Source organism: Planococcus salinus, from assembly GCF_003719725.1.
In the GTDB taxonomy this organism is placed as follows: domain Bacteria; phylum Bacillota; class Bacilli; order Bacillales_A; family Planococcaceae; genus Planococcus; species Planococcus salinus.
The window spans coordinates 115343-346028 of the sequence record NZ_RIAX01000003.1; the positions used below are offsets into that span (position 1 = coordinate 115343).

At 45.6% G+C, this 230686-nt stretch carries 217 protein-coding genes, 4 riboswitches and 1 other annotated feature (2 of these 222 cut by a window edge); of the genes, 52 read left to right on the forward strand and 165 right to left on the reverse strand.

From position 1 onward, the window contains the following. Window positions 1-359, reverse strand: the 5' end (the start) of a protein-coding gene (gene lipL / locus EEX84_RS05355) for an octanoyl-[GcvH]:protein N-octanoyltransferase (protein ID WP_123164575.1). It extends 463 nt beyond the left edge of the window; the window shows 359 of its 822 coding nt (coding positions 1-359); its start codon is at window positions 357-359; its stop codon lies beyond the left edge, outside the window. Between the two features lie 174 nt (window positions 360-533). Between lipL and hemQ the strand changes: the two genes are divergently transcribed. Then, on the forward strand, window positions 534-1283 hold the full coding sequence (hemQ, locus tag EEX84_RS05360) for a hydrogen peroxide-dependent heme synthase (protein ID WP_123164576.1): 750 nt from the start codon (window positions 534-536) through the stop codon (window positions 1281-1283). 259 nt (window positions 1284-1542) lie between these two features. Then, a complete protein-coding gene (locus tag EEX84_RS05365) occupies window positions 1543-2580 on the forward strand; it encodes a beta-carotene 15,15'-monooxygenase (RefSeq protein ID WP_123164577.1) in 1038 nt (345 codons plus the stop codon). A 219-nt stretch (window positions 2581-2799) separates the two neighbouring features. Here the strand turns inward: EEX84_RS05365 and EEX84_RS05370 are convergent, their stop codons facing one another. The 4 genes from EEX84_RS05370 to EEX84_RS05385 all read right to left on the reverse strand — a co-directional run bounded on the left by EEX84_RS05370 (window position 2800) and on the right by EEX84_RS05385 (window position 4920). Beyond that, complete coding sequence (locus EEX84_RS05370) at window positions 2800-3177, reverse strand: DUF423 domain-containing protein (protein ID WP_123164578.1); 378 nt, start codon at window positions 3175-3177, stop codon at window positions 2800-2802. Between the two features lie 18 nt (window positions 3178-3195). Next, a complete protein-coding gene (locus tag EEX84_RS05375) occupies window positions 3196-3453 on the reverse strand; it encodes a YwdI family protein (RefSeq protein WP_123164579.1) in 258 nt (85 codons plus the stop codon). A 61-nt stretch (window positions 3454-3514) separates the two neighbouring features. Next, on the reverse strand, window positions 3515-4189 hold the full coding sequence (locus EEX84_RS05380; RefSeq protein ID WP_123164580.1) for a uracil-DNA glycosylase: 675 nt from the start codon (window positions 4187-4189) through the stop codon (window positions 3515-3517). Between the two features lie 11 nt (window positions 4190-4200). After that, window positions 4201-4920 (reverse strand): DUF4230 domain-containing protein, encoded by a 720-nt coding sequence (locus EEX84_RS05385; RefSeq protein WP_123164581.1) that lies wholly within the window; start codon window positions 4918-4920, stop codon window positions 4201-4203. A 72-nt stretch (window positions 4921-4992) separates the two neighbouring features. Between EEX84_RS05385 and EEX84_RS05390 the strand changes: the two genes are divergently transcribed. The 7 genes from EEX84_RS05390 to EEX84_RS05420 all read left to right on the forward strand — a co-directional run bounded on the left by EEX84_RS05390 (window position 4993) and on the right by EEX84_RS05420 (window position 10100). Further along, window positions 4993-5247: a hypothetical protein gene (locus tag EEX84_RS05390; RefSeq protein WP_123164582.1), complete on the forward strand. Its 255-nt coding sequence runs from the start codon at window positions 4993-4995 to the stop codon at window positions 5245-5247. Between the two features lie 59 nt (window positions 5248-5306). Next, entirely contained in the window at window positions 5307-6140 is an 834-nt protein-coding gene (gene thiD / locus EEX84_RS05395) for a bifunctional hydroxymethylpyrimidine kinase/phosphomethylpyrimidine kinase (RefSeq protein ID WP_123164583.1), read from the forward strand. 218 nt (window positions 6141-6358) lie between these two features. Next, on the forward strand, window positions 6359-6682 hold the full coding sequence (locus EEX84_RS05400; RefSeq protein ID WP_123164584.1) for a PadR family transcriptional regulator: 324 nt from the start codon (window positions 6359-6361) through the stop codon (window positions 6680-6682). Further along, a complete protein-coding gene (locus tag EEX84_RS05405) occupies window positions 6683-7432 on the forward strand; it encodes an HAAS domain-containing protein (RefSeq protein WP_123164585.1) in 750 nt (249 codons plus the stop codon). Between the two features lie 91 nt (window positions 7433-7523). Next, window positions 7524-7874 (forward strand): YojF family protein, encoded by a 351-nt coding sequence (locus EEX84_RS05410; protein ID WP_123164586.1) that lies wholly within the window; start codon window positions 7524-7526, stop codon window positions 7872-7874. Window positions 7875-7888: 14 nt separating this feature from the next. Beyond that, a complete protein-coding gene (bshB2, locus tag EEX84_RS05415) occupies window positions 7889-8578 on the forward strand; it encodes a bacillithiol biosynthesis deacetylase BshB2 (protein WP_123164587.1) in 690 nt (229 codons plus the stop codon). A gap of 154 nt (window positions 8579-8732) precedes the next feature. After that, a complete protein-coding gene (locus EEX84_RS05420) occupies window positions 8733-10100 on the forward strand; it encodes a YjiH family protein (protein ID WP_123164588.1) in 1368 nt (455 codons plus the stop codon). 37 nt (window positions 10101-10137) lie between these two features. On the opposite strand, the gene EEX84_RS05425 is transcribed toward EEX84_RS05420, so the two are convergent. The 9 genes from EEX84_RS05425 to EEX84_RS05465 all read right to left on the reverse strand — a co-directional run bounded on the left by EEX84_RS05425 (window position 10138) and on the right by EEX84_RS05465 (window position 19673). Beyond that, window positions 10138-11082 (reverse strand): L-threonine 3-dehydrogenase, encoded by a 945-nt coding sequence (locus tag EEX84_RS05425; RefSeq protein WP_123164589.1) that lies wholly within the window; start codon window positions 11080-11082, stop codon window positions 10138-10140. Window positions 11083-11505: 423 nt separating this feature from the next. Then, a complete protein-coding gene (locus tag EEX84_RS05430) occupies window positions 11506-12696 on the reverse strand; it encodes a glycine C-acetyltransferase (RefSeq protein WP_123164590.1) in 1191 nt (396 codons plus the stop codon). 96 nt (window positions 12697-12792) lie between these two features. Then, window positions 12793-13926, reverse strand: a complete 1134-nt coding sequence (locus tag EEX84_RS05435; protein ID WP_123164591.1) for a bifunctional cystathionine gamma-lyase/homocysteine desulfhydrase — start codon at window positions 13924-13926, stop codon at window positions 12793-12795. Beyond that, window positions 13926-14858, reverse strand: a complete 933-nt coding sequence (locus tag EEX84_RS05440) for a PLP-dependent cysteine synthase family protein (RefSeq protein ID WP_123164592.1) — start codon at window positions 14856-14858, stop codon at window positions 13926-13928. The genes EEX84_RS05435 and EEX84_RS05440 overlap by 1 nt, the downstream gene beginning before the upstream one ends. Window positions 14859-14869: 11 nt before the next feature. Continuing rightward, a complete protein-coding gene (locus EEX84_RS05445; protein ID WP_123164593.1) occupies window positions 14870-15343 on the reverse strand; it encodes an S-ribosylhomocysteine lyase in 474 nt (157 codons plus the stop codon). A gap of 58 nt (window positions 15344-15401) precedes the next feature. Continuing rightward, entirely contained in the window at window positions 15402-16058 is a 657-nt protein-coding gene (locus EEX84_RS05450) for a class I SAM-dependent DNA methyltransferase (protein ID WP_123164594.1), read from the reverse strand. A gap of 102 nt (window positions 16059-16160) precedes the next feature. Beyond that, the gene (locus EEX84_RS05455; protein WP_123164595.1) at window positions 16161-16802 is read right to left on the reverse strand and encodes a YczE/YyaS/YitT family protein; all 642 of its coding nucleotides are present in this window, start codon (window positions 16800-16802) and stop codon (window positions 16161-16163) included. A 92-nt stretch (window positions 16803-16894) separates the two neighbouring features. Beyond that, complete coding sequence (gene ybaK, locus EEX84_RS05460) at window positions 16895-17386, reverse strand: Cys-tRNA(Pro) deacylase (protein ID WP_123164596.1); 492 nt, start codon at window positions 17384-17386, stop codon at window positions 16895-16897. A gap of 130 nt (window positions 17387-17516) precedes the next feature. Then, window positions 17517-19673, reverse strand: a complete 2157-nt coding sequence (locus EEX84_RS05465; RefSeq protein ID WP_123164597.1) for a DNA topoisomerase III — start codon at window positions 19671-19673, stop codon at window positions 17517-17519. Window positions 19674-19936: 263 nt separating this feature from the next. Here EEX84_RS05465 and EEX84_RS05470 point away from each other — a divergent pair, with 263 nt between their 5' ends. After that, entirely contained in the window at window positions 19937-20923 is a 987-nt protein-coding gene (locus EEX84_RS05470; RefSeq protein WP_123164598.1) for a nuclease-related domain-containing protein, read from the forward strand. Between the two features lie 131 nt (window positions 20924-21054). On the opposite strand, the gene EEX84_RS05475 is transcribed toward EEX84_RS05470, so the two are convergent. Together EEX84_RS05475 and EEX84_RS05480 are read right to left on the reverse strand one after the other, a co-directional pair. Beyond that, complete coding sequence (locus EEX84_RS05475; RefSeq protein ID WP_123164599.1) at window positions 21055-21618, reverse strand: NADPH-dependent FMN reductase; 564 nt, start codon at window positions 21616-21618, stop codon at window positions 21055-21057. 149 nt (window positions 21619-21767) lie between these two features. Then, window positions 21768-23597, reverse strand: a complete 1830-nt coding sequence (locus EEX84_RS05480) for a cation:proton antiporter (RefSeq protein ID WP_123164600.1) — start codon at window positions 23595-23597, stop codon at window positions 21768-21770. 195 nt (window positions 23598-23792) lie between these two features. Between EEX84_RS05480 and EEX84_RS05485 the strand changes: the two genes are divergently transcribed. Both EEX84_RS05485 and EEX84_RS05490 read left to right on the forward strand, forming a co-directional pair. Next, the gene (locus tag EEX84_RS05485; RefSeq protein ID WP_123164601.1) at window positions 23793-23975 is read left to right on the forward strand and encodes an SE1832 family protein; all 183 of its coding nucleotides are present in this window, start codon (window positions 23793-23795) and stop codon (window positions 23973-23975) included. Between the two features lie 50 nt (window positions 23976-24025). Further along, window positions 24026-25591 (forward strand): ABC-F family ATP-binding cassette domain-containing protein, encoded by a 1566-nt coding sequence (locus EEX84_RS05490; RefSeq protein ID WP_123164602.1) that lies wholly within the window; start codon window positions 24026-24028, stop codon window positions 25589-25591. 108 nt (window positions 25592-25699) lie between these two features. Here EEX84_RS05490 and EEX84_RS05495 read toward each other — a convergent pair whose 3' ends face one another. Both EEX84_RS05495 and EEX84_RS05500 read right to left on the reverse strand, forming a co-directional pair. Continuing rightward, window positions 25700-26236, reverse strand: a complete 537-nt coding sequence (locus tag EEX84_RS05495; protein ID WP_123164603.1) for an RNA polymerase sigma factor — start codon at window positions 26234-26236, stop codon at window positions 25700-25702. 538 nt (window positions 26237-26774) lie between these two features. After that, on the reverse strand, window positions 26775-28019 hold the full coding sequence (locus EEX84_RS05500; RefSeq protein ID WP_123164834.1) for a CNNM domain-containing protein: 1245 nt from the start codon (window positions 28017-28019) through the stop codon (window positions 26775-26777). 147 nt (window positions 28020-28166) lie between these two features. Here EEX84_RS05500 and EEX84_RS05505 point away from each other — a divergent pair, with 147 nt between their 5' ends. The 4 genes from EEX84_RS05505 to EEX84_RS05520 all read left to right on the forward strand — a co-directional run bounded on the left by EEX84_RS05505 (window position 28167) and on the right by EEX84_RS05520 (window position 32397). Continuing rightward, complete coding sequence (locus tag EEX84_RS05505; RefSeq protein WP_123164604.1) at window positions 28167-29546, forward strand: dipeptidase; 1380 nt, start codon at window positions 28167-28169, stop codon at window positions 29544-29546. Between the two features lie 177 nt (window positions 29547-29723). Then, entirely contained in the window at window positions 29724-30290 is a 567-nt protein-coding gene (locus EEX84_RS05510) for a glycerol-3-phosphate acyltransferase (RefSeq protein ID WP_123164605.1), read from the forward strand. A gap of 94 nt (window positions 30291-30384) precedes the next feature. Further along, the gene (locus tag EEX84_RS05515) at window positions 30385-31236 is read left to right on the forward strand and encodes a DegV family protein (RefSeq protein WP_123164606.1); all 852 of its coding nucleotides are present in this window, start codon (window positions 30385-30387) and stop codon (window positions 31234-31236) included. Between the two features lie 141 nt (window positions 31237-31377). Further along, complete coding sequence (locus EEX84_RS05520) at window positions 31378-32397, forward strand: DUF2804 domain-containing protein (protein ID WP_123164607.1); 1020 nt, start codon at window positions 31378-31380, stop codon at window positions 32395-32397. Window positions 32398-32724: 327 nt separating this feature from the next. Here the strand turns inward: EEX84_RS05520 and EEX84_RS05525 are convergent, their stop codons facing one another. Both EEX84_RS05525 and kynA read right to left on the reverse strand, forming a co-directional pair. Beyond that, window positions 32725-33438: a glycerophosphodiester phosphodiesterase gene (locus EEX84_RS05525; RefSeq protein ID WP_123164608.1), complete on the reverse strand. Its 714-nt coding sequence runs from the start codon at window positions 33436-33438 to the stop codon at window positions 32725-32727. A 9-nt stretch (window positions 33439-33447) separates the two neighbouring features. Beyond that, on the reverse strand, window positions 33448-34302 hold the full coding sequence (gene kynA / locus EEX84_RS05530; RefSeq protein WP_123164835.1) for a tryptophan 2,3-dioxygenase: 855 nt from the start codon (window positions 34300-34302) through the stop codon (window positions 33448-33450). 129 nt (window positions 34303-34431) lie between these two features. Between kynA and EEX84_RS05535 the strand changes: the two genes are divergently transcribed. Beyond that, the gene (locus tag EEX84_RS05535; RefSeq protein ID WP_158599069.1) at window positions 34432-34944 is read left to right on the forward strand and encodes a YusW family protein; all 513 of its coding nucleotides are present in this window, start codon (window positions 34432-34434) and stop codon (window positions 34942-34944) included. Between the two features lie 55 nt (window positions 34945-34999). On the opposite strand, the gene EEX84_RS05540 is transcribed toward EEX84_RS05535, so the two are convergent. From EEX84_RS05540 to EEX84_RS05565, 6 genes are all read right to left on the reverse strand, one after another. After that, window positions 35000-35845 (reverse strand): GNAT family N-acetyltransferase, encoded by an 846-nt coding sequence (locus EEX84_RS05540; protein WP_123164610.1) that lies wholly within the window; start codon window positions 35843-35845, stop codon window positions 35000-35002. A 154-nt stretch (window positions 35846-35999) separates the two neighbouring features. Beyond that, window positions 36000-37823, reverse strand: a complete 1824-nt coding sequence (locus tag EEX84_RS05545; protein ID WP_123164611.1) for an ABC transporter ATP-binding protein — start codon at window positions 37821-37823, stop codon at window positions 36000-36002. Further along, the gene (locus EEX84_RS05550) at window positions 37816-39543 is read right to left on the reverse strand and encodes an ABC transporter ATP-binding protein (protein ID WP_123164612.1); all 1728 of its coding nucleotides are present in this window, start codon (window positions 39541-39543) and stop codon (window positions 37816-37818) included. The genes EEX84_RS05545 and EEX84_RS05550 overlap by 8 nt, the downstream gene beginning before the upstream one ends. 130 nt (window positions 39544-39673) lie before the next feature. Continuing rightward, complete coding sequence (locus EEX84_RS05555) at window positions 39674-40585, reverse strand: DMT family transporter (protein ID WP_123164613.1); 912 nt, start codon at window positions 40583-40585, stop codon at window positions 39674-39676. A 57-nt stretch (window positions 40586-40642) separates the two neighbouring features. Further along, window positions 40643-41704: a copper resistance D family protein gene (locus EEX84_RS05560; RefSeq protein ID WP_123164614.1), complete on the reverse strand. Its 1062-nt coding sequence runs from the start codon at window positions 41702-41704 to the stop codon at window positions 40643-40645. Further along, window positions 41701-42276: a copper resistance CopC family protein gene (locus EEX84_RS05565; protein WP_123164615.1), complete on the reverse strand. Its 576-nt coding sequence runs from the start codon at window positions 42274-42276 to the stop codon at window positions 41701-41703. The genes EEX84_RS05560 and EEX84_RS05565 overlap by 4 nt, the downstream gene beginning before the upstream one ends. A gap of 179 nt (window positions 42277-42455) precedes the next feature. Between EEX84_RS05565 and EEX84_RS05570 the strand changes: the two genes are divergently transcribed. After that, window positions 42456-44462 (forward strand): sensor domain-containing protein, encoded by a 2007-nt coding sequence (locus EEX84_RS05570; RefSeq protein ID WP_123164616.1) that lies wholly within the window; start codon window positions 42456-42458, stop codon window positions 44460-44462. A gap of 221 nt (window positions 44463-44683) precedes the next feature. On the opposite strand, the gene EEX84_RS05575 is transcribed toward EEX84_RS05570, so the two are convergent. The 5 genes from EEX84_RS05575 to EEX84_RS05595 all read right to left on the reverse strand — a co-directional run bounded on the left by EEX84_RS05575 (window position 44684) and on the right by EEX84_RS05595 (window position 50821). Next, window positions 44684-45151 (reverse strand): threonine/serine exporter family protein, encoded by a 468-nt coding sequence (locus EEX84_RS05575; RefSeq protein WP_123164617.1) that lies wholly within the window; start codon window positions 45149-45151, stop codon window positions 44684-44686. Window positions 45152-45163: 12 nt separating this feature from the next. After that, window positions 45164-45919, reverse strand: coding sequence for a threonine/serine exporter family protein (locus EEX84_RS05580; RefSeq protein WP_123164618.1), 756 nt, complete (start codon window positions 45917-45919; stop codon window positions 45164-45166). Window positions 45920-46170: 251 nt separating this feature from the next. Further along, window positions 46171-47310 (reverse strand): zinc-dependent alcohol dehydrogenase, encoded by a 1140-nt coding sequence (locus tag EEX84_RS05585; protein ID WP_123164836.1) that lies wholly within the window; start codon window positions 47308-47310, stop codon window positions 46171-46173. A 116-nt stretch (window positions 47311-47426) separates the two neighbouring features. Beyond that, window positions 47427-49565 carry a beta-propeller domain-containing protein gene (locus EEX84_RS05590; RefSeq protein WP_123164619.1) on the reverse strand — a complete coding sequence of 713 codons (2139 nt, stop codon included), beginning with the start codon at window positions 49563-49565 and terminating at the stop codon, window positions 47427-47429. A 59-nt stretch (window positions 49566-49624) separates the two neighbouring features. Then, complete coding sequence (locus EEX84_RS05595) at window positions 49625-50821, reverse strand: alanyl-tRNA editing protein (RefSeq protein WP_123164620.1); 1197 nt, start codon at window positions 50819-50821, stop codon at window positions 49625-49627. A 117-nt stretch (window positions 50822-50938) separates the two neighbouring features. Between EEX84_RS05595 and EEX84_RS05600 the strand changes: the two genes are divergently transcribed. Further along, on the forward strand, window positions 50939-51847 hold the full coding sequence (locus tag EEX84_RS05600; protein WP_123164621.1) for a diacylglycerol/lipid kinase family protein: 909 nt from the start codon (window positions 50939-50941) through the stop codon (window positions 51845-51847). Window positions 51848-51935: 88 nt separating this feature from the next. Here the strand turns inward: EEX84_RS05600 and EEX84_RS05605 are convergent, their stop codons facing one another. Then, on the reverse strand, window positions 51936-53102 hold the full coding sequence (locus tag EEX84_RS05605) for a saccharopine dehydrogenase family protein (RefSeq protein WP_123164622.1): 1167 nt from the start codon (window positions 53100-53102) through the stop codon (window positions 51936-51938). Between the two features lie 21 nt (window positions 53103-53123). After that, window positions 53124-54605, reverse strand: a complete 1482-nt coding sequence (locus EEX84_RS05610) for an aldehyde dehydrogenase family protein (protein WP_123164623.1) — start codon at window positions 54603-54605, stop codon at window positions 53124-53126. A gap of 250 nt (window positions 54606-54855) precedes the next feature. Between EEX84_RS05610 and EEX84_RS05615 the strand changes: the two genes are divergently transcribed. After that, the gene (locus EEX84_RS05615; protein WP_240033919.1) at window positions 54856-55767 is read left to right on the forward strand and encodes a MerR family transcriptional regulator; all 912 of its coding nucleotides are present in this window, start codon (window positions 54856-54858) and stop codon (window positions 55765-55767) included. Window positions 55768-55929: 162 nt separating this feature from the next. On the opposite strand, the gene trhO is transcribed toward EEX84_RS05615, so the two are convergent. From trhO to EEX84_RS05630, 3 genes are all read right to left on the reverse strand, one after another. Next, a complete protein-coding gene (gene trhO, locus EEX84_RS05620) occupies window positions 55930-56892 on the reverse strand; it encodes an oxygen-dependent tRNA uridine(34) hydroxylase TrhO (protein WP_123164625.1) in 963 nt (320 codons plus the stop codon). A gap of 277 nt (window positions 56893-57169) precedes the next feature. Continuing rightward, the gene (locus tag EEX84_RS05625; protein ID WP_123164626.1) at window positions 57170-58120 is read right to left on the reverse strand and encodes a 2-hydroxyacid dehydrogenase; all 951 of its coding nucleotides are present in this window, start codon (window positions 58118-58120) and stop codon (window positions 57170-57172) included. A gap of 92 nt (window positions 58121-58212) precedes the next feature. Beyond that, window positions 58213-58830: a DedA family protein gene (locus tag EEX84_RS05630; RefSeq protein ID WP_123164627.1), complete on the reverse strand. Its 618-nt coding sequence runs from the start codon at window positions 58828-58830 to the stop codon at window positions 58213-58215. A 261-nt stretch (window positions 58831-59091) separates the two neighbouring features. On the opposite strand from EEX84_RS05630, the gene EEX84_RS05635 reads away from it, so the two are divergent. From EEX84_RS05635 to EEX84_RS05655, 5 genes are all read left to right on the forward strand, one after another. Further along, window positions 59092-59433: a lmo0954 family membrane protein gene (locus tag EEX84_RS05635; protein ID WP_123164628.1), complete on the forward strand. Its 342-nt coding sequence runs from the start codon at window positions 59092-59094 to the stop codon at window positions 59431-59433. A 12-nt stretch (window positions 59434-59445) separates the two neighbouring features. After that, window positions 59446-60084: a PspA/IM30 family protein gene (locus EEX84_RS05640; protein ID WP_123164629.1), complete on the forward strand. Its 639-nt coding sequence runs from the start codon at window positions 59446-59448 to the stop codon at window positions 60082-60084. A gap of 65 nt (window positions 60085-60149) precedes the next feature. Next, the gene (gene liaF, locus EEX84_RS05645) at window positions 60150-60848 is read left to right on the forward strand and encodes a cell wall-active antibiotics response protein LiaF (RefSeq protein WP_123164630.1); all 699 of its coding nucleotides are present in this window, start codon (window positions 60150-60152) and stop codon (window positions 60846-60848) included. Further along, window positions 60845-61888 carry a sensor histidine kinase gene (locus tag EEX84_RS05650; RefSeq protein WP_123164631.1) on the forward strand — a complete coding sequence of 348 codons (1044 nt, stop codon included), beginning with the start codon at window positions 60845-60847 and terminating at the stop codon, window positions 61886-61888. The genes liaF and EEX84_RS05650 overlap by 4 nt, the downstream gene beginning before the upstream one ends. After that, window positions 61866-62501: a response regulator transcription factor gene (locus tag EEX84_RS05655; protein ID WP_123164632.1), complete on the forward strand. Its 636-nt coding sequence runs from the start codon at window positions 61866-61868 to the stop codon at window positions 62499-62501. The genes EEX84_RS05650 and EEX84_RS05655 overlap by 23 nt, the downstream gene beginning before the upstream one ends. 193 nt (window positions 62502-62694) lie before the next feature. On the opposite strand, the gene mbcS is transcribed toward EEX84_RS05655, so the two are convergent. The 8 genes from mbcS to EEX84_RS05690 all read right to left on the reverse strand — a co-directional run bounded on the left by mbcS (window position 62695) and on the right by EEX84_RS05690 (window position 71296). Then, the gene (gene mbcS / locus EEX84_RS05660) at window positions 62695-64272 is read right to left on the reverse strand and encodes an acyl-CoA synthetase MbcS (protein WP_123164633.1); all 1578 of its coding nucleotides are present in this window, start codon (window positions 64270-64272) and stop codon (window positions 62695-62697) included. An 85-nt stretch (window positions 64273-64357) separates the two neighbouring features. Next, window positions 64358-64924, reverse strand: coding sequence for a hypothetical protein (locus EEX84_RS05665; RefSeq protein WP_123164634.1), 567 nt, complete (start codon window positions 64922-64924; stop codon window positions 64358-64360). Between the two features lie 3 nt (window positions 64925-64927). Further along, window positions 64928-66577, reverse strand: a complete 1650-nt coding sequence (locus EEX84_RS05670; RefSeq protein WP_123164635.1) for a solute symporter family protein — start codon at window positions 66575-66577, stop codon at window positions 64928-64930. 3 nt (window positions 66578-66580) lie between these two features. Then, a complete protein-coding gene (locus EEX84_RS05675; protein WP_123164636.1) occupies window positions 66581-66850 on the reverse strand; it encodes a hypothetical protein in 270 nt (89 codons plus the stop codon). 474 nt (window positions 66851-67324) lie between these two features. Next, window positions 67325-69478 carry a histidine kinase dimerization/phospho-acceptor domain-containing protein gene (locus EEX84_RS05680; protein WP_123164637.1) on the reverse strand — a complete coding sequence of 718 codons (2154 nt, stop codon included), beginning with the start codon at window positions 69476-69478 and terminating at the stop codon, window positions 67325-67327. 1 nt (window position 69479) lies between these two features. Continuing rightward, window positions 69480-69641, reverse strand: a complete 162-nt coding sequence (locus EEX84_RS16495; protein WP_158599070.1) for a hypothetical protein — start codon at window positions 69639-69641, stop codon at window positions 69480-69482. Next, on the reverse strand, window positions 69619-70311 hold the full coding sequence (locus EEX84_RS05685) for a response regulator transcription factor (protein WP_123164638.1): 693 nt from the start codon (window positions 70309-70311) through the stop codon (window positions 69619-69621). Before EEX84_RS05685 ends, EEX84_RS16495 begins: the two co-directional genes overlap by 23 nt. An 88-nt stretch (window positions 70312-70399) precedes the next feature. Continuing rightward, a complete protein-coding gene (locus tag EEX84_RS05690) occupies window positions 70400-71296 on the reverse strand; it encodes a DMT family transporter (protein ID WP_123164639.1) in 897 nt (298 codons plus the stop codon). A gap of 110 nt (window positions 71297-71406) precedes the next feature. Between EEX84_RS05690 and EEX84_RS05695 the strand changes: the two genes are divergently transcribed. Next, a complete protein-coding gene (locus EEX84_RS05695; protein WP_123164640.1) occupies window positions 71407-71637 on the forward strand; it encodes a helix-turn-helix domain-containing protein in 231 nt (76 codons plus the stop codon). 120 nt (window positions 71638-71757) lie between these two features. On the opposite strand, the gene metX is transcribed toward EEX84_RS05695, so the two are convergent. Further along, window positions 71758-72771 carry a homoserine O-acetyltransferase MetX gene (gene metX, locus EEX84_RS05700; RefSeq protein ID WP_123164641.1) on the reverse strand — a complete coding sequence of 338 codons (1014 nt, stop codon included), beginning with the start codon at window positions 72769-72771 and terminating at the stop codon, window positions 71758-71760. 12 nt (window positions 72772-72783) lie between these two features. Beyond that, window positions 72784-74076, reverse strand: coding sequence for an O-acetylhomoserine aminocarboxypropyltransferase/cysteine synthase family protein (locus tag EEX84_RS05705; RefSeq protein WP_123164642.1), 1293 nt, complete (start codon window positions 74074-74076; stop codon window positions 72784-72786). A gap of 104 nt (window positions 74077-74180) precedes the next feature. Beyond that, window positions 74181-74295: riboswitch (SAM riboswitch) on the reverse strand. 136 nt (window positions 74296-74431) lie between these two features. Between EEX84_RS05705 and EEX84_RS05710 the strand changes: the two genes are divergently transcribed. Both EEX84_RS05710 and pepT read left to right on the forward strand, forming a co-directional pair. After that, a complete protein-coding gene (locus EEX84_RS05710) occupies window positions 74432-75070 on the forward strand; it encodes a glycerol-3-phosphate acyltransferase (protein WP_123164643.1) in 639 nt (212 codons plus the stop codon). A gap of 94 nt (window positions 75071-75164) precedes the next feature. Then, window positions 75165-76388 (forward strand): peptidase T, encoded by a 1224-nt coding sequence (pepT, locus tag EEX84_RS05715; protein WP_123164644.1) that lies wholly within the window; start codon window positions 75165-75167, stop codon window positions 76386-76388. Window positions 76389-76413: 25 nt separating this feature from the next. On the opposite strand, the gene EEX84_RS05720 is transcribed toward pepT, so the two are convergent. Further along, window positions 76414-77433, reverse strand: coding sequence for an STAS domain-containing protein (locus tag EEX84_RS05720; RefSeq protein ID WP_123164645.1), 1020 nt, complete (start codon window positions 77431-77433; stop codon window positions 76414-76416). Between the two features lie 211 nt (window positions 77434-77644). On the opposite strand from EEX84_RS05720, the gene EEX84_RS05725 reads away from it, so the two are divergent. From EEX84_RS05725 to EEX84_RS05735, 3 genes are all read left to right on the forward strand, one after another. Further along, the gene (locus EEX84_RS05725; protein WP_123164646.1) at window positions 77645-77881 is read left to right on the forward strand and encodes a hypothetical protein; all 237 of its coding nucleotides are present in this window, start codon (window positions 77645-77647) and stop codon (window positions 77879-77881) included. A gap of 99 nt (window positions 77882-77980) precedes the next feature. Beyond that, window positions 77981-78889 (forward strand): EamA family transporter, encoded by a 909-nt coding sequence (locus EEX84_RS05730; RefSeq protein WP_123164647.1) that lies wholly within the window; start codon window positions 77981-77983, stop codon window positions 78887-78889. Window positions 78890-79360: 471 nt separating this feature from the next. Next, entirely contained in the window at window positions 79361-79783 is a 423-nt protein-coding gene (locus EEX84_RS05735) for a pyridoxamine 5'-phosphate oxidase family protein (protein ID WP_123164648.1), read from the forward strand. Window positions 79784-79814: 31 nt separating this feature from the next. On the opposite strand, the gene EEX84_RS05740 is transcribed toward EEX84_RS05735, so the two are convergent. Then, window positions 79815-80249, reverse strand: coding sequence for an RrF2 family transcriptional regulator (locus EEX84_RS05740; protein ID WP_123164649.1), 435 nt, complete (start codon window positions 80247-80249; stop codon window positions 79815-79817). 95 nt (window positions 80250-80344) lie between these two features. On the opposite strand from EEX84_RS05740, the gene hmpA (EEX84_RS05745) reads away from it, so the two are divergent. Both hmpA (EEX84_RS05745) and hmpA (EEX84_RS05750) read left to right on the forward strand, forming a co-directional pair. Then, window positions 80345-81526, forward strand: a complete 1182-nt coding sequence (hmpA, locus tag EEX84_RS05745) for an NO-inducible flavohemoprotein (RefSeq protein WP_123164650.1) — start codon at window positions 80345-80347, stop codon at window positions 81524-81526. A 158-nt stretch (window positions 81527-81684) separates the two neighbouring features. Continuing rightward, window positions 81685-82866: an NO-inducible flavohemoprotein gene (gene hmpA / locus EEX84_RS05750; RefSeq protein ID WP_123164651.1), complete on the forward strand. Its 1182-nt coding sequence runs from the start codon at window positions 81685-81687 to the stop codon at window positions 82864-82866. A 53-nt stretch (window positions 82867-82919) separates the two neighbouring features. Here hmpA (EEX84_RS05750) and EEX84_RS05755 read toward each other — a convergent pair whose 3' ends face one another. Together EEX84_RS05755 and EEX84_RS05760 are read right to left on the reverse strand one after the other, a co-directional pair. Next, complete coding sequence (locus tag EEX84_RS05755; RefSeq protein ID WP_123164652.1) at window positions 82920-84881, reverse strand: iron ABC transporter permease; 1962 nt, start codon at window positions 84879-84881, stop codon at window positions 82920-82922. Next, window positions 84878-85855 carry an ABC transporter substrate-binding protein gene (locus EEX84_RS05760; RefSeq protein WP_123164653.1) on the reverse strand — a complete coding sequence of 326 codons (978 nt, stop codon included), beginning with the start codon at window positions 85853-85855 and terminating at the stop codon, window positions 84878-84880. Before EEX84_RS05760 ends, EEX84_RS05755 begins: the two co-directional genes overlap by 4 nt. 193 nt (window positions 85856-86048) lie before the next feature. On the opposite strand from EEX84_RS05760, the gene EEX84_RS05765 reads away from it, so the two are divergent. Then, window positions 86049-86876, forward strand: coding sequence for an ABC transporter ATP-binding protein (locus tag EEX84_RS05765; protein WP_123164654.1), 828 nt, complete (start codon window positions 86049-86051; stop codon window positions 86874-86876). A 2-nt stretch (window positions 86877-86878) separates the two neighbouring features. Then, window positions 86879-87523: a hypothetical protein gene (locus tag EEX84_RS05770; RefSeq protein ID WP_123164655.1), complete on the forward strand. Its 645-nt coding sequence runs from the start codon at window positions 86879-86881 to the stop codon at window positions 87521-87523. A 58-nt stretch (window positions 87524-87581) separates the two neighbouring features. Here EEX84_RS05770 and EEX84_RS05775 read toward each other — a convergent pair whose 3' ends face one another. The 5 genes from EEX84_RS05775 to EEX84_RS05795 are packed head-to-tail and all read right to left on the reverse strand — an operon-like array spanning window position 87582 to window position 93205. Then, window positions 87582-88829 carry a homoserine dehydrogenase gene (locus tag EEX84_RS05775; protein WP_123164656.1) on the reverse strand — a complete coding sequence of 416 codons (1248 nt, stop codon included), beginning with the start codon at window positions 88827-88829 and terminating at the stop codon, window positions 87582-87584. 39 nt (window positions 88830-88868) lie between these two features. Next, window positions 88869-90581: an acetate--CoA ligase gene (acsA, locus tag EEX84_RS05780; protein ID WP_123164657.1), complete on the reverse strand. Its 1713-nt coding sequence runs from the start codon at window positions 90579-90581 to the stop codon at window positions 88869-88871. After that, window positions 90553-91320, reverse strand: coding sequence for an ABC transporter ATP-binding protein (locus EEX84_RS05785; protein WP_123164658.1), 768 nt, complete (start codon window positions 91318-91320; stop codon window positions 90553-90555). Before EEX84_RS05785 ends, acsA begins: the two co-directional genes overlap by 29 nt. A gap of 12 nt (window positions 91321-91332) precedes the next feature. Further along, complete coding sequence (locus tag EEX84_RS05790; RefSeq protein WP_123164659.1) at window positions 91333-92169, reverse strand: ABC transporter permease; 837 nt, start codon at window positions 92167-92169, stop codon at window positions 91333-91335. A 43-nt stretch (window positions 92170-92212) separates the two neighbouring features. Continuing rightward, window positions 92213-93205, reverse strand: a complete 993-nt coding sequence (locus EEX84_RS05795) for an aliphatic sulfonate ABC transporter substrate-binding protein (RefSeq protein ID WP_123164660.1) — start codon at window positions 93203-93205, stop codon at window positions 92213-92215. A 126-nt stretch (window positions 93206-93331) separates the two neighbouring features. Beyond that, a riboswitch (SAM riboswitch) is annotated at window positions 93332-93442 on the reverse strand. Between the two features lie 110 nt (window positions 93443-93552). Next, window positions 93553-93663: riboswitch (SAM riboswitch) on the reverse strand. 206 nt (window positions 93664-93869) lie between these two features. On the opposite strand from EEX84_RS05795, the gene EEX84_RS05800 reads away from it, so the two are divergent. Continuing rightward, the gene (locus EEX84_RS05800) at window positions 93870-94547 is read left to right on the forward strand and encodes a hypothetical protein (protein ID WP_123164661.1); all 678 of its coding nucleotides are present in this window, start codon (window positions 93870-93872) and stop codon (window positions 94545-94547) included. 52 nt (window positions 94548-94599) lie between these two features. Here the strand turns inward: EEX84_RS05800 and EEX84_RS05805 are convergent, their stop codons facing one another. Continuing rightward, window positions 94600-95487, reverse strand: a complete 888-nt coding sequence (locus EEX84_RS05805; protein WP_123164662.1) for a VLRF1 family aeRF1-type release factor — start codon at window positions 95485-95487, stop codon at window positions 94600-94602. Between the two features lie 162 nt (window positions 95488-95649). On the opposite strand from EEX84_RS05805, the gene EEX84_RS05810 reads away from it, so the two are divergent. Beyond that, window positions 95650-95958: a DUF3243 domain-containing protein gene (locus EEX84_RS05810; RefSeq protein WP_123164663.1), complete on the forward strand. Its 309-nt coding sequence runs from the start codon at window positions 95650-95652 to the stop codon at window positions 95956-95958. A 64-nt stretch (window positions 95959-96022) separates the two neighbouring features. Here EEX84_RS05810 and EEX84_RS05815 read toward each other — a convergent pair whose 3' ends face one another. The 5 genes from EEX84_RS05815 to EEX84_RS05835 form a co-directional block, all read right to left on the reverse strand. After that, window positions 96023-98161: an ATP-dependent helicase gene (locus tag EEX84_RS05815; RefSeq protein WP_123164664.1), complete on the reverse strand. Its 2139-nt coding sequence runs from the start codon at window positions 98159-98161 to the stop codon at window positions 96023-96025. 120 nt (window positions 98162-98281) lie between these two features. Then, window positions 98282-98770 (reverse strand): YflT domain-containing protein, encoded by a 489-nt coding sequence (locus EEX84_RS05820; protein WP_123164665.1) that lies wholly within the window; start codon window positions 98768-98770, stop codon window positions 98282-98284. A gap of 50 nt (window positions 98771-98820) precedes the next feature. After that, window positions 98821-99021 (reverse strand): YwbE family protein, encoded by a 201-nt coding sequence (locus EEX84_RS05825; RefSeq protein ID WP_123164666.1) that lies wholly within the window; start codon window positions 99019-99021, stop codon window positions 98821-98823. Window positions 99022-99121: 100 nt separating this feature from the next. Continuing rightward, a complete protein-coding gene (locus EEX84_RS05830; RefSeq protein ID WP_123164667.1) occupies window positions 99122-100048 on the reverse strand; it encodes a YflT domain-containing protein in 927 nt (308 codons plus the stop codon). A 158-nt stretch (window positions 100049-100206) separates the two neighbouring features. Further along, entirely contained in the window at window positions 100207-101403 is a 1197-nt protein-coding gene (locus tag EEX84_RS05835) for a DUF2382 domain-containing protein (RefSeq protein ID WP_123164668.1), read from the reverse strand. 344 nt (window positions 101404-101747) lie between these two features. Here EEX84_RS05835 and EEX84_RS05840 point away from each other — a divergent pair, with 344 nt between their 5' ends. Then, window positions 101748-102302, forward strand: coding sequence for a hypothetical protein (locus EEX84_RS05840; RefSeq protein WP_123164669.1), 555 nt, complete (start codon window positions 101748-101750; stop codon window positions 102300-102302). 29 nt (window positions 102303-102331) lie between these two features. Here the strand turns inward: EEX84_RS05840 and EEX84_RS05845 are convergent, their stop codons facing one another. From EEX84_RS05845 to EEX84_RS05885, 9 genes are all read right to left on the reverse strand, one after another. Beyond that, window positions 102332-103297, reverse strand: a complete 966-nt coding sequence (locus EEX84_RS05845; protein WP_123164670.1) for a glutaminase — start codon at window positions 103295-103297, stop codon at window positions 102332-102334. A gap of 111 nt (window positions 103298-103408) precedes the next feature. Beyond that, window positions 103409-104011: an alpha/beta hydrolase gene (locus EEX84_RS05850; protein ID WP_123164671.1), complete on the reverse strand. Its 603-nt coding sequence runs from the start codon at window positions 104009-104011 to the stop codon at window positions 103409-103411. A gap of 220 nt (window positions 104012-104231) precedes the next feature. Further along, complete coding sequence (gene hslO / locus EEX84_RS05855; protein WP_123164672.1) at window positions 104232-105110, reverse strand: Hsp33 family molecular chaperone HslO; 879 nt, start codon at window positions 105108-105110, stop codon at window positions 104232-104234. 15 nt (window positions 105111-105125) lie between these two features. Next, entirely contained in the window at window positions 105126-105608 is a 483-nt protein-coding gene (locus EEX84_RS05860) for an RrF2 family transcriptional regulator (protein WP_123164673.1), read from the reverse strand. Between the two features lie 192 nt (window positions 105609-105800). Then, complete coding sequence (locus EEX84_RS05865; RefSeq protein ID WP_123164674.1) at window positions 105801-106334, reverse strand: chromate transporter; 534 nt, start codon at window positions 106332-106334, stop codon at window positions 105801-105803. Next, a complete protein-coding gene (locus EEX84_RS05870; protein ID WP_275669727.1) occupies window positions 106331-106921 on the reverse strand; it encodes a chromate transporter in 591 nt (196 codons plus the stop codon). Before EEX84_RS05870 ends, EEX84_RS05865 begins: the two co-directional genes overlap by 4 nt. Then, the gene (locus EEX84_RS05875) at window positions 106915-108519 is read right to left on the reverse strand and encodes a gamma-glutamyltransferase family protein (protein ID WP_123164675.1); all 1605 of its coding nucleotides are present in this window, start codon (window positions 108517-108519) and stop codon (window positions 106915-106917) included. Before EEX84_RS05875 ends, EEX84_RS05870 begins: the two co-directional genes overlap by 7 nt. 269 nt (window positions 108520-108788) lie before the next feature. Then, window positions 108789-109238 (reverse strand): Lrp/AsnC family transcriptional regulator, encoded by a 450-nt coding sequence (locus EEX84_RS05880; protein ID WP_123164676.1) that lies wholly within the window; start codon window positions 109236-109238, stop codon window positions 108789-108791. 303 nt (window positions 109239-109541) lie between these two features. Continuing rightward, window positions 109542-110219: an SOS response-associated peptidase gene (locus tag EEX84_RS05885; protein ID WP_123164677.1), complete on the reverse strand. Its 678-nt coding sequence runs from the start codon at window positions 110217-110219 to the stop codon at window positions 109542-109544. Between the two features lie 127 nt (window positions 110220-110346). On the opposite strand from EEX84_RS05885, the gene ggt reads away from it, so the two are divergent. Both ggt and EEX84_RS05895 read left to right on the forward strand, forming a co-directional pair. Beyond that, on the forward strand, window positions 110347-112005 hold the full coding sequence (gene ggt / locus EEX84_RS05890) for a gamma-glutamyltransferase (protein WP_123164678.1): 1659 nt from the start codon (window positions 110347-110349) through the stop codon (window positions 112003-112005). Between the two features lie 25 nt (window positions 112006-112030). Further along, window positions 112031-113644 carry an L-lactate permease gene (locus EEX84_RS05895; RefSeq protein ID WP_123164679.1) on the forward strand — a complete coding sequence of 538 codons (1614 nt, stop codon included), beginning with the start codon at window positions 112031-112033 and terminating at the stop codon, window positions 113642-113644. Window positions 113645-113742: 98 nt separating this feature from the next. On the opposite strand, the gene EEX84_RS05900 is transcribed toward EEX84_RS05895, so the two are convergent. Next, entirely contained in the window at window positions 113743-114288 is a 546-nt protein-coding gene (locus tag EEX84_RS05900) for a DUF488 domain-containing protein (RefSeq protein ID WP_123164680.1), read from the reverse strand. 324 nt (window positions 114289-114612) lie between these two features. Between EEX84_RS05900 and EEX84_RS05905 the strand changes: the two genes are divergently transcribed. Next, the gene (locus EEX84_RS05905) at window positions 114613-115044 is read left to right on the forward strand and encodes a hypothetical protein (RefSeq protein WP_123164681.1); all 432 of its coding nucleotides are present in this window, start codon (window positions 114613-114615) and stop codon (window positions 115042-115044) included. Window positions 115045-115155: 111 nt separating this feature from the next. Further along, on the forward strand, window positions 115156-116364 hold the full coding sequence (locus EEX84_RS05910; RefSeq protein ID WP_123164682.1) for an MFS transporter: 1209 nt from the start codon (window positions 115156-115158) through the stop codon (window positions 116362-116364). Between the two features lie 20 nt (window positions 116365-116384). On the opposite strand, the gene EEX84_RS05915 is transcribed toward EEX84_RS05910, so the two are convergent. Together EEX84_RS05915 and EEX84_RS05920 are read right to left on the reverse strand one after the other, a co-directional pair. Continuing rightward, window positions 116385-118031, reverse strand: coding sequence for an SLC13 family permease (locus EEX84_RS05915; RefSeq protein ID WP_123164683.1), 1647 nt, complete (start codon window positions 118029-118031; stop codon window positions 116385-116387). 96 nt (window positions 118032-118127) lie between these two features. Next, complete coding sequence (locus tag EEX84_RS05920) at window positions 118128-118622, reverse strand: metal-dependent hydrolase (protein WP_123164684.1); 495 nt, start codon at window positions 118620-118622, stop codon at window positions 118128-118130. A gap of 130 nt (window positions 118623-118752) precedes the next feature. On the opposite strand from EEX84_RS05920, the gene EEX84_RS05925 reads away from it, so the two are divergent. From EEX84_RS05925 to EEX84_RS05935, 3 genes are all read left to right on the forward strand, one after another. Next, window positions 118753-119379, forward strand: coding sequence for a YfbR-like 5'-deoxynucleotidase (locus EEX84_RS05925; protein WP_123164685.1), 627 nt, complete (start codon window positions 118753-118755; stop codon window positions 119377-119379). A gap of 141 nt (window positions 119380-119520) precedes the next feature. Further along, the gene (locus EEX84_RS05930; RefSeq protein ID WP_123164686.1) at window positions 119521-119880 is read left to right on the forward strand and encodes a YolD-like family protein; all 360 of its coding nucleotides are present in this window, start codon (window positions 119521-119523) and stop codon (window positions 119878-119880) included. Window positions 119881-119997: 117 nt separating this feature from the next. Next, the gene (locus EEX84_RS05935; protein ID WP_123164687.1) at window positions 119998-120846 is read left to right on the forward strand and encodes a YihY/virulence factor BrkB family protein; all 849 of its coding nucleotides are present in this window, start codon (window positions 119998-120000) and stop codon (window positions 120844-120846) included. Between the two features lie 72 nt (window positions 120847-120918). On the opposite strand, the gene EEX84_RS05940 is transcribed toward EEX84_RS05935, so the two are convergent. The 49 genes from EEX84_RS05940 to EEX84_RS06180 form a co-directional block, all read right to left on the reverse strand. Further along, window positions 120919-121866, reverse strand: coding sequence for a dipeptidase (locus tag EEX84_RS05940; RefSeq protein WP_123164688.1), 948 nt, complete (start codon window positions 121864-121866; stop codon window positions 120919-120921). Window positions 121867-122017: 151 nt separating this feature from the next. Then, window positions 122018-123400 carry an LLM class flavin-dependent oxidoreductase gene (locus EEX84_RS05945; RefSeq protein WP_123164689.1) on the reverse strand — a complete coding sequence of 461 codons (1383 nt, stop codon included), beginning with the start codon at window positions 123398-123400 and terminating at the stop codon, window positions 122018-122020. A 30-nt stretch (window positions 123401-123430) separates the two neighbouring features. Next, window positions 123431-123976, reverse strand: coding sequence for an NADPH-dependent FMN reductase (gene ssuE, locus EEX84_RS05950; RefSeq protein WP_123164690.1), 546 nt, complete (start codon window positions 123974-123976; stop codon window positions 123431-123433). A gap of 88 nt (window positions 123977-124064) precedes the next feature. Continuing rightward, window positions 124065-124171, reverse strand: a riboswitch (SAM riboswitch). A 190-nt stretch (window positions 124172-124361) separates the two neighbouring features. After that, the gene (locus EEX84_RS05955; protein ID WP_123164838.1) at window positions 124362-124631 is read right to left on the reverse strand and encodes a hypothetical protein; all 270 of its coding nucleotides are present in this window, start codon (window positions 124629-124631) and stop codon (window positions 124362-124364) included. Window positions 124632-124833: 202 nt separating this feature from the next. Then, complete coding sequence (locus tag EEX84_RS05960; protein ID WP_123164691.1) at window positions 124834-125976, reverse strand: M20 family metallopeptidase; 1143 nt, start codon at window positions 125974-125976, stop codon at window positions 124834-124836. Then, window positions 125960-127000 (reverse strand): ABC transporter ATP-binding protein, encoded by a 1041-nt coding sequence (locus EEX84_RS05965; protein WP_123164692.1) that lies wholly within the window; start codon window positions 126998-127000, stop codon window positions 125960-125962. Before EEX84_RS05965 ends, EEX84_RS05960 begins: the two co-directional genes overlap by 17 nt. Next, on the reverse strand, window positions 126978-127982 hold the full coding sequence (locus EEX84_RS05970) for an ABC transporter ATP-binding protein (RefSeq protein WP_123164693.1): 1005 nt from the start codon (window positions 127980-127982) through the stop codon (window positions 126978-126980). Before EEX84_RS05970 ends, EEX84_RS05965 begins: the two co-directional genes overlap by 23 nt. Before the next feature lie 16 nt (window positions 127983-127998). Beyond that, window positions 127999-128871, reverse strand: a complete 873-nt coding sequence (locus tag EEX84_RS05975; protein ID WP_240033930.1) for an ABC transporter permease — start codon at window positions 128869-128871, stop codon at window positions 127999-128001. 61 nt (window positions 128872-128932) lie between these two features. Beyond that, a complete protein-coding gene (gene nikB, locus EEX84_RS05980) occupies window positions 128933-129850 on the reverse strand; it encodes a nickel ABC transporter permease (protein ID WP_123164695.1) in 918 nt (305 codons plus the stop codon). Between the two features lie 73 nt (window positions 129851-129923). Then, window positions 129924-131483 (reverse strand): ABC transporter substrate-binding protein, encoded by a 1560-nt coding sequence (locus tag EEX84_RS05985; RefSeq protein WP_123164696.1) that lies wholly within the window; start codon window positions 131481-131483, stop codon window positions 129924-129926. Window positions 131484-131512: 29 nt separating this feature from the next. Continuing rightward, on the reverse strand, window positions 131513-132730 hold the full coding sequence (locus tag EEX84_RS05990; RefSeq protein WP_123164697.1) for a M20 metallopeptidase family protein: 1218 nt from the start codon (window positions 132728-132730) through the stop codon (window positions 131513-131515). A 389-nt stretch (window positions 132731-133119) separates the two neighbouring features. Next, window positions 133120-133908, reverse strand: a complete 789-nt coding sequence (locus EEX84_RS05995) for an IclR family transcriptional regulator (RefSeq protein ID WP_123164698.1) — start codon at window positions 133906-133908, stop codon at window positions 133120-133122. 22 nt (window positions 133909-133930) lie between these two features. Then, the gene (locus EEX84_RS06000) at window positions 133931-135118 is read right to left on the reverse strand and encodes a CaiB/BaiF CoA transferase family protein (protein WP_123164699.1); all 1188 of its coding nucleotides are present in this window, start codon (window positions 135116-135118) and stop codon (window positions 133931-133933) included. Between the two features lie 31 nt (window positions 135119-135149). Next, a complete protein-coding gene (locus EEX84_RS06005; protein ID WP_123164700.1) occupies window positions 135150-135956 on the reverse strand; it encodes an enoyl-CoA hydratase/isomerase family protein in 807 nt (268 codons plus the stop codon). Continuing rightward, on the reverse strand, window positions 135937-137007 hold the full coding sequence (locus tag EEX84_RS06010) for an acyl-CoA dehydrogenase family protein (protein WP_123164701.1): 1071 nt from the start codon (window positions 137005-137007) through the stop codon (window positions 135937-135939). The genes EEX84_RS06005 and EEX84_RS06010 overlap by 20 nt, the downstream gene beginning before the upstream one ends. Next, on the reverse strand, window positions 137004-138158 hold the full coding sequence (locus EEX84_RS06015) for an acyl-CoA dehydrogenase family protein (protein WP_123164702.1): 1155 nt from the start codon (window positions 138156-138158) through the stop codon (window positions 137004-137006). Before EEX84_RS06015 ends, EEX84_RS06010 begins: the two co-directional genes overlap by 4 nt. A gap of 176 nt (window positions 138159-138334) precedes the next feature. Continuing rightward, window positions 138335-138637, reverse strand: a complete 303-nt coding sequence (locus EEX84_RS06020; protein ID WP_123164703.1) for a Zn-ribbon domain-containing OB-fold protein — start codon at window positions 138635-138637, stop codon at window positions 138335-138337. A gap of 3 nt (window positions 138638-138640) precedes the next feature. Beyond that, complete coding sequence (locus EEX84_RS06025) at window positions 138641-139774, reverse strand: thiolase C-terminal domain-containing protein (RefSeq protein ID WP_123164704.1); 1134 nt, start codon at window positions 139772-139774, stop codon at window positions 138641-138643. Further along, window positions 139771-141252, reverse strand: coding sequence for a class I adenylate-forming enzyme family protein (locus EEX84_RS06030; RefSeq protein ID WP_123164705.1), 1482 nt, complete (start codon window positions 141250-141252; stop codon window positions 139771-139773). The genes EEX84_RS06025 and EEX84_RS06030 overlap by 4 nt, the downstream gene beginning before the upstream one ends. Beyond that, window positions 141252-141737, reverse strand: coding sequence for a PPC domain-containing DNA-binding protein (locus EEX84_RS06035; RefSeq protein WP_123164706.1), 486 nt, complete (start codon window positions 141735-141737; stop codon window positions 141252-141254). Before EEX84_RS06035 ends, EEX84_RS06030 begins: the two co-directional genes overlap by 1 nt. Beyond that, complete coding sequence (locus EEX84_RS06040) at window positions 141730-142479, reverse strand: SDR family NAD(P)-dependent oxidoreductase (RefSeq protein ID WP_123164707.1); 750 nt, start codon at window positions 142477-142479, stop codon at window positions 141730-141732. The genes EEX84_RS06035 and EEX84_RS06040 overlap by 8 nt, the downstream gene beginning before the upstream one ends. A 13-nt stretch (window positions 142480-142492) precedes the next feature. After that, window positions 142493-143818: a TRAP transporter large permease gene (locus EEX84_RS06045; RefSeq protein ID WP_123164708.1), complete on the reverse strand. Its 1326-nt coding sequence runs from the start codon at window positions 143816-143818 to the stop codon at window positions 142493-142495. Beyond that, complete coding sequence (locus tag EEX84_RS06050) at window positions 143815-144306, reverse strand: TRAP transporter small permease (protein ID WP_123164709.1); 492 nt, start codon at window positions 144304-144306, stop codon at window positions 143815-143817. The genes EEX84_RS06045 and EEX84_RS06050 overlap by 4 nt, the downstream gene beginning before the upstream one ends. 13 nt (window positions 144307-144319) lie before the next feature. After that, window positions 144320-145342, reverse strand: a complete 1023-nt coding sequence (locus EEX84_RS06055; RefSeq protein ID WP_123164710.1) for a DctP family TRAP transporter solute-binding subunit — start codon at window positions 145340-145342, stop codon at window positions 144320-144322. A gap of 6 nt (window positions 145343-145348) precedes the next feature. Next, window positions 145349-146686, reverse strand: a complete 1338-nt coding sequence (locus EEX84_RS06060) for a (Fe-S)-binding protein (protein WP_192892925.1) — start codon at window positions 146684-146686, stop codon at window positions 145349-145351. Further along, entirely contained in the window at window positions 146679-148091 is a 1413-nt protein-coding gene (locus tag EEX84_RS06065) for an FAD-binding oxidoreductase (protein ID WP_123164711.1), read from the reverse strand. Before EEX84_RS06065 ends, EEX84_RS06060 begins: the two co-directional genes overlap by 8 nt. Window positions 148092-148233: 142 nt before the next feature. Further along, a complete protein-coding gene (locus tag EEX84_RS06070; RefSeq protein ID WP_123164712.1) occupies window positions 148234-149325 on the reverse strand; it encodes a sugar diacid recognition domain-containing protein in 1092 nt (363 codons plus the stop codon). A gap of 216 nt (window positions 149326-149541) precedes the next feature. Then, window positions 149542-150300: an IclR family transcriptional regulator gene (locus EEX84_RS06075; RefSeq protein ID WP_123164713.1), complete on the reverse strand. Its 759-nt coding sequence runs from the start codon at window positions 150298-150300 to the stop codon at window positions 149542-149544. A 57-nt stretch (window positions 150301-150357) separates the two neighbouring features. Next, window positions 150358-151425 (reverse strand): tartrate dehydrogenase, encoded by a 1068-nt coding sequence (locus tag EEX84_RS06080; protein ID WP_123164714.1) that lies wholly within the window; start codon window positions 151423-151425, stop codon window positions 150358-150360. 79 nt (window positions 151426-151504) lie between these two features. Further along, a complete protein-coding gene (locus EEX84_RS06085; RefSeq protein WP_123164715.1) occupies window positions 151505-152698 on the reverse strand; it encodes a thiolase family protein in 1194 nt (397 codons plus the stop codon). A 15-nt stretch (window positions 152699-152713) separates the two neighbouring features. Continuing rightward, window positions 152714-153865 carry an acyl-CoA dehydrogenase family protein gene (locus EEX84_RS06090; RefSeq protein WP_123164716.1) on the reverse strand — a complete coding sequence of 384 codons (1152 nt, stop codon included), beginning with the start codon at window positions 153863-153865 and terminating at the stop codon, window positions 152714-152716. Window positions 153866-153885: 20 nt separating this feature from the next. Next, on the reverse strand, window positions 153886-154665 hold the full coding sequence (locus EEX84_RS06095; RefSeq protein WP_123164717.1) for an enoyl-CoA hydratase/isomerase family protein: 780 nt from the start codon (window positions 154663-154665) through the stop codon (window positions 153886-153888). Between the two features lie 6 nt (window positions 154666-154671). Then, entirely contained in the window at window positions 154672-155523 is an 852-nt protein-coding gene (locus EEX84_RS06100) for a 3-hydroxyacyl-CoA dehydrogenase (RefSeq protein ID WP_123164718.1), read from the reverse strand. Window positions 155524-155604: 81 nt separating this feature from the next. Continuing rightward, window positions 155605-156948 (reverse strand): hypothetical protein, encoded by a 1344-nt coding sequence (locus tag EEX84_RS06105; protein ID WP_123164719.1) that lies wholly within the window; start codon window positions 156946-156948, stop codon window positions 155605-155607. A gap of 15 nt (window positions 156949-156963) precedes the next feature. Continuing rightward, window positions 156964-157947: an NAD(P)H-dependent flavin oxidoreductase gene (locus EEX84_RS06110; protein ID WP_240033920.1), complete on the reverse strand. Its 984-nt coding sequence runs from the start codon at window positions 157945-157947 to the stop codon at window positions 156964-156966. A gap of 14 nt (window positions 157948-157961) precedes the next feature. Next, the gene (locus tag EEX84_RS06115) at window positions 157962-158963 is read right to left on the reverse strand and encodes an NAD(P)-dependent oxidoreductase (protein WP_123164720.1); all 1002 of its coding nucleotides are present in this window, start codon (window positions 158961-158963) and stop codon (window positions 157962-157964) included. A gap of 40 nt (window positions 158964-159003) precedes the next feature. Next, the gene (locus EEX84_RS06120; protein WP_123164721.1) at window positions 159004-160977 is read right to left on the reverse strand and encodes a TRAP transporter permease; all 1974 of its coding nucleotides are present in this window, start codon (window positions 160975-160977) and stop codon (window positions 159004-159006) included. Between the two features lie 30 nt (window positions 160978-161007). After that, window positions 161008-162006, reverse strand: a complete 999-nt coding sequence (locus EEX84_RS06125) for a TAXI family TRAP transporter solute-binding subunit (protein ID WP_123164722.1) — start codon at window positions 162004-162006, stop codon at window positions 161008-161010. Window positions 162007-162021: 15 nt separating this feature from the next. Beyond that, window positions 162022-162678 carry a 3-oxoacid CoA-transferase subunit B gene (locus EEX84_RS06130; RefSeq protein WP_123164723.1) on the reverse strand — a complete coding sequence of 219 codons (657 nt, stop codon included), beginning with the start codon at window positions 162676-162678 and terminating at the stop codon, window positions 162022-162024. Beyond that, a complete protein-coding gene (locus tag EEX84_RS06135; RefSeq protein WP_123164724.1) occupies window positions 162653-163348 on the reverse strand; it encodes a CoA transferase subunit A in 696 nt (231 codons plus the stop codon). Before EEX84_RS06135 ends, EEX84_RS06130 begins: the two co-directional genes overlap by 26 nt. Before the next feature lie 342 nt (window positions 163349-163690). After that, complete coding sequence (locus tag EEX84_RS06140) at window positions 163691-164083, reverse strand: PaaI family thioesterase (protein WP_123164725.1); 393 nt, start codon at window positions 164081-164083, stop codon at window positions 163691-163693. Window positions 164084-164143: 60 nt separating this feature from the next. Continuing rightward, on the reverse strand, window positions 164144-164539 hold the full coding sequence (locus EEX84_RS06145; protein WP_123164726.1) for a PaaI family thioesterase: 396 nt from the start codon (window positions 164537-164539) through the stop codon (window positions 164144-164146). Next, on the reverse strand, window positions 164536-165735 hold the full coding sequence (locus tag EEX84_RS06150) for a thiolase family protein (RefSeq protein ID WP_123164727.1): 1200 nt from the start codon (window positions 165733-165735) through the stop codon (window positions 164536-164538). The genes EEX84_RS06145 and EEX84_RS06150 overlap by 4 nt, the downstream gene beginning before the upstream one ends. A 174-nt stretch (window positions 165736-165909) precedes the next feature. Further along, window positions 165910-167559: a long-chain-fatty-acid--CoA ligase gene (locus EEX84_RS06155; protein WP_123164841.1), complete on the reverse strand. Its 1650-nt coding sequence runs from the start codon at window positions 167557-167559 to the stop codon at window positions 165910-165912. A 15-nt stretch (window positions 167560-167574) separates the two neighbouring features. Then, window positions 167575-168588: a TAXI family TRAP transporter solute-binding subunit gene (locus tag EEX84_RS06160; protein WP_158599071.1), complete on the reverse strand. Its 1014-nt coding sequence runs from the start codon at window positions 168586-168588 to the stop codon at window positions 167575-167577. 27 nt (window positions 168589-168615) lie between these two features. After that, complete coding sequence (locus EEX84_RS06165) at window positions 168616-170583, reverse strand: TRAP transporter permease (RefSeq protein ID WP_240033921.1); 1968 nt, start codon at window positions 170581-170583, stop codon at window positions 168616-168618. Between the two features lie 189 nt (window positions 170584-170772). Next, complete coding sequence (locus EEX84_RS06170) at window positions 170773-171918, reverse strand: acyl-CoA dehydrogenase family protein (protein ID WP_123164729.1); 1146 nt, start codon at window positions 171916-171918, stop codon at window positions 170773-170775. Between the two features lie 246 nt (window positions 171919-172164). After that, window positions 172165-173073, reverse strand: a complete 909-nt coding sequence (locus EEX84_RS06175; protein ID WP_123164730.1) for a ketopantoate reductase family protein — start codon at window positions 173071-173073, stop codon at window positions 172165-172167. Then, window positions 173070-174758 (reverse strand): sigma-54 interaction domain-containing protein, encoded by a 1689-nt coding sequence (locus EEX84_RS06180; RefSeq protein WP_240033922.1) that lies wholly within the window; start codon window positions 174756-174758, stop codon window positions 173070-173072. Before EEX84_RS06180 ends, EEX84_RS06175 begins: the two co-directional genes overlap by 4 nt. Before the next feature lie 395 nt (window positions 174759-175153). Between EEX84_RS06180 and rpoN the strand changes: the two genes are divergently transcribed. Beyond that, complete coding sequence (gene rpoN / locus EEX84_RS06185) at window positions 175154-176443, forward strand: RNA polymerase factor sigma-54 (RefSeq protein ID WP_123164731.1); 1290 nt, start codon at window positions 175154-175156, stop codon at window positions 176441-176443. 102 nt (window positions 176444-176545) lie between these two features. On the opposite strand, the gene EEX84_RS06190 is transcribed toward rpoN, so the two are convergent. The 25 genes from EEX84_RS06190 to EEX84_RS06310 form a co-directional block, all read right to left on the reverse strand. Then, complete coding sequence (locus EEX84_RS06190) at window positions 176546-177532, reverse strand: quinone oxidoreductase family protein (protein WP_123164732.1); 987 nt, start codon at window positions 177530-177532, stop codon at window positions 176546-176548. Between the two features lie 53 nt (window positions 177533-177585). Beyond that, window positions 177586-178563: an NADPH:quinone oxidoreductase family protein gene (locus tag EEX84_RS06195; protein ID WP_123164733.1), complete on the reverse strand. Its 978-nt coding sequence runs from the start codon at window positions 178561-178563 to the stop codon at window positions 177586-177588. Between the two features lie 43 nt (window positions 178564-178606). Beyond that, window positions 178607-179659: a phosphotransferase family protein gene (locus EEX84_RS06200; protein WP_240033923.1), complete on the reverse strand. Its 1053-nt coding sequence runs from the start codon at window positions 179657-179659 to the stop codon at window positions 178607-178609. A 79-nt stretch (window positions 179660-179738) separates the two neighbouring features. Then, a complete protein-coding gene (locus EEX84_RS06205; RefSeq protein WP_123164734.1) occupies window positions 179739-180569 on the reverse strand; it encodes an enoyl-CoA hydratase-related protein in 831 nt (276 codons plus the stop codon). 18 nt (window positions 180570-180587) lie between these two features. Then, window positions 180588-181364, reverse strand: a complete 777-nt coding sequence (locus EEX84_RS06210) for an enoyl-CoA hydratase/isomerase family protein (protein ID WP_240033924.1) — start codon at window positions 181362-181364, stop codon at window positions 180588-180590. Between the two features lie 67 nt (window positions 181365-181431). After that, a complete protein-coding gene (locus tag EEX84_RS06215; protein WP_123164846.1) occupies window positions 181432-181839 on the reverse strand; it encodes an acyl-CoA thioesterase in 408 nt (135 codons plus the stop codon). Between the two features lie 96 nt (window positions 181840-181935). Further along, the gene (locus tag EEX84_RS06220) at window positions 181936-183294 is read right to left on the reverse strand and encodes an acetyl-CoA carboxylase biotin carboxylase subunit (protein WP_123164735.1); all 1359 of its coding nucleotides are present in this window, start codon (window positions 183292-183294) and stop codon (window positions 181936-181938) included. A gap of 61 nt (window positions 183295-183355) precedes the next feature. After that, entirely contained in the window at window positions 183356-184891 is a 1536-nt protein-coding gene (locus EEX84_RS06225) for an acyl-CoA carboxylase subunit beta (protein WP_123164736.1), read from the reverse strand. A 114-nt stretch (window positions 184892-185005) separates the two neighbouring features. Continuing rightward, on the reverse strand, window positions 185006-186151 hold the full coding sequence (locus tag EEX84_RS06230; RefSeq protein WP_123164737.1) for an acetyl-CoA acetyltransferase: 1146 nt from the start codon (window positions 186149-186151) through the stop codon (window positions 185006-185008). 1 nt (window position 186152) lies between these two features. Further along, window positions 186153-186512 carry a Zn-ribbon domain-containing OB-fold protein gene (locus EEX84_RS06235; protein WP_158599072.1) on the reverse strand — a complete coding sequence of 120 codons (360 nt, stop codon included), beginning with the start codon at window positions 186510-186512 and terminating at the stop codon, window positions 186153-186155. Window positions 186513-186625: 113 nt separating this feature from the next. Further along, entirely contained in the window at window positions 186626-188353 is a 1728-nt protein-coding gene (locus EEX84_RS06240) for an AMP-binding protein (protein ID WP_240033925.1), read from the reverse strand. Between the two features lie 199 nt (window positions 188354-188552). Then, complete coding sequence (locus EEX84_RS06245) at window positions 188553-190109, reverse strand: acyl-CoA carboxylase subunit beta (RefSeq protein WP_123164739.1); 1557 nt, start codon at window positions 190107-190109, stop codon at window positions 188553-188555. A gap of 88 nt (window positions 190110-190197) precedes the next feature. After that, entirely contained in the window at window positions 190198-191913 is a 1716-nt protein-coding gene (locus EEX84_RS06250) for an AMP-binding protein (RefSeq protein WP_205125690.1), read from the reverse strand. Window positions 191914-191998: 85 nt separating this feature from the next. Further along, window positions 191999-192547: a TRAP transporter small permease gene (locus EEX84_RS06255; protein ID WP_158599073.1), complete on the reverse strand. Its 549-nt coding sequence runs from the start codon at window positions 192545-192547 to the stop codon at window positions 191999-192001. A 25-nt stretch (window positions 192548-192572) separates the two neighbouring features. Beyond that, window positions 192573-193886 carry a TRAP transporter large permease gene (locus EEX84_RS06260; protein ID WP_240033926.1) on the reverse strand — a complete coding sequence of 438 codons (1314 nt, stop codon included), beginning with the start codon at window positions 193884-193886 and terminating at the stop codon, window positions 192573-192575. A gap of 167 nt (window positions 193887-194053) precedes the next feature. After that, window positions 194054-195187: a type 2 periplasmic-binding domain-containing protein gene (locus tag EEX84_RS06265; protein WP_123164742.1), complete on the reverse strand. Its 1134-nt coding sequence runs from the start codon at window positions 195185-195187 to the stop codon at window positions 194054-194056. Window positions 195188-195343: 156 nt separating this feature from the next. Beyond that, entirely contained in the window at window positions 195344-195556 is a 213-nt protein-coding gene (locus tag EEX84_RS06270; RefSeq protein WP_123164743.1) for an acetyl-CoA carboxylase biotin carboxyl carrier protein subunit, read from the reverse strand. A gap of 54 nt (window positions 195557-195610) precedes the next feature. Continuing rightward, on the reverse strand, window positions 195611-196372 hold the full coding sequence (locus EEX84_RS06275; protein ID WP_123164744.1) for a beta-ketoacyl-ACP reductase: 762 nt from the start codon (window positions 196370-196372) through the stop codon (window positions 195611-195613). Window positions 196373-196412: 40 nt separating this feature from the next. Then, window positions 196413-197537, reverse strand: a complete 1125-nt coding sequence (locus EEX84_RS06280; protein WP_123164745.1) for a zinc-dependent alcohol dehydrogenase family protein — start codon at window positions 197535-197537, stop codon at window positions 196413-196415. A 28-nt stretch (window positions 197538-197565) separates the two neighbouring features. Further along, entirely contained in the window at window positions 197566-199014 is a 1449-nt protein-coding gene (locus EEX84_RS06285; RefSeq protein WP_123164746.1) for an aldehyde dehydrogenase family protein, read from the reverse strand. A gap of 413 nt (window positions 199015-199427) precedes the next feature. After that, window positions 199428-200189: an SDR family NAD(P)-dependent oxidoreductase gene (locus tag EEX84_RS06290; protein WP_123164747.1), complete on the reverse strand. Its 762-nt coding sequence runs from the start codon at window positions 200187-200189 to the stop codon at window positions 199428-199430. A 153-nt stretch (window positions 200190-200342) separates the two neighbouring features. Next, window positions 200343-201569 (reverse strand): acyl-CoA dehydrogenase family protein, encoded by a 1227-nt coding sequence (locus EEX84_RS06295; protein ID WP_123164748.1) that lies wholly within the window; start codon window positions 201567-201569, stop codon window positions 200343-200345. Between the two features lie 187 nt (window positions 201570-201756). Next, entirely contained in the window at window positions 201757-202473 is a 717-nt protein-coding gene (locus EEX84_RS06300; RefSeq protein WP_123164749.1) for a YebC/PmpR family DNA-binding transcriptional regulator, read from the reverse strand. A 105-nt stretch (window positions 202474-202578) separates the two neighbouring features. Continuing rightward, on the reverse strand, window positions 202579-202818 hold the full coding sequence (locus tag EEX84_RS06305) for a hypothetical protein (protein WP_123164750.1): 240 nt from the start codon (window positions 202816-202818) through the stop codon (window positions 202579-202581). 13 nt (window positions 202819-202831) lie between these two features. Continuing rightward, window positions 202832-203935 carry a nitric oxide synthase oxygenase gene (locus tag EEX84_RS06310; RefSeq protein ID WP_123164751.1) on the reverse strand — a complete coding sequence of 368 codons (1104 nt, stop codon included), beginning with the start codon at window positions 203933-203935 and terminating at the stop codon, window positions 202832-202834. A 130-nt stretch (window positions 203936-204065) separates the two neighbouring features. Between EEX84_RS06310 and EEX84_RS06315 the strand changes: the two genes are divergently transcribed. Then, window positions 204066-204872, forward strand: coding sequence for an HAD family hydrolase (locus EEX84_RS06315; RefSeq protein WP_123164752.1), 807 nt, complete (start codon window positions 204066-204068; stop codon window positions 204870-204872). 24 nt (window positions 204873-204896) lie between these two features. Here EEX84_RS06315 and serA read toward each other — a convergent pair whose 3' ends face one another. After that, window positions 204897-206483, reverse strand: a complete 1587-nt coding sequence (serA, locus tag EEX84_RS06320) for a phosphoglycerate dehydrogenase (protein ID WP_123164753.1) — start codon at window positions 206481-206483, stop codon at window positions 204897-204899. Then, window positions 206480-207643, reverse strand: coding sequence for a pyridoxal-phosphate-dependent aminotransferase family protein (locus tag EEX84_RS06325; protein ID WP_123164754.1), 1164 nt, complete (start codon window positions 207641-207643; stop codon window positions 206480-206482). The genes serA and EEX84_RS06325 overlap by 4 nt, the downstream gene beginning before the upstream one ends. Window positions 207644-207759: 116 nt before the next feature. Continuing rightward, window positions 207760-207984, reverse strand: a binding site (T-box leader). A 252-nt stretch (window positions 207985-208236) separates the two neighbouring features. Between EEX84_RS06325 and EEX84_RS06330 the strand changes: the two genes are divergently transcribed. Further along, on the forward strand, window positions 208237-209667 hold the full coding sequence (locus EEX84_RS06330; protein WP_240033931.1) for a M20 family metallopeptidase: 1431 nt from the start codon (window positions 208237-208239) through the stop codon (window positions 209665-209667). Between the two features lie 55 nt (window positions 209668-209722). Here the strand turns inward: EEX84_RS06330 and EEX84_RS06335 are convergent, their stop codons facing one another. From EEX84_RS06335 to EEX84_RS06385, 11 genes are all read right to left on the reverse strand, one after another. Further along, the gene (locus EEX84_RS06335) at window positions 209723-210898 is read right to left on the reverse strand and encodes an acyl-CoA dehydrogenase family protein (RefSeq protein WP_192892926.1); all 1176 of its coding nucleotides are present in this window, start codon (window positions 210896-210898) and stop codon (window positions 209723-209725) included. 27 nt (window positions 210899-210925) lie between these two features. Then, window positions 210926-212095, reverse strand: coding sequence for a CaiB/BaiF CoA transferase family protein (locus tag EEX84_RS06340; protein WP_123164757.1), 1170 nt, complete (start codon window positions 212093-212095; stop codon window positions 210926-210928). Window positions 212096-212122: 27 nt separating this feature from the next. Then, on the reverse strand, window positions 212123-213544 hold the full coding sequence (locus EEX84_RS06345) for an SLC13 family permease (protein ID WP_123164758.1): 1422 nt from the start codon (window positions 213542-213544) through the stop codon (window positions 212123-212125). 61 nt (window positions 213545-213605) lie between these two features. After that, window positions 213606-214298, reverse strand: a complete 693-nt coding sequence (locus EEX84_RS06350) for a class I SAM-dependent methyltransferase (RefSeq protein ID WP_240033927.1) — start codon at window positions 214296-214298, stop codon at window positions 213606-213608. 28 nt (window positions 214299-214326) lie between these two features. After that, window positions 214327-215493, reverse strand: coding sequence for a mandelate racemase/muconate lactonizing enzyme family protein (locus EEX84_RS06355; protein ID WP_123164759.1), 1167 nt, complete (start codon window positions 215491-215493; stop codon window positions 214327-214329). A gap of 30 nt (window positions 215494-215523) precedes the next feature. Then, window positions 215524-216378, reverse strand: a complete 855-nt coding sequence (locus EEX84_RS06360) for an HpcH/HpaI aldolase/citrate lyase family protein (RefSeq protein ID WP_123164760.1) — start codon at window positions 216376-216378, stop codon at window positions 215524-215526. Between the two features lie 102 nt (window positions 216379-216480). Next, on the reverse strand, window positions 216481-217536 hold the full coding sequence (locus EEX84_RS06365; RefSeq protein ID WP_123164761.1) for a tartrate dehydrogenase: 1056 nt from the start codon (window positions 217534-217536) through the stop codon (window positions 216481-216483). A gap of 46 nt (window positions 217537-217582) precedes the next feature. Further along, window positions 217583-218248 carry a GntR family transcriptional regulator gene (locus EEX84_RS06370; RefSeq protein WP_123164762.1) on the reverse strand — a complete coding sequence of 222 codons (666 nt, stop codon included), beginning with the start codon at window positions 218246-218248 and terminating at the stop codon, window positions 217583-217585. An 81-nt stretch (window positions 218249-218329) separates the two neighbouring features. Then, on the reverse strand, window positions 218330-219217 hold the full coding sequence (locus EEX84_RS06375; protein WP_123164763.1) for an NAD(P)-dependent oxidoreductase: 888 nt from the start codon (window positions 219215-219217) through the stop codon (window positions 218330-218332). A 51-nt stretch (window positions 219218-219268) separates the two neighbouring features. Continuing rightward, a complete protein-coding gene (locus tag EEX84_RS06380) occupies window positions 219269-219817 on the reverse strand; it encodes a Fe-S-containing hydro-lyase (protein WP_123164764.1) in 549 nt (182 codons plus the stop codon). A 15-nt stretch (window positions 219818-219832) separates the two neighbouring features. Continuing rightward, entirely contained in the window at window positions 219833-220675 is an 843-nt protein-coding gene (locus EEX84_RS06385) for a fumarate hydratase (protein ID WP_123164765.1), read from the reverse strand. A gap of 533 nt (window positions 220676-221208) precedes the next feature. Here EEX84_RS06385 and EEX84_RS16760 point away from each other — a divergent pair. Beyond that, window positions 221209-221760, forward strand: a complete 552-nt coding sequence (locus tag EEX84_RS16760) for an AEC family transporter (protein ID WP_338048373.1) — start codon at window positions 221209-221211, stop codon at window positions 221758-221760. 19 nt (window positions 221761-221779) lie between these two features. Here EEX84_RS16760 and pcaC read toward each other — a convergent pair whose 3' ends face one another. Both pcaC and EEX84_RS06400 read right to left on the reverse strand, forming a co-directional pair. Beyond that, window positions 221780-222160 (reverse strand): 4-carboxymuconolactone decarboxylase, encoded by a 381-nt coding sequence (pcaC, locus tag EEX84_RS06395; RefSeq protein WP_123164767.1) that lies wholly within the window; start codon window positions 222158-222160, stop codon window positions 221780-221782. A gap of 167 nt (window positions 222161-222327) precedes the next feature. Further along, a complete protein-coding gene (locus EEX84_RS06400; protein ID WP_123164768.1) occupies window positions 222328-223374 on the reverse strand; it encodes a DctP family TRAP transporter solute-binding subunit in 1047 nt (348 codons plus the stop codon). Window positions 223375-223800: 426 nt separating this feature from the next. On the opposite strand from EEX84_RS06400, the gene EEX84_RS06405 reads away from it, so the two are divergent. Both EEX84_RS06405 and EEX84_RS06410 read left to right on the forward strand, forming a co-directional pair. Beyond that, the gene (locus tag EEX84_RS06405) at window positions 223801-224301 is read left to right on the forward strand and encodes a TRAP transporter small permease (RefSeq protein WP_123164769.1); all 501 of its coding nucleotides are present in this window, start codon (window positions 223801-223803) and stop codon (window positions 224299-224301) included. Then, on the forward strand, window positions 224286-225551 hold the full coding sequence (locus tag EEX84_RS06410) for a TRAP transporter large permease (protein WP_123164770.1): 1266 nt from the start codon (window positions 224286-224288) through the stop codon (window positions 225549-225551). The genes EEX84_RS06405 and EEX84_RS06410 overlap by 16 nt, the downstream gene beginning before the upstream one ends. 56 nt (window positions 225552-225607) lie before the next feature. On the opposite strand, the gene EEX84_RS06415 is transcribed toward EEX84_RS06410, so the two are convergent. From EEX84_RS06415 to EEX84_RS06425, 3 genes are all read right to left on the reverse strand, one after another. Continuing rightward, complete coding sequence (locus tag EEX84_RS06415; protein WP_123164771.1) at window positions 225608-226906, reverse strand: amidohydrolase; 1299 nt, start codon at window positions 226904-226906, stop codon at window positions 225608-225610. A gap of 20 nt (window positions 226907-226926) precedes the next feature. Continuing rightward, window positions 226927-228456, reverse strand: coding sequence for an AbgT family transporter (locus EEX84_RS06420; protein WP_123164772.1), 1530 nt, complete (start codon window positions 228454-228456; stop codon window positions 226927-226929). Window positions 228457-228596: 140 nt separating this feature from the next. Beyond that, on the reverse strand, window positions 228597-229772 hold the full coding sequence (locus tag EEX84_RS06425; protein ID WP_123164773.1) for a M20 metallopeptidase family protein: 1176 nt from the start codon (window positions 229770-229772) through the stop codon (window positions 228597-228599). A 131-nt stretch (window positions 229773-229903) separates the two neighbouring features. Between EEX84_RS06425 and EEX84_RS06430 the strand changes: the two genes are divergently transcribed. Beyond that, a protein-coding gene (locus tag EEX84_RS06430) for a Zn-dependent hydrolase (protein WP_240033928.1) crosses the window boundary here: on the forward strand, window positions 229904-230686 show its 5' portion. It continues 453 nt past the right edge of the window; only the first 783 of its 1236 coding nucleotides appear in the window; it begins with the start codon at window positions 229904-229906; the stop codon falls past the right edge of the window.

Genomic DNA, 230686 nt, shown 5'->3' on the forward strand with positions numbered 1-230686 from the left:
AAATCGTAGCCTGCCGGAATGTCGATGGCATGTTCCTGTTCTGATAAGACAAGTGAAATATTCAACACACCGGCGTCCAGTACCACGGCCAGCCCGCCGGAATTCCGCACAATCGGCTTATATCCCTGTGATTTTAAGTAGTCGATGCCGCTTTCGATATGCGGCAAACGATGGTCCTGGATGCCGAGTACAATCGTATCGTCATGCACCCATGTCCGGACGGCTGACGGGCTCTTCCCGGTTCCGACAAGCTCGCACAGCATATCGTCGGCCGCGAAGGATTCAAGCGCCGAACGGTTTTTGGCACTGAGGGACTGATCCCAAAAGCGCCAGTTCGTTTCCGTTGTAAATAAAGACATTGGTTCTTCTCCTCTTTCAAGCAGTTGCTTGTCTTCAGTTTACCCGAAGCACCGGTTCCTGAAAAGGCACGGGTGTCATGGCAAATTGGTGACAGCCTTCTGTTTTGCAGGAAGTTGTTTCATTGATATGATAAACTGGGTTGGAGAGATTTACATTAAAGGAGTGTTTGATCAATGAATGAAGCAGCTATTACATTAGACGGCTGGTACGTCCTGCATGATTTCCGTTCGATGGACTGGGTTTCCTGGAAAATGCTGACGGACGAGGAGCGCCAGTTTGCAATCGATGAATACCAGGCGTTCATGAACAAAGTGAACCAGGCTGATGAAAACAAAACAGGTGCCCATGCGCTGTATTCAATTGTCGGCCAAAAAGCGGATTTGATGCTCATGCTCTTGCGCGAAACAATGGATGAGCTGCAGGAACTGGAAACGGAATACAACAAGCTGACGCTGATCGCTTATACCGTTCCAACATATTCGTATGTATCGGTTGTCGAGCTTTCCAACTATCTGGCTGGAAAGTCAGACGAAGATCCTTACCAAAACCCTCACGTTCGGGCACGCTTGTATCCGGAACTTCAACGTTCCCAGTACATTTGCTTCTACCCGATGGACAAGCGCCGCGACGGCGATGACAACTGGTATATGCTGCCGATGGACGAGCGCAAAGACCTGATGCTGTCACACGGCAAAATCGGCCGCAGCTATGCAGGTAAAGTCAAGCAGATCATTTCCGGCTCTGTCGGTTTTGACGATTACGAATGGGGCGTTACACTGTTCGCAGACGACGTTCTCCAGTTCAAAAAACTGATTTACGAAATGCGCTTTGACGAAGTCAGCGCGCGTTATGCGGAATTCGGTTCGTTCTATGTGGGAACACGTTTGGACGCTGGCCGCATCACGAAATTCCTGGAAGTTTAATGAACGATTGATGAAAACCGCCCACGGGCGGTTTTTTCTTGTTTCGGGCACTCTTTTTCCCAGTTAATTGGATTTACTGGCCGAAATGCTGCATTTACTGTCCAAACCACATTTTTCACCCAACTTTAAGCTTCCGATAAAACCAAGTGAGCAACAATGGGCCACGATGACCGCTCCTTTTTGTTGATTTTCCGACATATTCTCTCCGTTATTTTCTGAATATTCCCGGGTATACTGAAAATAAAAACGGGGTGTTTGTATGTTCGTGATGCGTCAGACAAACTTTGCAAAATGGGCTTTGGCTTTGCTGTTTTTTGTATTGCTCAGTAATTTCCTGTTGTACCGCTCCCCTTTATCCACCACCATCATCCCGGAAGAAACGTTTTGGGTCGTCAGTGGCTCACTTTTCGATTTGGCCGTTGTTGCGCCTCTGCTGCTGTTGGCTTCTTTCCGTTTATCCGCCAAACAGTTTGTCGCATTAGTGGCCGGCGGCTTCATTATTTCCCGGGTAATAATTCCTGCGGTTTACTTTGAACCTTTCAGTGTGCTTTTTTATATAGGCGCCGGTATGGAAGCTGTGTTTTTATTGGCAGAAGTCGCCTTGCTTGGTTTGCTGATCGTCCATACGCCAGCCATTTACCGATCGATCAAAAGCCAGTCGGAAAGCCCGTTGTTCTCTTTGTTTCCGGCAGCTTATGAGCGGGTCAAGCCGAATCCGCTGGTGTCCGTCATTCTTTCCGAAGGCCTGATGTTCTATTATGCTTTTTTCAGCTGGCGCAAGAAACCCATGGAAGGCCCTCACACGGTTTCACTTCATAAAAACACCAGTGCCATCGCTTTTTATATCATGCTCATTCATGCCATCGTTATCGAAACGATTGGTCTCCACTGGTGGCTCCATGACAAATCGGTGATTCTGTCGATTGTTCTTTTGGTGTTGAACCTGTATTCCGTTGTTTATTTCATCGGAGAAATCCAGGCAATCCGCTTGCACCCGCTTTCCATTAAAGACGGAAACTTGAAAGTCGCGTTGGGGTTAAGCAAAAGGATGGTTGTCCCGCTGGATGCCATCCAAAACATCCGCTGGGGAGACCGCCCTGGAAAAGATGCGCTGGAATTCATCGCCAAAGACATAGAAGAACCTGAAGCTCAAGTTGTCATCGAATTTGAAACGCCTCAGCCGGCCTATTTATTTTATGGCCGTACCAAATATGTAAAGGAAATCGCGCTGCGGGTTGATGATCCGGAAAAACTGAAGAATCTTCTGGAGCAAAGGCAGACCGACAACCTTGGTTGACTCGTTTAAACTGCAGACTGCAATCGGTCTGCAGTTTTTCGCTGGATTATTTCCCATTATTTGTATATACAGTCTTTCACAGGCGATATACATTCCCTCACGGACCAAATACCTGCTCTTGCAGCACGAATACCTGCTCCCACCTCCAATTTACTTGCCGCCAGCCATTTCCAACCAATAAAAAAAGCCATCCACCAAAAGTGGACAGCTCAACTTGCATTACAATGCTTTAACAGCCGCGATAATCAGCATTACCCAGCCCGCGATGAACGCAACGCCGCCGATTGGCGTGATGGCACCGAGCACACTGATGCCCGTAAGGCTCAGTACATACAAGCTACCGGAAAAAATGACGATTCCGGCAAGCATCAGGTAACCTGCCCAGCTCAGGGAGCCGAGCTGGCCGATCAGCGTAGAACTCATCAGCAAAGCGACGACCATCAAGCCGATGGAATGAAACATCTGGTATTGAACGGCGGTTTGCCAGGTAGCCAAGTATTTATCTGCGACGCGCCCTTCCAGCATATGCGCGCCGAATGCACCGAAAGCGACCGACAACAAAGCGTTGACCGCTCCGGCAATCAAGAAAAACTTCACAAAATCTCCTCTTTCCACTTAAAAATCAAATAACGAATCTCCATTGGCATCGTCTTCCTGTAATTTATTGACGTTTGAGACTGTTTGCACCTGCGGAGAAGCCAGTGGCGTCGCGCGCGGCGGCTTCTGCATTTCACCGGGACTTTCATCCAGCAGCAAGTCGCAGAGCGCCCGGATGGCAGCGACCGATTCGCGCATCTTGGCAGGATCAGCCGTTCGTGCCTTTATCGTATGCTTTTCAATTTCCATCAGGATACGCGCAGCATCGATTGCCATAAACATCCCCCTCTCCATTTGCATTCCGTCTTATTTTATCACGCTGCCCAGCCGCACGTCGTCAGTCCAGGCAGAAATCGATCGGCTGTTGTCCACGGCTTTGTAACAGACTGTTCACTTTTGAATAGGGTCGGCTGCCAAAAAAGCCTCGTTTGGCGCTGAGCGGGCTCGGGTGAGGTGCTTCGATGACGTCATGTTTGTCCAAATCGATCAGCCGCTTCTTTTTCTGTGCCGGCTTTCCCCACAACACGAAAATGACCGGTTGTTCCCGTTCGGATAATTTACGGATCACTTCGTCGGTAAACTCTTCCCATCCCTGGCCGCGGTGCGAATTGGCATCTCCCGCTCTCACCGTCAAAACCGTGTTGAGCATCATGACGCCCTGGTCCGCCCACTTCGTCAATGTTCCGTCTTTCGGCAGCTCACAGCCGATGTCCTCTTTTAATTCCTTTAGCATATTGCGCAAACTGGGTGGAATACGGACGCCCGGGCGCACCGAGAAGCTCAGTCCATGAGCCTGTCCGGGACCATGGTATGGGTCTTGTCCCAGAATGACGACTTTCACGTCTTTATAAGGGGTGTGCTCAAAAGCGGTCCAAATATCTTCTTTCGGCGGATAGACGGTATTATTGGCGTATTCGTCTTTTAAAAACTGCCGCAGCTCCAGGTAATACGGTTTTTCAAACTCTTCTCCTACGACTTCCTGCCAATCGTTTTGAAAAATTTTCTTTGCCATATTCTCACTCCTTAGTCTTCAAATCGGATTTCCACCTCGTAATCGACCAATTGAAACATTTCGCGCACTGAACGGGAGGCATTGTCTTCCGCCAGCTCCAGCACACCCTGCCCAGCGGTTTCTTCCAGCATGAGCTGCTGCGCTTCTTCCGCTAGGTCATAGGCTTCCGAGATATCAGCGCCGCTGCGGAACAAACCTTCGTAGGAATACACTTCCACTTGATCCATGAACAGCTCGGGGCCACCCAAAAATTCCGCAGACGGCAACGTCAATACAGCTGTACGGGCTTCTTCGTCCAATTCAATATCTTCTTCCGATATCTTTGCAAAATCGATGCCTGCGCGGACAGCTCCCGGAATGACCACCAGCAACTGGCGTCTGGTGCCGGGGAGGTCCAGACCGATTTCACGGCCAAACACGGCGTTGTCTTCCCGTTCAATGATGACTTTCGAATAGGCTTCCGCAGTCGCCAATTCATTCAAATCCTGCATACGCTCCAAAAAAGCCCCTTTGCTTTCAGTGGCCGTACTGCCCTGCAGCATCCACCAGGTGCCAAGCGGCAACGCCACCAACAGCAACAGCAGAATGGCAATGAGGACAAGAAATGAATTGCGCCACACGCTCATCATCAATTTCGCCGATTTCCAGAAACCTGATTCTTTCGTATCTTCTTTCCCTTTCAGTTCCTGCAATAAGCGCTCAATTTCATTTAACTTCGGATCATTCGGCAAGCAGCATCCCTCTTTCTTCTATTTCTTTTTCTTACTTCTCCATGATAGGATGGACAAAGGAGTGATGAAAAAATGGCAGACTGGCGACAACGGATCAAAACCATTTCTTCCACAAAAGGAGACAGTGCTCCCGAAAGCGCCAAACGGACCGGTATCGGCTGTCTGACAACCTTTGTCTTGATTGTTTCCATTCTAACATTTCTTATCACATTTGGTCTGTTCCAAAGCGGCAGCTGGGGCATGGCTTTCTTTTCGGCTGTTTTCGCCGTTTTGTCCATTGCTACCCTGGTGATTCTGTTACTGCCTCAAAAGACGAACAAATTGTAAATAGCGTGATTTTTGATAAAATAAAGACAGTAATCAATCTATTTAAAAGGAGCCTACCCATGACATTAAAAAAAACACTTACAATCGCTGGGTCAGACACATCCGGCGGAGCAGGCATACAAGCTGACTTGAAAACGTTCCAGGAACACGGAACCTACGGGATGAACGCTTTGACAGTCATCGTGACGATGGATCCTGACAACGGCTGGAGCCACGGTATTCACCCAATTCCACCTGAAACATTGGCTGCCCAGCTGAAAACGGCTTTCTCTACGGGCATCGATGCATTGAAGACGGGCATGCTTCCTACAGTGGAAATCATCGAAATGGCCGGCAAAGCCATTAAAGAATCCGGCTTGAAAGATGTTGTCATCGACCCGGTCATGGCCTGCAAAGGCGAAGATGAAGTTTTGTTTCCGGAAAACGTTGATGCCATGATCAAGCATCTTTTGCCGGTTGCTAAGATTGTCACACCGAATTTAGTGGAAGCCGGCCAGCTGTCAGGGCTTGGCACGCTGAAAACAATCGACGATCTGAAAGCGGCAGCTGAAAAAATTCATGCCCACGGCGCTCAATTCGTTGTAATTAAAGGCGGCAAGCAATTGGAGCACGAAGAAGCTGTCGATCTGTTGTTTGACGGCGAAAAGCATTACCTGCTGTCAGCCGGCAAGTATGATACTTCGTATAACCACGGCGCAGGCTGCACCTTTGCCGCTGCCATTACGGCAAATCTGGCGAATGGCCAATCTGTAAAAGACGCTGTATTGAACGGCAAAATTTTCGTTACAGGCGCCATTGAACATGGCTGGAAACTGAACGAGTACGTTGGCCCTGTCATGCACGGCGCCACCAATAAATTCACCAAACCGGAAGTGGAAGTTGTTTCACTGTAGATGGTAGCCTAAAGAAGGCCGCAGCCGCGGCCTTCTTTTTTGATTTGTGTGTGTGCCAGGCACCGGCGCATTGCGCCGGTGCCTGGCACACACACAAACAGCTAACTTGCATAACAAAGTAGTTGACACATTGTTTCTCCAACTGCTATATTGTATTACAAAGTAGTTCATTTTTTGCACCACTATCTTGTTATACAACATAGGAAAGGAGTGGCTCCATGTCTTCCAGCCAGATGTTAAAAGGAATATTGGATGGCTGCCTGCTCGGCATCATCGGGAAAGGCGAAACGTACGGCTATGAAATGATTGAGAAGCTGGAAATCTATGGTTTCCGCATGGTCAGTGAAGGCAGCATCTACCCTGTCTTGATGCGGCTGCAAAAAGAAGGCTTTGTCCAGTCTGTCATGAAAGAATCTCCCAGTGGCCCGAAACGGAAATATTACACGCTGACGGATGCAGGAAAAGAGGAATACCAGCAGTTCAAAGACCGATGGGAAGCGCTGTCCCATTCGGTCGATCGACTCGTAAAGGAGGAAGGATAAATGGTTTTGACAAAAGAAAGTGAAGAATTCATTGCCAATCTAAAGATGTATTTGATGACGTCCGGAAAAAATGACAAGGAGATTGAAGACATTGCCGAAGAACTTCGCGCTCATTTGGAAGATGCGGAAAGCCGAGGAAAGACGCTGGACAGTGTAACAGGCGGTTCTCCTGAAAGTTACTTGAAAAACATCAGCGAAGAAATGAAGACCGATTACTTTGGTGTCATTAAAGCACTGCCCATGTTCATTTTGCTGGTCGCAGCTTACTTTATCACCGGATCTGCCATTCGTGGAGACCTGAGCTTTTCACTGTTGAAACTCATTGCTTTTCCATCGATTGCCGCACTTGGAGTTGCGGGCTACATTTTCTTTTTCCGCAGAAGCAGTGCCCAAAATTGGTCTGCGAAACGGCAAATGATCGCGTTTGGAACCATCTATGTCTCCCTCTCCGCCGCTTTATCGGCAGTGATTTTCCTGGATTTGTTTATGCTCGAACCTTTTTACGTTCCGTCCCGTGACGTGATGTGGATCATTGCTGCCGCAGGAGTTGCTGTCTTTGTCATTTCAGCCATTTGGAGCAAAACCTGGATCACCATCATCTTGCCGTTGTTTCTGTTCGGCCCTGATTTTATCATGCATTTTATGGAAGTAAGCGAAATGCGCCAGCTGTTCATCAGTGCCGCTTCCCTTTATATCGGCATGGCGTTCGTGATAGTTATCTTGTTCATCCAAAACAAGAAACAAACCTAATTGTTTATGTGCCTGGCACACAAACACTTTAATCGCATTCTGCCCTGTTTTTCCTTATACTTAAAAAATACGATTGTCGAGGAGGAACATCATGGAACCAGTCGAAGTAAAAAAACTGCAAGTTGAGTTGGACGCGTTTGCCAACAGAGATGTCTATCTTCACCTGGAAACAACAAACGGCTCTTATGCCACTCATTTCAATGAAGGCTTTTTCAATGCCGGCGCTTTTATCCGCAATGTGGTCATCAACTATGAGCTCGGAAAAGTGGTCGGGGACAGCCCTCACCGTGTCGGGCTGAAATTGCCTCATGGATGGGTTTACGCGCAAGGAATCACTCATTACGAATTGGACGAGCAAGGCAGATTGCTGCTCGCAGGACATGACGGATCAGGGAAATTGGCGGTGGCGCTGCAAATCAGCGAAACACCGTTCAGTTATTAAGGGGGAATCATACAATGGCTATTGAAAAAGAACAGCATGTATTGGTCGTTTTCCCTCACCCGGATGATGAAGCATTCGGCGTTTCGGGAACAATGAGCACGCATGTCGACCGAGGAACGCCGGTTACATACGCTTGCCTGACGCTTGGCGAAATGGGACGGAATTTAGGCAATCCTCCGTTCGCTACACGAGAATCGCTGCCGGAAATCCGCAAAAAAGAACTTCAGGCTTCTGCCGATGCGATCGGATTGACCGATTTGCGGATGCTGGGATTGCGTGACAAGACAGTCGAGTTCGAAGACGATGAAAAGATGGTTCGCCTGATGAGTGCATTGATCGATGAAGTCAAACCGTCATTGATCATTACTTTCTACCCGAACTACGCAGTCCATCCAGATCACGAAGCGACAGCACGGGCAGTCGTCCGCGCAGTGCGTCGCATGAAAGACCGGCCAAAACTTCACTGCGTCGCTTTTGCCAATAATACTTTGGATGAGCTGGGCAAACCGGACATTATCCATGACATCAGCGAAATGCGCGACCGCAAGATGGCTTCGATGAAAGCCCATATTTCCCAGACAGCCTGGATGCTGGAAGAAATGGAAAAACGGCTGGCGGAAGGCGATACCGAAACAGAAAATTGGCTGACACGCGAGCGTTTCTACAACTACCGGTGGGACGAAGATTTTGAAGACTCCTTTTAACTGGAACACCCTTATTTTTCAGAAAAATAAGGGTGTTTTTTCAATAGATTTCAGATAAAATAAACAACACGAGGTATACGTTTTTGATGGTATCATTTATGTATATTTAGTGTTGTTTTTGTTTTTTTATGCACAGGAAAAGGGGATATTACTTATGAAAAAGTTTTCAGCTTCAACTTGGCTCTTATTTTTACTTCCTTCATTGCTCGGAATCCTGCTGTTCTTGGTACCGATTCCAACTACTGATGAAGACGGTGCAGTCGTATGGATGGTCACCATTGCAGTTCTCGCCAACTGGATGGCTGCTCAAATCGAAACCATCGTCCCATGGATCATGCTCGGAATCCTGACGATTGCTGCAGTGGGGTCTTTGTTGGCCATCACCAAAAAGCCCAACCTGTCAGATGATGCACCTTTTTTCGATAAACTTTTCAACGTGAATCTGTTCTGGACGATTGTCCGCATTTTGGGAGCTGTATTCGCGTTTATGGTCCTGTTCCAGGTAGGTCCTGAACCAGTATGGAATGAAAATACCGGTGGATTGCTGTTAGCAGGTGACGGACTTCTGTCATTCCTGTTTACCATCTTCCTGTTTGCAGGTTTGTTATTGCCGTTACTCATGAATTTTGGGCTGCTGGAGTTTTTCGGTACGCTCATGGCCAAAGTTATGCGTCCGTTGTTCCGTTTGCCGGGCCGTTCATCCATTGACGCTTTGGCTTCATGGGTCGGTGACGGAACCATCGGTGTCCTTCTGACGAGCAAACAATATGAGGACAATAAATACACACAGCGTGAAGCAGCCATCATCGGTACCACGTTTTCTGTCGTATCCATCACATTCGCCATCGTGGTCATCGGCGAAATCGGGTTGCCGCAATATTTCCTGCCGTATTATGGCACTGTCGTTTTAACAGGGGTCATTCTGGCGTTGATCATGCCGCGCATCTATCCGTTAACAAACAAGCCGACCACATTCATGGACGGATCGGAACAGGAGTCGCAGTCTGAAGAGACACCGTCGGGACATACCGCCACTTCGCACGGCCTTGAAAAAGCGCTCGAGAAGGCGGATCGAAACCGAGACCCTGTCACATTTTTCAAAGATGGCTTCAAAAACGTATTGGATATGTGGATTGGCGTTGCTCCCGTTGTTATGGCTTTCGGTACCATTGCGCTGATCCTGGCAGAATACACTGCCACATTCACGGTTCTCGGAACACCTTTTGAGCCGTATTTGAATTTACTGGGTATCCCACAAGCTGCAGAAGCCGCTCAATTGATGGTTGTCGGTTTCGCGGATATGTTCCTCCCAGCCATTCTCGGGGCAGGAATCGAATCAGAAATGACACGGTTTGTAGTAGCGACGATGTCGGTTACCCAACTTATCTATATGTCGGAAGTCGGCGGTTTGCTGCTCGGCTCCAAAATTCCAGTAAACATTCTGGACTTGGTCGTCATTTTCTTATTGCGCACCATTATCGCTTTGCCGATCATTGCAGGCGTTGCGCATCTGCTGTTTTAAACGAAAAACCATCCACTGTGAAAAGTGGATGGTTTTTTTATGCCTGCTGTAATTTCTGTTTCAGTTTCTCCAACATATCCGCTGTCATGGCGTCCAGATCATACTTTGCTTGAAAGCCCCATTCGTTTTTGGCAGCAGACGCATCGATGTTGTCAGGCCAGCTGTCGGCAATCGCCTGGCGCTCCGGATCTACGTCGTAAGCAAGTTCAAATTCAGGAATGTGGTTGCGGATGGAAGCTGCAATTTCTTCCGGTTCGAAGCTCATCGCTGTCACATTGAAAGCATTGCGGTGCTCAAGTTTGGCTGGGTCTGCTTCCATCAGGTCGACGATCGACTGAAGCGCATCGGGCATGTACATCATGTCCATATAAGTTCCCTGGCCGATGTAAGACGTGTATTTTTTCTTCAATATCGCCTGGTAATAGATGTCGACGGCATAATCAGTTGTTCCTCCGCCTGGTTGCGCTACATAAGACACCAACCCAGGGAAACGCACACCGCGCGTGTCGACACCGAATTTCTGAAAGTAATAGTCACATAATAATTCCCCGGAGACTTTGTTGACCCCGTACATAGTGGTCGGGCGCTGCAGCGTATCTTGAGGAGTGTTTTTTTTCGGAGTCGAAGGACCGAACGCGCCGATTGAACTTGGAGTGAAAAATTGCATGCCGAGTTCACGGGACGTTTCGAGTGCGTTGACCAATCCGCCCATATTCAGGTTCCAAGCAAGCAACGGCTTTTCTTCTGCTGTCGCTGACAATAATGCCGCCATGTGCATCATCGTATCGGCTTCGAATTCTTTCGCTAAGTCGTGCATCTTTTGAGCGTCCGTTACATCCAGCACATTAAAAGGACCGCTTTCGTCTGTCGTGGGGCGGATATCTGTCGCCAATACATTGTCGTTGCCGTAGGTTTCCCGCAGTTTCCCAACCAGTTCAGAGCCGATTTGGCCCAAAGCACCTGTAATCATAATTCGTTTCATCGTCCGCACTCCTTTTCCTTTAAAACATTTGTCCATTGCAGGTGTACACTTATATTCTCTCAAAACCTGTCATTAATGCTTTTCCATCTTGTCATTATAAATTGTTCTCTTTAAAAAGACAACCACTTTAAGTTTTTAAATGAATTGAAAGCATTTTCATTCTTTGATTTTCTGCTGAAAGCGCTTGAGCGACGTCGGATACACAAAAAATTTGCTTGTTTCATTTGAGTATGAAAAATGAACGGATGGATGGACAGATTTGAGCCGTTGGAAAGTATTTTTCGATCGAGGGGAGGTATTCTGGTCGCGAGAGACAGTATTTGTGGTGGAAGAGAATGTATTTCCTGCCTTAGAGACAGTAAATCCGTTTTCTGGAAAATAAAAAACACGCACACCCTTCGCAGGCTGTGCGTGTTTCACAATTCAGTTGATAACACCGAGTTCTTTTCCGACTTTTTCGTAAATCGCAATTGCTTCGTCCAGCTGCTCTTTCGAGTGGGCCGCCGTCGGCATATTGCGGACGCGTCCTGTCCCTTTTGGCACTGTCGGGAAGACGATGGATTTGGCGTAGACGCCTTCTTCGAACAGACGCTTTGAAAATTGCTGTGTCAGCTTTTCTTCACCGATGATGCAAGGCGTGATCGGCGTTTCCGATTCGCCGATGTCAAAGCCCAGTTCCTTTAAGCCGTTCTTCAAGTAATCGCCGTTGTCCCACAGCTTGTCATGAAGCTCTGTGGAATCGATGATCATTTGAAGCGCCGCCGTAATCGCTGCTACATCGCCTGGTGTGACCGCTGTCGAGAACAAAAACGGACGGGAGCGGACTTTCAGCCAGTCGATCAGGTTTTGCTTGCCGGCCACGTAACCTCCGACAACACCGACTGCTTTCGATAAAGTCCCCATCTGCATATCGATCTCTTTTTCCAAACCGAAATGCTTCACAGTCCCTTTCCCTTTTCCGGTGACGCCAGATCCGTGGGCATCATCAACATACGTAATCAAATCAAATTCCTTGGCGATTTCCACGATTTCCGGAAGCTTTGCAATATCGCCGTCCATGGAGAATACGCCATCTGTGATGACCATGACTTTATTGTACAACCCTGACTCTGTCGCTTCCTTTGCTTTAGCACGGAGGTCTTCCATGTCCGAATGCTTGTAGGCGATGATTTTGGCGCGTGACAAGCGGCAGCCGTCAATGATGGAAGCATGATTCAGTTGATCGGATAATATCGCATCGTTTTTGTCCATGACCCCTGAAATGGCCGCCATGTTGCAGTTGAAACCGGACTGGTAGGAAATGGCCGCTTCCGTGCCTTTGAATTCCGCCAGCTTTTCTTCCAGTTTCACATGCAGATCCAACGTCCCGTTTATCGTACGGACCGCACCGGCGCCGACACCGTAATGGTCAATGGCATCTTTCGCCACTTGCTTCAGGTCTTCATTCGTCGCCAATCCCAAATAATTGTTTGAAGATAGATTGATCAATTCTTTGCCGGCTACTTTGATGATCGGGCCATTCGGGCCTTCCACCGGATCGATTTCGTTATATAAACCCTGCTCTTTCAATTCGCTTAAGTTTTCATCTAAAAACGCGTCCAATTTTTTTGACACTGTCATCTTCCTTTCAAAACGAAATTCTGTCTCCATCTTATCACACCGCCATTTTTTCCAAAAGAAAAAGCGGACCAGGGTCCGCTTTCTGCTTGGTTATGCCAAGGCTTGTGTCAAATCTTCGATTAAATCCTCCACATCTTCAATGCCGACTGAAATCCGTACGAGCCCTTCGACGATGCCAAGTTCCCCGCGGCGTTCGACCGGGATGGAAGCATGGGTCATTTGCGCTGGAACAGAAATCAGGCTTTCCACCGCGCCCAAGCTTTCGGCGAGTGTAAAGTATTTCAATTTAGCCAGCAATTCCCCTGCTTTTTCTTTGCTGCCGACGTCAAATGAAATCATGCCACCAAAGCCGGTAGCTTGTTTTTTCATCAATTCGTGGCCGGTATGATTGCTGAGGCCAGGATAAATAACGGTTCCGACATTTTCATTGGCATCAAGGAATTCCGCAATTTTTTGAGCGTTGCTGATCGTTTCTTCCATGCGGATGCCGAGTGTTTTCAACCCGCGGATCAACAACCAGGAATCCTGCGGTCCAAGCACAGCACCGACTGAGTTTTGGACGAAATGGAGATCCGTCGCCAATTCCGCTGAATTGACTACCACAAGTCCAGCTACGACGTCACTGTGGCCGCCGATGTATTTGGTCGCTGAATGCAATACGATATCCGCGCCCAATTTGATCGGGCTCTGCAGATAAGGCGTCATGAAAGTGTTGTCGACAATTGTCAGCAGGTTTTTCGATTTCGCGAACTCTGCCACTTTTTCAATATCCGTCACTTTCAGCAATGGATTGGTTGGTGTTTCGATGAAAATCGCTTTTGTATTGTCTTGGACAGCCGCCTGCACTTGGTCCAGGTCGCCCGTATCCACAAATGTGAATTCGAGCCCGAGACGGTTGAGGACTTTATTGACCACACGGTATGTACCGCCGTATACGTCGTCCGTCATGATAACGTGGTCGCCTGCTGAGAACAGCATCATGACCGATGAAATGGCCGCCATTCCGGAACCGAATGCAAAGCCGGCATGGCCATATTCCACATCGGCAATCAATTCCTCGAGCGCGTGGCGCGTCGGGTTGCCGGTCCGTGAATATTCATAGCCTTTGAATTTCCCTACTGCTTCCTGCTTATATGTGCTGACTTGGTAAATCGGCGTGGACACGGCTCCTGTCGCTTCGTCTCCAAAAATGCCGCCATGGATCAATCTCGTTTTCGGTTTCATCAATAATCCTCCTCAAAGGTTCTGCCGTAGATATCCTGACTCATATAGCGTTCGCTCGAGTCGGCAAATACGGTGACAATATGGCTTCCGGAAGGCGCCGTTTCCGCTTCTTTCAATGCAGCCACATATGCTGCACCGGAAGAGCTTCCGACCAATAAACCTTCCTGTTTCGCCAATTCTTTCAATGCAGCAAATGCGTCTTTATCGCTTATCGTATGGATGGCATCAAAAAAGGATTGGTCCATGTAGTCCGGCAAAAACTCCATGCCAATTCCTTCCGTCAAATGAGGACCCGACTGGCCGCCGTTTAAAATCGAGCCTTCCGGTTCCACAATGACCGTTTTGATTTGTTCATTTTGCGTTTTCAAAAAGCGTGAAGTGCCCATGAATGTTCCACCAGATCCGGCTCCCGCGATGAACACATCGATGTTGCCATCCAGCGCTTCCCAAATTTCAGGACCCAGCGTGCGGACATAGGTGTCGGGATTCGCTGGATTGGAAAATTGCGATGGGGAAAAAGCCTTTTCCTGCGCTGTCAGTTCCTTCGCTTTTTCAATGGCGCCTTTCATTCCCAGTTCAGTCGGCGTATTGACGACTTCTGCACCGAGCGCGCGCATAAGTGCCTGCTTTTCCTGGCTGAACTTTTCAGGCACGACAAATTTCACCTGATACCCTTTGCCGATGGCAGCGAGGGCCAATCCGATGCCCGTATTGCCGGCAGTCGGCTCGATCATGGTGCCGCCCGGCTTCAGGACTCCGCGTTTTTCCGCGTCTTCGATCAAAGAAACTCCCAGCCTGTCTTTTACACTGCCTCCCGGATTGAAGTACTCCAGTTTGGCAAAAATGCGGCAGCCGTTCGGAATCTCCACATGGGTCAATTCCAATAACGGCGTATTGCCGATCAATTGCTGAATCTCAGTAGCAAACTTCATCGCGGTTCTCCTTAGGCGTTTTGTTCAGCAAATACTTGCTGCCATTCGTCTCTTTTCGCCAGCATTTCACGCGCCAATTCATGAGCGCCTTCCAGGCTGTGGCTGGCTGCCCAACCGCATTGCACTTCGTTGCAGGCCGGAACTTCGTCAGCTTCGATGACATCTTTCAACGTGTTTTCCAAAATGTTCAATACGTCTTCATAATCGTCATGGTTGATCAGTGACATATAAAATCCGGTCTGGCAGCCCATCGGCCCGATGTCCACGATATCGTCCGAATGATTGCGGCTGTGTTCCGCCATCATGTGCTCCAGTGAATGAAGACCTGGCATTTCCATATGCTCTTTGTTCGGCTGTTTGAAACGGATGTCGTATTTGCGGATCGTGTCGCCTTTTGCACCTGTTTTCTCGCCCGCCAAACGGACATAAGGAGCCACTACTTTTGTATGGTCCAGGTTAAAGCTTTCTACGTTCATTTTTTTCATAGTCAATCTCTCCTTTTATTTTTGGTTCTGTTAAATAAGGTGTTTGATATAACTTTTTTTAAACTGTCGGGGCTACTTCTGCTTTCTTCGTCGCATCAATCAGCCACACAAAGCTGTTGAGCTGTGTGAATTCCACTTGGAATCCTGCTTCTTCAATCAATGCTTTCATTGCAGGAATGGTCGTGTAATGCTCCCGCTTCAAATCTTCCACGAGGTTGTGATGCCCTCTGGCCTCTTCATACGCAATTTTGTCCTGCTGTGCCTGTTCTGTTTCAAAAATGGTATCCGCAAAGACCACTTTACCATCTGCAGGCAGCAGATTGCCATAAAGTTTGAAAGCTTCCGCTTTTTCACCATCCGTCAAATGATGAAAGGCATAGGAGCTGACAAATGTTTTGGGTTCCATTTCTGTTTCGAATTCCAGGAAATCCCCATCTATAATAACTGTATTGGACATTTTTTTCTCTGTAACTTCCCTCATTGCCCGATTCGGTTCAATGCCTGTCACTTCCAGACCGCGATCGATCAACTTTTGTGTCAGGTTGCCGGTTCCGACGCCGAATTCCACCACGGGACCGATTGCCCCATCTGCAACTGCCTGCAGAATTTCGTTATAGTTAACGAAGACATCTTCATATTCTTTATCTTTGCCACTGACTGATTCGTCATACGTGTGAACCCATTCATCGAATATTTCTACAAACTCGCGTCCCATGTTATATCCCCTTTAATGTCGTAATAGAAATAAAACCAATAGTTTTACTTGGTTTTATTTATACCATAAATAATAAGGGGCTTCAACTGACAACGGTTATGGTTAAATTTTGAGGATAGGCGGCGCTTCGCTCTTTTTTTCGATGATGGTATTCAGCATTTTTTCGAAAATCGGCAAAGTGGTCTGGACGATTTTCCCTGTCAGCAATGCCACAATGACAGTCCCGACTCCGATTGGTCCGCCAAGCAATCCGCCGGCAACAGCTGCAAACACTTCCGTTCCTGTTTTGGCAATATTGACACTGACTCCAGTTTTTTCAACGATGACAAGCATCAGGCCGTCACGCGGTCCTGCCCCGATTTTCGGCGCAACATACATGCCCACTCCGCATCCGGAAATGATGAGACCCGCTGCAAACATAATGATTTGAGCGGCCAGGTTTTCGATGTCCGGGATAAGAAAGTTGAAAATATCAATGAAGACACCGATCAACAGCATATTTAAAAATGTTCCGACTTGCGGAATTCTTTTGGTGAAAACCCAAGTCACGACCACCAGCGTAAGCCCTGCCAAAATGGCCCATGTACCAATCGATAAGCCGAAGTTCTGATAAAGTCCCACATGCAGGACATCCCACGGGCTGATTCCCAGCCGGTCCGCCTTGATGACCATCGTAAAGCCAAGTGCCAACACCATCATGCCCACAATAAAAAACAGCCAGCGGTAATATAAAGATCGTCTCATTCGTATCCTTCTTTCTGTCTGTGATAAACCTGCCGGAATTCAGAACCAGCCTGCAAGAAAAAGCCATCCATTCGTTTGAATGGATGGAGTTGTTAATGCCCGGAAACGGTCAGTTCGGCCAATTCGCCAGCTGTCACTTTCACAAGATCTGCCGGTGACATCTTGAGCTGCATGCCAATTCTGCCCGCTGACACGATAATTTCCGGCTGCTGCTCCGCTTTTTTCGATATAAATGTGGGAAAGGGCTTTTTCATTCCCACCGGAGAACAGCCTCCCTTGACGTAACCCGTCAGCGGCAGAATATCCTTCACCGCCACCATCTCGATCTTCTTTTCACCGGCTGCCTGCGCCCCTTTTTTTAAATCCAGCTCTTCGGCTACCGGAATGACAAATACGTATATTTGCCTGGAAGTTCCTGCAGCTACCAGCGTCTTATGGACGACTTCCACCGGAAAACCGATTTTCGCTGCCACGCTGACGCCGTCATTGGCGCCTTCTTCCGGCTGGTACTGGAGGATTTCATAATCAATTTTTTCCTTGTCCAATATACGCGCTGCATTGGTTTTTGAAATTTTCTTTGCCATGGCGCTGCTCCTTGCGTTTCAAGTTTCCGGCTGCCCGAAGACCGTAGTCTTTTTGTGAATTAACCCAGTAAGGAACTGGCTGGTCAACAGCGGTTCTACACAACAGCATAGCATCAAATTCCGAATATTTCTAATCGTTTTGGTTCATTAATTTTTTCAGTGCATCGGCCATGGCGGTGTTTTTCGGTTCGTCCTGCTGTTTCAGATATTTATTGACGTCTTTTTTGTCGGCTTTGGATTTGTTCGAGTTGCGCCGTTTTTCAAACGCGGAAAGTTTTTCACGATGTCCGCATTTGCAGACGAAAATTTTTCCTTCGCCTTCCCCGCGCATTTCCATTTTCTTGTGGCAGTTCGGGCAGCGTGCGTTGGTCAGCATGGCCACTTGTTTTTTATAGCCGCATTCGCGGTCCTGGCAGACATTCATTTTGCCGCGTTTGCCGTTGACTTCGAGAAGCGGCTTGCCGCAATCCGGGCACATTTTCCCTGTTACGTTATCGTGTTTGAATTTCTTGTCGCTTTTCTTGATGTCGCTGACCGATTTCTCGGCGAAAGCGATCATTTCTTTCATGAACTTCTCTTTTTTCAATTGGCCTTTCGCAATTTTCGTTAATTGCTGTTCCCAGTCGGCCGTCAATTTCGGCGATTTCAAGTCTTCCGGCACCAATTCGAGCAATTGGCGGCCTTTTGATGTGATCGTCAAATCTTTTCCTTTTTTTTCAATCAGGAACGTATTGAACAATTTGTCGATAATATCGCCGCGTGTTGCAACCGTCCCAAGCCCACCGGTCTCACCGAGTGTCTGAATCAGTTCTTTCGATTCGCCCGACATGAACTGGGCAGGGTTTTCCATCGCACCGAGCAATGTTCCTTCATTGAAAAAAGCAGGCGGTTTTGTTTTGCCATCGGTCAAAGCGATTCCTTTGACCGTCAGCTTCTGGCCTTTCTCGAACGGCGGCAATGTGGATTCGTGCTCGTCGCTTTCATCCTTGTAAATGCGTTTCCAGCCTTCGCTGCGGATCGTGTTGCCTTTTGTCTGGAACGTTTCACCGCCGGCTGTCAGTTTGACCGTTGTTTGGTCGTATTCGTGTGCCGGATAAAATACCGCGAGGAACCGTTTGACAATCATGTCGTAGAGCTTCCGTTCCTTATCGGATAAATTATGAAGCTGCGGCGCTTCTTCCGTCGGGATGATGGCGTGGTGATCGGAAACCTTCGCGTCATCAACCACTCCTTTTTGCGGTGTCACCGGCTGTTTCAAAATGGTATTGGCCAACGCACGGTACTCGCCCACTCCTGCCGCTTTGATCCGGTCTTTTAACGTATTTTTCATGTCGGATGTCAAATGCTTGGAGTCCGTCCGCGGGTACGTCACGATTTTGTAGCGCTCGTACAGATTCTGCAGCGTATTCAATGTCTCTTTCGCTGACCAGCTGTAGCGTTTGTACGCTTCTTTCTGCAGTTCGGTCAAGTCGAATAAAGGCGGTGCCGGCTGTTTTTTCGGCGTGACTTTCACATCAGTGACTGTTCCTTCATGCGTGTTTTCCAGCTTCTGAAATAAACGGTCGATTTTGTCTTTATCAAATGACTGTGTCGAATTGCCGTCCGTCCATGTAAATGACGCTTTTTCCGTGATAGCCTGCAGACCGTAATACGGCTTCGGCTGGAAATTGCGGATCTGCTTTTCGCGTTCAGCAATCATGGCGAGCGTCGGTGTCTGCACGCGGCCTGTCGATAACTGTGCATTGTACTTCACAGTGAGCGCACGCGTCGCATTGATGCCCACCACCCAGTCCGCTTCCGAACGGGCCACTGCCGCCTGGTAAAGATTTTCATAGGCCTTGCCGTCTTTCAAATTGTTGAAACCGTCTTTGATCGCTTTGTCGGTGACGGAAGAAATCCATAGACGCTTGATCGGCTTGCGTGTATTGGTTTTCTCCAAAATCCAGCGCGCCACCAGTTCCCCTTCACGTCCTGCGTCAGTCGCAATGATCACTTCTTTTACATCTTTTCGCTGCAGTTGCGATTTTACCGCATTATATTGTTTCATCGATTGTTTGATGGGAACGAGTTTGAACGGATTCGGAATGATCGGCAGATTGTCCATTTTCCATTCTTTCAAGTCATTGTCGTATTGTTCCGGCTGAGCTTGTGTCACCAGATGGCCGAGTGCCCATGTGACGATATATTGCTTGCCTTCCAAATAACCGTTTCCTTTTTGAGAACATCCGAGCACGCGTGCAATATCACGGGCGACGGATGGTTTTTCTGCTAATACTACTGATTTCATTTTTTCACCCTCATTTCTACAGGATTTATTATAACATCTTCGCCTTTTACTGGCTTTGATCGGGCGTTGGACTGTATTTTGTTTGTATGAGCGCGTATTGTCATGTCGAGAGACAGTATTTCGCCGCTGAGAGACTGTATTTCACCCACAAAGGAAGGTAAATCCTTTTTTATCCAGCCGCCTCAAAATTTATCAGAATTTTCTTGAATTAATTCCGTCCTTACGGTATATTTTTTAAAAATCCCTCTTAAGGAGTTGGCCAATTGATTTTAAAAGAACGCTCGGAACCCCCGGAAATCTTCCAGCTTACCAGTTTGCTGCAACGCATCCCCGCCCATCACTCCAGCTTCCCGCAATGGACAGAAAAACTTCGGCGCATTACCGCCGGTTATCACGGCGAACAGCGCGTCGATTCGCTGTGGCATGACTTCACCATCGACTGCCCCCATTACTTTATCCATGATTTATTCATCCAAAAACCCCAATCCTCACACCAAATCGACACTGTTCTTGTGACCAGCCGCTTTGTGCTGCTTCTCGAGATCAAGAGCATTGTCGGCCTGCTGAATTTCGATTCCCAGTTGCGCCAGTTTTCCCGTACCAACAAAGACGGAAGTATCGAGGGTATGAGAAATCCCGATGATCAACTGCGGCGTCATGAAAAATGGCTGCAGGGATTTTTAGCAGAGCACAATTGCCCGCTGCCTGTCATTGGGGCCATCGTCTTTACTTACCCTTCCTCTATTGTGCAGAAAAAAGCGGACAAGCGGCTTACCATTCAGTCATCTGGATTGCCTTTTCTGCTGGATCAATTGCTGGCAGTCCATAAGAAGGATTTACTGACGAAGGAAATGACCTTCGAAATTGCCAATAGTCTGGTCAGTCTTCATTCCAATAAATCCTTACGTTGGCCTTTATTGCCTAGCACTTTTCAAACAGGCGTGCTTTGTCCGGAATGCACAGGAGTGAAAATGATTTACGTCCAAAGAAGATGGCGGTGTGAAAATTGTTCATACTCCCATCCGCATGCTCACTTGGAAGCACTCGCACAATACCGCGTATTGGTCAGCCCCACTATCACCAATCGGCAATTCCGGGATTTCACCGGACTGTCTGCACCTTCAACCGCTTCGAAATTACTGAGGAACCTGGCTATGCCTTTTCGCGGCAGCTTTAAAGACCGCGTTTATGAAATTCCTGCAGAAATCGGGCGGACGGAACGTATTTCAGAGCGGAAAGACAGTATTTAAACCGATTTGGACAGTATTTGCTCGACAAGAGACTGTATTTCATCAACAAAGGAAGGTAAATCCTTTTATTGGAAATAAATTCTCCAACTTCCACCCCAAATAAAAAACCTCCCGAGGGAGGTTTTTCTAAATCAATGTTCATCTATCGTTTCTTTCGACAAATGCTGGCTCATGTCTGCGTATTCGACAAAAACCCGCGCCAATTCGCGCAAACGATCATGCACATCTTCATTCGTAATGGAATTGCTGTCATCGAAATGACTTGTGTGGGTGTATACATAATTCGGCGTCACCAGGCAACGGAAATAATCGAGAATCGGTTTCAGCTGATTTTCGATGACCAGGTGGTGCTGATAGGTTCCCCCATTAGCTACAATGGACACCGGCTTATAGCGCATCGTCCGGGGATGCAGCATATCGAATGCGTTTTTCAATACGCCGGGAATTGAGCCCTGAAAAATTGGCGAGGCGATGATATAGCCGTCCGCATTGTTGAAGCGGCGCACCATTTCCTGCATGTCCTCATTATATTCACTCGATGGGCGGCCATCGACAAATTGGTGTTCGTAATCTGACAAATGAAGAATTTCCAGCTCCATCTCCGGTCTGAATTCTTCAATATATGTTTTCACCTGTTCCAGAACGGCACCGGTTTTTCTTCCGATGATGGTCCCGTCCACTAATAAAATTTTCATGAATAAGCCTCCTCAATCGCATAAGTGCCAGACAGTTGGCTGTCTGCTGTTTTGCGGTTACCGGCACGTTCCGGCAGAAATTGATTTCACTTCATGATAGCAAAGAACAGAGGCTTATACGTATTAAAAAACCTTATGGCGCCAAGATTTCATTCTTTAGACTGAGCGTCTTTTTTTCCTTGGGCCGCTTTCAGCTTTTCCTGGTGGCGGTCCCGGAGTTCAGGGGTCGGGGTTAAGCTGACGACAGTATCTCCCGGTTTCGGCTCCAGTTTATCCCCGCTTGTAAAGAATTCGATTTTCTTTTGTCCCTGAGCCCGCTGGATCAGCAATGGGATAGTGCCATCCCTGCTTTTTTCCAGGTACTCTTTGTACGTATATTGTTCAGTCAGTTGTGTGCTGCGGATCGTATAGCCGAGCTCCGTTTTATGGTCGAGTTCATGAATATTCCACGCTTCCCCGAACAAGGTGCGGCCGCTGAGAGACGAATGGAAATCAGCCGGATCTCCTTCGTGTATCGCCGTTTGATAGAGATTCGGCCGTCCGAATTCCGGCACAAAATTATTGACGACGAGGGAATTGTAGGAATCTGTTTCCGTCGCAACGAGCATCGATTCGTACGGGTTCAAGTCCACTTCATATTCTGTATGCTCAGACAGGATTTCTCCCACATGGTTCGGTACGCCGGACAACCGGGCTTGCTGAAGATCTCCCCAGGAAGAGTCGATCAACAGGACTTTTTGCTCCATCTCATGAAGAGTTGCAGCGAGTTTGGTCGTAAAACTGCCGGCTCCAATAATCAGGATGCCCGGGGAGGCTGAAGAAGCCAAATCCAATTTTCTGCCAACCCAGCCGATGGTGAAACCATGAGCCACAACTGTCGAAAAGACGAGTGCGAACGTCAACGCCGTCAAAATAGTCGCATCTTCATAACCGGCATCCATCAATCGGCTGGCGAAATAACCGGAAACGGTGAGAGCCACAATCCCCCGGGGTGCAATCCATCCGACCAGCAGTTTTTCACGGCTTGACAAGTCGGTTCCGATTGTGGAAATCCAAATGGACAAAGGACGCACAACAAAGAGCATTGCCAGCACAAATGCAATGATTTCCCAATTGAAAATCTCCATTAAGACTTCGCGGCTGAGTGATGCGGTCAACATAACAAAAACACTCGAAATCAGCAAAACCGAAATATTCTCTTTGAAATGGCGCATGTCGTTAATGGAGGAAATATGCATATTCGCCATAATCATCCCCATTGCTGTCACGGCGAGCAATCCCGTCTCGTGCATAATCATGTCAGAAATCGTGAAAGTCAACAAGACGAATGCCAACACGACAGGGGATTTCAGAAATTCCGGAATCTGCCCTTTTTCGAACATCCTTCCCATGACCCATCCGACGGCGCCGCCTAATAAAGCTGCGAACAACGAAGCCAAAAAGAACAAACCGAATGCTGCAGCCGTTTCATCCCCATTGGCGAACAGCACAAATTGAAACGCGAATAGCGCCAGCAAAGCACCGAACGGATCGACGATGACGCCTTCCCATTTCAGTATGGCCGCGGGACGCGCTTTTAATTTTGCCTGGCGCAGGAGCGGCATGATGACCGTCGGACCTGTGACGATAAAAAGGCCACCGATGACAAATGCCACGGCCCAGGACAAGCCGGCGACATAATGCGCCGCCAAAGAACCGCCAATCCAAGCGATTAAAGCGCCAAAAGTGACGATCCGGTAAACCGGTTTTCCGAATCCTCTAACTTCCTTAAAATTGAGGTTCAAGCTGCCTTCAAATAAAATAATGGCCACAGCCAATGAAATTAGCGGATTGAACAAATCCCCGAAATTTTCCTGAGGGGTGGTGATGCCGAAGACCGGCCCGACGAGAAGCCCGGCAATCGACATGAGCACGATGGCCGGAAGCTGAAATTTCCAAGCGACCCATTGTGAAAATACTCCAAGGAAGATAATCAGCATTAAGATAAATAATAAGTTGTCGATAACTCTCGGCCTCCTTTTAAGGGCAATGAATTTTGAGGCCTGTACTATGACCTTTTCTATTTTGAATATTATATAGGGTTTACCGCCTCAATGGAAAGAACTTTGCAATGCGTCGGAGATTTAAATTTTTCCTTTTTGTGATACAATGAGTGAAAAACGAAGGTGATTTGATTGAACAAGCAGGAATTGGAGTTTGAAATTGCCGAGCTGAAGATGGACTATACCCGCCAGCAAGGGGATATTGAAAAGCTCGAAACAACCGGACACGCCCGTATGGTGGAGCAAGCTGAAGAACGTCTGGAAAAAATGGAACAACGCCTAATGGAATTAAACCAAAAACTCGCGGAACTGTAACCGCGATTTTTTTTTGGAGATAGAACGAACTAACTGGAGGAATTACTTACATGAGTTTATTGACAGTAGAGAACTTGAGTCACACATTCGGAGACCGTACACTTTTTAACGATGTGTCATTCCGATTGGTCGAAGGCGAACACGTTGGTCTTGTCGGCGCGAACGGCGTCGGAAAATCGACGCTGATGAACATACTGACAGGCAAAATCATTCACGACAACGGCCGCGTGGAATGGCAGCCAAAGACCCATTATGGCTATCTGGATCAGCATACACAGCTTGAGCCGGGACGGACCATTCGTGAAACCATGCAGGATGCCTTTTTGCCTCTTTATAAAAAAGAAGAGAGAATGAACGAAATTGCCATGCAGATGGGCGAAGCAAGCCCGGAACGCCTCGAGGAGTTGCTGGAGGAAATGGCTGAGATACAGGACGCCCTGGACGCCGGGGACTTTTACACACTGGACATTAAAATTGAAGAGATTGCACGCGGTTTGGGACTCGATGCCATCGGATTGGAGCGCGACGTTGCCGCTCTTTCCGGTGGACAGCGGACAAAATTGCTTCTTGCCAAATTGCTTCTCGAAAAGCCAAAAGTATTGTTATTGGATGAGCCGACCAACTATTTGGATGAAGAGCATATTACATGGCTCGTCAATTATTTGAAGAACTATCCACATGCATTCTTGCTGATCTCGCATGATACAGAATTTATGAGCAGTGTCACAGGCGTCATTTTTCATTTGGAATTCTCCCGCTTGACGCGTTATACAGCGTCTTACGAGAAATTCATCGAACTTGCCGAGCTGGCCAAAAAGCAGCATTTGGAAGCGTACGAAAAGCAAGCGGACATGATCAAAAAGACCGAAACGTTCATTGCCAAAAACAAAGCACGTGCTTCCACTACCGGACGCGCCAAATCACGACAGAAACAATTGGACCGGATGGAGCGCATCGACAAGCCGGAAATTGCAGCAAAACCGACGTTTTCGTTTAAAGAATCCCGCAGCCCAAGCCGTTATGTCGTCGAAGCCGAAGCATTGACAATCGGCTATGACAATCCGCTGTTGCCCCCTTTATCGTTCATGGTCGAACGCGGAGAGAAAATTGCATTGGTCGGGATGAACGGTGTCGGGAAATCGACGTTGCTGAAAACGATGCTTGGCAAAGTAAAACCGCTGGACGGCGAAGTGATCCGCGGCGAATATCTGTCACCGAGCTATTTTGAACAGGAAGTGAAAGCGGACAATATTACACCGATTGAGGAAATCTGGTCCGCTTACCCGAGCATGGACCAAGGGCAAGTACGCGGCGCTTTGGCCCGCACCGGCTTGAAAAACGAACATATTTCGCGTCCGATGAACCAATTGAGCGGTGGCGAACAAGCAAAAGTCCGTCTGTGCAAATTGATGATGGAAGAAAGCAATTGGCTCATTTTTGACGAGCCGACCAATCACCTGGATATTGACGCTAAAGCGGAATTAAAACGTGCCATGCAAGCCTATAAAGGCACCATCATACTTGTCAGCCACGAACCGGAATTCTATGAAGGCCTGGCTACGAAAGTATGGAATGTTGAAGAATGGATCAGTGCCGGAAAACCGGCGGAAGTTTAAAAGAAAGTTAAAAAAGACCGTTTGCATCTGCAAACGGCCTTTTTTTATGGATTTGTTTAACTTCTATATAAGTGACTGCCAGTCACAGCGTTCAAACAATTTATCCAATTAAGCAGTTACGACATATTCTCTTGTCTCTGCATCTTCCATCAGCATGTCTTTCAACCGCTGCTTGCCACGGAATAACCGTGATTTCACAGTGCCGATCGACACTTTCATCGTTTCAGCAATTTCGATGAGGGACAGCTGATGAACGTAGAAATACATAATGGTCGTGCGGTAAATCGCATCCAGTTCAGAGATCTTGTTCCGCAGCATAACGGAAACATCCTGTTGTTCCAGTATCGCATCAACTCCTGCTTCATCTGACGGAAGCAGATCCAGAAGAGATACGTCCAACCCTTCCGGCTGTTGGACCACATGCTTGCTGCGCCGTACGTTTTTGCGGTAGCGGTCACGGAAGGTATTCATACAAATCGTTGTCAGCCACGCCTTCAAATGGTCCACTCCCTGTATGGAAGATTCATAACGGATCACTTTCAGCCACACTTCCTGCATCAAATCTTCCGCTTCGGCTTTATTGCGCGTCAACTTCAAACACAAATGATAAATATAACGATTGTATTCTGCATAAATACTTTCCATGGTAAATCCTCCGTCCGTTTTCTTGTTACCCTTATTCTGCCGGAAGTCGACCTTTCACTCTATCGGATTCACTTTCATTTGACTTACATTTGTGTAATAAAGAAAAGCGCAGGCGGCCGTTCAGCCCTGACAAGCGCTGGAGGGCTTGCCGGTGATGGCGTCTTTTGCCATCATTGGCAAGTCCGAAGCGACCTCGAGGGGCTGGGCACCGGAGTCTGGACAATAGAAAAGCGCAGGCGGCCGTGTAGGCTCGACAGGCATAAGACGAGTCACCGAAGCGGCGTGTTTGTGCCGCACAGGTGGCTTGGCTTATGACCTCGAGAGCTTGGCCGCCGGAGTCTGGACAATAAGAAAAGCGCTGGCGGCCGTGTAGGCTCGACAGGCATAAGACGGTCTGGCGAAGCGGCGTGTTTTCAGCCGCACAGCCGGAGTGGCTTATAATCCGAGAGCCTGGCCGCCGGAGTCTGGACAAGACAGAAAAGCGCTGGCGGCCGTAAATCAGGACAAAGAAAAAAGCTTCTATCCGCAGATAGAAACTTTACACCGGCACCTCTTCTTCTTCAGTTTTCGTAATGGTCAGCCGCACAATGCGGTTACGGTCCATTTCGTTTACTTCCACGTGAAGGTTTTCGTAGGTGAATTGCTCGCCTTCATCGGGCACATGACCCAGTTGCTGCATGACGAAACCGGCGATGGTATCGTGGTCGTTCGGCACATTCACTTCAAACATATCATTGACATCTTCAATTTCCAGGCGGCCATGGCAGGACAATGTGTTGTCGGTCATTTCAAAAACGAGTTCGTCGTCTTCTTCGTCCGTTTCGTCTTCAATGTCCTGTCCAATCATCTCTTCGATAATGTCTTCGTGTGTAACGATTCCCAACGTGCCGCCGTATTCATCCAAAATGACAGCCATATGCTTTTTCTTGGACATCATCATTTTGAAGACTTTCTCCACGCTGACAGACTGAACAACAAACAATGGATTGTCATCCATCAATTCTTCCAGCGTCAGGTTGGGATTCATCGACCATTCGATCAACTTTTTCGAATAAAACAAACCGACGACATTGTCCATACTTTCTTCATATACGGGATAACGCGTATAGGAAGAATCCAAAATCAAATCACGCACTTCTTCGTAAGTGGAATCGATGGCAATTCCGACGGTGTCGGTACGGTGCGTCGACATGACATCCGAAACATCTTTATGCGGGAAATCGAGAACGCCTTTGATCCGCTCTGATTCGTCTTCTTCGAATGTCCCTTCAGTAGAGGCGATATCCACCATTGAACGAAGCTCTTCCTTCGTCATGGTCGCTTCTTTTACAGAACCTTTCGAGATGATGCGAATGAATATATTGGTAAACTGCGATATTAACCAAGTAAGCGGCTTTAACAGAACCACCAGAAACGATATGACAGGAGCCACAAGGTAGGCAACTCTGTCTGAGAAAGTGGCAGCGATCGTTTTCGGCAATACTTCGCCGAATAAGATGAGCACAAGTGTCAAAATAGCCGTCGCTACCCCGACTTCCCACCCTTCCGTGATGGCGATGGTTGTCACGAGTGTCGGCAACATAATGTTCGCTATATTATTACCGATTAAAATGGTGGTGATCATGCGGTCCGGCTTCGCAATCAGCTTCTCCAATTTTTGCGATTTCACATCGCCCTGATTTGCGCGAAGATGGACCTTCATCCTATTTACAGCTGTTAATGCCGTCTCACTTCCTGATAAGAAAAGCGACATAAGTAAGAAAAATCCCAATGCTATGAACAAATTTGTTTCCTCCAGTGTTTTGAAACACAAATTTTACGAACTCTTTCCATATTATTTACTATACCATAGCAGAATTCGAAATGTCGAAAACCAGAACCGGTGTGTTATAATTTTTCCATAATTACAATTTTGAAAAGAGGGGCTTTAATGGACATGCAGAAATTAGACGATTATTTTAAAACCAACAGGCAGGAGCATCTGGAAGAGTTAAAAGCATTTTTACGGATCCCTTCCATCAGTTCTCTGACTGAACATCAGAAAGACATCCAAAAAGGTGCGGAGTGGCTGAAGAAATCACTGGAAAAAGCAGGATTGGAAAACGCGCGCATCGATGAAACACCTGGTCATCCTGTTGTATATGCCGATTGGCTGCACGCTGAAGGCAAGCCGACGGTTCTGGTTTATGGACATTATGATGTACAACCTGTCGACCCGCTTCATTTATGGGAAACGCCTCCTTTCGACCCGCATGTACGAGACAACAAGCTGTATGCCCGCGGCGCCAGTGACGACAAAGGCCAGACTTTCATGCACATCAAAGCGGTGGAAGCCCTTCTTCAGCTGAACGGGGAATTACCGGTCAACATCAAATTCATCATTGAAGGTGAAGAAGAAATCGGCAGCCCGAACCTGCCATTATATGTAGAGCAAAACCAGGACCAACTGAAAGCCGATGTTATCGTTATTTCAGATACCGGCATGCAGGGCCCTGGGCGCCCGGCCGTCTGCTACGGCCTGCGCGGGCTTGCCGGCATACAGATTGATGTCAAAGGGCCAAAAGGTGATCTGCATTCCGGCCTTTACGGCGGAGCTGTCCAGAACCCGCTTCATGCCATTGCTGAAATCCTGGCCTCTTTCCGGGATAAAGAAGGCGTCATACAAGTCGATGGGTTTTACGATGATGTGCTGCCGGTCTCTGATGAAGAACGGGAAGAGTTCGCCGCTCTTGAATTTGATCTGGAACAGGAAAAAAGAGACCTCGGCATAGAAGAAGACTTTGGCGAGAAAGGCTATTCATTTGTCGAGCGCACGTGGATCCGTCCGACTCTCGAAGTTAACGGCATTACCGGCGGGTTCTCCGGAGAAGGCATCAAAACCGTTCTTCCTTCCGAAGCCAGTTCCAAAATCACTTGCCGGCTTGTACCAAACCAGGATCCTGATGACATCATCGCAAAACTGCGGGCGCATGTGGAAGCCCATAAACCTGCAGGTGTCACAGTGAACATCACCGATTTCGATAAAGGAAAACCTTTCCTTACACCATATGACCATCCGGCTATACAAGCCGCTGGCCGCTCGTACGAAAAAGTGTATCAAGTTCCAACAGCTTTTACGCGCATGGGTGGATCTGTCCCCATCGTCGCTGCTTTTGATGAAATTCTCGGATTGCCGGTAGTCTTGATGGGCTTTGGCCTGGCATCGGAAAATTTCCATGCGCCAAATGAACACTTCCATCTCGAAAACTTCGATAAAGGCCTGCGCGTCATCAGCGATTACCTTTTCGAAGCGGCAAATTTGAAAAAATGATAGCTTGGCAAGCCTTTCCTTTGGGAAGGGCTTTTTCTATTGCCAATTTCCTCTTGGCTCCCCGTCCTTCCGCGCTCTTTCTGGCAATAAACGCCGCAAGCTTCCCTTCCCCTCCTTCTTTCCGATGGCCAAACTGTTTTAATGAAGCTAACAGAGAAGAAAACCGGGAGGCACGCCATGATCATTTATTGGATAGCAGCTTATTTTATCGGCAATGTACTGACGGCCTGGTGGGTCGGCAAATGGTATGGCATCGATTTACGCCAGCAGCGCAGTGGAAACCTGGGTGCACGCAACGCAGGGGCTGTCATCGGTCGAGCCGCTTTTGTACTGACGTTCTTAGGGGACGCCGGAAAATCGGTGCTGGTTCTTTGGATCGGATTTTACTTCAATTTTGAGTTATGGACGATTGCAGTTGGAGGCCTGTTCGTCATCACTGGCCATTTGTTTCCCCTCTGGCTGAAAGGCCGAGGCGGAAAAGGGATTGCTTCGTTCATCGGTGTCAGCTTATTTTTGACCCCCGGCCTTTTTCTCATCATGTTCATCGCTTTCGCACTGGCCTTTCCGTTCATCAAAAGCGCCACGCTGACAATGCTGGTCAGCTACTTCGCCTTTGTGGCTGCCGCAGTTTTCTCCCACAGTCTGGGTTATACATGGCCGCTGCTGGCGGCACTTGCGCTCATCATTTTCAAGCATCAGCAGGATATCAAAGAATCTTATAAAGTTCGCTTTTCTAAAATGTGAATGCAGTACCGGGAAACGGCTTTAAGTACCAGATCAATGTTATTCGTGTTATAGTTTTATTATTCAAAATACTTTACAGATAGGGTGTTTGCTGATGAAAAAACCAATTGCCTGGGTAATGGATTCAACAGGATTTGTGACAGAAGAATTGAAAGCTCATCCTGATGTATATATCGTCCCGTTGAATATTCATTTTGGCCGGGAGGAATTTGTGGATGGAGTCGATTTGACGAACGAACAGCTTTACCAGCGCATTAAATCGGCACCGGAATTCCCGAAAACTTCTCAGCCGTCGGCGGGGACGTTCGCTGAACTGTATGACAAACTGAAAGAACAGTATGACTGCGCCATCGCCGTTCATGCTTCCGCGAAAATGAGTGGAACACTGGCGTCTTCAGTATCGGGAGCTGAAATGAGTGGCTTTAAAGTATATGCCGTCGATTCACTCGCTTTGTCCTACGGATTGACGGGTCTGGTGGAAAAAGGGATGGAACTTGAGAAAGAAGGAATGAACCCTGAAGAAATCGCAGAAACTCTGGAAACCCAGACAAGCGACTTCCGCAATTACATTTTAATCGGGAATCTGACGCAACTGTACAAAGGCGGAAGAATGAGTGGCGCTCAATATTATCTCGGCAGCCTGCTGCAGGTAAAGCCGATTGTCCAAATCACCGCTGAAGGTGAACTGGCACCGATCGACAAAGTCCGTTCTCATAAAAAAGCGGTTCAGTACTTGATCAATCACGCTTTGCAGGATCATGAACAATACGGGGTGGCGAAGTTTCAGGTAATGCACGGAAACGTATACGAAGAAGCGGAACTTTTAAAGCAGGAAATAGTGAACGTAATTCCTCATGCAAAAGTTCTGATCGGCAACCTGAGTGCATCGCTTGCAGTCCATGCCGGAGAAGGTACACTGGCGCTGATGTGGAGAAAAAGCTTATAATACCGACAGCAAATCAGGCTGTATTGATCGGTTTTTCTGTAATTCCATAGACCCCTGCCAGCTGTCCGGCCTGGTACTTGCGAACGGATATTCAGTTACTCTTCTGCTACAATTAGAGAAGAACGGGGGTGACATGGGCGGATGCAGCATGTAGAACGTGAATTGACAGAACGAGTAAAACTTTGTGATACAAAAGGCCAATTAAACCCAAGTGCCATCGGTTATTCACGGCGGCCATTGGTTGAGAGCAATTTGCATGGCAATTTCATGCGCAAGAAAAAATGGAATTATTGGTGCGTTTTTGGTGAAGAAATCATGTTTTCTGCGACAATCAGCCACTTGGATTATGCGACTGTTTGTTTCGTCTACTTTTTAAATTATGAAACGCAGCGCTTTCATGAAAAGACGGTGGTTGTCCCATTCACCAGACAACTGAAATTATCTCCGCAGGTGCTTGACCCCAGCCACTTTCGGCACGATGGCATGACGATTCAATCGGTTCACAGCCAGTTGGAAACCCACCTGACAGTTACCGTCGAAGATTTCGACGGTGAACCACTTTATGCCAATCTGCAAATTCAGCACCCTGAACGCTACGATTCGTTGAATGTTGTCGTTCCGTGGAACCGGCAAACCTTTCAATTCACGGGAAAACACCACACGCTCCCCACTTCAGGAACTGTGAAAATCGGCAGCCAGCGGTTTGAATTTGAACCGGATGAAAGTTTTGCTGTGCTGGATTACGGCAGAGGTGTATGGCCGCGGAACTCCTTCTGGAATTGGGCCATGGCTTCCCAACGTTCGCATGGGCGCATCATCGGCTTGAATTTCGGCGGTCACTGGACAGACGGCACAGGCATGACGGAAAACGCATTTTTCGTTAATGGAAAAATGACCAAAATCCATGAAGATGTCTTATTTCGATACAACCGGTTAAATTACAAAGAACCCTGGCTGGTCCATACCAAGTTCTCAGATGATGTCAAGCTGACTTTCACCCCTTTTTTTGAACGGGTCTCAAAAACGGATGTCCGAGTCGTCAAATCGGAAGTCCATCAATTGTTCGGCTATTATAATGGATACGTCCGTTATCCGGATGGCAAAAAAATCAAGGTCATGCAAATGCTTGGTTCTATTGAAGAACATGATGCGAAATGGTAAAGAGGCTGTTTTCCGCTCGAGGCGGACGCTTTCGGGACTAAAGAATGTGGGTCATGCAATTGGCGCGGCCCATGGCTTCAGCCGCTTTCCTTGCTCCTGCGATTACTCGTGGCAAAGACAAAGACCTTCGCTCCGTCACTGCTTCCGCTGGAGTCGCCGCCTCTGCTCCAAGCCTGGCTCACTGATAGAGGTGTGATTTTTATTCATAATCGATAGAGTAAAACAACAGAAGCCATTACAAATTTAAAAACAGGCGGAGAAAAATTTCTCCGCCTGTTTTTATTTGCACCTTATATGAGCTATGAGCACTTTCCCGCCGTCTTTGCTTTACTCAAGTTCTTTCATCATAAATTCAGGGTAGTCGGTGAAAATGCCATGGATGCCAATCTGTTTCAGCTCTTTTGCATATTGCAGGTCATTAACGGTGTAAGCGTAGACAATCGCCCCTTTCCGCAGGGCATCTGTCGTCATTTTCCGGAAAGCTGACGGCAAGGTGACATGAAGTCTCTTGGTGCCGATGATCCGTGCATAATCATAAACATCGACGTAAACACCGAAAGTCAAAATAGCCGCTGGAACGGATGTTTCGCGGCATGCCTTCTGGATATCCTCATGGTTGAAAGACGACAGCAGAATCCGGTCGGTGAGCCCTTTCTTTTCCGCCAGCTCCAGCACTTGTGACATTAATGAATCGTAAGGAAAAATGTCCGATTTCAATTCAATGTTCAGTATATGATCTGTTTCTGCAAATATGTCAAACACTTCTTCCAGCGTAGGGATTCTTTCTCCACTCCACTCTTCCGAAAACCAGGAACCGCAATCGTATTTTTTTAATTGGGCCAATGTCATATCCTTTACATATCCACGGCCGTTGGTGGTGCGGTTAATTTCTTCGTCGTGAATGACCACCATTTCACCGTCTTTTGTTAAATGCACATCCACTTCCACTCCAGTGATCGGCAAATCGGCTGCCGCCTGAAAAGCTGCGAGTGTGTTTTCGGGATGTGTGCCTGAACTGCCTCTGTGTGCAAATATCTTCATGGAATCCTCCTATATCGTTGTTCGGATTTCCCATAGTTCCGGGAAGAAATATTGATCCAATACTTTTTTCAAATAATGGACGCCGGATGAGCCTCCCGTCCCTTGCTTAAAGCCGATGACCCGTTCCACTGTTTTCATGTGCCGAAAACGCCATTGTTGAAGCCAGTCTTCAATATCCACCAATTTTTCGGCTAATTGATAAAGCTCCCAATACTGGTCGACATCACGGTAAACAGCTTCCCAAGCCTTGCGTACACTTGTATTGGTTTCGTATACTGCCGTTACGTCACGGTTCAGCACAGCCGGATCGATGGCAAATCCGCTTCGAGCCAGTTTTTGTATAGCAGCATCGTACAAGCCCGGTTGTTTAAACGCCTCCAACAGCTCTTCATGAAGCGATTCGTCTTTTTCATAAATCGCCAACACGTGTTTGGTTTTGTAACCGAGCGCGAACTCGATCATGCGGTACTGATACGATTGAAATCCACTGGCATTCCCCAGATCATCCCGAAACTCCATGTATTCTGCAGGTGTCATCGTGGACAGCACATCCCACGCCTGGATGATCTGCGATTGGATTTTTGAAACACGAGCCATCTGTTTGAACGCCGGCTGCAGGTCATCTGCGTCTATATGGCGAATCGCCGACCGCAGCTCATGCAGTATCAACTTCATCCACAACTCCGACACTTGGTGAATAATAATGAAAAGTGACTCATCGTGATGGCCGCTGACTCCTTTCTGTGCTGTCAGCAATTGATCCAAATGAAGATACTCTCCATAGGTCATACTTTCCTTGAAATCGGTCTGAATGTTTTTTTCGGATGCAGCAGCTGGATTTTGCCCGTTTTTGTATTTGTCCATCAAATACAACTCCATTCTGTCTCTTCTTAAGCTGAGCTCGACTCAGGTAAATCCAATATTTCCAGGTGGTGTAAAACGAAGGAATTCGGGAATACATACTTTACAAAGATACTTGAAAGGATGAATTCTATGGCATATAAAAAATCTTCTTTATTGACCAGTCTGCTTTTATCCTCCGCATTAGTTCTTGCAGCTTGCGGAGACGAAGAGGAAGTTACTGAACCGGTTGGAGACCAGTCTCAAACAGATCAGCCTGTTTCTACAGATGACGCTTCCCCTGGCGGCGGAATCGGTGAAGATGACATAGGCGGAGAAATATTCGGATTTACCGAATTCGATTTGAACGTCGATTATCCCGACCAGGATGACGCATTGGACGTTAGTTACGAAGAAGACCGTGATGAAATCTCGGCAGAATACGAGAACAAAGTGACGGGAGATGATCTCGCCGGAGATGATGCCATGAACGAAATCGAGCCAGCTTTCGGCCAGATTGATGTGGATGCGGACACCCCTGATGACGAAGTCATTTCACAGGCCATCGAAGCCTTTGGCATCGAAGATAATTATACTTCCATCGAAATTGAAATCAGATACCCTGACGGCAATGAAAAAGAGTACGAGGCAACGCAAAACCAATAACCACTGCAGGCGCCACCCACTGATGGACGGGTGGCTTTTGCCTGCTCCGAATGCCTCAGCTTTCTGAACGTCTCCAATATTCCACGACCTGGAGCGGCTGAAAACCCGCTTTTTCATAGACACGCAACGCATTATTCGAAGTGTCAACATCGAGCAGCACTTGCTGTTTCCCTTTCGAAAAAGCGTAATGCCGGCACCATTTCAAAAAAGCCTGTCCGTACCCCTTGCCCTGTTCCTTTGGATGAACCGCAAAAGCAGTGACCCAGATAGCCGAGTCTTCTTCGACAATGGCTGCAGCAGCAAGCATGGTTCCCTGTTTTTCCATCGTCCAGACATCTCTTCCCGCTTCTTCAATATTGTAAGCAATGACCGGAATCACTTCTTCATCAAAAGCACCTGTTAACAACGCTTCCAGTTCTTCTTTCTGCCCGTTGTACGGTGCAACCTTCAAATCAGCCGGCAAATCAGAATGTTCCAGCCGCTTTGCTCCAAGCATAATTTCTTCGAAGTCACTCACATACCCCAGACTCTCCAGAAAAGCAGCGGTCCCCTCGTCCTTCAGTCCGGCAGCCAGTTCCCCTTCTGCCTGCCGTTGCTGAAGCCCGTATTGTATGCCATCCACAAGAGCCGAACCAATTGACTGCCTGCGGACTTCCGGATCGACACATACGGTCCATTCATACTGGTGCATCCCGACCAAATCGAGAGCTGCCGCTGCTCCGATTAATTTCCCTTCGTCCGTATAAGCCAGGACAGTAAACCCTCTCGCTTCCGTCATTTGCCAGGACGGCTTATGAAAAATTGTTTCATACACTTGCGGAAGCTGAGCGAGAAGTTTTTGCAGATCCCCCACAGTGCTGTCAGCAAGCGGAAATGATTCGATTGACAACGATACTTCCATAGCGCACCGCCTTTCTTTTTCAACTTCTGTTCCTTCGCCCTTACAGCCAGTGAATCCATACTCACTGAGTGGCGTTTCTCTTTATCGTATCATAACAATACAGTGTGAATTTCAACAGGGTTAAGGGAAAAATTAAGCAGCTTTTACATTCTCTCTACACTTTGGCATCCGCCAGCAGCTCAGCATATATGCCGCCTTTTTCCAGCAATTGCCGCTGCGTTCCAGCTTCGACCAGCTCTCCCTGTTCCATGACAAATACGAGATCCGCTTTTCTGATGGTATTGAGCCGGTGAGCAATGACAAAACTGGTGCGTCCCGCCATCAGCCGCTCCAGCGCTTCCTGGATTTTCAGTTCCGTTACCGTGTCGATGCTGCTGGTCGCTTCATCAAGCAGCAGGATGACAGGATCTGCGATCAATGCCCGGGCAATGGACAATAATTGTTTTTCCCCTTGGCTGATCATCGAACCATCTCCTTCCAGCACGGTCTCATAGCCACTTGGAAGTTTTTCAATAAAGTCATGGGCGTTCGCTTTTTTTGCCGCTTTCATTACTTCCTCGTCACTGGCATCAAGTTTTCCATACCGGATATTCTCTTTGACGGTCGTTTCAAATAAAAACGGATCCTGCAGCACAAAGGCAATTTGTTTCCGAAGGGTTTCCCGCGGCATCTGTGAAATCGGCGTTCCATCCAATCGGATTTCGCCTTCGTTGGCGTCATAGAACCGGGCAAGCAATTGCATGATGGTCGTTTTCCCCGCTCCGGTCGCCCCGACAAGTGCCGCCGTCTTGCCGACTCCGACCGTGAAACTGATATCCCTGATCGTCCATTCCTCTTCCGCACCTTCGTATTTGAAGGAAACTTCATCAAACACGACTTGACCTTTCAGCTGTTTGTCCACGTTTTTCACTTCATCATCCTGTTCTTCCGTCTCGCCCATAATGGTAAAGACGCGCTCAGCTCCGGCAATCGCTGAAAGAACCGTATTGAATTGGTTGGCTAGATCATTCAAGGGCCGTGTGAACTGGCGCGCGTACTCCGTGAAAATAACAATGACACCGATCGTCACTGCACCATTCAATGCCAGAATACCTCCGACTCCGGCTACAATCGCAAAACTTCCGTTATTCAGGAAGTTCATCACTTTCGGGATAAACCCCGAGTAGGTCAGCGCCCAGAAACCGGTCCGGCGGAGCCGTTCGCTTTTGACGGTAAAGTCTTCCATGACACGGGATTCCTGTGAAAAAGCCTTAACGATTTTCTGCCCTGAAATCGTTTCTTCGATAAAGCCATTAAGGTCACCGACTGCCTGCTGCTGCTCTTTAAACAGCTTGCTGGTCCGTTTGGTGATCCACTTCATGGCGATGAACATCAGCGGAATAATGACCAGTGTCAAAGCTGTCAGCAAAGGGCTGAGCGTCAGCATGACGATGACTGTTCCCGTTAACGTCAAAATACTGGAGAAGACCTGGATAAATGAGCTGTTCAACGTAACCGAAACGTTTTCAATATCGTTGGTCATCCGGCTCATTAATTCGCCGTGCTGGCGTTTATCGAAAAAAGTCACCGGCAAACGCTGCAAATGCTCAAACAACCCTGTCCTCATCCGGTAAATGACTTGTTGGGCAATCCCCACCATCCAGTAATTCTGGAGGTACAAAGACAAAGAGTGTCCGGCATATACAGCAATGAGCCAAAGCACCACGACACCCATGCCCGAAAACGACCCGGGGACGATAAATTCATCGATGATGTAACCGATCAAATACGGACCAAGCAGGGCAAGAGCTGAACTGATCAGTACCAGTGACAGCACCACTATCAATAAAGGCCGGTGCTCATCGACCAATTTCCAGATTCTCCGCAGTGTGGACTGCCAATTTTCTGCCCTGTCCGTCTTGGAAGCAGTTCCTTTCCGTAAATCCTCTTTCTTGATGACCGGTTCATAACCAAAAGGTTTTCGAATCATCTCAAACATATTCGTCAACCTCCTGTTCCTGTTGGGAATGGGCAATTTGCCTGTATAATTCGGAACATGCATAAAGCTCTTCATGTGTTCCGTATGCTGAAATTTCGCCGTCCTCCAACAACAGGATGCGATCAGCCTTCAACGCTGTGCGGATTTTTTGAGTAACGACCAGCATGGTTGCCTGTTCGCGTTCCAGCTCTCTCCATAAAGCGGCTTCTGTCTTGACATCAAGCGCGCTGGTACTGTCATCCAGAATGAGGATTGACGGCTTCCGGACCAGTGCCCTTGCGATGGACAAGCGCTGTTTCTGACCTCCCGACAAGTTGACGCCTTTCTGACCGACACGCGTCCCATAAGCTTTCGGAAAGCGAACAACGGTATCATGGATTTGAGCTTTGACAGCCGATGCTGACAGCTCCTCTTCCAATGCGCCTTCTTTTCCCCATGATAAATTATCCGAGATGGTGCCGGTAAACAATAACGACTGCTGAGGAACGACACCAATCGTCTTCCGCAACTCTCTCAACGACCATTCCTGTATGTCGCGGCCGTGAATCGAAACCGCTCCTTCCGTCGGATCGTAGAACCGTGGAAGAAGCTGCAGCAATGTCGACTTGCCGGACCCTGTCGCTCCCATGATCGCCAGTTTTTCGTTGGGTTCCAGGCGGAACGAAATATCCTTCAGCACTTGCCGGGTCGTGCCCGGATAAGTGAACGACACATGCTCGAAGACCACTTCGCCACGGCGGATCATTTCAGTTGCCCCTTGCCCTTCTACTTTCTGAACGTCATCCGCCAGGAGCACTTCTTCGATTCGTTCGGATGAAGCTTTGGCGCGTGCAAAAGCCATTATGATAAATGAGAACATGGAAAATGCCCCTGTCATCCGCATGGCATAATTGACGATTGCCACAAGCTCCCCGATTTGCGCATTACCGTTCTGGATTTCAGAAGCGCCAAACCACAGGACGGCAAGCAGGGAGACGTTCATCCCGAACAACAAAATCGGCAGAATGATTTCCATGACCCGAAAAGCTTTGACGGTGTCCGTTTTCAATGAACCCGCCACTTCCGAAAAACGATTGGCTTCATATTTCCCCCGCAGATAGGCTTTGATCAAGCGGACCGCCTGAAGATTCTCCTGTACCAGGCGATTGACACGATCCAGCCGCTGCTGCACAAAACTGAAATACGCGACTCCTTTTCTGACCATAAAATACAGAAACAGCAATAAGACAGGAAACACAATGATCAGGTAGATTGCCAGTTTGGCGTTCACCACAAAAGCCATGGCCATGCTGCCAATGACGAGAAGCGGAGCCCGCAGCATAATCCGAAGCCCCATAAACAGGATATTCTGCACCAGCGTGACGTCGCTCGTCAGCCGTGTAATCAACGCTGAAGCCGGAAACTTATTGAACATGGCAAGCGAAAACGATTGGACCTTGCTGTAGACGGCGCCCCGTAAATTGAACGAAAAGCTGTGGGCCACATGAGCGGCAAAGTATGAGTTGGCAACTCCTGAGAAAAAAGCGATCAACGACAAAGCGATCAGCACGAAGCCATATTGGACAATCCGGTCCTGATCCTGCGCTAGAATGCCATCGTCGATAATTCTGGCAATCACCAAAGGCTGCAGCAATTCAACAGCCAGTTCAAAAAGCATCAATGACAAGGCAATGGCAATCCACCATTTATAAGGTTTTGCGTAAGAAAAAACAGTCTTCAACCGAATAGCCCCCTGAACATTTCGAAACTCGAATTTAATGCTCATTATTATGCCATAATTGTCAGCAGACAGGTAGTTTTATTCCTTGAAACCCAAAAAGGCAGCGTTTGTGATAAACCCTGCCTTCGCTTTAACCCATTTCAGTTTTTTTCTTCTTGCTGCCCGCAAGCGACAGCCAGGTGACAAACAGCAGCATGATGAAAGCACCGGCCAGTTGAACGGGCGCCAGGATTTGATTGAACCAAAACACGGCAATCACCATGGCGGTCAGCGGTTCTATCGCTGATAAAATGCTGGTTTCCACCGCCGTGATAAAGCGCATGCTGCTCAAGAATAAGACAAACGCCAGTGTTCCGATTACGATGATCGCCAGAACCGCCAGTGCGACTTCCCAGTTCATGAGAATCGGCCATTCATCAGACAGGAAAACCGGATTGATGAATCCCAGAAAAATGCCCCCGAACAACATCGACCAGCCGACAATCACCAGTACCCCCCATTCCTGCATCAACCGGGCGGGATAAAGAGTATAAAAGGAAAAAGCAAACCCTACCATCACTCCCCAGAACAAGGCCATGCCACTGACAATCAGCTCATCCAGCCTGCCGTTTGTCAACAGCAGAAACAGCCCTGCCAATGTACCGAGCATACCAACCACCTGATAAAGAGGCGGTGCTTTCTTTTGTCGCAGCGAAATAAAGAGAATGATGTAGACCGGAGCCAGAAACTGCAGCAAAGTAGCGACGACTGCATTGCTGGCTTCTATGGCGGAAACGAAACTGTATTGCACACCGAGCATGCCGAAAACGGAAAACAGCAACAGCGGCCGAATCCAAAATTTTTGTCTGAATACTGCTGTGATGCGTACTTTCTTTAACTTCAGGAACAGCAGCAGAAAGGCACCGGCGATAGTGAGACGAATCGTCAAAAGGAACGCTACGGAAATCCCGTAGACATTCATCGTCCACTCCATCAACGGTCCTGTGGCGCCCCAAAACATGGCGCCCGCCAAAATCATGGCAATCCCTTTTATGCGATCCATGCAACCGCTCCTTTCCCAAAGAAAAACCGCCACTGGAAGATCCGGTTTTCGATTTTGCTAAAAAGACACCACAAGCAGCAAGCCGACATAAGCTGTGACAATGAAAGCTGTGCCGAAAACCAGGGACAGCCAAGGCGTCGCTTGCCGGTAAAAACTCAACAGCATCATGCCGATAAACAGGATGCTCAATCCCAGCAGCAGGATTCCATTGACGGAGAATGTCAGTGAAGCATTTAGCGGCATATACTGTTCACCTTTCAACAATTCCACAATGGGTGCTGTGCCGACTGCACGCAATGTAGCACTCACGTCATGAGGAGGTGCTTCCTTGCTCATGATGGCAGTGAACAAAAATACGAAAAACAGCAAAACCGCCTCCACCCGCAGCCAGCGCATATCAAAAGGCCGGTCTCTGCTCAAAATTCCATTGATCAGTGCCGCCACCAGCAAAGGAAAGATACTCAAATGCTTTAACAACAACATCTGGCCGTATGGCAATACCCAGGAATCTACGTAATCAGCGGCTTCAACAAAGAACAGCATAAGAACAATTCCACTTGCCAGCAATACTGCCATGCAGCTGATGGCAAACGGTGTGAACCAGCCCAAAAAACGGCTCCAGTTCCCGTTGTCCTTCGAAGCCCAGGCAATGTGCAGCAATATTCCCGCCCACAAACTCATGGCTGTGAAATGAACAAAATGGCTGATAGATCCGGCCCACAGGCTCACCGTGGAAACATGGCTGTAAAACCCGACCGTCACTGCCAGCAGCAAAGCAAAAGAAGCTTGTGTCAGTCTGGGTCCCTCAAAGTAAAAAGTCAGCCACAAAAGAATGCAGAGCAACACAGTGATTACCCAGCCCTGGCCTGTTCGATAATCCAACAGCACGGTCAGAAAGGTTGTCAGCCATCCTTCCCCATCATTCAGAAAAGCGGCCAGCTCAACGATGGGAGCTGCTGAAAACAATGCGATTCCAGTCACACACAGCAATAGAAAGAGCCTGGAAGTATGGACCACCGGTTTTTTTGAATCAGGAACAAATTGCAGAACAACAAAGCCGGCCACATAGGCAAAAGCGGCATACAGCAGGCAGTCGGCAAAAGCACTGATCCACATCATCGTTTCTTAACGAATAACCCATATAAACTGATCAACAGCAAAATAACCGCAGCCCCGATCAACAACGTCACAAGCCAGTTAGTACCGCTTTCTTCGCTTGCATCAGCGGCTTCAGGAATTGCCGCTTCCTGTTCCTCGCCTGGTTGAGGATCACTTACTGCCTCTTCCTCTTCTTCTGTAGCCTGATCTTCGACACGCTCTTCTGCCACCGGCTCTTCAACACTTTCCTGCTCCACTTCGAACAGAATTTCCCCGCTCAGCGGATGGCCATCTGCACTGATTATTTCCCATGTTACAGTATAAGTGCCATTGGGCAGAGCTTCAGAAAGTGTTCCGACCATCTCCTGTTCGGAAACGGCAATATCTTCAAACTCGAGACTTTCTTCCTCGTTTTTTATACTCATGGTACTTCCTTGTTCAATGCCTCCACCGAACTCCAGTCGAATTTCTTCCAAAGGCTGCTCGACCCGCTCCCCTTCAGCAGGGGTAGAAGATGACAAAGAGGAATGCCCTAATACAGATAAAGGAGCCCATAAACAAATCACCACTAACAGCAAAATAATTTTTTTCATTTTCAATCCTCTCTTTCATTTTTTTGGATTTTTATTCCTCATAATTCTCTCATGGCTGGTATATTAAGGGTAGCCATAAAGTTTTTTCTAATATCTTGGCTCGAATATTTTGAAAAGGGTGACGATAGCCCTTTTCTTCTTTATAATGAAATTAGACTACTGACAAGGAGCGTCATCGAATGAGTGAAATGCAAAAATTATTAGCCGACAACCTCGCGTTTAATCATATACCTTTTCCTATCATTATTATGGATAAAGAAGGCCTTGTCGTTTGGTGCAACCGTCATTCAGAGCGTGTCTTTCAAATTGATACGGATTCGATGAAAGGTAAGACCTTTCCATTCATGAACCCTGAAAAGGCGGCTTTACATAAACATACCTGGGACAAAGTAATACATAACAGAGAGCCGATCAGATTTGAAGATGTGGAAATCGGATTAAGCGATGGCACACGGACTTTTACAACGGTGGTGGCGAAGGCCTTCACTTCTGATCATGACCGGTTTGTTATGACGATTTATGAAATCGATGAAACCGGCGAAGAAGGCTCAGCAAGCAGAGAACTGAACAGTTTACGGAACGCATTGGATGATTCCTTCATGCTTCTCTATTTTGATGAAGAATTTCTAATCACCTACGCCAATCCATTATTTTTAAAGCTCAGCAAATGGACGCCAAAACGGATACTCGGAAAATCGGTGTGGCAGATGTTCGGTGACGATGAAGAAGATCACCGTTTTGTTGAATCCATCCTGACAAGTTTGAAAAACGGCAAAGTCTGGAACGGCCATGCTAAAAAAGTGAAAAAAGACGGCGAAGAGTACTGGGTTGACCTGACTGCCATTCCGATGCAATTGGCCGGTGAAGAGACGTATTATATCTTTTTGGAAAAAGACATCACCGCCACAAAAAAGGCGCAGTACCATCTGGAAGAAATCGCTTTTATCGATCCGGTGACAGGCCTTGAAAACCGCCATCGCCTCGAACAGGTCATCAATGAACACATTGAAGAAGACAAGCATTTCACTTTTGTCTTTTTGGATATTGACCGTTTTTATACTCTTCGTGACGTGTCGGATACCGATACAGAAAACGAACTGCTGATCGAATTTACGAAAAGGTTGCGGATGTACTTTTCCGACTCGCTCATCACACGTGCCGGACTGCATGAATTTGGGTTAATCACACCGCTCAGCAATTGGTTTATCGAAGGGTTTCTGCATTATTTGCAGCAGCACCCGATCTATATCGATGGAACGGCCATTTCGCTGACCGTCAGCGGTGCCATTACCAGATACCCGGAAGATCAGCAATCGTTCAGCCATTTGATGAAAGCTTCTCATGCCACCATCAAAAAAGTGAAAGACCGGGGTGGCAGCGCCATTTCGGCCCTTACTGCAAATGATCACGAAAAGCTCAGCCGCAAAGCTTTGATCGAAAAGCGTCTCGTCCACGCCCTGGACCGCAAACACCTGCGAGTACTTTATCAACCGCAAGTGAATCTGCAAACCGGCCAAATCGAACGCGCCGAAGCGCTGGTCCGCTGGGAAGATGCAGAAGTGGGGATTGTCCCACCGGAAGAACTGATCCCCATTGCAGAAGAAAACGGCATGATTCATGAAATTGGCCGATTTGTCATCGAAACCGTCTGCGCACAGCTGAAAGACTGGCAAACGCGGAATATCGACATGCAGGTCAGCATCAATTCGTCCATTCGGGAATTCCGGGACAAAGACATGTCGAAAGCACTTCTGAAACAGCTGGAACTCAATGAGTGCGATCCCCATTCGCTGACAATCGAAATCACTGAAAAATTTGCATTGGAAGCTGAGACCGAAAACTCCATCATCCGTCAAATGAAACAATTGAACCAACTCGGCGTCAAATTTGCGTTGGATGATTTCGGAATCGGTTACGCTTCTTTCCGCTATATGCTCATGTTGCCGATTTCTTCATTGAAAATCGACAAAGATATTGTCCAGTCGATTACACAACAGGAAAAAATCCAAAAATTGATCAACGGCATGATTCAATTCGGCAAATCGCTTGATTTCCAGGTCACCGCTGAAGGTGTTGAAACAGACGAACAGCTGGAACTGCTGCGTGCCATGGAATGCGACAGCATTCAGGGTTACTTGATCAGTCATCCGATGAAAGCAGAAGAACTGGAACAATGGATGAAATAAGAAAAGCGGAAGTGCCTAAAAGAAAAAGATAAGCTAAGAGCGCGACATCCTGTCGCAACGCTTACCTGATCCGCTTCCTGCGGGCCTCCGACAAGCGCTGGAGGGCTTGAAGGTAATGGCGCTCTTTGCCATTATCGGCAAGACCGAAGCGACTTGAGGGGCTAGGCATTGGAGTCTGGACAATAACGAAAAAACAATAAATCGGCATGCCACAAAGAAGTTCAATTTTGTGTCATGCCGATTTTTCTTTGGATGCGCTTCGCCTGGTATTTGAAGTAAATCTGCATGAGAACTTCGGCAAAAACCAGCCCCATCGCAATTGCACCGGAAATCATCAGAGCTTCCGCTGCAAAAGAAATCGCTTCTAAAAAGTCTTCTTCGACAATATTTCGCATGGCATTATAAGCCCGGCTTCCCGGTACGAGAGGAATAATCCCGGCGATACTGAACACAATCATCGGCATCTTGAACCTCTTCGCCAGAACATGTGCGACGATTGCCACCGAAAATGCCCCGGCAAATGTGGCTTGGACAGAATCATCAAAAAGAAGAAAATAAGAGCGATACACGAGCCAGCCACTCATCCCGACCAACCCGCAACTGATCAACGTCCGTCGCGGTGTATTAAAGACGATGCCAAAGGCACCGGCAGCCATAAAACTGAGAAACGCTTCCAACGGCCAATTCATCCAATCCCTCCTTTAAAATGACAGGACAAGTGCAATGCCTGCGCCAATGGCAAATGCAGTCAGGAAAGCCTCTGCCCCCATCGATAGACCGGAAACGAAATGTCCTGCCATCAAATCCCGTACCGCATTTGTGATCAACAAGCCCGGTACAAGCGGCATGACCGAGCCGATGATAATCGTATCCGGATTTGTCCCAAAACCACTGTTGACAACCAGCAAAGCCAACGTGCCAATTGCCAACGCGCCGATAAACTCAGCGAAAAACTTGACCCTCGTCTTGATCAACACTGTTTCCACAATAAGAAACCCCAGCCCACCAATAACAAACGCAAACGGCAAATCAGCCCATGTTCCTCCCATCAAAATGAGAAAACAAGCACTGGCGACACCAGCCGCCAATACTTGCAGCCACATCGCAAACAAGTAATTCGTGCGGTCAATCACCAGCATTTCTTCGTAGGCCTGCTGCAGTGTAAGTTCTCCTGCAACCAATTTCCGTGAAACCGAATTGACGAGTGCCACTCTTTCCAAATCCGTACGGCGGCTCCTTATACGGACAAATCGTGTGGGAAGGTCATTGCTGGGAGAAAACATGATGCCGCCGGGGGTGATGAAACAATGAGAATCGCTCATATTTTGGGATACCGCCATGCGAATCATAGTATCTTCTACACGGTACGTTTCCGCTCCGCTCTCCATCATCACTTTACCAGCCAGTAAAAAACAATCGAGAGCAAGTTCCCGCTTAGTCTCTGAAATCTGTGTCACATGCGTTCCCCCTTTTCTACTCCTATACAAATTGAACCATTTTCCTTCGCCTGTCAACCTTCTCCATTACAGCTCCAAAATTCCTGTGTTCCTGCTTCGCCTCCATACAGGGGCGAAGCATTATATACCGCGCTTCCTTTTGTTCATCCTGTAGAGACACAGCTCAATCATACCGTATCAACGCAAAAATATAAACGCTCCAATGGTTCGGAGCGTTTACGGTCATCCATAATGATGCTTCGATTCGTTTCCTACGGTTTTAAAATAACTTTTGTGCATTCATCTTCGAAATTGCTGAACATATCATAGGCCTCACCCGCTTGTTCCAATGGCACAATATGGGAAATAATCTCCCTTGGATCAAACTCTCCGGCTTCCACCATTTCATATAATTTTGGCATCAAGTGGATGACGGGAGCCTGCCCCATTTTCAAGGTCACGTTCCGTTCAAACAAGTTACCCAACGGGAACATATTATACGTCAATCCGTAAACACCCGTCAGTTGGATGGTGCCGAATTTGCTTACCGCGTCTTTGGCAATGTCAATCGCACTGAGTGTTCCACCCTGCAATTTCAGCTTCTGCTGAACCGCTTCCGCCGTTGATTTCTTTCCGTCCATCCCGACACAGTCAATGACGACTCTGGCGCCGCCTGCTGTGATTTCATGAATATAAGCACCTGTCTCACTATGCTTCGAAAAGTCGATCAGTTCAACATTATTCATCTTTTTCGCCCGTTCCATGCGATAAGGAATTTCATCAACCGCGATGACCCGTTTGGCGCCTTTCATCCATGCAAACTTCTGCGCCATGAGCCCGACTGGTCCGCATCCAAGAACCACCACTGTATCCCCTTCTTTTACTCCTGCATGCTCCACACTCCAATACGCAGTAGGAACCACGTCGGATAAGAATAAGAGAGATTCGTCTTCCAGCTCGGACGACTCAGGAATGACGAACGGCACGAAGTTGGCATATGGTACACGCAAGTATTCGGCTTGTCCTCCCGAATAGTCACCATACCGCTCAGTCAAACCAAAGTAAGCCCCCGTATCAAAGTGGGGATTGCCATTGGAATTATCGCATTGGCTTTCCATTTCATGGGTACAATAAAAACAGTGGCCGCAGCTGATATTGAACGGCAGGACAATCCGGTCCCCTTTTTTCACTTTCGTCACTTCCGGACCGACCTCTTCCACAATCCCCATCGGTTCGTGCCCGATAACCTGCCCTTTTCTGGTGGGCAACGCACCTTTATAAATGTGAAGGTCCGTACCGCAAATAGCCGTAGAAGTGATTTTAACGATAATATCGTCTTTTTTCTGGATTTCCGGGTCTTTTACCTTCTTTACCTGCATGTCCTTGTTTCCCTGGAACGTTACTGCTCTCATTATGATTCTCCCTCCATATTCAGAATACTTTTCATCTTCCCCTTTTTTCCTGTTCAGAAACGTGAAAAAGTCCATCCATCACCAGTTTCCGGTGTGATGGATGGACTTTCTGTAATTCACTGGAATCTCAACGTATCGATTAACTCGAAAGTTTCCAGTTCGTAGCTCTTCACTTCACTGTTTGCGATTGTATAAAAGGTGTCACCGATATAGATGATCCGCTGCACACTGGTTTGCCAATTTTCATATGGCGCATCTGTAGCCGTCAGCAAATCAGCAGCTTCTGAAATCCCTTCAGGAGTAATTGTGTAAATCATGACCCCTTCCGCTTCAAATTCGACGTAGCTGCCATCCGACTCTTCATAAACCGATATCGGAAATCCGAATAGATGGTTTTCCGGATGTGTAAACAGCGCTTTATGGTCATACTGCAAAGGAGAACTGGTTCCCAATCCTCCGATTATTTCGGTGTCTTTTTCCACCGGATTGGCGTAATCGGAAACATCGAATAATGAAATTTTCATCCCGCCTGTCACAACACGCGGTTCTCCGTCTTTTACCGGTTCCAGTTTTGTGTCGTATCCAAAACCAATAAGATGGTCATCCTCCAGCGGGTGCAGATAATTCGAGAACCCAGGAATCTTCAGTTCGCCCAAAACTTCCGGCGCGGAAGGAGATGAAATGTCAATAACAAACAGTGGATCGACTTCTTTGAACGTCACCATATAGGCCTTATCTTCAATAAAGCGGGCTGAGTAGATCCGTTCCCCGGGAGCCAAATCTTCAACTGACCCGACCAGTTCCATGCCGCCGTCGAGTATGAAAAGATGGTTTTTGGAAGGAGCCGTTTCGTCCCACACAAACCCTTCAGTGGTTACCACTCTGAAATAACCATTGTATTCATCCATTGAAAATTGGTTCAGCAACGCTCCTGTGACTTCATTCGATGCCAGGAACCGGACAGTCGTCCCTTCCAGCGCAAACTTGAAGATTTCGGTGTTCGCTTGCTGAGGAATCCACATGGCGGTCTCCGCGTCGCCTTGCTCTTCTGCAGGCATGTAAGAAGAGGCTGTCAAATACAGGTTTTCTGCCGTCATGTACAATTGCTCACTGCCACCAAGAAATCCTTTCGTCACGATTTCATTTTGCTGCGGCTCCGACAGGTTGATGGCTGAAATGACACTGTAACTGCCTTCCATCGTTCCAGGCAAAATAGCAATGTCTTCATAAGGCATTGGAGTGAATTGCCCGCCTGCTGCTGAATCGAAGGTATGCGGTCTGAGCTCCATATCTTCCTGCTCTTCCATCATCCAGAGATCCGGGTAAACATTGGTGACAAAATACAAGGTATTATTGGCCAATCTTGCGCCGTTTAAATTTCCTTCTGTTCCGAACTCCCGAACGAGCTCAGGGGATGAAGGATCGCTGACATCGTACAGATGAACGGACGTTGTACCCAGGCCCATGGAATGGCTTTGCAGGTGGCTGTCAGCTGGTCCAGCAACGAACTTGCTGCCCAATACAACCAGCGTATTGTCTGTCAAAAACAATTGTTGCGGATACATTTCTTCCTGAAACGTCAGCTCAGCAGCCACAGACAATGAATCAGGATTTTCCGCATCCGTTACGACAACACGTGACTCGCTGATTGAATAGATGTGGGAGCCATCAGTTTTAACAAGATCAGCTTCGTCCACGCCAGCCACCTGGTTATTGGTGGTGGAATGGTCTCCGCTGCCCCCTCCTTCTCCTGTCGCACTGTCAGCTGATTCTTCTGTTGTCACAGAACCTTCTGAACTGAAGATACCGTATTCCCGATTGTTTTTCTGAAGCTCCAATAAGCGGGCGAAATATGCTTTCAATTCTTCTTCTCCCGCCAGCCTGTCGATTTCTTCCTGAACACTGAACGAAATTTCATTGACTGCCAGTGATTTCAGAAAACTTCCTCTTACCGCTGAATTTTTGATGTGCAGCGTATATTCTCCGGAAGAAATCTGTGGAATGACGACCGTTTTCCCGTTTTCATGAAGTGTCATGTCCACATCCACTTTTTCGCCCTCGACATCGGTAAGATACAAATCTCCTCTTTCGATGGCCGCAGGATCGATGGCCGAAGAAAAACTCGCTCGCCACCCTTGTTCCGCTAATGCGACAGAAGACGCGTTGACCGAAACTCTGTCATACATCACGACAAACAGAATGCCGACCGCTGCAATCAATGCCCCGATTAAGAGCCAGGCTTTTCTCTTCATCATACCGTCCACCTCCTCTCAAACCGTTCTTTTCCAATTAGACAGGCAACCTCTTGAAAAAGTTACACCGACTCCTGAAAATCTTTTGCCAGTCTTCTGAACAGGTGAAAAAAATCTGCATCAGGCTGATCCGTTTTTCCTCCGCCTTGTGCAAAATGTATATTGCCACCGCCTTTGCCATCGATCAATACCAGAAGCTCCTGCAACACTTTCCGCATATCTCCTGGAGCCTGTTCCCCTTTTGCACAGACAAAGCGCTTTTCCTGTCCTGCATTCAGTACAAACAATATAACCGCAGCCGGATGTGCGGCAGCTGTCCAGCGAGCCAATTGCTGAATTTCTTTGACCGGACGGCCCTGAAATGACCGGACCAGAAGGCCGCCTTCTTGTTCCGGCTGGAAGTTTTCAGCTTCAGTCTTCAACAGCATCGATTGAAGCTCTTTGATTGTTTTGTCTTTCTCTGCTTTGTCGCTGGATAAGGCCGAGGCAGCAGCAACCAGTTCTTCGAGTGGAGAATTCAACTGCTTCACCAGTTGATCCGTGATTTCGATAAGCTTTTGAAAATACAGCAACGCACGGTTTCCACATACAAAATAAACACGTGTGCCGCCTTTCGCTTTTTCTGTTCCTATTAATTTGATCAAATTGATATCTGATGTATTCTGCGGGTGCGTTCCGCCGCATGCATTGATGTCAATGCCATCGATTGTCACGAGACGGATCGCCCCGTCCACGGCCGGCGGCTTTCTCAGCTTCTTGTTCGCCGCCTGCTGTTGTGTCACCCACTCAACAGAGATCGGAAGGTGCTGGGAAATCACTGCATTGGCCTGTTTTTCAACCTCCAACAATTGCTTTTCCGTTACCGAACCTGCATCCAGATCAATGGACACCCTTTCTTTCCCGAGATGAAAGCTGGTCGTTTTCATCTGATGATTATCGTCAAAGACAGCACTCAGCACGTGCTGGCCGGCATGCTGCTGCATATGGTCCCATCTGCGGTCCCAATCCAACCGGGCTTCATATACCGCTTTCGGCAACGGCTGATCTGTGTAATGCCGAATTTCTTCGTCCACTTTTTGGACATCTACTATTCTGGCTGGTCCGATGAATCCATGATCTGCCGGCTGTCCGCCACCTTCCGGATAAAAAATAGTACCATCCAGCACAAGATACTCGCCCTGGCCATCTTTTCCGGTGGTTACCACCTCAACAGCCGCTTTTTGCATATAGGGCTTTTCTTCATATATTTTTTGCGTCATTCGGCATTCCTCTTTTCTATTTCTGGTCAGTGAACATCATTTTGCTTTGACGTGCTGGTTTATAAGGCAATGGCAGTGGAAAACTAATAGAAAGTCCAATTATAGGGAGGGGATTCCATGCCTCGATTTGACCGTTCTGTTTTATTGTATAACGGGAAGGCTGGAGCGTCCACGAGTGAAGATTTGTTTCCATTGGCTGTCCCAGTCTTAGCCAGAGAATCAAAAAATCTTGAATTGATCCAAACGGGGTCGGAAGAGGAGTTTACAGAAGCTTGCCTCGCTGCAGAACCAGCAGATGCCCTGTTTGTCGCCGGAGGAGATGGAACGGTGCATTTGGCTGTGCAGGCTTTATCCAAAATTGAAGACCCTCCAGTTCTTGGCATATTGCCCAGTGGTACATGCAATGATTTTGCCAGAACTCTCCAAATCCCACTCCTTCTCGATGAAGCGGCCGAGGAATTGACTGCTGGAATGGTCGAAGAAGTGGATACTGCACAAATCAACGGAAAGTTTTTCCTGAATTTTGCCGGCATCGGCCTGATTACAGATGCTTCCACAAACATTGATCCACAGGTAAAAGGAAGATATGGAAGATTGAGTTACTTTATGAGTGCTCTTCAATCCATGAGGCAGGCAGCCTCGTTTTCTTTTTCAATTGATGTCGATGGCACACAATTTACGGACGAAGCAGTCCTGCTTCTTGTCATGAACGGAAATTCGATTGGCACACATACATTTCCTCTTGCTTCTATTGACCCCACTGATGGATTGCTTGATGTGTTCGTCATTCAAACCACGTCCATAGCCGCTGTACTCGAGTGGTTCTCTTTGTCACAACCTGATACAGTACCCGAAGAATTGGAACATGTAGCTCACTTTCAAGGAAAGCGGATTTCCATTCACACAGAAGAAGAGATGGATGTGGATACGGACGGAGAAATTCACGAAAAGACACCTGTTGAAATTGCCGTTCAGCCACAAAGGTTGAAAATGCTGGTGCCGTCACGCCGGGACCCCGACTTTTAACGGCTCATCCATCTGAAACATCAATCATCTTTCATAATCCAGTTTTAACTGAAGAGCCCTGCGGTCATCTGACCGCAGGGCTCTTCAGTTAGCTTTGATAAGCCGACCGGTGCACTGTTTCGCTGATTTTTACGCCTTTTTTGTCCATCTCATCAATGTACTCCTGTCCGGGCACTATCAGTTCCGGCGGATAAGATCCCCTTCTGTCGATCAATCCACTTCCTATCATCTGCGCCACTACTGAGATTGTATAGGCAGTGGCGCGTGCCATGGCAGTGACATCGGCTTGCTGGTCTTTGACCGTCACCATATTGTATTCGTATCCCAGTTCTTCACCGGATTTTGTCCCCGTGACAATAACCCTCAAAACTACTGCATCCTGTTTTTCGCCCAATTCAGTCACCGGCTTCAGAACCTCCCGCAAAACATCACGTGTCTTGACTTCCGTTCCGCCGACAGTGACTGTTTTATCGCGGTTCAGGCATCCGAGGTCGACGAGCAGTTGAAATTTCTCAGCGTGCCCTTTATAGCGAACCGTTTTGTATTCGAGCGAATCCACATCACTGAAAGTATCAATCAATGTCGAAGTGCCGCCCGATGTATGAAAAGCTTCCAGTTCGCCGAAACCTGGAAAATCGATGTATTCGATTTCCGATAAAGAGTCGACTTCCACTACCTTGCCTTCCCGAATAACACGGGAAGGATCAGAATAATGGTCAAAGATGCCGTCCAGGGAAAATACATGATTGTATTCAAGCGGCGGTTCGGGATGCAAAGGAATGCCACCGACAAAAAGTTTGATATCAGTAACTTGGTCTAACTTGCTTGCACCAAAACCGGTCAGTATATTAATCATGCCAGGAGCTACCCCCACATCCGGTATTAACGTCACTCCTCTTTCCATCGCCTTTTCGTGGAGGTCCAGCACTTTTTCTGTAGCACCGCCGATATGGCCACCAAGATCAACAGCGTGGACGCCGCATTCCACTGCCAGACGTGCCACTTTTTCGTTGAATGTATAAAACAAAGCGTTGACGACAATATCCGCTTTCCGGATAACCGACTCGAGCTGCTCATCGTCATTTGCATCAAGCTGCAAAACTTCAAGTTTTTCATTGGCTAACTGTTTCTTGAACAATTGAGCCTGTCCGATATCCAAATCTGCCAGGAAAACTTTTTCAACCGCCTGTTGCTGTACCAAATCTTTTGCCGCTTGCTTGCCCATCAGTCCCGCTCCCAAAACCGCCACTCTCATAACTCCATCCCCCTTCTCACTTTAAATTTCGTTGTCGATTTGAGCCCGCTGCAGTTTCCCGCTGTAATCCACATAGACGCTTTTCCATTCAGTAAAGACGTCCAGTGCGGCCACTCCCGAATCACGATGTCCGTTCCCGGTGCCTTTTGTACCTCCGAAAGGCAGGTGAATTTCGGCGCCTGAAGTTCCAGCGTTCACATATACAATTCCTGTATCCAAGTCCCGTTGCGCCTTGAACACTTTGTTGACGTCGCTGGTGAAAATCGAACTGGATAATCCGTAAATGACGCCATTGTTGACAGCAATCGCTTCTTCAAAATCGTTGACTTCAATGATTGATACGACGGGGCCGAAAATCTCTTCCTGGGCGATGCGCATGTCAGGAGTCACATCCGAGAACACTGTCGGTGCGTAATAGTTACCTTTATCGTAAGGTGACTCTGTCAGTATTTCTCCTCCTGCGAGCAAAGTTGCCCCTTCTTTCTGGCCTATCCCGATATAGGAATGGATTTTCTCCAACGCCTTTTTATTGATCACTGGACCGACTTTCACGGTTTCGTCCATACCGTCTCCTATTGTTAAAGTTTCTATTTTCTCGAGCAGCCGGTTTTGAAGTTTTTCTTTCACATCTTTGTGGACAATGACACGGCTGCAGGCTGTACAACGCTGACCGGCTGTTCCAAATGCACTCCATAGAATCCCATCGACCGCCAATTCCAGGTCCGCGTCATCCATAACGATCACCGCGTTCTTGCCTCCCATCTCCAGTGAAACTTTCTTCAGGTTGCGGCCGCCGGCTTCCGCCACTTTCCGGCCGGTCTCTGTTGACCCGGTAAACGAAATAACCTTAATGTCTTTGTGTTCAATCATCGCTGTTCCGACTTCTGCCCCTGATCCGAAAACGATGTTCGCCACCCCGTCCGGCAACCCTACTTGCTCAAAGATTTTTGCCATTTCATATGCCATCATTGGTGTCTCGGTTGCGGGTTTCCAAAGAAATGTATTGCCAGCCACGATAGCCGGAAAAGATTTCCACGTAGCAATTGCCACCGGAAAATTCCAGGGTGTGATGAGCCCAACTACCCCGATCGGCGCCCGGATGCTCATCGCAAATTTATCGGCGAGTTCTGAAGGTGTTGTTTCACCGAACAGCCGCCGTCCTTCCCCGGCCATGTAAAATGCCATGTCAATCCCTTCCTGTACTTCTCCACGTCCTTCTTCGATCACTTTTCCCATTTCTTTTGTCAGCACTTGCGCCAAATGTTCTTTTTTCTCTTTCATGATCCGTCCGATTTCATATAGATAATCCGCTCTCTTGGGAGCGGGCACTCTCGACCAAATTTTTTGCGCTTCTTTTGCAGATTGAACAGCCCGATCCACATCCTGGCCGGTCGACATTTGGACTTGAGCCAATTCTTCTCCTGTAGCCGGATTGATCACCGGTGTGTATGTTGCATCTGTTGCTTCCTGCCATTTCCCTCCGATAAAATTCGTTAATTTCATTGTCATTCCTCCTTGAGCAATGTATTGGAAACGTCTACACCCCTATTATTTCACAGGCAAGGAAAAAATCCTATACGAATTAAATGAATATTTCGTCTTTTCATCCAAAACAATGGTCTTGCCTCTCCAACCTGAACCTTCTCAGCAGGACATCTTGTCGAAAAGATGTAAATCGACTCATTTCGATGGAATATTCATAAAAAGTATTGACGCTGACGGAACGTATTAGTTTAATCTATAGATAGAGGTGATGAAATTGTACAAAGTACAGGAAGTAGCGAAAATTGCGGGCGTAAGCGTTCGAACTCTCCATCATTACGATAGCATCGGCTTGATGAAGCCTTCCAATATCGGAACCAACCGGTATCGTTATTATAATGATGAAGATTTGAAGCTGCTGCAGCATATCTTATTTTTTAAAGAAATCGGGTTTTCATTAAAAAAAATCCAGGAAATTGTAGCTGGAGGGTTTGATCCGGACTTTGCGCTGACTCAACATATCGACTTGCTGAATCAGAAGAAAGAGCGCCTGGAGAAACTTGTGGAAAACGCCGAGCTCACAAGACATGAAGTGCAGGGGACAAGAACCTTGACGAACGAAGAACGGTTTGCTGCTTTTTCTATCAAAAAGGTCGATGACAACATTAAAAAGTACACAGAACCGGAACCGGTTGAAGAAACGATCCAAGTGGATGAAGCAACAGCTGCAGCTGCTGAATCAGCTTCCGCCACGATGGAACCGGCCGCTGAACCGGCTGTGGATGTAAAAACGGTTGAAGCAGTTGCAGGTTCAACAGCAGAACAGCAGGAAGAAGCCGAAGCTTCAACTCCTGTGGCCACAATCCCTGCAGAAGAGCCAAAACCTGAGAAGGAAGAAGAAGATCTGGAAGAAATCAACCGTGAAGGAAACCGCATCTATAGTACAGTATCGGGGTTGATGCATTTGCCTCCTGATTCTTCTGAAGTTCAGACCGAAATGCAAGCTTATTACCGTCTGTTGGACCGCTTCTATGAATGCACGCCACAAATGTTCCGTGGATTGGGTGAATTGTATGCTTCCGACAGCCGATTTGCTTCGAACATTGACCAGCACGGAGAAGGCTTGTCCAAGTATTTAAAAGAAGCGATGTACATATTTGCCGAGGAACTCCAGCATGCGTGAACTCATCGGACCGTGCAGCAATTGCGGAAAAGACATTTATTGCCGGGACGGTTTTTTGGACGGAGTGTACGTTGAGGGTGAATTGATCTGTTTCGAATGTGAAGAGGAACTGCAGAAATAGAATCTAAAAAAACTGCCCGATAAAGGGCAGTTTTTTTGTGTTTATACATCTGCAGTTTCTTTTAAAGCATCGAGGCGGGCCTGTACTTCCTGGCCGGTCAAGCCATGCTCGAAAGCATAACGGTTGCGCGGGTGCTCCCGGCACTCGTCTGAACAGGAACGCATGTATTTGTGCTCATTTTCTTCCGAGCATAAAATTTTCGCGTTGCATTCAGGGTTTGCGCAGTTAACGTAACGTTCGCAAGGTTCTCCGGTGAAATGGTCTTTTCCGACAACGCGGTGTTCAACCTGGTTTACCGGGACAGCGATACGCTCATCAAAAACATATAACTGGCCATCCCACAGTTCTCCTTTCACTTCCGGGTCTTTTCCGTAAGTGACAATTCCGCCGTGCAGCTGAGCCACGTCTTCAAAACCTTCTTTTTTCAGCCATCCGGAGAATTTTTCACAACGGATGCCCCCTGTGCAGTAAGTCAAAATTTTCTTGCCTTCAAATTGCTCTCTATTTTCCTGGACCCACTTCGGCAGGTCACGGAAATTCTCGACATCCGGTCTTATTGCTCCGCGGAAATGTCCAAGGTCATATTCATAATCATTGCGTGCATCCAGAACAATCGTGTCCTGATCCTGCATTTGCTTATAAAATTCAGCAGGTTCCAAATACGTACCTGTCAATTCGTTCGGATTGATGTCATCTTCAAGGCCGAGGTGAACGATTTCTTTTTTCGGGCGGACATGCATTTTCTTGAAAGCATGGCCTTCCGCCGCATCGATTTTAAAAACGATATCCGAAAAACGTTCGTCATTTCTCATCATTTCCATATAAGCTTCGGTTTGTTCGATCGTACCAGAGCAAGTTCCATTGATTCCTTCGTGGGAAACCAGAATACGCCCTTTCAGTCCCAATTCTTTGCAGGCTGCCAAATGGTCCGCCGCAAACGTTTCAGGGTCTTCAATCGGTACATATTTATAGTACAGTAAAACGTTGTGTGTATGATTTTGCATGAATCATACCCCCTATTCTTCGATTTGTTTTCTACGTCAAAACAGACAGTAAAAACCTAAATCATTTTACAATAAACTCCTCCATTATACAACTGGCTCCGCTCCATCAGATCGCCTCTCAGCTTTGAGCAGAGATTTTGATGCTCGCGCCGGGGTGTATTTGCGTTGCTCGGGATTTATTTGCGGCCCTGAGATTTTATTTGCAATCACCTCGTATCCCCTCTTTTGAAATTAAAAACAGCTGCCTAAAGCAGCTGTTCACATCCAAATCTCTGCCTCAGCAAACCCGGTTTTTCACGGATTTTCCGCTCAGACAGGCACCGATCGCTTCGGCATTCAATTTCATCATCGCCAGACGGGTTTGGATTCCGGCACTGCCAATGTGCGGCAGGACCGTCAGATTCGGCAATGAAAGGAGTTTATGGTTCGTTGGAAGCGGCTCTTCTTCAAATACATCCAAGCCGGCTGCCCAGATTTTATTGGATTGCAACGCTTCGTATAAAGCGTCTTCATCCACAATGCCGCCTCTTGCCACATTGATCAGACAAGCCGTGTCTTTCATCAGCGATAACTCCCGCTCCCCGATCATTCCTCTCGTCTCGTCCGTCAACGGGGTCAGCACGACCACGAAATCCGACTGTTTGAGAAGTTCATCGAGCTCAGCGTACCGTGCATCTTCCAGGCTCCGTCTTGTCCGGTTGTGATACATCACATCCATGTTGAAACCTTGCGCTCTTCTGCACACGCCTTCTCCGATGCGCCCCATGCCGATAATGCCAAGTGTCGCTCCGTACACGTCCTGGCCGGTCATTCCCATCGGTGTCCATGCTTTCCATTTCCCTGAACGAACGGTTTTTTCCGCTTCCATTAGCCTCCGTGCAGTAGCGAGAAGCAAAGCGAAAGCCAGATCCGCGGTGGTTTCGGTCAGCACGTCCGGTGTATTGGTGACGACAATGCCGCGCTTGCGTGCAGCATCCAAATCGATATTATTGTAGCCGACCGCCAAATTGGATACGATCTTTAGATTTGGTGCCGCATCGATCACTTCCTGGTCTATCTTGTCAGAAAGCATGGTCCATAGCGCATCCGCTTCCTTTACTTCCTCAAGCAATATATCCCGGGGCACCGGAATTTCCGTTTTTGGCCATACACGGACCTCATAGGATGATTGCAGATCTGCATAAGCTTCTTGAGGAAGCTTTCTTGTAATGTAAATGATGGGCTTCATAGCGTCTCTCCTTCTCTAGGTATCGTTTAACAATTATAACAATTAAGAAAAACAACAGCAAACCGCGGTAAGTTCCACACTCACCTGCCTGCTCAATGTCCGTCCCGCTTCCGCATTTTTTTCACGTAATACCAGATCACAGCAACCAATGCCAGCGCCAGAATAACATAAACGATATTCGAGTATGTCTGCAGCTTGCTTAAGATTCCTTCCCTGTTTTCTCCAACAGCCGCTCCCATCCACACAAGTATTGCATTCCATAAGAGAGTACCGGTCGTCGTAAAAAGAAGGAATAACCAAAATTTCATATTTGACATACCGGCAGGAATTGAAATCAGGCTCCTCAACACCGGTACCAGCCGGCAGAAAAAAACGGTCCAGACACCAAAACGGTCAAACCAGGCATCGGCACGGTGCACATCTTCTTTCTTGATTTTCAACCAATGGCCGTGTTTTTCGATGATTTTCTCCAATCGCTCTACATCCATCCATAAACCGATGCCGTACAAAATGACTGCACCGGCAACAGACCCGGCGGTTGAAGCCGCCACCACGCCCATGATTGTCATATCGGCAGTCGTCGTCATAAATCCTCCTGCCGTCAAAATCACTTCAGACGGAATTGGCGGAAACACATTTTCAACCATAATAAGAAAGAAGATTCCAAAGTAACCGTAATCGCCCATAATTGAAGTAATCCAATCCTCCATGTAAACGCTCCTTTATCCTGCCGGCCTAAGGGCTATTTCACTGACCCCCAATGGCGAAGAAATTCCAAATCACTGTTTCGGCAGACGTCCATTCCCTTTGGATACTTTCTCTTCTGTTGAGAGAAACAGTATACTATTCCCATTTTGACGGGCCTATAACCAACTACGCCTCAAGTCTTAGAGAAAGATGCAGTCAGGGACCGTGTGCGGAAATTTACGGCCTTGATATGATGAATATAGAAATTGAGAGGAGGAAATCACGTGAACAAATTTTGGATGATAACCCTTGGTATCGTCGCTGGAATCGTCGCACTGTCCAATCTTGGACCGATCATCGGGCTTGCTGTCTCTGGGCTGATCGTTTACATGGGCTTGCATTATTACCTCAAGAGCGTCTCAACTGCCGCAAGAGTATGGTGGGCGTTCGTCGGAATCATCGGCGCCATTTCGGCCATTTCAAATGTGCCGGCCATTATCGGAGTTGCAGCTCTTGTAGCGTTATGGGCCATTTACCGCAAATGGAACGAGGAACCTGTCACTGTTTCAAAAATCAATGATCCTTTTACGAATTTTGAAAGACAGTGGGACAAACTGACAAAATAAGGAGGAAGACACATGACAACCGTATGGGAACGATTTAAATTTGCAGTAGCAACCGACCTGGATTCACTTGTAGCAAAAAAAGAAGAACAAAATCCGATTGCTTTGCTGAACCGGTATATTGCTGAAGCCGAAAAACAGACCGAGGCCACAGGAAAATGGCTGGATCGTCAATCTCAATTGACCGGCAAACTGGAACAAGAACTGGAAGAAGCTTCGGCCATGCTGGCAAAGCGCGAATCGCAATTGCAGCTTGCCAAAGCAGCAGAAGAAAGCGATTTGGCTGATTTCGCCGAAGCAGAAACCGCCGCCTATTCATCACGCGTCAGCGAACTGAAACTGTCGATTACAGAAAATCTCGCGGAACTGAACGCCTTGGAACAGCGTTACGAGGAAATGAAGCACAAAGTAAAAGATATGAAAGTCAAACAGCTTCAGTTAATGGGCAAGGAAAACGCCACACGGGCACATTACCAAATGGACAAAGTGCTCAGTCCCGAGCTTGTGGCCAAACGGATCGGCTCTTATGATGATATGGCCTCCTACATTGAGACACTGGGGGCAAAAGTGGAACAGCAGCATGAACGGTCTGCCATGGAACGCCGGCTTGAAACTTTGGAAAAAAACAGCGCAAAACAACAGGAAATTGTTTAAACTAAGGTGAGAGGAAGATTTCTTCTTCTCACTTTTCCGCTACAAAGAAGGGGGCAAAAACTGCGATGAAAAAATTCACTACCAATCAACAGGCGTTTTTCGTCTTAAGCGCTTTATTTCTCATATTCGTAGAAGCTGCTTTCCTCCAAAACGGCAGTGTGTTTTTGGTCCTTCTGGGTATCGGACTCCTTTACTACGGAATGAAAAACAATACAAAGACGAGAAAAACATATTTTTGGACCGGCTTCGTATTGATCGGCATTTCCATCCTGTCAATGTGGAGCCTGCGCCTGCTGATTTTTGCCATTGCCATTTATTTATTGCTGCGCCTATGGAAAGGCGAGGACTGGCAGCAGGAAGTGCCGATTCAGGGAACTGTCGACAAAGGGCTCATCCAAAACAAGTTCCTGTCTGCCCAAAGTACACCAATCGAATCCTATGAATGGAAAGATATCCATGTCCAGGGCTTTATCGGTGACCTGCTCATCGATGCCACACAGACAGTTTTACCGAAAAGAACTTCGTTGATTTCCATCCGTCAGGGCTTTGGAAAGGTCCGGCTGATCGTCCCTTACGAAGTTCCCGTCCGGATTTATTATTCGACTGTTTTTGGGGATGCCCGTTTTTTCAACGGCGATAAACAGCGCATCTGGTATGGCACTGTCCATGCAGAAGATGGGTACCTGGAGGCGGAGGACGCCAAGAGGGAAATGATCGTGTCGATTACCACGTGGATGGGTGACGTCGAGGTGATTCGCCGATGAGACAAATCCTGCCCCGGAGTTTGTTTTTCATGGCATTGTTTGCCGCCATTATTTTCAGTATTTTATTTGCCCTGTTAGGTTTTCCAGCTGTTCAAACCTGGTCCGTCCTTTGGAATGATTTTGTCGCCGGATTGCCGTTTGGCCTTTGGCTTCTCGTGTTGATGCTGGTACTTTCCGGCGGCATTTCCTGGTGGAGTGAGTCGCTGTCACGTTCCAAATTGCAGGACATTGAAGCTGTTTTCCAGGCGCTTCTGAGAAATGAAGACCAAAGTGCCATCGAGGCTGCACAAATGAAAACATTGCCTGACACCTTGTCCAATTCCATTTTAAAATTGCAGAAATTACTTGAATCCCAGCGGAAAAGCCTGACCCGCATATCCAATGAACGGGCGGAAACACAGGACCAGATCATACAGGAACGCATAGTGATGGAGCGGCAGCGGCTGGCGAGGGAGTTGCATGATTCTGTATCTCAGCAGTTATTTGCGGCTTCCATGCTGTTATCTTCTATGACGGAAGGCGAAGAAGCACCGCAGGGATTGTTGCAGACCGAAAAAATGGTTCAGCAGGCCCAGCTTGAAATGCGGGCACTTCTCCTTCATCTGCGCCCTGCCGCGCTTCACGACAAAAGCCTGCGCCAGGGCTTGTTCGAATTGTTATCTGAATTGAAAGAGAAAGTATACTTTACCATTGAGCACCGACTGGAAGAAGTCCCTTTGCCAAAAGGGGCGGAAGATCATTTATTCCGTATCGCACAAGAAACTTTATCCAATACTTTACGCCATTCAAAAGCGACCGAAGTCCATATATTATTTGTTGAACGGGATGATTTTGCCATTTTACGCATACAGGACAACGGCGTCGGTTTTGCAAGTGAACAATCCAAGTCCACTTCTTACGGCTTGAAGCACATTGAAGAACGGGCCATCGAAATCGGGGCCACCAGCAAAATAGTTTCCGTCCCTTCCGAAGGGACAATCGTCGAAGTGAAAGTACCCATCGAAAGGAAGATTGCCCATGATCCGAATCCTGTTAGTTGATGACCATGAAATGGTTCGTATCGGCGTTTCCGCTTATTTACAGGCTCAACAAGACATGGAAGTAGTCGGCGAGGCTTCAAACGGCGAAGAAGCGGTGTCAATGGCGCTGGAACTCCGTCCGGATGTCATTTTAATGGATATGGTTATGCCTGTCATGAATGGAGCTGAAGCGACCGATGCCATCATTAAGCAATGGCCCGCAGCAAAAATTATGATCGTCACCAGCTTTTTGGATGATGACAAAGTCTATCCGGCTTTAAAGGCGGGAGCAGTCAGTTACATACTCAAGACGTCGAAAGCTTCCCGCATCGCCGACTCCATCCGCGATACAATGAACGGCACGCCCGTTCTGGAACCGGAAGTCATGAGCAAAATGATGAAGCAGATGCGCCATGAACATGCTCTCCATGAAGAGCTGACCGAGCGCGAAATGGAAATCCTGCTGCTGCTTGCCAATGGCTACACCAATCAGGAAATCGCAGACGAGCTGTTCATAGCATTGAAGACAGTCAAAACTCATGTCAGCAACCTGCTGGCGAAACTGGAAGTGCACGACCGGACGCAGGCAGTCATTTATGCATTCCAGCACCGGCTGGTATCACCACCCAAATAAACTTGTTGCGCCTTTTGCGTTCTTCACATTTTATATGCGTTTCAGAGCTGTCTAAAAGCGTTTTAAATTTTTTTGCACAGACAGAACCGCTTATGGACTTTCAGCAGAAATCGATAAAAAAGCACCAGATTGCCGTCAACGGGATGACGTTTCCGCCCTGTCCGTTGATGGCACCTGGTGCTTTTTATATTTTTTATGCGTTGAGTTTCCGCAATTCCACGCGACGGATTTTTCCGGAAGTCGTTTTAGGCAATTCTTCCAGGAACTCAATGATACGCGGGTATTTATAAGGAGCAGTAATTGTTTTGGTATGATCCTGCAGCTCTTTCACCAACTCTTCTTTGTTGGAGGCATCTGCTGATTCACGGAGAACCACGTAAGCTTTCACTACGGTGCCGCGGATTTCATCCGGCGCTCCGACGACTGCGCATTCCTGAATGGCCGGATGCTTCATCAAAGCATCTTCCACTTCAAACGGCCCAATCGTATAGCCAGAACTGATGATGATATCATCGCTTCTTCCTTCGAACCAAAAATAATCGTCTTTATCTCTCGAAGCCTGGTCTCCTGTCAAATACCAGTCCCCACGGAAAGCCGCATTGGTCCGGTCCTGATCCATATAGTACTCTTTGAACAACGCCGGACAACTTCTGTGGACGGCGATATCCCCCACTTCTCCGACTGCTGTCGGTTCTCCGTTTTCGTTGATGATTTCCACAGGATTGCCCGGAGTCGGCCTGCCCATGGATCCCGGTTTCAGCTCCATATCCTGAAGCGTCCCGACCAGCAGTGTGTTTTCCGTTTGGCCGTAACCGTCCCGGACATTGATCTGGAAAGCATCCTGGAAAGCTTCGATGACTTGTCTGTTCAAAGGTTCTCCGGCTGAAACGGCGCTTCTCAAAGCCGGCAGTTTGTAGTCTTTCAAATTTTCCACTTTTGCCATGATCCGGTATTCAGTAGGTGTGCAGCACAAGACATTGACTTGCTCTTCCTGTAGAATATCCAGGTATTTCACAGCATCAAACGGACCATTATATACCAAAGCCGTAGCTCCCAGTGTAATGGTGGACAGGAAAGGGCTCCACAGCCATTTTTGCCAACCTGGAGCTGCGGTTGCCCAGACGACATCTCCGCTCTTTACGCCAAGCCATTTTGTAGCTGCTGTCCGCACATGAGCGTAACCCCAGCCATGGACATGGACAACCCCTTTTGGATTGCCTGTGGTCCCTGATGTATAAGACAAAAACGCCATATCATCACGATGAGTCGGAACAGCCTCAAATTCAGTGGTTTCCTGTGAAGCCAGTTCTTCAAAAGACTGCCATCCTTCTTCTTTCCCACCAACGATCAATTTGTTTTTCAGCGCTTCCACTTCTTCGTCAATCGCGTTCGTTTCTGCCGTTGTTTTGTAATAGGCCACAATGCCTTTGGCTCCTGAATGATGCATCCGGTAAAGCAAATCTTTTTTCCGCAGCATTTCCGAGCAAGGGATAGCGACAAGTCCAGCCCGCAAACATGCCAGGTACGTGATGTAAGCTTTCGGAATACGCGGCAGGATAATCAGCATTCTGTCTCCTTTTTGAAGTCCCAGTTTCAGCATGGCTTGCGCATACTGATTGGTTTTTTCAAGCAGTTCCTTATAGGACAGCTCCTCGCGATTTCCTTCTCCGTCAAACCAGCGGATGGCCAAACGGTTGTTGTCTTTCTGATATTCTTCAAGTTCGGATGTGATGTTGTACTGTTCTGGTGCTATCAAATGTTTAAAATCCATCTGTTTATTCCTCCATTCATTTTTCTATCTTCCGCTTTGACGGGCAGTGGGATGAAGCCCCTGCTAACTCAAATTTTCTGTACTGTCAACCAGCCGGCATGATCAGATAATAGACACTGGCCAAAAACAGAAATGCCAGGAAGGCGGCAAGATAAGCTTTTGTGGCCGTGAAATTTTGTGTGGCCTGGATGATTTTCGCACTGACCATATACATCCAGATTACACCGCCCAGCAGCAATAATAGGACAAGGATATTTCCATCACCTGCACCTGTTAAATAAGGAGCTGCCAGCAGCCCCGGCAGAAGTGCTGCCGGCACAGCCGAGTTGATGTCCCTCAGCAATCCTTTCCCACCCATACCTTTCGCTCCGGCCCATAACAATAACGCCAATCCGATTTTTGTGATGAATGCCATCAGCAAACCGAACAGGATAAAAATCAACGGAACAATTACAGCTTTGAGCAGCATCGACTCAAAACTTAGTATGTATGAGGCATTTGACGCAATGGAAATTGCGCCATAGCCTGCTCCAGCAATGAGCAATACAAGATTGCTCCCCACTTTTGTTTTGGGAGATTCCAAAAATGACCGAAAAGATGGTTCATTTAAAGTTATCATTTTCCCGACCATTTTCATCACTCCTTGTTTCATTGTTTACATCCCCCAAGGCATCAATGCCCAAATTGCAACACCAGCTGATATCAAAACTGTTATGCCAGCACCAATTGTGCTGTTGTAACGGTAAGATTTTATATCGGTCCAACCATGAATCCGTTCAATCAATTCGATATCGCTTTGTTTGGTCAACTTACTGGCCAATCCAGGTATCCGGTTGGTGATGTAAGAGACGACAATCAGCAAGATGAAACTGATTGGAACAGCCAGCATTGCACCCGACAACCCCATTCCGTCGGTAACACTGTGACCGGTTAATACGATGCTTGGGAAGACAAAAGGCGAGACGACGATGTAAATGATACCACCGACAACCGATGCGGCAATCGCCCCGAATTTGTTTGCTTCTTTCCACCAGACACCGACAATGATCAGTGGCGCGTTAGTGACTCCAGCCAAACCGAAAGCCCATAAAATACTTACCACCAAAAATGCCGGAGGTTCGATGGCCAGCAGGATACTTGCAATCCCGCCAAGGAAAATAGCGACAAAGCCAATTCTCAAACTAACTCTTTGGGAAATATTAGGTTTTAAGGTCGCAATGATATCCTGAGAGATCAACGCGCCAATAGCCAGAAGGTTACCACTTAAAGTGGACAGTCCAGCAGAAATGGCGCCTGCGATTACAAGAGCAGTCACCCATTCAGGGTTGTAAACCAAATTCAAAATGATTGTCAGCTTGTCCGCATCTGCTTCAGAGATGGTGATCCCTTGTGTAGCAGTAGCAAATACACCAACAAACCCCATGGCATACGTTGCCGAAAACACAAGACCCAAAATGAAAGCAAACCACACCATCGCAGAACGCGCACTTTTTAAAGAAGAAGCTGTATAAACGCGCATGGCCAGGTGAGGAAGACCCAATGCCCCGATTGTCAATGCCGGAATAATGGAGAAATACCATTTCGGCGAAAACTGGTAATCAAAGAAAGTCGGCAAAGATTCCAGCATCGCAGGTACCATATCGGCATACAGCAATGGCGGGAAATACCACCCTTCAGCGCCAATCGCTTTCATAATAGCCCCCAGAGGAAGAATAAACATCAAGGCGATAATGACCATTTGGATAGCAGCATTGTTTGTCGCGCCCGCCATTCCGCCGATGGTGATATAACCGACGATAATAAACCCAAAGATAAAAAGTCCTGTAACGTAAGGAATGCCCAATAGCGTTTCAAAAGTAACAGCGATACCGATCATCTGGCCCAATGCGTACATAATTGAAACCAAAATCATAAACAATGCGGCGATGATGGAAGCCGTCACCCCATAGCGGTCACGTATAAAGTGGGTAGGAGAGAAAGCCCCCATCCGGCGTAAACTTGTACCGTAAATAATGGTGATCAATGGAATCGCCAGGATCAATTGGATCCATAACATGATAAATGGAACCTGCAATTGCAGGATGAGTGCCGTGATGCCCAGAAAAGTGGCGAGACTCATATAGGTTGCTGCCATGGCAAGCCCATTTGTGATAGCCCCTACGTTTGCTCCGCCTACATATAAATCTTTGGCAGAAGAACTCTTCCGGTTCGAAATATAACCTACTACGTAAAACAGCAAAAATGTGAGAGCGATAACCACCAATCCAAGGATCGGGTTATCCAGTTGCCAGCTTTGTCCTTCCATCTTTTACACTCCCTTCACTTCGTCAGACTCGCTGAGCGATTCGTTTTCACGATCGATTTCATCATCGATCCGGTTTCCGATTTTTCCTGCGACGAGCGTCAGTATGAAGACACCGAACCATCCCATTAAGATCGGCACGATATACATCGCTGGAAATCCGAATATCATAGCGTCCGTAGGAAAAATTGAAAAAATCAACCCTACATTTCCGACGAGGATAAATGCGAGTGTCATCCAGATGGTAAATTGCACTTCTTTTTTATACGCTTTCATAAACTATTCCCCCCCGTTTCAGATTGCATAATTCCAGTTTCTTTTTCTTTTAAATCTGAGCGACTGTTCAGTCAGATTCCACGCCCCTTCTTCCACCAGATTTTTTGATGATAATAAACTGATTGTAACCGCTTCCAACAAAACAAGTCAATAAGTTTTTAAAAAATTCTAAAAGTTATTTCAATAGCTTAATTTTGTCAAAAGCTTTCTATTTTTACTTCTTTTTCGGCTGGTTTTCGTTTCATTCTTTTTCAAACGTCGTGTCTCGCCCCCTGTTTTTTCGTTTTTACAGTTCTTCTCTATCTCTTTTTGCTGAACATGCGAGAACAGCAAGTTATTTTTATATAATAATTTTCATTAACAATTTCCTGCCTTGAGCCTCCTATGAAAAAATCACCGAAAAAAAACAGGCTGTCTGCCCAAAAAAGCTGCCTCCAGGAAATGTATATTCCTGAAGGCAGCTTTGCATCTTCTTTACAGACTTTCAATTGCGACCCTCACTTTAAACAAATCGCCGTCCACTTTTATGGTCATCGTTCCGCCATGCAAGTCAACAATCGATTGGGCAATTGCCAATCCAAGCCCTGAGCCTTCCGTTTGTCTCGAAACGTCCCCCCGTTTGAAACGCTCAAACAGTTCCTCTGTATTTCCGCCCAGCTCATAACGTGTAACGTTCTTCATAATGAATTCCGCCTCGTCATCCTTCTCGGTCAAATTAACGTAGACCCGTGTCCCTGGCAGTGAATATTTGATCGCATTTAAAATCAGGTTGTCCAGAACACGCCACCACTTCTGTCCGTCCGCTGAAATCATCAGCGGTTTTTCAGGAGTGTCCACCCGGAACTCCAAGTCGGCCGCATCGATTTCCTCCTGGTGCTCTGCCAATGCCTGCGCCATCAATTGTGTCAAATCGAGACGTGTCCGCGAAAGTTGCATATTGCCACTTGCCATTTTCGAGACTTCGAACAGATCTTCAATAAGTGTTTTCAAACGCTGGGATTTGCGATCCAGGATATCTGTGTAAGCGAGACGGTTCTCCAGTGACAGTTCTGGTGATTTAAGCAAATCCGTGTACGTAATAATTGAAGTCAACGGCGTCCGAAGATCATGGCTGACATTGGTGATCAATTCCGTTTTCAATCGCTCGCTTTTTGCTTGCTCCGATACGGAATGGCGCACGCCTTCCTTCAAACGGTTCAACTGCCGCGCATGATCAGCCAGAGGCGATTTTCCGCGGACGGGAATGTCCTGGCCCAACCGTCCCTGCGCCATTTTTTCTGTGTCTTTCATTAATACATTCAGATAGCCAAACCGGTTCAACAGAAGCAACAGCACCGGTATACCGATAAGGAGAGTTGCCGGAATCCAAACAATAATGACTGCAGGCACGTACAGGACCAGCATCGTACCGAATCCCCAAAAAAAGATAACCCCGAGCAACAGCAGCGTTTGAACTCCGATGGACTTTTTCAGGAATGCTTCCCGGCTTGTCCTCAAACTCCTGAAAAGAAAGCTTCTGGGAAATTCATCGGAAAACTTATTGACTCCTTGGTAATAAGTCAATAACCAGATGATCTGCAAAACAGTGGCAGCAAGCAGGAAAGCAGTCATCAAAAACTCCCACACCAGATTGGTTCCATATTGCATGGAAATTGGCGGCCATGAATAGGCCAAGGCAGAAAAAAAGTGGGTTGCAGCAGACAGGCTCAAAACCAACGATAAAAAAGCGAGTACGAATTTGATTTCTATTGGTAAATAGCTCCATCTTTTATAAAGGGACATACTGGAAAACCAGGTCCATTGGAACTTCAATTTAGTCAGCAATAAGATTGTTCCAATCACCGCCACAATTCCTAAGACATACAAAGCAGTCTTCACCCATTTAAAATGTTCAAGCCGTTCTCCGAGCGGCGAAGCTGCCATCAGGGAACGGTTGACTTGGACAACTCCTTCAAACTCTGCATCCGAGACGGGAATTTGAACCCCTGTTTGATCCAGCATTCCGTCGTAATAATAGCTGTCGCTGGAAGAACGCAGCGGGACCGCCGCCGTGTACGATTTTTCAAAATAAGGTTCGTCCTTCAACTCACCTTTTGTGAAAGTCTCACCCGTCCTGATATTTGTTAGTTCGTACATATAATGGTGAGTAAGCTCCAGGAAAGCCGGTTTTTCTGTGTTCATTTCATTAAGCGTTTGTTCTACAGCCGCTTCGCGTTCTGCCTGGATTTTCTCCCTGACCACTTCGTCATCTGCAAAGTTGCTTCGAATAGCTGCAATTTTTGCATCGCGCTCTTCTGTTAGAGCTTCCGCCAGGCTTTCGTTGGCGCTCGCATTCGCTTCCGCAATTCCAGGGTCGTATTGACCTTGAACACTTCTGATTTGATCGGAAAGCGAACCATAACGTTCCCGGTATTCTTCAATGTCTCTTGAGTTGATTGAGAGTAAAGGTTCCACAGATGGCGGATCAAGTACATAAACAATCAATTGGTTTTCAAAATTTTCGTAGTCGTTTTGAAAATCTTCCGTGTCCGTATAGTCTTTCCCTATATAATTTGATCCGAGTTCCATGATACTGAAGCAACCGATCAGTACGATGGAAGTGATCGCCAGCCATAGCCATTTTTTCATCCTACACTTCTCCCTTTGTTAATGACCGCAATGACGACAGCAAATCGGCCGCCGGTGAATTCATCACCCATTCCAGTACAAATGAAAAACAGTACAGCAAACTGAACAATGCAATGACGAGGGCAATCACCGACCAAACATCATTTTTCGATTTTATATCCAATTCCCCAAACCACCTTCACATAGCGCGGATTTTTCGGGTCCGCTTCAATTTTTTCTCTTATTTTCCGAATGTGGACCGCGACAATATTTTCTGCATTATAGGCAGGCTCATTCCATACCCGCTCGTAAATATCATTGATTGAAAAGACACGTCCCGCATGTACCATCAGCAATTCTGTAATTTTGAATTCGATGGGGGTCAATTTGACTGTTTCTCCGTGAAGCGTCACTTCCTTCGCTTCCCGATCAAGCGAAAGTCCGTCCACTTCGATCTGTTGGGCTTTTTCCTGGTATGTGCCAAGCTTCACGTAACGTCTCAATTGGGATTTGACGCGTGCAATCAGCTCCATCGGATGGAATGGCTTTGTGACATAATCATCGGCTCCTACCGAAAGGCCATGGATCTTGTCGGAATCTTCCGCTTTTGCACTTAACATGATAATGGGGATATTGCGTGCTTCCCGAATTTTAAATGTCGCAGAGATCCCGTCCATTTTCGGCATCATAACATCGAGAATCATGACGTGTACTTCATGGACAGCAAGCAATTCGAGCGCTTCCTCACCATTTGATGCTTTCAACACCCGGTATCCTTCATTTTTCAGGTAAATTTCAATGCCGTCACGAATGTCCTGATCGTCATCTGTCACAAGCACTGTAAATGGCGTCATTCTCTCCACCTCACTCTTCTATGTACTTTATTGTATGGAATAAATCTTAAGCCGGACTCAGGAAAACTATGAAGAATTTCTTAAGAAGTCAGTGACTTTCTGTACCCGACCGGAGATTTTTGGATTCAGGCTCTGCTTTTCCTATTGTCAGCACAATAATCCCTCCGAGCAACAATGCCACTCCGGCCCAGGAAACACCGTTCAATACTTCCCCTACCACCAGCACACCAAGCAGCGATGCCGTTAATGGCTCAGCCAACGACAATGTCACTGCAGAAGAAGATGGGATTTGTTTTAAGCCACTGGAAAACAGAATATAGGCCACAGTAGTGGCTGCTATCCCCAAATACAGCAGCACTGCCAGATTCTGACTTGCTGTGATGAAAGTCAAATCGAAAAACAGCAGACAAGGCAATAACACGACAGCACTCAGGGAAAAAAGAACCGCTACTGCCGGAACAGCTTCCATTCTCTCCAAAACCTGTTTGCTGAGAATGGTGTAGCCCGCAAATGACACGCCGGCTCCCAAAGCCAGTGCAATGCCCAGCGAATTTACAGTTGGTGCATCTTTATTGGCAAACAACAATACACAGCCGAGAATCGCGCATGCAGTTGCTATGGTCCATATACGGCCCGGTTTTTTCCTGAAGAGGGACCACTCGATCAAACCGGTTATGACAGGGGCGCTGCCAATCGCCACTACTGTTCCGATGGCGACACCTGTCAATTGCACCGCAGAAAAGAAGAATGGTTGGAACAGCGCCATGCTCAGTGCCGAAAAAACGGCTGCCGCCCAAGGAATCGTTGAAACCGACAATTTTTTTGTCCATAACACAAAGGCAAGAAGAGAAAATCCACCGATACCCAGACGAAAAGCCCCAATCGTCAAAGGATGTGCCGTTCCGGTGATGAAAGTTTGCGCCGTCCCTGTCGTTCCCCATAAAACTGCCGCCAAAAGTACCCATATATAAGGTGAAAATCCCATTTCCTGTCCTCCTCTCTTCCGTTGCATATGTCATTACGATACCACGGACCCAATGTTTTGAGATATAACCCTTTCTCTATTATAATGAAGAAAAAGAGGAGGGAGATCATATGTATATGACAGTCCCGGAAACTGCAGCTTTCTTGTCGATGCCCGAAGAACAAGTCAACCGGTATGTGCTGGAAGGCCGTATTCGCGCAGTACATGACGGCGAACAGTATTTGATCAATTCCTCTCAATTTGAAAGTCATTTTCAACAGCTCGAACTGGCAAAACAAGAATTGGAAGAGTGGAAAGCCACACCGATTCCTGATGACGTGGATATTCAGGATGAAGATTAAGGAACAGACAAAAAACCCCTTGACCGGATGCACCGGTCAAGGGGTTTTCTTTTTGTTGTTTAATTTTATAAGATGAACTTAATAGTCTTTCGTTCAACTTAGATCACTTCCTGATTGTTCTCACCGGCTCAGTTGGGGAACCGCCAATTCTTCCAATTGGTTCTGAATATGAGGTCCCCATTTTTCAAACTCCACGAGGAAACCATCATGGCCAAAATCGGTCTCGATAATCTCCCACGAAGCATTTGGCATTTTTTGCAGCCACGGGATCATCCACTCGCTTGGATACAGCAAATCCTGAGTGAATGACAGCGAGAAAATGTTCACATCAAGGGTTTTTTCTGTTACATCATGTGTGTTCATCGCTTTCAAGAGCGTCAAATAACTATTGGGATCAAAACGGCTTGCCAATTTTTCTCCCTGATAGCTCAAATAGGATTGTATGTCAAATTGCGTGCCGTCATGGCAGCGGGCAAAGCGCTGATTAAACAAATTGCCGCTGCGGTATGTCACCATGCCTGCCATGCGTGCCACCTGCAAACCCTTTAAGTTCGCACCCTCCGGATAGTTCCCATCATTGTACTCAGCATCACTCAAAATAGCTTGTATGCCAATATGATTGAATGCCACTCCATAATCACCGTAAGCCGGTGTCACAGCCAGAGGCATGATTTTTTCAACAAAATCCGGGTACAAATGACCCCATTCGAGTGCTTTCATGCCGCCAAGAGAGCCGCCGATGACCGCCGATAAATGATCGATGCCCATCTGTTTCAATGCTGCACGTTCAGCTCGGACCATATCGCGTATCGTCAGTTCAGGAAACGACGCCCTGTATGGGTCCCCAGTCTCCGGATCGATCGATAACGGACCTGTAGATCCATTGCAGCCTCCCAGTACGTTGAAGGTGATCACTTGAAAAACATTCGTATCCACGGCTTTCCCCGGTCCGATCAATCCGTGCCACCAACCCGGATTTTCGTCTGTCCCGACTGCGAACTGATCTCCTGTCAAGGCATGGCAGACGAGAATTACAGGGCCGTCTTTTTTGCCGTTTTTTTCATAGGCAAGTTCTACATCGCGCAAGATTTTGTTGGATTCCAGGGTTAATGCCCCGATGGATACGACTGCCATAACAATTTCCTCCTAAACGTTTTCTAGTACTGCCGCTTTGATTGCTTGTTCAAGATCTGCAATTAAATCTTCAGGATTTTCCAATCCGACGGACAAGCGGATTAACTCTTCTTTCACTCCTGACAATTCAAGCTCTTCTTTCTTCAGTTGCTGATGCGTTGTTGAGGCAGGGTGGATGATCAAGGACTTTGCATCTCCAACATTCGCCACATGCGACCATAGAGACACGCCATCGATCACTTTCCGGCCCGCTTCGCGGCCGCCTTTAATACCGAAGTTGACAATAGAGCCATAGCCGCCGTTCTTCAAGTATTTATGTGCCAGCTGATGAGATGGATGATCTTCGAATCCAATAAAGTTGACCCATTCAACTTGTGGATGCTGCTGTAAAAACTCAGCGATAACCTGCGCGTTGCTGTTGTGTTTCGGGATTCTGAGGTGCAGTGTTTCCAGCCCCTGCAATAAGGCATGCGCACTGTCTGCGCTTAATGTCGGACCAAAGTCACGAAGCAGCTGTACACGCAATTTTGTGGCAAATGCTGCATCCGGTGCATCGATTCCATAACGGATTCCATGATAGGTTTCGTCCGGCTGTGTGTAGTTTGGAAAGCGCGGGTTGTCCCAATTGAATTTTCCGGCATCAACTGCGACGCCACCGATTGTCGTACCGTGTCCGCCGATCCACTTTGTAGCCGAGTGAACGACGACATCCGCCCCAAACTCAATCGGATTGCTGCCGTATGGTGAAGCAAATGTATTATCGATCAGCAATGGAAGTCCATTTTCATGTGCGATTTCTGCGACTCTTTCTACATCGAATACGTTGAGACTTGGATTGCCGATAATTTCGCCAAAAATAGCTTTTGTCTTGTCTGTGATGGCCGCTTTGAAGTTTTCAGGGTTTGTTGCATCAACGAATTTTGTTGTGATTCCGTATCTTGGCAATGTATTGGCGAATAAATTATACGTTCCACCGTACAAATTGCTGTCAGCTATAATTTCATCACCGGCTTCTGCTATATTCATAATTGAAAAAGCGATGGCAGCCATACCGGAAGCTAATGCAACTGCAGCAGTCCCGCCTTCAAGCAATGCTACCCGCTGTTCAAATACATCTACCGTCGGGTTCATGATGCGTGAATAGATATTGCCCGTATCTTTTAATCCAAACAGGTCCTGAGCATGCTGTGTGTCTTTAAAAACGTAAGAAGTTGTTTTATGGATAGCAACTCCTCTGGAGCCTGTCACTGGATCCGGCTCTTGTCCCCCGTGCAGTAAAAGTGTTTCTGGTTTGAAGTTCGTCATTGTGTATTCCTCCTATTATTTTATGAATGATGGATTACAGGCCGAGGAGGACACAAAAAGACCCTCTTCGCTAAGAAGAGGGCCGTTATTTACGGGTTTACCTCCTCTCATCTGCCAGACCTTTGTTCAGATCTGTAGGATTTAGCACCTTTCCAAGCAAATTGCTTGTTGGTTGCCGGGCATCGTAGGGCCTATTCCCTCCGCCACTCGTGATAAGAGTATTCAGATTTAGTTTTCCATCTTGTTCTGTAGTATAAAGAACATTCCAATACTTTGTCAACCCATTTTTATAAAATTTTGAAACCTCCGTGCCGTTTAAACGTTTAATAAAATATAGAGAAGCGGAGGGATAAAGATGTTTTTCTGGCTGGTAATTGCTTTCACGGCAGGTTATGGAATCGGCTGTCTCCATGGTTCTGTGGTGGCCCAGTGGTTCTCGGGCGTAAATATTAAAAAAGAAGGCGTTAAAAACTCTGGAGCTTCCAACGCAGCCATCGTGCTCGGGTGGAAATATGGCGCCTTGGTGGCCTTTCTGGATATTTCCAAAGGATTTGTTGCTGTGGCTGGGCTGCGGCTGTTACTGGATCCAACTTTATCCAGCGACATGTTTTGGACTCTCTTATTTGCCGTAGGCGCAGGCGTCGTGTTCGGACATAACTTTCCATTTTACATGAATTTCAACGGCGGCAAAGGAACTGCATCGGTTATAGGGGTTATGCTGGCACTCGACTGGAAGCTCGGCTTGGCCGGAGGGCTTTTGCTCATTGGAATCGCACTTGCCACAGACTTTCTGGTCGCTGGGGTTCTCGCTCTTTACACCTTATTCCTTGTCATTGCCTGGTGGCCTGCGGAAGGATTCTGGCCGGTGTTAACGGCTTTTTCTTTGTTTGCCATGGCCATCTGGAAACATTCAGAAAATCTTTCACGCATCAGAAACGGGACGGAGAACAAAGTATCTTCTGTGCTAAGGAAAAAAGCGGCTGGTTCTCCATGAGGAATCAGCCGCTTTTTCCTGCGCTTACTGTATTCCCAAAATCCCTCTTCATGCTAAAATGAAATCAGTACATAGTTAGGAGTGAATTCATCAAATGATTGAAACATTAATCGAACGCCTTGTGCGTTATGCAAAAATCGACACGCAATCCGACTTTACCAGCACAGAAACGCCTTCTACAGCCAAGCAGTGGGATTTGTTGCGCGAATTGGAACGAGAAATGAATGCCATCGGCCTGGAAGAAGTCGAAGTTGATGAGTATGGCTATCTATTTGGCACATTGCCAGCCACTACTGATAAATCATTACCGGTTATCGGCTTTTTGGCACATGTCGATACCGCAACTGATTTTACCGGCACGAACGTCAATCCCCAGCGCATCGACGAATACGATGGCAAGGACATTCAATTGAACGACCGCGTCATCATGTCGACCACAGATTTTCCTGATTTGAAAAACTATGTCGGCCATACATTGATCACGACAGACGGCACGACGCTACTGGGCGCCGACAACAAAGCCGGTATCGCCGAAATTATGACGGCGATGGAATACCTGAACCAGCATCCTGAGATTGAACACGGCAAAATCCGTGTGGCTTTTACACCGGATGAAGAAATCGGACGCGGGCCGCATAAATTCGATGTAGCAAGATTCGGCGCAGATTATGCCTATACGATGGATGGCGGACCGATTGGGGAATTGCAGTATGAAAACTTTAATGCCGCTGCTGCGACATTGACCGTTCAAGGGAAAAGTGTGCATCCGGGATCGGCTAAAGACAAAATGGTCAATGCCCAAACTGTGGCGATCCGTTTCCAGCAGGAAATGCCGCAACAGGAAGTTCCGGAACTCACTGACGGTTACGAGGGCTTCATCCATCTGAACAATTTCAACGGCAATGTGGAACAGGCCACCCTGTCCTATATCATCCGTTATTTTGACAAAGAAGAATTTGAAGCAAAAAAAGACCACATGAAAAATGTCGCTTCTGAGTTGCAGCAACGATTTGGAACAGAAACCGTTACACTCGAAATCGAAGATCAGTATTACAATATGCGAGAAAAAATCGAACCCGTCATGGAAATTATCGATGCAGCTGATAAAGCCATGAACACGCTTGGCATCAAACCGAATATTGTGCCTGTCCGCGGCGGAACAGACGGCTCTCAATTATCATACAAAGGAATGCCCACGCCGAATATCTTTACCGGTGGTGAGAATTACCACGGGAAATACGAATTCATTTCCGCAGAGAATATGGAAAAAGCGACTCAAGTTATTGTAGAGATTGCTAAAACTGTCCCACAAAAATAAGCGCCCCTCGAGGCGCTTTTTTTGTTCAGATAATGCTGCGTCCATTTTGGGCAAGTGCATAATGGATGCCATGCTGCAGGGTTTGGAAGCAATTGAATTTTGACAGATTGAGGCCGGTTTCAGTTATCACCATACTCATCTGAGGCGAAATGCCGACCAATATGGTATCTGTGCCAATCAGTGAAGCAGCTGCCCCTAATTTACCGATTAAACTGGCTGTATGCCGTGTGAAATTATTATTGAGTCCTGTCAGATCCAACACCAAATATTTCGCTTTATATGTTGGCAAATTCTGCAGGGTTTTCAACGTCAATTCTTCCGCTCGATTTTCATCGTATGTCCCCAGTAACGGGACGACGACTATCCCTTCCAGTACAGGAATAAGCGGAGATGAGATTTCTGAGATCAACTCACTAAGCTCAGCCGTTTTTTCATCCACCAATTGTTCCAGTTGGCTGATTTTTTCAGCCTCTTTTGCCCGGGCTAAACGGTGAATGTTTTCTTCGATGCTTTCATCGGAAGGAAAATAACGGATAACACTTTCCTCATGCCCTTCAATTTGATGATGATCAACTTCATACCAGATTTGACGGCCAAAGAGGTTCGTGAAAATCCCGGCGTAATGGGCTGGAAGAAAACGCCCACCCCGCTTCTTGTTTTGGGCTACATTGATTTTGTGCTCCCAGCTGTCCCGTAAATGCACTTCAAGAGTTCCTTCTTCCTCGTTCAATCCATGGATTTCCGCTATTCCCCAGCCTGCAGAGGCGTATGTATTCGTAATCAGAATTGCCGCCTTTTCCACATCGACTTGTTCCATCCCGGTAAAGTATTCCCCTACCACCAGTCCCTGTCGGAAACCCGTCGATTCGAGCACCACTTCAGCGGCTTCTTTTCCAGCAATCTCTTCTATTGAATCAAAAAACATTTTCATGGCAGAAGCTGTCCAAAAAAGAACAGCATCCTGTCCTTCAAAAGAGAACTTTCCTTTCTCCAGATCCCATTCGAAATGTAAGCCTCCCACGGTCAATGAAGGTCTTTTATCCATTGGCAGTCCCTCCTAATTGTGCCATTCCATTTTATCATATGATGCCACTTGAAACGATATGCCAGCTTCACCGTGCTCTCATTCCGTTCCTTCTGCCTCATAAAGTTGCTCCCTCACTTTTATCTTACAGGAATGTTAAAACTGCTTCATGTTTTAAACTTCGCAAAGAAAGGAATATAAAACTAAGAACAAAGAGAAAGAGGTGTTTTGGATGTCTGACAAAAAAGATCATTTCACTGAAGAAGACCGTGAGCCGAGAGATGGCCCTCCAATGGATAACCCGGAACAATACAAGACAGACAAGAAAACCATCAACGAAATGTACGAAGAGGAACTGACCGTTGATGCTGTTCCTTCGGAAGAGTTGAAACAGGACATGGAAGATGAAAAACATAGACGCTCAACAAAAGATAATTCGTCCAGCGAAGAAAAATACCCTGGCTCTTAACGACAACTTCTTTCCAATTGAAGATTTTTAAACTCCCCCACATTTCCTTGTGCGGGGAGTTTTTGTGATATGATTTTCATTGGAATAGGAGAGAGAAAGATGAAAAATTTAGTGTACCCTTTAATGGTAGTGGCAGCTGCCAGTTGTTTTGGCATACTTTCCACCATTATAAAAGTGGCGATAAGCAATGGGTTTACTGCAGCAGAAGCTGTAACCAGCCAATACTTTGTCGGCTTTGCACTGGCTGCTCTTTTACTTTTCACAACAAAACGGAGAATACCGCGACTGCGCGGATGGAAAGTATTAGCTCTATCTGGAACTTTTACCGCAGCCACCGGCATCGTCTACGGCCAATCACTGGAGTACCTGCCTGCTTCGGTTGCCGTCGTGTTATTATTTCAATTCACATGGATCGGCATGTTCATTGACTGTATCGTCCACCGCAGATGGCTGAAGCGGACAGAAACGGTTTCGCTGCTGCTGTTATTTGCCGGAACACTTCTCGCAGCTGGTGTGATCGGTACTGACTTAAGCGGAATTGCCTGGCAGGGATGGGCGTGGGGAATCGCCGCAGCTTTCTTTTTCTCTGCTTTCATGTTCGTTAACGGCATTCAGGTCAAAGGGATGGACACGACCAGCAGATTGTTTTTTGTATCGTTGACTTCAGCTGTCATCATCGCTTTCTTTCAGTCTCCGGAAATTATCTGGAATGGCCGTTTGTTTGCGGACGGGTTGTGGCTCTATGGACTGCTTTTGGGGCTTTTCGGAATTGTTATCCCCATTTATTTATTTGCCATCGCTGTACCTCATGTCGGCTCCGGACTTGCCTCTATTTTAAGTGCAATGGAACTCCCTGTTGCCATCATGGCGTCGGTTCTGATTTTAAATGAGGTGTTATCGCTGCTGCAGTTAGTCGGCATCGCGATCATTCTGCTGGGAATGGTTTTGCCAAGCGCTTTCAACAAAGGTTCTGCAACTTCAGAAGCATTCGAAAGGCCTGCTCTTTGAGCAGGCCTTTCGGCTGTTGAGAAACTCAGTAGTCTTCTTTCATTCCGTTCCAGCCGTACGCTTTCCGCGGGCACGGCCTCAGCCGCTTCCTTCGCTTTGCTCAGTCCAGGGTCTTCGGCTCGTGCTGGGCCCGCAGGAGTCGGCGGCTTCCACTCCATTCAGTTTATTCATACTAACTGTGTTAACTGGTACAGGGAATATTGAACTGACAAGAAATTTCTCATTTATGAAATATAGCTACGATATGGAGCAAAACAGCGGAGACTCCAGCGGGATAGCGAAGTGCTGAAATCCACTCGGGCGCCGAGCCCGAGTTAGTTCAGCGCAAGCCCGCAGGAAAGCGCAGCTGGTTTGCGGAATATCGGGTTGCTGAACATCTTCTCAACAAGTTAAAGGCCTGCCCTTTGAGCAGGCCTTTCATGTTTAATCCATTTCCAAAAAGGAATATAGGAACTAAAAGGAGTGATGAAAGTGAACCAGGAAGAAGCTAGAAAAACGGCGATGAAAATATTGGATGAGAGCCATGTGGGCGTGTTGTCGACGATAAAAGACAATAAACCCCATTCCCGTTACATGACTTTCTTTAATGAAGACTTCACTTTGTACACTGCAACAAGCAAACAGACACAAAAAGTAGATGAATTGCAACAAAACCCGAATGCCCACATTCTGCTGGGTTACGAAGGGGAAGGTTTCGGGGATGCTTTTCTGGAAATTGAAGGGAAAATAGCTGAGCATGACGATCGCAGCATTTTGGAAAACTTGTGGAATGACCATTTAAAAGGTTGGTTTAAAGGGCCGGATGACCCTGATTTGCTGATACTGACCATCAAACCGACACGGGCCCGTCTGATGAATAAAAAAGGCGAATCTCCGGTGTCATTAGATTTATAAAAAAAAAACGGCTCGAGGATTCGAGCCATTTTTATGTCTGCAGAATTTCCCGCAGGCCTTCTCTGTTGAACAGGAGATCTTCCAGCGTATATTCATCGAGAACGGATAAATAAGCGTGTAATGCCTTGCCGAGCACTCCTCGAAGCCCACACACCGGAGCGATGGGGCAACGGTTGTGTTCTCTGTCAAAGCATTCAACCAAATGAAAGTCGTCTTCCATTTTCCGGACGACCGTTCCGATGTTGATATTTTCCGGAATGTCGGCGAGTCGCATGCCGCCTCCCCGTCCGCGCACGGTATCGATAAATCCCGCTTTTCCAAGTTCAAACGTGACTTTCATCAAGTGGTTTTTTGATATATTGTAAGCGTCTGAAATCTCCTGAATGGTCGTGAGTTTTCCTTGTTCTTTTGAACCCAGGTAAATCAATACACGCAACGAGAAATCAGTATACATGGTTAATCTCATTATTTTCACCTTCCCTGCAGTTCTATTATAGCGAGTCAGGGATTTCCCTGAAAGCAATTGAACCTGAATACTAGATTGGTGAGGAGTGAAAGGATATGTTATCAGAAGATACCAAGACAATCGTCAAATCGACAGTTCCTGTACTTGAAGAACATGGTGTGGATATCACGACTGTCTTTTACAGAAGAATGTTCGAAGCGCATCCTGAACTGCTGAATATTTTCAACCACGCCAACCAGGCTCAGGGCAGACAGCAAACAGCATTGGCTAAAGCGGTATATGCTGCAGCTGTTCATATCGATAATCTGGAAGAAATTCTGCCGGCTGTTGTGCAAATTGCCCATAAACACGTCAGCTTGGGAATAAAACCGGAACATTATCCGATTGTCGGTGAATACTTGCTGAAAGCGATGAAAGAAGTTCTTGGAGACGCCGCAACAGACGAAATCATCGAAGCATGGGGTGAAGCTTACGGGGTGATTGCCGATGCCTTTATCAGCGTCGAAAAAGATATGTATGAACAGGCGGCAAGCCAGGAAAATGGATGGAATTACTTTAAGGATTTCGTGGTGGCCCGAAAAGTGAAAGAAAGCGACGTCATCACTTCATTCTACCTGCGTCCTGCTGACGGCTCGAACGTGCCCCCTTATACAGCCGGACAATATATATCTGTACGGCTGTCGATGCCTGATAATGAATACCTGGTCATTCGCCAATACAGTTTGTCCCAAGCATCTAAACCTGATGAATTCCGCATTTCCGTCAAACGGGAAAGCGATAATGATCCGAATGGCGTGGTGTCCAACTATCTGCACAAACATGTAAATGAAGGAGATACCATCGAAGTCAGTCCCCCTGCTGGAATTTTTGTATTGGACGTCGAAAAAACAACACCTATCGCGTTTATCAGCGGCGGTGTCGGCATTACGCCGATGATGAGTATGTTTGAAACGGTAGCAACTTCAACGCCGGAACGTCCAACTGTCTTCCTGCACGGTGCACGCAACCGTTTGCAGCACGCGTTTGACGACGACATCAAGGCATACTCCGAAAAAATGGAAAACGCCAAGTATAAAACAGTTTATTCTGATGAAGAAAATGGCTTCATCACCCGTGAAATGCTGGAACAATACGTAGATACATCCGGAGACGCCTACGTGTGCGGACCTACCGTCTTCATGGAAATCATGATCCGGGAACTCAGGAATATCGGAATGCCAGAGGAACGGATTCATTATGAGTTCTTCGGCCCAGCCATGGATTTGAATACGAACTAACGTCACTTTAAAAGACCCGGAGCCTCCGGGTCTTTTTTGTTGTGGCAATTTTGTGACATCAAAATGTGTCTAAAATTTTAAAGATGTATTTAAAATATATCTTTAATTTCAAAACAGGTTTATAGTCAAACTATAGAAAACAAAAGGAGAGATTGACTATGTTATCAGAACAAACAAGAACAATCATTAAATCCACAGTACCTGTATTGGAAGAGCACGGAACGGCCATCACTACCGTGTTTTACAAAAATATGTTTGAAGCGCATCCTGAACTTTTAAATATCTTTAATCATGCAAACCAAAAACAAGGTCGCCAGCAGGCAGCACTCGCCAATACCGTTTATGCAGCGGCGGTCCATATCGACAATCTGGAAGCCATCCTTCCTGCCGTTGTGCAGATTGCCAATAAACACGTAAGTCTTGGTGTAAAACCTGAGCATTACCCGATTGTCGGAGAATATCTGTTGAAAGCGATCAAAGAAGTGCTGGGTGATGCTGCAACTGACGACATCATCAACGCTTGGGCTGAAGCTTACGGCGTAATCGCCGATGCCTTTATCGGTGTCGAGAAAGACATGTATGAAAAAGCTGAAAACCAGCAAAACGGCTGGTCTTTCTTCAAAGATTTCACAGTGGCACGCAAAGTGAAAGAAAGTGAAAACATCACTTCATTCTATTTGAAACCTTCTGATGGCTCAGATGTGCCAACTTACCAGCCTGGCCAATATATTTCTGTCCGTGTCTCCATCCCGGGAGATAAGTATTTATCAAACCGTCAATACAGCTTATCTCAAGCTTCACGTCCAGATGAGTTCCGCATTTCAGTGAAACGCGAAGACGACAATGACCCGGCTGGACAAGTTTCAGTATTCCTGCATAACCAAGTCAACGTAGGCGATACCATCGAAGTCAGCGCTCCAGCAGGCGAATTTGTTCTCGATGCCAACCACACGACTCCTGTCGCATTTATCAGTGGCGGTGTCGGCATCACACCGATGATGAGTATGTTTGAAACGGTCGCGACAGTAACTCCTGAGCGTCCAACAGCTTTCCTGCATGCTGCACGCAACGAGAGCCTGCACGCTTTTGACAAAGACATTCAGAAATATGTGGCAACCATGGACAATGCCAATTACAAAACGCTTTATTCTGAACAGCCACAAGGCTTTATCACACGTGAAGTTCTGGAAGAAATGGTCGACGTTACCGGAGAGGTATATGTATGCGGTCCTGTTCCATTCATGGAAGCCATGATTACTGAACTGCGCGCACTCGGCTTGACAGAAGAACAAATTCACTTTGAATTTTTCGGACCGGCCGTCGCATTGCAAACAGTTTAATAGAAGCAGCAAAAAGGACCCGCCGGAATTACCGGCAGGTCCTTTTTTCGTCTTTATTTCATTTTCCGCAATAAATACAGCAAATACGGCGTCCCGATCAACGCGACGACAAGTCCGCTTGGGATGTCTTTGGGTGCAATCAGTATCCGCCCGATAAAGTCGGCGGTGACGAGCAGCAATCCGCCGATCAAACCGGAAGACAGCATCAATGGCAAATGGCGGAAGCCGACGAGGCGGCGTGCGATATGCGGTGCCACCAAGCCGATAAAGCCGATTGTACCGACAATCGACACTGCGGCCGTTGAAATGGCTACCCCGATGATCAACGCCCATACGCGCGTTGAACGGATATTCAAGCCAAGTCCGGCTGCCACATCATCACCAAACGTGAGTGTATCAAGGCTGCGTGTAATATACACCGCCGGAAAAATGAACAACAACAGCAACAGTAAAGCAAACTGGACGTCGTCCCATCCTTTGGCGTACGTGCTTCCCGACAGCCAGACGAGTGCACTGGATACAGCCAGTTGGGCTTTGACGACAAATACCTGTGTAGCGGCTGAACCAAAAGCAGAGATGGCGATTCCCATCAATGCCACCAGCATCGGCTGAAAGTTATTTTTCCATGCCGTCAGCAAAATGATTCCCAGGGCAAGTGCTGCACCGAATGTTGCACCGAGCGGCAAAAAAGCCGCCGGAATAGCCGGGAACATGACGAGCAGCAGCATTGCCCCCGCTCCTCCCATTGAAGTGACACCCAGCACACTGGCGTCTGCCAACGGATTTCGCAGGACGCCCTGTAAAATCACTCCAGTGATCGCCAGCATGATCCCAACGATAAACGCTGTCAAAACGCGCGGTACCCGGAAGTCCCATACCACCGGTTCAAGCCAGTTAAAATTCCAGGCCATGCCGTTATAGCTGAGCGCCAGCAGAATAATGGCTGCAATCATGACCGCCAGAACCGGCACTATCACGGCCAAACGGATCGGTTTGGTTGTGCCTCCCATTTGGCGGTCCCCGCGTTTCAATGACTTCGCTGTTTTCCATGCCAGATACAAAAGCCATGGCCCACCAATAAGCGCCGTCATTGCGCCGACTGGAACTTCCTGACCAGGCTGAATCGTCCGGCCAAGCACATCGGCTCCCACCAGCATCACACCGCCCCACAGAAACGAATGGATAAAAATTTGAAGATGGCCGCGTATGCCCATCATGCGGACGATGTGGGGAGCCATCAATCCGATAAAACCGATTGGACCTACCACGCTTACTGTAGCCGCTGCCAAAACGATGGCCGCTCCCCAGGATGCCAGTTTGACGAAACGTACATTCTGTCCAAGAGATGAGGCGATATCTTCACCAAGTGATAATATGTCCATAGCTTTTGCAAGAAGCAATGCTCCCGCAAACATCAGCGCAATTACCGGAGCGGCAAATTGAACGCCTTCCCAGTTCAATTGAACCAATGTACCGGAACCCCATAGGAAAAGGCCGTTTGTTTGATTTTCAAACAACAGCTGCAATGCACCGGTCAACGACGCGAACAAAAGGGAAATAATCATCCCTGTCAAAGCGACGCGGACAGGATCCATCGTTTTTCCTGCAAGACCGACGACCAGCACAGAAGACAAAACCGCTCCGAGCAAAGCCGTTATGAAAGGGTAGGTTCCCAAAAATCCCGGAAAGAAAATCATCGACAGCACGACAAAGAAAAAAGCCCCTGCATTAATCCCCAGTGTCCCCGGAGATGCCAGTGGATTATTGGTCAACGTTTGCAATACAGCTCCAGAGACAGCCAGCGCTCCGCCGGCCAATATGCCGATTACGAGCCGCGGCAACCGCATGGACGTCACAATGTCCTGAATCCGTCCTTCCGCCCACACTCCACTGAGCAGTTCCGCTATCGTGTAGTCTGCCTGGCCTTGTGTCAAGTGAATGGCAGACAGCAGAAAAAGCAGGAAAAAGCCCCCTGTCAAAGAGACAAAGGACTTGGTTTTCATTTTCCCGATCATTCGTTGCCCACCATCACGTCGGTAATCTGGTTCATCAGCGTTTCTGCCGACAACGGACCACCGTACAGCCATGTATCCGGACCTAAATCATATGTGCGCCCTTCCTCAACAAAGGTCAGGTTTTCCCAGACAGCATTGCCGCTCAGTTGGTTTTCGTAGATGTTATCTTCATCCGGCACTGTGTATAAGTAATTGGCATTTTCGTATTTCGTCAGGCCCTCCACATTGAATGTGCTGGATCCGAAAATTTCGAATTGATCCGGCTGATGCACATTGTTCAGCCCAATGCGTTCCATGATGATCGACGCCATGGAATTCGGTGTAAAGACGCGAATTTCAGGAGCTTGGGGTCCTGTATAGGCAAGTGTCAGGATGGAATCCCGTGTCTTTAAATCGGCTGCTTCGATTTCGGCTGCGCTTTTTTCGTATTCTTCTTCAAGATCAGCCAGCACTTGCTCTGCTTCTGGTGTCTTGTCCACCGCTTTCGCGATTTCCAGGAACGTTGTCTCCATTTCCTGGTACAGATCGATGCTTTCATCCTCCGGGTAAGGGTTAAAGATGACAGTTGGTGCGATTCTTTCCAATTCTTCCAACATCGCCGTATGGCGGAAATCGACACCGATGATCAAATCCGGTTCAAGACCGGCGATTGCCTCCAGGTTCGGTTCCTGCCGGCCGCCCACATCGACAACCGAATCATCCAGCTGCGGTTCAATATTTACGTAATTGCCGTACTCTACAATATCGGCCATCCCCGCAGGCTGAACGCCCACCGCCAGCAAGTCTTCCGCATAGGTCCACTCGAGTGCCACAACTTTTTCTGCCGGTGCATCCAATGTCACTTCACCGTTCGTTCCTTCTATTGTTACAGAGTTTTCTTCCGTTGTTTCAGTCGCTGGTTCTTCTTCAGCTGTGGAGCAGGCTGTCAGCACCAGCAACAGGACTGTCAGTACTGCTAATAAATGCATTTTCATGATAAGGAACCTCCAGATTCATTTGATAACGATTCTCAATACGTTCATTTTATGGCTTACTGTCACAAATGTAAAGGTTTATTAAGAAATTAGATGAAAATCGTTCTCAACCCTCATAAATTTATGATATAGTAGCGGTAATGAGAAATCCTATCAGTCATCATTATGACGAAAGATGTGGAGGAATAGCCCAATGACGACGGCTGTCAAAACCGATAATTTATCAGTTGGATACAACGAAAAACTACTTTTCGAAAATTTAAATCTTACAATTCCGCGCGGCGAGATTTCCGTATTTGTCGGAAGCAACGGCTGCGGCAAGTCAACACTGCTCCGTTCGATTGCGCGTTTACTTAAACCACAGGACGGGTCAATCTTGCTTGAAGGAAAAGAAATAGACCGCATGTCTTCACGAGAAGTTGCCAAGAAAATGGGGATCTTGCCTCAATCACCTGTGTCTCCGGAAGGCTTGACCGTCCACGACCTGGTGAAGCAGGGTCGCTATCCTCACCAGTCATGGCTCAAACGCTGGACCGAGGAAGACACAGAAAAAGTGGAAGCCGCGATGAAAGCCACACGTGTGGACGAATTCCGGGATAAACCGGTTGATGAATTGTCCGGTGGCCAACGCCAGCGGGCTTGGATTGCCATGACTTTGGCACAGGATACTGAAATCATCCTGCTCGATGAACCGACGACTTATCTGGATATGACACACCAAATTGAAATATTGGATTTATTGTTCGAATTAAACGAAGTTCACGGCCGCACAATCGTTATGGTGCTGCATGACTTGAACCTCGCTTCCCGTTATGCCCACAATATCATTGCCATCAAGGATGGCGAAGTCTTTGGTCAGGGCACTCCGGAAACGGTCATCAATTGTGACTTGGTACGTTCAGTCTTCGGTATGGAATGCCAGGTCTCAAAAGATCCGTTATTCGGCACTCCCCATTGTGTTCCATTTGGCAGAGGCCGCTGCATTGTACCGGAAATCCGGGAAGCCTTGAGTGGGTCCTGACGATGAAAGAACTTGAATTGTTTCAAGTCAACGCCCATGAGGATCCTGACGGTTTCATGACGGTAGCAGAAAGCATGGAAGTTCGGAACACCGATCTTTTGAACCATATCATCCAAACAACCGAAGCACCAAGTGAAGCCGTAGCCTCGTCTATCTTCATGAGGCGCTTCGGTTTTTTCATTACCGCGCAGCTTTATTTGCTGGCTCAGGGGAAAATGTGGGATGGTTCGCTGCAGAACATCCACTTGGTCGACACACCGGGCGGCATCTCTTTCGATGTGGATGCACGGCTGATCCGCGAGCGGCTGGACGGCGATTTGGAAGCGGTGCTGAAAAATTACGGTCTGCCGGTTGTGGAAGCTTTCCGTAAAGCCGGTCACGTTTCCAAACTTATTTTATGGGAGAATATTTGGGGATACGTTATTTGGATGTACGGCATGCAAAACAGCAAACAAGCTGAACAGGACGTGGAGGCATTGCTCGATGCAGCCATCTGGCAGCCAGAAATGCGCAAATCTTTTTTTCGGCAGTTTTTGGGGGGCCGTGATTTTGATGAGGCGAAAGCGGAATATCAGCGCATTACCTGCTGCCTGTACAAGGAACTGCCCGGCACGGATAAATGCCCGTATTGCCCGCAGAAAAAATAAACGCTCCGCAGCCGCGGAGCGTTTTTCTTCTTGTCATCAACCTTCTGTTTTATCCAGCTTATCCATGTGCCCCGATCAAATGGGTCTCTTTATGCTCGTTTTTCAGTTCAAACGTTCCGACAATCGGGTAGTAAACCGTTGTTCCGTCTTCTTGTTCCTTCAATTGTTCAATTTGAGCAGGACTCGCTTTTGCTGCAAAGAAACTTTCTTCGAGTTGTTCAAAATCGATGCCTGCATTCGATAACTGTTCTTGTTTTATATTGCTGACTAACCAGTACGAAGCGTCCTGTTCTCCGTTTTCTTTTATGATTTTCGAAGCTGCTTTATTTCGTGCTTTTTCTCCGGCTGGTTTTTGCAGGACGTGGACAAGGTCTTCCACCATGGCACTGGCTGTCGGATACATGCCTGCCCCTGGACCCTGCAAGGTAATATCGCCGACCAAATCCCCCGTCACGTTTACGGCGTTGTCAACGCCTTCCACGTGATACAAAGGGTGTGACTGTGACACCAGTACCGGCGTGACCGAAGCATGCAGGCGCTCCTGTTTCTTTTCAATTGAAGCCAAATGCTTGAAACGCAGTCCCCACTGGTCCGCCAATTCAATTTGTTCAAGCGTGATCCCGGTGATTCCATTGATTTTCACCGATTTCAAATCAGGTTGTTCCCCAAATACCAGACCACTTAAAATCATCAGCTTATAAAAAGCGTCGCATCCGTAAATATCGTTCCCAGGATCTGCTTCTGCATATCCTTTTTGTTGCGCGAGTGCCAACGCCGCTTCAAACGACTGCTTCTGTTCCCGCATCTCTGTCAAAATGAAGTTCGAAGTACCGTTCAATATGCCCTGGATGGCTGTGACATTGTTAATGTTCAATAATTGCTGAAGCGTCTGGATAATCGGTATTCCCCCTGCCACACTTGCTTCATACCCGACACCGACTCGCTGTTTCTGTGCCAAATCGAGCAGTTCCTGGCCATGATAGCAAAACATTTCTTTATTGGCCGTGATGACGTGGCATCCTTTCGCAATCGCTTGCTTCAGATAAGTGAAGCTTGGCTCTTTGTCGACAATTGCTTCAAAGATTACATGCAAATCAGGCAAATTAAAGATTTCTTCGATTTCAGTTGTAACCAGTACGTCTGTTTCAATTTCTCGGCTTTTATGTTCATTTTTCACGAGTACGGCCACAACTTTGACCGGTTTGCCAAGAGCCGCTTCCAGCTCTTCCTGATGGGATTGGATGGTTCGGTACACTCCTTCACCGACAGTTCCAAATCCCAATATCGCTGCATTGACGACTGACATCGTCCCACTCCTTTCTTCTTTCTATCATTTCATATCAAATTACGCTTTAAGGAGCCTTTCCTGCTCCAGCACTTTCAGCTCACGCCGCAATATCTTTCCGCTGATTTTCGTTTTCGGCAGTTCTTCCAATACTTCAATTTCACGCGGAGCAGCATGTGCTGCCAATTCATAACGCACAAATTTCCGGATATCTTCCAGCAGTTCAGGTGAGTTTTCATACCCTTTTTTCAGTACGATAAATGCTTTGACGATTTCCCCGCGTACAGCATCCGGTTTACCGATGACTCCTGCTTCCGCCACTGCTTCGTGTCCAATCAGTTTGCTTTCCACTTCAAACGGACCGATGCGTTCCCCGGAGGAATTGATCATATCATCGCTGCGCCCCTGGAAAAAAACATAGCCTTCTTCGTCCTGATACGCCAGATCGCCCGATAAATACCATTCGCCAAACTGGAAATAAGAAGCGTACTTTTCTTTGTTTTTCCACACTTCCTTCATGATGGCCGGCCACGGAGCTTTGATGGCCAGATGTCCGATCTCACCGGCTGGCTGTATCTCCCCTTCTTCGCCCAGAACGGCCACTTCGATTCCCGGGAACGGACGTCCCATGGAGCCGGGTTTAATCACTTCAGAAGGCAAATTGACAATCAGCTGGGCGCCGGTCTCCGTCATCCACCAGGTATCGTGAATCCGCAAGCCGAGTTTTTCATTGCCCCAATGGATCACCTCGGGGTTCAAAGGCTCTCCGACGCTCAGTAAATGCCGCAGGGTACTCAAATCGTAGCGTCTCAGGATTTCATCTCCTTCCGCTTTCAGCATGCGGAAAGCTGTCGGTGCACTGTACCAGACCGTCACGCCCGCTTTTTCTACTGCTGAATACCAGGAGTCTGCGGCGAATCGGCCCCCGTTCAAAACGATGGTAGCCCGGTTGAGCCAAGGGGCAAAAATAGCGTACACGGTGCCAGTCACCCAGCCAGGATGCGCGGTACACCAATAGACATCTTCTTCTTTCAGATCCAGCACCCATTTCCCGGTTTGGTATTGTTGGATCATCGCCCGGTGCGCATGAATGATGCCTTTGGGTTTGCCCGTCGAACCACTCGTATAGTGAATGTTCAAGCCATCTTCCAAATCAACCCATTCTGTTGCGTTTTCTTCAGGCGCTGTGTTCCGCAGCAGCTCATTCAACGAAATCTCATCCGCGTCACATTGTTCCGGTTCTGCTGTGACGAAAATTTTCTCCAATGAAGGCAGGTCCTTTTTCGGTATGCGCTTCCCAAGTTCCGTATCCGTGATGATAAAACGTCCCTGGCAGTCGGAAATTCTGTCCTTCACCGCCTCCTCCATAAACGCTTCGAACAATGGCCCTGCAATCGCACCTATTTTGACCGCTGCAATCATCGCGATATAGCAGGCAGGGTTTTTCGGCAGGAAGATAAAGACGATATCCCCTTTTTGGACGCCATTATTTTTCAAAACGGTCGCCAAATGGTCCGTCTGTTTTTTCACTTCCGCGAAACTGAGCTTGATTTCCTGTTCTCCGTCCAAATAGTGGAGTGCTGTTTTTTCTCCATAGCCATCTTCCACGTGGCGGTCAATGCATTCATGCGCCACGTTCACTTTTCCGGTGGTATGCCACGTGAATTGTTTTTCAACTTCTTTCCATGAAAATCCAGCAAGGCTTTCTTCGTAATTGGAAAGATTATAGACTGTTTTGTCAGCTTTATTTGGAAGCAACTTTGTTATGCTCATTCTGATTCCCCTTTTCTGATTTGGATAAATCCAGCAACTCCAAGATCTGTCCTTTCATTTTCGCCAACTCTTCGTCTCCGCGGGTTCTCGGCTTCTGGACATCTACCGTCAACTCTTTGTACACTTCGCCCGGCTGACCTCTCAAGATGAAAATCCGGTCACAGAGATATAAGGCTTCATCGATATCATGGGTGACCAAAAAGATGGAAGACCGGTATTGGTTCCAGATATTCAATAACAGGTCCTGCAATTGCATTTTGGTGAACGCATCCAATGCGCTGAACGGCTCATCCAGCAACAGTACTTCCGGATTGGTGATCAAAGCCCGTGCGATGGACACCCGTTGAGCCATGCCGCCTGATAAGTCTTTCGGGTAAAGTTTTTCAGAACCAGCCAGTCCCACGAGATCTATGTACGCTTTCGCTTCGCTCAATTTATCGGTTTTCTGTTTTACGCCGAAACCGATATTATCGATGACGTTCAACCAGGGCATGAGACGCGGCTCCTGAAAGATAATCCCCACTTTTTCATGGACGGCTTTGATTTTTTCCTGGTCAATTTCCACCGCTCCCGAGTAATCGGGGTCAAGGCCGGAAATAACCCGCAACAATGTGCTTTTGCCGCATCCACTTGTTCCGAGCAAGCCGATGACTTCCCCTTTTTTCGATTGCAGGCTAATGTTCTGAAAGCCTGCCAATCCCCCGTTGAACGTTCTCGATACATTTTTCAATGACAGCATGATCTCACTCCTTTAGTTCTGTTTGCCGAAATTGTCCTGCCAATGAAGGGCTCTCACTTCAAAGCCTTTCAGCACTGAGTCCGTCAGTTTGCCGAAAATCGCAATCATGACGATACTCGCCAGCACCAAGTCCGGTGAATACGTATTTTGACCGACCACAAGCAAGTAGCCGATTCCTTTGCTTGCGCCCATAAGTTCCGCCGCCACAACAAACATCCACCCAAGACCAAGACCGCTTCTGACACCTGTAAAAAAAGAAGGAAGAGAAGCAGGCAAAATGATTCTTTTGACCATTTGAAGCGGCGTGAAATTATAGATTTTCCCGACTTCTATCAATTTGCGGTCCACTCCTTGAATGCCTGAAACGATGTTCAAGTAGACCGGAAAGAATACACCGACAGCAATCAGCGTGATTTTGGAAGGTTCGCCAATGCCCATCCACAAGATAAACAATGGTACCCAGGCCAGAGACGGGATAGACCGGAATCCCTGGATGAGTGGATCAACCAGCAATTCCGCCGTTTTCAAGTAACCGACAACAGATCCGGCGATCACCGCACAAGCGACTCCTATGCCAAAACCGATAAAAATCCGGTATAATGTCACGCCGATATGCCCCCATAGACTTCCGTCAGCCACCAAACTGCCGATCCTTTCCAGCACTTGAGTCGGAGCGGGAAGTAAATGGCTCTCAAAAACACCGATAACGCTCATCACTTGCCAAGCGACCAGCAGCACAAGCGGAACGATACTTCCGACTAAAGTCAATTTCAGCTTTTTCGGAATCCGGATCTTGTCCTTGCTTTTCCATTGGGATTTCTGGGGTAATACTGTATTTTTACTGGCCATGCAGCATCCTCCGTTCTGTTTTCACTTCATTTCGTTCTGGTTGTTATTCCTGTTTTCCGATGACTTGTTCGGCATACTCCGGATTGATCAATTCATCCACCAGTTTGTCCACATCTGCATTCTGATCGATCAATTCTCCTTCTTGGAGGATGTCCCCCGCAGCCTGTAACGCTTCTACATGCTCATTTCCAGGCAACGCATTGGAATAATCCGTCCGTTCCAGCTGCTTTTGTGCCACTTCAAGATCGATGCCCGCTTCTTCAGCCAGCAGCTCAGCTGCTTCGTCCGGATTTTCGTTGATCCAAGTCCGGGCTTTCTCATAAAGCTCAATCACTTTTTTCACTTGTTCCGGATGTTTTTCCGCAAAATCAGGGCGCACATTCAATACGCCGTACGTGTTGAAATCCGGATTCCGGTAAAATAACTCCGCGTCTGTCGATAGTTCGACGGAAGCCATATGCGGGTCCAGCCCAGCCCATGCGTCCACTTGTCCGTTCGATAATGCTGATGCGCCGTCTGAATGCTGAAGGTTGACAATCTCAACATCGCTTTCACTCAAACCTTCTTCGTTAAGCGCACGCAGAAGGAAGATGTAAGGATCCGTGCCCAACGTAGCCGCTACCTTCTTCCCTTTTAAATCGCTGACCGACTTGATGTCTGAGCCTTGTTCCGATACAAGCGCTGTCCACTCGGGCTTTGAGTAAATATACACACTTTCAATTGGCGCCCCGTTTCCTTTAGCCAATAAAGCTGCTGCTCCCGCCGATGAACTGATGTCCACACTGCTGCTGTTCAGGAATTCCAGCGCTTTGTTGCTGCCTTGGCTGAGTACGAACTCCACTTCGATTCCTTCTTTTTCAAATTCCTCTTCTGCCCATTCAAATTCTCTGAGCACCAAACTAGTGGGGGAATAATAAGCATAATCCAGTGTTAATTTTTCTAATTTTTCATCTTTTTCCCCACTTGCACTGTTCGTGCAGCCAGCTGTGAAAGCCGCTAAACCGATTAATAATGCTACTGCCAATAATTTTTTCATTGTTGTTTCCTCCTCATTTTTAGTACCTCAATTGGAAAACTTGGTTTTCAGCTTAAATACAGGCATTGCTTTACGTTTTTCCCAAAATAAAAATCCCCCTTCAGCAAGAAGAGGGACATCTGCCTCTTCTCATCTCTCAGGCACCAACCGCCTGCAGGAATTAGCACCTTTTCAAGCATATGCTTGCTGGTTGCCGGGCTTCACAGGGCCTTGTCCCTCCGCCTCTCTGGATAAGAAGTAATTATTCAGTTATATTCTTTGTTGCTTTGGGGGAACTGATTGCTGTTAATCTTTTTCCCCTTTCCCCAAAAGAAAAAGACCTTCTCAAGAGAAGGCCTTTGCTCCTTCTCTTATCTTCCAAGTAGTCGCCTACCTGCTGGAATTAGCACCTTTTCAAGCATCGCTTGCTGGTTGCCGGGTTTCACAGGGCCAAGTCCCTCCACCACTCTGGATAAGAGTATGTAATTGTAATTTCCTGGTTCATGTAATTTAAGCTATGCTGATGATTGTATGCCAGTCTGAATTCATTGTCAATAATATTTTCAAATTTTCCTGAAAGTTACATTAAATTTTATAAATTTCACGAAACAGACAGGAGACACTGATATAGTAAAATACATACACAGGCCTGCCATGACTTTTACTCAAAAGGAGCAATGATCCGATGTTTCCACCACAGTTAAAACATGAATTATCTTCTTATGCCGTTTCTGTAGATCGACAGCCTCTGCATGCTCTTCCAGCAACTACTGAAGATTTCATCTGCGGACTGCAGGAATGGAGCGGAGCTGAACATGCCGGAGTCGCCGTCTCTTATTTTTTTCGTCAATACGCTTTGTTCGTTTCTGCCCAATTTAATTTGATTACTCATCATAACGGCTATTTTGCCGGTTCCATTGAACAGATGTCATTCGACCGGGTCCACAATTACGGATTTAACCTGCTGCAAACGCACGTCCGTTCAGCCGACTTTCAATTGATTTCTCCAGAAGAGCGTTTTGACGCATTTCATTTTATTCTTCACGAACAAATCGCCGCTTTTATCAGTGAGTTTCGTATCCATGTGAAAATCTCACCGATTATCCTTTGGGAAAATATACTGGGCTCCCTTATCTGGTTTTATGCCAACCTGGAAAAACGGAATCCGAGACGCGCAGCTGAAGACATGGAGTGGCTGATGGATGCTGCAAACTGGGCGCCGTTAAAAAAATCTTATTTGGCTGCGATGCTGGGAACAGCTTCTCTTGAACAAGCGGTTTCCCGGCCTTTACGGAAAACATGCTGTTTGTATAAAGAACTTCCACACTTTGATACTTGCGCATTTTGTCCGCAGCCCCATTAACAAAAATACGCATTAAAAAAGGCTCCAGCAATTACGCTGGAGCTTTCGTTTTTTATTTTTCAAAAACCTCGTGGAGGATATTGGACGGTTGAGAGTTGATCAAGTTTTTGTAAATGCAGCTGTTCGGCTTTTTCTGCAAAGCTCTTGAGAAAGATTTGGCGTGTTCCGCTTCCCCGACAATATGAATCTCTTCCCAATGACGCTCTTTTTTCAGCTTTTCAATTTTACCGCCCATGTCTTTGTAAAAACGTTCCAGGTTCTCTTTTAAGCGGTGATCCAATTCGTCGACAGGACTTCCGCCGCCGCTTCCGCCAATTACCGGACTGTTCCCTCCTGCGGCACCGCCGCCAACTGACCCAGCGGCACCCGAGCGTGCAGTTCCGGCACCGGCTCTGCCTTGGACTCTTCCTGAACTGCGCACACCTTTTTGTTCTGTCCATACTTCCAGTCCAGAATCGAACTCGTAATAAATTTCATCATTTATAATTCCCATCGATGTATCCAGAACACGGACGCCTTTAAAGCTAGGCAATACAACCCCTGCGTACGGGTAAGCTTTGTACATGTATCTTAACTCATCAAGCACAGGCTTGGTTTCCCAATGGAAACTGGTCTTCACCGGCACTTGCACGTAATGGACGGACCAAAGATCATCATGCGTGGATGCAAAAATAACGACACCCTTTTGGAGGTCGTTTTGATGATCGAGGATTTCCTGTTCTACTTTTTTTCTGAGTTTCTTGTAATTTTTTATTTCCGTTTCGTCGTGAGACGCGGTCAAGTACTCATCCAATCGCTTTAAACCATTCTTAAGATGGATTTTCCATGCACCGCTCTGCGCATTCAAATCAGCAGGGTTTGTATTCAAATAAACACTCAACACACACCGATCTTCACATTCGAAACTTTTTAGTTTCTGGATTTCATCGTATAACGTCATGCATTCATCATCCTCCTTAAATTCCATCCTTGTTCATGTATTTACCCTAAGCCGAAGGGAATAAACGAGACTTTCGATTCTTTATTCAAAATTCTGACGTTTAAATACTTTGCAGACGTGGTAAATAAGGAATGCAATCAAAAAAAGGAGTGAGGATTTCAAATGGAGAACATGGACAAAAAAGTCGAAAATAAATTGAAGCAAATGGACAAGGAGAACAATGAGGAAATCCTGGAGAACTTCAATAATTTCAAGCAGTATTTAAGCGAAAAAGTGGAAATGGGCCAGAAGATGGGCTTGAGCGAAGAACGTCTTGCCCAACTCACTGAAAAAGTAGCCGGATATTTGGCGAAAAACGAAGAACCCCGCAACCGTGAAGAACATCTGTTACAGCAGTTATGGACAGTAGGTTCAAAAGAAGAACAGCATATGCTGGCACACATGCTGCTGCGTATGGTGGAAAAGGAATAACAAAAAACAACAAGCGGCTTTCCCTCTGGGAAGGCCGCTTGTTGTTTGAATGGGAAACTGTCACTTATCCATCGACTACTTCCAATAATTTATAACTCAGGCAAATATCAATCATCAAATCTTTCCGCTCTTTGGCAAACTGGATGGAAAGACGTTCAGCATCCCGGTCAACTATTTCTCCCACTCCAAAAACACGGTGGCGGACTTTCACTCCCTCAAGCAAAACGTCTTCCTCTTTCACCGCATTGGGATTGTCAGGCACTTTGATATTGGCAGGAGCTTTCGCTGCTCGCCGCTTCTCGGAGAGCGGAGCACGGACGACAGCAGCGGGCATAGTGATGTCCCTTACTTCGTCCACAAAACGCGATTCGTTGTCATAACTGATCATTTCAAGATGCTTTTTGGCGCGGGTCATGCCGACATAAAACAATCGGCGGGCTTCTTCCAAAGCATCTGCATTTTCGCTGTCTTCTTCTGCCGGAATAATCCCCTCCACCAGATCGATCATGTAGACACGTTCAAACTCCAAACCTTTGGCGCTGTGGAAAGTTGACAGCGTCAGCATCTCATCGGTCTTTTCCGCCTTTGCCTGTTTCGTCACTTTCTCCAGCTCTTTCAACCGCTTCGCAAACTCCGTCATGGACGTCAATGGTTCTGCGATGTGTTCGAGCGTTACTAAGATTTGCTGCAAATAATTAAGGCGCATGCCGAATTTTTCCGCTCTGCTTGACAGCATCTGGTCATAACCAAGTTCACCGCGAATCGTTCGCAGAACAGTTAATGGCTTCATCGTCTGCAGAGCTTGAAACCATTTCTTCTGCTCTGTCAGAATCTTTATCTGATAGTCTTTTAACGTCACGCTTCGATTGATTTCATCGAAAGCATTCTTTTTTGTTGGTTTCATACGGCTTAGAAATCGTAATTGGGACGCGGACCAATACGCATTGGTTTTGGAGGCGATTTTGGAATAGATGTCGATGCGCTCCGGCTTTAAACTGAAGCGCATAAAATTCAGCATATCTTCCACAATCCAATGGGAAAAAAACCGGTTATCAGCGTCTTTCATATAAAATGGGATGCCCAGCCGCTCCAGTTCACTCATCAGCAAAGTGGAAGAAGAATTATTGCGGTATAAAATGGCGACTTCCCCGAACTCGGTTAATGATTTCAGCTCTTTCATCACATATTTCAACTGTGCTTCTTCCGATGCCAGCTTTTTAATGACAATTGGATTCCCTTTTTCCTGTTTGGTGAACATATTCTTATCGTGGCGTTTTTTATTGGCTTTGATAAATGTATTGGCTGTGTCTACAATACTTTTTGTGGAACGGTAATTGCGCTCCATCTTCATCACGTAGGCATTGGGATAAACGTCTTTGAACTTCAATAAATACGTCGGTTCAGCCGCGCGCCATGTATAAATGGACTGGTCATCATCCGCCACCACACAAAGATTCTGGTGCCGAGCCACCAGTTTTTCCACAATGGCATGCTGGATCAGTGACGTGTCCTGACTTTCATCGGTCATGACATAATCCCATCGCTGCTGATATTTCGCAAGCAATGCTGTGTCTTTTTCGAGTGCCTCATTGGCTAAAGTCAGCATATCATCAAAATCCACTAACCTATAGTCATAGTTTTCCTTAAATGCCTCATACGTTTTCAAAATTTCGATGGCACCTGGAAAAGGCTCTTTCAATTTGCCCCACTTTTCCCACGGAATCATCTTATTTTTCACAAAGCTGACGAACGACATCAATTCCTCCAGCTGATCTTCTGTAATCGGCTCCTCATTTTCTGTTTGATACATTTCACGCAGCAAGCGTTTTTTATGGAGACCGTTTGTTTCGCTTCCTTCAATCATGACATAACGTGACCCTTCAAAATACTGTCTGGTGATTTGGAATGCGAGACTATGGATGGTAGAGAAATCAACTGGTTCATGGAGAGGGAAAAATCGCTTGTAACGCTCCACCATGTCTCTGGCGGATGCTTTGCTGAACGTAATGGCTTTAATGCGCTTTGGAGAGACACCTTTTTCTTCGATCAAGTAACCGATCCGCATAATCATGGTAGTGGTTTTACCGGATCCTGGACAAGCCAAAAGCAGCAGAGGACCTTCCGTGCGCTCTACCGCTTTACGTTGAATCTTATTCAATTGGACTCCCAGTTCCTGCTTTTTCTGTTCAAAAAAACGGCTCATGCACAAAGCTCCTTTAAATTTCAATATCATTATTTTACCACAAAAAAAAGCTGTATAATCAGTTGGCTTTCCCCCTGATTATACAAACTTTTTTCGAACGGACAAAGGCATCGGTGCATTTCATCTTTTATAATGGCGGGAATCAATTTCCTCTGTCTTTTCTTCATTTTCCTGTTGTAACTCTCTCGTATCTTCCGTGTTCAATTTTTTGTTCTGCACGGTAGTTTTTTCTTTCTCCCCCAGCTCGAAAGATTCCTCGTCTTTGTCATGTTCAAATCGTTCCGCATACCTTCTGTCCACATACAGCAATAACTGTCCATCCTGAACGTTCTGATACAATTCTTCCGATTCGTGTTCGTTGATTCCCATGCTCATAAAAGCTTGGTGAACTTCTTCATTTCCTGTTAAAAACGAGGCGAAACGATCAATCCATTTGTCTTCAGGCACATGATAGTCAACATTTGTCTGACCTCTCACGAGAGACAATTCGTCGTTTTTACGTGACATTACATACATGTCATTTTCGCTGTAGCCCTCTCTTTTCAATTCCTCTATTTTACGTAGAACTTCCTCTCCTGTTGGATACGTCTGAACGAATTGATTGGGCATGGTTATCTCTCCTTGAATAAGATGATTTCTTGCAATCCATTAAACAGCCATTATTCGGAACGCACAATTTCGCAGACACGGCCTACTTGTCCGTCTTCCAACCTTACCTTGATGCCATGGGGATGGGTTGGGGAATTTGTCAGCAAATCCTTGACCACGCCTCGTGTTTTCTTTCCTGTCCGTTGGTCTTTCTTTAAAATGACATTGACTTCCAACCCCGGTTTGATATCACTTCTCTTTTTTCCGTCCATTCCTATCGCCTCCTGCTTTTCTTCTATCATACGCCAAACAGCGGAATTCCGGCAAAAAGACGGAATTTCCCGCCTCTTCAAGGAGGCAACAGACTTTTCGTTATTTACGGGAGTCTGACGGACTGGTTTCATTTTCGCCGTTTTCCCGATTGTCACTTTCCCGCTCGCGGGTTCTGTCTCTCGCAGTCTGGGATAAATCACCCGGTGCATCAGTATCCAATGACCGGTCGACACCTTGGCTGCCTGTTGGCACATCCGGCATTTTCTCTTCGGCTGAAGGGATATCCGTCTTAGTGGGATCCGAAGTCGGCATATCCGACAGGGCATCCTGGCTGTTGCCGATATCGATCGTGTGCGCATCAACTTCGCGTACATTGTCTGTTTGGTTTTCGGGTGCCCCCATGTCCGGCACATTGGGATCGTTCGCTGGGACATTGTCCACTGTCCGGTCCATCATCGGCACCCCTCTTCTGTTTCTTCCTGTGTTTGCTGTGTCTGTTAACTCATCATTCGGCATTAGCCCTTGCCGGGAACTCGGACCGGTGGAAAGAGTCGCTTCCTCCTCTTCTGATTCTGCATCTTCTGTCCCCGCGTTTCGACGATCCACCCCAGGTCCAGTGGCTGCTGCGTAATCTGTCTGATCCTTAGGGTCACCATAGGCTGCCGTGCTGTTGAAGCCCTTGCTGACATGTGAAGTGCCATACTCCCGGTCAGCAATCAAAACGATTTTCCCGCTTTTTACAGCTTGCAGGTATTGTTCGATTTCCTGTTCTTCCAACTTCATCTCAGCAAAAGCTTTTTTTACAGGTCCGTTGCCTGTCAGAAAACCCAGGAAGTTTTCAAGCTTTCCTTCACCGGCCACTTTGGATTTTACGTTTGTACGCCCGCGCACCATGGAGATTTCCCCTTGATCGCGTGCCACGACAAAGAGGTCGTCTTCTGTATATCCTTTTGTCTTCAACTCCTCTATTCCTCTCAGCACTTCTGTTTCCGAATCATATGTTTCAATAAATTTGTGGTTGGCCATGTTTTATTCCTCCGCTTCCGTTACACTTAGTAAAAAGTTTCCTTATATATAGAAATACCCGCCCTCGACAGTCAAAAACATCGAACCACTATACGGTTTGTTTTCCATATAAAAAGACGGAGGGGGGGTCCCTCCGTCTCGCTAAAATTTACATCCACTTACAAACGGTCTTTGTCATCGCGGTCCAGGTCACGGTCACGACCCAAGCCTCTATCACGGTCCAGGTCTTTGTCACGACCAAGTGTCGTATCATCGTCGATATCCGCTTCTTCGCGGCGCACCGTATCTCTTACTGTTTCGGTATCTTTCACTTTTTCCTTACCTACCACAATCTCTTCACTGACCACGTCTTTCTTCGATACATTCACTTTTTCCTCCGTTACCGGGATGTGAATGTTTTCACCTTCCCGATAAGCGTCTCCTGTTAAAGTAGAATCGCCTTCAGTGGTTTCTTCATTGACAGGACGGCGTTCTACATACACTTCTTCGCGTTCCACTGGAACTTCGACGCTCTGTTCTTCTTCCACTACGTGCTTGCCGACGTTCACTTCGCCCGTTTTGACATTTTCTTTGTCGACATTCAAGCGCTCTTCATGCAGGCGAAGTTTTTCTTCCTCCGTTCGGTCATCGCCTACTACCGAATCTGTATCAGAAAAGCGATCGGCGTTTCGAGTATCTCTGCCGACATCATCCACTTTTTTATCGGATCCTAAGCCAAACCCTGTACCGGCATCTCTGCCAACACCTGCTGTGTCAGTGGTATCAGTATCCGCTCTGCCATTGATGCCTGATAAATCACGCTCTTCGTTATAGACTGTATCATTTGATTCGTTCGTATCGACTGTCAGACCGTCTCTTCCTACAGCTCCCGTATCCGGATATCCAGTACTGCCTGTACCTGTAGATCCAGGAGAAGATGCTGCGCCCATTCCGGCAGCTCCCGTAAGGCCGGTTCCTGTCGTAGATCTCGTATCCGGTTCTCCATAGGCATTATTGTCATACGGTGCTTTTCCTTCGTAGGAAGCTCCGAATTCACGATCAACGAATAAAAGGATTTTTCCGTTTTGGACTTCACGGTAATAACGATCTGCTTCTTGTTCATCCACTCCCATACTGGAGAACGCTTCTCTTACGGGTTCGTTTCCTGACAGGAAGCCCATGAATTTGTCCATCCAATTTCCTTCGGAAGATTTGTAATCTACATCTGTGCGTCCCCGAACCATTGAAATCTGATCTTTGTCATTTGCCATGACATACATATCTTCTTCACGTGATCCTTGCGCTTTCAGTTCTTCGATTTTTCGTAGCACTTCCGTCTCGCTGTCGAATGTTCCCATAAATTTATTGTTGGCCATTTCTGATTCCTCCAATTTTATGATGATAGTCTCGAAAAATCTTGCCTACTTGAAAAATACCCGACCTCAATTTTCTCAAACATTGACGTTTTTGATTGAACACTTTTTCCTACTAAACAAGGCAAAATTCCCTTTCTCTGTTATTCAGCCGGTGTCGCCGTTTAGAGAACCCTTCTTTCAAAGTCTTGTCACTTATGCATTTCCAGCGGATTCTAAGAATAGAATTTTCAGAAAAATTAAGGCGATTACAAGTATTTCATTTCATTATCAATTTGATAAACCCCCACTTTCGAGACCGACAATCGTCTATGATGTTAGGTAAGATCTAATAAAGGAGTGTGGTCATGCGTAATTTATTGATAGGGTTATTGGCAATTATCGTTGCTGCACTTGGCGGTTGCGGAGCAGACGAAGTGTTGTCTGAAAGCAATGCTGCCGACCAACCTGATTACAACGAAGTCGAAGTTGTCCAGTTTCCTTCCACTCACACTGTCCTGATCAACGACATTCATTACGAAGTGACTGAAAAATCCCACCTTTTTACAGTGTCTGAAGAAGAAATAGAACCGGAAACCCTCAAAGCCGGCGATTTGGTGGAACTCACTCACAGCCCTCAGCCAATCGACCATTCATCGACAGACCAGGAAACCATCCTGTCTCTTAAGTTATATGACGATGAAAAAAGCCGCAGCATCAGTAAAGCGATCGCCCATGTCATGGAAAATCAGGAAATCGGAGTGATTTCCTCTCCCCAAATCAAATCCGTCAGCCAACAGCTTGTTACGCTGCAGTTCAATGATATAAAAAATAGACAGAAATTCGAATGCATCGTCAACACACAAAGCCTGCAATTCCATATCAAAAAAGTAAATCAAGCTTATACAAAAAAACAGCCGTGAATCACAAGTGATTCACGGCTGTTCTTCGTTTAAAAAATGCTTAAGTCCCATTCCTTTGAAATTTGCCGCAGCATCATCGTGCCGGCAGCGCTGTTCCCTTGTACATCAATGGCTGGGCCATACACACCGATGCCTGCACCAGCACGGAATTCATATGTCTGGGAATGCAACTTTGGAGGAACTGCAGCCATAATGCCGCCTGATACTCCACTTTTTGCCGGAATTCCAACGTGTGCTGCAAAGTTTCCTGAAGAGTTATACATGCCACACGTGACCATCAGCACTTTCGCTACTTGGGCGATTTCTTCTGAAAAAAACTTCTCTTCTGTAATCGGATTGTAGCCATCATACGCAATGATCAAACCGATCAGTGCCAAATCCTGTGTACTGACTTGAATCGAGCATTGGCGAATATAGATATCAAGCGCTTCTTCCACTTCAATTTCCAAGAATCCCGCCTCTTTCAAATAATAAGCGAGAGCCCGGTTTCGATGGGAAGATTTCCATTCCGAGTCATAGACATCGTGGTCCATTTCAAGCGGATGACCGACCAGCTTCTCCAGGAAGGACAATAAGTACTCGTACTTTTTTTGGCTCGTACGCCCCGGCAGTAAAGAAGAAACAGTGATGGCGCCGGCGTTAATGAACGGATTGAACGGCTTGTTCGGACGGTGGATTTCAAACGGAATAATGGAATTGAAAGCTTCACCTGTCGGCTCCACATCTACCCGCTCCAATACAAACTCCAACCCATAGTGGCAGCTGAGCGCAATAAACGTCAGTGCCTTCGAAATGCTTTGCAAGGTGAACTTTTCATCCGTATCACCGGCACAATAATAATTACCGTCTTCATCAAGCATACAAATACCGAGCTTACTGGGATCTGCTTTGCCGAGTTCCGGTATGTATTGTGCGGTTGTCCCCAGAATAACATGACCTTTGTTTTCTTCCACCCATGCTGCCAGTTGTTGCTGAATCCGCGGATTACTTTGCATGTCATCCCTCCTCAACTTTTTGCTCTTTTATCATCCACGAAACAATCACCAAATGTCAAAGAAAAGCACAAACAGAAAAAACGCCTCCCGTTCTGGTGGGAGGCGTTGCCATTATAAATGATCGTACCAGTCTTTTGCGGCTTCAACTTCGGGCATTGTCAATTGATGCCCGTAATGTTCCCAATGTAATTGCACATGGGCTCCTGCCCCTTCCAGCAACTCTTTCAATTCTTCCGATTCTTCCGCTGGACAAATCGGATCGTTTGTTCCTGCTGTGATAAATATTGGTACATCTGTCAGATTTGGAATATCGGCTTCCCGGTTTGGCACCATCGGATGATGAAGAATCGCTGCTTTTAACGAGTTTTGATAGCTGAATAACAGGTTCCCCGCAATGTTAGCACCGTTTGAATAACCGATGGCAATGACATTATTTCGATCAAACCCATAGTCCTTTGCAGCAGTATCTATGAAATCATACAATTCTGCCGTCCGTTCCTTTAAATCTGCCATATCAAAAACACCTTCCGATAACCGTCTGAAAAACCTTGGCATGCCATTTTCCGAAACATTGCCACGGACACTCAGAATCGAAGCTTCCCGATCAATGTGCCTGGCAATCGGCAATAAATCCGTTTCTGTTCCTCCTGTTCCGTGGAGCACCAAAAATGTGGGTTTATCCGGATTGCTTCCTTTTTCAAAAATATGTTTCATTATCTTCATTCCTCCTGCTCTCTTCTCACTTATTGTTTTCGGTGGTTCAGCAATAAACTATCTCGAATTCAAGGTAATGATATCATACTTTCTTCAGGTCACCAACCCATTCAATTCACCTTTTTTCCATGCTATGTTTTTTCATTGTCCCGCCGTCAGGATGCTTGAAAAATCGCACAAAAAACCTCCGCTTAAAATTCAAGCGGAGGAAATCAGGATGTTACTTTGCTTCTTCAAGCATGGATTCCAGATTTTCTTTTGTAAAGTGATAGTTTTCATTGCAGAAATGGCATTCAGCTTCTGCTTGTCCATCTGTTTCAATCATGTCTAGAATTTCTTCGGTCCCCAAACTTACAATGGCATTGGAAATCCGTTCCCGTGAGCATTGGCATTGGAATTGGACAGGCATTGTATCCAGCACCTTTACATTATCTGAACCCAGAACTGCTTCAAGAATCTCCTCTGGTGTCATTCCTTCACGCACCATATTGGAAATCGTCGGAATCTCCTGCAGCCGTTCTTCAATACTGGCAATCACCTTTTCCTCTGTGCCGGGCAGCAGTTGAATGATAAAACCACCCGAAGCCTGTATGGAGTTGTCCGGATTGACAATCACTCCGACGCCGACAGATGAAGGCGTCTGCTCGGAATTTACAATGTAGTTGGTGAAATCTTCACCCAGTTCACCCGAAACCAACGGAACCTGGCCGACATACGGCTGAAGCAATCCAATATCTTTCGCTACGGACAATGTACCGTCTGTGCCGACCGCTCTTCTGACATCCAGTTTTCCTTGCTCATTCAAATCAAAATGCGTTAGCGGATTCGACACATACCCTCTGACTTCCCCTTTGGCATTGGCATCCACTAAAATTGTGCCGATCGGTCCGCCTCCATTGATTTTGATGGTCAGCTTTTCTTCGCCTTTCATCATCGCACCCAGCATGACACTTGCCGTCATGGAACGGCCAAGTGCCGCAGAAGCAGTTGGCCACGTGTAATGGCGGCGTTGTGCTTCCCCAACTGTTTCTGTGGTTTTTGCTGCATAAGCACGTACTTGTCCATCGTATGCTAAAGCTCTCACTAAATAATCTCTCATGTTGTCGTCCTCTCTTTATAAAACCATTTTTTCTTTCAACCAATTTTGCAAAACAGCGGTTTTCACCTGAAACCGTTCTTCATTCATTTTTTCGGAAAGCGAGGCAATTGTTTCGCGTTGCATGACGGTTTTCCAGGCGGTTTCCGCTTCCTCCATCAAATCCGTCAACAGGCAGCAGCGCTCCCGGTCTTCAAGTTCCAACAAATCCACCAGCACACCGCTCGGCGAATAAATTGATTGCTGGCCTTCAATTGCCAGGTAAACGTCAAATACACAAATATCTTCAGGCTTTTTTGCTAGTTTAAAACCGCCTTTTACTCCTGGGATCGATGTGATTAACCCAGCGCTCACCAGCTTCCTGAGCAACTTTTGAAAATATGTCGGCGAGGTCCCCAATTGCCGGCTGACTGCTTCGCCCGGTAATACCGTTTTATCCGGCAGCATATTCAATAACAATATGGCATAAACCGATTGTTCGACACCGGGTTTCATATGCACACAGCTCACCTCCCCTTTCTAACGCGGATAATAATTGTCTTCTTTGTCTAACAATACAGATTGGTGGCGGAAAAGTAAACGAATTGAACTTTTCATGCTGTGAGTGATCATAGATACCTCCAAATTACTCATAACGCTTTTCGCAAACCATAAAAAAACCATCTGCAGTATCATCTGCAAATGGTTTTCACTTCATATTAATCCTGAGATGGCTCCGTAAGCGAGCGCCAGCAAAATGACATAGGCCGGGTGCATTTTCCTGATCTCCAGCAGCCAGTAACTGAGAACAATCAAAATGACCGTTTGTACACTGCCTGACGCTTCAGTCGATGTCAGAAAAAACTGCAGCGCCATGGCTCCCAGCAAGACAGCAATGACCGGCCGCACCAACTTGGTGATATTCTTCACTTTCGGTGAATCTTTGTATCTCAAAAGCGTTACCATTAAAGCGATCATCAAAATGAGAGAAGGGGCAACCGAAGCGAACAATGCGACGATTGAGCCCAGTATCCCACCTTCCATGTAACCGATATAGCCGGCCATTTTAGTGGCAATCGGCCCTGGCAGCGCATTGCCAAGCGCCAATACTTCCCCGAATTCCTGCGTCGTCATCCAGTCGTAACGGTCGACCACTTCCTTTTCCACCAACGGAATCGAAGCCGGTCCGCCGCCGTAACCCAAAATACCGGGAATGAAAAAAGCCAGAAACAAATGCCAGTAAATCATTTTGTCCCTCCTAATCTGTTAAAAGGTATAAGGACAATAATCAGGATGGCCAGAATCAATATGGCCGGATGAACATTGAGAACTTCCATCAGGACCACCGATATGGCCACATAGATGACTGCCCGGAACCAGCCAAGCGAGTCACCTGACTTTTTCAGAAAATCCAATGTCAGAATTGCCAGCATCACACCTACAACCGGCACAACTGCATCAGACATACCGCTCACCCAATCGAGATCTTTGTACTGCTGCAGCACCCCCAGGAAAATAATCATCAGGAGTACTGTAGGAATGACGGTTGCAACCAGTGCCAATACACAGCCGGCAAGTCCATTCACACGATAGCCGATATACCCCGCCATCTTGGTTGCGAGCGGGCCCGGCATTGTATTGGCCAAAGCCAAAGTATCACCGAAATCATCTTCCGACATCCATTTATATTTCTTTACCACTTCCTGTTGGAAAAGCGGTATAGCGGAAGGCCCGCCCCCGAAACCCAGCATGCCGACACGGAAAAAGGCGGCAAAGATATCGGCGTGGATTTTTATACCGGAGGAATTTCTTGAGCCTTTGCTTTCATTTACCAAGCAGCTACCGCGCCGTCTGTACGTGATTCCGTTCCGCCCGACAACACGCCGGTTTCCGGATCACGCCAAATGATTTGCCCTCTGCCGAAGCCGCCGCCGTCCGTTGCCACTTGAATGGCATGTCCTTTTCGAGCCAAAGCCTGCGCCAGGTAATTCGGGAAATGCGGTTCCACCAGCACCGTTTTCCCTTCAATCCACTGCCATCTCGGCGCATCGAGCGCAGCCTGCGGATTCAGCAAGTAGTCAATCGTATTGGTGACAACCTGGAAATGGCCTTGCGGCTGCATATAGCCGCCCATAACGCCAAACGGTCCGACCGCTTTTCCGTCTTTTGTCAAAAATCCTGGAATAATCGTATGGTATGTCCGCTTTCCGCCTCTTAAGACGTTCGGGTGTTTTTCATCAAGAGAGAAGTCGGCACCGCGGTTTTGCAGCCCGATTCCTGTGCCCGGGACAACAATTCCCGAACCAAAGCCCATGTAGTTGCTTTGGATATAAGAAATCATATTGCCTTCCTCGTCCGCTGCAGACAAATACACCGTACCGCCTTTCGGAAGTTCGTAAGGCGTTGGATCACTCGCTTCTTCCCCGACTGTTTCCGCACGTTTTTTCGCGTACTCTTCAGACAATAAATGCTCAGCACTCACCGGCATCTCTTCCGGCTCAGTGATGAATTCCTTGCCATCCGTAAACGCCAGCTTCATCGCTTCAATTTGCTGATGGTAAGTTTCAGCTGATTGCCACTTCGGCTCGCCCAGCTCTTTGAAGATGTTCAATGCCATCAACGCCACCATTCCTTGGCCGTTCGGCGGGATTTCCCAAACATCATAGCCGCGATAATGGGCGGATACCGGCTCTACCCATTCCGGTTTAAATGAAGCAAGGTCTTCTTTGGTCAAAAAGCCATTGTGTTTTTTCATGTTGGCGTCAATTTTTTCAGCAAGCTCTCCTTCGTAAAAAGCACGAGCATTTGTTTCGCCAATTTTTTTCAATGTGGAAGCATGTCCTGGAGACGACCACATTTCTCCAATTTCGGGAGCTTTGCCGTTTGGTGCAAACGTATCGAACCATGCCTGGTATTCCTCTCCAGTAAATGTGGTTTTGAACTTATTGTATGCTGATTTCCAGAATTTCCCGAGGATTGGCGTTAACGGATAACCTTCTTCCGCATAGCGGATTGCCGGCTTCAAGGTTTCAGCCAAAGACAGCTTGCCGAACTTCTCCGACAGCTCAGCCCAGGCTGCCGGTGCGCCCGGCACTGTAACCGGAACGACACCATGTACCGGCATCTTGTCATGGCCCAAAGCTTTCACCGCTTCCGGTGAGATACTTTGGGGCGCAGGGCCCGAGCTGTTCAAACCGTGCAATTTGTCCTTAACCCAAACGAGCGCAAAAGCGTCTCCGCCAATGCCGTTCGAAGTCGGTTCCACCACTGTCAGAGCAGCTGCTGTGGCAATTGCTGCATCGATCGCGTTTCCGCCTTTTTGCATGACTTCAATTCCTGCCTGTGCAGCTAATGGCTGTGAAGTGGCCACCATTCCTTTTTTCGAAAAAACCGTATGCCGTTTCGAGTCAAACGGGTGCTGTAAATAATCCATTCCAATTCCTCCTATGTATGTTTGCTGTCCGCCTTTGAAGGGCGGGTAGAATGATGAACAAATTTCAATAATTCAATAATATCGATTATAAAGTATTGTAACTGAAAACTCTACATGAATATTCAAAAAAACAGGTTTATACGAATTTTTTTGAACAAAAAGACAATCATTGTACCGAAAAAGTTACGTTTTGTATAACTAAGCTCTTTCACGGAGGTTTTACCTCAAAAGAAAAAGCATACAGCAGCTTATTAAGACTGCTGTATGCTTTAAAGTTTCATTCCATTACGGCTTTTGAAACGGCGCAATAAAATGTGGCTCTCCACCCGGGTGATGCCTTCAAGCGCATATAACTCTTCATTGATGAACTTTTCCAAATCGATGAAGTCATTCACCAATACGTGCATATGGAGCGTGGATGGACCTGTCATTTGGTAACAGCTTGCTACGTTGGGGTTGTCCGCCAGTGCTTCCGCCACTTCCACCAGCGAGGAAGGCTCACAATCCACTTCAAAGAAACCGGAAACTTTCTTGCCGACTTTTTCGCTGTTGATCACTACGGTAAATTTCTCAATCACGCCTTCTTCAGACAATTGATGAACCCGTTCCCGAACAGCTACCCGCGATAGATTCAGTTCTTTTCCTATATCGACATAAGAGATTCTGCCGTTTACTGTCAATAATTCCAAAATCCTTTTGTCTGTATCGTCTAATCTCATGTGCTGCACTCCTTATTTTGTCTCAGATCTGATTATACGGTGAATGTGATTGTATTGGAATAAAAATGCGTTCCGCTTCGATTGTAGCCAAAGCTCTTTTTTATTTTAGCATAATTCTCATTTATCAAAATACTTTTGCGAAAAATTCTGCGCTGCCTCTGAACTTTTCATTCGTCTTTTACAACCTTTCCCTGTTGGCCTTTTGCAGCCCACTGAAAAAAGCGCTTGGTTTCAGCGCTTTTTTTGGTCGGATGGCGAATGCTGTTTGCTTTTTGTTTGTTGATCAACCAGCATGATGCCCGGTTATCCAATCTTGTCCAACAATTCCGGTCCGTTGTTTTTAGGGGAATTGACTTTTTCGGAAACTTCGTATGCTTCCATTTGAGAAGCATCAAACGGTTTTAACAGTTCTTTAAGCTTATCCGGATCCTGTATTTTCGGATCGAGCCAAATTTTCTCATCTGCTTTTGACAGGACAACCGGCATGCGGTCGTGGATGGATGCCATTAACTCGTTGGGCTTGGTGGTCAAAATCGAGCATGTGTGACGCAATGTGCCATTGGGTGCTTTCCAGGATTCCCATAATGCTGCAAAAGCGAATGGTTCGCCCGATTTTAACCGGACCCGCATTGGAATTTTCCGGTCAGTTGTTTTTTGCCATTCATAGAAGGAGTCCGCTACAACCAAACAGCGTTTTTTCTTGAATGCATTGCGGAAACTCGGTTTTTCCGCTGCTGTTTCTGCCCGCGCGTTGATCATTTTGTACCCGATTTTTTCATCTTTTGCCCAAGGCGGGATCAGCCCCCACTGCAGCATGCCCAGCCGGTTCTTCGTCCCGTCATTGATCACTGCCACCACTTGCTGGGACGGCGCAATGTTGTAGTTTGCTGAGTACTCGTCTTCTGAAAATGTTACTTCGTCAATATCAAAACGTTCCAGCAGGGTTGTAAGATCTGCATACAAAGAATATCTTCCGCACATTAGTTTTCGTCCCTTCTGTCCAAATTATTTATTACTAATATAACAGAATATTATCCTTTTTCGTTTAATCATACCTCCCTGTGGTAACAAAGGTGTAACAGCAACTTTTAAAGGAGGATATTTTCCCATGACTGAAAACCGTCCATCTGGTGCATATCCGGAATTCTTGTCGACTCTTCGCCCCCCTGCCTTTGGAACAGGTGGAGCCGTGGCTTCCCCCCATTATTTAGCCACGCAGGCTGGCCAGGAAATAGTGAAGAATGGTGGACATGCAGTAGATGCCGCCATTGCGATGAATACTGTTCTTTGTGTCGTCTATCCGCATATGGCTGGACTTGGAGGAGATTTGTTTTCACTGATTTGGGATAAAGACAAAGAAAAAGTGGAGGCCATCAACGGCAGCGGAAAATCCGGAGAAGAAGTGACATTGGACTACTTCAAATCCAAAGATTATGAAGAAATCCCTTCACGAGGGCCATTGTCGGCCAATACAGTCCCTGGAACAGTCGATGCCTGGTGGGAAATGCACCAGCGTTACGGAAAAGCAGAATGGAAATCCCTTTTTACCAAAGCCATTCATTACGCAGAACACGGCTTTCCTCTTTCCAGTAAATTCAGCGAGTTCGTTTATGACAAACGAGACGTTCTGGAACAATACAATGAATCCAAAAAGCATTTTATAAAAGACGGCAAATTTCCCAGTGAAGGAGACCTTTTCAAGCAAGCCGATTTGGCAAATTCCCTAAAACTCATCTCGGAAAACGGCCCGTCTGTTTTTTATGAAGGAGAAATCGCAGATAAAATCATTTCCAGCCTCCGAAAACATGGCGGGCTCCTCACGAAAAACGATTTACAGAACCATAAATCAGAATGGCAGGAGCCGCTCAGAAGTTCTTACCGGGATTATGAAGTTTATCAAGTGCGGCCGAATACACAAGGCCTGGCTTCGTTGATCATTTTGAACATCCTGGAAGAATTTGATGTAAAGAAAATCGGCGACAATACAGCAGATTATTATCATTTGATGGCTGAAGCCACCAAACTCGCTTTCTTATACCGAGATGAATGGGTGACGGATGAAAACCACATGGATAAAAAACCCGAAGAGCTGATTGCAAAAGACATCGCCAGGGAATTGGCCCGTCAAATTAAATTCGACAGTCTTTCTCCTGCTTTGGAGCGGACAAAAGAGCTTCCTTTATTCAAAGAAAACCGCGACACCACTTATATGTGTGCAGTTGACGGGGAGGGCAATAGCTGTTCTCTCATCCAAAGTGTTTATCATGAATTCGGTTCCGGATTTATCCCCGAAGAATGTGGTTTCCTTCTGCAAAACCGGGGTTCCTTTTTCTCTCTGGATCCGGAACATCCGAATCGGTTGGAGCCGGGCAAAAAAACATTTCATACCATCATTCCAGCCATGATGCTGAAAAACGGCAAGCCTTACATGGTATATGGCTCAATGGGTGGAGAAGGCCAGCCGCAGACACAAGCCGCCCTTGTGACGCGGGTCGTGGACTTCGGCTACAACATTCAGCAAGCCATCGAAGCCCCCCGCTGGCTTCACGGGAAAACATGGGGAGAAGACAGTAAAACCTTTAAACTGGAAAGCCGGATTCCCCGCAGCATTACGGAAGAACTGAAAAAGCGGGGCCAATTGGTGGAAAGAGTGGAAAATTGGACCGGAACAATGGGACATGCCCAGGGAATTATCATTGACGGAGAGAGAGGTGTACTGAGTGCCGGCGCAGATCCACGGGGCGACGGCATCGGATTGAGCTGGTAATACTGAACGCAAAGGAGAGTCTGGAATGGATCACAATCTACCCATCACAATCGTTTATTGGCTGGTTGCGCTGCTGCCGCTTGCAGCGCTTCTCGTCATGCTTGTTTTGCTGAAGTGGTCGGCACCTGTTTCGGGTGGAATTGCGCTGGCAATCGCATTGGCGAGTTCTTTTTTGTTGTACCAAGCACCATTCGATAACGCCTTGGTCGGCATCGGCAAAGGCGCCTGGGATGCATTTTTTATCCTGCTCGTTGTATGGCCGGCACTTCTGCTTTACCAAGTCACGGATAAAGCCGGCGCATTTACAGCCATCCGGAAAGGCATCCAGGAATACAGTAAAAATTATTTGTTTCTTGTCCTTGCATTCGGCTGGGTTTTCGCTTCGTTTTTGCAGGGGATTGCCGGTTTTGGAACACCGATTGCGGTGGTCGCCCCTTTGCTCATCGGCATTGGCGTAAAGCCGGTCACCGCGGTCGTCATTCCCTTGATTGGCCATGCTTGGGCAAATATGTTCGGATCTTTGGCTGTAAGCTGGCTCGCCACTATTAATATCGTCGATTTTGAAAACCAGTCACTGGCAGCTTTATACATGGCCATCCTTTTATGGATTCCGAACATTGTTGCCGGAATCATGATCTGCTGGCTTTTCGCAAAGTGGAAAGGAGTCAGGCAAGGGATTTGGGCTGTATTAATCATTTCGCTTATTCATGGCGGTGGACAGCTGGTTCTCACTCAAGTTAACCCAACACTCAGCAATTTCATCCCTACCATCGTTGCAATCGGTGCGCTTTTTGTTCTTGCCAAATGGAATCGATACAGTGAAGATTCCGGCCTGGAGGATGAAACGGACGCCTTGCAGGAAAAAGATGTCGACGATGAGGAAGATGATGATGTGGATTTGACCATGAATCAGGCATTCATGCCTTACTATGTGCTGACTGGGTTATCCGTCCTGGCACTGGGCATTCCTTTTATACAGAATTTCCTCAGTGGACTCGAATGGGGCTTCCCATTTCCAGGCGTGGAAACGGGCTATGATTACACAGTGGAAGGTGTAGACGCCTATTCACCAATCGCCCCTCTGACGCATCCAGGTACTTACCTATTGATAGCCTCCATTTTCGGCTACTTTTGGTTTAAGTCCAAAGACGTCTATGAAAAAGGAGCGCTTACTGACATATGGAAAGGCGTTAAGGATAACGGAATTGGAGCATCGCTTGCGATTCTTGCTTTTCTCACTATGACACAAGTGCTTGAACACTCAGGACAGACAACTGTACTGGCACTTGGGATCGGCGAAGTCTCACCACCGATTGTTTACGTGGCATTGGCGAATATTATCGGAATTACAGGGGCCTTCATGACATCTTCGAATACGTCCTCGAATATCCTGTTCTCGCCTTTGCATGAAAACGTCGTACAATCTATGGAGGGATTGAGTCTGTCACACGTCATCGCCGCACAGTCTGCGGGTGGGGCAATCGGGAACTCCATCGCTCCCTCTAATGTCATTTTGGGAACGAGTACAGCCGGGATAAAAGGCAAAGACTCCGAAGTGTTCAAGCCGACACTCGTATTCTGTCTGATTGCCGGTGTTCTTGTAGCGGGTGCTTCCATTGTTCTGCATTTGTTTTTCTAAGGATAATAAAACCGGCATCGACTTTTTACAGCCGATGCCGGTTTTCCGATTTCCTGACGAAGCCGTCCGTCTGAATCCGCCAGCCATTATAAAGGCTTTTATGCAGGATAGGTTACTACTCCTTCTTTGCTCACTTGCGCGGCTGCTCCCCACATGCCGACTTCGTGGTCCACGAGTTCAACCGCACCGTTTTTGCCATCAATGATGTGTCTTACTGTGTGGCCGTTTGCTGTAAGCCAGTTGCTGATGAGCAGGCGATGGCAGCGGGACGGGTGACGCTCTGAACAGCAGTAGGCTACCCGTTGCGCCGATGCTTTTTGGAGAAGTTCTTCTATTCCCTGTCTGAACTCCTCCGTCAGCGTATAATCTGCATAATTATGAAACGAACGGTTGCGCCAGCCGGCATTCACCTGTTCCCCGACCTCTTTCGACTTGCGGCGTCGGCCACCGAGTTTCGGGAAATGTTCGTACGCAATCCCTTCGGCTTTGAGCCATTCCGGGAAGATTTCCTTCGAAAATTGCGGCCATTTCCGGCTGCCGGGGAAAGCCCGTACATCCGCCAGAAGCTCAATGCCATTTTGTTTCAGCATCTCATCGAAAAATTCTTTTGAGTGACTCGAATGACCAATCGTATAAACCTCCACCGCCTGCACCCCCCTTTCAAAAACTTCTGTCCTTATTTATTCTTCCTGCCTTTTTAAAAACTAAACCTTTAAGGCACTTGAAATTCATACGTACCCACCTTTCTACTCGGATGAAAAAATGGCCAGGTTGGAGTTTTTTGAGCGACTTTCATTCAACCGGTTTCCTGTTTTTCTGTTACCATTTTCAAGAAGTTATTTTCTGATATTATTTCAACTTTTTTGTTACAGATCTGCATTAAACCTTCTCCGCAACCCGTTTTAAACCCTTTCCTATCGAAAGAGTGTTATAATAACAGTACAATGATTTCTATTAGGAGGAATTACATGGCTACTGCACGCGAAATGAGTCTAGTGAACAAGGATTTTCTAGTAGAAGAACTCGGGCTGAAGCAACAGGGAAATTCCACCGTCTTTACGAATGAGGATTGTTTTGTTTTGTCTCCATCGGTTCAACGTTACGAAAAAGGGTTTGATATCAGTGAATTCAATTTATCGAAATTTGACCCTGAACGCCAGCAAGGCTTCCTGATTGTCCGCTATATGGATACTTTCCTCATGGCAAAACTGGAAAGTTTCAAGGAAAAAATGATGCCTCCCGAATTGAAAATCACCAAGAAAAATGCCAAACCGCATTGGAAATTCACAGTTGCGGAAAATCCGGCATACCACATCGTCAATACGCAAAACAAAGAATTGCGCTACCGTCTGCAGGAACCATCAAAAAAACAGATCGTTTCGTTCTTCAATAAAATATAACACGCACCGCAATCCTTCGATTGCGGTTTTTTTATAGAAAAGCGGAGGGGATCCAGCAAGAATGTTAAAATGGAAACAGCAACGCTACAGGAATTGATGGGAGTGTGTATGATGAAAACAGCAAAATATACGGCCACCGACCGGCAATTCTGGAAAATCATTGTCAGCCTTTCCCTGGCGTCTCTTTTCATCTTTGCCACACTTTACAGTGTCCAGCCTCTGCTTCCCGTCTTTGTCAGCGAATTCCAGGTATCGGTTTCAACTTCCAGTTTGGCCTTGTCTTTGACAATCATTGGTTTGATTTTAGGGCTCATCATTCTTGGGTTTTTTTCTGACCGCAATGGCCGCTATCCTTACATCGTCTTTTCGCTTATTGGTTCGACTCTTCCTTTCTTCCTTATTCTGCTGACCGATTCGTTTACACTTTTTCTGCTTCTCCGGTTTATACAGGGAGTCGCACTTGCAGGAGTTCCGGCTGCGGCGCTTGCCTACATAAGTGAAGAAATCGATCGAAAAAACATTGCCTATGCCACAGCTCTCTACATCTCCAGCAATGCTCTCGGCGGGATGCTCGGACGTGTGCTGACCGGCTATATAACAGACCATTTCTCCTGGGAGGCAGCTTTTTTAATTTTAGGGACAGCCGGATTGGTTTTGTTCACTGCAGTTCTTCTCCTCTTGCCTAAATCACGAAATTTTGAACCCAGTGACTTAAGCTTCACAAAAGATATCAGAGGGTTCTTATTTCATTTTCAAAATCCGGCTTTACTCGTCATCTTTGGCCTGGGAGCGGTTCTTCAAATTTCGTTTACCGGCGTCTGGACCTATATCCCGTTCCACCTGGAAATGCCTCCTTACTCCATGTCACTCCAGGCAATTTCATATCTGTTTTTCGCTTATGGAATCGGGGTGATCGGGTCGCCTCTGGCCGGACGTGCTGCCGAACGGTTTGGATTGAGGAAGGTGCGGATTGTCGGAGTCCTGTTGCTGTCAGCCGGAATTTTCTTAACCCTCACCCCTTTTGTCTGGGTGATTGTAATCGGTCTGTGCCTGACATGCCTTGGATTTTTCATGGCTCATTCTTTGACGGCTGCATCGGTCGGACAACAAGCAACACACCATAAAGGAAGTGCTTCAAGCCTATATCTTGTTTCTTATTATATCGGTGCTGCTGCCGGCAGCTCACTGCTCAGCCCGCTTTGGACCACTGCTGGATGGAGCACCTTAATCTGGGTGATTGGGTCTGCTCCGCTGCTTTACCTGGCTGTTGTAACAATTTATCGGAAATACAGAAAAAATACCGCCTCAACAACCCGTTGAGGCGGTATTTCTTTTGTTCTTTATTCCACAAACCGATCAGGAATCGACAGCAAATCGAGGCCCCACACAAGCGGCAGGAAGTAAAACACTGCCAAGGCGACAAAGAAGATGCCGAATATATTGAGCAACAGACCTGCTTTCGCCATATCCGGGATGCGTAAATAGCCGGAACCGAACACGACCGCATTCGGTGGTGTGGCAACAGGCAGCATAAACGCACAAGACGCTGCAACAGCAGCTGTTACCATTAAAGCGTATGGATGGATGGCCAGCGCTGCGGCAAGAGACGCCATGATTGGAAACATCATCGAAGCTGTGGCCGTATTGGACGTGATTTCTGTCAAGAACAGCACAAGTGCTGCAACGACAAGAACCACAAGCAATACATTGACGCCCTGAAGCGCCGTCAATTGTCCGCCGATCCATTCTGACAGGCCGGAACTTGTAAAGCCGGCCGCGATTGCCAGGCCGCCCCCGAACAACAGCAAAATCCCCCATGGCAATTTTACTGCCGTTGCCCAGTCAAGCAAATGGTCACCTTGCTTGTTTTTCGATGGGATGATAAACAAAATCAGGGCCGCAATCAAACCGACCATAGCATCAGTCATTTCCAGGTCAGGCGCAAATGCATCCAACAGGAACGATCGGCTGATCCAAGCGAGCGCAACGAGTACAAAGACTGTAAATACAGCTTTTTCTTCGTAGGAAGCAGCCCCTATTTTCTTTTTCTCTTCATTGATAACTGCCTTTCCACCCGGCAATTGCTTCAGCTTGAGCGGATAGGCCACTTTGATCAAATAAAACCAGGCAATAAAAATAAACACCCATGCCAATGGCACACCAAACAGCATCCATTGTGCAAATGTAATTTCAATTCCATAAATTTCGTTGACAGCACCGGCCAGCAACGTGTTCGGAGGTGTACCAATCAATGTCGCAATACCGCCAAGAGAAGCGGAATACGCAATCCCGAGCATTAAAGCTTTCCCGAAACCGAAATTTTCCTGTGATGTGTCGATCGTATCGTCATCTTTCAAAGCTTCCTTCACTTGAAAAATAATAGCCAAGCCAATCGGCACCATCATCATCGCCGTGGCAGTGTTGGAAATCCACATCGACAAGAAACCGGTGGCAATCATAAAGCCCAGAACAATCCGGTCCGTATTTGTGCCTATGATGGAAATGATCGTTAACGCAATTCGTTTATGCAAATTCCATTTTTCCATCGTCAAAGCAATCATGAATCCCCCCATGAACAGGAAAATCGTATCGTTTCCGTAAGCCGAAGTGGTCGCGCCTACATCCAGTCCACCTGATATAGGGAAAAGGATGATCGGCAAAAGCGATGTTGCCGGAATCGGAATCGCTTCCGTGATCCACCAAGTTGCAATCCATAACGTGCTTGCCAAAATAGCTTTGGCTTCTGGTGGCAAGCCATCCGGATTAAAAAACAGCAATGTCAGCGCAAATAAAATCGGTCCTAAAAATAATCCGATCAATTGCGGTGTATTATAGCTTTTCTTTTTATTTCGTTCATCATATGTACCTGCATCTTCTGCACGGTCTCTTCCTTGCGGCCCTTCAGGCCCCGGCTTTACAAAAAAATGCAGCATATCTTTTGCCTGGTAGTGTTTTTCCCACATCCAGTTCCACGTTGAAGAAATCATCTCTCTTCCTCCATCTTCCCGAAAATAATTGTAGAATAATTTATTTTTTCTAATTGTATCCGTTTTCAACCTTACATACAAGAGGAAACAATTGTTTCAGTGCCTGGCACCCGCGAGGTAGGACATAAACACGTCATAGCCGAAATAGACGGACAGTAAAGACAAAACTGCAAATACTGCATATTCGGCGTGCCCACCAGTGGTTGCTGTGATGGGAGAGCGAACCGTCAATTTCCAGGGAAAGAATAGTTTAATGCCGTTTTTAGTTACCATGTCCAGCAGCAGATGGCTGGCCATCCCGACCATCAGCCCTGCTATTACAGAATCGTTTGTAATAAAAGTCTGCAGAAGAAGGTTTACCAAAAATAGAAACAGCAGACTGTGTGTAAAGGTGCGATGGCCGAAAATCATATTGATTGTTTTGGACAGAAGTGGAAAAGTACGGCCCATTTTGCTGCCTCCGTGGCAGATATCCGGCAGTAAAGAGCCTACAACCCCAGTGAGCAATAAAATAGCCGGATCATAATCAGTAATCTGCGCAAAAGCAAGACTTGCTGCAATGCCTCCTGTAATATGTGTTTTTCCTGTCATGCTTTGCCTCCTTTTTTCTCAGTGATGGATGAAGAAATCCCCCGTTGGGTGAAGTTTCCCTTTATCTCTTTAATTATAGCGAAAATCGGGTATGCTGAAGGTAGAGAAAACAGATAAAGGAGATAAATGCATGGGAATCCATACTTTTTTTACATCACTCAACGATCTGGAGCGGATCATCCGGGCTCCAGGCAGATTTAAATTCGAAGAACACAACGTAGCGGCGCATTCATGGAAAGTCAGCCAATACGCCATGTTTTTTGCCACCATTGAAGAACGTTCCGGCAAAGAGATCGACTGGAAATCGCTTTATGAGAAAACCATCAACCATGACTTTGCGGAAGTCTTCATCGGCGACATCAAAACACCTGTCAAACATTCCTCTCCAGAATTAAAAGAAATGATTGCCCGCGTCGAAGAGGGAATGATGGAGAAGTTCATCCTTCGCGAAATCCCTGAAGAATTCCAGGCTACTTTTTTCGATCGTATGAAAGAAGGAAAAGACGAGACGACGGAAGGACGCTTACTGGAGCTGGCAGACAAGCTCGACCAGTTTTACGAATCTTTTGCTGAATTGAAGCGCGGCAATGCTGACCCCGAATTCGTGAAGATGTACCGCATCGCATTGACGAAATTGCTCCACATTCCGCTCGAAGCCAGCGTTTCTTACTTTAAAGAAGTTCTGCTGGACGATGTGATCAGTGAGGAAACAGTCATCGATGTAAGAGAAATCACACGCCAAGTGCTGCAGGAATAAATCGGAAAGCATCATCTCATATAGGATGATGCTTTTTGCTGCCCTGAATCTACTCCTTGTTTCCCTCCTGACAATTGACCTTTTCCATCCTCTTCTATAAAATAGGAACAAACGTTCTACTTTATTCGGGAGGTGCATTCGATGAAACTCAATAAACACCTGACCGTTAAAGGGCAGATCAAAGACCGGGGCCGCACGAAATGGACGGCGATGATGTTGCCCGAGCATGTGGAAATGCTGCGGGAATGGCAGAAAGAAGACCGTTACCATACAAAGCCCGAGCTGGATGATTTTGACCTGGAAGCCATACACGAAGAGATTCAGCTGGCTTATAAACGGCAATGCCATATTGAAATCCGTGTATGGCGTAAAAATGCCCAAAACTTTACCGGTGTTATTTCCAAGCTTGACATCCAATCGAAAATTCTTCATTTAAGTATAGGCCCCCGCGCCCAGCAACTTCTATTTGACGAAATAATCGGCGCCAGAACATTGGAATAGGCAGAAAGAAAAGGCAGCGGAAACCCGTTGCCTTTTCTTTCTGCCTCTTAGGGTTAAAGTGCCTTTTAAGCGGGCATACAAAGAATAACCCTAATTTACTAAGAGGAGGTTCAATCCATGAGCAAAGCTGTATCTTATGCCAAAGAGCTCGCAGGTGAGATAAAAAAAGACCATGCCACAACACTTGCAGCTGCGCAAGCTTATTATTATTTATTGGCGATCGTCCCTTTGTTGATCTTGCTGTTATCCATCCTGCCTTATTTACAAATCGACCCTCAACGGGCAGTCGATTTCATCGGCACCATTCTTCCTGGAGAAGTGGCATCCACTTTTGAAGAGACCATCGTCAGTGTCGTATCGACACCACGTGGCGGCCTGCTGACTGTTGGTATCCTCGGTACTTTGTGGTCGGCATCGAATGCTTTGAACGCCTTTATCGAAGCGACCAACCAGGCATACGATGTTGAAGAAACCCGTTCGTTCATCAAGATGAAAGCTACTGCAATCTTATTGACACTGTTTATGCTGGTGGCTGTTATTATCGCACTTGTACTACCAATTTTCGGCGGTGCCATCATCGACATGATCAATAGTTTCCTGAACTTGCCAAGCCAGATGCAAATCCTGTTCCAGGTCCTCCGCTGGGTGGTTTCCATTATCGTCATGAGCCTTGTCCTGGCATGTTTGTACAAATTCGCTCCGAACAAGCACTTTCCTTTTAAAGAAGTGTGGATTGGTGCCATCGTGGCCACAGTCTTATGGCAGCTTGTCTCGTTCGGCTTCTCCATTTATGTAGCCAACTTCGGAAGTTATAATGCAACTTATGGAAGCCTTGGCGGACTCATCGTATTGATGCTGTGGTTCTTCCTGACAGGATTGATCCTTGTCATCGGTGCTGAAATTAATGCCATTCTCCACAAACGGAAAAATACGAAAAATGCACCTGCACAAGTATACGAAGAATAATTGCAAAATACCTCACTGATCAAATCAGTGAGGCATTTTTATGTCTGCAGAACCAAAAAAGCTAAGCTTCCATCACGCCATTCCCGGCCGGTGCTGCAGGAAATTCCGGTAAGCGAACCCCTCTACTTCTTCTTCTGAATAATGCTTTTGCAATTCATTGATCAAATTGGGAAATTCAGAAGCGTCTCCCAACCCGTCAACATGGTCAGTGATGCCATCGAAATCGGAACCGATTCCAATGTGGTCAGCACCGCCCAAGGCACAAAGATGATCCACGTGGCGAAGAAGATCTGGAATGGTGGCTCTGTCACTGCCCTTGTTGATGAATTGCGGACAAAATACAACGTCGATCAGACCGTTTTGGACGAACATGGCCTTGATTTGTTCATCGTCAAGATTACGCGGATGATCGCACAGCGACCTGGCGTTGGAGTGGCTGGCAATGGGATAATCAGCGAGTTCGATGGTATCCCAGAAGCTCTTGACAGATAAATGCGAGACGTCCGTGAAAATTTTGTTTTCATTGTTCAGCCGGATCACTTCCCGCCCCAGCAGCGTCAAACCGCCACCGCGCGGTTCGCCGGCGCCATCGGCACAAAGGTTGGCATTGTTCCAGGTCAGTCCAATGGACAAAACACCCAAACGGTACAGATGGCGAAGCTTCATCAGATCATTGCCGAACGCATCCGCTCCTTCCAACGTCAAAACTGCCCCGATTTCCCCTTCTTTTAAGTGATCGAAGTCCTGCCAGTTCTTGATATGCTTCATCGCCGGCTGTTTGCCGATAATTTCGGTATAAAACAAATCCATCTGCTCTAATGCATGCTGCCATTTTTCATCCGAAGGAACATCCGGATGGATAAAAATCGCGAAAAACTGGGCTTTCACGTTGCCTTGCTGAAGGCGCTGGAAATGTGTGTCCAACTGCTCCGAGTTGCTGAAATCCAGTGCCTGGCCGGTACGCCTCTTGGCCATCTGCAATTTCAATAATGCATCACAATGTGTATCAATGATGTTCATTTCATCACTCCCCACTTTCCTCTATATAAATACTCGAATATCTTCAACATACAGAATAGAAAGAAGAAATGCCAGGAGATGGGGAAAATTTTTATTGGCAATCAACACCTAAAAACCCCTGAAAAGCTATTCGCTCTTCAGGGGTCCCTGTTTATTCCGCAAGTGCTTTTTCCAAAGAGTAACGCTTTCCTGGATGATGCTGCGGCAAGCGGTCGCCTTCGCCGAACAAGTTATCACGCAAAGAACTGCCTTCATATTCCGTGCGCACCAACCCCCGTTCCTGTAAAATCGGCACAACGAGCTCGACAAAATCCTTGAATGTGCCGGGAGTAACCGCGTAGGCAATATTGAAACCATCAACTCCTGTCTCGTTGATCCAGTGTTCCATCGTATCCGCCACCTGCTCGGCGGAGCCGACTGTAAAAGCACTCATCCCGCCAATGCCAACGAATTCTTTAATATCTTCCACAGTCCATTTTTTATCCGGATCAATTTTTGTGAAGCTTTCCAATGCTGACTGGATGGCATCGTTCTCGACGTATTCCAATGTCTGGTCCGCTGCATAGCCGGACAAATCGATTCCCGTCCAGCCGCCAAACAACGCCAGTGCCCCTTCATGGCTGATATGTTTTTTATAGTCATTGTATTTCGCAATTGCTTCTTCTTCCGTTCTGCCAACAATTGGCGTAAACATGGTCAGGACTTTCACTTCTTCTTTTGCACGCCCCGACTGTTCAACGGCGTTTCTTATTTTTTTCACCGATTGTTTAGCAGCATTGATTGTCGGTGCGCCTATGAAGACACATTCCGCGTTTGCACCGGCAAACTTTACCCCTTTTGTCGATGCACCGGCCTGGTAAATGACCGGTGTCCGTTGAGGGGAAGGTTCCGTCAAATGGGCGCCCGGCACTTTATAATAGGTACCTTCATGATTGATGTCATGGACCTTGGCGGGATCTGTATAAATGCCATTCACTTTGTCCAGCACCACTGCATCATCTTCCCAGCTGCCTTCCCACAGCTTATAGCACACCTCCAAGTATTCTGCCGCAATGTCGTACCGTTCATCATGCTTTACCTGATCTTCCATGCCGATATTGACAGCTGCACTTTTCAAATACGAAGTGACGATATTCCATCCGACTCGCCCTTTGGTCAAATGATCCAACGTCGACATACGGCGCGCAAAAGTATAGGGATGTTCATGAGTTGTCGATGCCGTGACGCCAAATCCAAGATGGCTGGTCACCGCCGACATGAGCGGAACGACGAGCAATGGGTCATTGACCGGTGATTGGGCTCCTTGACGAACAGCCGCATCTCTTGAACCTTCATAAACGTCATAGGTGCCTAATACATCCGCCAGAAAAATTGCGTCAAAATTCCCTTTTTCCAAAAGCTTGGCCAATTCTATCCAATACTCACTGTCTTTATATGTATGTGATTGGTCTTCAGGATGTGTCCACAATCCCGGTGATTGGTGCCCTGCGCAGTTCATATCAAAAGCGTTCAAATAGATTCGTTTGCTCGTCATTTGCTATTCCTCCTTTGATTGGTCAATCTGTTAACGCACTGCTTCGCTTTGTTTGTTGACGATGTCAGTGAAATATACAAGCTGTTTTGTCAGCCTCTGCAGCACTTCTTCCTCTATGACCGGCTGTTCCGGCTGGTTTTTATCGATTTGGCTGTCGACCAGGTAAACCCCTTTCAAGTTCTGTCCTTTCAGCGTGGCAAGCAACGGCTTTAAAGCGTAATCGAGTGCCAATAGATGCGCGATACTGCCTCCAGTCATCAGCGGCAGCACTGGCGTGTCCCGCAGAACATCCTGCGGCAACAGGTCGATTAAAGCTTTAAGTACACCTGAATAAGCAGCTTTGTAAACCGGGGAGCCGACAATCACTCCTTTGGCCCCGTGGATCAAAGCACTGATTTCACCAATGGCCGGGCTGTCGAATTTCCCCAGAAACAAATCTTCCTGCCGCACATCCCTCACAGACAGGTGGGTGACAGAAAACCCTTCTTTTTTCAATAAAGTGCCTAAATACTTTAATACCAATTCCGATCTTGACGTTTCAGATGGACTTCCGGATAAAATGACTATTTCGCTCATGCAACTCTCCCTTTCTTTTGTGAAAATAAAAAAGCCCTCTTTTCTCAAAGAATGAGAAAAGAGGGCTTGATGAACATCGAATTCGGCTCTCTTATCTCCCAAGAAAAAATCTTGCTGGATTTAGCACCTTTCTGACAATTGTCAGAGGTTGCTGAAGCGTCAACGGGCCAGTCCCTCGGCTTCTCTGGATAAGAATATTCGGTTAAAACCTATCATATTACTCAGGTTTATAAATGTCAACAGTAAATATACTATTCTGTCATTTTATTCAAATGAATTTTCATCTTCCGTTTCGCAACAATTCCACTAAAAAAGCAGATGCATCTGCACCTGCTGACTCCGATACAGTTCGTCAGCTTTAAAGCAACCAACTGTTGTCGGGCTGTTACCCTTCCCATTGCACGTCCGTGGAATACAGCAGCCGCTCACCAACAAAAATCCGGCATTTCACATTCGGGCAGTAAAAACCGATAGAGACCTTGATATCTTCAGTTTCCCCGCTTTCGTTCTTCACTTTCCCAAACAGACGGGTACTCAGATGCAGACCGGCTAATTCATCCTGCAACACACCATCAACGTAAAGCTTTTCACTCGTCAGCGTATTTTCCACACGAATCCTATGCGTTCCGTACTTCACTTCCCAGATGTTGTTCATGTGATCCCTCCGTTTTCTGCTGTTACCGATAGTATAGCAAAGAACGTCAGATCTGGCTTTGAAAGTTGTGCCCGCAAAGACAAAGGGAAACTTATTCGGCAGAAACTTTTCCATTCCATTGAATACAACGGGTCCGACAACCGCTAAAGTGGAACAAAAATCCGCTGCAGCAGTATGCCGCAGCGGATGATACATTCTTTCTTTATTTACTGTCTTTTTCATGGATTGCGGAAATGGTTTGAGCCAGCAAGGAACCTCTTTCCGGCATAGAATTTACTTCCAAGTATTCTCCTTCATTATGGAGTTTCCCTCCAATAGGGCCCATTCCGTCGATGGTTGCTACTCCGAGATAAGAAGGGAAAGACGCATCTGATCCTCCGCCTGTATGGGTATTCTTCACTTTAAGCCCCAGTGTATTTCCGACTCTTTGAACCAGTGAAAGTAACTGCTGGTTTTTCTCATTCAGCTCCATTGGCGGGCGGTTGATTCCGCCTTTTAACTCGATCGTTGTCCCTTCAAGATCTGGCACCGAACAAATTTCTTCGATTTTCCTGCTGATTTCCACACTTTGCTCTTCACTTTCCACTCTTACATCTACATATCCAACAGCACGATCCGGAATCATATTGACGGCATCTCCACCTTCTACGATACCGACACTTACAGAAATCCCTTTCTGGTGATCCGAAAGTCTGTTCAGCTTGATTGTTTTATGAGCCAATTCTTCAATCGCGCTGATTCCTTCCTCAGGCGCAACACCCGAGTGGGCTGCTTTCCCCTGGACTGTGACTGTATAACGGCCTCCTCCTCGCCGTGAGGATACAATGGAACCATCTTTTCTGGCTGGCTCCATGACGAGCGCATAATCCACTGTTTCCGACATTTGTTCAATCAACCCTCTTGAAGTCGGAGAACCAATTTCTTCGTCGCTGTTCAATATGATGACGACATTCTTCAGCGCTTCGTTTTCTGTTTCCAATAAATACTTCATAGCATATAGCAAAGTGACTTGACTGGCTTTCATATCGGCCACTCCAGGTCCGTAAGCCAAGTCTTCTTTTACAGTAAAAGGCCTTGCGGCAGCTGTTCCTGCAGGAAATACTGTGTCCATATGAGCTATAAGTAAAATTTTTGGTTCCTGAGCGTTCTTGTGTTTAATAACCAAGTTGTTTCCGTGCTCTGCGTTTTCCCGCACATCAACAGAAAAACCCAACTCCCGGTATTCCCCGCTTAGAATTTTTCCGACTTTGTCTACACCTTCTTTGTATTTCGAGCCACTATCAATATTTACTAGTGTCTCCAGTAGTTCAAGCATCGACTCCAGGTTTTCAGTGAAATATTCCATTGCCTATTAGCATCTCCTTTTTTGGGCTGATGATACCTTTCCCGTCGTTGAGAGGGAAATGACAGGCCGCGTATTGACCAGGTTCTTTTTCTTCAAATGCCGGTTCAACCTTCGAACATATATCTTGAGCGTAAGGACATCTCGTATGAAAATTGCACCCTGAAGGCGGATTGGCCGGACTCGGGATGTCACCTTCCAATAACTTTCTATCTTCCACATTTCGTTGCATCGGATCAGGAATCGGAACAGCTGATAAAAGCCCTTCAGTGTAAGGATGTTTCGGATTTTGGAACAACTTTTCTTTCGTGGTTAGTTCTACAATTTTTCCGAGATACATAACTGCAATCCGATTACTAATATGCTTTACAGCTGGGAGACCATGTCCGATAAATATGAATGTCAAATTCAATTCTTTTTGCAACTTGGCCAATAAATTGAGAATTTGCGATTGAATCGAGACATCTAATGCAGACACTGGTTCGTCACAAATAATCAATTTAGGGTTTAAAGAAATCGCTCGTGCAATCCCAATTCTTTGACGTTGTCCTCCACTAAACTCATGTGGAAAACGATTAGTATATGAGCGATTTAATCCTACTAAGTCCATTAGTTCATGTACTCTGTCATTAAGTTCTTGTTTACTTAATGATTGATGAGTTCTCAAAGGTTCAGCAATTAAATCAAACACACGCATACGAGGATTCAACGAAGAAAAAGGATCTTGGAACACCATTTGAATTTCTGCCCGCTTCTTTCTCAGAGTTTCGCCTTTCAATTTCGTCAAATCTTCACCTTGGAAAATAATTTCTCCCTCCGTCGGTTCAAGCAATTGGCCGATCAAGTTTCCTGTGGTAGACTTTCCACATCCTGACTCACCGACAATCCCAAGCGTTTCTCCCTTATCCACAAAAAAATCCAGTCCATCTACAGCATAAAGGAATTGTTTCTTCCTTTTGAAAAACCCTTCAGAAACATCGAAAGCCTTTTTTAACCCTTTAACTTCAAGCAAATGATTTTGTGTCATGTAAATCCACCACCTTTTCTTCATGAAGCCAGCACCTAACAGAGTGCTTCGGCAAAATTTCTTCCAGGTTCGGATGCTCTTCGGCACATTTTTTCATAGCAAAGGGGCAACGATCAATGAAGCGACAGCCTTTCGGATAATCAAGTGGACTTGGTACCGCTCCAGGAATCGAAGATAGTTCATCTTTTAATTCATGAATCTTAGGGGTACTGTCCATAAGTCCTTTTGTATATGGGTGCTTCGGATCTTGAAACAATGTAAACACATCCGTTTCTTCTACGACCTGCCCTGCGTACATAACGACCACTCGATCAGCCATTTCTGCGACTACCCCTAAGTCATGAGTGATCAGAAGTATTGAAGTGTTAAGTTCTGTCACTAAGTTCTTCATTAGCTTTAATATTTGCGCCTGAATTGTCACATCAAGAGCAGTAGTAGGTTCATCCGCTATTAACAATTGAGGATTGCAGGAAAGAGCCATGGCAATCATAACTCGTTGTCTCATTCCCCCGCTTAGGGAGTGTGGAAATGAATCGAATACCTTGTCCGCTCGAGGGATTCCCACTTTCTGTAGCATTTCGATGCTTAGTTTTTTTGCTTCTTTTTTATTTTTTTTCTGATGAAGTTTGATAGACTCTGACATTTGATTGCCAATTGTAAAAACCGGATTCAAAGAAGTAAGGGGTTCTTGGAAAATCATCGCGATATCATTCCCCCGAAGCGCCCGCATTTCTTTCATAGGCACAGGGACGATATCCTTTCCATTAAATAAGATTTCCCCTTCTTCTATTTTCCCCGGGGAATCAATAAGACGCATAATTGATAAAGACGTTACGCTTTTTCCAGATCCGGATTCCCCTACAATTGCCAATGTTTCACCTTTATTTATAGTGATAGATACATCGTCGACTGAAGGAACAATTCCATTCTCTGTATGAAAGTATGTTTTTAAGTTCTTTATATTTAATAATTCTTCCGACATCAGGAATCACTCCTTTTTATTTTGCTTTAGAGCGCGGATCCAGGACATCCCTCAACCAATCGCCTAAAAAGATAATCCCAAGCACCGTAATAGTAATAGCAACACCAGGAAAAGTGGCCAGCCACCAACTGGTAGCCAAGTAATCTCTACCATCACTTAAGATACTTCCCCATGATACAGTTGGAGGTTGGACGCCCAATCCTAAAAAGCTTAACGATGCCTCAAGAATAATTGTCGTCGCCACACTTAAAGTCGAAATAACAATAAAAGAAGAAATGACATTCGGCAGCAGGTGACGAGTAATGATTTTGTTGCTCTTTACTCCAATTGAATGGGCAGCTCGAACAAAATCACGCTCTTTAATCGTTAATACTTCACCACGCACCAAGCGGGCATAATTTACCCAGTTTGTTGCCCCTAACACGAATATTAAGGTAATCACACTTGGCCCAAAAACACTGAGGATAACAAGAGCAAATAAAATAGTCGGTATAGCTAAGAAAGAATCGACAAGCCTCATTAAAGCATTATCGATAAACCCTCCATAATACCCTGCAATTAATCCTACGGTGACTCCAATAATTCCTGCTACGACTACGGACGTTATCCCTACTAACAAGGAAATCTGCGAACCGTAAATAATTCTGCTTAATATATCTCTGCCTAAATTATCTGTCCCGAGTAAATGGGCCGTACTCCCTCCTTCCATCCAAAAAGGAGGCTTCAGCATATTGGCCGCATTAATAGCCGCTGGATCATGTGGTGCTAAAACAGGTGCCAATACAGCCACCAGAAAAACAAATAATACTATGACCAAACCCACTGTACCGGTTTTGCTTCTCAGCAATAACTTACTCCATCTTTTAAAAGAAGAGGGCTTTTTTCGAATGCTGTCTTCAGAAACTTCATTAATCACAGCTTGGGATTCATGACTCAATTTTTATACCCCCTTAATTGTATTTAATCCGCGGATCCAATAGACGATATAGTAAGTCCGCTATGAGATTCATCAGTATTACTAACAAAGCAATAACGAATACACTAGCTTGAACGATTGCCATGTCACGTGTATTGACCGCTTGGATCAAAAGTTGTCCCATTCCTGGCCACGAGAAAACAGTCTCAGTAATCAAAGTTCCGCCCACCAATGTTGAAGTTTGAAGAGCAGTAATTGTAATTACTGGTATTAACGAGTTTCGAAAAGCATGCTTGTATACAACAATTCTATTTTTTAATCCTTTACTTTTAGCTGTTCTTACATAGTCCTGGTTCAACGTTTCAATCATGCTGGACCTTATAAGTCGTGTCATTTCAGCGGCTATCCCTGTCCCGAGCGTAATGGAAGGAAGAACTAAATGCGCTAAAGTTCCTCTTCCTGAAACAGGAAACATACTCAAAGAAACCGAAAAAAGCAGAATCAGCATAATCCCCAGCCAGAAGTTAGGCATCGCTTTCCCCAATACAGCTGCTCCTGTGGCAATTAAATCAATGCCCGAGTTCTGTTTAGTAGCAGACCAAATCCCTAAAGGAATAGAAATGACCAACGCTATTAATAATGCAGCGATAGCTAATTCCAATGTTGCAGGAAGTCTCTCCAGCACAACCGACATAGCATCTTGCCCATAGCGATAAGACTCCCCAAAATCCCCTTGGACAAAGTTAGCAACATATGTACCGTACTGAACTAAAAATGGCTCATTTAAACCTAAAGACTCTCTCAGTAATTCAACGTCTTCTTGGGAAGCATCATCCGGCAGCATCAAAGCCACAGGATCACCCGCTACAAAAACCAGTGAAAAGACAATGAAAGAGATAATTAATAAAACAGGTATAATCTGCAAAATTCTCCTTACAAAATAATTGTTCACAGTATGCCACCTCACTGAATTTTTAAATAAGAAAAGAAGGCAGAGCCAAGCTCTACCTTCCCACTACCAAACACTAGTTTTTAGTAATCGTATCGACGTAAATAATTTCATCCATTGTTGGAGAATAATCGATCGCATCACTCACACCAACATTAATAGATTCTTGGTGTAAGACAATGTGGGCTGTATCTTCAGCTAGTAGGTGTTGAGCTTCAATATACTGTTGTGCTCTTTCTTCGGGATCCATGTTCTGAGCAGCTGCTTCTAATAAAGCCTCAACTTCTTCATTATGGTAATCAATTTGTCCTTTGAAACGTTCATAGTTATACCAATCCAAAGCATTAGCAGCGTCAAACATCGAGTTACCTAGAGCTAATAAGAAAACATCTTCATTTTCACCTGCATTACGCATTTCAACAAAGCTGCTCCATTCCATAAATTCTACATTTGCTGTCACTCCAATGGCAGACCACATACCGGCAACCATTTCAGCAACTTCAGCATCTTGTAAATAACGTCCTCTCGGGGAATGGAATGTTAATTCAAAGCCGTCTGGATAACCAGCTTCCGCCAATAGTTTTTTTGCTTCTTCCACATCGTAGTTATAAGTGTCATAAAGTTCTTCAGCAAAACCGAAGTTACCTGGCGCTACGCGAGTGATTGTTGGAGTACCAGCACCATTTAACAAATTGTCCGTAATAGCTTTATTGTCAATCGCTAAATCCAAAGCTTTGCGAACTTTAGGATCAGCAGTTGGGTATCCCTCAGTGGAACGTAAAAACAACATCATTGTACGGTTGGATGTTTCTTGAGACAAATGCGTTCCTTCGTTACTTTCTACCCGCTCCCACTCGCTCGGTGGAATGTTTGTCGCAAGATCCACACCGCCTGTCAATAGCTCGGATACTCTCGTGGAATTTTCAGGGATTACACGGAAAACCACTTCATCCCATTCTTCATTTTGTCCTTCAAAATAATCTTCATATACCTCTAGCACAACTCTGTCATCACGAATCCATTCAGAAAATTCGAATGGTCCAGTTCCGACTGGGTTTTCTAAAAAGTGATCCATTCCATTTTCTTCAATGTACTCTGACGGCAGAATACTTGAAGCGATTCTAGAAATTCGGTTAAGTAGTGCCGGATCGGGAGCATTAGTAATAATGCGGAAAGTTAGGTCATCAATCACTTCGACTTCTTTGATTGAGTTATAGTTGATATGATCAAGAAGTGTCGAATCATGCGCAACTCTTTCAAGAGTAAATTTAACGTCTTCCGAGTCAAGTGCTTCACCGTTATGGAAAGTTACACCTTCTTTTAATTTCACTTCCCAAGTTAAGTCATCAATTTTTTCATATCCTTCTGCTAAATCAGGAAGAATTTCTCCCGTTTCATTATCCCGCTTAAATAAATAATTAAACATATTTACATGAATTGCTTCTGTCGAAGTATTAACGTGGTTATGCACATCGAAAGTCACCATATCAGTACCCATTGCAACTGTTAATGTACGATCATCTTCCGAGCCACCGTTGTCGTTTGTTGCAGAAGGCTCTTCTTCTCCTCCTCCACAGGCTGCTAAAACTCCTGCTGATATTAACAAAGTACTTGCTAAACCAAAAACTTTCTTCATTGTTTTTCCCCCTTATATAACCTTAGAATTTATAAATTTTCTGTTTCTCTAGTTTTCTCTTCTATATATTCAAGAGCAAACTGAGCTAAAATAGCCGAACCATATGGTAAAGCATCTTCGTCTACATCGAACTTGGGATGGTGGTTAGGATAAACACAGTCCTTTTCTTCGTTATAGATTCCTAGACGGAAGAAAATTCCAGGGACCTTTTCAGCGTAATAAGCGAAATCTTCTCCGCCCATACTCGGATCCACAATAGTCAGTTTTTCTTCACCTAAAATTTTGTCAGATACAGAACTCAACAGCGGAATTAAAGAATTGTCATTTTTCACAGAAGGATAGCCGTAGCGATAATCCAGTTTATAAGTAGCTCCCATTGCTTCACATATCCCTTTTACATACTGTTCCATGCGTCCAGCGACTACTTCCCTTAACGTCGGATCCAATAATCGTACAGTTCCCTCGAGTCGAACTGAAGGAGCGATAATATTGCGTTTAAAGCCTCCTTCGATTTTCCCGATTGTTAAGACAGAGGGCTTTAACGGGTCAATGGATCTGCTGACAATTTGTTGTAAAGAAGATACTAATTCAGCCGCTACCGTTATTGAATCCACTGACATATGCGGATGGGCAGCATGTCCCCCTTTCCCGATCACTTCAATATCAAAAGAGTCAGTACAGGCCATCGCAACATCTTCAGCAACAGTAACCGTTCCGGTTTTCGCTGTAGGATGGACGTGCAATCCAGCAATGGCATCCACTTTGGGATTTTCCAATACCCCTTCCTCAACCATGTAACGAGCGCCACCAAACCCTTCTTCTGCTGGCTGAAATAGCAGTTTGATATTTCCCTTTTGAGGGCGGTGTTTGCTTAAAATGGTTGCAGCACCAAGCAATATAGAAGTATGTGCATCATGTCCGCATAAATGAGCAACTTTAGGTACTGTTGAAGCATATGGAACAGTTTTTTCATCTTGAATCGGCAAAGCATCCATGTCTGCCCTTAGCGCCACTGTTGGCCCTGGTTCTGTGCCTCGCAAAAGAGCGACTATGCCGGTCTTCGCTATAGGGGCTGTAATTTCATAGCCTAAATCCTCCAACTTCTCTAAAACAAACTCCGAAGTTTTGTATTCTTCGAAAGACAGTTCCGGATTCATATGTAGATGCCTTCTGCACTGTATTATGTATTCTTTTAAATTTAGCGCTTCCTGCAACAAGAGAGGTTTTTCGACTTTTACACTTTCCATTAGTCTCTCCTTTCACGTTAAAAACTTCATATCGTCAGCAAAATTAATAATAGAATGAATTTAATATTTTCAAACTATTCATTGTTTAACATATACTATATAATTTAGGAAATCAATGCAATTATTAAAATAATTTAAATATTATTACGAATTTATATAGATTAATACAATACAAGATAGTTTTTTACAAAGTAAGCGGTGGTAAACTACCCAATCTATATGGAAATAATTTAATTTTTAGTAAGTCTATTTAACTCTCAAATCACAAAAGCCGTACAACGATACCTCGCTGTACGGCTTGAGTAAAAACAAAGACCATTTATTGAGTGAAGATCATTCCATAAAAGCTTTCTTTTTAAATCAGAATTATCTCATGAGTATGGAGCTAGTCAAGAATTGATGTTTTCTTCAATGGCCGCTGCAGCGTTCAGCAGATCCTGAGTTAAATTCGGAATATCGAATTCATCAGCCCGGACACTTGGCAACGTCACCGTCAAAACCGCAGTTACTTCCATAAATCGATTGTGTATCGGTACACAGACCGACATGGCACCTTTGATCCGTTCGCCATGTGAAATGGCATATCCCTGCTGACGGATTTCTGTGATATCTTTCATTAAAGCTTCCGGTGAATTCACGGTAATATCGGTAATCGGCTTAAATTCCACCTGCTCCAAATAATTTCCGATAAACTCATCACTTTGAAAAGCCAATAATGTTTTCGCTGAAGCGCCGGCATATAAAGGAGAAGTTTTGCCGATGTAAGTCAATGCGGACAACTCATGCTGACTTGGAATATTGTAAATGCAGCGGCGTTCATTTTGTTCGATGACACTGATGGAGACATTTTCTTTTGTCAATTGACTGAGATTTTTCATCACCGGAACTGCAGCTGACAAAAACGCATCATTCTTTTCGACCAGACTGCCCATGAAGAATAACTCCATTCCCAGAGAATACTGTTTTGTCTCTTCGTCTTTCATTAAGAACCGCTCATGCACGAGTGTTGAAAGCAGCCGTTGGAGACTCGATTTGCCGATGCCGGTTTTTTTATGAAGCTCCGTCAGGCTCAACTTCTTCTCATCACGTGTAAATGCCCTCATCAACTGAATCGCTTTATGCACAGTGGACATCGAATAGTTTTTTTGAAAATTATCTTCTGACATGAGTTTCACCATTCCACTTCATTCTTTTCCGTTATTATATCACATTCGCTGCCTTTAACTTCTCGAGCTCTGAAGCGTCAAGACCGAGCAATTCACCGTAAACGGATTCCGTATGTTCGCCTAAAAGCGGAGGCGGCAACGTACTTTCGATGTTCAATTGGCTGAAGCGCATCGGATTTTTCATTATTTTCACTTCACCCGCTATCGAATGCGGCAACGTCTCCACTGACTCACGGGCTTGAACTTGTTCCTGTTCCAATGCCTGTGCGATGTTATTGACACGTCCTGCCGGTACACCTGCCTGCGCTAACTTATCCAGCCACTCTTCAGAACTCTTTGTTACGATAATTGCAGCAATTTGACTGACCAATTCAACTTCGTGTTCTTTTCGGACGCGATTTGTTTTATACCGGGGATCTGATCCCCATTCCGGATGCCCAAGAAGTTCTGACAATTTCCTGAACAACCCGTCATTTCCAGCACAAATCATAATAGGGTCATCTGAACATTGGAATACCTGATAAGGCGTAACATTGTTGTGGCGGTTACCAAGGCGCTCTGATACCATTCCCGCATTCAAATACGCACTCGCCACATTTGCCATGCTGCTCACTTGAACATCCAAAAGTGATAAATCAATCTCCTGCCCTATCCCGGTCACGTCACGCTGGCGTATGGCAGCAGTGACACTCAATGCTACATAAACCGATGTCAAAATATCAGCAATCGGAATGCCCACTTTCGTCGCTTCTCCGTCGCTCGCCCCAGTTACATCCATCAATCCGCTCATCGCCTGCACAACCGGGTCAAATCCCGGGTTTTTACTGAGCGGACCGGTGTGGCCGAATCCTGTTACCGAACAGGTAATAATTTTCGGATTCACTTTTTTCAATTCAGCGTAGCTCAATCCCCATTTTTCCATCGTGCCGGTTTTGAAGTTTTCAATGACCACATCTGCTTTCTTTAATAGCTCCAAAAATAATTCCTTGCCTTTTGCTTCATTTAAATTTAATGTGACAGACCGCTTATTGCGATTTGCACTAAAGTAATAGGCACTTTCTCCATTTACAAACGGTCCCCAATCACGCATGCTATCCGAGCCACCCGGCGTTTCAACCCGTATCACGTCGGCCCCCAAGTCCCCAAGCATCATCGCCCCGGCCGGAGCCGCGTAAACGCGTGACAGATCCAGTACCCGAATGTCTTCCAACGGTTTTGTCACATTCTCCCTCCTCTCTTCCAATTAAAATGGATTATTCAAATTTCGCTCTGCGTTTTTCCGTAACTGCCTGTACGCCTTCTTTAAAATCATTCGATTCCATCACCAAGCCCATCTTTGAAGAGATGAAATCAAGTGATGAGCGAAGCGGCATTTCTTTGCTTTGATACACCGCACGTTTTGTCAGGCGCATGGCCTGTTGAGGTCCGGCTGCCAAACGCTCGGCATACTTCTGAACATAGTCATCAAGCTCATCGTCGCCGACAACAAACGTCACCAGCCCCATTTCTTTCGCTGTTTTCGCATCAAATGCTTCTCCCGTCCACAGCATATGTAAGGCTTGATCTGTTCCCACTAATCTCGGCAGGAAATAAGCTCCTCCATCACCCGGTACAAGTCCTACTTTCACATAGCTTTCGGACAGCTTTGTCGACTCAGCTGCAATGCGGATATCACACATCAATGCCATGTCCAACCCAGCGCCGAAAGCGATGCCATGTACTTTTGCGATAACAGGCTGATCAATTTCCTGCAACAGAAGCGGAACCCGTTGCACTTTTTTCCATAATGAGTTTTTTCTCTTCAGACCGGTCGAAATCCGGTCTTCATCGGATTGATAAAACCCCCGGCCAGCAATCATTTCTTTGATGTCGCCACCAGAACAGAAGCCTCGTCCGTTCCCTTGGACAACCAGCACACGAATATCTTCTGAATCACGGACTGTTTCCAAAGCTTCAATCCATAAATCGATCATTTCTCCGCTGAATGCATTGATGGCATCCGGGCGGTTCAATGTAATCGTGGCGATATTATTCTTCACTTCAAATAGTAGATCCGGCATGAACATTCCCTCGCTTTTCGTTTGTGATAAAGTCCCATAACGATAACTCGTTATCCTCGATATATGCTTTTGCTAATTTCTTTGCCCAGTGTGCTTCGTTACCGAAGTCTTCCCGCCAGGCCCAGAGTCTTCTGGTCACTTGATGCAATTGATGTTCATGGGTCATCCCGATGGCGCCATGCAATTGATGGGAAATTCCTGCCACCGTTCCGGCCGCTTCTGAAATTTTCATCTTTGCCAAAGACAATTCCTCTTTCATGCTGCCTTCTTCAAATGCCACTATTGCATAATTGAGCGCTGCAAGAACAACAGCTGTTTCACTCGCCAACGCAGCCAAATGATGCTGGACTGCTTGGAATCTCCCAATTGACCGCCCGAACTGCTGTCTTTCATTGGCATAGAACACCGATAGATCAAGAACCTGCTCCATGGCTCCTGCCATCATCGCCAGTTTTCCAAGGACTGCATAGTTGAGCACTTTTTCAGAGATGCTGTCCCGTTCAACCTCGAATTGTGTAAGCTCTTCCAAATTCAGTCCTTTAAACCTGAGATTGTCCAACGGTTCGCCGGCAATATTCTGATTGTTTTCTACTTGTGCTTTTTCTGTCGGCAACACAGCCAGTTTATATTGGTTATTGATTTTCCCGATATAAACCACTTGAGTGACATGCCTTCCCCATGGAACTTGTTTTAGTGTAAATTCATCACCGGTTAAGTCATTATCCAGATCCAAAATAAAAGAAGTCGGTTCGTAAGTTGTTTCGACCTTTTGTTCGGCGAGCAGCCAACCCGCAATGATGGTTTCAAAAATCGGTACTGGAGCTGCATACTTGCCGGCTAAGCGCAAAATGGCAAAAGCATCGGTTGAGTCGCCGCCGGTCCCTCCAAAGTCCTCATCGATTCCTACCGATACAAGCCCGGACTCCACCAGCACATCCCAGAGATTTCCTGACCATTCGCCTTGTTCCGAAGCGTCAATCAACTCTTTTGCTACATGCTTTTTTAAAATTTTATTGGTCGTATCCACAATAAATTCCTGCATTTCGCTCATTGCGCCAACACTCCTTTTGCTACGATTCCACGAAGGATTTCTGTTGTTCCACCCCGTAAAGTAAAGCCGGGTCCATGAAGTACTGATTCTGCCATTAATCGGTCAATCAGTTTTTCCGATGTAACTGACGGAGTGGTATCAATTAACAGTCTGACGGTTTCAGCTACGGCCTGTTCAAACTTCGTTCCGAGATCTTTGACCAATGATGCTGTCAAACTGACATCTTCGCCTTCTTCAAGCATTTGCGCCACTCCGATGGACATATTGCGCAATGACCACATCCGTGCCACTAATTGCAGGGCTTGTGCTAAAGCGCTTACATCATTCTGCTCTTTTAAATGCTCCACTGCTTCCTGTAATAACGGGAAAGTACTTAAAATCCGCTCGGGGCCGCTCCGCTCATATGCCAATTCAGCCATCCCCTGTTTCCAGCCGTTTCCAACTTCTCCTATCAACCGGTTGTCCGGTACAAAGACATTGTCCATGAACACTTCATTGAAATGATGTTCTCCTGTCAGGAATTGAATCGGCTGAACCGTAACACCATCGGCAGATAAATCAATGACCAATTGGCTCATTCCCGCATGCCGGTTTTTCTCATCTTTTGGCGACGTCCGGCATAACGTAATCATGTAATGGGAATGATGCGCACCGGATGTCCAGATTTTCATACCATTGACTAACCAGCCACCTTCAACTTTTTCCGCACGCGTCTGAATAGATGCCAAATCGGAGCCGGAGTTCGGTTCGGATAAACCGATGGAGAAAAAGCATTCCCCTTTTGCAATTTTGGGTAAAAAGAAATCTTTTTGTTCATCTGTTCCAAATTTCAAAAACAGCGGTCCCGATTGCCGGTCCGCAAACCAATGCGCGGCCACTGGAGCCCCGATAGCGAGAAGCTCTTCCGTGACGATATAGCGGTCGATTGCTGATCGCTCTTGTCCGCCGTATTGCTTTGGCCAAGTCATTCCGATCAGCCCCTGCGAACCCAATTTCTTTGAGAACTCAGGCGAATAACTGGTCATCCATGAGTCAGCAGTCGTTTCAAATGCGCCGGATTCCCTTTCGCTTTTTAAATAGTTTCTCACTTCCATCCTGAACTTGTTTTGTTCAGGCGTAAATTTCACAACAGGCAAGTCTAAATTCTTCAACCATGCCGCCTCCTTGTTTATCGGTATTCGATAATTAATATCGTTATACAGTACATTATTTCGCAATTAAATTGTTTTGTCAATTACGAATTTTTTAACTATTCTATTTTTCATTACTTGCTTTCAGCATGTCAAAAAGCCCGGGCACAAGCCCGGGCTTTCTGTGTCGTCCATTTTTACGCTGTCTTCTTGTAGATGTAAGCCCCATCCTCGATACGGTCCAGTGTCACTTTGTCTCCAATTTCTACATCTTCTTCAATACGTGTAGTGATCTTGGCATTCGCTTCGTCCAGATCGACCAGTACGACATTGTAAGGCGCAATATGGGCAAACTCAGAGGGAGCGATATGAATTTTTGTAAAGCTGTAGACGCTTCCCTCCCCGTTTACTTCCCGTTCTTTGAATTCTGACTCTCCACATGAAGGACAATAATATTTCTTGGCAATTGAATCTTTCCCACAACATGAATAGATTTTCATCTCTTACACCCTCTCTAAAATATGGACGGTGGAATAAGATCCGGTACCGCCCAGATTTTGGGCCAACGCCAAGCGTGGATTATTTGCTACCTGGTTTGCAGCATTGCCACGCAATTGACGAACCAGCTGATAAATTTGCGCAATACCTGTTGCGCCAATCGGGTGACCGCGGGACAGCAGCCCTCCGCTTGTGTTGACCGGCTTGTCGCCTGACACTTTCGTCCGTCCTTGTTCGACGGCTTTCCAGCCTTCCAGCCGGTTGAAGAACCCAAGTTCTTCTGTTGCAATAATCTCTGTCATGGAAAAACAATCATGGATTTCAATGACATCAATATCTTCAGGTCCCACGCCTGCCTTCTCATATGCCAGGCGTCCAGACTTTCCAATTGCCGGAATGGACAGCAGATTTTCTGCATCCTGCATTTTCGTCGGACCCGAAACCTGTGAGCTGGCCCGCACATGAACCGGTGATTTTTTCCGTGAAATTACTACTGCAGCTGCTCCGTCCGTCATTGGAGAGCAGTCAAACAAACCGAGAGGGTCCGTGATCATCCGGGCTTCCATTATTTCTTCCAGCGTGGTGGGCTTTGGAAACTGTGCCAACGGATTATTCACTCCATTTTCACGGTTTTTTAAAGCCACGCGCGCCAAATGTTCCTTGGATGCCCCGGCTTCGTAAAAATAGCGGTTTGCCAGAACACCGAAGAATCCCGGGAACGTGAGGCCGGCATTTTTTTCAGTCGTTGTGGTATCCATGGCTGCATTGATGGCTTGTGTCACATCGGAAGTCGTTGCATGTTTCATTTTTTCCACGCCTGCCACCAGGACAGTATCGTATTCCCCGCTCAATATCCCTATAATTCCTTGACGGAAGGCGATTCCTCCCGATGCACAGGCTCCCTCCACTTTAGTGGAAGGTATATATCCCAGTCCAAGGTCGTTGGCTACAATGGCTCCCAGGATTTCCTGGTTTGAAATGCTTCCACCCATGAAGTTGCCGACAAATACAGCGTCGACTTTTGGACGTCCTGCGTCGTTCAAGGCTTCTGCGCAAGCTTCCAACAGCAGTTCCTTTAATGAAGATTCCAATTTGCCAAACTTCGTCATCCCAATGCCATGAACATATGTGTTTGTCATTTGCTCACCTCCACGTGCTGCTGCTTCATTTCGCGTTTCAGAATTTTGCCATATGAACTTTTTGGCAGCTCATCCACTATGAAGACTTCTTTCGGTTTTTTAAAACTCGCCAAATTGTCTTTGCAAAGCTCAATCAATTGTTCAACTGTCACTTTTTCTTTGCCGTTAGGCACCACAAAAGCCGTGACACTTTCCCCCCATTTATCGTCCGGAACCCCTACCACGCAGGTTTCCTTGACACCTTTATGAAGATTCAGCACTTCTTCCACTTCACGCGGGTAAATGTTAACACCGCCTGAAATAATCACATCTTTTTTACGGTCGACAATATGGACATATCCCTGTTCATCACGCCAGCCCAGATCACCTGTATGCAACCAGCCGTTCTGCAGCGTTTCAGCTGTAGCTTTTTCATTGTTCCAGTATCCCTGCATGACCAAAGAGCCTTTTGCGATGATTTCCCCGACTTCTCCGTGGGCGACTTCCCTATTTTCGTCATCAACGATTTTCACATCGACAAACACGCCGATTCGTCCGCACGATGTCAAATGATCACGGATGTCGTTACGCGGCATCATCGTGATGCACATGGGAGCTTCCACTTGTCCATAGGTCTCAACAAAGATGTTGCCGGCTTTATCAAGAGCTTCTTCCAATTTACTTGCAGCAATCGGAGAACCTGCCATATTGATCGTTTTGACTGTCGCGAGCTTTGATGCATCAAAATTCGGGTGCTGAATCATCAAGTTGACCATGGTCGGAACGAGGAACATCACGGAAACTTTGTCCTCTTCCAAGTGGTCCAGAAATTCCTCCGGCTCAAATTTGCTGTAGACCACTTGAGTCAGCCCATACAACCAGGAAACATGGCTCAAAAAATTCGACCCGTGGGTCAAAGGGGCTACGTGCCCGATAATGTCTTCGTAATCCACTTCGCATACTTGCGCCAGCGAAAGCGCTCCTGCAATAATATTGCGATGGGACAACATAACGCCTTTCGGATTCCCTGTGGTTCCAGACGTGTACATAATAGCGAATAGATCATCTTCCGCCACTTTTTCGTCGAACGATTGACCGGCATACTTCTCGACAGCGCTTTCATATTGCTGACCGATATACAGTACATCAACATTTGGTCCTACCGCATCGATCAATTCCTGGTCACCGATCAAAATACGTAAGCCTGCATCCTCTATCATGTATTGGTGCTCTTTTGGATGGAGGCGGTAATTCAACGGCACTTTGACAAGTCCGGCAAACGCCACGGCGATATCAAGTTCAATATGTTCCAAACGGTTCGACATCAGGATACCGATGCGGTCGCCTTTTTTGAAACCCTGATCATGGAACATCGCAGCTAATGCTTTGGCGCGAGCGATAAATTCTTTATATGTGAATGAACGCTGTTCGTCTTTGACAGCCATCTTTTGCGGATATGCGTGTGCTGATTTCAGCGCTAATTGGCCCAAAGTCTCCATTATCCTTCACTCCTTTGTGTAAATTGGAAAACCGGCAAGCCCCAATGCGGATCCGGACCGCGTTGAAGCTGCATATCATGTAATGGAAAAATAACATATTCAACTGTCACGGCCACCGGATTTTCCCCTTCTATAAAATGCCCGCCGTTTAACTGGCCGTCACAATCAATCATCATTCCATGAAAATGCACATCCACTTCCCCATTTTCTTTGTGTCCGACAAAACCGGTTCCTGATAAAAGTTCGACAGAGGAAGTGGAGCGCCTTTTTCCGGAATACCTTAGCTCTCCTTCTCCTTCTCCTCGCTCCAGTTGAAGAAAAGTAGCATATTTCAGTGAGCCGAAACATTGGAAATTCGCTGCTTGTATACCATAATGCACACACACTTCTTTGATTCCTTCGAACAAATCGACATCTTTCATCAAGCGGCCTGCTATCCGATGAGCGGTTCCATCATAAACTGCTTGAATGCGTTTGTTATCCAATGCTGATGCCCCCATCAACTTTCAGTACTTGTGAAGTCGTATAGCTGGCGTCTTTTGAAGCAAAATACATCACTGCGTTGGCAATATCATTCGGTTCGCCCATACGGTCGATAACTTGTTGGCTTGTATCGTATGGCACCCCTGCCGTAATAGCAGTAGCTGTAGCACCAGGAGCTACGGAATTGCATGTAATGCCGTACTTTCCAACTTCTTTTGCCACCCATTTTGTCAAAGCAATGATTCCGCCTTTCGAAGCTGCATAAGCAGGACCTGAACGGCCGTTTTTCTCATCACCGCCGGATACGACTCCTCCATTAAGCCCCGAAACCGAACTGATATTGATGATACGGCCATATCCTGCTTCTTTCATATGAGGATAAATGACCGCTTGTGTAAACAGGAAGGCCGCTTTCAAGTTGGTGTCCATATCGCGGTCCCACATTTCAAGCGTCATATCTTCCAAATCCAGACGGCTGGCAGTTCCGGCATTATTCACAAGGATATGAATCTCTCCGTACTTTTCAATGGTGCGATTGATGACCGCCTTAACAAATTCCGGATCACGAATATCCCCCAAACATTCCAAATACTCCGCATCACCGAGCATGCCGATGGTTTTTTCACAGGAATTCAAATCCACTAATACTACTCGCGCACCTTCGCTTGCCAGCTGTACAGCCACCGCCTGGCCAATCCCGCTTGCTGCTCCTGTTACAATGGCCACTTCGTTTTGCATTTTCATTTCCCCATCTCCCCTATTCCACATTTAGTAAGTCCGGTAAGAACGTCGATATTGCCGGAATATATGTAATCATCAATAATACGATAACCGCCGCAACCACAAATGGCACGACTCCCCTTGACATATCTACAATATTCGATTTTGAAATCCCCGCCGCTACGTATAAATTCAAACCGACAGGTGGCGTAAACAATCCGATGGCCAAGTTGACAACTACGAAAACTCCGAACACAGTCGGATCCACTTCTAAAAAGACTATGATTGGCAACAGAATCGGCACAAAAATATATAAGGCTGAAATCGCGTCAATAAATGCCCCTGCGATCAACAGCAATACATTCAATAATAAGAGGATGATAATCGGGTTTGTTGTAAAGCCCATGATGCCCTCCGATATATCCCTCGCAATCTGTTCGGTTGTAATAATATACGCAAATACAGACGCCGCACTGACAATAATCATTACGACCGCTGTTTGGATCGCCGCTTCTACAAAAATAGTGTATATTTTGGAAAAAGTATTTTTTCTGTTCATAATCATTCCAACCAGAAGCCCGTACACCACGGCCACAACTGCCGCTTCTGTCGGCGTGAAAAACCCGCCGTAAATACCTCCGAGGATAATTACCGGAATCATCAATCCGGGCAATGCGCCTAAAAATGCACGCCAACGCTCTTTTCCTGATGCTTTCTGGATCTCCACATCCTCGGGAACAATGAATTCCCCTTTTTTCATTTGCCTGGAGCGGATCATCATTGCTGTTACGACAAATGCCAAGCCCATCAATATCCCTGGAATTACTCCTGCAATAAACAACCGGCTGATGGTAATCGAAATCTGATCACCAGCTACTACTGCAAAAACGATAAAAGCAATACTTGGTGGAATGACAATCCCAATCGCGCCAGAACTGGCTACCAGCGCACCAGCTGTTTCTTTCTTATAGCCATTTTTCACCATTGCAGGGATCAAGATGCCTCCGATTGCTGCAACTGTTGCTGGTCCTGAACCCGAAATAGCCGCAAAAAACAATGCGACAATCACTGTGACAAAAACAATGCCACTTTTCCTGTGGCCCACCAGTGTTTGGGCAAAATCAATCAATCGCTTGGAAATCCCCACGTGCTCCATAATGACACCCGCCAAAATAAAAAAAGGAATTGCCAGCAATGTAAATTTTGCAATACTGGTGTACATGATATCTGTCACCATTTCCAAACCAAAAATTCCACCGGAAGTCACCAATACAGCAATGGATGAAACACCTAATGAAATGGCTATTGGAACGCGCAGGAACACCAGCGCGAAAAACAAACCAAATAATAATAACCCGATCACAGCGTTTCATCTCCTTCCAGTTTTCCTGACCCCATACTTTTCAACTCTTCAACACAAACTTGAATGGTTCTGATCACGCACAAAAAAGCACCGGCTGGCAAGGCGGAAGACAATACCCATTGAGGCCATCCCAATGAAGGCGTTTTTTGTCCCATGTCCATTTGAAACTGGACCATCTGTATGCCATACCACAACAAGACCCCGAACAAGAGCAGGCCCATCAATGCTGAAAACACTACCAAGGCCTTTTTTATCCCTCTGTTCATTCGGTCAAACAGCAAAGTAAAGCCGAGGTGCGCGTAACGTCGCACACCTGCAGCTGTTCCAACAAATGTTAATAATACAAAAAGGTTGATGGTGATTTCTTCTGTAAATGAAAGGGAGATATTAATCAGATTTCGTGAAACGATATTCGAAAACGCAATGATTGTCATCACCAAAAAGGAAATGAACAAAATCACCTCTTCAAGATAATTCAAAAACTTCAATCAAGTAACCCCCTTATTCACCCTGAAAAGCGCTTAATAGATCGGCACCCCAAACGTCCGTATACTGCTCGTAGATAGGCTGTACCGCTTCTTTGAATTGAGCAATTTCTTCTTCTGTCGGTGTATAGATCTGCATACCTGCAGCTTCCAGCTCTTCAATTTGCTGAGCTTCTTTTTCGCGGGCGATTTCCACCTGGTAATCTGCTGCTTCTTTACCAAGACGGTCAAACAACTCCTGGTCTTCCTCGCTCATGGAATCATACAATTTCTTGTTCATCCCCAAAACCAATGGGTCGTATGAATAATTCCACAGCGTCATGTAATCCTGTACTTCGTTCAGTTTTGAAGAATGGATAACATCCACCGGGTTTTCCTGGCCGTCAATTGTCCCTTGCTGCAACGCCGTAAAGACTTCTGAGAACGTCATCGTTTGCGGGTCAGTACCGAGTTCCCGGTAAAGGTCTGTGTACATTGTGATTCCAGGGATGCGGATTTTCAATCCAGCCAAATCCTCCGGTGTTTTTACTTCCAATTTGCTGTTCGTCAATTGACGGAAGCCGTTTTGTCCATATCCCAGTGCATGGACGCCTTTTTCAGCTAAAATTTCTTTCAGCATTTCCCCGCCTTCTCCGTTGAATACCGGATCGACTTCGTCTGTGTTGTTAAACAGGAACGGTGCACTCGCTACACCAAAACGGTCATCCAAAATGGAGTAAATGATCGTTGAGTTGAATGTCAAGTCGATGGACCCTTTCGCCAGTCCTTCTACCGCTTTCCCTGAATCCCCACCGGACAATTGTTCGTTGCCGTATAGCTCAAGATTGATGCGTCCATCACTTTCTTCCGCCAAATCTTCTTTCAGCTTTTCAGCAGCTTCATACCAAGTGGAAGACTCCGAGACCGTTACGGACATCTTTAAATCATACTGTTGGCCTTCTGCGCTTGCATCATTTTCTGCCTCTTCTGAACCACATGCTCCCAAGATCAATGCTGCCGATAAACCCAATGCTGCTGTACCAAACTTCTTTTTCAACATTCTCTTTCACCCCTGTTTTTGTTTTTTGTGGATTGCTTCATGTAAAAAATCGACGATATGGACTGCCTGCATTTCTTTCTCCAATCCTTCCCGCTGGATGCCTACCTGCATTTGCATCAAACATCCCGGATTCGAAGTAACAACTTTTGCCGGTTGCAGCTCTTTCACTCCCTTCATCTTCGAGTCAAGGATGCGCCTGGCCATTTCCGGCTGCAGCAAATTATATATCCCAGCCGATCCGCAACAGCTTTCCGCATCGATCAATTCTTTATATTCAAAGCCCGGTGCATCTTCCAAAAGAGACCTTGGCTCTAAAAACACTTTGTTTACATTCCGTAAATGACAGGAATCCTGGTATGTGACGATTCCTGCTTCTTCAGACTCTAATTCCTTCAAACGGGCGTTTAAACCAAGTTTTACGAATAAAGAAGAGATATCAGTCATCTTCCTTGAAAAGCGGGCTGCTTTTTCCGCGTACTCGCTGTCTGCCTGCAAATGTTTCTCGTATTCGCTCAGAAACGCTCCACAGCCGCCGGCATTGTTGACAATGTAATCATAATCATCCGAGTCGAATGCATCGATATTCGCCTTCGCATTCCGCACTCCTTTGTCGAGCTCCCCACTATGGCCATGCAGAGCCCCGCAGCATTGCTGCTCTTTAGGAATGGTCACTTCAGCTCCCAGCCATTCGAGCATTTCGATGGTTTTGCGGTTTGTTTCCTGGAATAATGTATCCATCAGACATCCTGTAAAAAATGCGACTTTTGTGGTCGCCGTTTTTGACGGGTTACCCCTTTTCTTTTCCCTTTTCTTTTTCTTCTCAACGGCCGGCAGCACACCTTCCATTTCCTTCATAAACGGCGGGAAGAGATCCAGAAAACCGATTTTCCTCGTTGCTTTTTGCAAACCGGATTTTTGGTAAAACTGAATCAGCTTAACGGTTCCGGCCATTTTCTTTTGATCAGCGAATATTCCATCAAACGCAGCTTTTCGTGCGGTTTTTTCGACGAACTTCTTCGGCTTAACTTGCTGGATGGCAATGCGTGTTTCTTCGATCAAAGCACCATACTGAACCCCCGCCGGGCAGGCCGGTTCGCATGCCCGACAGCCGAGACACATGTCGAAGGAATCTTCCACAGAACCATCCCATACCACATCACCATCCCGCATCGCTTTCATCAAAGCAATTCTCCCACGCGGCGAATGGGTTTCATCATTATTCGTGGCCAAATAAGTCGGACAGGCGGATAAGCAAAAACCGCAGCGCATGCAATCTGTCAAATACTCCTCGTTGACATTTTCAACAAAAGAATCCTTCATTTTTTGCTGAATGGCACTAACCACTGTGAACCACCAGCCTTTTCTTCGTTTCTTTCGCGAAGACTTTTCCAGGGTTCATGATATTCAATGGGTCGACGGCTTGCTTGATGTGCTTCATCAAATCAATGCCTGCTGTCCCAAGCTTCCATTCGAGATAAGGAGATTTCATTTCTCCTACTCCATGCTCACCGGTAATGGTGCCACCAAGTTCAATCGCCGTATGGAAAATTTCATCCAGGGCATGCTCGACACGCTCCATTTCTTCTTTGTCCCGTGCATCGGTCAAACAAGTGGGATGCAGATTGCCGTCACCGGCATGTCCGAATGTATTGATCTGGACATTGTACTTAGCGGCGATTTCCTGGATTGCTTTCACCATAGTGGCGATTTGCGAACGCGGTACTGTGGCATCTTCCAAAATGGTCGTCGGCCGCTTGCGGGACAATGCCGATAAAGCGACACGTCTGCCTGTTTTCAACTCCTCAGCCTGCTTTTCCGAAGTTGCCAGAATCGCCGATGTGGCTCCTTGCTGCTCTGCAATCCCGATCATTGTTTGAATATCCCGCGCCACCTGTTCTTCTGTACCGTCCTGTTCCATCAGCAGCATCGCTTCCGCGTCTCTGGGGAGTCCAATTGACATGAAATCCTCTACTGCATGAATGGTGCCTTTATCCATAAACTCTAATGTAACGGGTATAATTTTATTGGCGATAATGGCCGAAACGGTTTTCGCTGCATCTTCCAATGAATTAAAATAAGCAATCCCAGTTTTTTTAATGGCCGGAAGCGGAATCAGCTTTAAGGTGATTTCTGTAATAATGCCGAGCGTCCCTTCCGCACCTACCATCAATGACAACAGGTCATAGCCTGCCACATCTTTTGCCAGCTTGCCGCCAAGCTTCATAATTTCACCATTTGGCATCACTACTGTCATAGCTTTCACGTAATCTTTAGTGACCCCGTATTTCAAACCTCTCAGTCCTCCGGAGTTTTCGCTGACATTGCCTCCAATGGTTGAGATTTTCATTGAACTGGGATCAGGTGGATAAAACAATCCGTGCTTTTCAACAAACAAACATAAATCTTGGGTGATGACTCCCGGCTGGACTGTGACAGTCAGGTTTTCTTCGTCCAATTCGAGGATTTTTTTCATATTATTAAACAGAATGACAACACCGCCTTGCGTCGGCACTGTTCCCGCCGCTAAGTTTGTACCGGACCCCCTTGATATGATGGGTATTTGGCTTTTCTCGCACAGTTTAACAATATCGGCTATTTCCTCGGTGCTTGATGGAGAAAGAACCAAATCGGGTTTTGCCTGAAAGTTCGCCGTTGCATCATACGAGTAAGCAAGCAATTGTGCCTGGGAATGTTTTGTATTAGCTTCCCCCACAATTGACAAAAAAGGTTTTGTAGCTTCCAGTTCCACTTTTCCGCCTCCTTTCCCGAAGGTTTTAACTAATGATAATATTCAAACTCTTTTTACTCTATGGATATATAGACAAAATTCGACATGCTTCCCTCTGTTTTTTTGTACAAAAAAACAAAAAGACACTCTGCAGGTCAGAGTGTCATGATTTCCGTAACAAACGGATGGCAGTATAAAGAATCGCAATGTCGTTGTTATCCGTCAGATCCACATTCAAAAGCGATTCGATTTTGCCCAAACGATAACTTAACGTATTTTTGTGGATGTGAAGTTCCTCCGCCACTTCTTTCAGGGATTTCTTTTTCTGAATCCAAACTTCCAAGTTGTGGAGCAGTTCCTTTTCTTTTAACAAAGGAGCAATGGTTCTATTTAAAAATTCCTTCCGTACTTCAAGTGGGATGGAATGATACAGCAGCTCCAATTTCAAATCTTCCTCGAAAATCATTTCTCCCTGCAAAGCGGATACAGAAACAGCCATCTCTGCTTGTTTAAAAGATTCGCCCAATTTGTCAAAACTTGTGACGTTGCCAATCCCGATCGGCAATTTCCTTCCGGCCTTTTTCTCCATCTTTCTTGAAAGACCTTTTAAACTTTCGCACAATTGATGTTTCGGAATGTTCGGCAACAGCAACACCAGTTTTTCCAATCCCCACCTGAATATTTTCAGCTCCGGATGAATGGTTTGCATTTTCAGGAGGTTTTCGACATCCGCAATTTCCCATTGTTGAAAAGTTTGGATCAGTGCCACCCGCTCATACTGTGAAATTTCCATATTGATCATTCGAGCCCGGTCTTCGATAACTTCCCTGTCTGCTTCCGCAGTTATCAAATCAAAAAAGAAAAATTCAATTTCACGAATGCCCCGTTCTTTCTCCTGGCGGGACATAAAATCCGTAATGAACAATTCTGCCACTTTGCGCACCAACTTAGCGTATTTCTCAACTTCAGAAAGCGTCCCTGTTACACCCAAAACGCCAATGGGAATACCGGCGATAATGATGGGCATGACAATTCCTGGCTTTACGCCTCTCAGTTTCTCGCACATCTCCTTCGTCATATGTATTTCCTGCTGATTTTTCATTGAAAGTGCTGCTCCTTCATGATAAGAGTTCAGCCTTACCGGATCGGTACTTGCCACCACAAATCCGTTTTTATCCGTCACTATTACATTTTTGTCAATCAGTGAAGAAAGCTCCTGGACGATCCGAGCTCCAAAATCTTCAAAATCAATCATATCCTCGCCTCCTTTCCAGATCAATTAAGACCTTCCGGCACTTTAATATTTTTCATTATAGTGACAATCTATTGAATCCTCCACCCTTTGTACAGACAAACATGAATACTTTCCCGAATTTCCGGCTTTCTCCGAGACATGCGAATAAAAAAAGCTCGGAAGCTCCTTCAGAGTTTCCGAACTGTTTGACAGGATAAATATGGATGACCATAATGATTACCCCTTATACCCTAAATCTTTTGAAATATTAGCGGCAGTTTCTCTCATTTTTTCGATAATGACCGCTTTTGTATCTTTATTGAATTTGATTGCAGGAACACTGACAACCAATGCAGCGATCACATTGCCATTATGGTCCATAAGCGGGAACGAAAACCCTGCCGTATCAGGATAGATCTCTGCACGGCTATGAGAGTAACCTTGAAGCCTTATTTTCTCCAACTCTTCAGCCAACACAGCTTTATCCGTTATTGTATTGTCAGTGACTTTTTTCAGTTCTGTCCGCTCCAGAAATTCAGCGATTTTCTTTGGTCCTGAATAGGCAAGAAGCAACTTAGGACCCGACCCTAAATAGAGAGGAGTCCGCCCTCCTACCCTGCTGTAAAGGCGGATATGTTTTTTGCTTTCTATTTTTTCCACATAGACGGCTTCTTCTCCTTCTAAAACCGCTAAATGGACTGCTTCGTTTAATTGTTGGTTCAACTGCTGCATGTGGGGCAAGGCAATCTTTCGAAAATCCAGTTGGTCTGCCACGTAGCTTCCTAACTCCAATAGCTTCAATCCCAAGCGGTATTTCACATCATGACTGGTATGCTTCGTTTTTGTCAAAAATCCGCTTGCTTCCAGTGATGAAATCAGACGGTATGTGGTGGGTTTTGGCATTTTGTCCAGTGTGGCCAATTCGGCAAGTGTCAGCTCTGGATGTTCTTTGAAATAATCCAGTAACTGCAAGGCTTTGATAACGCTTTGGTTCATAAATTAGTAGCCTCCCTGAATTATATGAGTACGTAAAAGAGCCGATAAAAAGCAGGTTCAGACAACTTTAGCCGTCAGCATTTCAACAACTTGGTCGCCAACTTCTTTTGTAGTCGCCTGCCCTTTCATATCGGGTGTCAGCACTTTATTTTCCACCATCAAGTCTTCAATGGTATTTAAAAGTCTTTTTCCCCAGTCTTCCTGACCGAAGAAATCAAGCATTTGGCTTGCAGACCATAAAGCTGCGAGAGGGTTGGCCAATTCTTTTCCGGCGATATCCGGCGCAGAGCCATGAATTGGCTCAAACATGGAAGGGTATGATTTTTCAGGGTTAATATTGGCTCCTGCCGCCAACCCCAACCCACCAGTCAGTGCTGCTCCCAGATCGGTTAGAATATCACCGAATAAGTTCGAAGTAACCACAATTTCAAACCGTGTCGGATCAAGCACGAAAAACATACTTGCCGCATCCACAAGGTAAGAAGCTGTTTTTACATCCGGGTATTCTTTGCCGACTTCTTCAAACACCTGATCCCAAAAAACCATCGAATAATTTAATGCGTTGCCTTTACTGATGCTTGTAAGCGTTTTTCCGGCTGCTCGTGCTTCTTCATATGCATAACGGATTACCCGTTCTGTTCCTTTACGGGAAAAGACACCCGTCTGCAGCACAACTTCTTCCGGTTTGTCTTTAAACAGCCAGTCGCCTGCTCCCGCATATTCCCCTTCGCTGTTTTCACGGATGACCAGCATATCGATGTCCGGTTTTTCGGTCAGGGGGCAAGGTGCTCCATTTAATAATTTGATGGGGCGAAGGTTAATGTACTGATCAAAACCTTTGCGGATTTTGAGCAGTAAATCCCATAGGGAAATATGATCCGGAACTCCCGGGAATCCGACTGCCCCCAGGTAAATGGCGTCGAACTCACTCAGCTGCTCCATGCCATCTTCATCCATCATTTTGCCGGTTTCGCTGTAAAATTCGCAGCCCCAAGGAAAACGTGTAAACTCAAAACGGAAACCACCATCCATTTCAGCAATTTTTTCAAGCACTTTTACACCTTCATCAATTACTTCCGGCCCCACACCATCTCCAGGTATTAAGGCGATTTTATAAACATCCATGAAATTCCCTCTTTTCGATTTGAATAAAAATCTTGAATAAAAAACGGGAGGCACGCCTCCCGTTTTTTACTGTTTCTTTTTAAACTTGCAGGTTTTCTACAATGGTCGTAATCCCTTGTCCTCCACCCATGCACAATGTCACAAGGCCGTATTTTTCACCGGACCGCTCCATTTCATGCAAAAGTTTTGTCATCAGAATACTTCCTGTTGCACCGATTGGATGCCCAAGAGCAATAGCTCCCCCGTTCACATTGACACGGTCCGTGGACAAGTTGAGTTCTTTAAGAACCGCCAAAGATTGAGCAGCAAAGGCTTCGTTCAATTCAATAAGTCCGATGTCATCCAATGTTAATCCAGCCATTTTCAGCGCTTTATGAGTGGACGGTACAGGGCCGATTCCCATAATTTCCGGCGATACACCCGACACTGCTTGTGCAATGATCCGCGCCTTTGGTTTCAGCCCGTATTCCTGAGCTTTGAGGTCACTCATCATCAACACAGCTGAAGCTGCATCGTTTCTGCCGCTCGAGTTGGCTGCTGTAACCGATCCGCCTTCTTTAAAGACAGGCTTTAATTTCGAGAGTTTATCAACCGGCGTTTTCCGAGGATGCTCATCTGTATCAAATCGGATGGTTTCTTTTCTTTTTTTAATTTCATAAGGAACGATTTCTTTTTGGAAATACCCTTCCTTAATCGCTTTTTCGGCCCGTTCCTGACTTTGGAAAGCAAATTCGTCCTGCTCAGTCCGGCTGATGTTATGCTGGTCAGCCAAGTTTTCAGCAGTCATGCCCATTGTCAAATCGCCATAGACCTCTATCGGCTGCGACCGGGGCTGGCTTTCAGTATTCGGGTCCACCAGCATCGCATTTCCCGCCCCGTAACCATAACGCGCATTGCGCATATAGTACGGAGCTGTGCTCATGCTCTCGGCTCCTCCTGCGACCACAATATCCGATAATCCAAGTCGGATCTGCTGATCGGCGTTATTGATCGCCTGAAGCCCTGATCCACATTGGCGATGCACGGTGTATCCTGTCACTTCGACCGGCAGATTGGCACGCAATAATGCCAGTCGGGCGAGGTTGGATGAATCCGAGCTTTGTTTAGCTTGGCCCATGATTACTTCGTCCACCAGGCTTTTATCGAGATTTCCTCTGGTCAAGACTTCATCGATCACTTTGGCGCCCAGAAAATCAACCAATTCATCTTTTAATGTTCCACCCATTTTCCCGATGGCTGTCCGTACAGATTCTACAATTACTGGATTGTTCATGAAGTTCACCTCCGCTTATTTTTTGTATTCTTTTTTCAATTGCGCAGCGATAATGTTTTTCTGAATTTCCGAAGTTCCTTCGTAAATTTTTGTAATACGGGCATCACGGTAATAACGTTCGATCGGGTAATCTTTCATGTAACCGATACCGGCGTGAATCTGCACTGCCAAGTCCGCTACACGGTTATAAACATCCGAACCATACATTTTCGCAATTGCCGCTTCTTTGATGACGCGTTGCTTGTCATCTGTCATCCATGCTACGCGGTAAGTCATCGCACGAAGAACTTCGATTTGTGTGCTGATTTCTGCCAGCATATGCTGAATTGCCTGGTTTTCGAAGATCGGTTTGCCGAACTGCTCTCTTTCAAAGGCATAATCCATGCAATGCTCCAACAAACGTTCTGAAGAACCAAGATTTCTGGCTGCCAAGCCTGCACGGCCATTGGCCAAAATTTTCAATGCATTGATGTAGCCTTGTCCTTCTTCCCCAAGAACGTTTTCAACCGGAACTTCCATGTTATCAAAGAACAATTCTGCAGAATGTGAACCGCGCAAGCCCATTTTTTCTTCTACTGCACCGACTTTGAAACCTGGAAAGTCTTTTTCAACAATGAATGAAGTGATTCCTTTTGCACCTTTTGATGGGTCAGTTGAAGCCATGACAGTAAATACATGTCCCTCCACAGCATTGGTGATATAATGCTTTGATCCATTGATGATGTATTTATCGCCTTTTCTGACAGCAGTTGTCTTTAATGCAGCTGCGTTGGACCCGGCAGAAGGTTCTGTTAAAGCAAAAGCACCGATCCATTCCCCCGTCGCCATCTTCGGCAAATATTTCTGCTTTTGTTCTTCTGTCCCAAGTTCTACAATTCCGACAGACCCGATACCTGTATGGGCGCCGATCAATGTTGTATAGCCGTTATGCGTTTTTCCGATTTCTTCGTACACGGCACATTTCCCGACCATATCAAGTCCCAGTCCGCCGTATTCTTCCGGGATACTCAATCCGAAAAGACCCATTTCTTTAGACATTTCAATAATATTTTCAGGAACTTCGTCATTTTTTTCGATTTCCATTGCTACCGGTTCTACTTCTTCACGGATAAACTTGCGTACCCCTTTGCGGATTGATTCAATATCTTCTGAGAATGAAAAATTCATGTTCAAGCACTCCTTTTAGTTTATTGGTTTGTAAATTGTGGTTTTCTTTTTTCTAAAAATGCAGCGGTTCCTTCGGTTTTGTCTTCTGTGCCAAAAGCGATTGTCTGTGCGAGCTTTTCGATCATTAAAGCTGTATCCAAATCCACATCAAATCCTTTGTGGACAACCATCTTCGCCAATTTCACTGCAACCGGGCCTTTGGAGTGGATGGCTTCAGCTTTTTGCTCCACCACGAAGTCCAATTTCTCGACCGGCACAACTTCTGATACTAAGCCGATGCGTTCTGCTTCAATTCCACTGATGATTTTCCCTGTCAAAATCATATCCAGCGCAATTCCTTTACCGACTACACGCGCCAGCCGCTGTGTTCCCCCAGCTCCAGGAACGATGCCCAAATTCAATTCGGGCAATCCGATTTTCGCGTGTTCAGCAGCTACGCGAATGTCACAGGCCAAGGCCAATTCACATCCGCCGCCTAATGCAAAACCGTTAATCGCAGCGATGGTAGCTTTGCTGCAATTCTCAATTTTTTTATAAGTGCCTTGCATACCCGGTACCAATGCATCCAACATTTTCCGTTCCTTCAGCTGACCGATGTCGGCCCCTGCCGCAAATGATTTATCACCAGTCCCTTTAAAAACGATGACGTTAACCGATGGATTTTGTTCACATTGATCCACCGCTTGTTCAATTTCCTTTAAAGTATCAGCGTTTAATGCGTTCCGCACTTCAGGCCGATCTATCATAACCAAGGCATACTTTTCTTTGAATTCCAGCGTTATATTCTGAAACATGTTCATCCCTCCTTACTGGTTTTCGTAGTTATAAAACCCGGAACCCGACTTGCGTCCAAGACGACCTGCCTTCACGTACTTGATCAGCAATGGACATGGACGGTATTTTTCACCTAAGGTCTGATACAGGTATTCCATATTTCGCAATCTTGTATCCAGCCCCACAAGGTCAGCAAGTTCCAATGGTCCCATCGGATGGTTCAAGCCGAGCTTCAGTGCTTTATCAATATCTTCGGCAGAAGCGACGCCTTCCATCAGCATGTTCATTGCTTCGTTACCGATCATGCAGTTCATCCGGCTTGTAACAAATCCAGGAAACTCGTTCACTTCAACTGTTTCTTTCCCCAGTTTTTCGCCGACTTCCTGTGCCAGCGCCATGGTTTCATCTGAAGTATCCAGCCCGCGAATAATTTCAATCAACTTCATTTTATGGACAGGGTTGAAGAAGTGCATCGCCAAAAACTTGTCGGGACGTGAAAGCTGTGCGCCGATTTCTGTCGGACTCATCGTTGACGTATTGGTTGCCAATAATGTATGTGGCGGACATTTCTCATCCAAACGTTTGAAAACATCAATTTTAAGATCCATATTTTCAAGAACGGCTTCGACTACTACATCGGCATTTTGAGCTGCAGCATCAAAATCGGTTGTATAAGTGATGTTGCTCAGCGCTGTATTCACCGCTTCTGCAGAAATATAGCCCCGCTCTGCACTTTTGTTCATTTCTTTTTCAATATATTGTTTGGCATTGTCGAGGGCTGTTTCTTTGATGTCGTTGAGAGTAACGGAATATCCACCTAAGGCTGCCGTATAAGCAATTCCTCTCCCCATTACCCCGGAACCGATTACTGAAAAATTCTTCATGCTTCCACTCCTTTGTTTTTATTAATGAAACGTCATTTCATATATCGGTCTAATGAAATGGTCTCTGAACTTCCGAGACCATTACACCAGCATAAAATTCAAAACATAAACATATGTAAGTGCCGCGAAAGACGTAAAAAGAAAATAGGCACCGTTCCACCGATACGCTACTGTCACCCCATTCTTCTTGACGCATGCACTGATGATGATGTTCATCGCATTCAACGGACTGATGGCTGACGACAACATCCATGAGAAGATGCACATAAAAGCGATAAGAGAAGGGTGAAGCTGTATATCTGCTGAAATGACTGCCGTCAGGACGAGTGGCACTGTGATGATTTGATGCACTCCAAGTAAAGCGAGCAAAGTGACGCATCCCACGATGAAAAGAAATAAGATGCCGACTGTGTGCAGCGAAGCCCATTGGATCGCCTGTTCAACCATCGTCTTAACAGGGGTACGCGCAATTGCGTTGCCGAATACTCCAGCACTCAAAAACAGGCAGATTTCCGTTTTTGTCTGCGTTAGTAATTTGTCTTTGTACAAAAACATCTCTTTCTTTAAAATTCCTGTCGTCCCACGCAGCAAAAACCAAACTATCGGAATGACCAGGCATACTATGCTGACCAGCAGAAGCATCGATTTGTGAAGCCATTGCTCTAAGCTGATCAAAAGAACGACAATCAGAAATACATAACTGACGAGCATAAAGATATGCTTCTTCTGCTCTGCCCCCTCTTCATCTGTTGGGGCAATCCCTGTTTTCTTCTCAATCAATACGTTTGGCCGGAACAGGAATATACCAAATGCCAATTGAACCAAAGCAAATGCAATGCCAACCGGCAAATATGACAGGTACGTAATGTCCAGGTAATAGATCACTATGCCGACAGAAGCGAAAAATGGAGACCAGATTACAGAAGGCGTGAATCCGATATAGTATGATTTTGACAGAACCTTAGGTGAGATCTTGATGTTTTCTACAAAGCCATGAACTATTCGCAGCGCCCCCATATTCAAGATTGGAGACACTACGACCATCACTGAAGACAGCCCGTAAAAAATATTTCGTTGGTTGTTTTTCAAATCATCCAAATAGGAAACTGTACTTCCGATGATCCCTTCTCTTTTCAACGGAACAGATAAGAGTGGCGCCAGGATTAAAATAGCCAGCAACGGCATGTTTTGAGTAATTCCCCGGAACAACCCCAGCCCCGCGCCACTCATAAAAAAATGGATGGCCATCCCGATCAATAACAGCGTGGATGTGAATATTTTCCCTTTCTTATCGAGCAGCAGCCATAACGAGAAAAAAACCAATATGGCCAATGAGTTGTAAACAGTGTTGATGACATCATTGCCAATAAACGAATTGACTATATACAACAAACACATAATCAGAATAAGAGCAAACCTCGGCATCCTGCCCCTTCTCTCTTAAAAAGCTTTATTTAATTTCAAGCTGCCGGCATACAGATAATTCAGCTGGTCCTGGTACTCGCCAATGATTTCCTGGAAAATTTCGTTGACGGATTTCACCTCATTGACCAACCCAATGGATTGACCCAGTGCAATCACACCTGATCCCAAGTCTCCTCCTGTGATCAATTGTTTATAGGATTCCCCGCTGATATAAGGCATGATTTCTTCCAAAGTCGCACCGTTCTCTTCCAGTTCCAATAAAGCGAGCGCATTTTCCGTTTTCATGACACGGGCCGCTTTGTTAATGGACTTCTTCACTAACACGGTATCCGTTTCCTGCATTTTTAGTATTTTTTCTTTTACAGCAGGATGAAGACCGATTTCCTGAGAAGTTAAGAATCTGGTGCCCATTTGGACACCTTGCGCGCCCAGCGAAAATGCGGACAATACTGCTTTGCCGGTTGAAATGCCTCCTGCTGCAATCACTGGTATGGAAAGTTCTTGAACAGCTCTTTGAGTCAGGGTCATTGTCGTGATGTCATCTTTTCCTGGGTGCCCTCCACATTCATATCCCACTACCACGACCGCGTCGCAGCCAATCGCTTCGGCTTTTTTTGCGAAGCGGACAGAAGGCGCTACATGGACCACCTTAATACCATTTGCTTTCAACTGCTCCATGTATTGCTCGGGATTGTTGCCTGAAGTAAAGACGACTGGAACCTCTGCTTCAATTGCCCCTTCGATAAACTCATCCATTGGTCTTCGTATCCCAATGGCAGCATTCATACCAAAAGGTTTCGAAGTAAGCGTTCGCGTCTTTTCGATGTCACGCAGCATTTCTTCTTTGTCGGCATAACTACCAGCGGTAATCAGTCCTAAGCCACCAGCGTTGGAAACCGCTGCTACCAGTTCAGAAGTGCCAAGCCCTTGAAGTCCGCCTTGGATGATGGGGTACTGGATATCGAACATTTCCGTTATCTTCGTCTGGATCATTCCCATTCACCGCCCTTCTTCTAATTACCTGCTTCTAACCGGATGCTTTCCCGATTGACAATGGTTGGAACTTCTTTCCCTTCTAATGCCGACACCAAATTCTGTGCAATGGTCACGGAGGTCTTCCTGGCTGCTTCTTCGCTGATTCCTCCAATATGCGGAGTGACTGTGACCTGCTCAAATTTGAAAAAAGGATGGTCTGCCGGAGGCGGTTCTTTTGCAAATACATCCATTGCCGCCCCTTTGATGCTTCCGTTCTCCAACACTTCTACCAAATCGCTTTCATTGATGATGCCTCCTCTTGCTGTGTTGATCAGATAGGAGTTTTTCTTCATTAAGGATAACAGCGATTTGTCAATTATCTTTTCTGTTTCTTTTTTCAGCGGAATGTGAAGGCTTACAATATCACTTTCTTTAAAAATCCTGTCCAGTGAAGTGGTCAAGTCGACAGAAATGTCTGCTGCCGCAACTCTGTGTTTCTCCGAAATTGACCTTACATAAGCGGTCACTTCCATTCCAAAACCGGCATACAACATTTTCGCCACTTTTTGTGCAATACTCCCAAACCCGACCAGGCCGACTTTTTTGCCGTGCAATTCACTGGTATAGTTGCCGTCGCGATAAGAGAAATTCCCTTTTTTCGTTTCTTCATTGAATACAGAAGTGTTTTTCATAGCTGCCATGATAAGGCTTACCGCATGTTCCGCTGTCGCCTGGCTGTTCAAGCTCGGAGCGTTCAATATGGCAATCCCTTTTTCGGAAGCATACTTGACATCGATATTATCCAAACCGACGCCGGCGCCGGAGATGGCTCTGACACCGGAACATTGGTCAAGGATGGCAGGAGTGATGGCAGCGGGAGCACGTAAAATAATGCCATCCACGGAATTGTCCGCCAAGAACTCAACCACTTGTTGTTCATCGAAATTCTGAAATTTGGTAACTTCCGCTAAATTATTTAAAATTGCCTCTCCGTCCGGATGGTACATCGGAAGCAACTGCAACACTTTCGGTTTTCCCACGACGTCCCTCCTTTGAACAATTTTCTCCTGCCCTCAATTCCTATTCTTCAAATGCAGGCTCTTGTTCCTTTTCCGGTTGTTTCAAAGTAACCTTTTGCAAAACGATAATGGACACCAGTACGGCGATGCCAATAACATCGCTGTAGACTCCTGGGATGATCATTAATAATGACCCGGCAAACATCACGAGGCGTTCATACCATAAAGAATGGCGCAGCAGCCAACCTTCCACTGCACTGGCAATTCCCCAAATACCAATTGCTGCAGTAATGACTGACAGAATAATTGTGGATGCATCTCCTATTAATAGAAGAGACTCTCCGTACACAAACATGAAAGGCACGATAAACGCTGCCAAACCTAACTTCATCGAAATTACACCTGTTTTCATCGGTTCCGAGCCGGATATTCCTGCCGCTGCAAACGATGCAAGAGCTACAGGAGGTGTGATGGCTGACAAAATGGCAAAATAGAAAATGAACATATGAGCCGCAAGTGGTGCAACACCCAGTTCAATAAGTGCCGGGATGGTCAACGGAACCTGAACGATATATGCCGCAACTGTCGGCAGACCCATTCCAAGAATAATACTTGTGACCATTGTGAACAGCAATGTAACAATCAGGATTCCGCCTGACAGTTCAATAATGATGCTGCTGAATTTCAGGCCGATACCTGTCAAACCGATGATGCCGATGATGATACCGGCAGCCGCACAGGCAATAGCTGTTTCAATTGCTGCTTTAGCCCCTAAATCCAGCGCCCGGATGATGGTTCCGAAAGACAATCTTGTCGCTTTCATCGCTGCAGCCACTAAAATAGTTGCTGCAATTGAAAACAAACCTGCTCTCATTGGTGAAAAGCCCGACACAAGCATATAGACGATTACGATTAACGGCACAAAGAACAGGAAACCATTCTTTAAAACCGTCCAAAAGTTCGGTAGTTCCGATTTTTTCAGGCCTGATAGGCCAAGTCGCTTGGCTCTCAAATCAACTTGAAAATACAAACATAGATAGAACAACAATGCCGGAATCGCCGCTGCCAAAGCAACTTCCATGTAAGGAATCCCTAAATAAGAAGCGATGATGAACGCGGAGGCTCCCATGATCGGCGGCATAATTTGTCCGCCCGTCGATGATACAGCCTCTACAGCGCCGGCAAAGTCTTTTTTATATCCCGTCTTCTTCATCAGCGGAATGGTAAATGCCCCAGTCGTTACGGTATTGGCTACTGCGCTACCGGAAATCGTGCCCAGGATGGAACTGGCAACGATGGCTGTTTTCGCAGGACCTCCGCGGTATTTCCCCATGCCAGCAACTGATAAATCGATAAAGAATTGTCCAGCTCCCGATACTTCCAGAAACTTTCCAAACAAGATGAACAAGAAGATGAATGTCGCAGAAACACCCAGTGGTGTACTGAACACTCCCGTTACTGTGTAGAAGAGGTGGTCAACGATCCACATAGTAGTAAACTCTCTATGGGAAAGCACCCCTGGAAATAAATGTCCCCAAAATCCATATGCAAGACATACGGCAATAATGATGACCAGTGCATTTCCGACTACACGCCGTGTCGCTTCGATAAGAAGCAACCCGGCGACAAGCCCGATGCCGATTTCCAGTCCACTTAAATCTTCAATATAACTCATACGGGATGAAATGGTTTGTGCGTTGAACACGAAGTATGAATAAACAGCTAGCGACAAAGCGATGAAAATCCAGTCATACCATGGAACATTGTCACTCTTTATTGCTTTTTTAGTTGGTTTGTAGATAGCGAAAGTCAATGCCAGTGCAAAAGCTACGTGCGCTGAGCGCTGAAGGATTGATTCGAAAACACCAAACATAGCGGTATAGAGATGAAATAGAGACATCACAACTGCAATAACTGTAATGATCTTACCGGTCATTCCTTTTAAAGAACGGACTTTGTTGTTCAAAACCCCTTCTTCTGAATAGTCGGCTGCTATTTTCTCTTTTTTTTCTTTTGTGCCTGCTACCTGAGTCATGTACTCACCTTCTTCTTAAAAGTAATCGGTTTATTCCAAGGCTCCAACTTCTTTGTAATATTTCTCGGCTCCTGGGTGAAGGTTTCCGACATTGTTTTCAACTGAGTATTCCGGCGAAAAGTCATTCATAATTGTTGAAAGGGTTGTCCAATGTTCCTGGTTTTCAAAAATCATCTTTGTCAGTTCATAGACAGAGTCTTCGCCCATTAGATCGTTATTTACAAGCAATACCGTGTAGCCTGCTACTGTATTGATGTCTTCCGTAATGTTTGAATAGGTGCCGCCTTCGATGGTGTAAGGGAGGTACCCTTCATTCATTTCGTTTAATGATGCAACCATGTCATCTTCTAAAGGCAATAAACGAATTCCTACAGTCGTATCCAACTCTTCAAAAGTCGACAGTGGAGCTGCAACCATTCCGACGATTGCATCAATGTGGCCATCGCGCAATAAGTCTGCGCCATCTGCAGTTCCGATATACTCGATTCCGCCCAGGTCATCGTAAGACATACCAGCTACTTCCAGCATATCCTGAAACGCAAGTTCCCCACTGTACCCGGCGATTCCGGGGCTGACTGTCTTTCCTTTCAAATCCTCAAGTGAATGGATATCTGAATCTTCGCGAACCACCATGTGGAAAACGTTTGGATACAATGTAGCAACAGTGCTGACATTCTCAACCGGTTCTTTAAATGCGTTCTTGCCTTCCAATGCTTCAGGTACTGTCTGGCCGTTGGCAAAGCCGAGGGCGAAAGTTCCTTTGTCCAAACCAAGCAAGTTGGAAACTGATCCCCCTTCAACAATCGTTACGGAGGAGTCAGGGTAAAGCGGCGCCATTTTATCCGCCATACCTGCTGACAATGTATACCAGAATCCACCTACTGTTGCTGAACCAAAAGCCAAATCCTGCGGCACAGCGTCTGCTGCCGGTGCCTCCGATTCGTTAGCTGATGAAGAAGCTTCATCAGACGAACATGCTGCCAATATCATGATCAATGCTAGTGCAAGTAAACCCATCAATTTTTTCATTTTATGTTCCTCCTCTTATGTGTTGATTAGTTTCTCAATGGCGACTTCATAATTCGCCGGTGTGATGTCTTTCAATGCTTCCATCGAAATATCGGACAGTATTTCCCTTAAAAACATTTTGCCCTCTTTGAACTCGAACGCTGCGTGTTCAGTAACGACCATATCCACTTTGCGTGCCCCGCTGCTCGGATATGTCAGCTCCTCGAGAAGCTTCGGAGTGTCATCTTTTGATGTATGCAAAGTGGCGATGATGATTTTCTTTGCTCCTGATACCAAATCCATGGCACCACCCACACCAAGGATATTTTGCCCCGGCACAGCCCAGTTGGCAACTTCCCCTGTCTCATCAACTTGCAGAGCCCCCAACACTGCTACATCCACGTGACCGCCTCTGATCATCAGAAACGAATCAGAACTGTCGAAGATGGAAGCCCCTGTATTCAACGTAACCGGTTTTTTGCTGGCACTGATCAAATCCATATTGATGAATTCTTCTTCAGGAGTGGGGCCCATGCCCAGCAAACCGTTCTCTGAATGCAAGTAAACATCTTTGCCTTCGATATAATCAGGGATCAGTGTCGGAATCCCGACTCCCAGATTGATGATTTGACCATCTTCAAATTCAGCAGCAATTCTTTTGGCTATGTCAATTCGCTTCTGCTGGCTCAACATATTTCCCTCCCTGCTTCACATATTTTGTAATCACTACATAATCGACAAACATATGGGGCGTTACGATTTCTTCAGGTTTTATCTCCCCTGCTTCCACAATTTCATCAACTTCCGCAATTACAAGATTGGCAGCGGTGGCCATTGCCGGATTGAAGTTGCGCCCAGACTGGTCATAAACAAGATTTCCCAGTGTATCCGCTTTCAAAGCTTTCACTAAAGCAACGTCCCCTTTGATCGCTTTTTCCAATATGTATTCACCGTCATCAAATGTCATATGATGTTTTCCTTCAGCAAGCTTTGTTCCCAGTGCCGTTTTTGTATAGAAACCAGCGATGCCAGCGCCGCCACAACGGACAGCTTCCGCCAAAGTGCCTTGCGGGACCAGCTCAATTTCCAACTCCCCTTTGGACCAGGCATTCACTGCATCGGCATTTGTTGTAAAGTAAGAACCGATTGCTTTTTTCAGGTTTCCTGCTACCAGAAGTTTTCCAAGTCCTTTTCCTTTTTCTCCGAGATTGTTGCTGACTACGGTCAAATCTTTTTTCCCCGAAGCTGCAATCTCATCAATCAATGACAAAGGCGAGCCCGACAAACCAAAACCGCCAACAAGCAATTGATCTCCATCTTTGATCAGTTTTACGACGTCTTCAATTTGCGCCAACTTTTTCATCCGAACAACCCCTTTCCAATTATGACAATGTGTCATCTGCAATCCGTTAAAGCAATTCTGCTTGTTTCAATTAATGAAATGACATTTCAGAATATTGCATAAGAGAATTATAAATGATTGAATTTTTTAATACAATAGAATTTTTTATCTTTTATCTCTAAGAAGAAGCTTGTGCCCACAAAAAAACACCCTTTAACCTCTGATACAGAGGGAAAAGGATGTTAAGAGAAATCAGTAAAAAATTTTTTAATTATTATTCTTATATTTTTGTTTTATTCATTTTCCAGATAAAATTGATGATTCTTGCTTTTATATACTGCGAATTCTAAAAACATTCGGCTCTCACCGAATGATTTTATAGGTGCCTGTTCCTCTCGACACCAGTTTTCCGTTTCCGTCAGTCAAAACACCGTCTACAAAAGCAGTTTTGTAGCTTCGGGACAAAATGGAAGCTTTCGCATAGATGGCTCCCTCTTTCAGGGGAGCAGTGAAATGTATAATTGAACTGTTTACTTTGCACTTTGTTTTAGTTACGGACTGCAAGTGCATTTTTTGAATGAGATCCATGACTGACGCGTATACGCCCCCATGGACCACATCATTGCGATTTAACAGACGCGGCTCAACTTGCAGTTTGATTTCCACATCACCTTCTTCAAACCTCAAAATTTCGACTCCCAGATGCCGAAGATAAGGGCTCGCTTCAAATTCTTTTTTTATTTCTTCAATCGTCATAACAGCTTGCCCTCCTGAATAAAGCTCGTTGCCTGTTGTACCCAGTAAAAAGCAAAAACTTCACTCTAATGCCCCAACCACCTTGAATGTGGCCATGCCTGTAGCCAGAAGATTTCCCTCTTCATCCACTATACTCCCTTTTCCACTGCCGCTGTTCTCTGCTGTCTGTATTGGATAAGCAGTACAAATCAACTTTTCACAAGCCGTCTGCTGGAACGTTTGAACATGCAAATCAATTGTCACACCAAACCCTTTCGCCGCTTCAGAAACTGCAGCTCCAGTAGCCACATCCAGCAAGGTATAGTAAACACCCGCTGGAATTTCACCTGATTCGTCTTTATGGATATCTTGTACGTTTATTATCACATCGTAAGAACCATCGGCATTTTTCCACTTTTCCATGTCCAAATAATTGAAAAAAGTATAGGGTTCCATCACAACCAATTGACTTTTCACTGGGCCTCCACCTGGAGATTTTCGATCAACACAGCCATTCCCTGTCCCCCGCCGGCACATAGGGAAGCGATACCATAGCGCCCACCTCTTTTTTGCAGTTCATGCATCAGCGTCACCACAATACGGGAACCCGAAGACCCTACAGGGTGACCGAGCGCAATCGCTCCACCATTGACATTCAACTTTTCAGAAGGAATATCCAGTTCCCGTTGTACAGCAAGTGCCTGAGAAGCAAATGCTTCGTTAAGTTCGAACAAATCGATGTCATCCATCGACAAACCGGTTCTTTCAAGCACTTTGCGGATGGCTGGTACAGGGCCGATGCCCATAATTTCAGGCGGTACTCCGACAGCTGCCCAGTCGACAACCGCAGCTTTAGGTGTCAACGACTGCTGCTCAGCTGTGGATTCTTTCATCAACAAGACAGCCGAAGCGCCGTCGTTTCGGCCGCAGGCATTACCGGCTGTCACAGAACCACCTGCTCTGAATGCCGGTTTTAACTGAGATAATTTATCCAATGTGGTTTCAGGACGCGGGTGTTCGTCCTGCTCAAATAATGTAGAACCTTTTCTTGTTTTCAATTCATATGGAACAATTTCATCTTTAAATCTGCCACTTTGAATAGCCGCATTCGCTCTTTGTTGGCTTTCAATGGCAAAAGCATCCTGGTCTTCTCTGGAAATCTGATATTTTTCCGCGACATTCTCCGCAGTCGCCCCCATACCCATATCATCTCCATAAATCTCTTTTGGCTGCTGTCCAGCCTCCAGGTTGGAATCGACCAGGTACGTCTTATCTCCACCGAAACGGGAGCCGCGCAAGTAAATCGCTGAATTACTCATGCTTTCCGTACCACCGGCCACTACGATTTCTGCCTGATTTGAATTGATCTGCTGAACACCTGAAGCAATGCACTGCATACCTGAAGCACATAGCCGGTTAATCGTAAAAGCTGGTTTTTCCACCGGAATGCCCGCCCGAATCGCCGCAACACGTGCAACATTTGAAGACTCAGTCGACTGCCGCACTTCCCCTAAAATGACTTCATCAACTTTTTCAGGTTGCAATGAAGTTTTTTCAAGCAATTTATCAATTACATGCGATGCTAAAAAACCGGAACTGACATCCTTCAATGCACCGCCGTATCGCCCAATTGGCGTACGCACCCCTTCCACTATGACCACTCTTTCACTCATAAGTCTCCCCCTAATCTATTCTTTGACCACCCTTATATCTTAATGAACCGGAAAGAATTTTTCAAATTTTTCTGTTAACTCTTAAAATCTTTGAACGTTCCGTATCGTTTCCGCAGCCTTCTGCTCTTTGTTTGGATGCTGTGTTTTGTGACTGAACCAATACCTATTGCTTTATTAATATTGTTTAGTAGCCCTCAATCCGGATTCTTCCTTCTTTTCATGTTTTTCAATCTCTTTCTGGACAAGCACTCTTTTCAACAGTTTCCCGACAGTGTTTCTTGGCAATTGCTCAATTATCTCAAATTCCTTCGGCACTTTATAAGGCGTCAGTTTTGAATAGCAATATCCTTTAATTTCTTCAATATCAATCTCAGTACCGTCTTTCGGGACAATAAACGCCTTAACCGTTTCCTCGAATTCCTCTTTTGGAATGCTGGCAACAGCCGCTTCCTGAATGTCAGGGTGTTCGTATAAAACACTTTCCACTTCCTGAGGATAAATATTAAAGCCACCCACAATGATCATTTCTTTTTTTCTGCCGACAATATAGAAATAACCTTCTTCATCCATCATTGCGAGGTCTCCTGTATACAGCCAACCGTTTTGCAGCGATTTTTTCGTTTCCTCGTCGCTCTTCCAGTAACCTTTCATAATTTGAGGTCCTTTAATGAGCAGTTCACCAACACAATGCGGCCCGAGTTCTGCATTGCAATCGTCCACAATCATGCAATCTGTTCCTGGCAACGGCAAACCGATGCTGCCCACTTTCCTGTGGGCAAAAGGAGGGTTGCGGTGAGTAGAGGGGGAAGCTTCTGATAACCCGAAACCTTCCCCGATTGCTCCTCCGGTCAACTCTTCGAAACGCTTGAGAACTTCGACAGGCAAGGGTGCCGATCCGCATGAACAATGATTTAAACAAGTTAAATCGTATTTTGTGATTTCGGGATAATTGACAAACGCATTATACATTTTAGGCACTCCCGGAAAAAATGTCGGCCGGTATTTCTCTATGCTTTCGAGAACTTTTTGAATCTCAAATTTCGGAAACAGCAAAATTGTGGCTCCCAGGTATATGCCAAGGTTCATCGCACTGGTCATGGCATATACATGATAAAGCGGTGTAGCAGTTAAAATGACTTCTTGTCCTTTTTTCATCGTTTCGCCATACATTGCATAGCTTTGAATGACATTTGAAGTGAGGTTATGATGTGTGAGCATCGCGCCTTTCACTTCTCCGCTTGTCCCGCCGGTGTATTGGATGACCGAGATATCTTCATAAGGATCAATTTCTGCAGCCTTTTTTAATGGTGTCCCGCTCGCTATAAGCGAGTGAAGAGAAGCCCACTCTGAATCTTCTTCTTCGGTTGTAAAACATTGGCTGAATGGCTGGACTTCATGTACTTTCGCGACGGTTTCTTTGGCTGATTTGTCAAAAATAATGTATTCCAATTCCGAATCAACTGCGATTTTCATCAGTTCCCTGAACGTATACATCGGATTCACTTGAACCACTATTAGCCCCAGTGCTTGCGCAGCATAGTAACTGACAATATATAAAGGGTGATTAGCTAACATCAGACCAATTCGATCGCCTTTTTCCAACCCCATCTCTTGCCATTTCCCACCCAATTTATCCACTTGCTCTTTTAAGCTTCTATAATCGGTCACTTTGTTTTCAAATAGGATAGCTGCACGGTCCGGAAACTGTTTATTTGCATTTTCCAACAATTCATAAACTGAACATTCCGGTAAGGAAAGAGAGGACGTTCTCCCCTCAAGCCATTGCAGCCACGGTTTCTTTACTGTCTTTTCCAAGTTCCGCACCCCTTTCCGCATCAATTATTCCAATACACCTTGTTCTTCGTAGTATTTTTTCGCTCCGGGGTGCAGCGTTTCCGGATCAATTCCATCCAAAACCGTGTCTAGTGTAAAATGAACAGCACGTTCCGGAATCTGTTCTTCAAATACATCCATGTTTTCCCAGAATAATTTGGTTAAGTTATAAACATACTCTTCGTCTAAGTCCGCCCGGCTTGTCATCATTGACACAGCGGTATAAGTTGGCACTTCTTCGTCCTGCCCTTTATACGTTTCAGCCGGCAGAGGAGCTGCAGAAATGCCGTAATCTTTTTCTTTGATGCTGTCCAGTTTGTCTTGGTCAATCGGAAGAACCCGTAATTGGTTAGTCAATTCGATTTCCTGTAAAGCGACAACAGTAGGGGCTCCACCTCCAAGAAATACATCGACAGAGTTATCTACGAGCATGGAAGCTCCATCATTGTAGTTACCATACGAAATCTGCCCTCCTGCCTGTTCAATCGTTTCTTCTGTAATGCCGTACTCGTCCATCATTCTCCAGAAAGCAACAGGTCCCCCGCCATTTTTCGGTCCAAGGAAAATGTGCTTGTCAACAATATCTTCAATTTTTTGAATGTCTTCATTGCTGTCAAGTACAGCAATCGTTTGGTACACCGGGTAAAGTGAAGCGATGGCCGAAACAGTGTCAAGAGGCTCTGTAAAACCACCTTCTCCGGCAATAGCATCCGAAAAATCCGATGTATAATTGATGCCCAGTTGAATGTCGCCTACATCAAGAGACTTTAAATTCGCAGTTGAACCTCCTTCAATTTGAGAAGCATTCAAGCCGTTAAAGTTATCCATATAAATTTCCGACATCCCAGTAGTGATCGGGTACCATCCCGACCCCATAGGTCCTGTGCCAATCTGCAAAAACTTGTCCGGGGCTTCCAATTTGTCACTCGAACCTTCCGCGTTTCCACTGTCATTGCCACATCCTGCTGCTACGATCATCAACATACCGAGTATTGCTGTCCATAAAATTTTCTTCATCATTGTTCTCCTCCTCATGTTGTATTAAACTCATTGAGCGTTTGACTCTTGTACCAAGCCTGTTTTTTCAGGCGCTGCTTTCTTTTGCCACATATAAACACCAACGAATGCTGCGAGGCCGATTAAATCCGTCATGAAACCTGGAACGATTAATACTGCTGCCGCACCAAACATGAGAACACGCTGGACAATATTTAAGCGGTAGATCAAGTAATTTTCCACGGCTGCGGCGAAAAGATAAGAACTGATCAAAGCACTTACAACTGCCAAGGCGATAGTTGTAGCGTTTCCTCCCTGCAGCAGCAACTCTGGATTGTAGACGAATATGAACGGCAGCAAAAATCCACCTGCGCCAATTCTCATCGCATAAAGAGCAGTGGCATTCGGATTGGAACCGGCAATCCCAGCTGTTGTGTATGCCGTAATCGCCACTGGCGGTGTCAAACCGGATAGCACACCGTAATAAAAGACGAACATGTGGGCAGCGATCAAGTTAACGCCCGCAGCTACCAATGCAGGTACTCCCAGTACAGCTAAGATGACATAAGCGGAGACTGTAGGCATGCCCATTCCCAAAATAATAGAAGAAACGGCAATCATGACGAGCAGCAAGAATGTCTGTCCTCCCGCAACATCGATCATAAACCGTGAGAAATTCAATCCCAGTCCCGTCAATGAAACGGCTCCTGTAATGATGCCCGCAGTGGCACATGCTGCAACAACTGTAAGCGCCCCTCTTACACCGTCTTCTATCGCACCAAGTACACGCAGTATCCCCATGCGGGTTGCTTTTCTGATCCAGCTGAGTATGACCGTAATGAAAATCGCATAGAAACCGGCTTTCATCGGACTGTAGCCAATCACCATCAAACCGATGATGATGACAATTGGTAAAAATAAATATCCCTGTTTCAACAAAACTTTCCACGGATTGGGCAGAGCTTCTTTGGGAAGTCCTTCGAGTTCAAGTTTCTTTGAATGGAAAAAAATGATGAAACCGGCAATGAGAAAGTATATAACTGCCGGAATAAGCGCATAAAGGGCCAATTTGATATAAGGAACACCCAGCGCTTCTGCCATGATGAAGACTGAGGCACCCATAATCGGCGGCATTATCTGTCCACCCTGTGAAGCTACAGCTTCGACTGCAGCAGAAAACTTCTTGGAATACCCCATCTTCTTCATCAGCGGGATTGTAAACGAGCCGGTAATGGCGGCGTTTGCTGCCCCGTTTCCTGTGATGGTCGAAACCAATGCACTCGAACCGACAGCGGATAAAGCTGGACCACCGGTTTTGTTGCCAAGTGCACCGAAAGCAAAGTTCGTGAAAAATTGTCCCCCTCCTGACTTCATGAGGAACGCCCCGAAAATAACGAATAGAATGAGAATTGTTGAACTGACATAGATTGGGGCACTGAATACGCCCAAAGTACTGTTGAACATTTGATCGATCATTTTCCCATAACGGGCCCCTGGATGCGCCAGAATACCGGGGAAGTAACGTCCAAAAAAGATGTAGACGATAAAGAACAAACCGATCAAAGCCATCAGCAAACCATTGGTTCTTCGTGTCGCCTCCAGAACCAGCACCAGTAAAAGAGTGCCGTAGACCATGTCCAGATCATTGACGTTTCCCTGGCGCGCTTGTATCCCTTCAGCCCCGGCCAGCATATACCAGCCGGTTACAATTGTGATTCCAACAAATAGAATGTCGATATATCCGAAGCTTTTCCCTTTCCGAAAAGGAAATATCAGGAATATCAACAAAAGTGCCCACAGCACATGGACTGCCCGTTGCTGCCACGAAGGCAGAACGCCAAAACCGGCTGTGTAAATGTGAAAGACTCCCATTCCGATTGCCAGTAGAGAAATAACAAGCATCAGTATTCTTTTCTTGTTCCATTTCTCCTTGCGGGTATTCCACAACTTTTCTGCATTGGACAACTTTTCTTCGACTTTCGTATTGACTTTTTGGATCGGTTCCGCTGCTTTGGTCACCTTATTCACCCCTTGCTTTTATCTTGCTCTGTATTTTCACTATTCCGCCCGCTTACCCCGCAGAATGTAACCGTTTGCATAACTTGACATAAGAGATAGGGCCTTGTTTTACGCTTCAGACCATAAGAGCAAGCAATCAGGAAAGCTTGCTCTTCCTTCCCTTTCAGCGGAGAAAACAGAATTGCAGAATCAGGCTTCCAGAACTTTTCTTGCGATGATCAACCGCTGAATTTCATTTGTTCCTTCATAAATTTTCGTAATCCGGGCATCGCGGTAAAACCTTTCTATTGGATAATCAGCAACATAACCCATCCCGCCATGTATTTGAACAGCTTTATCCGCCACTTTGTTAAATACATCAGAAGCGTATAATTTAGCCATAGAAGCTTCTTTGATCACTTTTTTCCCGTCATCAATCATGTAAGCCGCTTTTAAAGTCAACATACGTGCGGCTTCGGTTTCTGTCGCCATATCGGCCAGCATCCATTGAATCGCCTGGTTATCTGCAATCGGCTTGCCGAATTGCTGTCTTTCTTTTGCATAAGAAGCAGACAACTCAATCAGCTTATCGCATGAACCTACTGCTCTCGCCGCCAACCCCACTCGTCCTTCTCCCAGTATTTTTAAAGCAGACATATAACCCATTCCAACTTCTCCGATGACATTCTCTTCCGGCACTTCGCAGTCTTCAAAAATAAGCTGAGCAGTATACGAACCACGAAGGCCCATTTTCTTGTCTACTTTTCCGATTGAAAAACCTTTAAAATCTTTTTCAATCAAGAAAGCCGTAATGCCGCCTTTTGCTCCTTTTTCTTTGTCAGTCAATGCAAATACAGTAAACACATCTGCTACAGGAGCATTGGTGATAAAATGCTTTGTACCGTTCAAAATCCATTTATCGCCCCGCTTTTCACCTCTTGTCGTTAAATTGGTTGCATCAGATCCAGCACCTGGTTCCGAAAGAGCAAAAGCGGCGATTTTTTCACCTGCTGCCATTGCCGGCAGGTACTTTTGTTTCAACTCTTCTGATGCCAGCTTTACCAGGCCGGTACTGCCTATTCCGGTATGGGCACTGATTAAACTGACAAAACCGTTATGCGTTCGGCCCAGCTGCTCAAGAACGACTGCTTTCCCTACTGCATTGAGTCCAATTCCCCCGTATTCTTCGGGGATGCTCATGCCGAACAAGCCCAGTTCTTTGGCCATTTCTATTAGATGCTGCGGAATTTTATCTTCTTCTTCAATTTGTTGTGCGTATGGTTCCACTTCTTTCTCTACATAATTTTTGACCATCTGCTTCATTTGCTCTATCTCTGGAGATAATGTAAATGGCATTTTGTGTTCCTCCCTTTTAAAGTTAATCTGGCTGACCTACCAATGTTAGTTGCAATTTACATGCCAATTTTTAAAATCGTCTTTTTCATTGTTTTTAGAGTGTTCTAAACTTTCTAACCAAAAGAATCGATTCATAAATGAATCAGTTCTTTAGCGGAACCTTTGGACAAACGATTCACAAATGAATCGCCGATTCATTTGTGAATGTTTTGTGACAAAAATAATAAGCCTGTAAAGTCTACAGGCCTAAAAAATAATTTCTCTACTTTTTAATAACAAATAAACGGTTCTTATTGTATCAACGGATCGACCATATTCCTCTGCTTTGTCGATAAGATAACCGACCAATTCGTCAGCTTCCGTTGTTTTCCCGTTTCGAATATCCTGCAACATGGAAGTCGTATGGTTTTTCGCAAATTCAGCATTTTCAAAAGCGGTTTTAATGTCTTCTTCGTTCAGCGGGTACCCCATCAATTTGGCAATTTCCACCGCTTCCCTTCCAACTGTCCACGCAATTTCCTTCAAATAAGGATCGTCCAGTATTTGACCGATCGTTTTATCCGCCGCCGCAGATAAAGGATTGAAAATAATACTGAATAAGTATTTCTTCCACTTTCTCAACATTATCCTGCTGGAACATCCTGCTGGAATTTGAGCATCGTTTAACAATGCTGATACTTTTTCGGAGATTTCCTCGCCCCGGTCACTTAAAGAACCGATTACCAGTCGGTAACGCCCGCTTTGCTTAACTATTCCAGGAGACTCAACAGAGGCCTGCACGTAGACAGCCGCTGTCAGGACGCGGGCTTCGCCAAATACTTCAACCAGTGTTTCTTCATTACTCACCCCGTTCTGAAGACTCATTATATAAGTCGATTCCGGGAGGAGCTGCTTCAGCTTCCAGGCTGTCTCTTTGGTGTCTCCCGATTTCACACAAAACAACAGCAGTTCACAGTCGGCGAGATCTTCCATCTTTTCAGAGAACGTGTCGTGGATAATTACTTTGTTCTCTCCCCTTACAATAGACAAGCCGTTTTTTCTCATTTCCGCTAAATGCTTACCGCGCGCAATGTATGTAACTTCGTGGTTTGCTTCTGTTAAAAAACTTCCAAAAAAAGAACCGACTGCTCCACTGCCCATCACACCGATTTTCATAGATTTTTCACTTCCCCTTTCGCTAATAAATTATATTTCTTCAACTTTCTGACGACAGTTGGCTGGCTCGTCTCAAGTGCTTTGGCTATTTCATAGGTTGTCGAATACTTTTCACACGCTTGCCTCAAAACATTTTCTTCCGCCAATTCAACCGCCTTCTTTAAGTTAAGATTTTCATGAATATCTGCCGTTGGATAGATTATTTCCTTTTTGTATTCCGCTGGCAGGTGTTCAATCTTCAGCAAATTTTCACTGTTGAGAAGCACCAGTTGCTCAAGCAAATTGGCCAATTCCCTTATGTTTCCGGGCCACTCATACCGATAAAAAAAAGTGGACAGCTCAGGGTCCAGCATTTTTTTCATTTCATACTTTTCATTGATATCCTTCAAAAACATTTTGATCAGCATCGGAATCTCTTCTTTGCGGTCCCTTAAGGGGGGAATCACAATCGGCACGACATTTAAACGGTAATACAAGTCTTCACGGAATTGTCCTTCTTGAACCATTTCTTTTAGATTCCGATTGGTGGCTGCAATCAGCCGCACATCGATTTTTTTAGACGTTGTACCGCCAACTCTCTGGATTTCCCTTTCTTGAATAACCCTCAATAACTTCACTTGGAGTTCCAACGGCATTTCTCCGATTTCATCCAAAAATAAAACGCCTTTATTGGCGAGTTCAAACATGCCGGGTTTTCCGTTTTTGCTGGCACCGCTGAATGCGCCTCCAGCGTATCCGAACAGTTCCGATTCGAGGAGATTGGCAGGGATGGCACCACAATTCACTTTGATGAATTTCCCGCTTCTTTGCCGCTCACTTTTGTTATAAATATACTTAGCCAGCACATCTTTTCCGACTCCTGTTTCTCCCAGAATCAGAACCGTGGCCGATACATTAACGATGCGTTTGGCCGTGTCGTAGATAATTCGCATTTGCTCACTTTCCACAACTGTCCTGCCGTCGACGAAAGACTCAGCCCTTTTCAGTTTCTCAATTTCTCTCTGATAGCTTTTATTGAGTTCATTTGCCTTGCTTAAAGCATTCTGCAGGCTATTTAAATCGGATAAATCCCGGATATTCGTGACAACGCTTTCAACTTCTCCTTGGTCATTGAATACCGGATTTCCGGTGAGCAATGTTTCCTTTCCAGAGTGGTTGGGTTGTACGACAGAGACACTTCTCTTTTTTTCCAGCACTCTGTGAGTGACTGAGTCCTCCAGGATTCCTCTCTTCATCAAATCGTTTACATTTTTATTCAAATAATATTGTTTCGGTATGCCTGTGATCCTTTCAATGGCTGAATTGGTCCTTAATGTAATGCCATTTTTGTCTGTAATGTATATACCATCATAAGAGTTCTCGATGACCGCATCAAGGTGACGGTTCAATTGCTGCAATTTCTGAAGTTCACTCAGCTTGTTTTTAAGTTCAGATGACTGGATACCAACATAAGAGATGCAGTTATCAGCCATTTTTTCTCTCAAAAAAATATATGGTCGGTTATTGAAGCTGGCTTGAACCAGTTTCCCATCTCGTTCTTCATGCCATGCATCGAACGCGTTCTGAGGGGGAAGATTCATGGCATTGCTTCCTATTTCAGCAATCATCGCTTTGTTCATATGGATTATTTTATTATCTAAAGCCGTTTCAAAATAAACAAACGGCACTGCATCTGTTTGAACCAAATCGAATCCTCCTTTTCGATAATGGTACAATTAGTTTTTCAATAATGCAAAAAAGGCCATCCATCTTTATCCATTCCATCCCCTCTTCCAATACCTTTTTCAAAAAGGGCTGACAATAGCGATGATATTTACAAGGAATAGAAACCATCATCTGGTTGCCTATTTTCTTGCTTCCAGCACTCACTTACTGTGACTCATTGCATGTGGTTCCTCCTTTCACTCCAGCTATTTTCTATAACAAATTTTATTGCAACTTCCATGCCAACTCCTCAAAAAATAACTGTAAATTTTAAAAATTCTTTACTTGCTATAGAGTACAAGCTGATTTTGTATTACAATTGAAAAAACACCTGAAAGCGTTCTCATGAAAAGACTTGAAATAATGAGGTGAAATAATGGAACTTGTACTTCAACAACGCCAGGAATTGAGTTTGCGGATGACCACCGAATTGAGACAAGCCATTGAACTGCTGCAATATTCCACTTATGATTTATATCAATTTATAAAAGAACAAGAACTCGAGAATCCTTTGATCAAATTAGAAGAAAAGAAAGTTGAATGGGCCCCTAAAGAGCACAGAGGAAAAATAAAATCCGCCAATACAGCTGCATCAGCAATCGATTCAATCAGCGACAGCCAACTGACAATGAGGGAAAAATTAGTGGAGCAGGCGCAGCTTGTCCATAAGAACGCTAAAGACCAGCAACTGGCAAAATTTCTCATCTATAACCTTGACGATAATGGTTATCTTCCTTTCCCGGAAGAAGAGGAAGCCACAGAAATCAGCTATGGGATTCAATTGCTCCAGCGAATTGGACCTTCTGGAATCGGGGCGCGAAGTTTGAAAGAATGCCTGTTGCTGCAGCTGAAAAACGATTTTCCAGGCACCGAAGTTGCTCAGCGCCTTATACAAAACCACCTGCCCTTATTGGCAGACCGGAAATGGGCTAAAATAGCATCGCTCATGGAAATCCCGCTGAGTGAAGTCAAAGAAATTCACGAGCTGATCTTGCAGCTCAATCCCAAGCCATGCTCCTGTATTGCCGATTTTTCAGTAGAGTATATAAATCCCGATATCATTGTCGAGAGAAAAAAAGGTGAACTGTCTTTTCGCTTGAACGACAATTATTTGCCCAATATACGGTTTAATAATGATTATTCGAATTTATTGAGCCAGAAAGACGAAACGTCAAAATACATCACTTCTCAATATAATAATTATCAATGGTTACTTAACAGCATCGAACAACGGCGTCAAACGATTACAAAAGTGGTAAAAGTGATTCTGGAAAAACAAAGAGACTTCTTTACCGGAGGATTTGCAGATCTTCAGCCATTGACGTTGAAAGAAATTGCGGAAGAAATCGATATGCATGAATCCACCATCAGCCGAGCCACAGCCAACAAAGCAATTCAGACACCGAAAGGAACATTCGATTTACGGCTTTTCTTCACTTCTAAGCTGGAAACCGCAACCGGTGACACCATTTCTCAAACGAAAGTTAAGGCCTTGCTGAAAACCCTCATTGCCGATGAAAACAAATCCAAACCACTGTCTGATCAAAAAATTACCGATCATTTTAACCAAAACGAAGGAATTACCATATCCAGGAGAACAATTACAAAATACCGCGAAGAAATGAATATTCCCTCTTCAAGCAAACGAAAGAAAATAACAGCTTAAGAGGTGTCAAAGCTTGTTTTAAGGAAGACTGATTGAGTGAGCAACATTCTTCATAATAAAAGTCGGCCAAGGAAATATCCTTGGCCGACTTTTACTCATTTATTAAGGGATCAAGAGAATTTTCCCGATGCTTTTTCTGCTTTCGATATGGGCATGCGCTTCTGCAGCCTCAGAGAGCTTGAATCGTTTGGAAATGACAATGTCCAATTCCTTGGAAATAATGTATTCTGTTATCTTTTCTGCGGCTTCATGCAAGAATTCCGGTCGATGCTTTCGATATGTTCCCGTGCTGTATCCCAGAACAGACCGGCAGCTGGAGTGCAGTTCTGTCGTCTTGACATGACCCGGAGCGGAGTCGTCATTTGCATGTCCAAAAGAAATAATGCGTCCAAAAGGTGCCAGGCATTTAACGCTTTTGTCAAAGACTTCTCCCGCGACCGTATCAAGGATGACATCTGCTCCCTTCCCATCTGTCAGCCTCTGTACCTGTTCTGTGAAATCTTCCTCCATATAATTGATGACATGATCCGCCCCGAACCCCTTTGCCGTTTCCGCCTTTTCCGCAGTACTGGTGGTACCGATTATTTGTGAAGCTCCAAATAATTTGGCCAACTGAATCGCGGTGGAACCGATGCCTCCAGCTGCCGCATGGATCAGGACGGTTTCACCCTGCTCAATACGTGCCACTTTTTTCAGGACATTATAGGCAGTGATCCCGACTGTCAATGATGCAGCAGCTGTTTCAATGTCCAACTCGTCAGGAACCGCAAATGTCAGGTTTTCATCCGCTTTTACATATTCAGCGTATGAACCTTCTGCGGGAAAAGCCATCACTCGCTGCCCTGCAGCAAAACGTGTGACGCCGTCACCTATTTCCACAATTTCTCCCGCACAATCCAACCCTGGCGTAAAAGAAGCATCAGCGGCTGCACCATGATAACGGCCTTTCCGTGATTTGATATCCGCAAAATTGACGCTGATTGCCTGCACTTTTATCAATACCTGATGATCTGCAAGCTTGGGCATTTCCTTCTCTTTTATCTTCATCACATCCGGGGGCCCCAGCTCGTCCACTACAATCGCCTTCAATTGGATTCCTCCTTACAAAATTTAACGCTATTTCATATAGTCTTCTCATTATTTTAAACTCTCAGCACTAACTTACCGTAAGTTTCTCTCTGTGCTAATTGTTTCAAAGCTTCTGGCAACTGATTGAATTCATATTCACTGTATACTAAAGGTGAAATATCTCTTTTTTCATATAGCTTCATCAGCTCCTGGTGGTTCTCGACCACTTTATCCGGCATCAACTTTCGGAATAAGCCAAAATGTACGCCAACTGCTGAGTAATTTTTGATCAGTAGATGATTAGTGGGAGCATCAGCAATTCGTCCCCCAGCAAAACCGATGATTAAAATTCTTCCTGCAAACGCGATGCATTTCCGTGAGCGGTCAAATGTATCTCCTCCTACCGGATCGAAAATAACATCTGCTCCTTTTCCTCCGGTAAAATCTTTTACTTTCTGCACAAAATCTTCTTCACGGTAATTGATGGCTTCTATCGCACCAAGATCTTTACATATTTGCACTTTTTCATCGCTACCTGCAGTCGCTATAACTTTGGCACCAAAAGCTTTTCCCAATTGGATGGCAGCTGATCCGACTCCACCTGACCCGGCGTGGACCAGTAGCACATCGCCACGTTTTAAATAGGCGCATTGAAACAGTGCGTAGTACGAGGTATGATACGTAATGAACATGGATGCAGCTTCATTCCAGGTCATCGATTCTGGAATTGGAAAAACATCCTCTTTTTTTACAGCCACGTATTCACTGAAAGCACCCTCCGGTAAGTTCGGAGTTGCAATGACTCTTTGGCCTTTCTCCATTCCGCTGTCTCCTGGCTCAGTCACCACACCGGACAGCTCCGCTCCAGGAGTAAATGGCAAATCAGGCTTTTCCTGATATTCTCCTTTACACTGAAGAATATCAAAAAAGTTCATGGCAGTAGACTCGACTTTCACCAACACTTCATTTTGTTTCAGAGTCGGCATACTGGTTTCAATGAGCTTTAAAGCTTTTTCCGGCTCGCCTAATTCAACTACTTCCCATTTTCTCATCAAATTCCTCCCGCTTTTTTCGACGCTGATTACTTACGGTTGCTCATACTTGTTGAAATCTTGCATTGTCAGCCAATTTCATTAAGTTATAGATACTTTCTTTCAACGTTTCCAATCTAGGATCGTCTATTTCTCCAATCTTCCACCGGTAATAGAGCTGCTGTTGGATAACTGCCAGTTTGTAGAACCCAAAAGTCAGATAATAATGGATGTTTGAAACATCACGTCCACTTTGTTGGGCATAGTCATTTAAAAAATCTCTGCGACTATAGAACCCAGGTTGATTAGTAATCATAGCTATTCCGATTGGAGGATCGCCTTCCTCTCCCCAGCAAACGAGAGCTGAAGCTAGATCAGTTAAGGGGTCGCCGACAGTCGATAGCTCCCAATCCAGAATTCCGGTTATCTGTCGCGGGTCTTCAGTGTCAAACACCATATTATTCAGCTTGAAGTCATTATGGACAATGGTCGTTTCTTTTGTTGATGGCAGGTTGTTTATAAGCCATTTTTCCACTTCATCGATAAAATTCAAGTCCTCTGTTTTTGAAAGGTTGTACCTTTTTATCCACCCATGGATTTGACGTTCTAAAAACCCTTCCGGCCTACCCATCTCGTCCATACTTGCTTTTTTATAGTCGATGGAATGCAGTTCAACAAGCGTCCTGACAACTTCTGAAGAAATCTGCTGTTTCGTTTCTTTAGTATTTGGATATTTTTCCGGCAACGCTCCGTCTATGACCACACCTTGCTTTTTTTCCATGACATAAAAAGGTTTGTCCATGATGTCGGAATCGTCACAATACAAGTAAGGTTTTGGTGCTACTGGAAAAACAGGGTTCACTTTTCTTAATATCATATACTCCCTATGCATATCATGGGCTTTAGGCGGAACATAACCTGAAGGCGCTCTTCTTAAGACAGCCTCCCATTCTCCAAATCGAATTAAAAAAGTTAAGTTCGAGAAACCTTCTGAAAATTTTTGAACTTCCATTTTCATTTCTGGAAGATTTTTTATCTTCCGATGCATATAATTTTCAACTTTTGCCCATTCTATTATCGGTTTGTCTTCATCATTTCTTTTTTTCGAATCACCCAATTCATTTCCTCCTTGCTTAAAACTGCTGAAGTATGAGTCAGTTACCAGAAGACCAGTTCGTTCCTTATTGACTTCTTCACTACTGTTTTCTTGATGATAGAAAATCAGGCATTCCCTCACTGACTTTCATAGTAAAATTGGCCTTTCTCTTTTCAAGAAAAGAAGAGACCCCTTCTTTCGCATCAGCTCTGCTGCCGGTCCATTGAAGCATTTTCGATTCTAATCGATGAGCTTCTTCCGGGCTGTCTGAGCCCAACATATGCCACAATAACTGGCGCGATAAAGCGACTGAAACAGCTGAAGTATTGTCAGCAATTTCTCTGGCTTTTTCATTTGCACGTTTAAGCAATTCTTCTGGAGGGACAATTTCAGATACTAGCCCTTCTTGAAGCGCTTCCTCTGCTTTAAATATTCGACCTGTGAATATCCAGTCACAAGCCTTGCTTATCCCTACAATTTTCGGTAAAAACCAGCTGCTGTTCGATTCAGGCACGATGCCTCTAGCTGCAAAAACAAAGCCCATTTTAGAGTTGGGTGCAGCAATCCTGAAATCCATCGGTAAAGTCATTGTAATCCCGACGCCGATAGCAGCTCCATTTATCGCAGCAATAACAGGCTTTTTCATGTTGTACAGTCGGAGCGTCAAAATCCCTCCTTCATCTCTGAATTCTTCTTTAGGTGCATCTGTATAATCGAAAGTTGCCCCTCCTTTACCCAAGTCTGCTCCAGCACAAAATGCTTTCCCTTCACCTGTCACAATTACTGCACGTGTCTCGTCATCGGCATCTGCTGCATCCAATTCAGCCAACATTTCATCCAGCATCAGGGCGTTAAAAGCATTCATTCGATCGGGACGCGAAAGAGTGATTGTCCTTACCCCATTCAGCACCTCTGATTTTATCGTTTCCATAATTCCACACTCCCTCTTTTAACTACCTTTATATTCAGGTACTCTCTTTTCCAGAAATGCAGCCGTCCCTTCTGCATGGTCTTGTGTATGTGTCAATAATATTTGGGCAATGCTTTCCTGAACCAATACCGAATCAAAATTCATTTCTCCAGCCAAGTGGACCAATTTTTTGCCGAATAAATGGCTTAATGGAGGACCACTGATAATTTCTTCGGAAAATTTTTCTGCCGCTTTTAGTACATCCTGTTCAGCTAGTCGATTGATTAACCCTTTTTCGTACAAAACCTCTGCAGGTATAGGTTTTCCTGTTGCTATCCATTCCTTGATGATAGCTAAAGGCAAACGGTCAGCCAACAGTTTTGTTAATCCTAAATCCGGTATTAAGCCAATATTCGTAAAACTACAAACAAACTTCGTTGACTTGTCCGCTATTACAAAATCTGCTGCCAGTGCCAAGCTAAAACCTGCTCCTGCAGCAAACCCATGAACTGAAGCCACAACGTATTTGTCTAAATCAATAATAGTTTTAGTCAGTGCAGAAGCCCTTTTCATCCAGGCCATGGATTGCGCCACATTTTCATGCGTACCCATCTCAGCAATATCGCCTCCAGCGCTGAAAGCCGGCCCTTCTCCAGATAAAATAATTATTTTTACATTTGGATCTTGTTCCAATTCCTTTAAAGAGTCAATCAATTGACGGACAAGACCTTCTGAAAGTGCATTTCTTTTCTGCGGACGATTCATCTTGATGTATCCAACCTGTTCTTTTACTTCCATTTTTACCAACTCTTCCACTCCATTCCCTCCCTCGATGATTAAATTGCTTTAGCTATGAGCTTCATCTTCATCATGGAAGCATTCTTCAATTCACTGTTTCTGTTTTATATACATGTTTTCCCAAAGCGTCTCTAATTTCTTCACCAATCGGAACGGCTTTTTGTTTATCCATGTCAAAATTTACATAAACAGCTCTTCCTCTTGCACAGAGCCTTCCTCCTTGAAAAGCTTCTTCATACAACTCTATGCTGGAATTCCCTATCTTCTTAACCCATGTATGAATCTCGACATTTTCTCCAAAATAGATTTGCCCCAGAAAATCCACACTCATATTTGCCAGTACAATCTTCCAGCTTGAGAAGGAATTGTCCGGCATAAAGACTTTAAAAAAAGGATTCCTTGCCGCTTCGAACCAAATAGGCAATGTCGTATTATTAATATGGCCTACTCCGTCTGTTTCGGAAACCCGTGGCTCAATGATTGTTTTATACACTTCCACTCACCTCACTTTCTTTGACTCAACTGGAAAGTTCAACATAACGGAAAGCTCCTTAAAAAATCAGTAAGAAACTGACTATAGCCGACAAAATTATTTGGAAAGTTGTTTCCCCGTCTTTAGATACTTCTCTACAAAGTTCGTGGTGGTGTCTCCCCGATGGAAAGCTTCATGCTCCAACACGTTTTTCAACATGGGAATGTTGGTTTTGATTCCTTCCACCTTGTATTCTTCCAGTACTTTTAACATTTCTTCAATGGATTGTTCTCTATTGTCAGTATGAACGATCAATTTTGCAATCATCGGATCGTAATAAGGAGTGACCGTGGAACCTTCGCGCACAGCCAATTCATGGCGGATACCTTTCCCTTCAGGAATTTTCAGTGTGTGGATCTTCCCTGGGGAAGGGAAGAATGTATTTGGATCTTCCGCATATATTCTTACTTCCAATGCGTGGCCATTCCTTTTTACATCCGCTTGCTGAAATGCTAAAGCAGCTCCAGTGGCTATCTTCAGCTGTTCTTCCACAAGATCAAGACCTGTAATTTCTTCTGTAATAGGATGTTCAACTTGCAGGCGGGTATTCATTTCCAAGAAATAAAAGTTTTTTTCTTCATCAACTAAGAACTCGATGGTTCCTGCATTTTTATAGCCAATATACTTCGCCGCTTTAACAGCCGCTTCGCCCATAATTTTCCGGTGATTTTCATCTAAAAAAGGAGAAGGTGCTTCTTCCACTACTTTTTGATGCCTTCTCTGGATAGAACATTCACGTTCCCAAAGATAAACTGTCTGTCCTTGTTCATCAGCTAAAATTTGAATTTCGATATGCCGCGGATTCCGAATGTACTTTTCTACAAACATCGCTCCGTCTCCAAAAAAGTCCTGTGCTCTCTTCTGGTTTCCTGCAAAAGCTTTTCTCAACTCTTTATCGTTCGACACAATTTCCATCCCAATGCCTCCACCTCCAGCAGAAGCTTTCAGCATCACCGGATATCCCATTTCACTTGCCACTGCGACTGCATCTTCTTCATCCTTTAATGGATATGTAATGCCGGGCACTACAGGCACACCCGCGGCTTCCATCATTTTTCTCGACTCTATTTTACTTCCCATTTTTGCAATGGTGTCAGGGGAAGGACCGATAAATGTGATGCCGGCTTCAATACACCGTCGGGCAAAATCTTCGTTCTCCGACAATAAGCCATAACCCGGATGTATTGCTTCAACATTCGTGCTTTTCGCCACTTCTAAAATTTTGTCTACGTTCAAATAACTTTCTGTAACCCTTGCACCTCCAACTAAAAACGATTCATCGGCCATTTCTACATGTGGCGCTTCCTGATCCGCTTCTGAATAAACAGCAACTGTTTTAATGCCAAACTTCTGGCATGTGCGGATAATGCGTACAGCTATTTCCCCTCGGTTAGCTATGAGTATTTTTGTAAACAAGACGGATACCTCCTTTTATTTATGAACATTTACTTTCAGCCTTTTACTATAATAGAATTTGCTAAAATCCTGTAGGCCAGTTTGCAAGCAACCGTTGGCTGAGCGAGCCGTTTCTCTCACAGAGAAAATCTAACGTCCGGCATAACACCTTGCGTGTATCCTTTGGATCTATGACATCGTCGATTAAATGTTTGCCTGCGGCTTTATACGGCCCGCTGTCAAATCCCCACTGCTCAAGAAGTTCCTCTCGTTCTGTGCCTGGGTCTTCAGCTTCTTCCAATTTCCGGCCATAAACCACATTGACCCCCGCTTCTGGACCTGTAAAGTTAATCTCTGCAGTTGGCCATGCAAAGACGAAATCACTCATTGTCGGTCCTCCCATATTTCCATAAGCAGCCCCAATGCTCTTTCTGACGACAATGGATATTTTAGGGACAGTAGCTTTGGCTAATGCTTGGTTCCATACCATGATTTTTGTCGGCATTTTCAGCTTTTCTGCTGCGCTTGCTACGTGAAACCCTGGGATATCATGCAAGAATACCAACGGAATATTCCAAGAATCACAAAGACAGATAAACTCTGTCGCCTTGTCACATTCCTTAGGACCCGCTGCTCCTGCATTGCGGAATGGTTGATTGGCTATAATCCCGACCGCCCGTCCATTCAGATGAGCGAACCCAGTAATTAAAGCTCTGCCATAAAGCTCTTTGACTTCAAAGAACTTTCTGTCATCTACGATTAACCTGATCAGTTTATGCATATCATAAGCCCGGTTTCGAGCTGTAGGAACCAGTTTCATTACTTCGTCGAGTGGCCGATCCGGATTGTCGGAAGTCTCTCTCACCGGTGGGTCTTCTGATGGGTTGGACGGAAAAAATTCAAATGCTTTTTTCATCGCTTCAATGGCTTCTTCATCCCTGTCTGCAAACAAATCAACTTGTCCGGTATGTTCGGCATGGATTTTCCACCCCCCCAATTCTTCCGAGCTGATTTTTTCTCCAGTAGCCATTTCCAACATTCTTGGACCTGCCACAGCCATGCAAGTACCTTTTGCCTGCACGACAATGTCGGATGAGACAGCCATCCACGTCGACCACCCATAGCTGTCCCCTAATATACTTGTAAAAAAAGGCACCTGTCTTCCATGATTCGTAAGATACTTAGGCATAATTTTGGAACTGATGCCGTCTGAACCCATTCCATCAGGCATTCTCAAACCTCCACCTTCTCCTAAATGAAAAATGGGCAGTCCTTTACTTAAGGCAAACTCATGTATCTTTTCTGATTTTCTCCAACTTACTGTTCCTTCCGTGCCTGCAAAAACAGTTTTGTCCATAGCAGCCACGACTACTGAGCGACCATTAATTTTGCCAAGACCAGCGATGATTCCATCTCCCCAGCTCTTATCGGCATAACCTTCCATGTTTGAATGATTCAGCATTCCTAATTCCAAAAACGTGTCGTAATCCAATAATTGATCGATTCTTTCCCGGGCAGTTAAACGGTCCAGGCTATGCTGACGGTTAATCTTATCAATGCCACCCATATATTTGGCTTTGTCTTTCCGGTCATGTAAATCTTTGATCAAATCATCCATTGTCCACACACCTTGTGTTTAAATTTTCAATCACATCTGCCTGTAAGACTTAAGCAAGGCAGCATTCATATCTTCGAGCTAAAATTTACCGTAGCTATACCTTTTCTCAATAGTTTATGATTTCGTTTCATTACTTAAAACCATGGTTACTTCGCTGGATAGCACGCCACCATTCCCGTGAGCCAAAGCCAAGTTGCAGTTGTCGACTTGTCTTTCTCCACTTTCTCCCCGCAGTTGACGAACTGCTTCAATAATAGTGAAGAGGCCATACATCCCTGGATGGCAATAAGAAAGCCCTCCTCCATTTGTGTTCACCGGCAGCTTTCCACCAGGGGCAATGTTACCGTTCGAAATAAAGCGGCCCCCTTCTCCTTTTTTACAAAAACCTAAGTCTTCCAAGAAGAGAATGACATTAATCGAAAATGCATCATAAAGTTCTGCTACTTGTATATCTTCCGGTCCTACGCCAGCCATTTGGTATGCCGACTTTCCAGACTCAATTGCAGCAGTATGAACCAGGCTTGGCATATTCGAGATGCTTCGATGAGTTGTCGACTCTCCATACCCCCAAATATAGGTCGGCTTCGTATTTAACTTTTCAGCTCTTTCTCTGGTTGTTAAGACTAAAGCAGCCCCTCCGTCACTTACCAGACAACAATCCAGTTTTGTCAATGGCGTTGAAATAAGGGTGGAGTTTTTGACATCGTCATGAGTGATCAAATCTCTTTTAAAAGCTTTTTCGTTCATCGAAGCCCATTTTCTTGTCGCCACTGCAACTTCCGATAATTGGTCACGTGTGGTTCCAAATTCGAACATGTGCCTTTGTGCAGCTAAACTATAAGCAGTAATTGGATCGTTGTATCCGAAAGGATCTTCAAACGGATTGCTTTCCGTTATGTTGGCCAATCCTCCTCCATCGGTTCGTTGTGTACTTCCATATGCTATTAGAGCCACTTCACACATACCACTTACAATCGCCTGAGCTGCATGTGCTACATGAGAGACAAATGAAGCGCCACCTATGCTCGTGGCATCCATGTATTTTGGTGTGATTCCCATATATTCTGCCAGTGTCACAGTAGGCATGGAATAATGTGCAGAACTTGAAAAAAGACCATCCACATCTTCTTTTTTCAACCCTGCTTCCTGTAAAGCACGTACAGAAGCTTGAGCCATCAAGTCCACCGAATTCATATGCGGGACATTTCCCAGTTCTGATTCGGCTACTCCCGCGATGGCCACATCCTTAAAGAACGACATCTTACCTTCCCCCCTTCATTGGCTTAAAATGTGGTAAGGCAATTTCGTCAGTTACGTCCTGAAAATGAATTTCTACTGGCATTCCAATTTCCACTTTTTCCGGTTCACATTCAATAATGTTCGTCATCATTCTTGCCTTTCCACCTTCTAATTGCACGAGGGCGACCGTATAGGGCACTTCTTTTTCAAACCCTTGAATAAAGGATTTTTCCACAATTGAATAACTATAAATTTCTCCTTTGCCGTTATGGTCCTGAAATTCGATGTTTGTTCCGCCACAATGAGGGCAAACGACTCGTGGATAAAAGAACATTTCATTGCACTCATTGCAATGAGGGATAAGAAATTTCTTCTCTTTCAAACCTTTCCAGTATATTTCGGAAACTCCTTTTGTATTCGGCAGAGGCTTGTTATACGCCATTTAATTCATTCCTTTCACTGCTTACTTTCTGTTTTGCTACACTGTTAACGATCTCACTCAGCACCTTGTAACTCTTTTAAGATTTCCTCTTTCAACTTGAACTTTTGAATTTTGTTCGTTAGAGTCTTTGGAATATCTTCGACGAATCGAATATATTTAGGCCACATATATTTAGGGATTTTTTGTTCAATCCATTGACGGAATTCTTCTTCATTCAAACTTTGTCCGTTCTCGATCACAGCATATACTACAATTTCATCACCGTATTCGGCAGGAATTGGAAAAACTGCGCTCATTTGTATGGAAGGATGTTCATAGATCAAATCTTCAACCTGGTACGAAGAAAATTTTTCTCCTTTGACCTTTAAAATACTTCCTTGTCTGTCTACAAAATAGTAACCGCCCTCTGCATCCCTATAAGCAGAGTCACCAGTATGGAACCAGAGATTCTTAAATACCTTCAGCGTTTCTTCTTTTTTTCTGAAATACTCACTTAAAATGATGCTTGGTAGTTTGGGCCTGATTGCCAACTCACCAATTTCTCCCGCGGCACATTCTTCATCTTTTTCGTTCAAAATCGTTGCTTCAAAAAAAATACCCGGTTTTCCTAAATATCCTTTTTCAATTGCTTCAGTTCCATGTCTTACTTCCAGGCCCAACTGCTCTGCAATCTCAGTCATCTTTTTTCGGGAGTGTCCCCGGTAATAAGAAGAAGGAGTGCCTGTTTCTTCATCCAACTCCTTGATTAAGCCACAAATACCGAATCCCGCCTCTGTTTGACCAAAGCCAGCGAGAATAAAGTCGAAACCAAACCTTTTGGCAAGTTCATGATGAAATGATGGCAAAGGTTGAATGTGAACTTTGTTAAGCGTATTGTTACGGTCATTGTCGGTTTCCTTCGCATTCATCAGCCAGGTCGTCATGACTCCTACAAGAACAGCACTTGTCGATTGACTTATTTTGATTCTGTCCCAAAAATGGTTGGAGCTGAATTTATCCCACACAGCGACTTCACAGCCGACAAAGACGGCACGTGTAATGTTGAAGAAAGCTCCGCCTACATGGTAAAGCGGAAGGTCGTTATAAATCACATCTTCTTGCGTCAGCATTTTTCCGTAGTAGAAAGCATAGCCGTAAAGCCAGCGGTGGGACTGTACGACACCTTTCGGTAACCCAGTAGTGCCGGATGTATAGATGATGCTTGCCATATCCGAATAGTCGAGCTCCAGCTTCACATTGCTTTTATCACCTTCAAACAGGCTTTCGAATGGAATAGTACCCAGCTCTTCAATGTCTCCACTCATTAACTCTGCTTCATAATCATGGTCGGATTCTTTCGGATCATATACAATTACTTTCAGATTTTTATTCGTCAGGTCTTGCTTAATAGCTTGGAATTCCTGAAGCAACCCTCTTTCTACTAGTAAGATTACAGGGTCGGTATCGTTGATCAGATAAGACAGGGACTTCCCGGTATAGTTGAAATTGATAGGGGCATAGACACCGCCCGCTTTCCAGATCCCAAACATTGACAGTGAGCATATATAAGCATTTTTCATAAATACCGATATGCGATCTCCTTTATCTAACCCCAAATTCTGAAAGCTATGCCCAATGCTGTTGGTAAGCTCATTAAACTCGCGGTATGAAACATTGAAATCGTTTTCTCCATAATAGAAAAAGTTTTTTTCCCCTTTTATCTCAGCCCATTCCTCCAATTTTTTCACTACTACGTGCTCATCTTGTATCATCTCGTTTAGCAACTCCGAGTTTCCTTCCACATTATCCCTCCTAAAATGGATTCTCTTTTCCACTTCATTAAAACAGCTCAGCTAGGCTACGATAGTCAAAATTCAACTATAGGCGTATCCCAATTGAGCTGTATCCTTAGTAAACCTTGGGATGTTGCTTTCATTGAAAAATAAATTTCTGTATTTGATAGTACGTTTATAAAAGATGATACGTGTCGACGCATTTTTTCTATGGACGATATCTATTTTTAGTGCTGCCCAGTTGATGGGGGAGAAGTTCATAAACATCCTTTATCCATTCGCACAACAAAGGTCGGGTATCACGTGGGTCAATGATTTCTTCCACGCCAAATTTTTCTGCTGTTCGTAGAGGAGAGACTACTTTGTTTAATCGGTCTAATATTTGTTGACGAAGCTCTTCTGGATTATCACTGGCCTCTAAGTCTCTCTTGTAAGCCACTTCCAATCCGCCTTCAACAGGCAGTGAACCCCATACGCCTGAAGGCCATGCATAACGTAAATTCAAACCGTGTCCATTTGACATACCTGCGCCGCCTACACCGAACACACGTCTTATAATGATCTCAACCATTGGAACCGTGGCCTGGTAAACTGCAGTAATAGCACTTACCCCTTTTCGGATTGTGCCTTTCTTTTCAGCGTTCAACCCCACTTCCAACCCTGGGTTATCCACCAAATTGACAATGGGAAGATGGAAGGTTTGACATAAGTCCACAAAACGTTCAATTTTTTCTGAACTGTCTGCTGTCATGGCTCCTGCATTCTTATAAACGTCAGGTGCAATGACTCCTACCGGATGACCATCTAACCTGGCAAACGCTGTGATCATTGAGCCTCCGTAGAAACGTCCCATTTCAAATATGGAATCTTTATCGAAAATCTTTTCAAGAATTGCTCTGATTTTATATAACCTGCGCCGATCTTTCGGTATGGCCGAGATCAACTCTTCTTCCCTTCTGTCAGGATCATCTGAAGCGGGTAAAACAGGCGGTAATTTCAATACGTTATCCGGTAAATAGGACAAAAATTCTCTTATTTGCTGAAAAGCTTCTTCTTCCGAGCTGGCGATGTTATCGACTGCGCCACTCGAACGATGAACTTCTGTCCCCCCAAGCTCTTCTTTCGTCAAATCCTGTCCCATCCCATGCTTGACGATCAAGGGCCCAGCCACAAACAATTGGGAAGTATCTTCAACCATTACCGAAAAGTGGGAGGCTGCCACCCGTGCTGCTCCAAGTCCTGCTACAGAACCTAAACAGGCGGCGGCTACCGGCACGTTTTGAAGATTATCCATTACATGATCCCAAGCAGGATTGATCGGAATGTAGGTGTGGCCATGATCTTCGAGCAGCTTAACGCTTCCCCCTCCCCCTGTTCCATCCACCAACCGAATTAATGGCAATTTTAATTCTTTTGCCATAAGTTCAGAGTAGATTTGTTTGCTCGTTACAGCTCCATCCATTGAGCCGCCCCTTACCGTAAAGTCATCAGCGCCGATCACTACTTTCCTTTTGTTGACCCGTCCTGTTCCTACCACAAAATTTGCAGGTGTAAATTCCGTTAAATCACCCTGTTCGTCATATCCGGCTTTTCCTGCGATTGCTCCCGTTTCATGGAAACTATAAGGATCGAGCAATGTATCGATTCTTTCCCTTACTGTCAATTTTCCCTGTTGTTTATGGCGGTTTACACGCTCTTCCCCGCCCATTTTTTTGGCTAATTGTTCTCTTTCTCTAAGTTCATCTATTTCAGCTTGCCACGACATTTTATCTCTCCTATTCGAATCTTCAGTATTTTAAAAGTAGAAATATTCTGACTTAAAATCATATAATTCTTTAAAAACAGTTGATTAATCAGTTTATCGAAACATCTTGCAATTTCTTAGCAAGCTCAACTTTCAATATTTTACCGGTAGCTGTCATAGGCAAATCCTCAACCACTTTTACAATCGGGACTTTGTAAGTGGCCATATGTTCAGCGCACCATTTCTGAATTTCTTCTTCGGTAACGGTGCCAACTGCCTTTTCTTTTAATTTGACAAAAGCTATAGGGACTTCCCCTTTTTTAGCATGAGGCATTCCAACAATTCCATTTGCCTCTACCGCTGGATGACGCGCCAATACAACTTCAACTTCTGGAGGAAATACACTCATCCCGTTGACTTTCAACATTTCTTTGTTTCTTCCTAAAAAATGAATATATCCTTCTTCGTCAATCATTCCCATATCACCAGTACGAAGCCAACCATTATTCAAAGCTCTTTTTGTTTCTTCAGGTTTATTCCAATAAGACTTGAACAAAGCAGGAGTCTTGATCATCAATTCTCCCTCTTTTCCAATCGGCAACAGCTCTCCGGTTTCAAAATCGGTCACTTTAAAGTCAGTTCCAGGAATTGGAAAACCAACAAATACTGGACGACTTTTCAAGTCTTTGTCATCTTCATACATATAAGATGTATAAGTATCGTACGTATTGGTTTCTGTCATCCCCCAGGTCGCTTCAATCATAATGCAGCCGGTCAACTCTTCCCACTTTCTTCTAATTTCTAAATCCAACTTTTTAGAAAGTGATGTAGCTGTTGTCACTTTTAGAGAAGTCAAATCATATTGACTAATAGAAGGTTCTTCCAGCAATTCGACGAAATTATCCACACCGCCGTTTATGAAAGTCACCTTGTATTTTTCAATTGCCTGCATTGTCGCTTCCGTATCCCAACGTCCCAGCAGCACATGGGTTGCTCCAGAAACAACAGGGTTTAAGAGACACAGTACTTCTCCCGCTATCCAAAACGCAGGCCAATAAGCTAAGCCGACGTCTTGTTCTTTTAAACGGAAAATATAGGTGCAGGCAGATGCCGTAGTATAAAGCATATCTCTTTGCGTATGCACACAACCTTTTGGCATTCCTGTCGTGCCCCCTGTATAATTAAGCGCCGCCATGTCATCGAGGTGGATGTCTACATGAGGATACTCCGGGCTTTGTTTTTCCAGAACTGTCAATAAATCAACTGTTCCAGGGCATTCCAATTTTTCTTTCATATACATAGGGTGCACAGTAAATGCCGGAGTTTTTGGGATAAGATCAATTAAGCTGGTTGTTATTACTTCTTTCACGTCAGTTTGTTCTTTCACCTTCTGCACCAAGGAATTCAGTTGATCGGTCGTAACGACCAGTTCTGCCTGCGTATCCGTCAGTTCATACTGCAGCTCCTCTTCTTTAAACATTGGATTTACCGGGACATGGACGCAGCCCAACTTTAAAATTCCATAAAAAGCAATTAGGAATTGGGGGCAATTGGACATGAACACAGCTATCCGATCACCTTTTTTAAACCCTTTATCCGCTAAATAAGAGGCAAATCGATTGCTTAGATCATCCAGTTCCTTAAATGAAATTTCTGTTCCGTAGTAAATCAGGCAAGCTTTATCGGGCGTTAGTTCCGCTCGTTTACTGAGGTATTCAGTCACTAATATCTCTCCGAAAGGATACTCTGTTTCTTTTGGCAATTCTTTTGGCCTTTTTTTATTCCAGAGGTCATTTAAATGTTCTGTGTACTTTGTTTCATCCATTTCCTTCATCCTCTCTGCAGATTACTTTATGAAACACATACATATGGTTACATAGTCACCATGCACCTGTTGCGGTTAGTATTCTTTACACATCGGTTACTTCGTGTTTTTCGATAACTACAAATGAAGGTTGTTTCCCTTTGATATTTTTCACCAGCAAAAATATCATTTCAATTACTACCAGAAAAAAACCTAATGGAACAAAAAGAATTACTAAACTCAGAGGATAATTTGTGCCTCCCGCAGTGAACGCCATTCCACTTCCAAATGCATGCATCAAGTATTGCCATCCGAAAACGGCTAACAGAAGCATTAAGACTATTTCGATTACAATCAAAGAAATTGCTGCAATTCGCTGAATAACCAGGCTTTTGGCCTTGGTGATCACAAATTCAATTCTTGGCATCATCCCTTCTCCGAAGGTATAGGCCAAAGCAGGGAAAACGGCCAGCGGCATAAAATAATATTGTGAAATTTCATAAGCATGAAGAGGGGAGGTCCCGTTGATATTACGGATCAGGACATCAGCACTTGTATAGAACATCATAAAGAAAATTGTGATTCCGCTTAAAAGCATTCCCAGCCACTTAATTTTTTGAAAAACTTTATAGGCACTTAAGTATCTTTGTGACAAAATCATCGTCTCCTTTCATAATAGTTCACATCTGACTCGGCAGGAAGGTAGCAATGCCCGGGAACATAATCAGTAAGCCAATAATTACAACTCCAATGACTACAGCATAAGGAAGAGCATACCTGAAAATTTTCTCACTGGAAATTCCCGTTACACCCGCTACAGAATATACACTTAACCCTACAGGCGGCGTAAGAAGCCCCAATGTACATAAAATACCGACGACGACACCGAACCAAATTTTATCAGTTCCTATTTCCAATATGAGTGGCAAGACAATCGGAGCTGTCATGATGATGACTGCTGCCCCCTCAATAAGCATAAATAACACGAAGTAGAGGATACATAAAATAATGAGAATCAGCACCGGATACTCAATTAATGTACTCAACAATTCGATTACCTTACGAGGCAATAAAGAAATCGAGACGAACCGTCCAAATATTTGAGCACTGATCATGATCATCAAAATCATAGCGGTCAGTTTGACTGTATCGGCGAAAGACCTCGATAAAAAATTGACGCTTACTTTCCGCAGGATCAATGCGGCCAGAAAGCTGACGAGCGCACCGACTGCCCCTGCTTCCGTTGGTGTAAAGAGACCAGCGAAGATACCGTAAAATACGGTAAATACAATCAAACCCGTCAATATAGCAGCAACAATTGTACGTGACAGTGAAACATGCTCTTTTTCGAAAGGGGCTTCCAAAGATTCAGTTTTATCGCTTTTTGACTTATTGCTTAAAAACACCAGCATTACAGCTATGATGATCACCATTATAATAAGCCCTGGTATAATCGAAGCAATAAAGAGTTGCCCGATAGGTGTTTCTGTAGCGACACCCCACAGTATTAAGATGATGCTTGGCGGTATAACAGCCGATAGTGAACCCGCTGCTGCTACTGTCGCTCCTGCCATTCCTTCTCCGTATCCTCGTTTTAATAACTGAGGAACCGCCACCTGTCCCATGGCACCGGCTGATGCATTAGATGAACCCGAAACTGCGCCCATCAGGCCGCCAGCCAATATTGTCAAAACTCCAAGGATACTACTTTTCCCCCTTGATAAGTTGTAAACAATATTATACAAATCCTCAACAATTCCCGATCGCACAATAAACTGAGCCATTAATACAAACAAAGGTACAGTGGTTAAGGAGTAACTTGCCGTCCGAATAAAAGGATCTGATTGCAAAAACCCAGTTATGTATCCAGGACCTTCTAATAAGATCAATCCCAAAATGCCGACTGTCAGCAAAATGGAGTGGATGTACATGCCGGCAAATAATAAAAATAATAATAAAATGAACATAATTATAAAGAGAGTTTCTATGGACATATTACCTACCTCTTCTCTCAATAAGTGAGTAATTATGGATTTCTTCTATTTTGATAAATACTCTTTATACAATCTGTATTAATCATTTTCTCCCCAGAAACGAAACTCCCATTTTTATATATTGAGAGTGTCTCTGAGGAGAAGATGAAATTCTTTATATAGATATATTATTCTAGCTCTAAAATCGGGTCGTGCACTTCCCCTCCATGTTCAATGACAAGGTCTCTCCACAGCTTAGCAGTTTCCAATCCCGGCAGTCCTTCACTTTCTTTTGCGTCAATCCATGCCTGCCACGTATTAGTGGAAGCTTCTTCCAGTAAGTCTTGGGCGCCTTGTTCCAAATCTGCTACAGCTACCAATTCAATTCCCGCTTCTTCTGCGTCTATCAATGCTTGGTCGAAAAGTTCTTGTTTTACTGTAGACTCAGCCAACGCATATGCTTCATCCTCCATAATTGTTTGAACATCTTCAGGGAGCTCGTTCCATTTGTCTTCAGGCATTAACCATACGAGTGGGAAATGGCCGATAGCCAGCCCGGTAATCGAGGTTGTGATTAGCTCATCAAACCCGTATGGCTTATAGTCTACTACCGATCTCACGTTGCCATCCAAAGCACCTCTGCTTAATGCTTCAAATTCTTCGCTCCATGGCATTGAAACAGATCCTGAACCCAGTTCTTGAACAAAAATTTCGTGAGCGCGTCCGCCAGTTCTTAATGACAGATTCTGCAAACTTGCCGCATCACTGAATTCATGTCCTCCTACTGCACCGATTGTATATTGAGAGACGGGCTGAACAGGAAGCGCTTTCATTCCGTGCTCGCCAAATTCAAAATCAGCGAAAGTTTTACCATCCGCTAATTCAACATCACTTCTGATGAGGTCTGCATATGCTTTTGCAGCAATAATCGAGTCAGATGATTTTAACGGAAGCATCGGAACATCTGACAGTGGGAACTGATCAGGGTTATACGTAGGAAGGACGGGTGCAGCGAGATCAATGGTGCCATCTTGCAAAGCTCTTATTTCTTCACCCAACGGCACAAGTTCCTGGTTGAAAAAGGCATCAAAGGTTACTTGACCACTAGTTTCCTCTTCTACTGTTTCCATCCATGGAGTAGTGAACGCAGCAGTATTAGCATCTTCTCCACTCAGACCAGCATTCAACCGCAGGTTAATGGATTCCTGTTCATTTCCGCCGCCTTCTGTGCCTGAACCGGAAGTGGAAGGCTCTTCTTCAGAAACACAACCGCCCAATATTCCTAAAGCCAGTAAACCCGTAAATAAATGTTTTTTCTTCATGATTCTTTTCCTCCCTTTTGCTGTTGATGTCTCTTCAACTATATTTCCTAAGTAAGTTCTGGTTTAATACGTCATATGTTTAACTTTGATACCTATTCTTTTTTCGTCCGAGTTCTTGTTACGCAAAAGAAAGTTTTCTCATTCGTCTATTGAAAATTATTCAATAGTCATGATTACTTCGCCTTCATTTACAAAGTCGCCTTCACTAATCTTGATCTCTTTGACTTTCCCACCTCCTTCAGCTTCAATGGGAATTTCCATTTTCATAGATTCTAGAATCGCCACTTCTTGTTCATCTGCAATTTCATCTCCAACACTAACCAAAATTTTCCACACATTTCCCGTCATGGTTGATGTAATCTGTTTCATACCCAATTCCTCCTTCTGAAGATTCAGTAACCGTTTTATACTTTTTTATAAGTTTTATATAGTTGGCCCTCCAGCAGCATAAATGACTTGGCCACTGATAAAAGAGGATTTCTCGTCTGCAAAAAACAATACAGCATTCGCAATATCTGCCGGCTTCCCGCTTTTCTGTACCGGGATTTCTTTTATCAGTTCCTCTTTGTACTCTTCAAATGGAACTCCCAGCCTCTCGGCGGTGGCTTTTGTCATATCCGTTTCAATAAAACCCGGAGCGATTGAATTTGCTGTAATCCCAAATTTCCCAAGTTCTATTGCTAATGTTTTTGTAAACCCTTGGAGTCCAGCTTTTGCAGTGGAATAGTTTGCCTGCCCTCTGTTTCCAAGTGCTGAAGTTGAAGAAATATTGATGATGCGCCCGTACTTATTCTCCACCATCACACTTTGCACAGCCCTACTCATATTAAATGAACCTTTCAAGTGGACATCCATGACCATATCCCAATCACTGTCCGTCATTTTAAACAGCAAGTTATCCCGAGTGACACCCGCATTATTTACTAAAATATCGATTTTTCCTTGTTTTTCGATAATGGCTTTCACTGTTTCATCGACTTCTTCGCTCGAAGAAACATCGGCTGTGTATGTTGAAACCGAAAATCCATTTTCTTTTAGAAAATCATCGGCCTGATTCAAGCTTTCTTCGTTAATATCAAGGATAGCGACATGGGCACCTTCATCTAAAAGAGCCTCTGTAATGGCGAAACCAATGCCTCTGCTTCCACCTGTAACTACGGCTACTTTTCCATCAAACCTTTTCACAAATCATTCTCCTTTCGCTCCTCTACCACTTGAATAGCTGTTAAAACTTGATGACCACCCTCGATGCCTCTCCTTTCGCTAACGTATCAAATCCCTCGTTGATCTCTTCCAGCGAAATAAAGTTAGTCATCAGTTTATCCACAGGCAACCTCTCCTGTTCAAATAAATTAATAAAATGAGGAATATCCCGCTCAGGAACGCAGCTTCCAATATACGACCCTTTCAAACTCTTTTCTTCTGCGGTCAAGCTGACGTACGGAAATGAAAAATGATGTTCCGGGTGCGGTAAACCAGTGGTTACAGTAGTTCCTCCTCTCTTTGTAATTCCATAAGCTACTTCCATGGCAGGCACCACCCCTGCTGTTTCGAATGCAAAGTCAAGTCCCCCTCCCGTCGCTTCTCTTATCGACTCCACTACATCAGGGTCTGTTGAGTTGTAGACATCCGTTGCCCCCAGCTCTTTTGCTTGCGTGAGCTTGGCTTCGTTTATATCTACCGCTACAATTCGACTCGCTCCAGCAGTTACTGCGCCAAGAAGCGCACTGAGACCAATCCCGCCAAGTCCGACAATTGCCACCGTATTCCCCAATTTGATATTTGCAGTGTTTGAAACAGCACCTACACCCGTAATGACTGCGCAACCAAAAAGAGCAAGTTTCTCAAATGGGATACCTTTTTTCACTTTTATCAAAGAATTTCTTGACACTACCGCATATTCTGAAAATGCCGATACCCCAACGTGGTGATACACTTTTTCATTGTCATTATGTAACCGGATGCCACCATTGAAAAGCGTACCAGCAGTGTTGGATACTGCAGCAGGTTCGCATAAAGCCGGCCGCCCTTCCTTACAAGGCAAACAATGTCCGCAACTCGGTACAAATACACAGACAACATGATCGCCTGGTTCCAAATCCATTACTCCTTCGCCAACTTCTACTACGACTCCTGAAGCTTCATGTCCAAGAGCCATGGGAAGTGGTCTGGGCCGACTGCCATTGATGACGGATAAATCTGAATGACACAAACTCGCCGCTTTTATTTGAATCAGTACTTCTCCCCGCTCAGGTGAATCCAATTCTATGGTTTCAATCTTGATTGGCAAACTTTCAGCATAAGGTGCTTTTACACCCGATTCCCTCAACACAGCTGACTTTACTTTCACAGAATCACCCCTTCGTGTATTCTTGCATTTAATAAAGCTTTATGCCGATGAACTTGGTATCCATCATGTCTTCCATTGCGTACTTTACCCCTTCCTTTCCAATTCCGCTGTCCTTGATGCCCCCGTAAGGGATATGATCATATCTGCGAAGTGATACTTCGTTTATCCAAACTCCGCCTGATTCGATGGACTCGGCTAAACGCATCGCCCTGTTAATATCAGTGGTGAAGACTCCAGCCTGCAAACCCAATTCAGTATTATTGACCTCTTTGATCACTTCGCTTTCTTCTGAAAAAGGCATTACGCTAATCAACGGTGCAAAAACCTCTACACACACTACTTTCATTTCTGGGGTTAACTTTCCTAAAACAGTCGGTTCAAGCAACGTGCCTGTCCGCGTACCGCCAGTCAGTAGGTCTGCCCCCTGTTCGATTGCCTCGTTTATCCATGATTCTGCTTTTTTTGCTGCTTCTTCGGTGATCATTGGTCCCATATCCGTCGCTTCATCCAACGGATCGCCCGTTTTTAAAGAGCTGACTTTGGGAAGAAGTTTCTCGAGAAACTTATCGTATATAGTTTCATGAACGTAAATTCGCTGAGCTGATACGCACGCCTGTCCTGCAAAAGTAAATCCTCCCATTACAATAGCACTGACTGCTATATCCAGATCTGCGTCCTCAAAAATGACATTGGGCGCGTTCGATCCAAGTTCTAATGTCACTTTCTTCCGTTTCGCCATTTCACTTATTTTCCAGCCCACAGCTCCGCTGCCAGTGAAAGTGACTTTCTTCACTCTCGGGTTTGTTACCAACGGTTCCACGATGTCTTGACCAGGTCCCATTAAAATATTCAATGCACCTTCAGGCAATCCAGCTTCTTGAAATAGCTTATACAGTTGCATAGAAGAAAAGGGTGTTTTTTCGGCTGGTTTCAAAACTACGGTGTTACCAGCTGCAATGGCTGGTGCAACTTTGTGCAATACTAAGTTTAACGGAAAATTAAATGGCGTAATCGCCGCCACCACACCAATAGGAACTCTCTTAGCTATACCGATTTGGTTTTCGCCACCGATTGCACTATCCATCGGTATTTGTTCTCCATAAGTTGACTTTGCTGCTTCAGAAGCAAACCTCAGTACTTGAACGGCCCGTGCTACTTCTCCCCTGCTTTCACGAATCGGTTTTCCTGCTTCTTGTGAAAGCAATACAGCAAAATCCTCTGCCTTTTCTTCCAATAAATCAGCTGTTTTTCTTAAAATGGAAGATCTCTCATGAGCTGGCATCGTTTTCATGTGCTTCTGAAAAACTTCATAGGCATTATCTACAGCATCATTTATATCTTCCAAATTGGCACACGTTATTTCACCCAGAATCTTATTTGTGAATGGGTTATAAACGTTTAAGGTTTTTCGTCCACTTTCTGTTCTTTCTTTACCACTTATAATTGAGCCCGAAGAAAGTGTCTCCAAATTAATCACGGTGAGTCCTCCTTAATCATAAATATTTAAATTGGGTCACACTGGAATTTAAAAACTAAAATTCTAATCCTGTAATCAGCTTTTTCTGGATGAACTTAAATTATTGGTTCTCAGGATGTATTTCAAAACTGTTGAATTAGAGTATGAGGTGAAGTGGAAATACTATCCAAGTAATAATTTGCTTCCGTATGCGTCTGCATTGATGATAGGAAAACAACAATAGAGGAGAATCTGGGGTGACTTACAATCCGCCTAGAAATTTGTGCCTAGTATATCAAACTCTAAAAGTAACGACAACTAGTTTTTTAATTATTTAAAATAATACGAAAATTTATTTTAGTATACTATTAAGCGGCTCGACCGAAAAGAAGATACAACTACCGATTCTTTCACACTAATGCTTTTTAATTGATTTAATGAGCTGTTTCTCCTCCATCAATTGTCAAAGCTTGTCCTGTCATATAAGCCGATCCTTCAGAAGATAAATAGACGATTAGAGGTCCAAGCTCATTGGCTTCTCCGATTCTTCTTAAAGGAATTCTTTTTATAATCTTGTCAGTTAATTCTTCATTATCAAAAATTTCTTCGTTCATTGAAGTTCTGAAATAGCCTGGGCAAATGACATTTACATTCACCTTATATCTCGCCCATTCAATGGCCAACATCCGGGTAAACTGAATGACTGCTCCTTTACTGGTTCCATAAGCCACCAGCCTTGGCGTGCCTACCAGTCCATCGTAAGAGCCGATATTAATAATTTTACCTTTTTTTTGATTCACCATTATTTCTCCGATAATCCGGGAAACTTTCATGACACCTATAAGATTGGTAGCCATTATCTGCTCGATTTCTTCATCACTGGTTTCTGAGAACATTTTTTCGATGACAATGCCCGCATTATTCACTAAAATATCAACCCGACCGAATTGCTCTAAGATTTTTTCTTTTACGCGATAGATTTGTTCAGAGTTTGTGACGTCGCAAATGTAAGGTGTCACCTTCCCTTTAACTTTCATCAATTCATCTGCTGCCTTCTCCAGCGTCTCTTTGTTCCGTCCGGTAATGATAACTTCCGCATTTGAGAGCAAAAGTGCTTTTGCAGCTGCATAACCTAACCCTCTGCTTCCACCGGTGACAAGTGCCACCTTTCCTTTAAGGTTAAAATCTTCCAACATTTTATCTCCCCTTACAAATAACTCTTTTTATCAATTCAGGTTTTAACCACCTCTTCAACTGAGACTTCATCACAAAACATTATTGTGGAATTGCGTTCCAAACTTTTACTATTCATCTCCTCTCTATCCCAACGAACTTTTTCAAGACTATAGTCATTTGACTTCGGCTTCCGTTTTCAATTGTTCGCGCAGCTCAAGCCTTCCAACATCCCGTAAATGGACTTGGTCCGGCCCATCAACGATTCTAAGCGTTCGTGCATTTGCCCAGTGTGCCGCTAACGGAAAATCTTCACTTACACCTGCACCTCCAAAAGCTTGAATTGCTCGGTCAATTACATTGAGGGAGACTCTTGGTGCTGCAATTTTTATCATGGCGATCTCTTTGCGGGCTGCTTTTGCACCTTCCTGATCGATTTTATGAGCAGCATGCAAAGTCAAAAGACGCGCCTGTTCAATTTCAATCCGGCTCTCAGCAATAATCTCACGAATCACTTCCTTTTCCGACAACAAGGAACCAAATGCTTCTCTCGTTTCAGCACGTTTACACAAAAGTTCCAAAGCCCGTTCTGCTGCCCCAATAGCCCTCATACAATGATGGATTCTGCCGGGTCCCAGACGGCCCTGGGCAATCTCAAATCCTCGACCTTCTCCCAATAACATATTTTCTACTGGGACTCTTACATTATTGTATCGAATTTCGGCATGGCCATGAGGTGCTTCGTCATACCCGAAAACAGGCAAATGACGCTTTATTTCAACTCCTGGAGTATCAAGCGGTACTAAAATCATCGATTGCTGTTGATACTTGGCTGCATTCGGATCTGTTTTCCCCATTAAAATGGCTATTTTGCAGTTAGGATACAGTGCCCCAGTAGTCCACCATTTCGTTGCATTGATTACGTATTCATTTCCATCACGCACAATGCTTCCTTGAATATTCGTAGCATCAGACGAAGCAACATCCGGTTCTGTCATTGAAAAGCAGGAACGAATCTCACCCTTCAGAAGTGGTTCAAGCCATTGTTTCTTTTGCTCTTCAGTGCCGTATTTTATGAAGACTTCCATGTTCCCCGTATCCGGAGCATTACAATTGAATATTTCAGGGGCAATTAGCGAGCGTCCCATAATTTCACAAAGATGAGCATAATCATAATTCGTTAATCCTTGTCCATATTCAGTGTCGTGTAAAAATAAATTCCACAGCCCTTGCTCTTTGGCTTTTTCTTTTAACTCCTCCATGATGGGCGGAACAATCCACCGGCTTTCTCCTTCATTCAATTGGTTTTCGAATATCATTTCGTTTGGGTATACGTATTCATTCATAAAATCGATTAACTCTTTTTTCAATTGCTGCGCTCTAGGCGATAGGTCTTTCAGCATCCCGCAACCTCCTGTCCACTGATATTTTCTTACTAATTTATTTCTAAATGAAAACCCTTACAATCACTAGTATAAAATGCTCCTCTTTAACTTACAAGTAGTTTTTTAATTATTATAAATATTCTTTCAATATTCACTCTAAAAAAACCAGTCTATTACAAAGGAGTAATAAACTGGTTCTATTGGGTTATTTTATGTCCACATTATGATAAACCTGCTGGACATCTTCAAGGTCCTCAATGGCATCGACCATTTTTTCGAATTGCTCCTGGGCGTCTTCAGGAAGTTCCAATTCATTCTGCGCGAGCATTGTCAATTCCGCTACGGTAAAATCTGTAATGCCTGCGTTTTTGAATGCCTCTTGGACAACATGGAATTGATCGGGTTCTGCATAGACAATGACAGAATCCTCTTCTTCCAGGATATCCCGGACATCAATGTCCGCTTCCATCAACAGCTCCAGGACTTCGTCAGCGGATTTACCTTCGATGCCAATGACAGCTGTATGATCAAACATGTAAGACACCGACCCACTGACACCCATATTGCCTCCGTTTTTGCCGAACGCAGCCCGCACATCTGAAGCCGTACGGTTTACGTTATTGGTCAAAGTATCTACGATAACCATTGAACCGTTCGGGCCGAAGCCTTCATACCGCAATTCATCATAGCTTTCCTCTGATCCGCCTTTGGCTTTTTCAATGGCACGATCGATGATGGCTTTTGGTACACTGTAGGTTTTCGCGCGTTCAAGGACTACTTTCAACGCTTGATTCGATTCCGGATCCGGTTCTCCCTGTTTTGCCGCCACATAAATTTCACGGCCGAATTTTGCATATATGCGACTCGTGTTGGCATCCTTGGATGCTTTCTTTTCTTTAATGTTATTCCATTTGCGACCCATATCAGTTCCTACTTTCTTTGAATTCTGAACGTCATAGAAGTTCACTGCTCTCTATTATATAATAAATTCACTCTACATTTCATCCCGCACAGTTCACAAAAAATCTCATCTGTAATCGGTAGCTTTGCGTCCGCTTTTATCGTTCCGGAAGTATTCTGAAAGTTGAATGACACGGACATCGCGTGTATTCAATTCGTGATAGATTCCTCTGCTGTCTGTGAACGAAATATATTGATCTCTTTCACTCTGCACCAGCTTTTCCGCTTGCTCCTGTGAATCCATATGGACGAACCGCCGGATGTAATGCTCTTCATCAAAGAAATATGTTATTTTGAACTCTTTCATCGTATTCATCCCCCTATAAATCGTATGAAAGCTTTTGATAAAAGTAATTGGGTTTTACGATTTCGTTTTTATAAGGCTTATGGAAAATATGGGTGGTGGCCGGGCTCATCGGCGGAATCAACCAGACCCAATTACCGGTCACATTTCTTCCCGCAGCTTCTTCTTTCTTCTCGAAATTTTTGAATTGCTTGGCAGCCGTATGGTGATCCACAATGGTCACTCCGGCTTTATGGTAAGAGTCCAATACTGCCACATTAAGTTCCACCAGTGCTTTGTCTTTCCAGAGAGAACGATTGGAAGTTGTATCCAGTCCCATTAATTCGGCCACGGCAGGCAATAGGTTATAGCGGTCTTCATCAGCCAGATTCCGCGCACCGATTTCCGTGCCCATATACCAGCCGTTAAAAGGCGCCATTGTGTAATGGATTCCTCCAATTTCCAATTCCATGTCAGAAATGATTGGCACAGCGTACCATTTGGCATTCAACGTTTTAAAATTTTTCAGCTCCGGATGCTCCAATTCAACTTCCATAATCGATTCTTCCGGAATCTCGTACCAACGGGGCTCTTTGCCATGCTCTTGTATAACCAAAGGCAGTACATCAAAATTGGTCCCTTTTCCTTTCCATCCAAGTTCCATACACTTCCTGGTAAACTCAATTGAAGTGGAATCTCCAATAATTTCCCCGTCTTTTTCATATCCTGCATAACGCACCAACTGGTGATTCCAGATCCGTATCTTGTTCCGTCCACCTGTTTTTTGAGGGAATACTGTTATGGCCGGCCGCACTTTGCCTTTATTAGTGGCAAAATCAATATGATTGAGCAAACTCTTAAAAGCGCCGTCTGCCGTGTCCTGTTGCCGGGCATCAAACACCGTCAAGGTATTCCAGAACAAGCGGCCGATGCAGCGGTTATTATTGCGCCAAGCCATACGCGCCCCGTGTTCCAGCTCTTCAAAAGTATGTGTGTACTGTCCTGTATGTTGAATTTCTTCTGTGACTTCCTCAATTCGGTCAGCCAGCTCGGCTTCGCTTTTTCCCAATTCGTTGTAGCAGCAATATAAAAAATAACCGGCTTCTTCAATCAAGACAGATTGTGCTGCAGTTATTGTCATTTTCTTCACTCCTTTCGTTCATATTATCATCTCTTCCACCAAAGGATTAACTGATATGTGACAGCTCTTTGTTTTTACATACAGGTGGAGTACACTTATAAAAAGCATAGAATTCAAAGGAGTGGCTTCAGTGGTAAAAGCGATTTTTTTCGATTTGGATGACACCTTACTGTGGGATAAAAAAAGCGTATTCACAGCTTTTCAAAAGACTTGTGATTATGCTGCATTAAAAAGCGGGGCAGACTGTTCAACACTTGAAACAGCTGTACGAAAAGAAGCACAGAAATTATACGCTTCCTACGATACGTTTGAATTTACAAAAATGATCGGGATCAACCCTTTCGAAGGCTTATGGGGAACATTTGACGACAAAGGCGAAGGTTTTCAGAACATGAAAAAAATTGTTCCGGAATACCGCCGCCAAGCATGGACAATGGGATTGAGGCAAATTGGCATTGACAATCCGGAACTGGGTCAGGAGTTGGCTGACTATTTTCCGATAGCCCGCAAAGAAAGCCCTCATGTATATGAAGAAAGTTTCCAGGTACTTGATGAACTGAAAGAGAACTACCAATTGTTATTGCTGACCAATGGCTCACCCGGACTGCAGCATACCAAGCTGACCATCACGCCGGAAATCTCCCCTTATTTTGACCATATTGTCATTTCCGGTGATTTCGGCAAAGGGAAACCAGATCCCGGTATTTTCAAACATGCTTTGGCAAAGTTCGACTTGGAGGCCGAAGAAGTTTTGATGGTTGGCGATAATTTACTGACCGATATCATCGGCGCTGAAAATGCCGGAATACGTTCCGTGTGGGTCAACCGCGAACAAAAAGCTCCTCATGAATCGATTAAAGCGACTTACGAAATCCACAATTTAACTGAGTTACTTCCTATAGCCAATCAATTGAAAAAAGCAAAAGAGGTCCGTTGACACAGGCCTCTTTTGCTTTTTCAATTATAGATCAATTTGTGTTACATTCTGGATTTCACTCAATTCCTTCAACTGTTCCAAGCTGCTGCTGTCAGCGTGTTTGTCAATTGTCAGCATCATGATGGCGTCTCCCCCGACATTTGAGCGACCCACTTGCATCGTTGCGATATTGACGTCTTCCTGCCCCAGCAACGTTCCGACGCGCCCGATGACCCCTGGGCGGTCATTGTGTCGGATAAACAGCAAGTGGCCTGCCGGCACAACATCCACCAAATAATCGTCAACTTTCACGATACGGGCCCCTTGTCCGTTCAATAAAGTGCCTGCAGCTTTTCTTGTCTCCTTGGCGGTCTTCACTTCAACGGTAATTAAATTCGTGAACCCTTTCGCTTCAGTAGACTTTTGCTCATTGACTACAATATCTTTTTGGTTGGCCAAATACATGGCATTGACGTCGTTGACATGTTTGCCAAGGTGGCGCTTCAATAATCCTTTTAACATATTGCGTGTAAGTGGACCCACTTCCACATTTGCCAGATCACCGGAATATTTCACATTTACTTCTGTAGCTGTACCTTCCGCCAGATCCGTTAAAAATGCACCCAATCGTTCCGCCAAATCGAAGTAAGGTTCGATTTTTGCCATAATCTCTTTTGGAACAGAAGGCAGATTGACTGAATTGCGGACTGTCCCTGTCGTCAAGAAACTGACAACATCCATGCTCACGTCGACCGCCACACTTTCCTGTGCTTCGACTGTGCTGGCTCCCAAGTGGGGAGTCGCAACGATTTCAGGGAGTTCCAGCAAGCGGAAATCGATCATCGGTTCCTGTTCAAATACGTCAAGGGCAGCTCCAGCTACTTTTTTCGATTTAACTGCTTCATACAAAGCATTTTCATCAATGATTCCACCTCTCGCACAATTGATGATCTGAACGCCATCCTTCATGATTTCGAAAGCCTGTTTATCTATCAAATGATGCGTTTCCTTCAGTAACGGGGTGTGCACGGTGATAAAATCGGCGGCTTTCAGCACCTCTTCTATCGTGCCATAACCGATGCCCATTTTTTCGGCTTTTTCTGCAGTCAGGAAAGGATCGTACGCAATCACGTTCATTCTTTGCCCTTTTGCGCGTACGGCAACTTCTGCACCAATACGGCCAAGTCCGACCACACCCAGCGTTTTATTTTTAAGCTCGACACCTACATAGGATTTACGATCCCAGTTTTGATTGCGTAGAGCATGGAAAGCCTGCGGGATTTTTCGCGCCAGAGACATCATCATCGCGATAGTATGCTCAGCAGCAGAATTGGTGTTGCCGTCCGGTGCATTGACCACGATGATACCTTTTTCCGTTGCAGCTTCCAAATCGATGTTATCGACTCCCACACCGGCGCGGCCGATGATTTTTAAATTGGAGGCTCTTTCAATAAGCCCGCGTGTCACTTGCGTCTGGCTTCGCACGAGCAATGCGTCGAAGCCGTCAATCCGATTTTCTAATTGTTCCGGCGTCAAATTGGTCTCCATGACGATATTCATGCCTTCCGCCTGACGAAGCGGGTAAATTCCGTCTTCGCTCAGCGGATCACTGATCAATATATGAAATGTCATGCTAACACCTTCCCTTCGTTCAAGTAAACTTGCTGCGCTGCCTGAATTCCCTTGCCGACTTCGACTTTCTTGCCAACCTTGACCAAACCGATTTCCATTGCTGCAATTGCCTGCAGCATATCAGCCGGCGAACAATAGCCCATGTGGCCGATCCGGAATATTTCTTTCGCCAGATGCTGCTGACCACCTGCAAGTTCCAAAGCGAACTCTTCTTTCATCACTTTGCGGAACTCTTCCGCCTCAAAATCAGCAGGCTTTACTGCCGTCACTGTCGGTGAGGCATCTTCGTCATTTGCCAATAATGGAATTTCCCACGCCTTGAAAGCAGCCCGTGTCATTTTCATCATCAAACGATGCCGCGTGTATACTTTTTCCAACCCTTCCTCTTCGAACAGTTCAAGCACACGCTCCAAACCGTACAAAATCGAAATGGCAGGAGTAAAAGGTGTGGTGTCTTTTACTATATTGTCGAGATGCTTTTTCAAATCCAGATAGAATCGCGGTTGCGGATTGGCTTCGATTTTCTTCCAGGCACGTTTGCTTGCTGCTATAAAAGCAAGTCCGGGCGGCAACATAAACGCTTTTTGAGAGCCCGTCACTACAATGTCGACACCCCATGCGTCCATCTCCGTCTCAGTACCGGCTACACAGGAAACTCCATCGACAATAATGAGCGCATCTGATACTTCTTTGACGGCAGATGCCAGTTGCTTTATGGGATTTAATACACCTGTCGAAGTTTCACAAAAAGTTGAAAATACGACTGTGATTTCAGGATGCTCCTGTAAATAACGCTGCACTTCCACCGGGTCTGCTGCCTTTCCCCATTCTTCTTCAAAAATATGGGTCTCAATTCCGTACGCTTTGCAGATTTTCGCAAACCGGTCTCCGAATGCACCTGTGACAATCACCAGTACTTCTTCTCCCGGCGCCACTGTATTTACTACAGCCATTTCAAGTCCTGCTGTACCGCTGCCTGTTAAAATCATCACTTCCTGTTGTGTACCAAAAACACGTTTCAAACCAGGGCGGATTCTCGAAATCAGTTCGGAAGTGTTTTTTCCTCTATGGCCGGTCATCGGCTGGCTCATTGCCCGCTCCGCACTCGGCGGAATCGGCGTCGGTCCTGGAATTCTCAAAATTTGTTGATCTGTCAGCATGTTGTTCATTCCCCTTTCGATTAAAACATTTGAAAAAGCTCAAGTGACCAGGTATGACACAGAGATTTGATCACCGCAGCTAAATAAAAAAAGACCCTTCACTCCTTACATAATATGCAAGGGGCGAAGAGTCTCTGTTCGCGGTACCACCCTAATTCACTGCTTTACCATAAAGCAGCCTCATTGGTTAACGTGCGTAACGGACACGAAACGAATGGACCTACTCAAGTTCAATCCATCTATTCAGGAGTGCTGATTCATACCGGAACCGCTGATTTCCACCAACCATCAGCTCTCTTAAGATTCACCTGCATCAATCGTATCTCCATCAATATAGTTAACTTATTTGTTGAATTGAGTTCATCATATACAGAGAAGTCCAAGTTGTCAATATATAAAAAATATTTTGATTTTTGTGCAACCGCTTTCATCCTTGTTGAACCCTGAAGCGTTGGGGCTCTAAGGTTCCAGGAATTATTTTTACAGATTTACATTGCCGCTCAATGCCTTCATGCAAAAGTAAACAGTCAGCGGGAGAAAAAAATTTTGTTATACTGGAAGAGGAAGAACATCAAAGAGGAGGAGTTAGTTTGATTGCCAATTTTTCTATAAATGATTATTTGTCATCCAATCGAGAACGTTTCGAAGCTGTCAGCAAATATATTTGGGAACATCCGGAAACCCGCTACCAGGAATTCGAATCCGCCGCTTTCCTGGCAGATGAGCTGGAAAAAGAGGGCTTTCAGGTGGAACGCGGTGTCGGGGGAATCGAAACGGCTTTTGTTGCCACTTTCGGCAAAGGCAAACCGGTCATCGGTTTTCTCGGTGAATTCGACGCCTTATCCGGGCTGAGCCAAAAAGCCAACACGACGACACAAGAGCCGATCGAGGCTGGAGGCGTCGGACATGGCTGCGGCCACAACCTGCTGGGTACCGGCTCCCTTTCCGCTGCCTACGCGGTGAAAGCTTACATGGAAGACCATCAGGTGAACGGCACCGTCAAGTTTTATGGCTGCCCTGCAGAAGAAGGCGGCTCAGGAAAAACATTCCTGGTGAGAGAAGGTGTATTTGACGGATTGGACGTTGCCCTGACGTGGCACCCGTCCTATGCCAACTCCATCATGAGTTTATCGAGCCTCGCCAATTACCAGGTCTATTTCCGCTTTAAAGGCGTCGCTTCCCATGCAGCCAATTCCCCTCATTTGGGACGCAGTGCATTGGACGCGGTTGAACTGATGAATGTCGGCGTCAATTACCTGCGCGAGCATGTTGTACAGGAAGCCCGCATGCATTATGCCATCACTAACAGTGGCGGGATTTCGCCGAACGTCGTCCAATCGGAAGCCGAAGTGCTGTATTTGATCCGGGCACCGAAAGTGTCACAAGTGGACGACATCTACAAGCGGATCTGCAAAATCGCGGAAGGTGCGGCGCTGATGACCGAAACGGAAATGTCCATCGTATTTGACAAAGCCTGCTCCAATTATGAACCAAACCGGGCTCTGGAAAGAATTCTCCATGAAAAACTGGTGGAAGCCGGACCGGTTCAACCAACTGAAGAAGAAAAGCAATTTGCCGAAAAGATCTGGAACACGCTGTCGGAGGGCGAGAAAAAGAATTTCATCGCAGGTATGGAAAGCTTTGGCTACCAGGGCGACGGCAGCGAATTTGAAGGCAAGTTTTTGGCCGATATCATCTCCGATTATGTGCCATCCGACAAAGTGATGGCGGGGTCCACCGATGTGTCGGACGTCAGCTGGGTCGTTCCCACTGCCCAATTGACCACAGCCACTTCCGCCATCGGCACACCACTCCATACGTGGCAGATGGTGACGCAGGGCATCGGGTCCTTTGCACACAGCGGCATGCTGCTGGCAGCGGAATCCATGGCAGCTGCAGCCATCCATCTGTTCGAAAACGAAGAGGATTTGGAAGCCGTTAAGGCCGAGCATGCAGAACGGCGCGCCAAAGAGCCGTACTTCTGTCCGATTCCGGAAGGCGTCAAACCGTCGGCTACAAAATAAATCTTATTCACCAAAAAGCTGCCGATTCCACATCGGCAGCTTTTGCTTTTTCATTTCAGTATGAACGAGGCAGTTTCAACACGTTCTGTCCCAAGTAAGCCAGTATCATATTATTGCTTACAGGTGCTACCTGGTACATACGGGTTTCGCGAAACTTTCTTTCCACATCGTACTCGTCCACGAATCCATAACCCCCGAATGTATCCAAACATACATTGGCCGCTTGCCAGCTGGCTTCGCTCGCAAGGAATTTTGCCAGGTTGGCTTCTTCTCCGGACCTTTCGCCTTCATCAAACTTTCGTGCGGCCTCGTATCTCATCAGATCAGCCGCCTTCAGGGAAGCATAGGCACGGGAAATTGGAAATTGAACGCCTTGGTTCGTGCCGATTTTCCGGTCGAAAACAACCCGTTCGTTGGCATACCCTGTAGCTTTGTCGATAAAAAAGTACCCGTCTCCAATCGCTTCTGCCGCCAGTAGCGTCCGTTCAGCATTCATGCCATCCAGCACGTAACGGAACCCTTTCCCTTCCTCACCGATTAAACTGGCTTCGGGAATTTTCATGTCTTTATACCAAACCTGATTGGTGGCGTAGTTGAACATTGTGCGCACCGGCTCTACCACAAAAGTCTCCGGCTGCTTGTCCCGAACGTCCCTTAGATCGACCAGAAATAAACTTAAGCCATCTGTCCTTTTTTCACCCACTTCTTCCAATGGCGTGGTCCGGGCAAGCAGCATCAGCAAATCCGACTGCAGTACGCGGCTCGTCCAGTTTTTATGGCCATTTACTACATAACCGTCAGCCGTTTTTTCCGCAAAAGTCTGAATGGCCGTCGTATTGGACCCCGCATCTTCTTCTGTGACCGAAAAAGCCTGAAACCGGATGCTGCCGTCAGCAATTCCCGGCAAATACTGCTGTTTTTGCGCTTCGCTTCCATGTTTCAACAAAGCACCCATTGTATACATTTGTGCATGACAGCCTGCTGCATGCCCGCCTGACCGGTTGATTTCCTCCAGAATGATGGTTGCTTCCGTCATGCCATATCCTTTTCCGCCATATTCTTCAGGAATCAGAACAGACAGGTATCCGCTCTTTGTCAAAGCTTCGACGAATTCTATGGGGTATTCTCTTTTTATATCCAGTTCACGCCAATACGAATTCGGAAATTGCCGGCATAATTCCCGGACGTCCTGTCTAAGACCTTCTCTTTCAGATTCGTTCAGTTTCGCCATCGCTATTCTCCTCCTTCTCGTCAGGCATTACGATTTGGTCAATTGAAGGATGGCCGATTCATCAAGTCCCAGCTCTTTTAAAATGGCCTCGCTATGCTCGCCTACATCCGGAATCGGTTTCATGACAGTTTCGATTTCATCGAACGTGGTTGGCGGTATCAACGCCTTCAATTTTCCTACAGGTGAATCGACTTCGCTCCAACGCTGACGCGCTTCCAATTGAGGATGATCAATTAAATCAGCCAGTGTATTAAGGTGGGCATTGGCAATACGCGCCTCCTCCAGCCCTTCAATCACTTGTTCGGAGTCTTTTTTCTGGAATTCCTTCTCAATAATGTCTCTTAACGCACCTTTGTTTTCCACTCGTTTGGAATTACTGTTGAAACGCTCATCGGATGCCAATTCCGGGTTTTCCAGAACCTTCTCACAAAACTGCACCCATTCCCGTTCATTCTGAATCCCAAGGAAGACCATTTTGTCATCCCCTGTGGCAAACGGTCCGTAAGGATAAATCGTTGCATGGCTGGCTCCTGTCCGTTTTGGCTCATTTTCTCCATAGGCAGAATAATAAAGCGGATAACCCATCCACTCTGCCAATGCCTCCAGCATGGACACTTCGATGATGGCTCCTTTGCCTGTTTTATAACGAGAAATAATGGCTGTCAGTACACCCGTATATGCATACATGCCGGCTGCAATATCCGCAATGGAAATCCCGGCTTTGGAAGGGGTGTCTTCTGTGCCCGTAATCGATACCAATCCCGCTTCGCACTGGATCAATAAATCGTAAGCTTTTTTATTGGTGTAGGGGCCAAATGTGCCGTAACCTGAAATGCTGCAAATAATCAATTCGGGATATTGCTTTCTCAGTTCTTCTGCACTGAAACCAAGCCGGTCAACAGCACCCGGCGCTAAGTTATGAAGGAAAACGTCAGCTTCCGCCAATAATTTATGCAAGGCTTTTTTTGCTTCTTCTTGCTTCAAATCCAAACCTAAAGATTCTTTTGACCGGTTGAGCCATACAAAATGGCTGGCCATTCCTTTGACAGTCGTGTCATAGTTTCGGGCAAAATCCCCTACGCCCGGTCTTTCAACTTTGATGACACGCGCTCCCAAATCCGCCAACTGTCTGGTGGCAAAAGGTGCTGCTACAGCTTGTTCCAATGATACGACTTTAATTCCTTCCAAAGGTAACATAACGATTCCTCCTTTAAATTTCTATTGTCAAACAAGTCCAATCCAACTCCACCATGTCGCAGCGACCAGAACAGTTGCGGCAACCGAGATGATGGTGGCATATAAACCGGGCTTCAGAAAATCTTTTTGGCTGATCATTCCTGTACTGTGCGCCAGGATATTCGGCATGGATTCTACAATGAGCACAAAACCAAATAAACTGGTCAATCCGGCAGCAAAGCTGATCGCCAATGGATTGATTCCTGCGTTTTGAGCAACGCTGATAATGATGGGAACCAATACCACTACTGCTGTTGATACATTCGAAATCATTTTATGGAATAGTTGGGCAACAAAAATGACCACAACCACTCCCAGCAACGGATTTTGAATCAAAGATACAAACCAGTTGACACTCATATAGTCACTGATAATAGTGGCGGCACCGGAATCAACAAAAGTATAACCCATCGAGAGAGTTACACTTAACAGTAAGACCGTGTTGTAATTGATTTTGACAACCCTTTCCCAGGGAGCGACGCCGATAAAAGGCAACGTCATCAGCACTACACCAATGAGAGCAGTTATGCTCGGATGCAGACCATGGACCGGTTCCATCAGCCACAAGCCGACAACAAACAGCAAAATCAACAGACAGCGCATCTCCTGTTTATTGACCGGACCCAATTCCTTTAACCTGTGAACCATTTCTTCTTCAATTTCCGGGAAATGCTGTTGTTCCGGCGGCACAGGAAAAATTTTCAGCAGCATCAGCCAAATCGCCGGAATCAGAATAAGCCACAATGGGAATGTATAAAAAAACCATTCAAAATACGTAATCCGCAAATCTGCAAAGCGGTTCAACAGCTCCACTGTCAGGATATTTCCTATTGCTGCTGTCATAACCGCTGTCCCACTGATTACTCCACCATAAGCCACGCCCAGCATAATCATTTTCCGCAAATTGCTTCCCGCTTTTGCGTTCGTAGTTTCAATGATCATGGCCGAAACTGGTAAGATTAACGCGGACCTGACAGCAGTCGAGGGAATGAAAAAAGCCTGGATTTGCTGAATAATGATAATGCTCCCCAGCAATCCTTTCACATGGGCTCCCCATCGCTTCAATATTTTATAAGTCATCCGTTTGATAAGGGAGGTCTGATCCACAGCAGTTGCCAGCATCATCCCTCCCACAATCAGATAAGTGGCGGGTGATGCAAAACCGCTGAAAATGACCGCTGTCTCAGCTACATCAAAAAGCAGCATCAGCAACAGAATAATCAGGGCTGTCAATCCGATCGGAATTGGCTCAAGAGACCATAGAATAATACCGAATGCAATAATACTGGTCATAATTTTTGCTTCGTATGAAAAAGCAGGAGGCAGCCAGTTATAGACGACCAGAAAGCCGATTACAGCAAGTGCAAAAGGCGCAAGGATTTTTATGTTTCCATTTATCACACTCTTCATGTCGTCCGACCTTTCCTGTCATCTGTTCACGTTCAGCTGCCCCAAAAATCACTTCAATTACTCATTCTGCATGGCAAACCCAGCCTCCGAAATGGTTGGTTTTGAAGAAATGAGCGATTTTATGGAAGCCTGCTTCTTTCAGCAGTTCACGAACTTTTTCTTCAGTAATGGAATCTTCTACTAACGTGCCTTTCATCAGCTCTTCCACTTTTTCTTCCGTCATGCTTGTAGTATCGAGCCAGTAATCTTTCCAAAGTGCTACCAGCGTTTTAAATTCCGGATCATTTACGTCTCCGAATTTCGTTACGAGCACAAAAGGGGATCCAGCCTTCAGATGGGACCTGATTTTTTTCAGCAATGCCAGTTTCTCTTTGACATCCGCCACGAAATGCAGAACCAGTATACAGGTGGCGCCATCGTAAATCCGGGGATCAGGGACGTTTTCGACTGTCCCGTGAATCAACTCCACCCGTTCTTCAAGCTCCAATTGTTCGGACTTTCTTCCAGCCAGCTCCAGCATTGCTTTTGCAGGATCAACAACGGTGAAAGTCCAGCCGGGATTTGTCGGTCCAAATGCTTTCAATTCATTGCCACCGCCGCCTCCAACAATGAGAATCGACGCCTCTTCTTTTAACTTACTGCGCAAAAAAGTCTGCGTTAACCGAAGCATGGGGTCGTAGGTTGGCAATGTCCGCCTGACACCTTTGTCATATTCCGTGGCAATCTCTGCATCAAATTCCATCTTTTCAGCCACATTCTCCACCTCCTATTGTTGGAAACGCCTAATCTCCGATTGTTTTCAGCAATTCATAAAGATTCGATTTTGCTTCAAACCCAATACCCGGAACATCCGGCAGCTTTACATAGCCATCTTCTACCGCGTAATTATCCGCAAACCCTCCAAACGGTTCAAACACGCCTGGATAGGATTCGTTTCCATGGAGCGCAAGTCCCGAAGCAATATTCAGGGACATCTGGTGCCCGCCATGCGGAATGCAGCGTCTCGAAGACCAGCCATGCTCTTTCAGCATGTCGAGAATCCGCAAATACTCCACCAGCCCGTAACTTAGCGCACAATCAAACTGCAGAAAGTCTTTGTCCGGATTCATGCCGCCGTAGCGGATCAGATTCGTGGCATCCTGCAGGGAAAAGAGGTTTTCGCCTGTCGCCGTTGCATGAGGATACCGTTTGGAGAGCTCTGCCTGTAAATGATAGTCCAGTGGATCCCCAGCTTCTTCATACCAGATTAACTCATACTCCTTGACTCTTTCGCCAAACTCAATCGCCGTATTCAAATCAAAGCGCCCATTGGCATCAACCATCAACCCGCTTCCTTTCGGCAAAATGTCCAGAACGGCTTCAATTCGTTTGACGTCTTCTTCAATCGAAGCACCGCCGACTTTCATTTTCACATCTTTATAGCCAAGATCCAGGTAGCCTTTCATTTCCTCCTGCAGCTCTTTTAACCCTTTGTCGGGAAAGTAATAGCCACCAGCGGCATAAATGTAGACTTTTTCGTCTACAGTCCCGTCTCCGTAACGGTCAGCCAGTAATTGATACAATGGCTTTTCTTCAATTTTCGCGACCGCATCCCAAATGGCCATATCGATGACACCTACTGCCACTGCCCGTTCCCCGTGACCGCCGGGTTTTTCGTTTGCCATGATGATTTTATGTATTTTATGGGGATCCAGGTTTGAACCATCGTCGGTCAGCGTATCTTTGGGATCCGCTTCCAGTAGTCGGGGGATAAACCGCTCGTTCAATAAGCAAGTCGGGGCATAACGGCCATTTGAATTGAAACCGTAACCCACCACCGGTTTTCCGTCTTTTATAACGTCTGTCGTGACAGCCAGTGCAGAGGCCGTCATTTTACTGAAATCAATATAGGCATTTCTGATCGGGCTGCTGATTGGCACTGTTTTTACTTCCACTTTTGTGATTTTCATCGTTTTCACCTCGTCATTTTTAGTATGCAGTTACAGCTCAAGTACAGCAGTTAACGTATTTTTGGCTTTTTTGTAAACAGGATAATCCACAAACTGCCCTTGTACTTCAATAGAAGCTACTCCATTTTTTTCAGCTTTTTCAAAGGCCGCCACAATCTCTTTTGCTTGTTCGATTTCTCTCTCGGAAGGGGAAAACACTTCATGCACCAGCGGCATTTGTTTCGGATGAATGATCAGCTTTCCTTTAAAACCGAGTTGTTTTGCTGATCTGGCCTCTTTTTCCAGTCCTTCAGGATTTAAAAGATCGGGATAAACTGCATCAATCGGAGCTCCAATCCCGGCTGCGCTTGAAGCGATGACAATTTGAGAACGGGCAAACAACAATTCCAAACCATCTGCTGTAAGTTCACAACCGATATCCAGTGAAAAATCAATCGATCCGAAAGCAAGTGCCGTCACCAAACGATCGGCAGATGCAATTTCATAAGCGAACTGAACCCCTTGCGCCGACTCAATCATTGGAAACACTTCAATATCGGGATCCTTTTCTTCTGACAGCTCCCGAATTTTTTCACAGAGCGCTGCAATATCTTTCCCGCTGTCCGCTTTGGGCAGCATGACGCCACTGGCCCCCCCATGAATTGCAGCCGCCAAATCTTCTTCCCAATAAGGCGTATTCATGGCATTGATCCGCACAATTAACTGTTTTTCATTTGTAAAATTGCGCAGTGATTCCTTCACCATATCTCTTGCGGATGATTTTTCCGATACAGCAACAGCATCTTCCAAGTCCAGGATGACACAATCCGCCTCTGAAGAAACCGCTTTCTTGGTGACAGCAGCATTTTTTCCAGGCACAAATAGATACGACCGTCGCGTAAGCATGAAAACCCCTCATTTCTTTAATGGATATTGGATACAATATATATTTACATCGTACTAAACTAATTCTCTTGTGTAAAATAAAAATCAGAAAATTCGAATCGTTTATTTTTTGATACGGGCTATAATGGCATCCGTTACTTCTTTCGTATTCGAGTGCCCCCCAATATCAGCAGTTTTAATCCCGGCTTCCAAAGAACTTTCAATAGCTTCTAATAAGACGTTGCCCATTTCCGGTTCTCCAAAATGATCCAGCATCATCTTGGCTGTCCAAATCTGGCCAATCGGATTGGCGATGCCTTTGCCGTAAATGTCTGGAGCCGAGCCATGTACCGGTTCAAACATCGAAGGGTACTTGCCATTCAAATTGATATTTCCTGCTGGTGCTATTCCGATGCTCCCCATAATTGCGGCACCCAAATCACTTAAAATGTCTCCGAATAAATTGCTGGCCACTACTACATCCAAAGTATGCGGCTTTGTCACGAAAAAAGCGGACAAGGCATCGATGTGTTCGCTGTTCGTCGGAATATTTGAATGTTTTTCTGAAACTTCGGAGAAAACTTCATCCCAAAAAGGCATAGAATGGACAATTCCATTTGACTTGGTGGCACTTGTCACATGGCCACTCCTCTGTTCTGCCAATTGGAAAGCATACTCCATGACTCTGGAGACTCCTTTTTTGGTAAATACCGCATTTTGGATAACAATTTCGTCTTCTCCGTTATGGACTCTCCCTCCCGAACTGCTGTATTCCCCTTCGCTGTTTTCTCTTACAATCATAATGTCAAAGTCTCTGGGATTGCCTAATGGAGAGACTATTCCTTTTATTTGCTTGGCCGGCCTTACGTTGATCACTTGCTCAAACTCTCTCCGGATCTTCAGCAACAAGCCGTTTAAGGAAATATGATCGGCTACAATCGACGGATCCCCAATCGCCCCTAAAAAAATAGCATCACTTTGACGCAGCTGATCAAGGCCATCTTTGGGCATCATTTCTCCATGTTCTGCATAGTAATCAGAGCTCCATGGGTAATGGATGGCATCAAATTTCAATCCACCATGCACTTCTGATAGTGTATCCAATACACGCAATGCTTCCGGCACAACTTCCTTTCCGATCCCGTCTCCAGGAATGACCGCTAGCTGAATGTTTTTCATATCCTGCTTCCTTCCTTTGCTGCTTTGCCAAAATCTTTGGCAGGCATTATTTTTTTTGAACCATTTCAATCAGACTTTCTTTTGTTCTTTTAATATGCCGGATAGTGACTTCGCGAAGTTTATCAGCTTCCCGTTTTTTAGCATATTCTACCATCAGCCGATGTTCATTGTGGGAATGTTCCAAGTGATTTACCAACAGGCTCGGAGTATAGGGGGGAACACCTTTCCATAACGTGTCGATAAATCCTTTTATCCGTTTCCATGGACATCCATCTCTCAAGATCTGATGAAATTGCATATTTAATCTCATGAAGGTTTCCACGTCTTCGGCGTTACCATTCAGCATTACCATCTCTTCATACAAGTTTTCCAATTCTTCGATGTCCTCATCGGTTAAATTCGGCAGCGATTTCACAACCGCTTCTCCTTCCAGAATTGCCCTCAGTTCGTATATCTCTTCAATATCTTCGATGGAAACGGGTGTGACGACAGCCCCTCTCCTGGGCTCAATGCGTACAAGTCCTTCCACTTCCAGTTGTCTCAGAGCTTCCCTGAGCGGCATTCTGCTGACACCCAACTTATTGGCCCATTCTTCCTGCATGAGCCGGTCTCCCATTTTGAATTCTCCAGTCAGGATTAAGTCCCGCAATTTGGTCGTAACTTTAAATTGCAAAGTAGCTCTGTCTTGATCGGTTAATCTAAACTTTTCCATTGCGCACCTCTTTACTCCATTTATCCTGCTCTTAAAAGCATATGGTTGAATAAACGTTGGTGTCCGAAACCAACCGGATGATCATCCTTTTATTTCAACACCGAACATATCCTCGATGTATTTTACAATTGCGGTGTGGTCCTGGTCTCCGCCGCCTTGGGACCAGGCATGTTTCCATAATTGAAAAGAAGAGCTGGAAATGAACATCGGCACTTTTTCTTCTTCTGCCATAGACATTGCTATATTCAAGTCTTTGACCATCAAATCCAGTGTAAAGCCCACTTCGAACTTTCTCGTCAACACCTGGTTCGGAAATTTAAAGTCGCTCGAAAAACTTTTTCCGGTACTTGCATTGATGACATCCAGCATCTTATTGGGGTCCAACCCCATTTTTACGCCGAGCGCCATCGCTTCTCCTGTGGCAGCTAACGTAGTGGCAGAAATCATATTATTCAATGCTTTTATGGTATGCCCTGCTCCAACTTCTCCAACATGAAAAACATTGGCGCCGATTTTGGAAAGCAGCGGCTCTACTTCTTCAAAGTCTGTCAATTCTCCACCAACCATGATGGACAGGGTTCCGTCTTCCGCTTTTTTCACCCCTCCACTGACGGGAGCATCAATCATTCGGAAGCCTTTATCCTTCATCATGGCATTCAGCTCTTTGGTCACTGATGGAATAGACGTTGTCATTTCAATCAGCAGGCTGTCCGATTGAAACCCTGCCATCAAACCTTCAGTGCCAGTCAGCGTTTCTTTGACAATGTGCACATTAGGCAATACCGTAATAATGTACGGATAGTTTGACGCCAACTCAGCTGGAGAGCCAGCTTCTTCAGCTCCCAATTCGACAAAATGCCGGACAAAGTCTTTATTTAAATCGAAAACGCCCAATTCCACTTTTTGCTCCAACAATCGTTTGGCCATTCTGCCACCCATATTGCCTAATCCGATAATCCCTACTTTCATCTCGACTTGACCCCTTTACAATAAATTCGCGAAACTGGATGAAACGCCTTTTCAAGACTTGAACTGTGCAACCCCCTCCTGATAGATATCTCCGCCATGGGTGTCGTTGATGACGAACACCGGGAAATCTTCAATTGTCAGCTTCCGGATTGCTTCCGTCCCTAAATCTTCATAGGCAATTACTTCCGCTTTCTTGATCGAACGGGCGATCAACGCTGCCGCTCCGCCAACAGCTCCAAAATACACGGCTTTATGCTTGACCATCGCAGTTTTCACTTCTTCGTTTCTGTACCCTTTGCCGATCATACCTTTCAATCCTTTTTCAAGGAGGCGCGGAGTATAGGCATCCATCCTGCCGCTGGTCGTTGGTCCTGCAGAGCCGATCACTTCTCCCGGCTTGGCCGGCGTCGGACCCACATAATAAAGAACCTGCCCCTTCAAATCGATGGGAAGCGGTATTCCTTCCTTCTCCTGTTCGACCATCCGCTTATGGGCAGCATCTCTTGCTGTGTAGACTACGCCAGACAGTAAGACCCTGTCCCCTGCCTTTAGCGACAACAGGTCCTCTTCGGTCAATGGTAAATGGATTTTCTTTTGCACGGTTTGTCCTCCTTGTTACATAGAGATGGTTTGATGTCTGCTCGCATGGCAATTCAGATTTACAGCCACTGGCAAAGCAGCGATGTGGCAGGATTCCACTTCCACTTTCACGTCCAGTGCAGTGGTGCTCCCTCCCATTCCCTGCGGGCCGATGCCCAAACGGTTGATTTCTTCCATCAATTCCATTTCCAAATCTGCCACCGCCGGATCTTCATGACGCACACCCAATGGCCGGAACAAAGATTTTTTGGCTAAATATGCACAGCGCTCAAAATTGCCTCCGATTCCGATGCCAACTACAAGTGGTGGACAGGCATTGGGTCCGGCTTCTTTGACGATGGACAAAATATATTCTTTGGCACCTTCGATTCCATCAGATGGCTTAAGCATCTTTAAATCGCTCATGTTTTCGGCTCCTCCGCCCTTGGCGGTCATATGAAACGTCAATGTGTCTCCTTCCACAAGGTCGATGTGGACAATGGCCGGTGTATTGTTTCCGGTATTTTGACGGTTCAGCGGATTGTAAATCATCGAATTGCGCAGATAACCTTCTCCATAGCCTTTTGCGACTCCTTCGTTAATCGCGTCGCCCAGCTTCCCACCTTCAATATGGCAATCCTGTCCCACCTCAACGATGAAAACAGCTGTACCGGTATCCTGACACATCGGAACTTGTTCGGCTTTGGCAATATCCGCATTGTCGATTAGTTGGGTCAGAACTTCTTTTCCAGTTTCTGATTTCTCGGTTTTCAAAGCCTGTTTGAAAGCGGTGTAGACATCATCTCCCAAATTGTAATTGGATTTCATGCACATCGTTTTTACCTCTTCGACAATATCCTGGTAGTGAATTTTTTTCATTTTTGCTCCTCCTTTCAGTCAAAACTGGAACTAAATCATTTCTTTCATTAAAGATACCCAATTACAGAGAAAATTCTAGTTTCGAAATAAAAGATTGAAAATTTGAAAAAATACGTGTTATATTTTATTTACTTACATAGCGTTAGGGAGGAAATACATAAATGGAGATTTTTAACATATTTTTAAATATTCTTTTGCCTATTTTGATTTTAATCGGCATAGGCGGGATTCTTCATATCAAGTTTCAATTTGATTTGAACACCTTAGCAAAGATTAACATTTACTATTTGGTGCCTGGTCTGATATTGGTGCGCCTATATGAAACGGAAATTGCCTGGAATATGTTTTTCAAAGTATTAGTGTTTTTTATTTTTTTAAGCTTATTTTTGTATTTTGTATCCAAGTTAATCAGCAAAATTTTCCGTTTTCACAAAGGCCTCAATATCGCTTTTTCTCATAGTGCCCTTTTCTTTAACTCCGGAAATTATGGCGTCTCTGTCAACGACTTGGCTTTCCGGCAGGATCCCATCGCCATGGCAGTGCAAGTCCTGGTATTGACATTTCAAAACCTGCTCGTCTATTCATACGGCATCCTCAGCCTTCAGCGGATCAATAAAGACAAATTGAAGCAATCCATCCCTTACTTCAAAATGCCCGTTCTCTACGCCATGTTTATTGGATTGGGGTTAAATGCCTTTGATATCACTTTGCCACAATTCCTGTATATATCCGGTTCCTATGTGGCAGATGCGCTGATTGCCATTGCGCTCCTTACTTTAGGAGCCCAAGTCATACAACTCAATTTCACTAAAAATATGTTCCCGGTGTATTTGAGTGTCGGCGTGCGTCTGATCATCAGTCCTCTTATTGCCTTCATCATTATCCCGTTCTTGAACGTTGACACCATCACTGCACAGGCTATGTTTATCGCCTCTGCAGTACCCAGCTCCGTCAACAGTGCCATCATCGCACAGGAATATAACAATGAACCATCATTTGCGGCTCAGGCAGTGCTCGCTTCCACTATATTCAGTGCAATTACGGTCACAATTGTCATTTACCTGTCCCGGATCATTTTTGTGTAGCAGGTTTTTACCCGCTGCACTATTTTTGATCCATCTCCTCAAATACTTCTTTTGCAGACCTGAAACTATCGATGGCTGCCGGTACACCACAGTAAATCGCAGTTTGTAAAAACACTTCCTGAATTTCCTCTTTTGTCAGGCCGTTATTCAAAGCGCCTCTCACATGCAGCTTCAGTTCGTGCGGTCGATTCAATGCAGTGATCATTGCCAGATTTAACATGCTTCTTGTTTTCTTTGGCAAACCGGGACGCCCCCAGACCTCCCCCCAGCAATACTCAGTCACTAATTCCTGCATCGGCATATTGAAGTCATCTGCATTCTGAATAGATTTATCCACGTACTCAGCACCTAATACGCTCCGACGAATTTCTAATCCTTTGTCAAATCTCTCTTTGTTCATAATGATTCCCCTATCTTCTTGGTTTAGTTTGTTTCCATTTTGTTTGTATGTAACCGATTAACGGACAACAACCCGTCATCTCTTTCAACTGCCATCATAGTTAAACTGAAAAGGTTGGCTATGGTGACAGCCAACCTTTTCAGTTCTCTTAAGAAATCGATGTGAATTTATTGACCGGCAGCTTCACGGGCTGCTTCATAAACATCTGCGCCGATTTCATCTTCGTATTCGTCGTAGATTGGTTCCAATGCATCTCTGAAAACTTGAATTTGCTCATCTGTCAATTCGATGATATCTACCAATCCGCGTTCTCTGATTGTTTCTAGAGCCTGTTCATTCAATGACATTGCTTCTTCTCTTGCCACTTTTGTGCCTTCATCTACTCCGGCCTGAACGATTTCTTTTGTTGCTTCATTCATGCCTTCCCAGAATTCAGTGTTCGTAAAGATGGCATAGTCGACGCGAGTATGGTTCATAATCGTCATATGTTCCTGTACTTCGTCAAACTTTTTCGATTCAATATTACTGAATGTATTCTCCTGGCCTTCTACTACCCCTTGGTCAAGTGCAGTATAAAGCTCACCAAAAGGAATGGATTCAGATCCTGCTCCCATAGCTGAGTATATAGACTCCAGCACCTGTCCGCCTTGTGTTCTGAACTTCAACCCTTCAAAATCATCCGGTGAGTCGATGGGACGTGCATTATTGGTGATGTGTTTCCCACCATTTGGCCACATTGATAACCCCAGTACACCGTCATCCTGAAGACTTCCTAAAATCTCCTGGCCTTTCTCCCCATCCCAGAAAGCGATAGCTTCTTCATCATTATCAAACATGAATGGAAGCGCAGGCACGTTGAACTGCGGGTTGTTGCCCACAAATTTCGTCAAGTCAGGTGCGATGAACTGTACATTGTTTGCCGCCAGGTTTTGGTATTCATCCTGATCTCCGAATAATGAACTGTTCGGGTAAATCTCCACTTCGATTTTCCCATCGGACTCCGATTCAATGTATTCTTTCATCGCCAATGCCCCTTGATGCTTAGGTGTATTCTCTGCCACAACGTGTGAGAATTTAATGGTCAGCTCCTGGATGTCATCGCCTCCGTTACCATCCCCACTGGCAGTTGAACCCCCACTTCCTTCGTCACTTCCGCATGCTGCCAAAAACAGCAGGGTCGTAACCAGAAACAGAGAAAGCACAAATCTCTTCATAAAATTTCCCCCTTGTAATTTTAATTATTGCAGACAGTACTTTTCACCCTGTTCACATCCAATGAAAGGGTTTACATTTCATTTGACACCTCCTTCTTCATCATCCATTCGGGCTTCTCAAAAGTATAAAACGAAGAAGAGTTTACCCTCTTGATTATTGGATACAACTCATCCCAAAATTATCACAATAATCAAACAGTGTAAAGAAATTTTTGAATTTTTTAATTTATTTCATTTAAGACTTTTTTTCCCCTTTCATTAAATTTCCCTCTGCTTTCAACAGCAAGTATTTTCCCCTGGTTATCCTAATTTCAAAATAGTTAGTATTTTTTGATTTTTCCACTTGTTATTGGGAGGAGAGTATATTATGATTTGTTCTATAATATCGTATCCAAAATACAAAAGACCTTAGAAGGAGGAAAAAATTTGAAGATTTTAGATTGGATTGAAAGCGCTTTCTCGGCGGTTTTTTTTCTTGCAGGCATTGCCATCAGCCTCTACTCCGTGTTTATGAGGTATATTATGGAATCTTCTCAAAGCTGGGCAACTGAAATTTATACGATGCTTTTGGTGTGGGCAATCTTTATCGGCTTTTCGACAGCCCTGAGGGAAGACAAACACATCGCCATTGACGTCCTCTATGATCGATTTGGACCTACTATGAAAAGAGTATCGCAAGTAATTATTCTGCTTATCGGCATCGCTTTCAGCATCTTCATTATTTGGACTGGCATGGATATGGTCACGACCGCTTATGCCCAAGGCATTAAAACCATCGATGTAGGTTTTCCAATCTGGATTAACTATTTGATCATGCCGATTGCGGGAACTTTATTGTTTATCCGCTTTTGTGAAAAAGCATACCGATTCTTTGTAATGAAAGAGGAAGTAGTCAGTGGAGGTGATGCCGAATGGAAGCAGCTGTAGTTGTCATTGTACTATTGTTCGTACTCGCCTTTTTAAGAGTCCCGATTGCGATTAGTCTGGCAGTTTCGAGTATCGTTGGCCTTTATATGGTTGATTTTTCCCTCAACACCGTTATTCAAAGAATGTTTACGGGTGTCAACAGCACCACGTTGATGGCAATTCCGGGATTTGTATTTGCCGGCCTGATTATGGCCAAAGGCGGAATTTCCAAGTACTTGATCGAATGCATTCGTGCTTGGGTTGGCCATACAAAAGGCGGATTATCGGTTGTTACGGTTCTCACTTGTATGGTGTTTGCTGCTATTTCCGGATCCAGTCCGGCCACTGCCGCAGCTATTGGTGCCATCATGATTCCGATGATGGTGAAAGCGGGTTATGAGAAAAAATATTCCATGGGTCTCGTGGCTGCAGCAGGAACACTTGGAATCTTGCTTCCACCATCGATTCCACTCATTCTTTATGGGTCAGTTTCCGAACAATCCACAGGCCGCTTGTTTTCTGCAGGAATTCTGCCCGGCATTCTCCTGGGAGCTGCCTTAATCGTTTATGCAGTATTTGTAGCTTATCGGAAAAATTATGGCGGCTTGCCGAAAGTTCCCTTAAATGAACGATGGAGACCGACTCTCAAAGCTTTTTGGGGACTCATCATGCCGGTTCTGATCTTGGGCAGTATTTATACTGGAATTGTAACACCGACCGAAGCATCATTTTTAGCTGCTTTTTATGCATTGCTCATTTCGTTCCTTATTTACCGGGAAATGACCTGGCATAAATTTAAAGAAATCCTATTAGAATCGATTAACACCACTTCAATGATTTTCCTGATTATCGCTGCGGCGCTTGTATTTGGAATGTTCTTAACAACTGAACAAGTTCCTCAGGATTTTGCTGCCTGGGTCAGTGACAGTGGATTCAATAAATGGATGTTCCTCCTTATCGTGAGTTTGCTGTTCTTTGTACTCGGAATGTTCCTGGAACCGACAGCCATTATCCTGATCACATTACCGATTTTCCTGCCGATTATCGCGGCGTTGGAAATCGATGTCATCCATTTTGCAATTATCATGGTGGTGAATATGGAGCTCGGAATGATTACTCCGCCAGTGGGACTGAACTTATTCGTGGTCAGTGGGATAGCAGAAGAAAAAGTCGAGAGTGTAATAAGAGGGGTTGTCCCATTTTTCGCTATTTTTGTCCTAGTACTCGTCATTATCATTATCTTCCCGGAAATTTCATTGATTCTTACGTAGCTGAATAGAATGGCAAAGCATAAGAAAAAGACGAGGAGAATCTCCTCGTCTTTTTCTTATGCATTGCTTAGCTTTTCAACTGAGCGATACAATACATCAACAGCTGCCTCCAGAGAAGCTTCATCAAAGTCAAAGCGTTCGTTATGATGACCTGCTGCAAGATCGCTGCCTACTATACAGTAAGTGGCTAAGCCGCCATTGGCTTTCACTTTTTCCATAAAATAAGTAGCATCTTCCGATCCTGCTGCATCGGGCAACCATGCTGTCACCGTGTCAAAGTGCGGGGAAGTTTTAGCTGTCTCCGCCAATTGATCGACCAGTTCAGCACTTGGCATACTGCTTTTCGCTTCACCGACAATGTCGACTTCCACTTCCGCACCGTACATGCTGGCTGCCCCTTTCAAAACAAAAAGAGCCTGGGATCGAATATAATCGTTCACTTCAGATGTTTCTCCACGTGTTTCAATTTTCATGGAGGCTTTTGATGGAATGATGTTGCGGCCAGTTCCGGCGTTCAACACACCGACATTGACGCGCGATGCGCCGCCGGAATGACGCGGAATTCCGTATAAACCAAGAACAGCTGATGAAGCAGCCATCAATGCGTTACGGCCTTCTTCAGGTTTTCCGCCAGCATGGGAAGCAACGCCTTTGAACACAACATCCATTTTGGTGGTGGCCAAAAATCCGGAGTTTCCAGCTACAAATTCTCGGGATGGTACGCCTACTCCCAAATGCATGGCGATAAAAACATCGACGTCATCTACGACCCCTGCTTCCACCATGGATTTTGCTCCACGCGTCCCTTCTTCTGCCGGTTGGAAAATCAATTTAATGGTTCCAGCCAATTTTTCTTTTTGTTCCATCACCATTTTGGCCAGGCCAAGCCCGATGGACGTGTGGCCATCATGGCCGCATGCGTGCATTTTAAAATCATTTAATGACGTGAAGCCTTTTTCAAACGGGATGTGCCCGTCCGACATGTCTTCCTGAATATCAAGAGCATCCATGTCGAACCGATAGGCGACAACCGGTCCAGGCTTTCCTGTCTTAAGTGTGGCAACAACGCCGGTCATGCCTCCTTCAAATTTCGGAAGCCAGTCGACATCTGCGCCATTTTCCTCTGCCCATTTATAATGAGCATCCAACACTTCCTTAGAAGGCACGCCCATTCGTTCATCCGCTTTCATCACTTCACCCGCTACCTGCAGTCCATAGCCGAGCGATTCCAAGTAACTTGCCACCAATGAGGCTGTCCGCATTTCCAAAAATGCGGATTCCGCATGCTTATGCAAATCGCGGCGCCAACTGATCAATTGGTTTTGAAGATTTTCATTAACTATTTTTTCCGTCACATGATCTCCTCATTTCGTCATTATAGGAAAGGTGTAATTCCTGGTCCGTATTGGAAACCTGCAAAGAAGAAAATCAGGAACAAAATGATCCAGACAGTCAAGAAAGATAACGTATATGGAATCATCAATGAAATCAACGTTCCCATCCCCGCATTTTTATCGTACTGTCTCAAGAAAGACAAAACAACGATAAAGTATGGGTTCAGAGGTGTGATGATATTGGTGGATGAATCCCCCATCCGGTAAGCCATTTGTGTGAATGCCGGGTGATAGCCCAATTGCATGAACAATGGGATAAAAACAGGGGCTTCCAACGCCCACTTGGCAGATCCTGATGTAATCAGGAAATTCAGCAAAGACGTAAAGATGATGTACCCGACAATTAAGTAGATACCAGTGAAATTAATGTCTTCCAATAATACCGCGCCGTTTACAGCAACCCATGTCCCGATATTCGACCAGGTGAAATAGGCAATAAACTGGGAAGCCGCAAAGATCAAAACAATAAATCCGGACATATCCTTGATGGATTCGCCCATGTGGCCGACAGCATCCTTGGAAGATTTAATCGTTCCGACCGTCACCCCGTACGCTACACCAACAGAAAGGAAGAGCCCCAGAATAACCGGCACAATTCCTGACAGGAATGGCGATGGAATGATGCCACCGTCTTCGTTGCGAAGCGGAGAATCCGGCCAAAGAATTGCAACCAATAGCAAGGCGATATAGGCAAGAGCTGCCAACACTGCATTACGTAAACCTTTATTCGCTTTCGGGTGTTCTTCTGAACTTACGTCAACAACCGCGCCGCCTTCATACTTCCCAAGTTTCGGCTCGATGATTTTTTCAGTTACCAAAGCTGCCACAACTGTCATGACAAAAACAGAGACAATGTTGAAATACCAGTTATCGGCAGGAGTAACGACCAATGTATCGTCTAAAATAGCCGCCGCTTCCGTGGAGATCCCTGAAAGTAAAGCGTCCGTCCCGACAATCAGCAAGTTGGCCGTAAAGCCGGCGCCCGCGCTGGCAAAGCCGACAGCAAGACCCGCAAGCGGGTGACGTCCCAGTTTGTAAAATACCATTGCCGCCAATGGCGGGATCAGAATTTGAGCAGCATCAGAGGCAATATTCCCCATGATACCAACAAACGCTACAGCATATGTCACCATCGATGCCGGAGCCTTCATAATTGTCTTTCGTATAGCCGTTTCAAGCAATCCGACTTTTTCTGCCAATCCAATACCGAGCATAATCGCCAGCACAGTGCCGAGTGGCGCAAAGCCCGTAAAGTTCGTCAGCATGGAAGTGAGAATGTATTGAAGGCCTTCTCCTGACATAAGGTTTTGGATAGCCAGTGTTTCTCCGGTACCCGGGTGAACGACTGAAGCGTTGAACAAACTGAAAATGTATGAAGCGATAATGACTGCAATCGCTAAGTATACGAAAATCATGAATGGATCAGGCAACCTGTTCCCCAATTTCTCAACTGTATTCAAAAACCGAATAAAAAACCCGTTTTTCTTTCCGTTTTCTTCTGGCTTTTTCATCTTGTGCCTCCTTTTCAAATTCAAAATAAAAATCAACTAATAATTATTATATGCAAACCCTATTATTCTAATCAAGATAATCTTTTTACTGCGTTTTGCTTCTTTCCGCCCTTCCCCCGGAGATAAGAGACGGAGATACCTTACGAATCAACCGCTGTCAATTTTTGAAGAGCGCTGAGGGTCACGTTTGTCATGGTGTCCACTCCCACCTTAATCGCATCTTCATTAAAATAGAACTCCGGATCATGCAGTGCTTTCTGGATGTCGACTCCTTCTCTAGCACAGCCCAACCAGTAGAAAGCACCAGGAATTTCTTTCAGGAAACGGGAGAAATCCTCTCCGGCCATGGAAGGTTCCACTTCCGGAATACTTTCTCCTCCCAATGTTTCCGCAGCTGTTTCCCGAACCAGCTTTGCCCATTCAGGAGTGTTGATCGTAGCATCATAACCGTCTACATATTTGAAATCGATTTCCACTTCATAAGCGGTTTCAAATCCTTTGACCAAGTTTTCCATTCGCTGCTTGACTGTCTTTTTCGCCTCTTGGCTGTAAGTCCGCACGGTTCCTTTCAGCTCCACTTGGTCGGCGATGACATTGTAGCGGTACCCTCCGTTAATGGTTCCAATCGTAATGACAGCGGACTCCAGCGGATTAACGTTCCGGCTGACAATCGACTGCAGCGCAGAAATGAATTCTGCCGTCACGACCACGGCATCCTTTCCCAGATGAGGCATGCTGGCATGTCCGCCGACGCCTTTAATGGTAAAGGATAACGTATCCGAAGCCCCCATCATTTCTTTGTCTCTGACACCAATCTGACCTACCGGAAGGCTTGGCCAAACATGCTGGCCAAAAATGACATCCGGCTTGTACTCATCAAACACCCCGTCTTCCATCATCGGTCTTGCCCCGCCAATCGGCGAAGTTTCCTCGTTAGGCTGGAAAACCAGCAGAACCCGCCCCGGGAATTCAGATTTCTTCTCTTGAAGTTTGAAAGCTGTTCCGAGCAGCATTGCAGTGTGTGCATCATGTCCACAGGCATGCATCTTCCCGTCCACTTTCGACTTGAACTCCACATCTGTTTTTTCCAGAATCGGTAAAGCATCTATATCCGCACGCAACGCTACTGTCCCACCTTCGCTGCCGCCTTCAATAATTCCGAGAACACCGGTTTTGGCAAAGCCGGTTTTAAACGGGATGCCCGCATTCGTCAACTCATCTTGAATCCGCTTGGATGTTTCCCACTCTTCTCCGCCCAGTTCCGGCTGTTCGTGCAGCGCCCTTCTTACCTCTTTTACACGCTCGTATATTGTCATCAGCTGTCTCCCTTTCTTTTTGACTCTTAATTCGAGAATATCACATAGCGTAAGCGGTTACTAAAACAATTTTCAAAAAAACAGATTATGTTACTATTGATTCATAAGCAAATCGAAGGGATTGATGAAAATTGAAAATCGATATCGAACGTTTAATGAATGAGGTTGAGCGCTATGCGTCCTATGGAAAACAGCCGACTGGAGGCATTACGAGACCCAGCTTCAGTAAAGAGGATTACCAGGTGAGGGAATTGTTCTCAACGCAGCTGGAAGACCTGGGATTGTCGGTATCCGTTGATCCCATTGCCAATGTGTGGGGAACGCTGAAAGGTGATGGCCACAGTGACAAGCCGATTGTCCTCGGTTCGCATCTGGACACCGTCCCCAATGGCGGAAAGTATGATGGAGCACTTGGCGTGCTGGTGGCAAAAGAAATCGTGCAGACTTTGATCGATCAGCAAAGAACTCTGAAGCATCCGCTTCAAATCGTTTCTTTTACAGCTGAAGAAGCAAACGAATTCAACTTTGCTACGATGGGCAGCCGTGCTTTCACCGGGAAATTGACGGCCAATGAGTTGAGCGAAGCACAAAACAACGAAGGATTGAAATTGGTGGATGCTGTAAAAAAAGCCGGAGGGGATATTTCTCAAGTATCCGATGCCAACAGCAAAAACCTGGCCGCGTTTTTTGAACTGCATATTGAACAGGGAAAAAAGTTGGAGAAGCAGAACCTGCCAGTCGGTGTAGTGAACAGAATCGTTGGAATATCACGTGACATTGTCAGCGTTGATGGCGAACAGAACCATTCGGGTACCACCATGATGACCGAGCGAAAAGATGCTTTAGCAGCAGCAGGAGAAATGGTTGCGACTGTCCAGCGCTTGGCCAAACAAGTGAATACGGATGCTGTCGCT

What these genes read in the sequence shown, in the direction of transcription:
- hemQ (WP_123164576.1), top strand. Translation starts at nt 534, where the DNA reads ATGAATGAAGCAGCTATTACATTAGACGGCTGGTACGTCCTGCATGAT.
- EEX84_RS05365 (WP_123164577.1), top strand. Translation starts at nt 1,543, where the DNA reads ATGTTCGTGATGCGTCAGACAAACTTTGCAAAATGGGCTTTGGCTTTG.
- EEX84_RS05375 (WP_123164579.1), bottom strand. Translation starts at nt 3,453, where the DNA reads ATGGCAATCGATGCTGCGCGTATCCTGATGGAAATTGAAAAGCATACG.
- EEX84_RS05380 (WP_123164580.1), bottom strand. Translation starts at nt 4,189, where the DNA reads ATGGCAAAGAAAATTTTTCAAAACGATTGGCAGGAAGTCGTAGGAGAA.
- EEX84_RS05390 (WP_123164582.1), top strand. Translation starts at nt 4,993, where the DNA reads ATGGCAGACTGGCGACAACGGATCAAAACCATTTCTTCCACAAAAGGA.
- thiD (WP_123164583.1), top strand. Translation starts at nt 5,307, where the DNA reads ATGACATTAAAAAAAACACTTACAATCGCTGGGTCAGACACATCCGGC.
- EEX84_RS05400 (WP_123164584.1), top strand. Translation starts at nt 6,359, where the DNA reads ATGTCTTCCAGCCAGATGTTAAAAGGAATATTGGATGGCTGCCTGCTC.
- EEX84_RS05405 (WP_123164585.1), top strand. Translation starts at nt 6,683, where the DNA reads ATGGTTTTGACAAAAGAAAGTGAAGAATTCATTGCCAATCTAAAGATG.
- EEX84_RS05410 (WP_123164586.1), top strand. Translation starts at nt 7,524, where the DNA reads ATGGAACCAGTCGAAGTAAAAAAACTGCAAGTTGAGTTGGACGCGTTT.
- bshB2 (WP_123164587.1), top strand. Translation starts at nt 7,889, where the DNA reads ATGGCTATTGAAAAAGAACAGCATGTATTGGTCGTTTTCCCTCACCCG.
- EEX84_RS05420 (WP_123164588.1), top strand. Translation starts at nt 8,733, where the DNA reads ATGAAAAAGTTTTCAGCTTCAACTTGGCTCTTATTTTTACTTCCTTCA.
- EEX84_RS05425 (WP_123164589.1), bottom strand. Translation starts at nt 11,082, where the DNA reads ATGAAACGAATTATGATTACAGGTGCTTTGGGCCAAATCGGCTCTGAA.
- EEX84_RS05435 (WP_123164591.1), bottom strand. Translation starts at nt 13,926, where the DNA reads ATGAAACCGAAAACGAGATTGATCCATGGCGGCATTTTTGGAGACGAA.
- EEX84_RS05440 (WP_123164592.1), bottom strand. Translation starts at nt 14,858, where the DNA reads ATGAAGTTTGCTACTGAGATTCAGCAATTGATCGGCAATACGCCGTTA.
- EEX84_RS05445 (WP_123164593.1), bottom strand. Translation starts at nt 15,343, where the DNA reads ATGAAAAAAATGAACGTAGAAAGCTTTAACCTGGACCATACAAAAGTA.
- EEX84_RS05450 (WP_123164594.1), bottom strand. Translation starts at nt 16,058, where the DNA reads ATGGGACGCGAGTTTGTAGAAATATTCGATGAATGGGTTCACACGTAT.
- EEX84_RS05455 (WP_123164595.1), bottom strand. Translation starts at nt 16,802, where the DNA reads ATGAGACGATCTTTATATTACCGCTGGCTGTTTTTTATTGTGGGCATG.
- ybaK (WP_123164596.1), bottom strand. Translation starts at nt 17,386, where the DNA reads ATGGCAAAGAAAATTTCAAAAACCAATGCAGCGCGTATATTGGACAAG.
- EEX84_RS05465 (WP_123164597.1), bottom strand. Translation starts at nt 19,673, where the DNA reads ATGAAATCAGTAGTATTAGCAGAAAAACCATCCGTCGCCCGTGATATT.
- EEX84_RS05475 (WP_123164599.1), bottom strand. Translation starts at nt 21,618, where the DNA reads ATGAAAATTTTATTAGTGGACGGGACCATCATCGGAAGAAAAACCGGT.
- EEX84_RS05480 (WP_123164600.1), bottom strand. Translation starts at nt 23,597, where the DNA reads ATGCTGATTATCTTCCTTGGAGTATTTTCACAATGGGTCGCTTGGAAA.
- EEX84_RS05490 (WP_123164602.1), top strand. Translation starts at nt 24,026, where the DNA reads ATGAGTTTATTGACAGTAGAGAACTTGAGTCACACATTCGGAGACCGT.
- EEX84_RS05495 (WP_123164603.1), bottom strand. Translation starts at nt 26,236, where the DNA reads ATGGAAAGTATTTATGCAGAATACAATCGTTATATTTATCATTTGTGT.
- EEX84_RS05505 (WP_123164604.1), top strand. Translation starts at nt 28,167, where the DNA reads ATGGACATGCAGAAATTAGACGATTATTTTAAAACCAACAGGCAGGAG.
- EEX84_RS05510 (WP_123164605.1), top strand. Translation starts at nt 29,724, where the DNA reads ATGATCATTTATTGGATAGCAGCTTATTTTATCGGCAATGTACTGACG.
- EEX84_RS05515 (WP_123164606.1), top strand. Translation starts at nt 30,385, where the DNA reads ATGAAAAAACCAATTGCCTGGGTAATGGATTCAACAGGATTTGTGACA.
- EEX84_RS05520 (WP_123164607.1), top strand. Translation starts at nt 31,378, where the DNA reads ATGCAGCATGTAGAACGTGAATTGACAGAACGAGTAAAACTTTGTGAT.
- EEX84_RS05525 (WP_123164608.1), bottom strand. Translation starts at nt 33,438, where the DNA reads ATGAAGATATTTGCACACAGAGGCAGTTCAGGCACACATCCCGAAAAC.
- kynA (WP_123164835.1), bottom strand. Translation starts at nt 34,302, where the DNA reads ATGGACAAATACAAAAACGGGCAAAATCCAGCTGCTGCATCCGAAAAA.
- EEX84_RS05535 (WP_158599069.1), top strand. Translation starts at nt 34,432, where the DNA reads ATGGCATATAAAAAATCTTCTTTATTGACCAGTCTGCTTTTATCCTCC.
- EEX84_RS05540 (WP_123164610.1), bottom strand. Translation starts at nt 35,845, where the DNA reads ATGGAAGTATCGTTGTCAATCGAATCATTTCCGCTTGCTGACAGCACT.
- EEX84_RS05545 (WP_123164611.1), bottom strand. Translation starts at nt 37,823, where the DNA reads ATGTTTGAGATGATTCGAAAACCTTTTGGTTATGAACCGGTCATCAAG.
- EEX84_RS05555 (WP_123164613.1), bottom strand. Translation starts at nt 40,585, where the DNA reads ATGGATCGCATAAAAGGGATTGCCATGATTTTGGCGGGCGCCATGTTT.
- EEX84_RS05560 (WP_123164614.1), bottom strand. Translation starts at nt 41,704, where the DNA reads ATGATGTGGATCAGTGCTTTTGCCGACTGCCTGCTGTATGCCGCTTTT.
- EEX84_RS05565 (WP_123164615.1), bottom strand. Translation starts at nt 42,276, where the DNA reads ATGAAAAAAATTATTTTGCTGTTAGTGGTGATTTGTTTATGGGCTCCT.
- EEX84_RS05570 (WP_123164616.1), top strand. Translation starts at nt 42,456, where the DNA reads ATGAGTGAAATGCAAAAATTATTAGCCGACAACCTCGCGTTTAATCAT.
- EEX84_RS05575 (WP_123164617.1), bottom strand. Translation starts at nt 45,151, where the DNA reads ATGAATTGGCCGTTGGAAGCGTTTCTCAGTTTTATGGCTGCCGGTGCC.
- EEX84_RS05585 (WP_123164836.1), bottom strand. Translation starts at nt 47,310, where the DNA reads ATGAGAGCAGTAACGTTCCAGGGAAACAAGGACATGCAGGTAAAGAAG.
- EEX84_RS05590 (WP_123164619.1), bottom strand. Translation starts at nt 49,565, where the DNA reads ATGATGAAGAGAAAAGCCTGGCTCTTAATCGGGGCATTGATTGCAGCG.
- EEX84_RS05595 (WP_123164620.1), bottom strand. Translation starts at nt 50,821, where the DNA reads ATGACGCAAAAAATATATGAAGAAAAGCCCTATATGCAAAAAGCGGCT.
- EEX84_RS05600 (WP_123164621.1), top strand. Translation starts at nt 50,939, where the DNA reads ATGCCTCGATTTGACCGTTCTGTTTTATTGTATAACGGGAAGGCTGGA.
- EEX84_RS05605 (WP_123164622.1), bottom strand. Translation starts at nt 53,102, where the DNA reads ATGAGAGTGGCGGTTTTGGGAGCGGGACTGATGGGCAAGCAAGCGGCA.
- EEX84_RS05610 (WP_123164623.1), bottom strand. Translation starts at nt 54,605, where the DNA reads ATGAAATTAACGAATTTTATCGGAGGGAAATGGCAGGAAGCAACAGAT.
- EEX84_RS05615 (WP_240033919.1), top strand. Translation starts at nt 54,856, where the DNA reads ATGAAATTGTACAAAGTACAGGAAGTAGCGAAAATTGCGGGCGTAAGC.
- trhO (WP_123164625.1), bottom strand. Translation starts at nt 56,892, where the DNA reads ATGCAAAATCATACACACAACGTTTTACTGTACTATAAATATGTACCG.
- EEX84_RS05625 (WP_123164626.1), bottom strand. Translation starts at nt 58,120, where the DNA reads ATGAAGCCCATCATTTACATTACAAGAAAGCTTCCTCAAGAAGCTTAT.
- EEX84_RS05630 (WP_123164627.1), bottom strand. Translation starts at nt 58,830, where the DNA reads ATGGAGGATTGGATTACTTCAATTATGGGCGATTACGGTTACTTTGGA.
- EEX84_RS05640 (WP_123164629.1), top strand. Translation starts at nt 59,446, where the DNA reads ATGACAACCGTATGGGAACGATTTAAATTTGCAGTAGCAACCGACCTG.
- liaF (WP_123164630.1), top strand. Translation starts at nt 60,150, where the DNA reads ATGAAAAAATTCACTACCAATCAACAGGCGTTTTTCGTCTTAAGCGCT.
- EEX84_RS05650 (WP_123164631.1), top strand. Translation starts at nt 60,845, where the DNA reads ATGAGACAAATCCTGCCCCGGAGTTTGTTTTTCATGGCATTGTTTGCC.
- EEX84_RS05655 (WP_123164632.1), top strand. Translation starts at nt 61,866, where the DNA reads ATGATCCGAATCCTGTTAGTTGATGACCATGAAATGGTTCGTATCGGC.
- mbcS (WP_123164633.1), bottom strand. Translation starts at nt 64,272, where the DNA reads ATGGATTTTAAACATTTGATAGCACCAGAACAGTACAACATCACATCC.
- EEX84_RS05665 (WP_123164634.1), bottom strand. Translation starts at nt 64,924, where the DNA reads ATGAAACAAGGAGTGATGAAAATGGTCGGGAAAATGATAACTTTAAAT.
- EEX84_RS05670 (WP_123164635.1), bottom strand. Translation starts at nt 66,577, where the DNA reads ATGGAAGGACAAAGCTGGCAACTGGATAACCCGATCCTTGGATTGGTG.
- EEX84_RS05675 (WP_123164636.1), bottom strand. Translation starts at nt 66,850, where the DNA reads ATGAAAGCGTATAAAAAAGAAGTGCAATTTACCATCTGGATGACACTC.
- EEX84_RS05680 (WP_123164637.1), bottom strand. Translation starts at nt 69,478, where the DNA reads ATGAAAAAATGGCTATGGCTGGCGATCACTTCCATCGTACTGATCGGT.
- EEX84_RS05685 (WP_123164638.1), bottom strand. Translation starts at nt 70,311, where the DNA reads ATGACGCCATTTACAGTGCTTGTGACAGATGACGATCAGGACATTCGT.
- EEX84_RS05690 (WP_123164639.1), bottom strand. Translation starts at nt 71,296, where the DNA reads ATGGGATTTTCACCTTATATATGGGTACTTTTGGCGGCAGTTTTATGG.
- EEX84_RS05695 (WP_123164640.1), top strand. Translation starts at nt 71,407, where the DNA reads ATGTATATGACAGTCCCGGAAACTGCAGCTTTCTTGTCGATGCCCGAA.
- metX (WP_123164641.1), bottom strand. Translation starts at nt 72,771, where the DNA reads ATGGCAGTCGTATCCATCGGGGCATTAACCCTGGAATCCAACAAAATC.
- EEX84_RS05705 (WP_123164642.1), bottom strand. Translation starts at nt 74,076, where the DNA reads ATGACGAACTTCAAACCAGAAACACTTTTACTGCACGGGGGACAAGAG.
- EEX84_RS05710 (WP_123164643.1), top strand. Translation starts at nt 74,432, where the DNA reads ATGTTTTTCTGGCTGGTAATTGCTTTCACGGCAGGTTATGGAATCGGC.
- pepT (WP_123164644.1), top strand. Translation starts at nt 75,165, where the DNA reads ATGATTGAAACATTAATCGAACGCCTTGTGCGTTATGCAAAAATCGAC.
- EEX84_RS05720 (WP_123164645.1), bottom strand. Translation starts at nt 77,433, where the DNA reads ATGGATAAAAGACCTTCATTGACCGTGGGAGGCTTACATTTCGAATGG.
- EEX84_RS05725 (WP_123164646.1), top strand. Translation starts at nt 77,645, where the DNA reads ATGTCTGACAAAAAAGATCATTTCACTGAAGAAGACCGTGAGCCGAGA.
- EEX84_RS05730 (WP_123164647.1), top strand. Translation starts at nt 77,981, where the DNA reads ATGAAAAATTTAGTGTACCCTTTAATGGTAGTGGCAGCTGCCAGTTGT.
- EEX84_RS05740 (WP_123164649.1), bottom strand. Translation starts at nt 80,249, where the DNA reads ATGAGATTAACCATGTATACTGATTTCTCGTTGCGTGTATTGATTTAC.
- hmpA (WP_123164650.1), top strand. Translation starts at nt 80,345, where the DNA reads ATGTTATCAGAAGATACCAAGACAATCGTCAAATCGACAGTTCCTGTA.
- hmpA (WP_123164651.1), top strand. Translation starts at nt 81,685, where the DNA reads ATGTTATCAGAACAAACAAGAACAATCATTAAATCCACAGTACCTGTA.
- EEX84_RS05755 (WP_123164652.1), bottom strand. Translation starts at nt 84,881, where the DNA reads ATGATCGGGAAAATGAAAACCAAGTCCTTTGTCTCTTTGACAGGGGGC.
- EEX84_RS05760 (WP_123164653.1), bottom strand. Translation starts at nt 85,855, where the DNA reads ATGAAAATGCATTTATTAGCAGTACTGACAGTCCTGTTGCTGGTGCTG.
- EEX84_RS05765 (WP_123164654.1), top strand. Translation starts at nt 86,049, where the DNA reads ATGACGACGGCTGTCAAAACCGATAATTTATCAGTTGGATACAACGAA.
- EEX84_RS05770 (WP_123164655.1), top strand. Translation starts at nt 86,879, where the DNA reads ATGAAAGAACTTGAATTGTTTCAAGTCAACGCCCATGAGGATCCTGAC.
- EEX84_RS05775 (WP_123164656.1), bottom strand. Translation starts at nt 88,829, where the DNA reads ATGTCAGTCGTCAATGCAGCGATATTGGGATTTGGAACTGTCGGTGAA.
- acsA (WP_123164657.1), bottom strand. Translation starts at nt 90,581, where the DNA reads ATGAGCATAACAAAGTTGCTTCCAAATAAAGCTGACAAAACAGTCTAT.
- EEX84_RS05785 (WP_123164658.1), bottom strand. Translation starts at nt 91,320, where the DNA reads ATGCTGTCATTGAAAAATGTATCGAGAACGTTCAACGGGGGATTGGCA.
- EEX84_RS05790 (WP_123164659.1), bottom strand. Translation starts at nt 92,169, where the DNA reads ATGGCCAGTAAAAATACAGTATTACCCCAGAAATCCCAATGGAAAAGC.
- EEX84_RS05795 (WP_123164660.1), bottom strand. Translation starts at nt 93,205, where the DNA reads ATGAAAAAATTATTGGCAGTAGCATTATTAATCGGTTTAGCGGCTTTC.
- EEX84_RS05800 (WP_123164661.1), top strand. Translation starts at nt 93,870, where the DNA reads ATGTTTCCACCACAGTTAAAACATGAATTATCTTCTTATGCCGTTTCT.
- EEX84_RS05805 (WP_123164662.1), bottom strand. Translation starts at nt 95,487, where the DNA reads ATGACGTTATACGATGAAATCCAGAAACTAAAAAGTTTCGAATGTGAA.
- EEX84_RS05810 (WP_123164663.1), top strand. Translation starts at nt 95,650, where the DNA reads ATGGAGAACATGGACAAAAAAGTCGAAAATAAATTGAAGCAAATGGAC.
- EEX84_RS05815 (WP_123164664.1), bottom strand. Translation starts at nt 98,161, where the DNA reads ATGAGCCGTTTTTTTGAACAGAAAAAGCAGGAACTGGGAGTCCAATTG.
- EEX84_RS05820 (WP_123164665.1), bottom strand. Translation starts at nt 98,770, where the DNA reads ATGCCCAATCAATTCGTTCAGACGTATCCAACAGGAGAGGAAGTTCTA.
- EEX84_RS05825 (WP_123164666.1), bottom strand. Translation starts at nt 99,021, where the DNA reads ATGGACGGAAAAAAGAGAAGTGATATCAAACCGGGGTTGGAAGTCAAT.
- EEX84_RS05830 (WP_123164667.1), bottom strand. Translation starts at nt 100,048, where the DNA reads ATGGCCAACCACAAATTTATTGAAACATATGATTCGGAAACAGAAGTG.
- EEX84_RS05835 (WP_123164668.1), bottom strand. Translation starts at nt 101,403, where the DNA reads ATGGCCAACAATAAATTTATGGGAACATTCGACAGCGAGACGGAAGTG.
- EEX84_RS05840 (WP_123164669.1), top strand. Translation starts at nt 101,748, where the DNA reads ATGCGTAATTTATTGATAGGGTTATTGGCAATTATCGTTGCTGCACTT.
- EEX84_RS05845 (WP_123164670.1), bottom strand. Translation starts at nt 103,297, where the DNA reads ATGCAAAGTAATCCGCGGATTCAGCAACAACTGGCAGCATGGGTGGAA.
- EEX84_RS05850 (WP_123164671.1), bottom strand. Translation starts at nt 104,011, where the DNA reads ATGAAACATATTTTTGAAAAAGGAAGCAATCCGGATAAACCCACATTT.
- hslO (WP_123164672.1), bottom strand. Translation starts at nt 105,110, where the DNA reads ATGAGAGATTATTTAGTGAGAGCTTTAGCATACGATGGACAAGTACGT.
- EEX84_RS05865 (WP_123164674.1), bottom strand. Translation starts at nt 106,334, where the DNA reads ATGATTTACTGGCATTTGTTTCTGGCTTTTTTCATTCCCGGTATTTTG.
- EEX84_RS05875 (WP_123164675.1), bottom strand. Translation starts at nt 108,519, where the DNA reads ATGGATTATTTACAGCACCCGTTTGACTCGAAACGGCATACGGTTTTT.
- EEX84_RS05880 (WP_123164676.1), bottom strand. Translation starts at nt 109,238, where the DNA reads ATGAGATTAGACGATACAGACAAAAGGATTTTGGAATTATTGACAGTA.
- EEX84_RS05885 (WP_123164677.1), bottom strand. Translation starts at nt 110,219, where the DNA reads ATGTGCGGAAGATATTCTTTGTATGCAGATCTTACAACCCTGCTGGAA.
- ggt (WP_123164678.1), top strand. Translation starts at nt 110,347, where the DNA reads ATGACTGAAAACCGTCCATCTGGTGCATATCCGGAATTCTTGTCGACT.
- EEX84_RS05895 (WP_123164679.1), top strand. Translation starts at nt 112,031, where the DNA reads ATGGATCACAATCTACCCATCACAATCGTTTATTGGCTGGTTGCGCTG.
- EEX84_RS05905 (WP_123164681.1), top strand. Translation starts at nt 114,613, where the DNA reads ATGGCTACTGCACGCGAAATGAGTCTAGTGAACAAGGATTTTCTAGTA.
- EEX84_RS05910 (WP_123164682.1), top strand. Translation starts at nt 115,156, where the DNA reads ATGAAAACAGCAAAATATACGGCCACCGACCGGCAATTCTGGAAAATC.
- EEX84_RS05915 (WP_123164683.1), bottom strand. Translation starts at nt 118,031, where the DNA reads ATGATTTCTTCAACGTGGAACTGGATGTGGGAAAAACACTACCAGGCA.
- EEX84_RS05920 (WP_123164684.1), bottom strand. Translation starts at nt 118,622, where the DNA reads ATGACAGGAAAAACACATATTACAGGAGGCATTGCAGCAAGTCTTGCT.
- EEX84_RS05925 (WP_123164685.1), top strand. Translation starts at nt 118,753, where the DNA reads ATGGGAATCCATACTTTTTTTACATCACTCAACGATCTGGAGCGGATC.
- EEX84_RS05930 (WP_123164686.1), top strand. Translation starts at nt 119,521, where the DNA reads ATGAAACTCAATAAACACCTGACCGTTAAAGGGCAGATCAAAGACCGG.
- EEX84_RS05935 (WP_123164687.1), top strand. Translation starts at nt 119,998, where the DNA reads ATGAGCAAAGCTGTATCTTATGCCAAAGAGCTCGCAGGTGAGATAAAA.
- EEX84_RS05940 (WP_123164688.1), bottom strand. Translation starts at nt 121,866, where the DNA reads ATGAACATCATTGATACACATTGTGATGCATTATTGAAATTGCAGATG.
- EEX84_RS05945 (WP_123164689.1), bottom strand. Translation starts at nt 123,400, where the DNA reads ATGACGAGCAAACGAATCTATTTGAACGCTTTTGATATGAACTGCGCA.
- ssuE (WP_123164690.1), bottom strand. Translation starts at nt 123,976, where the DNA reads ATGAGCGAAATAGTCATTTTATCCGGAAGTCCATCTGAAACGTCAAGA.
- EEX84_RS05955 (WP_123164838.1), bottom strand. Translation starts at nt 124,631, where the DNA reads ATGAACAACATCTGGGAAGTGAAGTACGGAACGCATAGGATTCGTGTG.
- EEX84_RS05960 (WP_123164691.1), bottom strand. Translation starts at nt 125,976, where the DNA reads ATGGAATATTTCACTGAAAACCTGGAGTCGATGCTTGAACTACTGGAG.
- EEX84_RS05965 (WP_123164692.1), bottom strand. Translation starts at nt 127,000, where the DNA reads ATGACACAAAATCATTTGCTTGAAGTTAAAGGGTTAAAAAAGGCTTTC.
- EEX84_RS05970 (WP_123164693.1), bottom strand. Translation starts at nt 127,982, where the DNA reads ATGTCGGAAGAATTATTAAATATAAAGAACTTAAAAACATACTTTCAT.
- EEX84_RS05985 (WP_123164696.1), bottom strand. Translation starts at nt 131,483, where the DNA reads ATGAAGAAAGTTTTTGGTTTAGCAAGTACTTTGTTAATATCAGCAGGA.
- EEX84_RS05990 (WP_123164697.1), bottom strand. Translation starts at nt 132,730, where the DNA reads ATGGAAAGTGTAAAAGTCGAAAAACCTCTCTTGTTGCAGGAAGCGCTA.
- EEX84_RS05995 (WP_123164698.1), bottom strand. Translation starts at nt 133,908, where the DNA reads ATGGTGAAACTCATGTCAGAAGATAATTTTCAAAAAAACTATTCGATG.
- EEX84_RS06005 (WP_123164700.1), bottom strand. Translation starts at nt 135,956, where the DNA reads ATGCCGGATCTACTATTTGAAGTGAAGAATAATATCGCCACGATTACA.
- EEX84_RS06010 (WP_123164701.1), bottom strand. Translation starts at nt 137,007, where the DNA reads ATGAGCGAAATGCAGGAATTTATTGTGGATACGACCAATAAAATTTTA.
- EEX84_RS06020 (WP_123164703.1), bottom strand. Translation starts at nt 138,637, where the DNA reads ATGAAAATCTATTCATGTTGTGGGAAAGATTCAATTGCCAAGAAATAT.
- EEX84_RS06025 (WP_123164704.1), bottom strand. Translation starts at nt 139,774, where the DNA reads ATGACAAACACATATGTTCATGGCATTGGGATGACGAAGTTTGGCAAA.
- EEX84_RS06030 (WP_123164705.1), bottom strand. Translation starts at nt 141,252, where the DNA reads ATGGAGACTTTGGGCCAATTAGCGCTGAAATCAGCACACGCATATCCG.
- EEX84_RS06040 (WP_123164707.1), bottom strand. Translation starts at nt 142,479, where the DNA reads ATGAAAATGCAAAACGAAGTGGCCATTGTAACAGGAGCAGCAAGCGGG.
- EEX84_RS06055 (WP_123164710.1), bottom strand. Translation starts at nt 145,342, where the DNA reads ATGTTGAAAAAGAAGTTTGGTACAGCAGCATTGGGTTTATCGGCAGCA.
- EEX84_RS06070 (WP_123164712.1), bottom strand. Translation starts at nt 149,325, where the DNA reads ATGATTGATTTTGAAGATTTTGGAGCTCGGATCGTCCAGGAGCTTTCT.
- EEX84_RS06075 (WP_123164713.1), bottom strand. Translation starts at nt 150,300, where the DNA reads ATGAACCAAAGCGTTATCAAAGCCTTGCAGTTACTGGATTATTTCAAA.
- EEX84_RS06080 (WP_123164714.1), bottom strand. Translation starts at nt 151,425, where the DNA reads ATGGATGTTTATAAAATCGCCTTAATACCTGGAGATGGTGTGGGGCCG.
- EEX84_RS06085 (WP_123164715.1), bottom strand. Translation starts at nt 152,698, where the DNA reads ATGAACAATCCAGTAATTGTAGAATCTGTACGGACAGCCATCGGGAAA.
- EEX84_RS06090 (WP_123164716.1), bottom strand. Translation starts at nt 153,865, where the DNA reads ATGAATTTTTCATTCTCAGAAGATATTGAATCAATCCGCAAAGGGGTA.
- EEX84_RS06095 (WP_123164717.1), bottom strand. Translation starts at nt 154,665, where the DNA reads ATGAACATGTTTCAGAATATAACGCTGGAATTCAAAGAAAAGTATGCC.
- EEX84_RS06100 (WP_123164718.1), bottom strand. Translation starts at nt 155,523, where the DNA reads ATGAAGAATTTTTCAGTAATCGGTTCCGGGGTAATGGGGAGAGGAATT.
- EEX84_RS06105 (WP_123164719.1), bottom strand. Translation starts at nt 156,948, where the DNA reads ATGCCGAGGTTTGCTCTTATTCTGATTATGTGTTTGTTGTATATAGTC.
- EEX84_RS06110 (WP_240033920.1), bottom strand. Translation starts at nt 157,947, where the DNA reads ATGGGAATGATCCAGACGAAGATAACGGAAATGTTCGATATCCAGTAC.
- EEX84_RS06120 (WP_123164721.1), bottom strand. Translation starts at nt 160,977, where the DNA reads ATGACTCAGGTAGCAGGCACAAAAGAAAAAAAAGAGAAAATAGCAGCC.
- EEX84_RS06125 (WP_123164722.1), bottom strand. Translation starts at nt 162,006, where the DNA reads ATGAAAAAATTGATGGGTTTACTTGCACTAGCATTGATCATGATATTG.
- EEX84_RS06130 (WP_123164723.1), bottom strand. Translation starts at nt 162,678, where the DNA reads ATGTTGAGCCAGCAGAAGCGAATTGACATAGCCAAAAGAATTGCTGCT.
- EEX84_RS06135 (WP_123164724.1), bottom strand. Translation starts at nt 163,348, where the DNA reads ATGAAAAAGTTGGCGCAAATTGAAGACGTCGTAAAACTGATCAAAGAT.
- EEX84_RS06140 (WP_123164725.1), bottom strand. Translation starts at nt 164,083, where the DNA reads ATGACGATTGAAGAAATAAAAAAAGAATTTGAAGCGAGCCCTTATCTT.
- EEX84_RS06150 (WP_123164727.1), bottom strand. Translation starts at nt 165,735, where the DNA reads ATGAGTGAAAGAGTGGTCATAGTGGAAGGGGTGCGTACGCCAATTGGG.
- EEX84_RS06160 (WP_158599071.1), bottom strand. Translation starts at nt 168,588, where the DNA reads ATGATGAAGAAAATTTTATGGACAGCAATACTCGGTATGTTGATGATC.
- EEX84_RS06170 (WP_123164729.1), bottom strand. Translation starts at nt 171,918, where the DNA reads ATGCCATTTACATTATCTCCAGAGATAGAGCAAATGAAGCAGATGGTC.
- EEX84_RS06175 (WP_123164730.1), bottom strand. Translation starts at nt 173,073, where the DNA reads ATGAAAATCGGTGTGATGGGCAGTGGAGCAGTCGGTTCTTTTTTTGGA.
- rpoN (WP_123164731.1), top strand. Translation starts at nt 175,154, where the DNA reads ATGGAACTTGTACTTCAACAACGCCAGGAATTGAGTTTGCGGATGACC.
- EEX84_RS06195 (WP_123164733.1), bottom strand. Translation starts at nt 178,563, where the DNA reads ATGAGAAAATGGGAAGTAGTTGAATTAGGCGAGCCGGAAAAAGCTTTA.
- EEX84_RS06205 (WP_123164734.1), bottom strand. Translation starts at nt 180,569, where the DNA reads ATGGAAACGATAAAATCAGAGGTGCTGAATGGGGTAAGGACAATCACT.
- EEX84_RS06225 (WP_123164736.1), bottom strand. Translation starts at nt 184,891, where the DNA reads ATGGATGATTTGATCAAAGATTTACATGACCGGAAAGACAAAGCCAAA.
- EEX84_RS06230 (WP_123164737.1), bottom strand. Translation starts at nt 186,151, where the DNA reads ATGTCGTTCTTTAAGGATGTGGCCATCGCGGGAGTAGCCGAATCAGAA.
- EEX84_RS06245 (WP_123164739.1), bottom strand. Translation starts at nt 190,109, where the DNA reads ATGTCGTGGCAAGCTGAAATAGATGAACTTAGAGAAAGAGAACAATTA.
- EEX84_RS06250 (WP_205125690.1), bottom strand. Translation starts at nt 191,913, where the DNA reads ATGGATGAAACAAAGTACACAGAACATTTAAATGACCTCTGGAATAAA.
- EEX84_RS06260 (WP_240033926.1), bottom strand. Translation starts at nt 193,886, where the DNA reads ATGTCCATAGAAACTCTCTTTATAATTATGTTCATTTTATTATTATTT.
- EEX84_RS06265 (WP_123164742.1), bottom strand. Translation starts at nt 195,187, where the DNA reads ATGAAGAAAAAACATTTATTTACGGGTTTACTGGCTTTAGGAATATTG.
- EEX84_RS06270 (WP_123164743.1), bottom strand. Translation starts at nt 195,556, where the DNA reads ATGAAACAGATTACATCAACCATGACGGGAAATGTGTGGAAAATTTTG.
- EEX84_RS06290 (WP_123164747.1), bottom strand. Translation starts at nt 200,189, where the DNA reads ATGTTGGAAGATTTTAACCTTAAAGGAAAGGTGGCACTTGTCACCGGT.
- EEX84_RS06295 (WP_123164748.1), bottom strand. Translation starts at nt 201,569, where the DNA reads ATGCTGAAAGACCTATCGCCTAGAGCGCAGCAATTGAAAAAAGAGTTA.
- EEX84_RS06300 (WP_123164749.1), bottom strand. Translation starts at nt 202,473, where the DNA reads ATGGGTCGCAAATGGAATAACATTAAAGAAAAGAAAGCATCCAAGGAT.
- EEX84_RS06305 (WP_123164750.1), bottom strand. Translation starts at nt 202,818, where the DNA reads ATGAAAGAGTTCAAAATAACATATTTCTTTGATGAAGAGCATTACATC.
- EEX84_RS06310 (WP_123164751.1), bottom strand. Translation starts at nt 203,935, where the DNA reads ATGACAATAACTGCAGCACAATCTGTCTTGATTGAAGAAGCCGGTTAT.
- serA (WP_123164753.1), bottom strand. Translation starts at nt 206,483, where the DNA reads ATGACATTTCATATATTGATCAGTGATCCGCTGAGCGAAGACGGAATT.
- EEX84_RS06325 (WP_123164754.1), bottom strand. Translation starts at nt 207,643, where the DNA reads ATGCTGACAGATCAACAAATTTTGAGAATTCCAGGACCGACGCCGATT.
- EEX84_RS06335 (WP_192892926.1), bottom strand. Translation starts at nt 210,898, where the DNA reads ATGGCGAAACTGAACGAATCTGAAAGAGAAGGTCTTAGACAGGACGTC.
- EEX84_RS06340 (WP_123164757.1), bottom strand. Translation starts at nt 212,095, where the DNA reads ATGTTACCTTTGGAAGGAATTAAAGTCGTATCATTGGAACAAGCTGTA.
- EEX84_RS06345 (WP_123164758.1), bottom strand. Translation starts at nt 213,544, where the DNA reads ATGAAGAGTGTGATAAATGGAAACATAAAAATCCTTGCGCCTTTTGCA.
- EEX84_RS06355 (WP_123164759.1), bottom strand. Translation starts at nt 215,493, where the DNA reads ATGAAAATCACAAAAGTGGAAGTAAAAACAGTGCCAATCAGCAGCCCG.
- EEX84_RS06360 (WP_123164760.1), bottom strand. Translation starts at nt 216,378, where the DNA reads ATGCTTACGCGACGGTCGTATCTATTTGTGCCTGGAAAAAATGCTGCT.
- EEX84_RS06365 (WP_123164761.1), bottom strand. Translation starts at nt 217,536, where the DNA reads ATGAAAAACATTCAGCTAGCGGTCATTCCTGGAGACGGGATCGGAAAG.
- EEX84_RS06370 (WP_123164762.1), bottom strand. Translation starts at nt 218,248, where the DNA reads ATGGAAAAGTTTAGATTAACCGATCAAGACAGAGCTACTTTGCAATTT.
- EEX84_RS06375 (WP_123164763.1), bottom strand. Translation starts at nt 219,217, where the DNA reads ATGAAAGTAGGGATTATCGGATTAGGCAATATGGGTGGCAGAATGGCC.
- EEX84_RS06385 (WP_123164765.1), bottom strand. Translation starts at nt 220,675, where the DNA reads ATGAAAAAAATTCACTACCAGGATATTGTCGAAGAGGTAAAAACGATG.
- EEX84_RS16760 (WP_338048373.1), top strand. Translation starts at nt 221,209, where the DNA reads ATGGCAGTGCAAGTCCTGGTATTGACATTTCAAAACCTGCTCGTCTAT.
- pcaC (WP_123164767.1), bottom strand. Translation starts at nt 222,160, where the DNA reads ATGAACAAAGAGAGATTTGACAAAGGATTAGAAATTCGTCGGAGCGTA.
- EEX84_RS06400 (WP_123164768.1), bottom strand. Translation starts at nt 223,374, where the DNA reads ATGAAGAGATTTGTGCTTTCTCTGTTTCTGGTTACGACCCTGCTGTTT.
- EEX84_RS06410 (WP_123164770.1), top strand. Translation starts at nt 224,286, where the DNA reads ATGGAAGCAGCTGTAGTTGTCATTGTACTATTGTTCGTACTCGCCTTT.
- EEX84_RS06420 (WP_123164772.1), bottom strand. Translation starts at nt 228,456, where the DNA reads ATGAAAAAGCCAGAAGAAAACGGAAAGAAAAACGGGTTTTTTATTCGG.
- EEX84_RS06425 (WP_123164773.1), bottom strand. Translation starts at nt 229,772, where the DNA reads ATGACAATATACGAGCGTGTAAAAGAGGTAAGAAGGGCGCTGCACGAA.